Origin of the sequence: Citrobacter sp. U14242, assembly GCF_046555775.1 — a bacterium.
In the GTDB taxonomy this organism is placed as follows: domain Bacteria; phylum Pseudomonadota; class Gammaproteobacteria; order Enterobacterales; family Enterobacteriaceae; genus Citrobacter.
In genome coordinates this window covers 57,408-242,321 of record NZ_JBKGLW010000010.1, presented here as the reverse complement: position 1 = coordinate 242,321, position 184,914 = coordinate 57,408, and the positions used below count along the sequence as shown (strand labels likewise).

General features: G+C 50.7%; 150 protein-coding genes, 3 pseudogenes and 1 other annotated feature (1 of these 154 cut by a window edge). Of the genes and pseudogenes, 104 read left to right on the top strand and 49 right to left on the bottom strand.

Features of this window, described 5'->3' with window-relative positions; genetic code table 11:
* Nucleotides 1–417 precede the first annotated feature (417 nt).
* The 3 genes from ACLJXE_RS18080 to ACLJXE_RS18070 form a co-directional block, all read right to left on the bottom strand.
* Complete coding sequence (locus ACLJXE_RS18080) at nt 418–3,540, bottom strand: efflux RND transporter permease subunit (RefSeq protein ID WP_410751602.1); 3,123 nt, start codon at nt 3,538–3,540, stop codon at nt 418–420.
* A gap of 28 nt (nt 3,541–3,568) precedes the next feature.
* A complete protein-coding gene (locus tag ACLJXE_RS18075; RefSeq protein WP_410751601.1) occupies nt 3,569–4,726 on the bottom strand; it encodes an efflux RND transporter periplasmic adaptor subunit in 1,158 nt (385 codons plus the stop codon).
* Nucleotides 4,727–4,891: 165 nt separating this feature from the next.
* A complete protein-coding gene (locus ACLJXE_RS18070; protein WP_410751600.1) occupies nt 4,892–5,458 on the bottom strand; it encodes a Slp family lipoprotein in 567 nt (188 codons plus the stop codon).
* A gap of 874 nt (nt 5,459–6,332) precedes the next feature.
* Between ACLJXE_RS18070 and tssB the strand changes: the two genes are divergently transcribed.
* From tssB to ACLJXE_RS17965, 21 genes are all read left to right on the top strand, one after another.
* Nucleotides 6,333–6,830: a type VI secretion system contractile sheath small subunit gene (tssB, locus tag ACLJXE_RS18065; protein WP_410751599.1), complete on the top strand. Its 498-nt coding sequence runs from the start codon at nt 6,333–6,335 to the stop codon at nt 6,828–6,830.
* 32 nt (nt 6,831–6,862) lie between these two features.
* On the top strand, nt 6,863–8,410 hold the full coding sequence (gene tssC / locus ACLJXE_RS18060) for a type VI secretion system contractile sheath large subunit (protein ID WP_410751598.1): 1,548 nt from the start codon (nt 6,863–6,865) through the stop codon (nt 8,408–8,410).
* A 17-nt stretch (nt 8,411–8,427) separates the two neighbouring features.
* On the top strand, nt 8,428–9,768 hold the full coding sequence (tssK, locus tag ACLJXE_RS18055) for a type VI secretion system baseplate subunit TssK (protein ID WP_410751597.1): 1,341 nt from the start codon (nt 8,428–8,430) through the stop codon (nt 9,766–9,768).
* On the top strand, nt 9,765–10,454 hold the full coding sequence (tssL, locus tag ACLJXE_RS18050) for a type VI secretion system protein TssL, short form (RefSeq protein WP_410751596.1): 690 nt from the start codon (nt 9,765–9,767) through the stop codon (nt 10,452–10,454). Before tssK ends, tssL begins: the two co-directional genes overlap by 4 nt.
* A complete protein-coding gene (locus ACLJXE_RS18045) occupies nt 10,451–12,154 on the top strand; it encodes an OmpA family protein (protein WP_410751595.1) in 1,704 nt (567 codons plus the stop codon). Before tssL ends, ACLJXE_RS18045 begins: the two co-directional genes overlap by 4 nt.
* A gap of 13 nt (nt 12,155–12,167) precedes the next feature.
* Entirely contained in the window at nt 12,168–12,659 is a 492-nt protein-coding gene (gene hcp, locus ACLJXE_RS18040; protein WP_410751594.1) for a type VI secretion system effector Hcp, read from the top strand.
* Nucleotides 12,660–12,958: 299 nt separating this feature from the next.
* Nucleotides 12,959–15,613: a type VI secretion system ATPase TssH gene (tssH, locus tag ACLJXE_RS18035; RefSeq protein WP_410751593.1), complete on the top strand. Its 2,655-nt coding sequence runs from the start codon at nt 12,959–12,961 to the stop codon at nt 15,611–15,613.
* Nucleotides 15,610–17,982: a type VI secretion system Vgr family protein gene (locus ACLJXE_RS18030; RefSeq protein WP_410751592.1), complete on the top strand. Its 2,373-nt coding sequence runs from the start codon at nt 15,610–15,612 to the stop codon at nt 17,980–17,982. The genes tssH and ACLJXE_RS18030 overlap by 4 nt, the downstream gene beginning before the upstream one ends.
* A gap of 17 nt (nt 17,983–17,999) precedes the next feature.
* On the top strand, nt 18,000–18,266 hold the full coding sequence (locus tag ACLJXE_RS18025; RefSeq protein WP_410751591.1) for a PAAR domain-containing protein: 267 nt from the start codon (nt 18,000–18,002) through the stop codon (nt 18,264–18,266).
* A 46-nt stretch (nt 18,267–18,312) separates the two neighbouring features.
* Complete coding sequence (locus ACLJXE_RS18020) at nt 18,313–21,075, top strand: T6SS effector BTH_I2691 family protein (protein ID WP_410751590.1); 2,763 nt, start codon at nt 18,313–18,315, stop codon at nt 21,073–21,075.
* Nucleotides 21,072–22,031 carry a putative type VI secretion system effector gene (locus ACLJXE_RS18015; RefSeq protein WP_410751589.1) on the top strand — a complete coding sequence of 320 codons (960 nt, stop codon included), beginning with the start codon at nt 21,072–21,074 and terminating at the stop codon, nt 22,029–22,031. The genes ACLJXE_RS18020 and ACLJXE_RS18015 overlap by 4 nt, the downstream gene beginning before the upstream one ends.
* Before the next feature lie 68 nt (nt 22,032–22,099).
* Nucleotides 22,100–23,110 (top strand): putative type VI secretion system effector, encoded by a 1,011-nt coding sequence (locus ACLJXE_RS18010; RefSeq protein WP_410751588.1) that lies wholly within the window; start codon nt 22,100–22,102, stop codon nt 23,108–23,110.
* A 110-nt stretch (nt 23,111–23,220) separates the two neighbouring features.
* Nucleotides 23,221–24,126, top strand: coding sequence for a hypothetical protein (locus ACLJXE_RS18005; RefSeq protein ID WP_410751587.1), 906 nt, complete (start codon nt 23,221–23,223; stop codon nt 24,124–24,126).
* 55 nt (nt 24,127–24,181) lie between these two features.
* The gene (locus ACLJXE_RS18000; RefSeq protein ID WP_410751586.1) at nt 24,182–25,357 is read left to right on the top strand and encodes a hypothetical protein; all 1,176 of its coding nucleotides are present in this window, start codon (nt 24,182–24,184) and stop codon (nt 25,355–25,357) included.
* 148 nt (nt 25,358–25,505) lie between these two features.
* The gene (locus tag ACLJXE_RS17995) at nt 25,506–28,787 is read left to right on the top strand and encodes an ImcF-related family protein (protein WP_410751585.1); all 3,282 of its coding nucleotides are present in this window, start codon (nt 25,506–25,508) and stop codon (nt 28,785–28,787) included.
* Nucleotides 28,787–30,379, top strand: a complete 1,593-nt coding sequence (tssA, locus tag ACLJXE_RS17990) for a type VI secretion system protein TssA (protein WP_410751584.1) — start codon at nt 28,787–28,789, stop codon at nt 30,377–30,379. Before ACLJXE_RS17995 ends, tssA begins: the two co-directional genes overlap by 1 nt.
* Before the next feature lie 26 nt (nt 30,380–30,405).
* Complete coding sequence (gene tssF / locus ACLJXE_RS17985) at nt 30,406–32,160, top strand: type VI secretion system baseplate subunit TssF (RefSeq protein ID WP_410751583.1); 1,755 nt, start codon at nt 30,406–30,408, stop codon at nt 32,158–32,160.
* Nucleotides 32,124–33,209 carry a type VI secretion system baseplate subunit TssG gene (gene tssG, locus ACLJXE_RS17980; protein WP_410751582.1) on the top strand — a complete coding sequence of 362 codons (1,086 nt, stop codon included), beginning with the start codon at nt 32,124–32,126 and terminating at the stop codon, nt 33,207–33,209. The genes tssF and tssG overlap by 37 nt, the downstream gene beginning before the upstream one ends.
* The gene (gene tssJ / locus ACLJXE_RS17975; RefSeq protein ID WP_286628178.1) at nt 33,187–33,732 is read left to right on the top strand and encodes a type VI secretion system lipoprotein TssJ; all 546 of its coding nucleotides are present in this window, start codon (nt 33,187–33,189) and stop codon (nt 33,730–33,732) included. The genes tssG and tssJ overlap by 23 nt, the downstream gene beginning before the upstream one ends.
* Nucleotides 33,732–34,172 (top strand): type VI secretion system baseplate subunit TssE, encoded by a 441-nt coding sequence (gene tssE, locus ACLJXE_RS17970; protein WP_410751581.1) that lies wholly within the window; start codon nt 33,732–33,734, stop codon nt 34,170–34,172. Before tssJ ends, tssE begins: the two co-directional genes overlap by 1 nt.
* 132 nt (nt 34,173–34,304) lie before the next feature.
* Nucleotides 34,305–35,549 carry a VasL domain-containing protein gene (locus ACLJXE_RS17965; RefSeq protein ID WP_410751580.1) on the top strand — a complete coding sequence of 415 codons (1,245 nt, stop codon included), beginning with the start codon at nt 34,305–34,307 and terminating at the stop codon, nt 35,547–35,549.
* A 108-nt stretch (nt 35,550–35,657) separates the two neighbouring features.
* On the opposite strand, the gene cbpM is transcribed toward ACLJXE_RS17965, so the two are convergent.
* Nucleotides 35,658–35,951 carry a chaperone modulator CbpM gene (cbpM, locus tag ACLJXE_RS17960; protein ID WP_410751579.1) on the bottom strand — a complete coding sequence of 98 codons (294 nt, stop codon included), beginning with the start codon at nt 35,949–35,951 and terminating at the stop codon, nt 35,658–35,660.
* Complete coding sequence (cbpA, locus tag ACLJXE_RS17955) at nt 35,951–36,871, bottom strand: curved DNA-binding protein (protein ID WP_410751578.1); 921 nt, start codon at nt 36,869–36,871, stop codon at nt 35,951–35,953. The genes cbpM and cbpA overlap by 1 nt, the downstream gene beginning before the upstream one ends.
* Nucleotides 36,872–37,145: 274 nt before the next feature.
* Between cbpA and ACLJXE_RS17950 the strand changes: the two genes are divergently transcribed.
* Nucleotides 37,146–37,448, top strand: a complete 303-nt coding sequence (locus tag ACLJXE_RS17950) for an antibiotic biosynthesis monooxygenase family protein (RefSeq protein ID WP_286628173.1) — start codon at nt 37,146–37,148, stop codon at nt 37,446–37,448.
* A 112-nt stretch (nt 37,449–37,560) separates the two neighbouring features.
* On the opposite strand, the gene dsbA is transcribed toward ACLJXE_RS17950, so the two are convergent.
* The gene (gene dsbA, locus ACLJXE_RS17945) at nt 37,561–38,184 is read right to left on the bottom strand and encodes a thiol:disulfide interchange protein DsbA (protein ID WP_286628172.1); all 624 of its coding nucleotides are present in this window, start codon (nt 38,182–38,184) and stop codon (nt 37,561–37,563) included.
* A 415-nt stretch (nt 38,185–38,599) separates the two neighbouring features.
* Here dsbA and ACLJXE_RS17940 point away from each other — a divergent pair, with 415 nt between their 5' ends.
* The 16 genes from ACLJXE_RS17940 (at nt 38,600) to agp (ending at nt 54,354) form a co-directional block, all read left to right on the top strand.
* Complete coding sequence (locus tag ACLJXE_RS17940; RefSeq protein ID WP_286628171.1) at nt 38,600–38,962, top strand: copper resistance protein; 363 nt, start codon at nt 38,600–38,602, stop codon at nt 38,960–38,962.
* A 48-nt stretch (nt 38,963–39,010) separates the two neighbouring features.
* Nucleotides 39,011–40,891, top strand: a complete 1,881-nt coding sequence (locus tag ACLJXE_RS17935; RefSeq protein WP_410751577.1) for a protein-disulfide reductase DsbD family protein — start codon at nt 39,011–39,013, stop codon at nt 40,889–40,891.
* A complete protein-coding gene (locus ACLJXE_RS17930; RefSeq protein ID WP_410751576.1) occupies nt 40,888–41,511 on the top strand; it encodes a DsbA family protein in 624 nt (207 codons plus the stop codon). The genes ACLJXE_RS17935 and ACLJXE_RS17930 overlap by 4 nt, the downstream gene beginning before the upstream one ends.
* Nucleotides 41,501–42,007 (top strand): protein disulfide oxidoreductase, encoded by a 507-nt coding sequence (locus tag ACLJXE_RS17925; RefSeq protein WP_410751575.1) that lies wholly within the window; start codon nt 41,501–41,503, stop codon nt 42,005–42,007. The genes ACLJXE_RS17930 and ACLJXE_RS17925 overlap by 11 nt, the downstream gene beginning before the upstream one ends.
* 195 nt (nt 42,008–42,202) lie before the next feature.
* Nucleotides 42,203–42,955 (top strand): NADH:ubiquinone reductase (Na(+)-transporting) subunit C, encoded by a 753-nt coding sequence (gene nqrC, locus ACLJXE_RS17920; protein WP_410751574.1) that lies wholly within the window; start codon nt 42,203–42,205, stop codon nt 42,953–42,955.
* Between the two features lie 272 nt (nt 42,956–43,227).
* Nucleotides 43,228–45,177, top strand: a complete 1,950-nt coding sequence (locus tag ACLJXE_RS17915) for an FTR1 family protein (protein ID WP_410751573.1) — start codon at nt 43,228–43,230, stop codon at nt 45,175–45,177.
* Nucleotides 45,178–45,206: 29 nt separating this feature from the next.
* Nucleotides 45,207–45,734, top strand: coding sequence for an iron transporter (locus ACLJXE_RS17910; RefSeq protein ID WP_045441492.1), 528 nt, complete (start codon nt 45,207–45,209; stop codon nt 45,732–45,734).
* A gap of 201 nt (nt 45,735–45,935) precedes the next feature.
* Entirely contained in the window at nt 45,936–47,315 is a 1,380-nt protein-coding gene (locus tag ACLJXE_RS17905) for a Fe-S-containing protein (protein ID WP_410751572.1), read from the top strand.
* A gap of 2 nt (nt 47,316–47,317) precedes the next feature.
* Nucleotides 47,318–48,601, top strand: coding sequence for an ABC transporter permease (locus ACLJXE_RS17900; protein WP_410751571.1), 1,284 nt, complete (start codon nt 47,318–47,320; stop codon nt 48,599–48,601).
* Nucleotides 48,591–49,721 carry an ABC transporter permease gene (locus ACLJXE_RS17895; RefSeq protein WP_045441495.1) on the top strand — a complete coding sequence of 377 codons (1,131 nt, stop codon included), beginning with the start codon at nt 48,591–48,593 and terminating at the stop codon, nt 49,719–49,721. Before ACLJXE_RS17900 ends, ACLJXE_RS17895 begins: the two co-directional genes overlap by 11 nt.
* Nucleotides 49,722–49,725: 4 nt before the next feature.
* Nucleotides 49,726–50,421 (top strand): ABC transporter ATP-binding protein, encoded by a 696-nt coding sequence (locus ACLJXE_RS17890; protein ID WP_045441496.1) that lies wholly within the window; start codon nt 49,726–49,728, stop codon nt 50,419–50,421.
* A complete protein-coding gene (locus ACLJXE_RS17885; RefSeq protein WP_410751570.1) occupies nt 50,408–50,893 on the top strand; it encodes a TlpA family protein disulfide reductase in 486 nt (161 codons plus the stop codon). Before ACLJXE_RS17890 ends, ACLJXE_RS17885 begins: the two co-directional genes overlap by 14 nt.
* A 57-nt stretch (nt 50,894–50,950) precedes the next feature.
* Nucleotides 50,951–51,406 (top strand): hypothetical protein, encoded by a 456-nt coding sequence (locus ACLJXE_RS17880; protein ID WP_286628164.1) that lies wholly within the window; start codon nt 50,951–50,953, stop codon nt 51,404–51,406.
* Nucleotides 51,407–51,492: 86 nt separating this feature from the next.
* Nucleotides 51,493–52,260: a sulfite exporter TauE/SafE family protein gene (locus ACLJXE_RS17875; RefSeq protein ID WP_410751569.1), complete on the top strand. Its 768-nt coding sequence runs from the start codon at nt 51,493–51,495 to the stop codon at nt 52,258–52,260.
* 56 nt (nt 52,261–52,316) lie between these two features.
* Nucleotides 52,317–53,024 (top strand): ArsR/SmtB family transcription factor, encoded by a 708-nt coding sequence (locus tag ACLJXE_RS17870; RefSeq protein WP_286628162.1) that lies wholly within the window; start codon nt 52,317–52,319, stop codon nt 53,022–53,024.
* A gap of 88 nt (nt 53,025–53,112) precedes the next feature.
* On the top strand, nt 53,113–54,354 hold the full coding sequence (gene agp / locus ACLJXE_RS17865) for a bifunctional glucose-1-phosphatase/inositol phosphatase (protein ID WP_410751568.1): 1,242 nt from the start codon (nt 53,113–53,115) through the stop codon (nt 54,352–54,354).
* Between the two features lie 40 nt (nt 54,355–54,394).
* Here the strand turns inward: agp and ACLJXE_RS17860 are convergent, their stop codons facing one another.
* Both ACLJXE_RS17860 and wrbA read right to left on the bottom strand, forming a co-directional pair.
* Entirely contained in the window at nt 54,395–54,622 is a 228-nt protein-coding gene (locus ACLJXE_RS17860) for a YccJ family protein (protein ID WP_271441331.1), read from the bottom strand.
* A gap of 20 nt (nt 54,623–54,642) precedes the next feature.
* On the bottom strand, nt 54,643–55,239 hold the full coding sequence (gene wrbA / locus ACLJXE_RS17855) for an NAD(P)H:quinone oxidoreductase (RefSeq protein ID WP_003832057.1): 597 nt from the start codon (nt 55,237–55,239) through the stop codon (nt 54,643–54,645).
* A gap of 385 nt (nt 55,240–55,624) precedes the next feature.
* Between wrbA and ACLJXE_RS17850 the strand changes: the two genes are divergently transcribed.
* From ACLJXE_RS17850 to rutR, 3 genes are all read left to right on the top strand, one after another.
* Entirely contained in the window at nt 55,625–55,798 is a 174-nt protein-coding gene (locus ACLJXE_RS17850) for a general stress protein (protein ID WP_003036022.1), read from the top strand.
* Between the two features lie 162 nt (nt 55,799–55,960).
* Nucleotides 55,961–56,875 carry a DMT family transporter gene (locus ACLJXE_RS17845; protein ID WP_410751567.1) on the top strand — a complete coding sequence of 305 codons (915 nt, stop codon included), beginning with the start codon at nt 55,961–55,963 and terminating at the stop codon, nt 56,873–56,875.
* Nucleotides 56,876–56,933: 58 nt separating this feature from the next.
* Complete coding sequence (gene rutR, locus ACLJXE_RS17840; protein ID WP_271455422.1) at nt 56,934–57,572, top strand: HTH-type transcriptional regulator RutR; 639 nt, start codon at nt 56,934–56,936, stop codon at nt 57,570–57,572.
* Here rutR and ACLJXE_RS17835 read toward each other — a convergent pair.
* Together ACLJXE_RS17835 and putA are read right to left on the bottom strand one after the other, a co-directional pair.
* Nucleotides 57,569–57,964 (bottom strand): lysozyme inhibitor LprI family protein, encoded by a 396-nt coding sequence (locus tag ACLJXE_RS17835; RefSeq protein ID WP_286628159.1) that lies wholly within the window; start codon nt 57,962–57,964, stop codon nt 57,569–57,571. The two genes, rutR and ACLJXE_RS17835, sit on opposite strands and share 4 nt — an antisense overlap.
* A 679-nt stretch (nt 57,965–58,643) precedes the next feature.
* Nucleotides 58,644–62,606, bottom strand: a complete 3,963-nt coding sequence (gene putA / locus ACLJXE_RS17830) for a trifunctional transcriptional regulator/proline dehydrogenase/L-glutamate gamma-semialdehyde dehydrogenase (RefSeq protein ID WP_410751566.1) — start codon at nt 62,604–62,606, stop codon at nt 58,644–58,646.
* 422 nt (nt 62,607–63,028) lie between these two features.
* Here putA and putP point away from each other — a divergent pair, with 422 nt between their 5' ends.
* The 5 genes from putP to phoH all read left to right on the top strand — a co-directional run bounded on the left by putP (nt 63,029) and on the right by phoH (nt 69,515).
* Nucleotides 63,029–64,537, top strand: a complete 1,509-nt coding sequence (gene putP / locus ACLJXE_RS17825; RefSeq protein WP_286628157.1) for a sodium/proline symporter PutP — start codon at nt 63,029–63,031, stop codon at nt 64,535–64,537.
* 361 nt (nt 64,538–64,898) lie between these two features.
* Complete coding sequence (gene efeU, locus ACLJXE_RS17820) at nt 64,899–65,732, top strand: iron uptake transporter permease EfeU (protein WP_271441337.1); 834 nt, start codon at nt 64,899–64,901, stop codon at nt 65,730–65,732.
* A 57-nt stretch (nt 65,733–65,789) separates the two neighbouring features.
* On the top strand, nt 65,790–66,917 hold the full coding sequence (gene efeO / locus ACLJXE_RS17815) for an iron uptake system protein EfeO (RefSeq protein ID WP_410751565.1): 1,128 nt from the start codon (nt 65,790–65,792) through the stop codon (nt 66,915–66,917).
* Between the two features lie 5 nt (nt 66,918–66,922).
* On the top strand, nt 66,923–68,206 hold the full coding sequence (gene efeB / locus ACLJXE_RS17810; RefSeq protein WP_410751564.1) for an iron uptake transporter deferrochelatase/peroxidase subunit: 1,284 nt from the start codon (nt 66,923–66,925) through the stop codon (nt 68,204–68,206).
* Between the two features lie 520 nt (nt 68,207–68,726).
* A complete protein-coding gene (gene phoH / locus ACLJXE_RS17805) occupies nt 68,727–69,515 on the top strand; it encodes a phosphate starvation-inducible protein PhoH (protein WP_410751563.1) in 789 nt (262 codons plus the stop codon).
* 177 nt (nt 69,516–69,692) lie between these two features.
* Here the strand turns inward: phoH and artJ are convergent, their stop codons facing one another.
* From artJ to ACLJXE_RS17775, 6 genes are all read right to left on the bottom strand, one after another.
* A complete protein-coding gene (gene artJ, locus ACLJXE_RS17800) occupies nt 69,693–70,424 on the bottom strand; it encodes an arginine ABC transporter substrate-binding protein ArtJ (protein ID WP_271441340.1) in 732 nt (243 codons plus the stop codon).
* Between the two features lie 238 nt (nt 70,425–70,662).
* The gene (gene artM, locus ACLJXE_RS17795; protein ID WP_137382221.1) at nt 70,663–71,331 is read right to left on the bottom strand and encodes an arginine ABC transporter permease ArtM; all 669 of its coding nucleotides are present in this window, start codon (nt 71,329–71,331) and stop codon (nt 70,663–70,665) included.
* Nucleotides 71,331–72,047 (bottom strand): arginine ABC transporter permease ArtQ, encoded by a 717-nt coding sequence (gene artQ / locus ACLJXE_RS17790; RefSeq protein ID WP_040231854.1) that lies wholly within the window; start codon nt 72,045–72,047, stop codon nt 71,331–71,333. The genes artM and artQ overlap by 1 nt, the downstream gene beginning before the upstream one ends.
* Nucleotides 72,048–72,053: 6 nt before the next feature.
* Nucleotides 72,054–72,785, bottom strand: a complete 732-nt coding sequence (gene artI / locus ACLJXE_RS17785; RefSeq protein ID WP_003027298.1) for an arginine ABC transporter substrate-binding protein ArtI — start codon at nt 72,783–72,785, stop codon at nt 72,054–72,056.
* A gap of 16 nt (nt 72,786–72,801) precedes the next feature.
* The gene (artP, locus tag ACLJXE_RS17780; RefSeq protein ID WP_410751562.1) at nt 72,802–73,530 is read right to left on the bottom strand and encodes an arginine ABC transporter ATP-binding protein ArtP; all 729 of its coding nucleotides are present in this window, start codon (nt 73,528–73,530) and stop codon (nt 72,802–72,804) included.
* A 226-nt stretch (nt 73,531–73,756) separates the two neighbouring features.
* On the bottom strand, nt 73,757–74,272 hold the full coding sequence (locus ACLJXE_RS17775) for a lipoprotein (RefSeq protein WP_410751561.1): 516 nt from the start codon (nt 74,270–74,272) through the stop codon (nt 73,757–73,759).
* Between the two features lie 126 nt (nt 74,273–74,398).
* On the opposite strand from ACLJXE_RS17775, the gene ACLJXE_RS17770 reads away from it, so the two are divergent.
* Nucleotides 74,399–74,722, top strand: a complete 324-nt coding sequence (locus ACLJXE_RS17770) for a heavy metal-binding domain-containing protein (protein ID WP_001160726.1) — start codon at nt 74,399–74,401, stop codon at nt 74,720–74,722.
* The gene (locus ACLJXE_RS17765; RefSeq protein WP_286628152.1) at nt 74,719–75,549 is read left to right on the top strand and encodes an N-acetylmuramoyl-L-alanine amidase; all 831 of its coding nucleotides are present in this window, start codon (nt 74,719–74,721) and stop codon (nt 75,547–75,549) included. Before ACLJXE_RS17770 ends, ACLJXE_RS17765 begins: the two co-directional genes overlap by 4 nt.
* 101 nt (nt 75,550–75,650) lie before the next feature.
* On the opposite strand, the gene ACLJXE_RS17760 is transcribed toward ACLJXE_RS17765, so the two are convergent.
* The 4 genes from ACLJXE_RS17760 to poxB all read right to left on the bottom strand — a co-directional run bounded on the left by ACLJXE_RS17760 (nt 75,651) and on the right by poxB (nt 80,959).
* Nucleotides 75,651–76,664: an NAD-dependent epimerase/dehydratase family protein gene (locus ACLJXE_RS17760; protein ID WP_410751560.1), complete on the bottom strand. Its 1,014-nt coding sequence runs from the start codon at nt 76,662–76,664 to the stop codon at nt 75,651–75,653.
* 97 nt (nt 76,665–76,761) lie between these two features.
* A complete protein-coding gene (locus ACLJXE_RS17755; RefSeq protein WP_286628151.1) occupies nt 76,762–78,192 on the bottom strand; it encodes an SDR family oxidoreductase in 1,431 nt (476 codons plus the stop codon).
* Between the two features lie 10 nt (nt 78,193–78,202).
* Nucleotides 78,203–79,204 (bottom strand): low-specificity L-threonine aldolase, encoded by a 1,002-nt coding sequence (ltaE, locus tag ACLJXE_RS17750; RefSeq protein ID WP_410751559.1) that lies wholly within the window; start codon nt 79,202–79,204, stop codon nt 78,203–78,205.
* 36 nt (nt 79,205–79,240) lie between these two features.
* Nucleotides 79,241–80,959 carry a ubiquinone-dependent pyruvate dehydrogenase gene (poxB, locus tag ACLJXE_RS17745; protein WP_410751558.1) on the bottom strand — a complete coding sequence of 573 codons (1,719 nt, stop codon included), beginning with the start codon at nt 80,957–80,959 and terminating at the stop codon, nt 79,241–79,243.
* 153 nt (nt 80,960–81,112) lie between these two features.
* On the opposite strand from poxB, the gene ACLJXE_RS17740 reads away from it, so the two are divergent.
* Nucleotides 81,113–81,547, top strand: coding sequence for a DoxX family protein (locus ACLJXE_RS17740; protein ID WP_410751557.1), 435 nt, complete (start codon nt 81,113–81,115; stop codon nt 81,545–81,547).
* 87 nt (nt 81,548–81,634) lie between these two features.
* Here ACLJXE_RS17740 and hcr read toward each other — a convergent pair whose 3' ends face one another.
* From hcr to aqpZ, 4 genes are all read right to left on the bottom strand, one after another.
* Nucleotides 81,635–82,603 carry an NADH oxidoreductase gene (gene hcr / locus ACLJXE_RS17735; protein WP_286628147.1) on the bottom strand — a complete coding sequence of 323 codons (969 nt, stop codon included), beginning with the start codon at nt 82,601–82,603 and terminating at the stop codon, nt 81,635–81,637.
* A 10-nt stretch (nt 82,604–82,613) separates the two neighbouring features.
* A complete protein-coding gene (hcp, locus tag ACLJXE_RS17730; RefSeq protein WP_286628146.1) occupies nt 82,614–84,266 on the bottom strand; it encodes a hydroxylamine reductase in 1,653 nt (550 codons plus the stop codon).
* A 155-nt stretch (nt 84,267–84,421) separates the two neighbouring features.
* On the bottom strand, nt 84,422–85,321 hold the full coding sequence (locus ACLJXE_RS17725) for a lysine exporter LysO family protein (protein ID WP_410751556.1): 900 nt from the start codon (nt 85,319–85,321) through the stop codon (nt 84,422–84,424).
* Between the two features lie 144 nt (nt 85,322–85,465).
* Nucleotides 85,466–86,161 carry an aquaporin Z gene (gene aqpZ / locus ACLJXE_RS17720; RefSeq protein ID WP_048212061.1) on the bottom strand — a complete coding sequence of 232 codons (696 nt, stop codon included), beginning with the start codon at nt 86,159–86,161 and terminating at the stop codon, nt 85,466–85,468.
* Between the two features lie 363 nt (nt 86,162–86,524).
* On the opposite strand from aqpZ, the gene ACLJXE_RS17715 reads away from it, so the two are divergent.
* On the top strand, nt 86,525–88,183 hold the full coding sequence (locus ACLJXE_RS17715) for an ATP-dependent endonuclease (RefSeq protein WP_410751555.1): 1,659 nt from the start codon (nt 86,525–86,527) through the stop codon (nt 88,181–88,183).
* On the opposite strand, the gene ACLJXE_RS17710 is transcribed toward ACLJXE_RS17715, so the two are convergent.
* Entirely contained in the window at nt 88,180–89,130 is a 951-nt protein-coding gene (locus ACLJXE_RS17710) for a VirK/YbjX family protein (protein WP_286628143.1), read from the bottom strand. The two genes, ACLJXE_RS17715 and ACLJXE_RS17710, sit on opposite strands and share 4 nt — an antisense overlap.
* A gap of 162 nt (nt 89,131–89,292) precedes the next feature.
* Between ACLJXE_RS17710 and macA the strand changes: the two genes are divergently transcribed.
* Together macA and macB are read left to right on the top strand one after the other, a co-directional pair.
* The gene (macA, locus tag ACLJXE_RS17705) at nt 89,293–90,408 is read left to right on the top strand and encodes a macrolide transporter subunit MacA (protein ID WP_410751554.1); all 1,116 of its coding nucleotides are present in this window, start codon (nt 89,293–89,295) and stop codon (nt 90,406–90,408) included.
* Nucleotides 90,405–92,351, top strand: a complete 1,947-nt coding sequence (macB, locus tag ACLJXE_RS17700) for a macrolide ABC transporter ATP-binding protein/permease MacB (RefSeq protein WP_410751553.1) — start codon at nt 90,405–90,407, stop codon at nt 92,349–92,351. Before macA ends, macB begins: the two co-directional genes overlap by 4 nt.
* Nucleotides 92,352–92,435: 84 nt before the next feature.
* Here the strand turns inward: macB and cspD are convergent, their stop codons facing one another.
* On the bottom strand, nt 92,436–92,660 hold the full coding sequence (gene cspD, locus ACLJXE_RS17695; RefSeq protein WP_005128369.1) for a cold shock-like protein CspD: 225 nt from the start codon (nt 92,658–92,660) through the stop codon (nt 92,436–92,438).
* A gap of 322 nt (nt 92,661–92,982) precedes the next feature.
* On the opposite strand from cspD, the gene clpS reads away from it, so the two are divergent.
* Nucleotides 92,983–93,303: an ATP-dependent Clp protease adapter ClpS gene (gene clpS, locus ACLJXE_RS17690; protein ID WP_005128368.1), complete on the top strand. Its 321-nt coding sequence runs from the start codon at nt 92,983–92,985 to the stop codon at nt 93,301–93,303.
* 30 nt (nt 93,304–93,333) lie between these two features.
* Nucleotides 93,334–95,610, top strand: coding sequence for an ATP-dependent Clp protease ATP-binding subunit ClpA (clpA, locus tag ACLJXE_RS17685; protein ID WP_040231864.1), 2,277 nt, complete (start codon nt 93,334–93,336; stop codon nt 95,608–95,610).
* Between the two features lie 248 nt (nt 95,611–95,858).
* On the opposite strand, the gene yegQ is transcribed toward clpA, so the two are convergent.
* From yegQ to ACLJXE_RS17650, 7 genes are all read right to left on the bottom strand, one after another.
* Nucleotides 95,859–97,220 carry a tRNA 5-hydroxyuridine modification protein YegQ gene (yegQ, locus tag ACLJXE_RS17680; protein ID WP_271441353.1) on the bottom strand — a complete coding sequence of 454 codons (1,362 nt, stop codon included), beginning with the start codon at nt 97,218–97,220 and terminating at the stop codon, nt 95,859–95,861.
* A gap of 166 nt (nt 97,221–97,386) precedes the next feature.
* A complete protein-coding gene (baeR, locus tag ACLJXE_RS17675) occupies nt 97,387–98,109 on the bottom strand; it encodes a two-component system response regulator BaeR (protein ID WP_137382236.1) in 723 nt (240 codons plus the stop codon).
* Nucleotides 98,106–99,509: a two-component system sensor histidine kinase BaeS gene (gene baeS, locus ACLJXE_RS17670; RefSeq protein ID WP_410751552.1), complete on the bottom strand. Its 1,404-nt coding sequence runs from the start codon at nt 99,507–99,509 to the stop codon at nt 98,106–98,108. The genes baeR and baeS overlap by 4 nt, the downstream gene beginning before the upstream one ends.
* Nucleotides 99,506–100,921 (bottom strand): MFS transporter, encoded by a 1,416-nt coding sequence (locus ACLJXE_RS17665; RefSeq protein ID WP_410751551.1) that lies wholly within the window; start codon nt 100,919–100,921, stop codon nt 99,506–99,508. The genes baeS and ACLJXE_RS17665 overlap by 4 nt, the downstream gene beginning before the upstream one ends.
* On the bottom strand, nt 100,918–103,998 hold the full coding sequence (mdtC, locus tag ACLJXE_RS17660; protein WP_410751550.1) for a multidrug efflux RND transporter permease subunit MdtC: 3,081 nt from the start codon (nt 103,996–103,998) through the stop codon (nt 100,918–100,920). Before mdtC ends, ACLJXE_RS17665 begins: the two co-directional genes overlap by 4 nt.
* Entirely contained in the window at nt 103,999–107,121 is a 3,123-nt protein-coding gene (locus ACLJXE_RS17655) for an MdtB/MuxB family multidrug efflux RND transporter permease subunit (RefSeq protein WP_410751549.1), read from the bottom strand.
* Nucleotides 107,121–108,368: an MdtA/MuxA family multidrug efflux RND transporter periplasmic adaptor subunit gene (locus ACLJXE_RS17650; protein ID WP_410751548.1), complete on the bottom strand. Its 1,248-nt coding sequence runs from the start codon at nt 108,366–108,368 to the stop codon at nt 107,121–107,123. The genes ACLJXE_RS17655 and ACLJXE_RS17650 overlap by 1 nt, the downstream gene beginning before the upstream one ends.
* A 279-nt stretch (nt 108,369–108,647) precedes the next feature.
* Between ACLJXE_RS17650 and ACLJXE_RS17645 the strand changes: the two genes are divergently transcribed.
* Nucleotides 108,648–108,707 carry a type I toxin-antitoxin system Ibs family toxin gene (locus ACLJXE_RS17645; RefSeq protein WP_136345439.1) on the top strand — a complete coding sequence of 20 codons (60 nt, stop codon included), beginning with the start codon at nt 108,648–108,650 and terminating at the stop codon, nt 108,705–108,707.
* Between the two features lie 99 nt (nt 108,708–108,806).
* Here the strand turns inward: ACLJXE_RS17645 and yegD are convergent, their stop codons facing one another.
* Nucleotides 108,807–110,159: a molecular chaperone gene (gene yegD / locus ACLJXE_RS17640; protein ID WP_410751547.1), complete on the bottom strand. Its 1,353-nt coding sequence runs from the start codon at nt 110,157–110,159 to the stop codon at nt 108,807–108,809.
* 136 nt (nt 110,160–110,295) lie between these two features.
* Here yegD and alkA point away from each other — a divergent pair, with 136 nt between their 5' ends.
* Nucleotides 110,296–111,165 carry a DNA-3-methyladenine glycosylase 2 gene (gene alkA / locus ACLJXE_RS17635; RefSeq protein WP_410751546.1) on the top strand — a complete coding sequence of 290 codons (870 nt, stop codon included), beginning with the start codon at nt 110,296–110,298 and terminating at the stop codon, nt 111,163–111,165.
* On the opposite strand, the gene ACLJXE_RS17630 is transcribed toward alkA, so the two are convergent.
* On the bottom strand, nt 111,133–114,462 hold the full coding sequence (locus ACLJXE_RS17630) for a diguanylate cyclase (protein WP_410751606.1): 3,330 nt from the start codon (nt 114,460–114,462) through the stop codon (nt 111,133–111,135). The genes alkA and ACLJXE_RS17630 overlap by 33 nt on opposite strands.
* A gap of 314 nt (nt 114,463–114,776) precedes the next feature.
* Between ACLJXE_RS17630 and udk the strand changes: the two genes are divergently transcribed.
* The 3 genes from udk (at nt 114,777) to asmA (ending at nt 117,977) form a co-directional block, all read left to right on the top strand.
* On the top strand, nt 114,777–115,418 hold the full coding sequence (gene udk, locus ACLJXE_RS17625; protein WP_005128328.1) for a uridine kinase: 642 nt from the start codon (nt 114,777–114,779) through the stop codon (nt 115,416–115,418).
* A gap of 91 nt (nt 115,419–115,509) precedes the next feature.
* The gene (gene dcd / locus ACLJXE_RS17620; RefSeq protein ID WP_003036774.1) at nt 115,510–116,091 is read left to right on the top strand and encodes a dCTP deaminase; all 582 of its coding nucleotides are present in this window, start codon (nt 115,510–115,512) and stop codon (nt 116,089–116,091) included.
* 26 nt (nt 116,092–116,117) lie between these two features.
* Nucleotides 116,118–117,977 carry an outer membrane assembly protein AsmA gene (gene asmA, locus ACLJXE_RS17615; protein ID WP_410751545.1) on the top strand — a complete coding sequence of 620 codons (1,860 nt, stop codon included), beginning with the start codon at nt 116,118–116,120 and terminating at the stop codon, nt 117,975–117,977.
* Between the two features lie 43 nt (nt 117,978–118,020).
* Here asmA and ACLJXE_RS17610 read toward each other — a convergent pair whose 3' ends face one another.
* A complete protein-coding gene (locus ACLJXE_RS17610) occupies nt 118,021–119,604 on the bottom strand; it encodes a TerC family protein (protein WP_410751544.1) in 1,584 nt (527 codons plus the stop codon).
* 654 nt (nt 119,605–120,258) lie between these two features.
* Between ACLJXE_RS17610 and ACLJXE_RS17605 the strand changes: the two genes are divergently transcribed.
* The 32 genes and pseudogenes from ACLJXE_RS17605 to ugd all read left to right on the top strand — a co-directional run bounded on the left by ACLJXE_RS17605 (nt 120,259) and on the right by ugd (nt 160,846).
* On the top strand, nt 120,259–121,398 hold the full coding sequence (locus tag ACLJXE_RS17605) for a polysaccharide export protein (protein ID WP_410751543.1): 1,140 nt from the start codon (nt 120,259–120,261) through the stop codon (nt 121,396–121,398).
* Nucleotides 121,399–121,403: 5 nt separating this feature from the next.
* Nucleotides 121,404–121,853 carry a low molecular weight protein-tyrosine-phosphatase Wzb gene (gene wzb / locus ACLJXE_RS17600; protein WP_410751605.1) on the top strand — a complete coding sequence of 150 codons (450 nt, stop codon included), beginning with the start codon at nt 121,404–121,406 and terminating at the stop codon, nt 121,851–121,853.
* A complete protein-coding gene (wzc, locus tag ACLJXE_RS17595) occupies nt 121,850–124,012 on the top strand; it encodes a tyrosine-protein kinase Wzc (RefSeq protein ID WP_410751542.1) in 2,163 nt (720 codons plus the stop codon). Before wzb ends, wzc begins: the two co-directional genes overlap by 4 nt.
* Nucleotides 124,013–124,131: 119 nt before the next feature.
* On the top strand, nt 124,132–124,974 hold the full coding sequence (gene wcaA, locus ACLJXE_RS17590) for a colanic acid biosynthesis glycosyltransferase WcaA (protein WP_286628130.1): 843 nt from the start codon (nt 124,132–124,134) through the stop codon (nt 124,972–124,974).
* 37 nt (nt 124,975–125,011) lie between these two features.
* Nucleotides 125,012–126,229, top strand: coding sequence for a colanic acid biosynthesis glycosyltransferase WcaC (gene wcaC, locus ACLJXE_RS17585; protein WP_410751541.1), 1,218 nt, complete (start codon nt 125,012–125,014; stop codon nt 126,227–126,229).
* The gene (gene wcaD / locus ACLJXE_RS17580) at nt 126,204–127,421 is read left to right on the top strand and encodes a colanic acid polymerase WcaD (RefSeq protein WP_410751540.1); all 1,218 of its coding nucleotides are present in this window, start codon (nt 126,204–126,206) and stop codon (nt 127,419–127,421) included. Before wcaC ends, wcaD begins: the two co-directional genes overlap by 26 nt.
* A 5-nt stretch (nt 127,422–127,426) precedes the next feature.
* Nucleotides 127,427–128,173, top strand: coding sequence for a colanic acid biosynthesis glycosyltransferase WcaE (gene wcaE / locus ACLJXE_RS17575; RefSeq protein WP_410751539.1), 747 nt, complete (start codon nt 127,427–127,429; stop codon nt 128,171–128,173).
* A 9-nt stretch (nt 128,174–128,182) separates the two neighbouring features.
* The gene (gene wcaF, locus ACLJXE_RS17570; protein WP_286628126.1) at nt 128,183–128,737 is read left to right on the top strand and encodes a colanic acid biosynthesis acetyltransferase WcaF; all 555 of its coding nucleotides are present in this window, start codon (nt 128,183–128,185) and stop codon (nt 128,735–128,737) included.
* 24 nt (nt 128,738–128,761) lie between these two features.
* Nucleotides 128,762–129,883 (top strand): GDP-mannose 4,6-dehydratase, encoded by a 1,122-nt coding sequence (gmd, locus tag ACLJXE_RS17565; RefSeq protein ID WP_410751538.1) that lies wholly within the window; start codon nt 128,762–128,764, stop codon nt 129,881–129,883.
* Nucleotides 129,884–129,885: 2 nt separating this feature from the next.
* Nucleotides 129,886–130,854, top strand: a complete 969-nt coding sequence (locus tag ACLJXE_RS17560) for a GDP-L-fucose synthase family protein (RefSeq protein WP_286628679.1) — start codon at nt 129,886–129,888, stop codon at nt 130,852–130,854.
* Nucleotides 130,854–131,333, top strand: coding sequence for a GDP-mannose mannosyl hydrolase (locus tag ACLJXE_RS17555; protein WP_410751537.1), 480 nt, complete (start codon nt 130,854–130,856; stop codon nt 131,331–131,333). Before ACLJXE_RS17560 ends, ACLJXE_RS17555 begins: the two co-directional genes overlap by 1 nt.
* Nucleotides 131,330–132,553 carry a WcaI family glycosyltransferase gene (locus tag ACLJXE_RS17550; RefSeq protein ID WP_410751536.1) on the top strand — a complete coding sequence of 408 codons (1,224 nt, stop codon included), beginning with the start codon at nt 131,330–131,332 and terminating at the stop codon, nt 132,551–132,553. The genes ACLJXE_RS17555 and ACLJXE_RS17550 overlap by 4 nt, the downstream gene beginning before the upstream one ends.
* Nucleotides 132,554–132,556: 3 nt before the next feature.
* On the top strand, nt 132,557–133,999 hold the full coding sequence (gene cpsB / locus ACLJXE_RS17545) for a mannose-1-phosphate guanyltransferase (protein WP_410751535.1): 1,443 nt from the start codon (nt 132,557–132,559) through the stop codon (nt 133,997–133,999).
* A 291-nt stretch (nt 134,000–134,290) separates the two neighbouring features.
* Complete coding sequence (wcaJ, locus tag ACLJXE_RS17540; protein WP_410751534.1) at nt 134,291–135,685, top strand: undecaprenyl-phosphate glucose phosphotransferase; 1,395 nt, start codon at nt 134,291–134,293, stop codon at nt 135,683–135,685.
* A 1-nt stretch (nt 135,686) separates the two neighbouring features.
* Nucleotides 135,687–137,165, top strand: a complete 1,479-nt coding sequence (wzxC, locus tag ACLJXE_RS17535; RefSeq protein ID WP_410751533.1) for a colanic acid undecaprenyl disphosphate flippase WzxC — start codon at nt 135,687–135,689, stop codon at nt 137,163–137,165.
* Between the two features lie 63 nt (nt 137,166–137,228).
* Complete coding sequence (gene wcaK / locus ACLJXE_RS17530) at nt 137,229–138,509, top strand: colanic acid biosynthesis pyruvyl transferase WcaK (protein WP_410751604.1); 1,281 nt, start codon at nt 137,229–137,231, stop codon at nt 138,507–138,509.
* Nucleotides 138,506–139,726, top strand: a complete 1,221-nt coding sequence (wcaL, locus tag ACLJXE_RS17525) for a colanic acid biosynthesis glycosyltransferase WcaL (protein WP_410751532.1) — start codon at nt 138,506–138,508, stop codon at nt 139,724–139,726. Before wcaK ends, wcaL begins: the two co-directional genes overlap by 4 nt.
* Nucleotides 139,727–139,737: 11 nt before the next feature.
* Complete coding sequence (wcaM, locus tag ACLJXE_RS17520) at nt 139,738–141,126, top strand: colanic acid biosynthesis protein WcaM (protein WP_410751531.1); 1,389 nt, start codon at nt 139,738–139,740, stop codon at nt 141,124–141,126.
* A 165-nt stretch (nt 141,127–141,291) separates the two neighbouring features.
* Nucleotides 141,292–142,182, top strand: coding sequence for a GalU regulator GalF (gene galF / locus ACLJXE_RS17515; RefSeq protein WP_410751530.1), 891 nt, complete (start codon nt 141,292–141,294; stop codon nt 142,180–142,182).
* A 382-nt stretch (nt 142,183–142,564) separates the two neighbouring features.
* A pseudogene (locus ACLJXE_RS17510) lies at nt 142,565–143,980 on the top strand (mannose-1-phosphate guanylyltransferase/mannose-6-phosphate isomerase).
* A 20-nt stretch (nt 143,981–144,000) separates the two neighbouring features.
* Nucleotides 144,001–145,371 (top strand): phosphomannomutase CpsG, encoded by a 1,371-nt coding sequence (gene cpsG, locus ACLJXE_RS17505; protein WP_410751529.1) that lies wholly within the window; start codon nt 144,001–144,003, stop codon nt 145,369–145,371.
* Nucleotides 145,372–145,381: 10 nt separating this feature from the next.
* Nucleotides 145,382–146,173 (top strand): ABC transporter permease, encoded by a 792-nt coding sequence (locus ACLJXE_RS17500; protein ID WP_410751528.1) that lies wholly within the window; start codon nt 145,382–145,384, stop codon nt 146,171–146,173.
* Nucleotides 146,173–147,465, top strand: a complete 1,293-nt coding sequence (locus tag ACLJXE_RS17495; protein ID WP_410751527.1) for an ABC transporter ATP-binding protein — start codon at nt 146,173–146,175, stop codon at nt 147,463–147,465. Before ACLJXE_RS17500 ends, ACLJXE_RS17495 begins: the two co-directional genes overlap by 1 nt.
* The gene (locus tag ACLJXE_RS17490) at nt 147,465–149,159 is read left to right on the top strand and encodes a methyltransferase domain-containing protein (protein WP_410751526.1); all 1,695 of its coding nucleotides are present in this window, start codon (nt 147,465–147,467) and stop codon (nt 149,157–149,159) included. Before ACLJXE_RS17495 ends, ACLJXE_RS17490 begins: the two co-directional genes overlap by 1 nt.
* A 15-nt stretch (nt 149,160–149,174) precedes the next feature.
* Nucleotides 149,175–149,468, top strand: coding sequence for a hypothetical protein (locus tag ACLJXE_RS17485; protein WP_410751525.1), 294 nt, complete (start codon nt 149,175–149,177; stop codon nt 149,466–149,468).
* Between the two features lie 18 nt (nt 149,469–149,486).
* On the top strand, nt 149,487–153,500 hold the full coding sequence (locus ACLJXE_RS17480; RefSeq protein ID WP_410751524.1) for a glycosyltransferase: 4,014 nt from the start codon (nt 149,487–149,489) through the stop codon (nt 153,498–153,500).
* 59 nt (nt 153,501–153,559) lie between these two features.
* Nucleotides 153,560–154,594: a GDP-mannose 4,6-dehydratase gene (gmd, locus tag ACLJXE_RS17475; RefSeq protein ID WP_286628111.1), complete on the top strand. Its 1,035-nt coding sequence runs from the start codon at nt 153,560–153,562 to the stop codon at nt 154,592–154,594.
* Nucleotides 154,594–155,490 (top strand): GDP-mannose 4,6-dehydratase, encoded by an 897-nt coding sequence (locus tag ACLJXE_RS17470; RefSeq protein WP_410751523.1) that lies wholly within the window; start codon nt 154,594–154,596, stop codon nt 155,488–155,490. Before gmd (ACLJXE_RS17475) ends, ACLJXE_RS17470 begins: the two co-directional genes overlap by 1 nt.
* Complete coding sequence (locus ACLJXE_RS17465; RefSeq protein WP_410751522.1) at nt 155,490–156,626, top strand: glycosyltransferase family 4 protein; 1,137 nt, start codon at nt 155,490–155,492, stop codon at nt 156,624–156,626. The genes ACLJXE_RS17470 and ACLJXE_RS17465 overlap by 1 nt, the downstream gene beginning before the upstream one ends.
* A 5-nt stretch (nt 156,627–156,631) precedes the next feature.
* Entirely contained in the window at nt 156,632–157,750 is a 1,119-nt protein-coding gene (locus ACLJXE_RS17460) for a glycosyltransferase family 4 protein (RefSeq protein ID WP_410751521.1), read from the top strand.
* Nucleotides 157,751–158,037: 287 nt separating this feature from the next.
* Nucleotides 158,038–159,444: an NADP-dependent phosphogluconate dehydrogenase gene (gene gndA / locus ACLJXE_RS17455; RefSeq protein ID WP_040231903.1), complete on the top strand. Its 1,407-nt coding sequence runs from the start codon at nt 158,038–158,040 to the stop codon at nt 159,442–159,444.
* 235 nt (nt 159,445–159,679) lie between these two features.
* Nucleotides 159,680–160,846 carry a UDP-glucose 6-dehydrogenase gene (gene ugd, locus ACLJXE_RS17450; RefSeq protein WP_410751520.1) on the top strand — a complete coding sequence of 389 codons (1,167 nt, stop codon included), beginning with the start codon at nt 159,680–159,682 and terminating at the stop codon, nt 160,844–160,846.
* 46 nt (nt 160,847–160,892) lie between these two features.
* Here the strand turns inward: ugd and hisIE are convergent, their stop codons facing one another.
* The 9 genes from hisIE to hisL all read right to left on the bottom strand — a co-directional run bounded on the left by hisIE (nt 160,893) and on the right by hisL (nt 168,217).
* Nucleotides 160,893–161,504 (bottom strand): bifunctional phosphoribosyl-AMP cyclohydrolase/phosphoribosyl-ATP diphosphatase HisIE, encoded by a 612-nt coding sequence (gene hisIE, locus ACLJXE_RS17445; protein ID WP_048212023.1) that lies wholly within the window; start codon nt 161,502–161,504, stop codon nt 160,893–160,895.
* Nucleotides 161,498–162,274, bottom strand: coding sequence for an imidazole glycerol phosphate synthase subunit HisF (gene hisF, locus ACLJXE_RS17440; RefSeq protein ID WP_410751519.1), 777 nt, complete (start codon nt 162,272–162,274; stop codon nt 161,498–161,500). Before hisF ends, hisIE begins: the two co-directional genes overlap by 7 nt.
* Entirely contained in the window at nt 162,256–162,993 is a 738-nt protein-coding gene (gene hisA / locus ACLJXE_RS17435; protein WP_410751518.1) for a 1-(5-phosphoribosyl)-5-[(5-phosphoribosylamino)methylideneamino]imidazole-4-carboxamide isomerase, read from the bottom strand. Before hisA ends, hisF begins: the two co-directional genes overlap by 19 nt.
* Nucleotides 162,993–163,583 (bottom strand): imidazole glycerol phosphate synthase subunit HisH, encoded by a 591-nt coding sequence (gene hisH, locus ACLJXE_RS17430; protein ID WP_005128083.1) that lies wholly within the window; start codon nt 163,581–163,583, stop codon nt 162,993–162,995. Before hisH ends, hisA begins: the two co-directional genes overlap by 1 nt.
* Nucleotides 163,583–164,650 carry a bifunctional histidinol-phosphatase/imidazoleglycerol-phosphate dehydratase HisB gene (gene hisB / locus ACLJXE_RS17425; protein ID WP_286628103.1) on the bottom strand — a complete coding sequence of 356 codons (1,068 nt, stop codon included), beginning with the start codon at nt 164,648–164,650 and terminating at the stop codon, nt 163,583–163,585. The genes hisH and hisB overlap by 1 nt, the downstream gene beginning before the upstream one ends.
* On the bottom strand, nt 164,647–165,726 hold the full coding sequence (gene hisC, locus ACLJXE_RS17420; RefSeq protein ID WP_286628102.1) for a histidinol-phosphate transaminase: 1,080 nt from the start codon (nt 165,724–165,726) through the stop codon (nt 164,647–164,649). Before hisC ends, hisB begins: the two co-directional genes overlap by 4 nt.
* On the bottom strand, nt 165,723–167,027 hold the full coding sequence (gene hisD, locus ACLJXE_RS17415; protein WP_286628101.1) for a histidinol dehydrogenase: 1,305 nt from the start codon (nt 167,025–167,027) through the stop codon (nt 165,723–165,725). The genes hisC and hisD overlap by 4 nt, the downstream gene beginning before the upstream one ends.
* 98 nt (nt 167,028–167,125) lie before the next feature.
* Nucleotides 167,126–168,025, bottom strand: coding sequence for an ATP phosphoribosyltransferase (gene hisG, locus ACLJXE_RS17410; RefSeq protein ID WP_286628100.1), 900 nt, complete (start codon nt 168,023–168,025; stop codon nt 167,126–167,128).
* A gap of 46 nt (nt 168,026–168,071) precedes the next feature.
* Nucleotides 168,072–168,194, bottom strand: a sequence feature (His leader region).
* Complete coding sequence (gene hisL, locus ACLJXE_RS17405) at nt 168,170–168,217, bottom strand: his operon leader peptide (RefSeq protein WP_100250077.1); 48 nt, start codon at nt 168,215–168,217, stop codon at nt 168,170–168,172. (Overlaps the previous feature by 25 nt.)
* A 174-nt stretch (nt 168,218–168,391) precedes the next feature.
* On the opposite strand from hisL, the gene ACLJXE_RS17400 reads away from it, so the two are divergent.
* The 6 genes and pseudogenes from ACLJXE_RS17400 (at nt 168,392) to tsuB (ending at nt 173,298) form a co-directional block, all read left to right on the top strand.
* Complete coding sequence (locus tag ACLJXE_RS17400; protein WP_040231914.1) at nt 168,392–169,216, top strand: SDR family oxidoreductase; 825 nt, start codon at nt 168,392–168,394, stop codon at nt 169,214–169,216.
* 41 nt (nt 169,217–169,257) lie between these two features.
* Nucleotides 169,258–170,242, top strand: a pseudogene (locus tag ACLJXE_RS17395) (LysR substrate-binding domain-containing protein).
* Nucleotides 170,243–170,404: 162 nt separating this feature from the next.
* Nucleotides 170,405–170,467 carry a membrane protein YoeI gene (gene yoeI, locus ACLJXE_RS17390; protein ID WP_101741514.1) on the top strand — a complete coding sequence of 21 codons (63 nt, stop codon included), beginning with the start codon at nt 170,405–170,407 and terminating at the stop codon, nt 170,465–170,467.
* On the top strand, nt 170,457–171,818 hold the full coding sequence (gene plaP, locus ACLJXE_RS17385; RefSeq protein ID WP_410751517.1) for a putrescine/proton symporter PlaP: 1,362 nt from the start codon (nt 170,457–170,459) through the stop codon (nt 171,816–171,818). Before yoeI ends, plaP begins: the two co-directional genes overlap by 11 nt.
* A gap of 177 nt (nt 171,819–171,995) precedes the next feature.
* Nucleotides 171,996–173,054: a thiosulfate utilization transporter TsuA/YeeE gene (gene tsuA, locus ACLJXE_RS17380; protein ID WP_286628098.1), complete on the top strand. Its 1,059-nt coding sequence runs from the start codon at nt 171,996–171,998 to the stop codon at nt 173,052–173,054.
* Nucleotides 173,055–173,070: 16 nt separating this feature from the next.
* A complete protein-coding gene (gene tsuB / locus ACLJXE_RS17375; protein ID WP_200005963.1) occupies nt 173,071–173,298 on the top strand; it encodes a thiosulfate utilization sulfurtransferase TsuB/YeeD in 228 nt (75 codons plus the stop codon).
* A 39-nt stretch (nt 173,299–173,337) separates the two neighbouring features.
* Here the strand turns inward: tsuB and sbcB are convergent, their stop codons facing one another.
* Complete coding sequence (gene sbcB / locus ACLJXE_RS17370; protein WP_410751516.1) at nt 173,338–174,762, bottom strand: exodeoxyribonuclease I; 1,425 nt, start codon at nt 174,760–174,762, stop codon at nt 173,338–173,340.
* 397 nt (nt 174,763–175,159) lie between these two features.
* Here sbcB and phsA point away from each other — a divergent pair, with 397 nt between their 5' ends.
* The 7 genes from phsA to ACLJXE_RS17335 all read left to right on the top strand — a co-directional run bounded on the left by phsA (nt 175,160) and on the right by ACLJXE_RS17335 (nt 182,445).
* Nucleotides 175,160–177,433: a thiosulfate reductase PhsA gene (phsA, locus tag ACLJXE_RS17365; protein WP_410751515.1), complete on the top strand. Its 2,274-nt coding sequence runs from the start codon at nt 175,160–175,162 to the stop codon at nt 177,431–177,433.
* Between the two features lie 14 nt (nt 177,434–177,447).
* The gene (phsB, locus tag ACLJXE_RS17360; RefSeq protein ID WP_410751514.1) at nt 177,448–178,026 is read left to right on the top strand and encodes a thiosulfate reductase electron transport protein PhsB; all 579 of its coding nucleotides are present in this window, start codon (nt 177,448–177,450) and stop codon (nt 178,024–178,026) included.
* Nucleotides 178,023–178,790, top strand: coding sequence for a thiosulfate reductase cytochrome B subunit (phsC, locus tag ACLJXE_RS17355; RefSeq protein WP_410751513.1), 768 nt, complete (start codon nt 178,023–178,025; stop codon nt 178,788–178,790). The genes phsB and phsC overlap by 4 nt, the downstream gene beginning before the upstream one ends.
* Before the next feature lie 151 nt (nt 178,791–178,941).
* The gene (gene dacD, locus ACLJXE_RS17350) at nt 178,942–180,114 is read left to right on the top strand and encodes a serine-type D-Ala-D-Ala carboxypeptidase DacD (protein ID WP_286628093.1); all 1,173 of its coding nucleotides are present in this window, start codon (nt 178,942–178,944) and stop codon (nt 180,112–180,114) included.
* Nucleotides 180,115–180,237: 123 nt separating this feature from the next.
* Nucleotides 180,238–180,705: a DNA gyrase inhibitor SbmC gene (sbmC, locus tag ACLJXE_RS17345; protein ID WP_286628092.1), complete on the top strand. Its 468-nt coding sequence runs from the start codon at nt 180,238–180,240 to the stop codon at nt 180,703–180,705.
* A gap of 107 nt (nt 180,706–180,812) precedes the next feature.
* The gene (locus ACLJXE_RS17340; protein WP_410751512.1) at nt 180,813–181,871 is read left to right on the top strand and encodes an FUSC family protein; all 1,059 of its coding nucleotides are present in this window, start codon (nt 180,813–180,815) and stop codon (nt 181,869–181,871) included.
* Nucleotides 181,872–182,109: 238 nt separating this feature from the next.
* Nucleotides 182,110–182,445 carry a DUF496 family protein gene (locus ACLJXE_RS17335; RefSeq protein ID WP_003834176.1) on the top strand — a complete coding sequence of 112 codons (336 nt, stop codon included), beginning with the start codon at nt 182,110–182,112 and terminating at the stop codon, nt 182,443–182,445.
* Nucleotides 182,446–182,484: 39 nt separating this feature from the next.
* Here the strand turns inward: ACLJXE_RS17335 and ACLJXE_RS17330 are convergent, their stop codons facing one another.
* From ACLJXE_RS17330 to pduV, 3 genes and pseudogenes are all read right to left on the bottom strand, one after another.
* Nucleotides 182,485–183,351 carry an L-threonine kinase gene (locus ACLJXE_RS17330; RefSeq protein ID WP_410751511.1) on the bottom strand — a complete coding sequence of 289 codons (867 nt, stop codon included), beginning with the start codon at nt 183,349–183,351 and terminating at the stop codon, nt 182,485–182,487.
* 92 nt (nt 183,352–183,443) lie between these two features.
* Nucleotides 183,444–184,658: an acetate/propionate family kinase gene (locus ACLJXE_RS17325; protein ID WP_410751510.1), complete on the bottom strand. Its 1,215-nt coding sequence runs from the start codon at nt 184,656–184,658 to the stop codon at nt 183,444–183,446.
* Nucleotides 184,643–184,914, bottom strand: a pseudogene (pduV, locus tag ACLJXE_RS17320) (propanediol utilization protein PduV) (it continues 180 nt past the right edge of the window). The gene ACLJXE_RS17325 and the pseudogene pduV overlap by 16 nt, the downstream one beginning before the upstream one ends.

Here is a 184,914-nt window from a genome sequence, read left to right as displayed (position 1 = left end):
TAAATGACATGACTCCGGCTGAATTCATCCGAAGTCTCCGGAAAGGCGAAGATCTCTGATTTAGCACTGCACTGATTTTGGGCCAGGGTCACTCTGTTTCGAAGATACAGGCCGTCAACGCCACCGACGGCAAAAGAGCCTTCATTTTTTTACTTAGCAACTGTGGCCGGTAAACGGGGCAGCATTGGTTCGGTTGGTCGTGGATTCATCCGCCTGAACCGGGGATGTCCACGCGTACACCTCGAAAAAGCGCTGGAGGGAATGAAACGTATTGCGTTTACACCTGCAAATAACGTTCATCCCATCAGCGAGTTTAAATAAAAGCGTTATTACTCTGCATGAGGCTTTGTCGGTCTACTTAAAAAGTCGGCTGTCATTATATGAAAACGCATCAGGTGGGATGCGTTTTCGCAGGCATTAACCGCGCGGTGTTTTAAATCGGGCTAACGTGCTTTCGACAAGGACAAAGAAGACCGGGACAAAATAAATCGCCAGCACGGTCGCGGCCAGCATCCCCCCGATTACGCCAGTCCCTACCGCATTTTGCGCGCCTGAACCTGCACCGTGGCTTATTGCCAGGGGAATAACCCCCAAAATGAAGGCCAGCGACGTCATCAGAATAGGGCGTAAGCGCATTTTCGCTGCTTCCACTGCGGCTTCAAGCGGTGTTTTTCCTTCTTTTTGCATAATTTCGACGGCAAACTCAACGATCAGAATGGCGTTTTTAGCCGACAGACCCATCGTGGTGAGCAGGCCAACCTGGAAATAAACATCATTACTTAAACCGCGCAGGTCGGTAGCCAGCAACGCACCGACGATGCCAATTGGCACCACGAGCATCACTGAAAAAGGAATGGACCAGCTTTCATACAGGGCTGCCAGTGCAAGAAATACCACAACAAGCGAAATGGCATACAGCATGGGCGCCTGGTTTGTGGATAACGCCTCCTGATAAGACAGACCCGTCCAGGCGTAACCGACGCCGGCAGGCAATTGATTAATCAGGGATGCCATAAAGTTCATCGCATCACCACTGCTTTTCCCGACAGCCGGCTGTCCCAGAATTTCCATTGAAGGTTGCCCGTTGTAGCGTTCAAGACGGGGGGAGCCATAGGTCCATTCGGTGGTTGAGTAGGCAGAAAGCGGGGTCATGGAACCGGAGGCGTTACGCACGTACCAATGGTTTATATTGCCGGGCAACATGCGGAACGGTGTATCGGCCTGGACGTACACTTTTTTAACGCGTCCCTGGTTAAGGAAATCATTGACATAACGACTACCGAACGCCGTGGAGAGGGTCTGATTAATGTCCGAGAGTGAAACACCCATGGCTGCGGCCTTTTTGGCGTCGACATTAACATGGAACATCGGCGTGTCTTCCAGCCCGTTAGGACGCACCCCGGCGACCTCTCCGGATGACTGATTAGCCAGCGCCAGGAGTTGGTTGCGAGCCTGCATCATCTTTGTGTGCCCAAGATTGCCGTTATCCAGCAGCTCCATATCAAACCCTGAAGCGGTTCCCAGTTCTGCCACGGCAGGTAAATTGAATGGATAAATCACGGCATTATTGATGGCACTTAAGGCGACCATTGCCCGTTGAATAATGGCGGTAACCGCGTTTTCTTCCCCAACACGCTCAGACCATGGCTTCAGGCTGATAAATGCCAGTCCATTGTTTTGCCCCTGACCGCTGAAGCCAAATCCGCCAACGGTAAAAACAGACGCGACATTTTTCTGTTCTTTCGTCAGATAGTAATCGGTGATTTCGCCCAGAACCTTGCTGGTATTCACCATCGTTGAACCCGAAGGTAATTGCGCAGTAGTCATGAATACCCCCTGATCTTCTTCCGGTAAAAAGGAGGTTGGGGTGCGTAAAAACAGGACAAGCATGCCTGCCCCGATAACCAAATAGATGACCATGTAACGGCCTGTGCAACGTAAGAGTTTACGCGTGCTGTCCGTGTAGTGTTGGGTGCACTTCTCCATGAAATGATTGAAACGGGTGAACAGGAAATGTGTTTTTGCGTTATTCCCCTCAGGCGCTGCTTTTAATAGCGTTGCGCACAGTGCGGGCGTCAGGCTCATCGCCACGAATACCGACAGCGTCATAGCGGATATCAAGGTGATGGAAAACTGACGGAAGATTTCACCTGTTGCGCCGCTCATAAAAGCCATTGGCATAAATACGGCGGATAACACCACGGCAATACCGACCAGCGCTCTTTGCAACTGGCCCATCGCCTTATGCGCCGCCGCTTTTGGTGACAATTTTTCCTCGCAAATAATACGCTCAACGTTCTCGACCACTACGATGGCATCATCGACTAAAAGTCCTATTGCCAGCACCATGCCAAACATCGTCAGGGTATTAATCGTAAAACCTGCAACAGACAGGATTGAAAATGTGCCGAGGATAACAACGGGAACCGCGATAGTCGGGATAAGCGTCGCGCGGAAATTTTGCAGAAAAAGGTACATGACGAGGAAGACCAGGATGATGGCCTCGATCAATGTCTGAAAAACACCCTGAATTGAAATCTCGATAAACGGGGTGGTGTCATAGGGATAAACGGTCTTCATGCTGGCAGGGAACCAGGCCGATAATCTGTCCAGCTCTTTTTTGACTGCCCGGGATGTTTCCAGCGCATTCGCGCCAGCGGCAAGCTTAATCGCAATCCCGGCGGCGGGTTTGCCGTTATACCGTGCGACCGTAGAATAGTTTTCTGCCCCCAGCTCAATTCGCGCGACGTCCCGCAGCAGAACCTGAGAACCATCTTGCTGGACTTTCAGGAAGATCTTGCCAAACTCATCGGTACTTTGCAGACGAGTCTGAACAACGATTGACGCATTCAACTGCTGATCTGCCGACTGGGGCATACCGCCCAGTTGCCCTCCCGATATCTGATTATTTTGTATCTTGATTTGCGAAATAACATCCTGCGGCGTGAGACTATATTTGTTGAGTTTTTGCGGATCCAGCCAGATACGCATGGCGTATTGCGAACCGAATAATTGCACACTCCCTACCCCGGCGGTACGACTGAGAGGATCTTTAATATTCGAAGCAACATAGTCGGCAATATCATATTGGCTCAGGCTGTTATTATCCGAGATAAAGCCAGCAACCATTAAGATATTACTACTGGATTTATCAACGCTGACCCCTTGTTGCTGAACCTCCTGCGGCAAGGAAGGCATCGCCAACTGCAGTTTATTCTGCACCTGAACCTGGGCGATATCGGGTGATGTGCCGCTCTTAAAGGTCAGGATAATGGCTGCATTACCTGCTGCATCGCTGGTGGATGACATGTACATCAGGCCATCAAGGCCATTCATATTTTGTTCAATCACCTGAGTGACGGAATCTTCAACGGTCTTTGCGTCTGCGCCTGGATAGGCGGCGTTAATAGTAATCGTCGGGGGCGCTATTTGCGGATATTGGGCGATCGGCAGATTCATGATCGCGATCCCCCCGGTAAACATCAGAATAATCGCGAGCACCCATGCGAAAACCGGGCGCTCAATAAAAAAATTGGCCATGAAGAAAGAGTCCTTAATGCCTGGAATATTACTGTTTGGTTACGGTGTCGGAGCTATTCGGGTGTGAAGAGAGAACCCTGGCTTTGATTCCCGGACGGATTCTTTGTAATCCGGAAACAATAACCCGGTCGCCGGGACGTAATCCCCCGGTCACTAGCCATTGGTTACCTACGGCCTGTACAGCGTTTATGTCGCGCAGTTGCACCACGTTTTCCTGATCAAGGATCAGCGCGGTGGCCTTTCCCTGCTCGTTATGAGTCACTCCTTGTTGAGGGACCATTAAAACGTCCTGCTGGCGACCTTCATCCAACAGAGCCGTAACATACATGCCGGGTAAAATTTCACCGTCAGGATTAGGGAAAATGGCGCGCAGAGTCACGGAGCCGGTGGCTTCATCGACGGCAGGATCGGAAAACTGAAGCGTACCGGTATAGCGGTAGGGTTTGCCATTTTCCAGCATCAGCTCAACCGGAATCTGGCCTTTTTGTTGGGCAATTTTTCCGCTGGATTTCTCTTCTTTCAGGCGTAAGAAGTCCTGCACTGACTGTGTTAAATCAATATAAATGGGGTCCAGTTTCTGAACGGTGACCAACGCGTTTTCCTGATTCGCAGTGACCAGCGCGCCAACAGTAACGGAGGATGTGCCGCTGATGCCATCAACAGGCGAGGTGACATTGGCATAATGAAGGTTAATCGTGGCCTGCTCGACATTCGCTCTGGCGACAGCGACGTTAGCGTCAGCCTCGTTAAGTTGAGAACGCGTGGTGTCATAATCCTGGCGGCTGACATAATTGGATTTTAATAAGGCAGACTGACGCTGTAATGTTAAGCGCACATTATTGGCGGTGGCCAGCGCTTTTGCCAGAGAGCCTTTAGCTGCATCGAGTTTTGCTTGCAGAGGGGCAGGATCAATTTGGTAAAGAGATTCTCCTTTACTGACTTTATCTCCCTCAATAAAGTTTCGCTTAATAATTATACCACTGACCTGAGGTCTTATTTCAGCGATTTCGAACGAAACGGCTCTGCCCGGAAGTTCGCTTTTAATATTAACGGAAGAAGGGGTTAAAGTAATAACGCCGACCTCGGGTTCCGTGATGGTCGTATTTTTTGAGGGTTTATTATCACACGCAGTGATGATTGCAGCACTAAAGAGTAATGGTATCAACAGTAAGTGATTTCTGTTCATAGTAATCCCTGGCGAATTTGTATGTGCACATTTTTTGGTATTTCATGCAGGGGAGGGATGTCATCGATAAATAATATGATGAGGTCAGGCATGAGAATGGCAAAGCCCATTTATTTGGCTAAAGATTGAGATGGCGTAATATAATTGCGCCATCGTGCAACTGAATTATTTCACTAACTCTGGTGTGACCTGAGTAACGGTGTTTGCGTAGTATGGCGCACCCCACATGGGGTCTGGCCAGAAGGCGCCATAGCCGTAATCCCACATGCCATAGGTTGTGTTGACCGACTCTGTCAGATGCCAAATTTGAATGCCTTGTAAGTCAACTTTAACAAAGTCGTACGGGATTTTATTGATGAACCCTGGTTCATCTCCCTGGATCGTCCCTAAAATAGTGACGTAGTGATTCCTGTAGTTAACCGGATCCAGAAAACCTTTTTGGCTGGCGAGAATACGCCCCTGATAGTTTGCGTCTATTTTTGGTTTGGCATAGCTGTTAAGGGTGAGAACCGCGATTTCAAGTAAAGAGTCATTCTTTGTGTTGATCACATTGATGACTTTACCACCAAAACGCGCCTGCTGACCTTTATATAAGCTGGGTTGGTTATGGACGGATATAAAGTCTTTTTGGATGTCTGGTTGATTATTACCCTTTATATTCTCAGGAATTGAAGCACACGCCGACAGGACGAATGCAAGGGCAATAATCATTACGCCTTTGGTCTTGTTCATTTTATTTTCCTGCTAAAAAAACAAGTCTATAGTAAACCTTTGATCATTATTGTCATCAGGTGCGCTGCTGATTATCTAAAAGTAATATAATTGTAGCTCATGGTTATAGATGGATTCTGGTATTCAATATTAACCACTGAGTGATGCTCCAGGTCCGGTTGCCAAAAATACGTCAAGTTGCCAGTACGTTGGTGACGTTTGCTTGATCATACCCACGAAAAGTAGACACGCGACTCAGTGAGTAAACTCTCTACCAGAGGTGACGGACATGACTAAAACCATTGCTGCGCAGACTGCGCTGCCAGGGAGTGATGCATGGCAAATGGTGTTCTGGCGGTGTAAACATCCGGATAATGTCGTTTATGCATTTCTCATATACATTTCTCAATGTGCCATCTGATGTTTTATTGCTTTTTAACTCCGAATGGCCATAACCAGTTTTAATCATTAGCGAACAAATTATATATTGCTTGTATGTTCTGAATTCTCACCACTTCTTTTATTAATGCTTTATTTTATTCACTGGCAGGGTGCTATTACGCCTTCTTCGAATTTAATTGAAAGTCTTATTCGTAAAAAACACTCTGATTTAATTTTCATTGATTTTTATCACTTTTAAATCTCTTTGGCGTAAAAATTCCATTATTTTTTGTGCATTCGAGATATGTCGCCACCGTTGGAGCGGTTAACAGTCAGAACATCCTGTTTTGCAGGATGATTTCCTATTAACAAATAGTGGAAAATTCTTATTTTTTCCTAGTACACAGATCTTAGATCTGTAAATTTGATCAAAGATCATATTTTACGCTATTATTGGTGCGAAAATGACTTGTATGACAAATATCACACAGCAATATATAAGAGGGATGAACTTATGGCTGACAGCTTCCAGAGTGAGGTGCCGAAGGCACGTATCAATTTAAAACTTGATCTGCATACCGGTGGGGCGAGCAAGAAAACTGAGTTGCCACTGAAATTACTGGTTACGGGTGATTTCAGTAATGGCCAGGAGTCTGCGCCGTTATCCGAGCGCGAAAAAGTGAATGTTACTAAAAATAATTTCGACGCTATTCTTTCCGAATATTCCCCAAAAGTGAATCTTACCGTTAAAAATACGCTTGCTGATGACGGTAGTGAGGACAATATCAAACTGACGTTCCAGAGTATGAAAGATTTCACCCCGGAACAGGTTGCCAGACAAATTCCACAGCTGAAGGCAATGCTTTCTATGCGTAATTTGCTTCGTGATTTAAAAGCCAATTTGCTCGATAACCAGACCTTCCGAAAGGAGCTGGAAAAAGTTCTGCTGGATCCCGCGTTAAGCGCAGAACTCAGAGCCGAACTTTCATCCCTGGCACCAAAACAGTCGTAACCCTCATAAAGAAATAACGGATTAACCAAGGAATGCTCATGTCTGTACAAAATGAAAAGACTGCTGGTGGCGAAAGCGTTGTACTGGAACGCCCTTTAGCCGGTGGGGTTTACGCGTCTCTGTTTGAAAAAATAAATCTGAATCCGGTCTCTGAACTGAGCGCATTGGATATCTGGCAAGATTCCCAGGCGATGTCGGATGCCACTGCTGATGAACGTCTGACTGCCGGGATGCAGGTATTTCTGGAGTGTCTGACAAAATCAGGTTCAAAAGTCGAGAAATTAGACAAGAATCTGATCGACCACCACATCGCAGAACTGGATCACCAGATTAGCCGCCAGCTGGATGCGGTGATGCACCATGAAGAGTTTCAGCGAACAGAAAGTACCTGGCGGGGATTAAAGTCGCTGGTGGATAAAACGGATTTTCGCAGGAACGTGAAAATTGAGTTGCTGGACATGTCCAAAGAGGATCTGCGACAGGACTTTGAAGACAGCCCGGAAATCATTCAGAGTGGACTGTATAAACATACCTATATTGATGAGTATGACACTCCCGGCGGAGAACCGATTGCAGCGCTGATTTCTGCCTATGAGTTTGATGCATCCGCTCAGGACATCGCTTTACTGCGTAATATTTCAAAAGTGTCCGCTGCTGCGCATATGCCATTTATCGGCTCCGCTGGCCCGAAATTCTTCCTTAAAGACTCGATGGAAGACGTCGCGGCGATTAAAGATATCGGTAACTACTTTGACCGTGCTGAGTACATCAAATGGAAATCCTTCCGCGATACTGATGACGCACGTTACATCGGACTGGTGATGCCGCGCGTACTGGGGCGTCTGCCCTATGGCCCGGATACTGTTCCGGTACGTAGCTTTAACTACGTGGAAGAAGTCAAAGGTCCGGATCACAACAAATACCTGTGGACCAACGCCTCCTTTGCTTTTGCCGCCAACATGGTGCGCAGTTTCATCGACAACGGATGGTGCGTGCAGATCCGTGGCCCGCAGGCCGGCGGTGCGGTTCAGGACCTGCCAATCCATCTGTACGATCTCGGTACCGGGAATCAGGTGAAAATCCCGAGTGAGGTGATGATTCCGGAAACCCGTGAATTTGAATTCGCTAACCTGGGATTCATCCCACTCAGCTACTACAAGAACCGCGATTATGCGTGTTTCTTTAGCGCAAACTCGACCCAGAAACCGGCGCTGTACGATACCGCAGATGCGACGGCAAACAGCCGCATCAATGCGCGCCTGCCCTATATCTTCCTGTTGTCGCGTATTGCCCACTACCTGAAGCTTATCCAGCGAGAAAATATCGGTACGACCAAGGACCGTCGTCTGCTGGAACTGGAACTCAATACCTGGGTACGTAGCCTGGTCACTGAAATGACCGATCCGGGTGACGAACTGCAGGCCTCACATCCACTGCGTGATGCCAAAGTTGTGGTTGAGGATATCGAAGATAACCCGGGCTTCTTCCGCGTGAAGCTGTACGCCATCCCACACTTCCAGGTGGAAGGCATGGACGTCAACCTGTCACTGGTTTCCCAGATGCCGAAGGCGAAATCATAACCTAAGGCAGGAAGCCGATGAAAACGGAACAACCGTTATGGGGCAGGGGCCAGATGGTCTCTCCCCAGCACTTCCAGCAACAGGCCGCGTATGCGGCCTGGTCAGTGGAATGTATCGCCCGCCTGGGCCTGGCTCATCCCTGGGGAATGATTAATGCCTCTTTCGAACCGGATGCGCTGAAGCTGGGCCGCCTGCAGGCACGTCATCTGCACATCCGTTTCACAGACGGAACGCTGATTGATACAGACAATGCTGATGCTCTGCCTCCGACACTGTCGCTTGAGAGCGAATCGCATAACGTAGTGGTGGTGTTGGCACTCCCGCTGCTGCGGGCGAACGGCGGCAATTGCCTGAAACCCGATGAAGTGGCTGAACGCCCGGTACGTTTTCGCCAACGCTGGCGGGATATCCGCAACACTTTCGGGGACGACACACGGCAGATCGCTGTTATGCAACCGGAACTGACGCTGAGGTTTGCTCACCAGAACAACAGCGATTATCTGACCTGTCCGGTCGTCCGTTTGCAGCAGGACTCACAGGGGACCTGGGAAATTGATGAGTCGTTTCTTCCTCCGCTGCTGACCATTCAGGGTAGCCGCTGGCTGGTGACGCAACTGGAACAACTGCTGATGCAACTGCGTGCTCGTCTGAGCCGCCTGATGGCCATGCGTCGTGAAAGTAACGAGCGGATGGCTGATTTTGCGGTGGCCGACGTGTCCCTGTTCTGGCTGCTCAATGCCCTGAATAGTGCAGAGCCCGTGCTGGGACAGTTTCAGCGCAACCTGCAAAGCCCGCCTGAACGTCTGTATCCGGAACTGACTCGTCTGGCGGGTAGCCTGCTGACGTTCTCGCTGGAACATCAGGTGAGCGCCATTCCGGTCTGGCAGCATGAGCAACTGAATACCGTTTTCCCGCCGCTGTTTGACTTACTGGGCGATCTGCTTGAGGCCAGTCTGCCGTCGCGGGTGGTTTCGCTTGAGCTTGACTATGACGCACGTCTCCACTTCTGGCAGGCCCGTCTGCATGACCCACGTCTGCGCGAAGGGGCTGATTACTACCTCTCCGTGCGCTCACCGATGCCGGTGGCGCAATTGCAGGAGCAGTTCCCACGCCAGTGCAAAGTGGGTAGCCCGGATCATGTCCGCAGCATTGTTAACTCGTCCCGGGTAGGTGTTCCACTAATGCCGTTGCGCCATGTCCCGGCTGCCATTCCGCTGCGCCTGGAAAACCAGTATTTCAGCCTTGATGTTTCTCATCCTCTGGCTACGGAAATGCTCCAGAGCGGCACCTGTATGTTTTACGTTCCGGGGATGCTCGGCGAGCCTGAACTTGAACTCTTTGCGGTACTGAGAACATGAGTGAGCCTAAACGCGGCACCGCCGCGTCCATTGATATTGATGCCCTGTTACAGGACACCTGGCTGCAGGTGATCAGCCTGCGCCACGGCCCAAAATTCCAGGACGGGGAAGGGCGTAAGCTGTGGGAGCGCTGTATCGCTGATGTTGAGCGTGTGCAGCGTGAGCTGAAAGCGATCGAGCTTGATGAAGCCAGTTGCCAGCATATTCTTACCGCGCAGTGTGCGCTGCTTGATGAAGTCGTCAAAGGTCGTGGTGTAGACGACGACGCCAGTGTGCAGTGGTATGACATTCCCCTGCAGGGATATTTTTTGGGCACGATGGATGCCGGTGACACGTTGTGTGATCGGATGCGCGATGTGCTGCGTGAACCGGCTCCGGACAATGCCGTGCTGACCTGCTTCCAGCGAATAATGATGCTGGGATTCCTCGGCAGTTTCCGCTCTCTGAATGACCCGGAGCGTCAGAAACTCGTCGGCGCACTCAATGAGCATGTCAGGCCCTTCAGCTATCCACAAAACCATCCTGTTCTGGCGGAAAGTCGTTCCGGCTCAGTGACAGGCGACTGGCTGTCGTCGTGGCCCGTGCGTATTGGCCTGAGTGTGATTGTGGTTGCGGCCTTGTGGTGGGGGCTGGATCACTGGCTCGATCAGATGCTTCAGACGCTGTTGCCGGGAGTCGTGAAATGAGTCCTGCACAACAGCGTGGACTTGCGTTGTGGGCCGCACTGCTGAGTACGGTGGTCTGCCTGAGCTTTTTGCCCGTTTCCCGGCTGGTTTCCGTACTCATTTTACTGGCTGTTCTGGGGCTTATTGTCGTGCTCTGGACTATCGCGAGTCGTCGTGCTGAACACGACGTTACGCTGCGCCTGGAAGACCTCCCGGACGCCACATACCACCAGCCTGTAGTACTGGTTTGTGGCGATCTGCCGCTGGCATGTATGCAGCAGTCACAGGTGCTGACTGTCACGCAGGGCTGCTGGATCCGTGTAGAGGATTTTCAGGATCTGGAGCAGGTGGCCCGCCAGGTGCTTTGGCTGCGACCGGACTGGGGACGACAGCTGTCGGTGATGGTCAGTGTCTGTCCGCAGAAACACGCTGACAGCGAAGCGTTGACCAGTCGCCTGCTGAGCCTGCGTTGGCAAATAAGCCAGTTGCGTAAGGAGACCGGGCATTCTGTGCCACTGGTTCTGAATGGTCAGGTCGGCAGTGCGATGACGAATGACATGCTCTGGCAGGCGGCGATCCCGGGCGAAGGCGTGAGGGTCTGGCGTGAGTCTACCGCGCCCTGCTCGATTTCCGCCTGGGTCACCACTGGCGGAGTACCTGCGATGCAACAGCAAGTGCTGATGAACAGCCTGATGAGCTGGTTTCACCAGCATGTCAAAGCCGTTTTTATGGATGAGAATCCTGATGTTCCGGTCATTGTGCCCACGGCAGTGCTGTGGGGGATGGGACCTATTCTTGCCGGTAGCCTGGCGTCTTCGGCCTGGACCGCGTGGTTGTCCCGTCATACCGCGATGCAGCACGTGGCGGGCTGGCAACCGGTAGGAACGGACAGTACGGTGATAGCGCCGTTTCCGGATTTCGTTCTGCCTTTATTGCCGGAAGGGCGAGGCCTGACGCCGCGTGGGCGAGCCTTCCGTTGTGCGCTCGGGCTCTTCACCCTGGCCGCCATTACAGCGTTGCTCAGCAGCGGCTGGAACAACCGTCAATTGCTGCAGCGCGTGAGCTTCGATATTGCTCGTTATTACCGCATCCCGATGAATGATTACGGCCAGAAAGCGGACGCCGTTGCAGTTCTGCGTGAGGATGCCGCACAACTGGATAACTGGACACGCAATGGTGTACCGGTCCGGATGGGGCTGGGGTTATATCAGGGCGAACGCCTGCACCTTACGGTGCTGGATGCTATCCGCTCGTACGTTCCGCCACCGCCGCCGCTCAAACCTCAGCCGAAGCCAAAACCTGCACCGAAAATTGTGCGCCTCGACAGTATGTCGTTGTTCGACTCCGGCAAGTCTGTACTGAAGGCGGGCTCCACCAAAATGCTGATTAACTCCCTGGTGGGCATCAAAGCCAAACCGGGCTGGTTGATCGTCGTCGCTGGTCACACGGATAACACCGGCAACCCGCAACTGAACCAGACGCTTTCACAGAAACGTGCTGAAGCGGTACGCGACTGGATGCGTGACACCGGTGACGTACCGGAAAGCTGTTTTGCGGTCCAGGGTTATGGCGCGAGCCGTCCTGTCGCAACGAATGACACGCCGGAAGGCCGCGCGCTTAACCGTCGTGTCGAAATCAGTCTGGTACCGCAGGCGAATGCCTGCCGGATACCCGGCCACACCCAGGCGTCATCGCAGGATGATGACGTTTCTCAACATTAATGGAGTAAATCCGATGGCAATTCCAGTTTATCTTTGGCTGAAGGACGACGGCGGCGCAGACATCAAAGGGTCTGTGGACGTTCAGGAGCGTGAAGGCAGCATCGAAGTGGTGGCGCAGGAGCATAACCTGTACATCCCAACCGATAACAATACGGGCAAGCTGACCGGCACCCGTATCCACACGCCGTTCCTGTTCACCAAGGAAATCGACTCCTCCAGCCCGTACCTGTACAAGGCGGTGACCACTGGCCAGACCCTGAAATCTGCGGAATTCAAATGGTACAAGATCAACGACGCGGGCCAGGAAGTAGAGTACTTCAACACCAGACTTGAAAACGTGAAAGTGGTGAAAGTGAACCCGGTGATGCACGACATCAAGGATCCTTCTTACGAGAAGCACAACCACCTCGAAGCGATTGAGCTGCGTTACGAGAAAATCACCTGGACCTACAAAGACGGCAACATCATTCATTCTGACTCATGGAATGAGCGCGCCACCGCGTAAGTTACTCGTCATATTTCGCGCTGTAGCGGCGTTGGCTGCGCTTATGCACCCCAGTCACATCGTTATCTATGCTCCCGGGGCTGCACGCGCTTGCCGCCTTGCTACGGCACGAACTATTTAGAGTAACAACCTGACGGGCAGCCCATTCTGCCCGCTTTTTCTTTGCTGAACGTCTGCCCGCGCGGGCGTTGAGTAAAGAAACCCACAATATGCCTGCCTGACCGTATGCGCTTTGGTCCCCTTTTCGGGAAACAGCGAGGGGCGGTAGCGTGTCCAGGAACCGACAAAGAGAGAGAGTCATGGAAAATCCAGCCATCCTGCTGCGACGTCTTAACCCTTACTGTGCCCGTGCGATGGAAGGGGCGGCTTCGCTCTGCCAGACCCGCGCCCATGCGGAAATTTTGCCGGAGCACTGGCTGCTGAAGCTGCTGGAGCAGGGCGAAGGCGACCTCACCGTGCTGGCGCGCCGTTACGAATGGGATATGGATGCGCTATGGCAGGACTTGCTCGGCTGGCTGGAGAAACAGCCCCGTTCGGTACGCAGCCGCCCGCAACTTTCTGAAAGTATCCAGACGCTGCTGCAGGAAGCCTGGCTGCTGGCGTCACTGGCCGGGGAAGAACACATCCGCAGCATCCATTTGCTGATGGCGCTGGTTGATAAACCCAAACTGGTTCGCTGTGATGGCCTGTGGCCGCTGCTGACGCTGGGGCAAAGCCAGATGGAACGTCTGCGTCCGCTGCTGGATGCACAATCAGACGAACGTCCGGACGTGCAGCTCGAAGCCGAACTGGCGCAGAGCCACAGCGGCGAGGTGGAATTTGTCGGTCGCCCGGTTGGGGCAGAGCTGAAAGAAGGCGAACTCAATCCGGCCCTGCAGAACGCGCTGGACAAATTCACCCTCGATGTCACCGCTAAAGCGAAAGAAGGCAACATCGATCCGGTGTTTGGCCGTGATACGGAAATTCGCCAGATGGTGGATATTCTCTCGCGTCGTCGTAAAAACAACCCGATCCTGGTCGGTGAGCCGGGCGTGGGTAAAACCGCACTGGTGGAAGGCCTGGCGCTGCGCATTGCCGAAGGGAATGTGCCGACATCGCTCCAACCGGTTATTCTGCGGACCCTCGACCTTGGTCTGTTGCAGGCAGGGGCGGGCGTGAAGGGTGAATTTGAACAGCGTCTTAAAAACGTCATCGATGCCGTACAGCAGTCACCGGTGCCCATTCTGCTGTTTATTGACGAAGCGCACACCATTATCGGGGCCGGTAATCAGGCCGGTGGCGCAGATGCCGCCAACCTGCTGAAACCCGCCCTCGCGCGTGGCGAGCTGCGCACCATTGCCGCCACCACCTGGAGCGAATACAAGCAGTACTTTGAGCGCGATGCGGCGCTGGAACGTCGCTTCCAGATGGTGAAAGTCGACGAGCCGGACGACGACACCGCGTGCCTGATGCTGCGCGGTCTGAAATCTCGCTACGCCGAACACCATAACGTGCACATTACCGACGACGCGGTCCGCGCTGCCGTCACGCTGTCGCGCCGCTACCTGACAGGTCGTCAGCTGCCGGACAAAGCGGTTGACCTGCTGGACACGGCAGCCGCTCGCGTGCGCATGAGTCTTGATACTGTCCCTGAAGCCATTGTGCGACTGAAAGCACAGCTGACCGCACTGGAATTTGAAGAACAGGCGCTGCTGGAGGATATTGCAGCCGGTTGTAACCGGCATGGCGATCGTCTGAGTGTCATAGAGCAGCAGCGTACTGATCTGGAAAACCGAATTCAGGAGCAGGAAGGCCGTTTCAACAACGAAAAGGCGCTGGCACAGCAGCTGATGGCCAGCCGCCAGGATATCAGCAAGCAGGCTGAAATTTCCGACCTGCAACAGCAACTGGCGCAGGCGCAGCAGGGTGACGTGCTGGTTCAGGTGGATGTCGACACCCGCACGGTCGCCAACGTGATTGCGGACTGGACGGGCGTGCCATTGTCTTCCCTGATGAAAGACGAGCAGACTGAACTGCTGACCCTGGAAAATGAAATCGGTCGCCGTGTTGTCGGTCAGGATGTTTCCCTCACGGCCATCGCTCAGCGTCTGCGTGCGGCCAAAACCGGCCTGACGTCAGAGAACGGCCCGCAGGGCGTATTCCTGCTGGTCGGCCCGAGCGGCGTCGGCAAAACCGAGACTGCGCTGGCGCTCGCAGATGTGCTGTACGGCGGCGAAAAGTCTCTTATTACCCTCAACCTGTCGGAATACCAGGAGCCGCATACCGTTTCCCAGTTGAAGGGTTCGCCTCCGGGGTACGTCGGCTACGGGCAGGGCGGCATTCTGACCGAAGCGGTGCGTAAGCGTCCTTACAGCGTGGTGTTGCTCGATGAAGTGGAAAAAGCGCACCGTGATGTGATGAACCTGTTCTATCAGGTTTTCGACCGCGGTTTTATGCGCGACGGCGAAGGGCGTGAAATCGACTTCCGCAACACGGTCATTCTGATGACGTCGAACCTTGGCAGTGACCCTCTGATGCAGTTGCTGGATGAACAACCGGGGGCGACTGAAAGCGATGTACAGGAACTGCTGCGTCCGATCCTGCGCGACCACTTCCAGCCTGCCTTGCTGGCCCGTTTCCAGACAGTGATTTACCGACCGCTGAGTGAGAGTGCGATGCGCACCATTGTCGGGATGAAACTCAGCCAGGTCAGTCAGCGTCTGAAGCGCCACTATGGCCTGATCACGCATATCGACGAGAGCCTGTACGATGCGTTGACCGCCGCCTGCCTGTTGCCGGATACTGGGGCACGTAATGTCGACAGCCTGCTTAACCAGCAAATTTTACCAGTGCTGAGCCAGCAGTTGCTGACCCACATGGCCGCAAAACAAAAACCGCAGTCATTACGCCTTACCTGGAGTGAAGAAGAGGGGATTGGGCTGGAGTTTGACCGCACACAAGGAGTGAGCGCATGAGCACCGGTCTCCCGATAAGATTCAGCCATAACCATCACAGGCTTTCGGTGAAAGGCTGTCAGTCAGAACCCGATGTGCTGGCCTTCGAGGGCGATGAAGCCCTGAGCACACCGTTCCGCTACCGTATTGAATTCACCAGTGCAGACCATGCCATCAGCAAAGAGACAATGCTGATGAAGGCCGGCTCGCTGACGCTGCAGGCCCCGGTTGACCAGGGCTACGGCATTAAAATACAGCAGCCGGTGCGGGTGATTCAGGGCGTGGTCACGGGTTTTGAACGTCTCAGTACCTCAAAGGATGAAACCCATTACGCGCTGACGCTCCAGCCGCGCCTGGCACTGCTCGACCGTTCACACCAGAACGCCATTTACCAGGATATGTCGGTCCCGCAAATCGTGGAAAAAATCCTGCGCGAACGCCACACCCTGCGCGGCCAGGATTTCCTGTTCACACTGACCAGAGAGTACCCGCGCCGCGAGCAGGTGATGCAGTACGGTGAGGACGACCTGCACTTTATCACCCGCCTGCTGGGTGAAGTCGGCATCTGGTTTCGTTTTACCACCGACACGCGCCTGAACATCGACGTGGTGGAGTTTTACGACAGCCAGCAGGGTTACGAGAAGGGCCTGACGCTGCCCTCGGTTCCGCCGTCAGGCCAGCATTCAGAAGGTGTGGACTCGGTGTGGGGGATGGAGAGCCATCACCACGTGGTGCAAAAGCAGGTCAGTACCCGCGACTACAACTACCGCCAGGCCACAGAAGACATGAACACGCAGGTCGATGCGACCCGCGGGGACACCACCACTTATGGTGATGCGTATCACTATGCTGACAACTACCTGACGCCGGGCAGCACATACGACCGCAATCCGGCCCCGGAGACCGGGGCGTTTTACGCCCGCATCCGGCATGAGCGCTACCTGAATGGCCAGACGCAGACCCGGGCTGTCACCAGTTGTCCGACGCTTTCCCCGGGACAGGTACTGAAAGTCACCGGCGGGTATGAAGTGGCAGAGGTGTTCAGTCAGGGTGTGGTGGTGACGGCGATGCACAGCCATGCGCGACGTGACGAGGACTTCGGCGTCAGCTTCGGTGGTGTCCCGGACAGCACTGATTTTGGCTTCCGTCCTGAACCTGGCACACGCCCGGTGATGGCCGGGACATTACCGGCCCGCGTCACCAGTACCACCGAAAATGACACCTACGGGCATATCGACAAAGACGGTCGCTATCGCGTCAACATGCTGTTTGACCGCGACAACTGGGAGACCGGGTTCGAGAGCCTGTGGGTGCGTCAGTCCCGCCCGTATGCCGGGGACACCTACGGTCTGCACCTGCCGCTGCTGGCGGGCACTGAAGTGGCGATTGGCTTTGAGGACGGTAACCCGGACAGGCCGTACATTTCAGGCGTGCTGCACGACTCGGCGCACGGCGACCACGTCACCATCCGCAACTACAAACGTAACGTCCTGCGGACGCCTGCGAACAACAAAATCCGCCTCGATGATGAGCGTGGCAAAGAGCATATCAAAGTCTCGACTGAGTACGGCGGCAAGAGCCAGTTGAACCTCGGTCATCTCGTTGACAGCGAAAAGCAGCAGCGCGGGGAGGGCTTTGAGCTCAGAACCGACAGCTGGGGAGCGATACGGGCGCAGAAAGGGATATTTATCAGCGCCGACGGGCAGGCGAAGGCCCAGGGTCTGCAACGCGAAATGCAATCGGCGCTCAAAGAGCTTGACGCCGCCAGAGAGGTTACCTCCGGGCTGCGGCATGCCGCCCAGGCTGCGCAGGCCGAACTAGCCGACCTTGAGAAACAAACAGCACTAATGAACCAAACGCTCAATGATCTCAAACAACAGGCATTGCTTCTTTCAGCCCCTTCGGGAATAGCACAGGTTACTCCAGCAAGTGTGCAATTGTCTGCAGGTGAAAACATGATAGTCACCGCAGGTCAGAATGCAGATTTTAGCGTTGCCAAAAAATTCACTCTGGCAGTGGGGGACATTCTGAGCTTTTTTGCCCATAAACTGGGGATAAAAATGTATGCCTCGGAGGGTAAAATAGATATTCAGGCTCAGTCAGATGAGCTGAATTTATTTGCTAAACAACGGCTTTCCGTCGCTAGTGCAGATAATAGCGTCGTTATATCGGCGAAAAAAGAAATCCTTCTGACTTGTGGTGGATCTTTTATCCGATTAAGTGATGCGGGAGCAGAGGTAGGAACAGGTAAAAATATCACGCTGAAATGTATCGCCGTTCAACAGCAGCCTGCTGCCACGTTGAATTCAACACTCAAGCTTCCCTCTGGCTGTAAACCTGGCGTTATTGCTGCAGCCCAGCAACAAGGGGCTGTGGTCGCTCTTAGCTGATATTCGAGGAGTAAATTATGACCAAAAAATTAGCTTTACTGGGTGACAGAACCAGCAATGGGAAAATTGTGTCTGCTACTGCCAATTTTTTCAGTCATGGTAAGCAGGTAGCGCAAAATAATGACAAAGCTACATGTTCGGTCTGCAAAGGAACATTCCCTATTCAGGCCACTGCCGTGGGCATCCTCAGTAATGGCGTGCTTCTGGTGCAGGATCAGGATCGTGTGCTTTGCCGATGTTCTGGACACAAGGTGATCGCGGGTTCAAATTTTTTCACTGGTTAAGTAAGAAACGCGTTATTTACAGGCTTAATTAAAAAAGGACGTGAATATGGCATGCCAGGGGTTATGCGCAACGAAGGGCTTAACGATATTGCCAGTGCGGTATGCCGTTGTGCCAGAAAATGTTACTGCCAATTTACCGGGATGGGCGAATGATCCGTGCATCACTGGGGTAAAACTTGCTAATAATGAAAAGTACACTCTCCGTGCTCTTCGTCAGGGTTACCTTTACGTCTTCTATGAAAAAGGGAAACAAGGTACTAATTACTGGCAGTGTTACAGCGTTGCTCCTGACGGTTCGTTGTGGCTACAGCAGGTTGCCTCTAATCCGGCATCGGTAGATGAACCCCTTTGTACGACGGGGGAACACATCGCGCAAAACGTTGAATTTATGAGCATTGAGTCACCGGATAAATGTGGCAATGTGTGGTTTGCATTTAGCCAGTATCCGTGGGAGCAGGAAACGCTTGATCGGTATCGCTCAACGCCCAAAGATCGCGGTGAGAGAATGCAGAAAGTTATGCCTTCTGTGTCTGGGGCTCTGCGTACTAAAACAGGGGCCGATGTCACGGAGTCAAACCTGAATCAGGTTCTGGACTATCAGATTCCTTTTGTTTTTGGTCTGTTGCCAGGGCCGGATGATGTAAAGGTTGCGAATGTCAGCCGGGCATCGTCACTCTGGGACCCGACGGTGGATGATCCCTGGAGGGTCAATGATGACGTGGTGAAATTGCAATCTAGCCTGTATCCATGGGCGCGAAACCGCAGTGGCATGGCAACCGCTACGGTCACGGCTATGCAAAACCGAAGTGAAGGGATGACGCCATTACTGCTTCCTCTTTGGGACCCGGTGGGGATAGTTCATGAACTTAATGGCTGGAGCCAGGATGTACTGGGACGTCAGGCGCAATTTTTACAGGAACGGGAGCTGGAACTGTCGACCAAAACCAACCTTGATGCGTTAAAAACAATACTGAGTGAGAAAGCGCAGTTAAAGGGGGAGACTATACTGGAGCGATTTGCTCAACCTGAAAATACGATGCTGTCGGAAAAATATCTTGATGCTCGTCTGAATACTCTGGAACAACGTTATCAGAATAAGCCCGATGTGCTGGCGCAAATCAGGGCTGATGACAAGCTGGTCAGAGCATGGCATGCACAGAATGTAGCTGCAACGTATTCCGAAAGTGTATTGATGAGTTCGCCAGAACCTCTAGCCCTCCACCAGAAACGGGTTGCTGCGATAAAGGCTCAGGTTGATAAAGAATTAGCTGAACGCCCCCAGAATTTCAGTGATGTGCGTGCCAGAAGCTGGGAACCTTATCAGGCAAAGCTGACCGCTAACCGGCAGGCAAATTTTGACACCTGTTATAAAAGCTTGGGCGACAAAGTGAACGAACTCTTTCAGAAGCGGATAGTCAGCGTGGTGAACTGGCTTAGCGCACCACTGCTGGTGACTATCCTGGATGATTTTCATTGCACGGCAGACAGAGCCGGAATGTTTTATCAGTCATCCGTGGGCATGGCGATGAACGGCATCAACAGCTGTCCGGTAGGAGCCAAAAAGCTTGACGGGTGGTGGGGGGAATACAGCACAGGTAACCGTACCAATCTGCTGTGGCGGCATGTGACGGCAAACAATCCGGACCTGATGGCGGAGCTGGAGCCGTTTCTGGCGACGGTGAAAGGCCGGAAGGATGAAGAGGTGACGCCGCTGACGGCCACTGTCGTGACGTCGAGCTTGTTTCAGCAGGCCGGAAGCCTGAAAAAGCTGGAAGGGTATTATCAGAAATCTCTGGCTAACGTCGTGAAAGGGTTACAGGAAAATGCCAGTAAATTAGAGACCGAAATCTTCAAAACAGACGCGTTTATCGTGACAGTGGGAGACCGGGTAAGCCGGGTTCTGCTGGTTGATAAGATGGGAGAGAAGCTTTCGACCACCGCGTTCCGCCTGGTGTTTATGGTAAGGGCAGGTATCCCGTCAGAAAAAGTCCAGACCATGGTTAATGAATATCTTCATGATGCCCCGGCTCTGCGCAGTACGGTGCTGGCAGGCATTCGCAGCAGTAAACGCTTTATGGCAAGCCAGAGCGAAGTGACGACCATAAAACAGACGCTGAGCAGCAAGCTGGAAGAGCACTTTGCGACAGAGAAAGGCCAGGGTGAGTACCGTCTGGTGAAGATAAACAGCCTGCTGCTGGTGCTGAATGCGGTGGATTTTATCTACCTGTGCGGCCAGGTAAGTGATGACAAGAAACCAATGGCAAGTCTGATGGCGAGCGGGCTGGCGATGGTGAGCCAGGGTACTTCGGTGTTTTTACCGGCAATAGAGAAGGGGCTGGAAGCCCGGCCACTGACAGTGGCATGGATTAAAGGGGCCGGTGCGGCTGCGGGTGGGGCGGCTTCGCTGTTTTCGGTTTATGCGGATGGAGCCAGTGCTTATGGTGAGCTGAAAAACAATCGTTTTTCACTTTCAGTTGTGCTTATTATTAAAACTGCGGTTGATGGATTAGCAGTCACAAAATCCATCGGCCTGCTGTTGGAGCTTATCGATAAGCCACTTGCGCAAAGGGCTGCGGGAAAAATCACTGGTTTTCTGGCCGCAGAGTTTTTAGGTATCCGGGTACTTGCGGTGCTGATGACCTGGGAAGCAATGGTGGCGATAACGCTACTTCAGGTGATCGCGACTTGGATATCGGATGATGAACTTCAGTTGTGGTGTAAAAAATCAGTATTTGGTACAACTCCGTTAAACCGTACTATGGTGGAGCAGGATAAAGCCCTGGAAGCGGCAATAAAGGATATTTCATGAGTCCAGTTGAACAGAAGCAGGCATGTTCTCGGTTTATCAAGCCTGAAAAATTAGCCGATTTACGGACTAAGCAAGAAATAGAGGTGATGAATGGCAGACCGTGGACACGGGCACTACCGCCACCGCCGGTATTACCGCCATATGGTCCCCTGGAAAAAATTAGTGGCCGCCTGGAGTTCTTCAGTAGCGAATGTTTTCGGGAATATTTTGACGTCAAGGCGTACCGGACCAGCAGTCTGCCGGATACATCCGATGGTCAGCGTGGTGCAGCCGCAGCAATTGCTATTGCAGCAGGGAGTCCTGGCGTTGGGGCGGTAATTATGGCCGAGAGCGAATCATCAAATGACACGGCTGAATATGTTCAAGGCACAATTAACGGCAAACCCTTTCGGGGCTGGGTGGGAACAACCCGTCTTAAGGCTGGAGACAATGTGGACATGATTGCAGAGTGGCAGTATGACCATTATGAAGTATATGCCATTGCCCTTCCTGAAGAGCGAATAGTTTCAATTTGCCCGAAATGCGATATGGGGCATATTGCACATATGCAGTGGCGAATTAAGAATATGTTTGTTTTAATTGTGATTCTGATGCTTATGTTTGTAAGTGTATGCATATATATATGTTTTACTGAAGAGAATTATGAAGGTGAGTCATTTATTCAACGTTTTTCTGTTTTTCTTTTAATAGCATTATGTGTATCTACGGCAATATCAGCAGTGATTGCTGTTTTGGCATATAAAGCTTGTGCATCAACGCGCTGTAAATTAGCGGAGGGGATATTTAATCTGCTGGGTATAAAAAATTCCGCAACAGTTAATCTCAATAAAATAACAAAAGAACGAGAGCAGCAGTTGAAAGATAAAGGTAAGTGGCATGACCCTGGTGATAAGAATAGGCCTGCATGCCCGAGTGGAACGGTTCTTTATTCAGCAGAATATTGGTTCTATTACTAAACATCACTTTTAAACCGTTCTCTGGCTGACCAGAATAAAAATCCGGAAGTGGCAATAAAGGATATTTCATGAGTCCAGTTGAACAGAAGCAGGTATGTTCTCGGTTTATCAAGCCTGAAAAATTAGCCGATTTACGGACTAAGCAAGAAATCGAACTGATGAACGGCAGACCGTGGACACGGGCACTACCGCCACCGCCGGTATTACCGCCATATGGTCCCCTGGAAAAGATTAGTGGCCGCCTGGAGTCCTTCAGTAGCGAATGTTTTCAGGAATATTTTGACGTCAAGGCGTACCGGACCAGCAGTCTGCCGGATACATCCGATGGTCAGCGTGGTGTAGCCGCAGCAATTGCTATTGCAGCAGGGAGTCCTGGCGTTGGGGCGGTAATTATGGCCGAGAGCGAATCATCAAATGACACGGCTGAATATGTTCAAGGCACAATTAACGGCAAACCCTTTCGGGGCTGGGTGGGAACAACCCGTCTTAAGGCTGGAGACAATGTGGACATGATTGCAGAGTGGCAGCATGACCATTATGAAGTATATGCCATTGCCCTTCCTGAAGAGCGAATAGTTTCAATTTGCCCGAAATGCGATATGGGACATATTGCACATATGCTGTGGCGAATAAAAAATATGTTTATTCTTACGGCGATATTATTGTTTATGTTTATGTTTATGTTTATGTTTATGTTTATGTTTATGTTTATGTTTATGTTTATGTTTATGTTTATGCTCGTTTTACAAGTTTATTTTAATGACGGTGAGATATCTGCTTATTGGTCGGAATATCATGGGCCAATATACATGATGCTAGCCATGTCATTGTGTATATCAGCGTTAATCGCCTTTTTTGCCTATAAAGCTTGTGCGCCCACCCGATGCAAACTGACAGAGGAAATATTCCATCGGCTGGGAATGAAAAATTTCGCGACAGTTAATCTCAATAAAATAACAAAAGAGCGAGAGAATCAATTGATAAAAAAAGGTAAGTGGTATGATCCTGTCGATAAGAATAAACCAGCCTGCCCCAGTGGGAAGTTTATTTATTCAGGGGAGAATTGGTTTTACTACTGATGGCATTTTATATGCCTGAAAAACATAAATGAAGTAATATTTTCTTTCTGAGTTATAGGTGTCGATAAACCATAGTAGGTATTTATAAGATATATCTTGTGGGGGTAATTATGGATAGTAAGCACTTTTGCGATATAAAAGAAATAATCACCAATGCTGCTTTTGGAAAAAACAGACGATGCTTTCTCTTGATAGATGCTTCTTTAGAGCAGTATCAGTCAGATGCTTTTTTGCACGATATCATTAAAGACTATAAATCTTATCCTGTTATATTCCATCAGAGAGAGCTTCAGGGGGCTTTACCAATCTTCCTATTTCCTCTAAATTCGATGAGTGAAAGAGACAGTGAATTATTTAATAGTAGTATTTGTCATTCGCTAAATGAGCTGAAAAGCGAGAAGCTTGATTCAGGAGAAGGACGTAGCGTCTGTGCGTGGATCTCGTCGGAATTAACAGGGGAGCAGCTTGCTGAACAGATCGCTTTGTCCGCCGTACAGTCGATTCGAACAGTTGGTGATATATTACTTCGCTATTTCGATCCTTCAGTATTTGGTCCATTGATGCCACTATTGGATAGCTGGCAAAAGCAACAGCTGTTAAGCAATATTAATGTATGGTCCTATATTGATGGGGATGGTAATGCTCAGGTAGTGAATGGCGATGGAGAATGTAAAAAAAAATTAAACTACTCACTCGGATTAACAGAGTTAAACGTATCAGAAATGAGTCGGGTGCTGGTTGTTAATAAAATTTTGCGCGTATATCGAAAAATGAACGTTGTTGATAAACTCAGTGAGTGCGAGGTGGTGAAATTATTGCACCCTGCACTGAACTATTTTTATTCCTCTTTCTCTCCATCCGATAATGATGTTATTGAGTTTGGACTTGATGTGCTGAGCGCGCAACGACTATTTTATCAGGATGGTGTGTTTGATAAGTACATATTTCCCCATCACAATAAAACCCTTCAATCATACTCGGAAATTAAATCCGGAATTGACAGTCAGACATGTTAAGGGGTTGATTTCTTGGTTTGAAGAAAATATGCCATAAACAATGATGGAGAACTATATGAGTTGGCCGGTGCAAATAATTCCTCCAGATGATAAGGTCCCTGAAATAAAATGGAGGAAGTGGTTTTTTTCTTTCTTATGCATTTTGTTGTTTATTGTGGTGAGTTGGGGCGTGGCTAAAGTTATTGCTCCTACTGAAGAGAGTAAATTTTTAAGATTATTTACTTTGTTGTTTTTTTTATGGCTGTTTGCTTATTCTATTATTCTTTCCGTTAGAATCTATTACTATGGTGTGTGTTTGTCGGTATTTGAAGCAAGGGAGCTCGAAGTAGCGTCAGTCAGAAAAGACTGGACGGCATGGGCTAGCCAAAAATTTCATGTGTCCACTTATAATTTGTTTCTCCCTGATCTAATATCAAAAACAGATATAGCATCGTCTAATTTTGTTGAAATATATAAAGAGCAGCAATTAAAACTACGTGGCCATAATGGAGAGGCGTATACTGAAGAGCAATTGATTTATGAATTGTTGTCGTCGGTTAGGTCAAAACTAATAATCCTGAAAAAGTCATGTGTGTTCGATGTTATATTCACCTATGGTAGTAGTTATGCTACTTTCTCGACCTTTAAAGAATGTTGGGCTGCAATTGGTTTTGCTGGTGATTGCTTAGGTAATTACTACGATTGGGATGATACATTAGAGCAAAAGTTTGACACGTTATCTAATATTGAATCTAATCGTGTAGCAATAATAATATCTGCAAACATTGAAGGTGTTGAAAAATACTGTTCTGACTCAACTGAGTTCGCTTCAATTCTGTTAGTGACTCATCAAAGTAAACTAACGGAAAACGAAAATAATAGGATGGTTTTGCGAACGATGGCATGCAGCAAAGGTTTAACTAAAAAAGAATTTATACATATGATGAATTACCAGCCAAATGTGCTCGGTTCGTCAATAGTACTTTTTAGTAATATGAGTGCAGATGATGCTTTAGATGTTTCAAATGTATTAAAAACCTCATCTTTATCTATGAATATTGAATGGGAATATGAGGCGCAACATTTAAATTTAATGCTGGGTAACTTAGGAGACCCTCATTTTTGGTTAGTGCTTGCGCTAGCCCTTTTCATATCTGAAAAAAACAATGAGTCGGTTTTGATGGTCGCCAGTGTTGGCGAAGATTATGTTTTTAATGTCATTAACACGTCTGATGATAGAGGAGAACATTAAATTGAGCACCTCAGCAAAATGGCGCGTTATTGGCCTTATCTCCTGTCTCGTTATCTTTGGTGTGCTGACTTTTATAGGATGCTACTATTATGGGGATATTTTGGGTTGGGCATCGCCTAAAGAAAAAGTGAGCCTTTGGTTCTTAGGCATGTTTTTATTCTCCGCGTTCCTTCTGTTGATGAATTTCGGTGTGTGGTTCTATCGAAGAGAGCCACGCTTTCACTTTCATACTGGTAGATGGGAAGAGTCCAGCGCAGCTAATTCTAGCAGTAAATATAAAAAGTCCAGCAAAAAGAATCCAGTAACAGCTCACCTCCGCCGCCGCTACGGCCTTTTCTGGCGCCGCAAAGTTCGCCTCCTCTTAATCACTGGCGACGAAACCGCTATCGATCAACTGCTCCCCGGCCTGCAAAGCCAGCAGTGGCTTGAAGGCAACCGTACCGTTCTGTTTTACGGCGGCAGCCTGACTGCTGAGCCCGATAAGGAAAAATACGCCGCGCTGCGTAAACTGCGCCGTGGTCGCCCACTGGACGGGATTGTCCGGGTCATTGCTGAAGGGCAAACGCTCACGCCGCAAATCAGCGACAGCGACCTGCGCGGGCTGGAGAAAATCAGTGAACTGCTGCGCTATTCCGCCCCGGTCTGGCTGTGGAAACTGTGCGACAGCGACTGGTCGCAGACGAAGTGCCCTGAGCAGGCTGTCGGGGCAGGCTTCCCGCTGCGTGCCAGAGAAGAGGATATTACCCGTCAGCTTGAGCTGATGCTGCCGGAATTGCGGGCGCAGGGTGTCAGTCAGGTCATGGAGAATAACCGTCACGACTTTCTGTTACGCCTGGGTCAGCACCTGAAAGAGGGCGGTATCAGCCGCTGGGTTCAGCAGTTGACGCCATGGTTGTCAGCCTCCCGGCAACGTATTCCGCTGCGTGGCCTGATGTTCAGCCTGACGGGAAGTCAGTCGCCTGAAAACGCCGTTGCTTACGCGGATGCTGAGAATAATATCCCAGATTCGCGGCGTCATGCCCTGACCCTGCCGGTGACCTGGGATGGCGTCGTTGACGACTGTACCCGCGTGCGTGGCCGCCGTGTCGGGCTGCCCCGGGAGCAGACGCTCGCCTGGACGCTGATGACCATTATCGGTGTCTGGATGGCGGGGCTGATACTCTCTTTTGCCATGAACTATGGGCAGATTTCATCTGTAGCGGGAAAAGCCCGCAACCTGGTGGAACATCCGTCCGTTTCTGATACTCAGCTGACGGCATTGCATGAACTGCGTAACGACGCGGGTCGGCTGCAACACCACATCCGGAATGGCACGCCCTGGTATCAGCGCTTTGGTCTTGATCATAATCAGCTACTACTTAGCGCCATGCTCCCGTGGTATGGCGTCGCGAACAATCGCCTGATTCGCGACCCGGCAAATGATGCGCTCACGCAGAAACTTAGCGTACTGGCAAATTCCGTCCCCAACAGCGACCAGCGTGCGCAGCTGGCGAAACCGGGCTATGACCAGCTTAAAGCCTGGCTGATGATGACCCGTCCTGATAAAGCCGACGGCGAGTTTTACGCGCAGACTATGAAAACCGTGCAGCCGACGCACAGGGGCATTTCAACGGGCCTGTGGCAGAGCCTGTCGCCAGACCTGTGGGCGTTCTACATCTCCGAACTGCCCAATCAGCCACAGTGGAAAATCACGCCGGATGCCTCTCTGGTCAGCCAGAGCCGTCAGGTACTGTTGCAGCAGATTGGCCGACGTAATGCGGAAGGGACGCTGTATGAAAATATGCTCAAATCGGTACGGCGTAACTTTGCGGATGTCTCTCTGGAAGACATGACCAGTGGTACTGATGCCCGACGTCTGTTTACCACCGATGAGGTGGTCCCGGGGATGTTCACCCGTCAGGCCTGGGAAGGCGGTATTGAGCAGGCCATTGAGAAAGCGGCCAACACTCGCCGGGATGAAATAGACTGGGTGCTGAGTGACAACCACAAGGCCGTGTCTGCGGATCTGTCACCGGACGCGCTGAAAGCGCGTCTGACCCGGCGCTACTTCATTGATTTTGCCGGCAGCTGGCTTAACTTCCTCAACAGCCTGCGACTTAACCCGGCGCACAACATCGCCGATGTGACCGACCAGCTGACGCTGATGAGCGATGTGCGTCAGTCGCCGCTGATTGCCCTGATGAACACCATTGCCTGGCAGGGGCAGGCCGGGCAACAGACGGAAGGCCTTTCTGACTCCATCATTAAGTCGGCTAAAGATCTGGTAGGCGGGAAAGACAAACCTGCTATTGACCAGTCGGCCACAGGCCCGCAGGGACCGCTGGATGACACCTTCGGACCTTTACTGACACTGGTGGGAAAAAATAACGCCAGCAATGTGATGTCTGCTGACAACACGCTGAGCCTGCAGACGTACCTCACCCGTATCACCCGCGTGCGTCTGCGTCTGCAGCAGGTAGCGAGTGCCTCCGACCCGCAGGAGATGATGCAGACGCTGGCGCAGACGGTTTTCCAGGGCAAAAGCGTGGATCTGACCGACACGCAACAGTACGGCAGCCTGGTGGCGGCAAGCCTCGGGGAAGAGTGGAGTGGTTTCGGCAACACGATGTTTGTACAGCCGCTGACTCAGGCCTGGGAGACGGTGTTGCAACCGTCAGCCGCCAGTCTGAATGACCGCTGGAGCCGCTCGGTGGTGGCAAACTGGCACACGGCCTTTGAGGGGCGCTTCCCGTTTGCGGCGAGCAGGAGTGACGCCTCCCTGCCGATGCTGGCCGAGTTTATCCGTAAAGACAGCGGTCGCATCGACCGGTTCCTCGCCACCGAGCTTAATGGCGTCCTGCACAAAGAGGGGAGTCAGTGGGTGCCGGACAAGGCACACAGTCAGGGGCTGATATTTAACCCGGCGTTCCTGCGGGCGGTAAACCAGCTGAGTCAGCTGTCGGACATTCTGTTTACTGACGGCAGCCAGGGGATAAGTTTTGAGCTACAGGCCCGCCCGGCACCGCAGGTGGTGGAAACCCAGTTAACGATTGACGGGCAGAAGCTGCATTACTTTAACCAGATGGCCGACTGGCAGTCGTTCCGCTGGCCGGGCGAAACCTGGAAACCGGGAACGATGCTGACCTGGACGTCGTCCAGCGCGGGTGCGCGGCTGTTCGGGGATTACAGCGGCACCTGGGGTTTCATTCGCTGGCTGGAGCAGGGTAAGCGTGCGCAGCTTGATCGCAGCCAGTGGATGCTGAGCTTTACTGCGCCGGACGGAAAAACGCTGCAGTGGGTGCTGCGCTCACAACTCGGGAAAGGTCCGCTGGCGCTGCTGAATTTGCGTGGTTTCACGCTGCCGGAGCAGATATTCAGTGTCGACAGCGCGGCCACCGCTCAGGCGCTGATGACCAACACCGGAAACAGTGACATGGATGGAATGGAATAATGGCGACATTACAAAGCGTACTTCACGCCTGCGGCGCTGATGAGAAGACTTTGCTGACAAGTGCGCGGTCACACAGCGCTCAGTGGGCACGCTGGCTGGAGCCGATTAGCGACAATGAGCCAACCGGCGAAGATCCGGGCTATGACGACGATTTTCAGCGCATTCGCGAAGAGGTCAACAAACTTTCCGGTATTGATACCGGACTGATTTGCGAGCTGACGGAAAAGTTGCTGACCGGCACCTGCAAAGATCTGCGCGTTATCACCTTCTATGTCTGGGCGCGCCTGCATCAGGACGGTGAATCCGGTTTTGCACAGGGGATTGAACTTCTGGCGGCAATGCTTGAGCGGTTCGGTTCCCGGCTGCATCCGCGTCGTGAAAGGAGCCGTAAAACGGCCCTGGAGTGGCTTGGCAGCAGTCGCGTGACTGACAGCCTGTCTTTGTACCCGGAAGTGGATATGTCTGTTATGCAGCGCATTACAGGCGGGCTGCTTCTGGCAGAGCAGTCTTTTCAACAGTTTGATGATGATGCCCGCCCGGAGCTAGGGGGGTTGTACCAGGCTCTGGATAATCGCCTGGTACAGAACGGCGGTGCCAACAGTCTGGTGCCACAGACCAGCCGGGAAGAGGGCGCAATAACGGTGTCAGACTCTTCAGCGCCAGTGATGAGTGCTGTCACGTCAGGACGTGATTTACTCGATCAGGCTAAGGTGCTGGCGAAATACCTGCGCTCCCTGCCGGGAGGCTGGCTGGCCGGACATCATCTGCTGAAAAGCGTTCGCTGGGATACGCTAACGGAACTTCCGCCGCTGGATGCCTCCGGGCGTACTCGTCTGGTCCCGCCTAAACCCGATAACAAGGCGCACCTCAAACGCCTCTATCTGCAGAAAAGCTGGTCTGAATTGCTGGAACATACGGACACGTTGCTGGCTCAGGGCGTCAATCATCTGTGGCTGGATGTGCAGTGGTATGCCTGGCAGGCGCTGGTGAAACTGGATAATGACAGCGTGCGTGCCGATATTCTCTGCCGTGACCTTCAAGGTTTGCTGGCGCGTCTGCCGGGTCTGGAAGCGCTCGCTTTCAGTGACGGCACACCTTTCGCTGATGAAGTCACCATGAACTGGATAAACGAAAGCGTGCTTGATGACATGTCAGGATGGAAAGATAAGCCGGTATCAGCCGTACCTGCTGGCAGTGATGATGTACTGACGCTGGAGTCTGAAGTGCTGGCGAAAGCGGACGGCGAAGGCATTGAAGCTGCGCTTAACTGGCTTTATGTCCAGCCGGGATACACCTCTCCCCGGGATCGGTGGCTGATGCGTCTGCTGATGGCTCGGGTAAGCGAACAGTACGGTAAAAACGAAATGGCGCTGCATTTGCTGCGCGAACTTGATAGCGATGCCAAACAACTGACCCTCGAACAGTGGACGCCGGAACTGATGTTTGAAGTCAAAGCCCGCAGACTCAAGCTGCTGCGCGCTAAAGCCGGTCGCAGTGACGTAGATAAAACGCGCCTGCAGGTCGAAATGGAGTCGCTGCTTTCCGGACTGGTTGCTTTAGATCCCGCCCGTGCAGTCGTTCTCTGCGCCTGATGATTCAATAAAAGATTATACAAACTATGGAAGATTTAACCCTGCGTTATTACGACGCTGAAATGCGCTACCTGCTGGAAGCCGGCGAAGAATTTGCCCGTGCACATCCTGATCAGGCGGCAATGCTCAATCTTGATAAAGCGGGTGCGCGTGACCCGTACGTGGAACGCCTGTTTGAAGGCTTTGCCTTCCTGATGGGGCGGCTGCGAGAGAAGCTTGATGACGACCTGCCTGAACTGACTGAAGGGCTGGTCAGCCTGCTGTGGCCGCACTACCTGCGCACCATTCCGTCGATGTCCGTGGTGGAGTTCAGCCCCGACTGGCGTGAAATGAAAGAGCAGATGCGTATCGTCAAAGGATTCGAAGTCCTCTCCCGGCCAATTGGGGAAAAAGGCACACGTTGCCGGTATACCACCACCAAAGAGATCAACCTTCAGCCGCTGTCGCTGGAACATGCCCGTCTGTCGACCGATCCTGATGGTCGTTCTGTTGTCACTTTGCGCTTTAACTGCAGCGAACTCGCGGACTGGAGCCGTGTCGATCTCAGCCATATTCCTTTCTATCTCAATGCCGATGCGCCACTGGCCTGCGCCATGCACGAAGCGTTCACCATGAATGTGGCCCGGATATGGCTACGCATGCCTGGCGATGTGGACAGAAGGCCGCTGGCCGGGCATTTCACCGCACTCGGGTTTGGTGATGACGATACCCTCTGGCCAAAGGGCTGCAGCAGTTTCAGCGGCTATCAGTTGCTGCTGGAGTATTTTACCTTCCGCGAGAAATTCATGTTCACCGGCCTGCGTGGGCTGGAGACCGTGGCCTTTCCGACTGAGATCCCATGGTTTGAAATCGACGTGGTACTGGCGCAGCGCTGGGAGCATGACTTCAGCTTTAGCGAAAAGCATCTGCGTCTGAACTGTGTGCCGGTAATTAATCTGTTCCCGCTGGAATCCGACCCGCTGACGCTCAATTCACTGCAGACAGAGTACATGCTGCGCCCGATGCGTGTGCAGGATGGCCATACCGAGATTTACGCCGTGGATTCGGTGATGTCATCAAGCCAGCATACTTACGTGCCGTTCTCGAGCTTTCGCCACAAAGGCGGAATGATGCGCCATGAAGCCCCGGAATATTACTACCACACCCGCGTACGCCGTGGTCCGTCCGGGCTGCATAACACCTGGCTTATCCTCGGCGGTGAAGCGTTTGATAATCACACCGTCCCGGAAGATGAAAGCCTGTCGCTGACGCTCACCGGGACCAACGGCCAGCTACCACGGCGTGCACTGCAGAGCACCGTGCTCGACACCGTGATGAAAACCACCTCGGCCAGTATTGCGGTACGCAATCTTTGCGCGCCAACGCTGCCCTGTTATCCACCCGCGCAGGACCGTTTTCACTGGCGCGTATTGAGCCACCTCGGCAGCGGATTCCTGTCGATGATGGATAACGCCGATGTGCTGCGCGGTACGCTGGCGCTGTATGAGTGGACCGATAGTGAGATGAACCGCCGCCGTCTGGAAGCCATTATCGACGTGAAGCACAGCGAAACCGAGCGCTTTGAGCAGGGCTACCTGGTACGCGGCGTGCAGATTGAGGTGACGCTGGACAGTCATGGTTTTGCCGGACGCGGCGATATCTGTCTGTTCGGCGAGATGCTGAGCCGCTTCTTTGCGCTCTACACCGACATCTACCTGTTTAACCGCCTGATTATCATTCTGCAACCGACCGGAGAGCGCCTGGAATGGGAAGAGAAACACAACCGCCGCATTCCCGGCTGACCCCGCGGCTGGAGGCTGACCTTCACCGCATTAACTTTTACCGCTTGTGTCAGTTGCTGGAAAAACTGAATCCCGACAGGCCATTGATGGGTTCAACCAGCCATCCTGGTGACGACCCGGTGCGCTTTGCGCCGCATCCGGGTATGGGCTTTCCGGTCAGTGAGCTGAAGGCGGTTGAGTACGATGAAGACGATGACAACAAACCGCCGGTTATTCGTACCACGTTTATGGGGATGTATGGTGTTGATTCCCCGTTGCCGACGGCCTATCTCGATGACATCACCCAGCGCCGGGAAGGGCATGAGGCGCTGCAGGGTTTCCTGGATATCTTCAGCCACCGCATCCTGACCCAGTTTTACCGCATCTGGCGAAAATACTCCTATCCGGCAGCCTTCGAACCCGGTGGTTCCGACAGTATTTCACAATCGCTGCTGGGTCTGGTGGGGCTGGGTATTCCCGGTACGGCAAACCAGATTGCCACTCCGGTGTCGCGCTTTCTGGCATTACTCGGCGTGCTGCGTCAGCCGGGTAAAACCCAGGAGGGGATTCAGTCGCTGATTAGCCTGCTGGCACCGGATACCACTGTGCAGGTCAGCCCCTACTGCCTTCGGCCAGTGGAAGTGAATCAGCCGCTGGGATTTTACGGTAATGATGATTTTCTGCTGGACGGCAATACGCCACTGGGTGACGAAGCAATGGATGCCAACAGCCAGTTGCTGATTGCCCTGTCCACGGATAATGAGCAGGAAGCGCTGGGCTGGAAGCCGGATGGCCTGCTGTATCAGGATTTTCTGGTCATGCTGCGGGTGTATCTGGGCTGGCGATTCAAAGCAAAAATCACACTAACAACGCAGACCCGCTTGTTGGCCGTGCCACCACTTGGTGACGGTCCTTTTTGGCTGGGCATGAATGGTGTATTGGGTGTGGGCGACGATGAATTTCTGGACGATATCCCGCAAACCTTTACGACGGAACTGGGTTATTACACCGGGCTGGAGCCTGCGAAACCACAACAAGGAAACCGATGTGTTACGTACAAATTTAACTAAGACCACGTGCTGGCTACTGCCGCTGCTGGCATTCAGTCTGGCAGGCTGTGGAGTGACGCAGAGCGTCACTGATGGCACTAAATCGGCCTTCAACGCCGTTTTTTACAAGAAGATTAAGGTACTACACCTGGATTTCACCGCTCGTGAAGCCCTGAACACCGATGCACGTGAGAGCAACTCGCTCTCGGAGTCGGTTGTGGTGCGAATTTATCAGCTCAAAGATAATAAAACCTTCGACAAGAGCGTGTACCAGCAACTACTGAAAGACAGTGAAACGGCTCTCGGGGCCGATCTTTTGGCCACCCGCGATGTGGTGGTTAAACCGGGCGCAGATGTGCTGCTTGATATGCCGATGGAAGAGGGGGCGAAATACGTTGCCGTGGTGGGATTGTTCCGCCATCCCGATGTGGTGAAAAACACATGGAAGCTGATCATAGACCGTGAAGAACTCGATCCGGACAAGGCCCGGGTGATTGAGGCCGGGAATAACCATCTGACGCTGTTACCGATAAAGGATAAATAATGCCTCAGACCCACAACTCCCCCTCGCTGTATGAGATGCTCGCGGGTAATTTCTCCGGTGGCCTCGACCTTCACCAGGTCAGTGAAGAAAATCAGGTCATCCTGTCCGTACTGGACAACATGCAGCGCGTTCTTAACTGCCGCGCAGGAACGCTGGCGCATCTGCCAGACTACGGCCTTCCGGATATGACCAAAATCCTGCAAGGGATGCCCGGTACGGCGCATGAGCTGATGGGGACTCTGTCGGCAGTATTACTCAAATATGAACCACGCCTGAAAACAATAGCGGTTGTGCTGCTGGAACAGGACATCCCTGGTGAACTGCGTTATGCCATTGACGTTGAACTCAAAGGTATTGGCCTGGTACGCTATGGCACGGAGTTTAAACCCGAAGGGCGGGTACTGTTGAGACACCTCAAACAACAGCAGTATGTGGAGTAAACGTTGCTTTAACATCGTTTCCCGGGTTCTCCCCCCTCAACAGTTAATAACAGCAAAACGGCATGCCGGGCTGTTTCCCGTAAGCAAAATAACGCGATTTATTGTGTTGTCCTGTCAAATGGATATCTGGTCATGAATGACATTCACTCTCGTAAAATTAAAACCGGCGGCGATCCGCGTATGCTGGCGGATTATGCGGCTCTGCGTGATGAGCTTGCTAAACTCTCACACCCGGCGCGGCCAGATGTTGACTGGGGTCGCGTTGAGCAACTGAGCCTGGCATTGTTTCGTCAGAACGGCGTTGAACTGCAAACGGTGTGCTGGTACACGCTGGCGCGCACACGAATCAGCGGGCTGGTGGGGCTTAACGATGGACTCGCTATTCTGGAGGCGTTATTAACGCATCAATGGAGCGTACTCTGGCCACAACCGGTTCACGCCAGAATGGAGATCCTCGCCGGATTCAGCCAGCGCCTGCAATCCGTATTGCGGACCCTGAGCCTGAATTATATTGACCTGCAACAGATTTATAAGGCGGAACAGCATCTGAACGCTGTGCGTGAGCTTTTGCAGCGCCTGGAGTTGAAAAACGCCAGCCAGATAGGGGAACTGTGCTCATTTATGCACAATGCGATACTACGTCTCGAAAACGTGGAGCCGGGAAATAGCGTGCCAGTCGCCGTGACTTTATCCACTTCCGCCGTTGACGCATCCGGCCTGGTCTCTGCTGTTCGGTCTGAACCCTTGATTTACATTGTCCGGGAAGAACCCGACGCGCCCCGCGTGATTGCGGAATCCCCTGAATCAGGGCGCTGTCGACCATGGAAGCCTTTTGCCGGAGGGATGCTGACCATGCTGGTTCTGGGCGCCTTAGGCGTAGGGAGCTGGCTGTGGCTGTCTCCGCCAACAATCAATTCACTCCCGGCTGTCGCTGACGAAACGTCCCTGAAGGCGCTGACGCAACTCTCTCCTCTGTGGCTGCAAAATTACGGTTTTGCGCTTGCGGCAACGGCTCAGCCTGCTGACGCTGAAAAACTGCAAGCACAGTGGCAGCGCTATATCGACGGTAATGCCTTACCCGTATCATCACTTTCAGGCTGGCATGAGGGCATGGATGGACTTCAGGCATTAACTCAGCGTCTGAACGCACTGGACGAGCGGAAGGGGAAATACCTGACCGGCTCTGAACTGAAGTCGATGGTCTTTGCCATCACGCAGAATTTTGGTCGTTCGATCCCTGTTGAAGAGCAACTGAACCAGTTAAATCAGATGCATCCCGGGGCACCATTGTCAGCTGCATTGATACAACAAACCGATATGCATCTGCATCAGCTAATGAATCGCTATATGCTGATAAAACAACATGCTCAATTTTAATTCGATCACGCTGAGCAAAATCAGCCAGTCTGAAAACTCACCAACATGATGAATAAAAGCGCCCGCAAGGGCGCTTCCTTTATTCGAAGGATTAAACGTATAACTGCGTTACGGATGAGTGACAAAGCGAGACAGGCGCTGTCGCAGCAGGCGATTTTCCTGACGCAGCTGTGCATTCTCTTCTAACAACGTCAACGCAACGGCTATCCCCGGCCAGTCAAGTTCCAGCTCCTGACGCAGGCGCAACGCGCGTTGCACGACGGTCAGCGCATGATCATCAAAGGTTTTATCCTCACGGGGTTCGACAACCCCCAGCCCGACAATCTCAGTTAGCTCCTCGGCAGAAACGCCGGTATGCAGGCAAAACTCGGTAATGGTAAAGGTGACGGTAACGTTAGCCATTATGCTTTCCCCCACTCTTTGCGCGGATCAAAGGATTTCTGTGCGTCCGCCAGCTGTTGCCACAAGGCGGCGCTGTTGTCGTCAGGCTTGGGCGGCATCACAATTTTGATCACCGCGTACAGGTCGCCGGTCTGTTTTTTACTCACCAGTCCTTTGCCCTTGATGCGTAATCGTTGCCCGGCCTGACTACCCGGTGGGATCGTCAGCAGGATGCTCTCTTTGAGTGTGGGTACAGTCACTTTCGCACCCAATGCGGCTTCCCATGGGGCAAGCGGAACGACAACTTCCAGATCCTGATTAACAATGTCAAACAGCGGATGCGGCGCGATATGAATCACCAGCCACAAATCGCCGTTCGGGCCGCCGTTCTCACCGGGCGTGCCCTGGCCTTTCAGGCGAATGCGCTGCCCATTGCCGACACCGGCCGGGATCTTAACGTTGAGGGTTTTGGGGATTTCCCGCTCGATCATGCCAAACGCATTGTATACCGGCAGGTTGTAACTGATGGTGCGGCTATGCTCAGCCAGCGTTTCTTCGAGGAACACGGCCACTTCGATTTCGATATCGTGACCCCGACTGGCACGACGTTGCCGTGACTGATGTGCATGCTGGCCAAAAATTGAAGAGAAGATATCGTCGAAATCTTCAGCGCTGTAGCTTTGACCTTCTCCTTGCTGGAACTGACGATTAAACTGCGGATCGTTGCGATGCTGCCACAGCTGGTCGTATTCGGCGCGTCGCTGTTCATCGCTCAGCACTTCCCAGGCTTCGGCAACTTCTTTAAAACGGGCTTCAGCGTCGGGTTCTTTGCTGACATCGGGATGGTATTTTCGCGCGAGACGACGGTAGGCGGTCTTGATTGTCTTGAGATCGTCTGTCGGCTTCACGCCCATAATGGCGTAATAATCCTTTAATTCCATAGCGTTCTCTCGTGTAAATCAACACATGAAGAAGGCAATCCCTCTCAAAAGGTATCACCGTTAAGTTTAGGGTAATCCTGATAGGCACGAATGCCAACCATGAAAAAGAGGGGCGCTGGTCATAAAAGGTTCACTGGCTAATGCGGTGAGCCTGCTTGTTTATTTACCTATCACACTCACCTTTTCCAGTTTCACCAGACTTTTCGTTGTTGAGCGAAGCATCTCATTTTATCTGGCAATAGAGTGGCTGAAATTAACAAGGGAGAGATACTGAATGATCGCCGTTATTTTTGAAGCAGATGTGCATCCTCAGGCTGGAGAGCGATATCTTCAGCTGGCCTCAGAGCTGAAGCCATTGTTGGCCGAGATCCCCGGGTTTATTGCTATCGAACGATTTCAGAGCATTAATACGCCCGGGAAAATGCTGTCACTTTCATGGTGGGAGGATGAAGATGCCGTGCTCAGGTGGAAATGCAACGTCAGGCATCAGGCCGCACAACAGGAGGGTAAGCAGTTGATTTTTTCATACTACAGAATACGTGTTGCCACTGTTTTGAAGGATTACGCCTCTGAATAAGGTTCTGTCAGTGTGTATGACAGTTAACCGTCAATAATGTCCGCCTGTAGAAACAGGAGCCAGAACAGGCTCTGGCTCCTGCTGATGGCGCGTCAGGAATATTAACGGCTTATCACGGTTTGGAAAAAAGAAAACGAACGGTGTCAACGTAGTTCTGGACAAAAGCATTAACGTTATCTGATTTTAATCCTTTCGGGTTAACCATATATTTACCCTTGATAAAGATAGCCGGTACACCTTTCAGGTCCATCGCTTTAGCCAACTCCTGTTGCTTTGCCGTTAATGATTTTACGGCAAAGCTGTTCCACGCAGCATCATAGTCGCTTGCACTGACGCCCGCGCGGATAAATACATTGCGAATATCATCTGCTGTTTTAACCGTTTGTTTTTTCTGCACGGCATCAAACAGTAAAGGTTTTACTTTATTTTCCACGTTTAACAGCATAGCGACAGACCAGGCGTGCGTCATCTCCGGCCCCAACGGACCTAAGAAATCGACGTGATATTCAGTGAGGTTGACATCATTTGGTAATACTTTTTTCACATTATCAGTGACTTCCAGAACTTCATCGTATTGGTAGCATGAAGGGCAATAAAATGAAAAAAACTTAAGCGCAGCGGGCGCTGACGCAACTGGTTTTTCAAGTGAAATATATTCCTTGCCATCGGTAAATGTTGCTGCCTGAACGCTCACAGTAAAAAATAAGCCAAGAAGAGGGAGTAAGATTTTTTTCATTTCCATATACTCTAAATAACATTTAACAAACAACTTTCTTTGATGATGAACATAACGTTCATTGCGGTAAGTTATAATACAATATTCATCCGAAAATGTGCTGACTCTTACTTTCATTTACGTAGGAATATCCACTGACGGACGTCTCATTCATTTTTATCGTCAGTGGTTAAATATCTGTTGGGACGTTTTTGGAATGGCAGATAGTAAACCAGGTGATATTTCCAGCTTTGTTTTATTAGCGCTATTATTTTGTAATGGTGAAATTGATTAACAATATTAATCATCATTTCTGGGCAGAGTGCTGTGGGAGGAATAAGATTTGACCGACCTCTGCCGACATAACTTTACAGGGCAAAGGTTGCCAAAACCTCGCCAGTGACTAAGATAACTCGCGTCAATCAGTGAGGGTATAATGGCAAAACGTCAACGGATGGGATGGTGGTTCCTCTGCCTGGCATGTGTTGTGGTGATGGTATGCACCGCGCAGCGCATGGCGGGTCTGCACGCGTTGCAGATGAGCACCGCGACCACTGCTGTTGTCGTGAGCGCCCAGGTCGATACCGATGAAGCTTCGCCCGTTACCCCTTGTGAACTGAGCGCGAAGTCATTGCTGGCTTCGCCGCCGGTGCTGTTTGAAGGTGCCATTCTGGTGCTCTGCCTGCTCTTGTCGCTACTGGCGCCGGTGCGGGCTTTTCGTCTGCCGTTTTTCCCACCGCGAGCTATCTCGCCACCCACACTCAGGGTTCATCTCCGATTTTGTGTCTTCCGTGAATGACAGAGCAGCCGTTGCTGACTGTTAGATAATTATTCACGGAGAAAAAATATGAAGACTGTTTCCAGGCAGGCGCTGCTCTGCCTGTTATTGCTATGGCTGCCCGTATCCTGGGCGGCTGATATCGGCTGGCTGCGTTCACCCGATAACGACCACGCCAGCGTGCGGTTACGTGCCGATACAACTGCAGACGGTGAAACCCGACTGCTGCTGGATGTCAAACTGGAGGATGGCTGGAAAACCTACTGGCGATCGCCGGGTGAGGGCGGTGTAGCACCGTCCATTGTCTGGAAAGATAAAATGCCTGCTGTTGATTGGTACTGGCCGACACCCGCGCGTTTTGAGGTCGCCAGTATCACCACCCAGGGATATCACGATAATGTCACCTTCCCGATGGTAGTGCGCGGGACGCCACCGGCTACGCTGAGCGGCGTATTGACGCTTTCGACGTGTAGTAACGTCTGCCTGTTAACGGATTTTCCCTTTTCCGTGACCCCATCCGCCCAGGACCCGTCTTTTGCTCATGACTATGCGCAAGCGATGGGGCAGATACCGCTGGCCAGCGGCCTGACCGATTCGCTGAGTGCCGGGGCGCGAGCCGGAGAGCTGGTGGTTAAGGCGAGTCGGACGGGGGGCTGGTCTGAGCCAGGCCTGTACCTGGACACCGTTGATGATGCGGATTTTGGTATGCCGAAAATCCGCGTAGAGGGCGAAACGCTATGGGCAACGGTTCCGGTTCATGACAGCTGGGGGGAAGGGGCGCCGAATCTTCGTGGTAAGCAACTTACACTGGTTCTGGCTGATAACGGTGTTGCACAGGAAAGTCGTCTTGCCATTGGCGATGCTCCAGTGGTGCAGAATGCAGAGATCCCGCTGTGGCAGGTGGTGCTGATGGCGTTGTCAGGCGGGTTGATCCTTAACTTAATGCCCTGCGTGCTTCCGGTGCTGGGCATGAAGCTGGGCTCGATTTTGCTGGTTGAGGAGAAAAGCCGTCTTCAGGTTCGCCGCCAATTTCTGGCATCGGTGGCTGGCATCCTGGTTTCTTTTATGGCCCTCGCGCTGTTGATGACGGTGCTGCGCCTGACCAATCAGGCGCTTGGTTGGGGGATCCAGTTCCAGAGTCCGTGGTTTATCGGCGTAATGGTGCTGGTGATGCTGGTCTTCAGCGCCAGCCTGTTTGGGCTGTTTGAATTCCGTTTGCCTTCAACGATGACCACCACATTGGCGACCCACGGTGGCAATGGCCTGGCCGGGCATTTCTGGCAAGGCGCGTTTGCGACGTTGCTTGCCACACCGTGCAGTGCGCCGTTCCTGGGGACGGCAGTGGCGGTGGCGTTGACCGCCTCGTTGCCGACGCTATGGGGGCTGTTTCTGGCGCTTGGGCTGGGGATGAGTTTGCCATGGTTGCTGGTGGCACTGCGTCCGGGTCTGGCGCTGTGTCTGCCGCGTCCGGGGCGTTGGATGAATATCTTGCGGCGTCTTCTCGGCGTGATGATGCTTGGCTCGGCTATCTGGCTGGCAACATTGCTGCTCCCGCATCTGGGGGTCACAAGCCAAAGTACAGCCAAAGAGAGTGTGAACTGGCAACCGCTTAGCGAGCAGGCCATCGAAGATGCACTGGCACAGCATAAGCGCGTATTTGTAGATGTAACGGCTGATTGGTGTATTACCTGTAAAGTTAATAAATACAATGTCCTACAAAAAGAAGATGTCCAGGCGGCACTGCAGCAACCCGATGTGGTGGCCCTGCGGGGGGACTGGACACTGCCCTCTGAAGCGATCGCCGAATTCCTGAAAAAACGCGGCCAGGTTGCTGTGCCGTTTAACCAAATTTATGGCCCCGGTCTGCCGGAAGGTCAGGCGTTGCAGACGCTGTTAACCCGTGATGTGGTGTTAAACACGCTGGTAGATGCCAAAGGAGTCACGCCATGAAAATGATGATTGTTCTGCTGTTATCCCTGTTTTCTGCCGTCAGCGTGGCGCAAGAACCTGCGCCATTTACACCGGAGCAGGAAAAGCAAATTGAAGCGTTAATTCAGGAAGCCTTGTTTAACGATCCTGACAGCCCACGCATTGGGGCGAAGCAGGCAAAACTGACGCTGATTAATTTTACCGATTACAACTGCCCGTACTGCAAGCAACTGGATCCGATGCTGGAAAAAATTGTGCAGAAATATCCGGATGTGGCGGTGGTGATTAAGCCGCTGCCGTTTAAAGGCGAAAGCTCGGTGCTGTCGGCGCGAACTGCGCTGACGACCTGGCGTGAACACCCGCAGCAGTTCCAGGCGCTGCATGAGAAACTGATGCAGAAAAGAGGCTACCATACTGCCGCCAGCATCAAACAGGCGCAGGAAAAATCGGCGGCGACCCCGGTCACGCTGGATGATAAAAGTATGGAAACGCTGAGCACTAACCTGCAACTGGCGCGGCTGGTGGGGGTGCGGGGTACGCCTGCCACGATCATCGGCGATGAACTTATTCCCGGCGCCGTACCGTGGGAAACGCTGGACGCGGTCGTCAAAGAAAAACTGGCGGCCGCAAATGGTCAGTAAACTGCGGCGCTGGATGCGCGAAGGACTCATCTTGCTGGCGCTGCTTGTGGGCGGCATGCTGCTGATGGACGCATGGCGAGCGCCCCAGTTCCCCGCATCTTTTGACAGTACGCCTTTGCAGACGCTGGATGGCGAAACCGTCACCCTGGCGTCGCTGAGTCAAAACAAGCCCGTATTGCTCTATTTCTGGGCCAGTTGGTGCGGTGTTTGTCGCTTCACGACGCCGGAAGTCGCCAGATTACAGCGGGAAGGGGAAAACGTGATGACCATTGCGCTGCGCTCCGGTGATGAGGCGGAGGTGGCGCGCTGGCTGGCGCGTAAAGGCGTAGACTTTCCTGTCATCAACGATGCCCGCGGGGCCATCTCCCGCAGTTGGGACATTAGCGTCACGCCGACGCTAGTGGTGATGTCGCAAGGTCGTGTGGTATCGACAACCAGCGGCTGGACCAGTTACTGGGGAATGAAGCTACGCCTCTGGTGGGCAAAAACTGTCTGATTCTGATGCCGGGGAAACCCGGCATTTTTTATACGATAAAATGGCAATCAAAACATGTTGTTCTGATATTTAATCCCAAAGCTATATCGTAATGACTATATAGTTTTTATCGCTTCTGTAGTTGCAAATCTACAAAGGTAATGGCATACCTGAAGGCGTTTTAAATATCTTATTTCTTACAAGGATTATAGAGGAATGCACAAGGGTAAAGTTATTGTTGCATCAATGATGGTGTTTTGTGTCCTTATTTTTATTGCCGCTATTGCCTGGTTTATGGTTTTCCAGGGGGAAGTCACCGAACCGACCAGTGAAGAGAAAAATGCCGCCATTCTGCATGCCGCGGGCTTGCTAAAATCAGATGCACAGGATGAAAAAACCATAAATAATTTATTTCAACGTTATATTTTAGCGCGAAAGGTCAATCTGGATTCCGGAGAGTGGGTAGCTGATGATGCCATGACGCAAGGATGTAAGAAGCTCGCTCCGGAGCATGATCCCGCCAGGATCCACCAGCGCTGCATAATTGCAGATGTCTATCTGGTGAAAAATAAAAACAATAAAATTCAACAAATTATAATTCCTGTTTTCGGTAAGGGGGCGAAGTCTATGATGCACGCCTTTCTTGCTCTTGACCTTGACGGGCGTACAGTTAAAAACCTGTATTACTACCAGCAGCGGGAAACTCCTTTTTTGGGAGCTAGAGTGGAAGATGAGAACTGGCGTAAACAATGGCCGGGTAAAAAAGTGGTTGATAATAACGGGAAGCCGGCACTGAAAATAATTCAGGAAAAACCAGAGCATATCGATGAATATACTGTAGATGGTATTTCTGGTGCGACTCTGACATCGACGGGTGTAGAGAAAAGTATTAACTACTGGACAGGCGAACAGGGTTATGGTCGTTTTCTACAGCGTATTACTCGTGATCCTGATATAATGATGCCCTGACATTTTTGGTTTTAAATAACGTTTTCCCTCATGCCCGCTGTCGGCTTCATTTGTGTCAGCGAGTATGGGGGAACGCTATTCTGCACGGTGTATAAATACTCCTGAATTAACGGCTTCATTAATAAATCCTGCCAGCCTCAACTTCGTATCCATCACATTTTCATGAAATAAATTTACATAACTTGTCACCCGTTGACATTTTTATGATCCAGGTCATGTACAACGCAGTCAAAAATAGATAATGATAATAATTATCATTTGTATTTTACGGGATGCGTACCGTGCGTAAGTTCTGCTCTTTCCTGCTGTTCACTTTGTGTGGCTTGCTTGTAAGCCTTCACGTATGGGCTGCAACAAACTATGCCCCGTTTATTGAGGATATTGAGCAACGTCTTGATAAAACGGCAGAACTTTACTCTCAACAGCAAGCTGATGAAGCGCGTCGCACGGTGCAAATGGCCTACTTTGAGGTATTCGAAAACCTTGAAGGCCCGATTCGTATCAACATTTCCGCCAGCAAGAGTTATGAGATGGAAAGCGCTTTCGGTGAGATCCGTCGCATGATTGGCGAAAAAAAATCTCTCTCTGACGTGCAGGCTAAAATCGACAGGCTGAAGGCATCGCTGCGTGAAGTTGAACCTGTGCTGGATGGCGGGCATCGCCTGGTTGCCGAAGAGCAGCACAATGCGTTTTCCAGAACCGATATCGCCGTACACTGGCAAGAGAGTTTCCGCACTATCGACGATTTGCTGGCCCAGGCAGTAAATAACTATCAGACCGGGAATCTCAGCGTTGCCAGCCAGCACGTTCAACAGGCGCACTATCAGGGTTTTAAAAACTCAGAGATGGAAATGTCGATCAGACAGAATCGATCGGCAAAAGACGCAGCAGCGATTAATCAGCAATTTTCTGCGCTGATTGCGCTTACCGCGCAGCCGGATCACCTCAATGATGTTTCTTATCAGGTCACAACGTTGTTACAGGATATTGAGGATCTTCTGCCCGGTCTGCCCACTACCCGTGACGAACAACAGGTTGCAGCGTCGCAAAATACGGGTAACGCTCCTGCGGCAGAGGATGACAACGCACGCGCAGACTGGACTGCGGTGTCGATGGGGATCAATCAAAGTATTCAGGAAGCGATTGCCCGCTATCAAGGGGGCGATGCGAAGAATGCCATTCTGGATGTGCAGGACAGTTACTTTGACCGCTTTGAAGCCAGCGGTATGGAAAACAAAATTGGCTCCCGTGACTCAGCGTTTAAAACCACGCTGGAGGCTTACTTTACGCGTCTGGTTAGCCTGATGAAAGCGGGTCAGCCAGTGGAAAGGCTCAACGCAGAAGCCAGCGCACTGGAGCAGGATCTACAAAAAGCGGTGGCGATGTTGGGAGAAGGCGAAGAGACCCAGTGGAGCCTGCTGCTCTATAGCCTGATGATCATTGTTCGCGAAGGGCTGGAAGCACTGCTTATTGTGGCGGCTATCGTGGCCTATATGGTGAAAAACAATCACCAGGATAAGTTACCGCTTATTCGTCAGTCGGTGATTGTCGCGCTGATCGCCAGCGTCATTACCGCGGTGATATTCCAGCTTCTGTTCACTAATTCTGGCGCCAGTCGTGAATTGCTCGAAGGCATAACGATGCTGATTGCCGTCGTCATGCTGTTCTTCATGAGCTACTGGTTACTGTCTAAGGTCGAAGCACGCCACTGGAAAGCCTGGCTGGAAGGAAAGCTGTCCCACTCACTTTCCCGTGGTTCACTGGTTGGACTGTGGCTGACCAGCTTCCTGGCTGTTTATCGCGAAGGGGCGGAAACCGTGCTGTTTTACTACGCCCTGGTCGGGGATGCGAATGATGTTTCCGGCCATATGGCGATTGCAGCAGGTTTTGTTATCGGCTGTGTTGTTCTGCTGGCCGCCTGGCTGCTCATGCGCTACTCGGTAGTACGCCTGCCGTTGAAGCCGTTCTTTATGTTTACCGGCAGTTTTATGTACCTGATGGCCTTTGTGTTTGCGGGCAAAGGGGTTCTGGAACTGGTGGAAGGCAAACTGTTCCAGCCGACGTTGATTAACGGCTTCCCTGAAATCAGCTGGTTGGGAATTTATCCCTACATGGAAACGTTATTACCGCAGGCCGTATTGCTGCTTGCAGCGCTGGTGGCGCTGTGGGTGATGCGGCGGAAAAGCACAGTCCCTGGGGAAACGATAAAAAATAATCTATAGCTGTTATTTAAGACGAGAGGATATGTCTGATGACCATGAAGAAAACCCTGATTGCCAGTGCAGTGATGGCCAGTATTTTCACTGCTCCGGCTGCGTTTGCCTTTAAGGAGTATCCGGCAGGCGAGCCTGTCACCATGAATGAAATGGAACTGGCTGCTGTCTATCTGCAGCCGATCGATATGGAGCCGCGCGGCATGGGGTTACCGGCAGCAAAAGCCGATATTCACCTTGAGGCGGATATTCACGCAGTGGAAGGCAGTAAAAATGGTTTTGGCGCAGGCGAATGGATCCCTTATCTGACCATCAGTTACACCTTAATTAACAGTGATACAGGTGAAAAACAAGAAGGTACCTTCATGCCGATGGTCGCCAGCGATGGTCCTCACTACGGCGCGAACATCAAAATGATGGGTGTGGGTAACTACAAAGTGACCTATCACATCGAACCACCGTCAAAAGCAGGTATGCACCGTCACACAGACAGTGATACGGGCGTTGGTCGCTGGTGGAAGCCATTTGATGTGAGCTATGAATTTAAATACGTTGGCCTGAACTAAGCGCTTTTCCCATCAGGCTGCTTTATTTGCCATTTTGGACCGGGCAGTGCTCACATCCCTAAGTACGACATGTACCCACGGTTTGTTCTGCGCTGCTCATCTCCCAACTGACCGCAAGCCTGAACGTTTGATGGGCAGGCTCTACATTATCGATGTACCTGGATAGTTACATCATTCAATCCGCCGTACAGAGTCGATGTTATGAGTTATTTTTTTGTCACGACGCTACAGGTTTTTTTCTGCATTGCGCTGCTCTCCGGGGTTCTGTGGAGTCGCAGCGATCCTCCTTCTTTACGCCCACTCGTCTGGACCTTATTCACAGGCTTGATCGTTGGCGTGCTGGTGGGACTCACACTCCGTGGCACGCAGCCGGTGCAATTGCTGCTGGTCGGCACCGAAGTGATGATCACGCTGTTGTTTGTGTTGAGCTTCTGGTGGGTATCAAACCGCATTCGCTACCTGTGGCAGGGTATCCTGGTGTTTGGCGCGGCTCGACACTGGGCGCTGGATCCTAACCTTGGCGGATTAACCAGTACCCATGTGCTAAATACCGACCTGCTGCTGAATCTGACGGCAGTGCTATTGGCTTTTGCGATCCTCTGCCTGGTGGGAGTGCTTTGCGCCATGCTGTTACGGCGTATTCGCGGGCTCTACTGGCCGTTAACACTGATCCTGATGGTCATGATTTGGCTGCCATTAAGCGGCAATCTGCTGCTGTTGTTAATGAAGCTGCAGGTGCTACCGCTGGCAAAATCGCTATTGAGCTTCGTGGCCAAAGTGACAAACAACGCGGCGTTATATAACTGGTTGGGAGCTGCTCTATTGCTTGTTCTGGCGCTGTGCTGGGTACCGGCGCTGCTGCGTGCTATCCGCCTGACGCGTGAAACCGATGAGCCGATTGCTCATCGACTGGCACTGGCGCATCGTCGAAATGCGTTCCGTCTCTGGCTGGTGACGCTGGGATGTGCGGTGGTTGTGATCGCCGGACAACTGTGGTGGGAAAAAGTCGCATCTCAGCCGCCGCAGTTATCAGAAGCCGTTCCGGTACAACTTGCCAGCGATGGCATGGTACATCTGCCGATAGAACAACTCCGTGATGGCAAGTTGCACCGCTTTGTCTGGGTGGCAGACGACGGTAAAGCTGTACGTTTTTTCGTGATTAACCGCTATCCCGACAAATTGCGTTTGGGCGTGGTTTTTGACGCCTGTCTGCTTTGTGGCGATCAGGGCTACGTGATGGAAGGGAATCAGGTTATCTGCGTGGCCTGCGGGGTACACATTTTCATTCCTTCGATTGGTAAACCTGGCGGTTGTAACCCGGTGCCGATTGAAAACTGGCGTAATGATGAGAAAGAGCTGGTGATCCCGGGTAAAGAGCTGGCAGCGGGCGTGAATTACTTCTCGACGGTCATGACCATTAATGTGACCGATCCGGTTGATGGTTCCCGGTTGACGAATACCTCGGCTGACTACAAATACAGCTATGGTGGCAAAACCTGGTTCTTCTCGTCTGAAGCAAACTATGACCGCTTTCGTAACACTCCGGAACAGTACGTACCTGCCGAACTGAGGGAGGAGTAACAATGCTGTGGCGAATGTTACGACAATCCTGGGGGCGCAATCTCCGGCGCAAGGGACTGGCTATTGTGACGGTATTTCTCGCATCCAGCCTGATCTCTGCACTGCTGGCGGTGTCGATTGATATTGGCGATAAAATGTCCAGAGAGCTGAAGTCTTACGGTGCCAATATTTTGATTGAACCTGCCGGGCAGGCGGCGTTGCCTGCGCTTTTCAGTGAAAACAGTAACCCACTATCGGGGCAGGATTTCCTTGATGAAGCGGAACTGCCAAACATTAAGGATATCTTCTGGCGTAACAACATTGTCGGCTTTGCCCCTATGCTCGGTGGTGAAGTCGACGTTGATGGCAAAGAGGTACGTATTCTTGGCACCTTCTTCAGCCAGCCGGTGGATATTCCAGATGAAGAAGGGTTTGAGACGGGGCAGAAAACAGTGAGCCCGTTCTGGCAGGTTACTGGCGACTGGCCGCAGGAGCCCGCAGGCGATGCCCCTCAAACTCTGGTGGGACATGCCCTGGCACGACAAACGGGCTGGAAGCCGGGCGATCAACTGGTAATACGTAACGGTAAAACAACATTGACCGTGACAGTCAGCGGAATCCTCTCCAGCGGTGGGGATGAAGATAACCAACTGGTTATGCCGTTGAGCACGGTGCAAACGCTTCTCGGTTTACCAGGCAAAGTGCAGGCCATTCGCGTCTCGGCGTTGACGGTGCCGGAAAACGAGCTTTCGCGCCGGGCGCGTGAAAATCTCGACGCATTGAATGCTGAAGAGTACGACCTTTGGTACTGCACGGCCTATGTCTCGTCTATTGCGCATCAACTGGAGGAGGCTATTTCCGGGGCAGAAGTCCGTCCTGTGTGGCAGGTTGCCGCATCTGAAGGTGTCGTTATCGATAAAATTCAGTTGCTGATGGGGGTTGTAACCGTCGCAGCACTGGCAGCTTCGGCAATGGGGATTGCGTCACTGATGACCAGCACCATTATGGAACGCGCTAAAGAGATCGGCCTGATGAAGGCGCTTGGAGCACATCAGTGGCAAATCATGCTGTTGTTCTATCTTGAAGCGGCTTCCAGTGGACTGGCCGGAGGGGCGTTGGGATGCGTAGCCGGATGGGGAATGGCGAAAGCGATTGGCGTGATGCTATTTGATGCGCCATTGAATTTTGCCTGGATTGTCGTGCCCTGTGTATTGGTGATTGCGGTACTTATTGCCCTGATTGGCACCTGGTTCCCGGCTCGGCGCATTGCTCGTCTGTATCCTGTGGAGGTGCTGTATGGCCGCTAAACGCACAATGCTCTGGCTATTAGTATGGCGGGCGCTGCGTCTGCGCTTTCAGCGGGTTAGCGTGGTATTTGCCGCATTGATGGTGGGGGCGACCATCGTGACCGCGCTATCTGCTGTGTGGTTCGACATCAATACCAAAATGAGTGAAGAATTGCGTACCTTTGGCGCGAATTTCTACATCGGGCCAGGCCACGGCTCCAGCATGACACAGCAAGAGTTGCAGACCATTCTGGATCAGGCACCACAAGGTCTGGTTCACGGAGCCAGCCCATGGCTATACGGTATGGCGCGCACTGAACTGGAGAAGGTGGTCATTGTCGGCGTGTGGTTTGAATCCTTGCAAAGGCTGGTGCCGTACTGGCAGGTACAGGGGAGTTGGATTGGTGTCAGCTTTGACGATCGCAATGCGATGATTGGCGTCAAACTGGCGGAACGGCTTAGTGTCCAGCCGGGCGATAGCATCACCCTGGTGGATCACAATCAACGTAAAAACCTACAGATTAAAGGCATTGTTGAAGCTGGTGATGCGACGGATAACATGCTGATTGTGAGTCTTGACGTGGCGCAGGCGTGGCTGCATCAGCCCGGTAAAATTAGCCATGGGCTGATGAGTGTCAGCAACGATGTCGGTCAGGTGGAAAACTATGCTAACCGCTTGCAGGCTCAATACCCGGATCTGGAGATCCGTCCAATACGGAAAGTCTCTGCTTCAGAAGGACAGGTACTGGATAAGATAAAAGGGTTAATGGGGCTGGTATCGGTGGTGATCCTTGCATTGTCCTCTTTGTGTGTGAACACCACGCTGATGGCCATTGTTGGTGAACGCGCCCGTGAGTTTGCTCTGCAAAAAGCGTTGGGTGCCAGCAACGGTGATATTGTCCGGCAAATTCTCCTGGAAACCTGCATTATCGCGCTGGCTGCGGTGGTTTGCGGGTGGATCTTAGGGTATCTGTTGGCCCAATTGCTGGGGCTGACCGTATTCAATGCTGCAATTTCGCTACGCTGGCCAGTGCTGCCTGTCACCCTGACGTTATCTTTACTGGTCGCCATTCTGGCGGCGATTGTTCCGGTCCGGCGCGCGGTCAGTGTCGAACCCGCAAAAGTGTTGAAAGGAGAGTAACGCCATGTCCGTTATGCAGACCCCACCAATGGCGATTGAAACCCGCCATTTATATAAACGGTTCGGCGATGTTACCGCCTTAGATGACATCAACCTGCAAATCGTGCAGGGCGAATTTGTCGCTATTATGGGCGCGTCTGGTTCAGGTAAAACGACATTGATGAATATTCTTACCTGCCTGGACACCGCGACAGAAGGTCAGGTGTTTTTAGATGGGATTGATGCCGCAGCACTGGATGAAGAGGGGCGGCGCCGTTTTCGCGCTGAAAAAATAGGGCTGGTGTTCCAGCAGTTTCATCTGATCCCGTTTTTAACCGCGCTGGAGAATATCATGCTGGCACAGCACTACCACAGCGTGGTCGATGAAGCGGCGGCCAGAAAGGTTTTGGAACAGGTGGGGCTTGGGCATCGTGTGACGCACTTGCCGAGTCAGCTTTCCGGAGGGGAGCAGCAACGGGTGTGCATTGCCCGGGCGCTGGTCAATGAGCCGCCGGTGATTTTTGCCGATGAGCCCACGGGTAACCTCGATGAGGAGAATGAACAGCGGGTACTGGATCTGCTCACCGACCTGCATCGCCAGGGGCGCACGATTGTGATGGTGACACATAATCCGGCGCTTGGGTTGTTTGCCGATCGTATTATCCGTCTGCAACATGGCAAATATCAGGGCGAGGAGGCTAATCAACATGCGCTGGACTAACGTATTAATTCTCGCCGTTTTGGTTCTGATGAGCGGATGTAAAGAAGAGAAACTGGCGGTTGGGCAGCGAGCCCCGGCGCTGGCAACGTTCGACATGCAGGGAAGAGAATCCGGGCTTGAACACTGGCGTGGGAAGGCCGTGTATCTTAACTTTTGGTCGGCGGGGTGCGGCGGCTGTCTTGCCGAAATGGACGCGCTGGAAGCGCTGAGTAAAAAGTGGGGCGATAAGGTGGTGGTCGTGGCGGTGAATACCGATCCGGCGACGGTGATGATTGATGGCTTACTGGCGAAACATCAGGTTTCTTATCCGGTACTTCGCGATCAGCTTAAGATTTCCCAGGAGCGTTATCAGGTCATCGGTACGCCAACCTCTGTGTTGATTGATCGGGAAGGTCGCGTGCTGGAATTACACCAGGGGATGCGGAAACCGCCTGAGTTAGAGGCTACGTTTGCGCGTCTGGCAGCCCTATAAACGCGATACAGGGAGACGCGCTAAATGGCATTTAGGTGGAATGAAGAGAGTCTGACCGTGCTGCGTGAAAACGCAGGAGTTCTCACAACGGAGCAAATTGCGCAGATGCTTTGCACCAATATTACGGTTGTGCGTAATATGGCGTATCGACTGAAAATCGGTCTGCGGGTGTCGGCTTACAATCAAAAACGCATTGAACAGGTACAAGCTCTTTATGCGTCTTCTGAACCATTAAATCTGAAAGAGATTGCTGCAAAAACCGGGCTGACGTTCAGTACTGTGCAATATATTGTGTATGTGAAATTAAAAAGTAAACCGTATACCACACGGGAATATGTCTCCTTTGAAACCGAGGACGCAGTTCATTACCGGATACAAAAAGAGTTCATTGATACTGAGCGTTCCCTTTTACACAACATTCCAGATAACACGTGCTTGCATCAATTGTACCTTACCGACGGGACCTTATATTGTGTGCGTAATATCCGTCGCGAAGTGATTATTTCCGAATAACCGGATGGCATATTTCGTCGCCCGACGAAGCAAGCATGACTATTAGCGTACAAACTGGCTTATCTTCTATTGCGGGAAAGTGAAGAATGGCCAATGTATATGCGTATGATTTCTCCCTGGTGATAATGATTGCCGCAACCTTTGTGTTGGCGGGGATGGTGAAAGGCGTAACGGGCATGGGTTTGCCCACGGTGGCGATGGGGATACTCGGATCGCTGATTTCTCCGGTCGCGGCGGCGGCGATGCTGCTGTTACCCTCTCTGATTAGCAATCTGTTCCAGTTTGGCGGCGGTGGTAATACCGGCCGATTGCTGCAACGATTGTGGCCTATGCTGCTGGCGGTGGTGATTGCCACTTTGCTTGCCAGTGTCTGGATCTCCGGGGGCGACACAACCCGGACCCAGTTTGCGCTAGGCATAGCTCTGGTTGCCTATGCTATCTGGACGCTGATGGGAAAAAAAATTACCGTGGACCCGCAGCGTGAAAAAACCTTTTCCCTTGTCGTTGGATTTGTGACCGGTTTATTGACGGGGGGAACGGGGGTATTTGTCATGCCCGCCGTGCCATGGATCCAGTCTTTGGGCTTTGAAAAGGATGAATTGGTGCAGGCGCTTGGCATTTCGTTTACGTTTTCGACGCTGGCGTTAGCACTTGGCTTGTGGTGGCACAATGCGTTACCTGTTCAATCCCTGAGTTTATCGGCTTTTGCCATTCTTCCTGCGCTACTGGGACAGTGGATAGGGACGCGTGTGCGGCGAGTGATTTCTCCTGTGGTGTTTAAACGCTGTTTTCTGTTCTGCCTGGTGGGGCTGGGAGTGGAGATGATGCTGCGCGCCGCGTCAGTCTCGCTGTGACTTTACGCCAGTTTCATGCCATCGTAATTCAGAGGGTTAACGCCAAAGGAGGTGCTATGGCATCGGTGATACTGCACGAAGAAGAGGGTGAACTGGAGTCGCAAATGGCGCTCACTGCGGCAGTGATGGCGGATAAATCGCGTTCGCGTATGCTGTGCGCCCTGATGGATGGCCGAGCATGGACCGCAACCGAACTTAGCGCGGTGGCGGACGTGTCAGCCTCGACGGCCAGTGCGCATCTGGCGCGTCTGTGCGAACAACGATTTGTTGTGGCGTTAGCCCAGGGGCGGCATCGTTATTTTCGCCTCGCAGGAACGGAGATCGCCGAACTGCTGGAACGTTTGATGGGGGTGGCATGGGCAACATCAACGCCACGAAAAATTACCACGCCGATAAACCTGCGGCATGCGCGAACCTGCTATGACCACCTTGCGGGCGAAGTGGCAGTGAGGCTTTTTGATACCCTGGTTGCCCGGCAGTGGTTAACACCGGATGGCGAAACGCTAACCGATCTGGGGCAGGAAAAACTGGCAGAAATGGGGATTGTCCTTTGTGCTGGTGTGACCCGACGAAAGATAAGCTGCGGCTGTCTGGACTGGAGTGAGCGACGTTATCATCCTGGCGGCGTGCTCGGTGCCACGTTGCTGAGCTGGTTTAGCGAACAGAAGTGGATTAAAACGCAGACAGGTAGCCGGCATGTCACCTTTACCCCACTTGGCGTGCGCAAACTTCAGACGGAGTTTGGCATTCAAACGACTCGGTAGATCCCCCATTTTTGCGAAAGCGTTCCCGGAAAAATGTCATATATCTGTCACACTCTGTAGTGATTGATAACAACAAGAGGTCGTAGGGATGAAAAAATCGTTAATCGCCACCGCCGTGGCGGGGGCTGTATTGCTGTCAACGGCTGCACAGGCGCAGACGGCACCGGAAGGTTATCAGCTTCAGCAAGTATTGATGATGAGCCGACATAACTTACGTGCACCTTTAGCCAATAATGGCAGCGTTCTCGAGCAGTCCACCCCCAAACCGTGGCCGGAGTGGGATGTCCCTGGCGGACAACTCACCACTAAGGGCGGCGTGCTGGAAATTTATATGGGCCATTACATGCGTGAATGGCTGGCAGAACAGGGCATGGTGAAATCCGGTGAATGTCCGGCACCGGGCACGGTTTACACCTATGCTAACAGCCTGCAGCGGACAGTAGCGACGGCGCAGTTTTTTGTCACGGGGGCTTTCCCGGGGTGTGACGTTCCGGTCCATCATCAGGAAAAAATGGGGACCATGGACCCCACTTTTAACCCGGTGATCACCGATGATTCTGCGACATTCAGTCAGCAGGCTGTTCAGGCGATGGAGAAAGAGCGCAGCCAGATGCAGCTCGGCGAGAGTTACCAACTGCTTGAGCAAATGACAAACTACAAAGACTCGCCGTCCTGCAAAGAAAAACAGCAGTGTTCTCTGACTGATGCGAAAGACACATTCAGTGCGAAGTATCAGCAGGAGCCAGGTGTCTCCGGGCCACTGAAGGTGGGGAATTCGCTGGTTGATGCTTTCACTTTGCAATATTACGAGGGCTTCCCGATGGATCAGGTCGCCTGGGGGGAGATCACATCCGATCAACAGTGGAAGGTGCTGTCGAAGCTGAAAAATGGTTATCAGGACAGCCTGTTCACCTCTGCGGAAGTGGCGAAAAATGTCGCCAAACCGTTGGTCAAATATATCGATAATGCGTTGGTGACTGAACGGGCGAAAGCGCCGAAAATTACGGTGCTGGTGGGGCATGACTCGAACATTGCTTCATTGCTCACGGCACTGGATTTTAAACCGTATCAGCTCCATGACCAGAACGAACGCACGCCTATTGGCGGCAAAATCGTCTTCCAGCGCTGGCATGACAGCAACACAAATCGCGATCTGATGAAGATTGAGTATGTGTATCAGAGTGCGCAGCAACTGAGAAATGCGGAGGTTCTGACGCTCAAATCACCGGCCCAACGTGTGACGTTGGAACTGAAAGGTTGTCCGATTGATGCTAATGGCTTTTGCCCAGTTGATAAATTCGATAGCGTACTGAATGAGGCTGCTCAGTAAGCACAGAATACTCCCCCGTGCAAACGGGGGAGTCAGAATGCTAAACGTTTTTGCGTTCGATAGTCTGTTCACCCCAAAAGAGTGAATCTTTGTCAGTTTTCTCAAAGGCTTTGATCAGTACCTCATCGCTACCTTCTTCCCAAATCTTTTCCGCCATCTTTTCGTCATAGTGGGCGACTTCAAAAATGGCTTCGGCTATTTCTGGCGATGTGTTACGCAGACTTGCCCATTCGCCAACGCGATGGGCTTTCGCTTCTTGAGTTGGCATTCGAATCCTCCTGTTGAAGATTAGCCGTTGAGTTTTACTGCCAGACCTGCGACATATTCACCCTGATAGCGGGCGATAGATAACTCTTCCTGACTTGGCTGTCGGGAGCCGTCACCCCCGGCAATGGTGGTTGCGCCGTACGGCGTACCGCCACGAACTTGTGAGACATCAAACAGTTCTTGCGCCGCATAACCAATGGGAACAATCACCATCCCGTGGTGGGCAAGCGTTGTCCAGGTTGATGTAATGGTTTGTTCCTGGCCGCCGCCAGTTCCTGTTGAGCTGAATACGCTGGCGAGTTTGCCGTAAAGGCCGCCAGATGCCCACAGTCCGCCGGTCTGATCCAGGAAGGTACGCATCTGACCTGACATGTTGCCAAAGCGCGTGGGAGTACCAAAAATAATGGCGTCGTAATCAGCCAGTTCCTGCGGGGTTGCGACTGGTGCGTTTTGTGTTTTACCGCCTGCTTTCAGGAAGATTTCAGGCTGCATTGTCTCTGGCACACGCTTAATAATGACTTCCGCGCCATCTACCTTATTTGCGCCTTCTGCGACTGCATGGGCCATGGTTTCAATGTGTCCGTACATGGAATAATAAAGCACCAGAACTTTTGCCATTTTACACTACTCCTCGAGTTAACCGTGTCCGTAGCGATTCGCTACCTCCCTTTAAAGATATGACGTACGGCCAGGAGTGCAAATTTCACAATCACTTCTTTGATTTATAACAATTTTTATAACAACTGTTTTTGTTGCAAAATGATACATTTTTAACCTGGCGGAATTTGCTAACCATAAGAAAGAGTTATTGATTTCATGCCGCGATTATTAACCTCTTGCGACCATTCCTGTTGCAGGATATTACAGTTCGCCGGTTATCCGGTTACTCTTCACTATGCTTAATCCCACGCAGTAAAAATCAGGGCACGGCCCATGCGCTGCGTGAGGTATCACTCCTCAGTACCTATGCAATATGATGGCTAATCAATGACGGAGGTCAGTAATGGCAAACCATCGGGGCGGTTCCGGCAACTTTGCGGAAGACCGTGAAAGAGCATCAGAAGCAGGTCGAAAAGGTGGCCAGCACAGCGGGGGCAACTTCAAGAATGACCCGCAACGCGCTTCAGAAGCAGGCAAAAAAGGGGGCAAGAATAGCCACGGCAATAACAAATCGTAATTGTTGGGCTGTCTGTTAGATATATCGTGACGGCTGAGTGTTCAGAGACAGACGTTACGTCGCCACCGCCGCCGGGTCGTTCCGGCGGTTTTTTTTGTCTGCAAGGTTGAACTGTAACAAAACGCAACGCAGACTAATGACATTCAGCTAATCGGGTGTCTCATGTCATTACTTTCTCGTTATTCCTTTTCTGTTAAACCCCAGGAGGCGATCCTCATTGTGATCACCATGTTCTGGGGCGGAACGTTTTTGGCTGTGCAATATGCTGTCACGCTGAGCGGTCCCTTTTTCTTTGTCGGCGTGCGCTTTGCTACAGCGGCACTGGCTGTGGCGTTGCTGTCAGTGCATACCTTGCGTGGGCTGACATGGCTGGAAGTCAAAGCCGGGGTGGCGATTGGCGTAGCGATTGCGCTGGGTTATAGCCTGCAAACCTGGGGACTACAGTCTATTCCCAGCAGTAAGTCGGCATTCATTACTGCGATGTATGTACCACTGGTACCGCTGTTGCAATGGTTGTGTTTGGGACGCGTGCCTGGGTTGATGCCGTGCGTCGGTATTGTATTGGCCTTTATCGGATTGATGTTTCTTGCCGGGCCGGATGGCAATGTATTTGCGCTCGGTGAAGGGGAGTGGATCACACTTGTGGGCGCGGTGGCAATCGCGGCAGAAATTATCCTGATCAGCGCATGGGCTGGAAAAGTGGATGTACGTCGGGTCACGGTGGTGCAACTGGCAACCGCTTCTGTGGTGGCGTTTATTGCGATGGGGCCGGCAGGTGAGTCTGTACCTCCCATGTCGACGGGGTTGCTGGTCGTGGCATTAGGATTGGGCATTTTTAGCGCGATTATCCAGGTTACCATGAACTGGGCGCAGCGCAGCGTTTCGCCGACACGCGCAACGGTAATCTATACCGGTGAGCCTGTATGGGCGGGAATTTTTGGTCGACTCGCAGGAGAACGCCTGCCGCTGCTTGCTCTGTTGGGGGCGGCATTCATTATCATTGGCGTACTGGTCAGCGAACTGAAGTTCAAAAAGAAGAAAGCCGTCCAGCAGGAGGCTCCACCCGAGTCGCTTTAATTTAACTTTTCAGTGTGCGATTTGTTATGCTGGCGCCCTCAGAACAAGGAGAGGGCGCATGGCTCAAGGCGCAGAGAAAAAAACAGGTAAACGCTCGCAGGCCGTGAGCGCGAAACGCCAGGCTATCTTAACCGCGGCATTAAATATCTTTTCCCAGTATGGAATTCATGGCACGCGTCTGGAGCAGGTTGCGGAACTGGCGGGGGTGTCTAAAACGAATCTGCTTTATTACTACCCTTCTAAAGAGGTGCTCTATATTGCCGTATTGCGCCAGATCCTTGATATCTGGCTGGCACCGCTGAAGGCCTTTCGCGAGGACTTTGCACCGCTGGTGGCGATTAAAGAGTACATCCGACTCAAACTGGAAGTGTCCCGCGATTATCCTCAGGCATCGAGACTGTTTTGTATGGAAATGCTGGCGGGAGCCCCTCTGTTGATGACGGAGTTAACGGGCGATCTCAAAACGTTGATTGACGAGAAATCCGCATTGATTGCCGGATGGGTTCGCAGTGGAAAACTGGCACCGGTTGACCCGCACCATCTGATTTTTATGATTTGGGCTTCAACGCAACATTACGCTGACTTTGCCCCACAGGTAGAGGCAGTGACGGGCGCAACGCTGCGTGATGAAGCCTTTTTTAATCAAACGGTGGAGAGCGTACAGCGAATGATTATTGAAGGGATCCGCGTGCGTTAGTTGGCGGGTGGTAACGGGCAACTTAAATCGCCCTCTTCACATTGTAAGAGGGAGGCGAGAAATGCTTCTCGCTCGTTGGTTTTGTCCGTTAAACACTGGCTGGTGATCATCGACTGTATACTGCCGCCCTCCGTGCCTGAACTGATCAATGCGCAGTCTGCATCTCGCAGGGTAATCCATGCGACCTGTGCTTTTTTCAATAAATCACGTTGGGTGGGGGCGGCGCGCTTCAGTGCATTCTGATAAGTATCATTGAGCTTTGTGTCGGCCGTCTTATACTGCTCAGCGGCGCAGGTATTCATTTCAATCTGGTTGTTTGCGTTTGCGCAGTCATCCGCCAGCGCGTGACTGCTTAGCAGCAGTGCTGCACATGTCAGTACAATTCGTTTCATGCTTCCCTCTGGCTTTATAAAAAAGGCCCCGTCACCGGAGTAATGTCGTCCAGTTAACGAAGACGAATGGCCATAACGATAACTGTAAGTAGAATATCCGCAGGTAATGAATCTGTTGCCTCCGTATATTGCTACGTTCACCCTATGTTTGTCACTTCTCTGAAACGATATTACCTGTGAACGTGTTAAGGGTACTATCTGTACTGAACCCCAGATCCTGGACACGTATTTTATTGCTGCATTTCCATTTGAGCCCGGTAACATACCGGGCTCAGACCACCTGTATTTTTATTTGAATATGTTTGAACAGCAAAACAGATTTAACTGAAAGTCAGAAAATTGAAGCGATGCTTCCGGTCCGGCTGAAAATCGATGAGGCGTTGACGGCTGACCGGGTCTGCCCACAGGGATGTGGGCAGAGGGGACGGCCTGCAGGGATGCAGGCTCGGCCCCGACCCGACAGGCAGACGGAATAAGGCGAATATCTCGCGCAGCGACGATTTTCCCGCCGGGAGCCTGGGTTGCAAGGGAGGCGGCGGTGAGCCTCCCTTGCACGTTCACGGGTATCTGCGCTTCAGAGAAATGATACCGCTGAGGTGAACGGAACCCTGAGCCGGAATCACATGTTCTCTATAATGCTAAACTGACAAGCATTACCCGTTACCAGAGCCTGACACCCTTAGCCGATTGTCATCAGGCTGGCATTCCCACCTGCCGCGGCGGTATTCACGCTCAGCGAACGCTCAATATACAGCCTCTCCAGCAGGATATTGCTCTCGCCGCGGGCAAATCCTTGTACCGAAACAATCGCACCTTCCCGTGCCGCTACCGATTCGCACAGTGCGCGTAGCTGGTCAGAATCGCCGTGGAAGATAACGGCATCGAACGGCTGCGCGGTGAGGGTGTCTGCTTTGGCAAACTGGATGCGCCCGGAAACAGCAGCAGGCAGGCGTTTTGCCAGTTCGTGGTGGAAAGCATCATCCTGCCACAGGATTGAGCTACCCACAGAGGCCACGGCGGCGATCTGCACCAGCGCGTCCTGCTCATTATCGGCCATACACAGCACACGTTCCCGCGGCAACAGCGTCCAGGTGTTACGTTCTCCGGTTGGTCCTGGCAGCAAACGCTGGGTTCCGGCCTGTGCCAGTTCAGCAAACTGTTGGCACTGCGCATGCAATGTCGGGCGATCGGCTGCCCATTCAGTGAGTGCTTCCAGCGGTTGAGTCAGCGCTGATTTAAGCTGTGCATCGACAGGGTAGTCTGCATCCTGGCGAGCCAGGGTGATGCCCAGCGCATTTTCCGGACGATTAGCCAGCAAACGGTACAGATACAGCGGGCCACCGGCTTTCGGACCGGTTCCTGACAAACCTTCGCCACCAAATGGCTGCACGCCGACCACTGCGCCAACCATATTACGGTTGACGTACAGGTTACCCACGTGCGCCGAGCCGGTGACCTGAGCGATGGTTTCATCAATACGGGTGTGTACACCCAGCGTCAGGCCGTAACCGGAGGCATTGATCTGCTCAATCAGATTACCAAGGTTATTACGGGTGTAACGCACCACGTGCAGTACCGGGCCGAACACCTCTTTTTGTAGCTCATCAAAGCTTTCCAGCTCAATCAGCGTCGGCGCAATAAAGGTCCCGGTTTGCCATTCACGCGCATCGTCGCTGTTCTCACGTATGGCCTGGAATACCGGACGTCCTTTGGCACGCATGGCCTGAATATGACGTTCAATATTGGTTTTAGCTTCTTTATCAATAACCGGCCCAATATCGGTTGTCAGACGGCCTGGGTTACCCATCCGACATTCTGCCATCGCGCCACGCAGCATTTTCAGCGTGTGATCGGCGATGTCGTCCTGCAGACACAGGACGCGCAGTGCCGAGCAGCGCTGTCCGGCGCTGTCAAAGGCAGAGGCCAGCACATCCACCACAACCTGTTCCGTCAACGCTGAGGAGTCGACGATCATGGCGTTCATCCCGCCTGTTTCAGCGATGAGCGGAATTGGACGACCCTGAGCATCCAGACGGGTAGCAATATTTCGCTGCAACAGCGTGGCGACTTCCGTTGAACCGGTGAACATCACGCCGCGCACGCGCTCATCGGAGGTGAGCTGCGCCCCGACGGTTTCGCCCTGGCCTGGCAACAGTTGCACCACGCCCGGTGGTACACCGGCTTCCAGTAAAATAGCGATGCCTTGTGCGGCAATCAGCGGGGTTTGTTCTGCCGGTTTTGCCAGTACGCTGTTGCCTGCGGCCAGCGCGGCAGCAATCTGCCCGCTGAAAATGGCCAGCGGGAAGTTCCACGGGCTGATGCAGACCACCGGGCCGAGCGGACGATGCGTTTCGTTATCAAAATCATCGCGGACTTGTCCGGCGTAATAATGCAGGAAATCGACCGCTTCGCGTACTTCCGCAATGGCGTTGCTGAAGGTTTTACCCGCTTCACGCACCAGAATGCCAATAAGTTGCTGCATCTGGCCTTCCATCAGGATGGCGGCGCGATGCAGAATGGCGGCACGTTCTTGTGGCGGTGTCGCAAACCAGATAGGGGCACTATTGACGGCGCTCTGTAGCGCCTGCTCCACTTCAGCGTGAGTCGCTTCCCGCACGTAGCCCACAATGTCTTTCGGCTCAGCCGGGTTAACCACGGGCATCATTTCGCCATCGGCCACCGGATGCTCCAGAATCGGTTTCGTGTGCCATTTTTGCAGCGCGCTATTGAGCAGGGCAGAGGACAGCGAGGCCAGACGATGTTCGTTCGCCAGATCCAGCCCTGCGGAGTTTTCGCGCCCCTTGCCGTACAGGTCGCGCGGCAGTGCAATCTTCGGATGCGGCAAGCCAGCCTGACCTTCCTGCTGCGCCATTTTTTCCACGGCTTCGACCGGGTCGGCAACCAGTTCATCCAGCGGCAGAGTGGTGTCGGCAATACGGTTAACGAATGAAGTGTTGGCACCGTTTTCCAGCAGACGGCGCACCAGGTACGCCAGCAACGTTTCATGGGTGCCTACCGGGGCGTAAATACGGCATGGGCGATTCAGTTTGCCGTCAGCCACTTTACCGGTGACCTGCTCGTACAGCGGTTCACCCATGCCGTGCAGGCACTGGAACTCGTACTGTCCGGGATAATAGTTCTGACCCGCTAACTGATAAATTGCCGCCAGCGTATGTGCGTTATGGGTGGCAAACTGCGGGTAAATCAGGTTTGGTACGGCGAGCAATTTTTTCGCGCAAGCCAGATAGGAAACGTCGGTGTACACCTTACGGGTATAGACCGGATAGCCTTCCAGACCGTCCATCTGTGCACGTTTGATTTCACTATCCCAGTACGCACCTTTAACCAGGCGGATCATCAGGCGACGGCGGCTACGGGTTGCCAGGTCGACCAGGTAGTCGATGACGTACGGGCAGCGCTTCTGGTAGGCCTGAATAACAAAACCGATCCCGTTCCAGCCGGCCAGTTCGGGCTCAAAACACAGTTTTTCCAGCAGATCGAGGGAGATCTCCAGTCGGTCGGCTTCTTCGGCGTCAATATTAATGCCGATGTCATACTGACGTGCCAGTAGGGTCAGTGACTTCAGGCGCGGATAAAGCTCATCCATCACGCGGTCATACTGCGCACGGCTGTAGCGCGGGTGCAGCGCCGACAGCTTGATCGAAATTCCCGGTCCTTCATAAATGCCGCGTCCGTTCGACGCTTTACCTATGGCGTGGATCGCCTGCTGGTAGGAGACCATATAGGCCTGGGCATCGGCGGCGGTCAGCGCAGCCTCACCCAGCATGTCATAGGAGTAGCGGAAGCCTTTCTCTTCCAGTTTACGAGCGTTAGCCAGCGCTTCTGCAATGGTTTCTCCGGTGACGAATTGCTCACCCATCAAGCGCATCGCCATATCGACACCTTTACGCACCAGCGGTTCGCCACTCTTACCGATGATGCGGTTCAGCGAGCGTGAGAGGTTGGCTTCGTTATGGGTCGAGACGAGTTTACCGGTAAACAACAGTCCCCAGGTTGCCGCATTGACGAATAACGACGGGCTGCGACCAATGTGCGACTGCCAGTTGCCGTTGCTGATTTTGTCGCGGATTAGCGCATCGCGGGTGGCTTTGTCGGGAATACGCAGCAGCGCTTCAGCCAGACACATCAGCGCGACGCCTTCCTGTGAGGAAAGGGAGAATTCCTGCAACAGTCCCTGGACCATGCCGGCACGTCCGCTGGCCGTCTTTTGGTTGCGCAGTTTATCTGCCAACTGATAGGCCAGTTTATGGGCCTGCTCTGCGACAGGTTGCGGGAGACGCGCCTGCTCCATCAACATTGGCACCGCATCGGTTTCAGCACGGCGATATGCAGCGGTAATGGCCGCACGGGAAACAGACTGCGGCAGGATCTGCTCTGCAAATTCAAGGAAAGGCTGGTGCGCTTCATTTTGTTGCGCAGTGGATTCCTCGCTCTCATTTGCTGCACCCGCCAGCAGGGCAGGCAGCTCCGGAAGGGCATCGTCATTTTCCAGTCTTTCGAGATAATTAAAGATGGCCTGCTTGATAAGCCAGTGCGGCGTGCGATCGATTCGTGATGCGGCTGTTTTAATCCGCTCGCGCGTGGCGTCGTCCAGTTTAACCCCCATCGTGGTGGTTCCCATGCCATTTACTCCTGTTGTACTAAAATACGGGGCTGATAGTTACCGAGAAATATCTACTATGTTGCAACTTTGTGCAACCGTGTTAAATGTGACTTGGTTTGCAAGCTTGAAAATGAATGAAATGTTAATAAAGATGATGTTTATAACGAGGGCTGTAAAAAACGCAGAATCTTTTTCTCTGCGGCAGTTAACACTTTTTAAAGGTGCAACCAGAAAAAATGTGAGAGAGTGCAACCTACAGAAAAATGCTATCTACTCGAGATCAAAATTGATGTAAATGGTGTGTTAAATCGATTGTGAATGACCATCGCTTCCGGCAGGATACGGTCGCCCTGGTCAATATAGATATCTTTGCCACGTTCCGGCAGGGTAATAAAACGGCAAGCCACGGCATTGCCGATACATAATTTTGGAGAGTTTTGATGGCTATTAGCACACCGATGTTAGTCACATTCTGTGTCTATATTTTTGGCATGATATTGATAGGGTTTATTGCATGGCGTTCGACCAAAAACTTTGATGATTATATTCTGGGTGGACGCAGTCTGGGGCCGTTCGTAACGGCGTTATCCGCTGGGGCATCCGACATGAGTGGCTGGCTGCTGATGGGGCTACCAGGTGCGATTTTCCTGTCGGGGATTTCAGAAAGCTGGATCGCTATCGGCCTGATATTAGGGGCCTGGATCAACTGGAAACTGGTGGCCGGGCGTTTACGTGTACACACCGAATACAATAACAACGCGCTGACGTTGCCGGATTACTTTACCGGCCGTTTTGAAGATAAAAGTCGTATCCTGCGAATTATCTCTGCACTGGTTATTCTGCTGTTTTTCACCATCTATTGCGCTTCCGGTATTGTCGCAGGGGCACGTCTGTTCGAAAGCACCTTTGGCATGAGCTATGAAACGGCGCTATGGGCGGGGGCGGCAGCCACGATCATTTACACCTTTATTGGTGGCTTCCTTGCGGTGAGCTGGACCGATACCGTACAGGCCAGCCTGATGATCTTCGCCCTGATCCTGACGCCGGTGATGGTCATTATTGGTGTCGGTGGATTTGAAGATTCGCTGGAAGTGATTAAGCAAAAGAGCATTGAGAATGTGGACATGTTCAAAGGGCTGAACTTTGTCGCCATCATCTCACTGATGGGCTGGGGATTGGGTTATTTCGGTCAGCCGCATATCCTGGCGCGCTTTATGGCTGCCGATTCCCACCATAGCATTGTTCACGCACGTCGCATCAGTATGACCTGGATGATCCTGTGCCTGGCGGGGGCGGTTGCCGTTGGTTTCTTCGGTATTGCTTACTTCAATAACAACCCGTCGCTGGCTGGTGCGGTTAACCAGAACGCCGAGCGCGTGTTTATTGAACTGGCGCAGATCCTGTTCAACCCGTGGATTGCCGGTATTCTGTTATCTGCGATCCTCGCAGCGGTGATGTCGACGCTGAGTTGCCAGTTGCTGGTGTGCTCCAGTGCCATCACTGAAGATTTGTACAAAGCGTTTCTGCGTAAAAATGCCAGCCAGAAAGAGCTGGTATGGATTGGGCGAATCATGGTGCTGGTCGTGGCGCTGGTGTCCATCGCGCTGGCGGCAAACCCAGAGAACCGTGTGCTCGGTCTGGTGAGTTACGCCTGGGCGGGCTTCGGTGCGGCGTTTGGCCCGGTTGTACTGTTCTCCGTCATGTGGTCGCGTATGACCCGTAACGGTGCGCTGGCAGGGATGGTCATTGGCGCAGTGACGGTTATCGTCTGGAAGCAGTTTGCCTGGCTGGGTCTGTATGAAATCATCCCAGGCTTCGTGTTTGGTAGCATCGGGATTGTGGTCTTCAGTCTGTGGGGTAAAGCGCCATCAGCAGCAATGCAGAAACGTTTTGCCGAGGCTGATGCTCATTACCATTCAGCACCGCCGTCGCGTTTGCAGGAAGAATAATCGCTGTATTGCTTTCAAAGCCCGCCGCGAGGGCAACCCAGTTCAGCATAATGACACCGATAAATTCACCATTATGCTGATAAGGGAATCACGTTGTAGGCCGGATAAGCGAAGCGCCATCCGGCCTACCGCTCGCCAAAACCCTGGAATGACCAGCATTAACCACCGAGCTGGCTTTGTGATGTCTTCCATCCCTTCAATCCGATGTGCAATAACTGTTACTTAGCTAACTGTTTACATTAAGTCATCATTCTCAAAACATTCTGCTTGAGTTTTTCCTTGCTGTAATGATAATCACTATCAGTGTAATTTACTTTTCTTTGCACCAATTGACTGAGAATAACGTTAAAGGGTACTTCGCATGTTTGTTCCATTTTTAATTATGTTGCGCGAAGGGTTAGAGGCCGCGCTGATTGTCAGCCTGATTGCCAGCTACCTGAAACGGACTCAGCGTGGTCGCTGGATTGGCGTGATGTGGATTGGTGTGTTGCTGGCGGCGGCGCTGTGCCTCTCGCTGGGAATTTTCATCAATGAAACCACGGGCGAATTCCCGCAAAAAGAGCAGGAGCTATTTGAAGGTATCGTGGCACTTATTGCCGTGGTGATCCTGACCTGGATGGTCTTCTGGATGCGTAAAGTATCGCGCAACGTCAAAGTTCAACTGGAACAGGCTGTCGATAACGCGCTACAGAAAGGCAATCATCATGGCTGGGCGCTGGTGATGATGGTCTTTTTTGCCGTCGCCCGTGAAGGGCTGGAGTCTGTCTTCTTTCTGCTGGCGGCATTTCAGCAGGATGTGGGTATTTGGCCGCCGCTAGGAGCGATGCTGGGTCTGGCAACCGCCGTTGTACTGGGCTACCTGATTTATCTTGGCGGGATCCGCCTCAATCTCGGGGCTTTCTTTAAGTGGACCAGTCTGTTCATTTTGTTGGTTGCCGCAGGTCTTGCTGCGGGGGCCATTCGTGCATTCCACGAAGCTGGGTTATGGAATCATTTCCAGGACGTGGCGTTTGATATGAGCAGCGTTCTGTCAACGCATTCGCTGTTTGGCACATTGATGGAAGGGATCTTCGGCTATCAGGAAGCGCCAAGTGTTAGTGAAGTTGCTGTCTGGTTTATCTATCTGATTCCGGCATTGATTATGTTTGCTCTGCCACCTCGTTCAGGCACTACGGCATCACGGACCGCACCCTGATAAAACGTGATGCAAGAATATCATTTAGTTACAACATACTTTTTATAGGGATGGGTCATGACGATTAATTTCCGCCGTAGTGCGCTGCAGCTGGGTATTGCCGCGCTGTTTACTTCTGCTTTTACCGCTCACGCAGCTGATATCCCGCAGGTAAAAGTCACGGTAAATGACAAGCAGTGTGAACCGATGACAATCACGGTGAATGCCGGGAAGACTCAGTTCATCATTCAGAACCACAGTCAAAAAGCGCTGGAGTGGGAGATCCTCAAAGGCGTGATGGTGGTCGAAGAGCGGGAAAACATTGCGCCCGGTTTTAGCCAGAAAATGACGGCTAACTTGCAGCCGGGTGAATATGATATGACCTGCGGTCTGCTGACCAACCCGAAAGGCAAGCTGATCGTGAAGGGGACTGCAACGGCAGATGCCGCGCACAGCGATGCGCTGCTGAGCCTGAGTGGTGCAATTACTGAATACAAAGCTTATGTAACGGCAGAAACCGCGCAACTGGTGACTGGCACGAAAGCCTTTACGGATGCCATTAAAGCGGGCGATCTGGAGAAAGCCAAATCCCTGTATGCGCCAACGCGTCAGCATTATGAACGCATTGAGCCGATTGCCGAATTGTTCTCCGACCTCGATGGTAGCATTGATGCACGTGAAGATGATTATGAGCAAAAAGCTGCCGATCCGAAATTCACTGGCTTCCACCGTTTGGAAAAAGCGCTGTTTGGCGATAACTCCACCAAAGGCATGGAAAAGTATGCTGAGCAGCTGAATACTGACGTTATCGATCTGCAAACGCGTATTAGCGAACTGGCTTTTCCACCGTCTAAAGTGGTTGGCGGGGCGGCAGGGCTGATTGAAGAAGTGGCTGCCAGCAAAATTAGTGGAGAAGAAGATCGTTACAGCCACACCGATTTGTGGGACTTCCAGGCTAACGTTGATGGCGCGCAGAAAATCGTCGATCTCCTGCGCCCTCAGTTGCAAAAATCCAATGCCGGGCTGTTGGCAAAAGTGGATGCGAACTTCAAAAAAGTTGATAGCATCCTGGCTAAATATCGCACCAAAGACGGCTTTGAAACCTACGACAAACTGACCGATGCCGACCGTAACGCGCTGAAAGGGCCGATCACGACGCTGGCAGAAGACTTGTCGCAATTACGCGGCGTACTGGGTCTGGATTAAGCATCATGCAGCAAGATAATGAAAACGGCGTGAGTGAACCGTCACGCCGACGTCTACTGAAAGGGATGGGGGCGCTGGGGGGGGCACTGGCGCTGGCGGGCGGATGCCCGGTCGCTCACGCGCAAAAACCGCAAAGTGCGCCGGGAACGCTGTCACCTGATGCACGCAGTGAGAGACAACCGTTTTATGGCCAGCACCAGGCTGGGATCCTGACGCCGCAGCAAGCCTCAATGATGCTGGTGGCGTTTGATGTGCTCGCCAGCGATAAAGCTGACCTTGAACGCCTGTTTCGTTTACTGACCCGTCGCTTTGCGTTCCTGACCACCGGCGGCCCGGCGCCAGAAACGCCGAATCCGCGTTTACCGCCAATGGACTCCGGTATTCTGGGGGCTTACATTGCACCGGATAACCTGACGATGACGCTGTCGGTCGGATCTTCGCTGTTCGATGAGCGTTATGGCCTGAAAACGCAAATGCCGAAAACGCTGCAAAAAATGACGCGTTTTCCGAATGATTCGCTAGATGCCGCGCTGTGTCACGGGGATTTGCTGTTGCAGATTTGCGCCAACACGCAGGACACCGTTATTCATGCATTGCGTGACATTATTAAGCATACGCCGGACCTGCTCAGTGTTCGCTGGAAACGCGAAGGATTCATCTCCGATCATGCTGCACGCAGTAAAGGCAAAGAAACTCCGGTCAATTTGCTCGGTTTTAAAGACGGGACGGCTAACCCGGATGGTACCGATGAAAAACTGATGCAAAATGTCGTGTGGGTCACGGCCGATCAGGGCGAGCCTGCGTGGGCGGTAGGGGGGAGTTATCAGGCGGTGAGGCTTATTCAGTTTCGCGTTGAGTTCTGGGACCGCACGCCGCTTAAAGAACAGCAAACCATTTTCGGGCGCGATAAACAAACCGGCGCGCCGCTGGGAATGCAGCACGAGCATGATGTGCCGGATTATGCCAACGATCCCGAAGGCGAGGTGATTGCACTCGACAGCCATATTCGTCTGGCGAACCCGCGCACGAAAGAAACAGAGACCAGCCTGATGATGCGTCGTGGGTACAGCTATTCGCTTGGCGTGACCAATTCCGGGCAATTGGATATGGGATTGTTGTTCGTTTGCTATCAGCACGACCTGGATAAAGGGTTTCTGACGGTTCAGAAACGCCTGAACGGTGAAGCGCTTGAGGAGTATATCAAACCTATTGGTGGGGGCTACTTCTTTGCTTTACCTGGTGTCAAAACCGCTGACCACTATCTGGGACAAGCCCTGCTCGAAGCATGATGATTGTGCCCCGCAGCGCTGCGGGGCATTTCCTGACACTCTGATGAATGAAAAAATTATTTTTCATGATCGGCGGCGACTGAAATAATTCTGTCATCTCTCTGCAAGAGACTGTTGCTGGCGATAAGATGAAATTAAGTTAACAACAAGTAAAAATATTGTTGCATTAACGAAAGGTTATGATGTAATTATAAGTAATAGCGGTAGTTCCCGGCGGTGATAGTCATTCACTATGGAGATCGCGAATGGAAAAGTCCTGTACTGGACACGTCTCTCAAAGTTATTGCAGTCCCTTACGCGGACGTTTCTCTTCCGGTAGCCATCTCGTCACCGTTAAATCTCTCTCCCTTTCACTTCTTATCCTTGTAACTGACACCCTGTACGGTGCGCGTAGCCGTGTATGGCGTCTTATCCGAAGGCAGGCAATGGCTTACAAGGAAGCCAACCCTCAGATGTTCGTGCGCATAATCGTGCCGAAGGCGGCGCGTGTGATGTATACCTACAACTCAAGGTGCTATCCATGGGAAGACAAAAAGCAGTGATCAAAGCTCGTCGCGAAGCAAAACGTGTGCTGAGGCGGGATTCGCGTAGCTATAAACAGCGCGAAGATGAATCGGTCACCTCGCTTGTGCAGATGGGCGGCGTAGAAGCGATTGGTATGGCGCGTGATAGCCGCGACGCCACACCGATCATGGCGCGAAATGAAGCTCAGGCGCACTACCTGAATGCTATCGAGAGTAAGCAGCTGATATTCGCCACGGGCGAAGCCGGGTGTGGTAAAACCTGGATCAGCGCGGCGAAAGCAGCAGAAGCCCTGATCCACAAAGATGTGGACAGGATCATTGTAACCCGTCCAGTTCTGCAAGCTGATGAAGACCTCGGCTTCTTACCTGGGGATGTTTCCGAGAAGTTCGCTCCCTATTTTCGTCCGGTTTATGACGTGCTGGTAAAACGTCTGGGAGCTTCTTTTATGCAATATTGCCTGCGACCTGAGATTGGTAAGGTAGAAATCGCGCCGTTCGCGTATATGCGGGGACGTACATTTGAAAATGCCGTTGTTATTCTGGATGAGGCACAGAATGTGACTGCTGCGCAAATGAAGATGTTTTTGACTCGCCTCGGAGAGAATGTGACGGTAATTGTGAATGGGGACATTACCCAGTGCGATCTCCCCGCTCATGTTCGTTCAGGGCTAAGCGATGCGCTGGCCCGTTTCGAAGAAGATGACATGGTTGGGATCGTTCGATTCAACAAAGATGATTGCGTTCGCTCGGCACTGTGTCAGCGGACGCTCAATGCTTACAACTGATCTGCTCTGCGTCTTCAAGGCCCGGGCAACCGGGCTTTGTTTTTTGTACCACTATGAGCACAACTGACTGATGGCGTGGCTGACATTGTGGGTGAGGTCAGGTGTTCGCGTTGTATCCCGCATGGGGACATAGCAATAAAAAAGCCGCTGGTCGCGGCTTTTTAAACAAGACAGAGATTACTGTGGGAACCACTGGTCACTGATTTTCTGGTACGTGCCGTCAGCTTTGATCGCGGCCAGCGCATTGTTCAGTTTTTCCAGCAGTGCTTTATTATCCGGGCGAACAGCAATACCAAGACCCGTACCAAAGTACTGCGGATCGGTGACTTTTGCCGTTGCTGTACCTAACTGTGGATTGGTTTTCAGCCACTCATTGACGACGGCAGTGTCGCCAAATACGCCATCAATACGGCCGTTTTTCAGGTCGATGATGGCATTCTGATAGCTGTCGTAGGCCACGGTTTTTACTTCAGGATGTTTGTCCTGCAGGTATTTTTGGTGCGTGGTACCGTTCTCCATCCCAATACGTTTACCTTTCAAGTCATCAAAGCTTTTATAGGTGTCTTTCTTCGCAATTACCAGCGCTGAGTTGGCATAGTACGGCTGGGTGAAGGAAACCTGCTTGCTACGTTCAGGCGTGATGTCCATACCGGAAATCACCGCATCATATTTTTTGAATTTCAGCGCGGGGATCAGGCTGTCGAAAGCATGATTAGTAAAAGTACATTCAGCCTGCATTTGTTTGCACAATGCTGTTGCCAGATCGATATCAAAACCGACAATTTTATTGCTGGCGTCCAGTGATTCGAATGGTGGGTAGGTTGCTGATACACCGAAACTAATCTTATCAGCAGCTGCGGCGCCAGCGGCGAAAGTAGCAAGTAATGCGGCCAGTACTAACTTTTTCATGGTGGAACTCCCGTCTGTCAATCTTATGATTATTTACCGTGTCTGCGGCGTGGATTCACAATGCCATTTAATGAATTTGTATGCAATAAAAATGATTAAATATTTTTCCATGCGTAAAAAAAGACGGACAATTTAGAATGTTGTCCGTCTTTATATTTTTGCTTTATGCACATTTGCCGGATGACGGTGCTAGCACCTTACCCGCCAACATTGGCGCATAAACCGTAGCGCCATCGACTTAATTCCGGTGTTCAAACGCCAGGGCTTTACGTTCGATTAAGCGCATCATCAACGTCAGCAAGCCATTGACGATCAGGTAAATCACGCCAGCGGCACCAAAGACCATGACGTCATAGGTACGGCCGTACAGCAGTTGGCTGTAGCCCATGACTTCCATCAGTGTGATGGTGTACGCCAGTGAGGTACTTTTAAAGACCAGTACCACTTCGTTGGAATACGAGGAGAGGGCGCGTTTAAAGGCATACGGCAGCAGAATGGCCAGCGTATCCTTTTTGCTCATTCCCAGCGCACCACAGGACTGCCACTGGCCTTCCGGGATTGCTCGAATCGCACCGTAAAACAGTTGCGTGGTATAGGCCGCACTGTTTAAGGACAGTGCGATTAACGCGCACAGCCATGGTTCGGACAGCAAATGCCAGAGCACTGGATATTCCTGCAGCGCAGGGAACTGCCCTGGTCCGTAGTAAATCAGGAATATTTGCACCAGCAGCGGTGTACCGGTAAACAACGTGATATAGGCACGAACCAGCCATACCAGTACCGGCGTTTTCAGTGTCAGGATAACAGTGAAAACCAACGCCAGAACCAGAGCCACCACAATCGAGGCGACCGTCAGCGTCAGGCTGGTGTGCAGCCCTTTCAGTAGTTCAGGTAAATACTCAAGCATTAGCCTGGTCTCCGCTCAAAACGTGTCGCGCGCAGGTCAATGCGTTTGAGAATGTACTGACTCACCAGCGTAATCACCAGGTAAATAGCCGCCGCGACGATGTACCAGGTAAAGGGTTCCTGAGTACGGGTCGCAATGCTCTTCGTTTGTAGCATCAGATCGTTCACGCTGATGAGGCTAACCAGCGCGGTATCTTTCAGCAACACCAGCCACTGGTTACCCAGACCCGGCAGGGCATGGCGCCACATTTGCGGCATCACCAGGCGAAAGAAAATCGCGGTTTTAGATAAACCCAGCGCCTGGCCTGATTCCCATTGTCCAAGCGGAACCGCTTTCAACGCACCGCGCAGCGTTTGTGAGGCATAGGCTGCGTAAAGCAATGACAGCGCAATCACACCGCACAGGAAGGGGCTGACGTCGAAGTTTTCAATCTGCATCTGAACGGGGATTTGTACGAACCCAAGGTTGATCGTAAAGCCATCGGCCAGCGTAAGCAGCAGTTGAGAGGAACCGAAATAGATAAACAGAACGACCAGAATTTCTGGTAACCCGCGCAGGATAGTGACCAGCGCTGAACCTGCCCATGCCACCGGACGCCATTTTACAGACTCCCAGACGGCAAAGAACATGGCGAGCGCAAGGCCAATAATCAGCGCACAAACGGCAAGGCCGACGGTCATCCCGGCGGCGCTTGCTAAAGGAAAAAATTCATTCATCAAATATTACTTCTGGAACCATTTGTTATAGATGGTTTCGTAAGTCCCATCTTTCTTCACTTTTTCCAGCGCAGCGTTAAATTTCTGCTGCAGCTCGGTATTACCCTGGCGCACAGCAATGCCCAGACCGGTACCGAAGTAATCTTTATCCGTCACTTTATCGCCAACGGCAGCCAGTTTCGGGTTGTCTTTCAGCCATTCCGTTACCACTGCGGTATCACCAAAGACGCCATCAATACGACCGTTTTGCAGATCCAGTTTGGCATTCTGATAGCTGTCATATGGCACGGTAGTCACTTCCGGATGTTTATCCATGATGAATTTTTGGTGCGTGGTACCGTTCTGTACGCCGACTTTTTTGCCTTTCAGCTGGTCGATGCTGGTGTATTTACCCTGCTGGCCGACAAACAGCGCAGAGTTGTCGTAGTAAGGTGTCGTGAACAGTACCTGCTTTTCACGCTCTGGTGTGATGTCCATACCGGCCATTACCGCGTCAAAACGGCGGAACTTCAGGCTGGGGATCAGGCTGTCGAAGGCCTGATTGGTGAATGTACATGTGGCGTCAATCTCTTTACACAGCGCATTCGCCAAATCAACGTCAAAGCCCACGATCTTGTTATTAGCATCGATGGATTCAAACGGAGGATAGGACGCTTCGGTAGCGAAACGAATGGTTTGGGCTGCGGTAGCGGAAAGACTAAAACCTGCGATTAGCGCGGCAATCAGAACTTTTTTCATTGTATTGTCCCGAATCTTAGTGAGAAAGATAGTTTTTAAACGCTTCGGTTTGCGGGTTGGCAAAGCAGCTCGCATCCCCAAACTCGACGATATGACCGTTTTCCATATACACCACACGACTGGCTGTTTTACGTGCAACTTCCACTTCGTGGGTGACGATCACCTGAGTAATGTTGGTTTCCGCCAGCTCACGAATGATGCTGACGATTTGGGCCGTGATTTCCGGGTCAAGCGCTGCGGTAGGTTCGTCAAACAGCAGCACCTGTGGTTCCATCATCAACGCACGGGCAATCGCCACACGCTGCTGCTGACCGCCGGACAGGTGCAGCGGGTAGCGATCGCTGTAAGGCTTCAGGCGCAGACGCTCAAGCAGTTTTTCAGCACGCGCCAGCGCTTGTTCTTTCGTCAGACCAAGTACGCGGCAGGGCGCTTCAATGAGGTTTTGCTGTACCGTCAGGTGCGGCCATAGATTGTATTGCTGAAAGACCATGCCTACGTTTTGACGCAGCTCACGAATGGCTTTATCTGATGGGGTTTTCGTGAAGTCGAAGCGGTTACTCGCAATAGAGAGCGTGCCCGAGCGCGGCATCTCAAGCAGATTGAGTACACGCAGTAGCGAGCTTTTCCCGGCTCCACTTGGGCCAAGTAACACCAGTGTTTCACCCTGAGGGCAATCCAGCGTGATATCGAACAGCGCCTGATGTGCGCCGTAGAAGCAGTTAATGCCGTTTAATTGAATACTCATTGACACTCGTATACTGGCAGTCTGATAGCTATTGAAGCCGCAGATACTACCTTTGACAGAATAGTTATGCAATATTTATGCGTTAAAAGTTAAATGCGAACCGCATTCTTATCTAAACATAGCACAAAATAGCGGGGTCACCAGTGGGCAAGAATAATTGTCGGCATTCTATGCAGAATGCCAGACAATTTATGGGTGTTATGATTTGATGAGCTGAATGGGGAGATTAGCGGTTTTCGACGGACTGGCGCAGTGTCCCGGCTGGCGCGTGCACGCTACCGCCCAGATAGCGGACATCGTCAACGACCCAGCACTGGCCTTCGCGGATCATCAACACTTCATCACGCCAGCTTTGGTCGCCCTGTTTAAGCTCTACGCGCAGCGGAATATTGCGTGCATCACTATTCGGAATAGTCGATGCGCTGGCGACGCTGGCGCTGTCCGGTAACGTGGCGCGACTGGAGAACGGATCGCTGTTAAACAGTTCGCGATGCGCGTTATCACGGCTGGCATCGTTCAGCAGTTTAGCCAGGTTGTCGCTGAGGTACGGGCGAAGGGCGGTAATGTCATTGTTTCGATGCTGAATACGGTAATCATAGAATTGTTGAGCCACGCTGTCTGGCCCGCCTTCTACGCATGAACCGCTACGCGTGTCGTTATCTTTATAGACCGGCGTCACGGTAGTACAGGCGCTGAGAAGAAGTGCACAGGGAACCAGCAGAGAGAGTTTCGAGTAGCGCATAATGATTTCCTTATTAGCTTTCTACGATTAGTGTTCTACGTTGATAGAATATATCCTTTCAATGATAGTGGATCGGTTTGATAATGCTTTTGAGATCGTGCTCTTAGCACTATAAGGAGATTAACCATGCAGTTTTCGACCACCCCTACACTTGAAGGGCAGAGCATCGTGGAATACTGCGGTGTGGTAACCGGTGAAGCTATTCTGGGTGCAAATATCTTCCGCGATTTCTTTGCGGGTATCCGTGATATCGTCGGCGGGCGCTCCGGCGCATATGAAAAAGAACTACGTAAAGCGCGTGAAATTGCCTTCCAGGAACTCGGTGAACAAGCCAAAGCATTGGGCGCTGATGCGGTTGTCGGTATCGATATTGATTACGAGACGGTCGGGAAAGATAGCAGTATGCTGATGGTAAGCGTCAGCGGTACCGCGGTAAAAACTCGCCGATGAACCGTCTGCTGTGGTTGCTGGCGTTCACGCTGCTGTTGACCGGGTGTGCCGGCGAGAAAGGGGTTATCGATAAAGACGGGTATCAGTTAGATACCCGCCGTCAGGCTCAGGCGGCCTATCCACGCATTAAGGTGTTGGTTATTCATTACACCGCAGATGATTTTGATTCATCGCTGGCTACGCTGACGGATAAAAACGTCAGTTCACATTATTTGATCCCGGCAGTGCCGCCGTTGTATCACGGCAAGCCGCGTATCTGGCAACTGGTCCCGGAAAAAGATTTGGCCTGGCATGCGGGGATTAGCTTCTGGCGTGGCGCCACGCGCATCAACGACACATCGATTGGTATTGAGCTGGAAAACCGCGGCTGGCAAAAGTCGGCGGGAACGAAATATTTCACCCCGTTTGAAGCAACACAAATCCAGGCGCTGATCCCGCTGGCAAAGGATATTATTGCCCGTTATGACATCAAGCCACAAAACGTCGTGGCTCATGCGGATATTGCGCCACAGCGTAAAGATGATCCCGGTCCCCTGTTTCCGTGGCGTGAGCTGGCAGCGCAAGGTATTGGCGCGTGGCCGGATGCGCAGCGCGTCACGTTTTATCTCGCCGGACGTGCGCCTCATACGCCGGTAGATATCGCCCCGTTGCTTGATGTGTTGTCGCGCTATGGCTACGACGTTAAACCTGAAATGACGCCACGTGAACAACAACGGGTGATTATGGCGTTCCAGATGCACTTCCGTCCGGCGTTGTGGAACGGCGTGGCGGATGCTGAAACCCAGGCGATTGCCGAGGCGTTACTGGAGAAATACGGGCAGGGTTAACGCAGATCACCGATGCCTGATGGATCTAGCCAACGGTTAGTTCGGGCAGGTATGTAAGCCGGATAAGGCGCTTGCGCCGCCATCCGGCAATGGCAACCCGCTTAACGTGGTAACTTGCCGTGGTCGCGCAACCAGGCCGCGGTACGTTCAATCCCTTCGTCCAGCGTGACTACGGGCTGATAGCCTAACTCCTCCTGAGCGCGCGTTGTATCCAGCGTAAAATCAAAATTAAGCTTCGACACACCGTAATGCGTGAGTTTGGGTTCTTTAGCCGATTTATTACCAAGACGCTCCATGCTGCGGGCGATCATGTCCAGCATCGGATAAGGAACCGAACGAATACGGCAATCAATATTCAGCTCATCAATGAGCTTCTGCACGATGCTGCGCAGGGTGCGATGCTCGCCGTTGGTAATGTTATAGGCACGACCTGACGGCAGTTTATCGCAGGTTGTCTGACTTGCCAGCCACATCGCATGCACCGCGTTCTCGTAGTAGGTCATATCTACCAGCGCACTTCCGCCGTGCGGCAACAGAATGCTGCCGTAGTGATGCATCATATGCGCCAGACGCGGGATAAACACTTTATCATGAGGGCCGAACAGACTTTGCGGACGCAAGACCGTAAAACGGGTCTGCGGGTTGGCCTGCGCTAACAGCGCAATAACCTCTTCACCAGCGGCTTTGCTGCGGGCGAATTCGTTGGCGAAGCGATGTGGGCGGAAGTCCTCTTTGATATCACGATGGTGGTGATAGTCAAAATACAGTGATGGAGAGGAGATATGAATAAAGTTACGCACACCCCAGGCAACGGCCCACTCGCCCAGACGACGGGTAGCACGGACGTTGGCCAGATCGAAGGCTTCCTGCGTGCCCCACGGTGAGGTGAAACTGGAGCAGTGCCATAGTGTGTCGATACCTGCGAGCATCACTTTTGCCTGCGAAGAGACCAGCTCGGTCAGATCCGCATGGACAAATTCTGCTCCCATTTTTTCCAGCAGCTTACCCATCGCTTCGTTGCGACCGGTGGCTCTGACGCTGATGCCTTTTCCGCACAAAAACTCAACCGCGTTTCGGCCCAAGCCGCTGGTGGCTCCGGTAACCAGTACCTTCATATCAATCCACTGTGTTTAAAAAACGTCGTGCGCATTCTTCCGTGAAATACGCTCGTATGCAATGGGAAACATGAAAGAATACAGTCTCTTTTTATCATTAGTCTGTGATTTGTTCTGCAAGTTTGGCAATACGCTTCGCCATCCCTCTGAAAATGAACAAGTGCGCCGGGATCATCAATAGCCAATAGAAGAGACCGGGCATCCCGTGCGGGTGCCACCATGCCCGGACATCAATGCGTCGGTGATCGTCTTTTTCTTCCAGCGTAAAGCTCAGGCGACCGAGGCCAGGGGCCTTCATGCCAAACAGCAGAGTAAGCTGCTTTTCCGGTTCAACGATGATGACTTTCCAGCTATCAACGGTATCACCAACCTGCAAAAATGGGTGTTGGGGCCGACCTTTCGCCAGCTTGTGACCTACTAACAGGTCTAACGCCGCACGTGTCTTCCACAAAATGTTGCCAAAGAAATAACCTTCTTTACCACCGAGCCGGTTCACGACCTGCCACAACGCTTTCCGGCTGGCGGAGGTCTCCACGCTAAAACCGGCTTGTTTGGCAAAATACCCATATTCAGGACGCCAGCGTGCAAACGCCTGAGCGTCGTAACCCCAGTCGCTGGAGTTGACCAGCTTCTCTTCTTCTTTGAGTGTGCTGCGTACCGCATCGTCAAAGGCGATAAGCTTTTGGGGTATCAATGTCCTCAGTTCAGTGTCATCGGCCAGCAGATCGTGTTTCAGACCCTGTATCAGCGCTTTTGCGGTGGTGGGGGGAACCGAAGTGATGACATTTAAAAACCAGACGGAGATCCAGCGGGTCGGAAAGGGGATAGGGACCAACAGCCGATGCTTACCGCTGACGGCCATAAAGTGCTCAAACTGCTCCTGGTAGCTTAATACCTGCGGGCCTGCGGCTTCGAGTACGCGGTGTTTGCTTGCCGGATGGTCCAACAACGCCACCAGGTAATACATCAGGTTTTCCAGCGCGATAGGCGTGGTGCGAGAGCGTACCCAGCGTGGCGGGGTTAACACAGGTAGGTTATAGACCATGTCGCGCATGACTTCAAACGCAGCGGAACCCGCGCCAACGATAATGCCTGCTCGTAGCTCAGTCACCGGTACACCGGATTCGCGCAGCGTATCTGCGGTAATCTGGCGCGCACGCAGGTGATCGGACTGCTCATGTCTGGGAGCCTGCAATGAGCTCAGGAAGATCAGTTGTTTGACCGGGGTGGTACGCAGCGCATCGCGCACGTTTTCTGCGACCAGGCGCTCATGGGCAATAAAGTCGCCCCCTTCGCCCATGCCATGAACCAGATAGTAAACGGTATCAATACCCGCCAGCAGCGGTGGCAAAGTATCCGGTACATTTAAATCGATCTTATGACAGTTAACGTTGGTCAGTTGCTGCTTTTCCAGCCGCTCAATGCGGCGTGCCGCAGCCAGCACCTGATGCCCTTGCTGGCCGAGCGCCTGAACCAGATGCTGACCAATGTAGCCACTGGCACCAAGAACTAAAATCCGTTGCGGCACACCTGACTCCTTAGCGGGTTAAAAAAGCGCGCCAGTGGGCGACGACTTCAGCAAGCTGTGCACGTGACACGTCCAGATGCATCACCAGACGCACAATCGGGGAGGCGTTAATCAGCACGCCATGTGCCTTCATATACTCGCCCAGTGCTGTGGCATGTTCTTCGCCAACACGGATAAACAGCATGTTGGTGTCGTGACGCATGACATCCGCTCCCGCTTCACGCAACTGCTCTGCCATCCAGGCCGCGTTGTCGTGGTCGTCTTGTAAGCGCGCGACGTTATTTTTCAGTGCATACAGTCCGGCAGCCGCCAGAATCCCGGCCTGACGCATTCCGCCGCCGGTCATTTTGCGCCAGCGAATCGCGCGTTTGATGTAGTCATGACTGCCGACCAGCAGTGAACCCACTGGCGTTCCCAGACCTTTGGAAAGGCAAATTGTGAACGAGTCGCAGTATTGAGTAACGTCTTTTAACTCACAGCCATAGGCGACGATGGCGTTAAAAATTCGTGCACCATCAACGTGCAGGGCAAGGTTTCGCTCACGGGTAAATTCCCAGGCATCCTTCAGGTACTCACGTGGCAACACTTTACCGTTGTGGGTGTTTTCCAGGCTGAGCAGGCGGGTACGGGCAAAATGAATATCGTCGGCTTTGATTTTTGCGGCTACTTTGTCCAGTGGCAGAGAACCGTCTGGGGCAGCATCAATAGGCTGGGGTTGGATACTTCCGAGCACTGCGGCGCCGCCCGCTTCATATAAGTAGTTATGAGCACCCTGACCGGCGATATATTCCTCGCCGCGCTGGCAATGGCTGAGTAACGCAACCAGATTAGCCTGGGTGCCGGTAGGCAGGAAAATAGCAGCTTCTTTGCCAGAAAGTTCAGCGGCGTAGTGCTGAAGGGCGTTAACGGTAGGGTCATCTCCGTAAACATCGTCCCCGACCGGGGCTGCCATCATCTCTTCCAGCATGGCGCGACTCGGGCGGGTGACGGTATCACTGCGTAAATCAATCACGGGCATTCCTTTTTAAGTGAGGTAATGCCCTCTGTTTTACCTGAGCCAGTTAGTTTTCGCCAGTTCGATCACTTCATCACCGCGTCCACTGATGATCGCGCGCAGCATATACAGGCTAAATCCCTTCGCTTGTTCGAGTTTTATTTGTGGTGGAATGGCGAGCTCTTCTTTCGCCACAACGACATCGACCAGCACGGGACCATCGATTGACATGGCGCGTTGCAGGGCTTCATCGACCTCAGAGGATTTCTCAACGCGGATGCCGGTAATACCACAGGCTTCGGCAATCCGTGCGAAGTTGGTGTCGTGTAGTTCTGTTCCGTCGGTCAGATAACCACCCGCCTTCATCTCCATTGCCACAAAACCCAGTACGCTGTTGTTGAAGACGATTATCTTCACCGGGAGTTTCATTTGTACAACCGAGAGAAAATCGCCCATTAACATGCTGAAGCCACCATCGCCGCACATCGCGACGACCTGACGACCTGGTTCAGTCGCCTGCGCACCCAGCGCTTGTGGCATGGCGTTTGCCATTGAACCGTGGTTAAACGATCCTAGCAGGCGGCGTTTACCGTTCATTTTCAGATAGCGTGCGGCCCACACTGTCGGTGTGCCTACATCACAGGTAAAGATTGCGTCGTCCGCGGCAAAATGGCTGATTTGTTGTGCCAGATATTGTGGATGAATGGCTTTATCGCTGGGTTTGGCTAAATCATCCAGCCCTTTGCGTGCATCGCGATAGTGCTCCAGCGCTTTGTCCAAAAATTGCCGATCGGTTTTTTCTTCTACCTGTGAAAGCAGGGCGCGAAGCGTGGATTTAATATCGCCCACCAGCGCCATATCCACTTTACTGTGTGCGCCAATGCTCGCCGGGTTGATATCAATCTGGATAATTTTGGCATCGGTAGGGTAGAACGGACGATAAGGGAACTGAGTGCCGAGTAAGATCAGCGTGTCGGCATTCATCATGGTATGGAACCCGGAAGAAAAGCCGATTAATCCGGTCATACCGACGTCGTAAGGGTTGTCGTATTCAACGTGCTCTTTACCACGCAGAGCGTGAACAATCGGGGCTTTGATTTTAGCGGCAAATTCGACCAGCTCTTTATGTGCCCCGGCACAACCGCTGCCGCACATCAGGGCAATGTTGCGGGAATAACGCAGCAGTTGCGCCAGCTTTTTAATTTCTTCTTCTGCTGGCGTAACCACCGGCAGCGGTGCGTGATACCAGTGCGTACTGGCGCTTTCCGGCGCGGGTTTCAGCGCGACGTCGCCAGGTAAGACAACTACCGAGACACCGCGGTTTAATACGGCTTTTCGCATCGCAATCGCCAGTACCTGGGGGATCTGCTCAGGACTGGAAACCAGCTCGCAATAATGGCTACATTCGCGGAACAACTCCTGCGGGTGGGTCTCCTGAAAATAACCACTGCCTATCTCACTGGAAGGAATATGTGCCGCAATTGCCAGCACCGGGACATGGTTTCGGTGGCAATCAAACAGGCCGTTAATCAGGTGCAGGTTTCCCGGTCCGCATGAACCGGCACAAACGGCCAGTTCACCGGTCAGTTGGGCTTCTGCCCCTGCGGCAAAAGCGGCAACCTCTTCATGGCGGGTTGGCATCCAGTCAATCGTTCCCATACGATTCAGACTATCGCTGAGGCCATTCAGTGAGTCGCCCGTCACACCCCAAATACGTTTAACGCCAGCTTGTTCAAGGGTTTTAGCAATAAAAGCAGCAACCGTTTGTTTCATGGTTTTCCATCTCCTTTAATGTGATACCGGTTACAAGTTTAGATGAAGATAATAGTTATGCTTCTCATTACCCCCTTATTTTCGGCAGCTTACATTTCACGAAAATAAAGCGTAGTTTGGCATAAGACATGGTAAAACAAGGAATGAATTCAAATGGTTACAAACCTATTAAATGCAGTTAACCGGATGCTGACGCACGAGGATTTTGGCAAGTTTTTGTTACGCCTTGCTGTTGGCGGGCTGATGCTGTTCCATGGACTGCATAAACTGTTCGCGGGTATTGATGGCATCAGTGGCATGCTGATAGCGAAAGGATTCCCCGGCTTTATTGCTTACGGTGTCTTGCTGGGGGAGGTTGTTGCGCCTTGCCTGATTATTCTTGGGATCCTGACACGCCCGGCGGCATTAGGGCTGGCGTTTACAATGATTGTGGCGTGGCTGATGGTCGGGATGGGAGAAACCTGGTCTCTGGACAAAACTGGTGCCTGGGCGATTGAGAGTCTGGTGTACTTTTTTATTGGCGCGATGGCGGTGGCGTTTCTGGGCGCAGGAAAATATGCCCTGGGCGGCAATTCAGCCTGGCGGTGATAAATGGCCGGATGACGGTATTAATACTTCATCCGGCCTACAACGGTTCTTGTAGACCGGATAAGTATGCCATCCGGCAATGACTATTTACGCAAGTACCAGATCGCCCTGCGGATGACAGGAACAAGCCAGAACGTAGCCTTCCGCAATTTCTGCATCGGTCAGCGTCATGGTGCTGCTGACCGTGTAGTTACCATCAACCACTTTGGTTTTGCAGCAACCGCACACGCCTGCGCGACAGGCGGCAACGACCGGAACCTTATTGCTTTCCAGTGCTTCCAGTAGCGTCGTGCCAACCGGCGCATAGAACTCTTGTGCGGGTTGCAGCTTGGTGAACTTCAGGCCGCTGGTTGCCGCTTCGGCCACCGGAGTGAAGAACTGCTCTTTAAAGAAGCGTGTTACGCCAAGCGCTTTCACTTCTTTTTCGACCAGATCCATATACGGGGCCGGGCCACAGGTCATCACGGTACGTGAGGTCAGATCCGGGACGTTCTTCAGCAGTTCGGTGGTTAGTCGACCGGAAACAAAACCCTGAGTGGCATTGTTTTCAGCGACTAATGTTACCGGATACTCACGCCATTCATCGGCAAAGATGACATCTTCTGGCGAGCGAACGTTGAAAATCACCTGCACGTCGGCTTGTGGACGGTACTTCGCCAACCAGCGACGCATCGACATGATTGGCGTTACGCCACAGCCGGCAGCCAGCATCAGGAACTTGTCTTCGGCTTTATCTTCACAGGTAAATTCACCCATGGCATCGGACAGCCAGATGTAGTCGCCGCGCTTCACGTCGCGGGTTAACCACTGAGAACCTGCACCGTCGTCAATGCGGCGGATGGTCAGCGTGATGTACTCGCTTACGCCCGGCGTTGAAGAGATAGTGTAAGCACGCAGCGTATCCGCTGAGTTACGTACGCTGACCAGTGCATACTGCCCGGCACGATAGGGATAATAGTCGTGGCAGAGCAACGAAATTGTCCACACATCCGGCGTTTCCTGATGGATGTGATGAACCTGCATCCGCCACGGGCACTGATGGGTTGGCATTGTCATTCTTTACTCCTTACGCGCTCAGCAACTGCTTCATGTCTTCTTCAACGGTGGTCACGGAACGCAGACCAAATTTCTCGTTGAGTACAGCCAGCAGATCGGGTGTGAAGAAGCCAGGTGCCGTTGGGCCAGTCACGATGTTTTTCACACCCAGAGACAGCAGGGTCAGCAGAATAACAATCGCTTTCTGTTCGAACCAGGAGAGCACCAGTGACAACGGCAGGTCGTTCACGCCACAGCCCAGTTTCTCAGCCAGAGTGACGGCCAGGATAATGGCAGAGTAGGCATCGTTACACTGACCGGCATCGACCAGACGCGGCAGACCTTCGATATCGCCGAATTCCAGTTTGTTGAAACGGTATTTACCACAGGCCAGCGTCAGGATCAGGCAGTCGTCCGGTACGCTGGTGGCGAAGTCGGTAAAGTAGTTACGTTCGCCGCGTGCACCGTCGCAGCCGCCAACCAGGAAGATGTGACGCAGTTTTTCGCGGCTCACCAGGTCGATCAGCGTATCAGCGGCACCCAGCAGCGTCTGACGACCGAAACCGACGGTGATCAGATGAGGAATTTCGCTGTACGGGAAGCCAGCCATCTGCTGCGCCTGAGCAATAACCGGACCGAAATCATCACCTTCGAGGTGGCTCACACCCGGCCAACCGACGATGCTACGGGTCCAGATGCGGTCATCATATGCGCCAACGGTTGGATCGATGATGCAGTTAGAGGTCATGACGATTGGGCCAGGGAAACGAGCAAATTCAACCTGCTGGTTCTGCCAGCCGCTGCCGTAGTTACCGATCAGGTGCTTGAATTTACGCAGTTCCGGATAGCCGTGCGCCGGCAGCATTTCACCGTGGGTATAGACGTTAACGCCGGTACCTTCGGTCTGCTCCAGCAGGTTGTACAGATCTTTCAGGTCGTGACCAGAGATCAGGATGCATTTGCCTTCGGTCGCTTTCACGTTGACCTGGGTTGGCGTTGGGTGACCGTATTTGGTGGTTTCACCGGCATCCAGAATGCTCATTACTTTGAAGTTCATCTGGCCGATTTCCATTGAGCACTCCAGCAGAGCGTTCATATCGGAAGGCCAGGTACCCAGCCATGCCATGATTTTGTGGTACTGCGCGTAGATATCGTTGTCGTACTGACCGAGAACGTGTGCGTGCTCCATGTAAGCTGCCGCACCTTTCAGGCCGTACAGGCACAGCAGACGCAGGCCGAGAATGTTCTCGCCGATGGTCGCTTTGTCTTTATTCGGGGTAAACTCAGCGGCCTGACGTTGCAGGTCGCCCAGATCGTCGCTGACCAGTTGCAGGTCGGCCATCGGGTTTTCAACCGTTGCGTTAGCATCAATGTTCAGGCATTGCGCTTTCAGTGCATCGCGCATGGCGATAGCTTCACGAGCATAGCCAACAATACGCGGGGAATCGAAGTTAACGTTGGTCAGCGTAGAGAAGAATGCACGCGGCGCGAAGTTATCAACGTCATGGTCGATGATGCCGTATTCACGTGCTTTAACAGCCCATGCAGACAGACCTTGTAGGGAAGCAATCAGCAGATCCTGCAGATCGGAGGTTTCAGCAGTTTTACCGCACATACCCTGCGCGTAAGAGCAGCCGTTTCCTGCCGGAGTACGGATGGTTTGTTCACATTGCACACAAAACATGGTCACACCTTTTAAAGTTATATTTGATATACATGTTTAAGGTTATGCCTGCGCGCGAAGGGATTAAAGGGATTTCTGATACAACTTGCAGGGAGATTGATTTAGCGCAATTTTGGCGGTAGCTGACTACCGCCAGAGAGGTATTTGTCTGTGTATCAGGCGGAGAAAAAGGCCATTAACAGAGGTACTAACAGGCTAAGAATAAAGCCGTGCACAATGGCTGCGGGAACCATCTCCAGACCACCACTGCGTTGCAAGACGGGCAGCGTGAAATCCATTGATGTCGCCCCGCAAAGACCCAATGCGGTTGAACGACTGCGGACCACCAGTCCAGGAATCAGCATAATGGCAATCAACTCACGCGCCAGGTCGTTAAAAAAGGCGGCGCTGCCAATTACTGGACCGAATGATTCGGTCAACAAAATGCCTGACAGGGAATACCAGCCAAAACCCGAGGCCATCGCCAGGGCGGTTTTCAGCGGCAGACCGAGGAGCAGCGCATTAATGACGCCGCCCAGCAGAGAGCTGGCTACTACGACGACGGCAACAATCATGCCCCGACGGTTCAGTACGATCTGCTTTAATGTCATACCACTGTTTCGCAGTTGGATCCCAACCAGGAATAATAAAAAGATCAGCGTATATTCGCTGGCTTCGGTCGCGTGCTGCAGCATCGACAATCCGGTAAGACCCAACAGAAAACCCAGCACCACGACACCGCAAAGCTGTAGCGACTCAAGCGCCATCGCGATTCGGGAGGGGAGCTTCTCTTGTTGGTGGCTGTGTCGCCAGGGGAGTGAGCGCTCCAGCCACAGCAGCGCTGCGATATTACACAGCAGAATGACCGTCACACTGACGGCAGAATAATAAAAAATGGATAACAGATTACTGGCGAGATTATCCAGAAACGCCAGACTGATCCCCATAAAAAAGAGAATAAGGTAGACGATCCAACTTAACAGCCGGTTGATGAGTTTTAATGCGGCTCTGTGTCGAAGCGGAATGAGGTAACCCACAATAAGGGGGACCAGAATGATTAACAGTCCTGAAAACATGAAAACCAGATCCTTGCTGAGAAGTAAGACGAAATGCGCCTGCACACACTACTGAAAGCAAAGAGGGGAGTAAAGTTGCAAATTAAAGGAAATATAGCGAGGGGAAAAAAGGCCTGACAGTTCATCAGGCCTTGTTGTTAGCGATTAATCACGTTTTTCCAGCAGGGTGCGGTAAATAAGGCCGCCGACGATCCCGCCGATAATCGGCATAACCCAGAATAACCAAAGCTGTTGTAATGCCCAGCCGCCCTGGAAGATAGCAACCGCGGTGCTACGTGCCGGGTTTACGGAGGTATTGGTGACCGGGATACTGATCAGGTGAATCAACGTTAAGGCAAGACCGATTGCAATTGGCGCAAAACCTGCCGGAGCATGTTTATCGGTCGCACCATGGATCACTAATAAGAAACCTGCGGTCAGGACGATTTCAATTACGATGGCAGAAAGCATGGAATATCCGCCAGGCGAATGCTCTCCGTAACCGTTTGAGGCGAAACCACTGGCTGCTGCATCAAAACCGGCTTTGCCGCTGGCAATGAGATAAAGTACCGCTGCTGCTACAATGCCGCCCACAACCTGAGCAATAACATAACCAATAACGTCTTTCGCCGGGAAGCGACCACCAGCCCATAAGCCGAATGTCACTGCCGGGTTAAAATGGCCACCTGAAATATGACCCACAGCGAATGCCATGGTTAATACTGTCAGACCAAACGCCAGGGCGACACCGGCAAACCCAATACCTAACTCCGGGAAAGCCGCGGCCAGAACGGCACTACCACACCCACCAAAAACAAGCCAAAACGTGCCGAAGAACTCGGCTGCTAATTTCCTGAACATAACCACCTCAATTAAAAGTTCCGGGTTAGTTTTTCTATCCCGGTATTTCATCGCTAAAAGGGACGATGATTAAAGAGCGCTTATTCTAGAAAAAAATCTCATCCCTTCGCCACTTAAATTAATAAAAAAATTTGATTTAAGGCAATGTGATGCGAATCCTTTTTGGATTTCAGGTGAATAAAGCATAGTTCAGTTATCAGAAATCGGATTATTGACGTCTGAAATTATATTCAAAAGTAATTTTTAAAGAGAATATTCTTAACTCTTCTATTTATCTGCGGATGATATCGGGTGTTCTGAGCACCCGCTTACCGTTATACTCCTGATAACTTGAAGGAAAAAGTGAGCATTTCCGGAGGCTATATGATTCTCGAACGCGTTGAGATTGTTGGGTTTCGTGGTATTAATCGGCTGTCGTTGATGCTGGAGCAGAACAACGTGCTGATTGGGGAGAACGCGTGGGGTAAGTCCAGCCTGCTGGATGCGTTAACCCTGTTGTTGTCGCCAGAGTCGGATTTGTACCATTTTAACCGCGAAGATTTCTGGTTCCCGCCGGGTGACATCCAGGGCCGGGAACATCATCTGCATATTGTCCTGACGTTTCGTGAATCTCAACCGGGTCGCCATCGTGTGCGCCGATATCGCCCGTTAGAAGCGTGCTGGTCGATGTGCTCCGATAACTATCACCGTATTTTCTATCGACTGGAAGGTGAGTGCGCTGATGACGGCAGCGTCCTGACATTACGCAGTTTCCTTGATGGCGAAGGCCACCCGTTACCCCTCGACAATATTAACGATCAGGCGCGTCATCTGGTGCGTTTGATGCCAGTATTACGTTTACGTGATGCGCGTTTTATGCGGCGGATCCGTAATGGCACGGTGCCGGATTCAGCGGATGTTGAAGTGACTGCGCGTCAACTGGATTTTATGGCGCGTGAGTTGGCCACCCGACCGCAGAATCTGACGGATGGGCAGATTCGCCAGGGGCTGTCAGCGATGGTTCAACTGCTGGAGCACTACTTTTCGGAACAAGGTTCTGGCCAGTCCCGCTATCGTCTGATGCGCCGACGCTCCAACAACGAGCAACGCAGCTGGCGTTATCTGGATATTATCAACCGTATGATTGATAAACCTGGAGGGCGCACGCACCGTGTGATTCTGCTGGGGCTGTTTTCCACGCTATTACAGGCTAAAGGGTCGCTAAGGCTGGATAAAGACGCTCGTCCGTTGCTACTGGTAGAAGATCCTGAAACGCGGTTACACCCCATTATGTTGTCTGTTGCCTGGCAACTGTTGAACCTGCTTCCCCTGCAGCGAGTGACGACGACCAACTCTGGTGAATTGTTGTCACTCACGCCCGTGGAACATGTTGTCCGACTGGTACGAGAATCTTCCCGTGTTGCCGCCTGGCGACTGGGACCGGGAGGACTCAATGCGGAAGATGGGCGGCGCATTGCCTTCCATATCCGTTTTAATCGGGCGTCTTCACTGTTTGCCCGTTGCTGGCTGTTGGTGGAGGGCGAAACAGAAACATGGGTCATCAACGAGCTGGCTCGTCAGTGCGGGCATCACTTTGATGCTGAAGGGATTAAAGTCATTGAATTTGCCCAGTCTGGGCTTAAACCACTGGTGAAGTTTGCTCGCCGGATGGGAATTGAATGGCATGTGCTGGTTGATGGCGATGAGGCGGGGAAAAAGTATGCGGCCACGGTACGCAGCCTGTTGAACGATGACAAAGAGGAAGAGCGTGAGCATTTGACCATGTTACCCGCGCTGGACATGGAACACTTTATGTACCGCCAGGGGTTCTCGGATGTTTTTCATCGGGTGGCGCAAATACCGGAAAATGTGCCGATGAATATGCGCAAAATTATAGCGAAGGCGATCCATCGCTCGTCAAAACCGGATCTGGCGATTGAAGTGGCAATGGAAGCGGGGCGACGCGGTGTTGAAGCGGTGCCAACGTTGCTGCGGAAAATGTTTTCCCGCGTGCTGTGGTTAGCACGCGGGCGAGCGGATTAGCGGCGGAACATGACTGATAACTGCGAGTGGATACTGTCGAGTAACTGATAGCGGCGGCGATATTCCGCGCGCTTCTTACTGGCAATATCGGCTTCGCTTTTACGCGCCAGCGTACGCGGAATATGATAGTAACCATTGCTGTCACATTCGCCGCCAACTGACTCCCAAAATGAATTGTAGTCAGAATGAATAACCTTGTTTTTATCATGGTAACGCTGGCTGCGAAAAATATGCTGGTCACTACTGACTGCCAGTACCTGTTCAATATTCAATTGTTCTGCAAAACGACAAATAGCTTCCATTACAATGCGTTTAGGAAACAAACCATGGCATGATTTCGTCGCTTTTTGAATTTCTTCGTGCGGCATTAATCGGTTACCCCCCTGCAAGCCACCAATAAAAAGCGCGCTGCGTCCTTCATAGTTGCACAGGGTGAAGGTCATTTCTGCTAATGTCTCGCCCTCACTATTACGGACAAGAATGGTGCTTTCACCTTCTTTATCGAGGGCAATAAATGAGGACATTATAATGGTGTATATTGCGCTATCTTTGCCTTCAATTTGTGCCAGTTGTAACCCATCTGCACTTAAATAATCATTAAACTCTTTCGATGAAAAAGCGTTGCGAAAAACATTGTAATGAAAACGCACGGCATCGAGTTTTGCTTTACGGTCAAGGTTGACTGCGAGATACGCGCGATGCAGACGAACCGGTATACGGGGTTGTATCGCGAGAATTTCTTCAAGATCCGGCCATTGCGCCAGCTCAGCCATCCACTCACGTGTCAATCGTGGCATCAGCAATGAGCGCCATACAAACTTACGGCGAAAGCTTCGTTGATGCCAAAATTTACCTGGCCGCCATTGTCCGGTTGTCAGACGACAAAAAAGACTAAAACTTGTGGCGGGTCTGGAAGAATGAAAAGTGCTTTCTGTTAGCTGACTCATAATAACAATCCAATAGATACTCTGATACTAATTTCAGCACAGCGGACCTTAACGGTTCATCAATAACTCTGTTATTCTTTGCACTTTTCAACGCCTGTTAATTTATCGTTGATGTTTATCACTCCACTCTGGTGGGCGTATTGGGGGACACTGGGACATTTTATGAAGCTCAAGGGAAAAATTAAAAAACGATATTTTCTCCTCGCCATCATCATTATTGTGGCGATGATTTCACTTTGGCGAACGCTTAATGCGCCACTGCCTCAGTATCAAACGTTAATTGTACGTCCAGGCGATCTCCAGCAAAGTGTGCTGGCCACCGGGAAACTGGATGCGTTACGCAAAGTTGATGTTGGTGCACAGGTGAGTGGGCAGTTAAAAACGCTGTCAGTAGCTATTGGCGATAAGGTTAAAAAAGATCAGTTGCTCGGCGTTATCGATCCTGAGCAGGCACAAAACCAAATCAAAGAAGTTGAAGCGACGCTCATGGAGCTGCGGGCTCAGCGTTTGCAGGCTGAAGCTGAGTGGAAACTGGCACGCGTAACGCTTTCTCGTCAGCAACAACTGGCGAAAACGCAGGCGGTTTCGCAGCAGGATCTCGACACGGCAGCGACCGAGATGGCGGTCAAACAGGCACAGATTGGCACTATTGATGCACAAATTAAGCGTAATCAGGCTTCCCTTGATACGGCAAAAACGAACCTCGATTACACGCGGATCGTCGCGCCAATGGCGGGTGAAGTGACACAAATCACCACCCTCCAGGGGCAAACCGTCATTGCCGCCCAGCAGGCGCCCAACATTTTGACGTTGGCAGATATGAGCACCATGCTGGTAAAAGCGCAGGTCTCCGAGGCAGATGTTATTCACCTGCAGCCGGGCCAAAAAGCCTGGTTTACTGTGTTGGGCGATCCGCAGACACGGTATGAAGGCGTGCTTAAAGATGTACTTCCGACGCCTGAGAAGGTGAATGACGCCATTTTCTACTATGCGCGCTTCGAAGTGCCTAACCCGAAGGGGATCCTGCGCCTTGATATGACCGCACAGGTGCACATCCAGCTCACAGACGTTAAAAATGTACTGACGATCCCGCTGTCGGCGTTGGGCGATCCTATTGGCAACAACCGCTATAACGTCCGGCTGCTGCGCAATGGTGAAACTCGCGAGCGCGAAGTGGTCATCGGCGCCCGCAATGATACCGACGTCGAAATTGTGAAAGGGTTGGAAGAGGGGGATGAAGTTATCACCGGTGAGGGTAAAGTGGGAGTAGCACAATGACGGCATTGCTTGAGTTGAGCAATATCCGCCGCAGTTACCCGTCAGGCGAGGGACAGGTCGAGGTATTAAAGGACGTCTCCTTGCGCATTCAGGCCGGGGAAATGGTGGCGATCGTCGGGGCATCAGGCTCGGGTAAATCGACGCTGATGAACATCCTGGGATGTCTGGACAAGCCTACCAGTGGAACCTATCGGGTTGCGGGGCGGGATGTTTCTACACTGGATAGCGATGCGTTAGCGCAACTGCGGCGTGAGCATTTCGGCTTTATCTTCCAGCGTTATCATTTGCTTTCACATTTAACGGCGGCACAAAATGTTGAAGTTCCGGCGGTGTATGCCGGGACTGAACGTAAGCAGCGTCTGGCTCGTGCTCAGGAATTACTTCAGCGCCTGGGGTTGGGGGACCGAGTTGATTATCAGCCTTCCCAGCTTTCTGGTGGTCAGCAGCAACGTGTCAGTATTGCGCGTGCGTTGATGAACGGGGGTCAGGTCATTCTGGCTGATGAACCCACTGGCGCGTTGGACAGCCACTCCGGCGAAGAGGTGATGGCTATTCTGCATCAGCTACGCGATCGCGGGCATACGGTAATCATCGTCACGCATGACAGCCAGGTTGCCGCCCAGGCAGAACGCGTAATTGAAATTCGTGATGGCGAGATTGTGCGTAATCCGCCACCACAAAAGCCCGCTAGCGGACGTGATATTGCTGAACCCACGGTGACGACGGCTTCTGGCTGGCGTCAGTTTGCCAGCGGCTTTCGTGAAGCATTGACCATGGCCTGGCTGGCCATGGCCGCCAACAAAATGCGTACACTGCTCACAATGCTGGGCATCATCATCGGTATCGCTTCGGTGGTATCGATTGTGGTGGTGGGTGATGCGGCAAAACAACTGGTGCTGGCAGACATCCGAGCGATTGGTACGAATACTATCGATATCTATCCGGGCAAAGATTTCGGTGATGACGATCCACAATATCAGCAGGCGCTGAAGTATGACGATTTAGTTGCGATTCAGAAGCAACCCTGGGTCAGTTCTGTTACGCCTGCGGTATCAAAGAACCTACGCCTGCGCTATGGCAATATTGATGTCGCCGCCAGTGCAAACGGTGTTAGCGGTGATTACTTCAATGTCTATGGCATGACGTTCAGTGAAGGCGCGACCTTTAATGCAGAGCAACTGGCGGGGCGGGCACAAGTGGTGGTGCTCGACAGCAATACCCGACGCCAGTTGTTCCCCAGCAAAGCAAAAGTGGTGGGTGAAGTTATTCTGGTGGGAAATATGCCAGCCACCGTCATTGGCGTTGCGGAAGAAAAACAATCGATGTTTGGCAGCAGTAAGATCCTGCGCGTCTGGCTACCATACAGCACCATGTCAGGACGGATCATGGGGCAATCGTGGTTAAACTCTATTACCGTGCGGGTAAAAGAGGGTTTTGATAGCGCCCAGGCCGAGCAGCAACTCACCCGTCTGTTATCGCTGCGTCATGGCAAAAAAGATTTCTTCACCTGGAACATGGATGGCATCTTGAAAACCGCCGAAAAAACCACACGTACATTACAGCTCTTTCTGACGCTGGTAGCGGTGATTTCGCTGGTGGTGGGTGGGATCGGCGTGATGAACATTATGCTGGTATCGGTGACAGAGCGTACGCGTGAAATCGGTATTCGGATGGCCGTGGGGGCGCGGGCCAGCGATGTGCTACAGCAGTTCTTAATTGAGGCCGTGCTGGTGTGCCTGGTGGGAGGCGCGCTCGGTATCAGTTTGTCGATGTTAATTGCCTTTACGCTACAACTGTTCCTGCCTGGGTGGGAAATTGGTTTCTCTCCTGTCGCGCTGTTAACGGCTTTCTTGTGTTCAACCGCCACCGGAATTTTGTTTGGCTGGCTTCCGGCCCGTAATGCCGCGCGTCTGGATCCCGTGGATGCTTTGGCGCGAGAATAACCTGTTGTATTGCATAATAAATAAAAATGCCAGCCTCAGGGGCTGGCATTTTGTCTGCGGGATGTACACAATGAGACAGAAGAGCTATGCGACAGCTTCTGCTTCAATGACGGGCACGATAAGACTGGCATGATTGCCTTTTGGCCCCTGGTGGACATCAAACTGGACAGACTGTCCGGCTTTTAGCGTTCTGTAACCATCCATCTGAATGGTGGAGTAATGGGCGAAGATATCTTCACCGCCGCCTTCGGGGCAGATGAAACCAAACCCTTTGGCATTATTGAACCACTTAACAGTACCCGTTTCCATACTTCGACATCCTTCGTAAATCTTATATAAGTAAGATGGAATGAACCGGTGGCGGAGTGGGGGCTGTTCAAAACCTCGCCAACTCTCGAAACTACAATTTAGAGAAATCAGGCGGGGCGTCAAGCGCCAGGCAGGTGGAATCGGGTAAAAATGCATCAAAATTTGAAGCAGTTAACGCTATTGTCGGATATGTGACAGATGTCGCGGATGACACTGATAGATGATAGTTATCTAATAATTGAGGTAGATTGATTATGCGCATAGGCTCTAGTCAGCGGCAAGTTATTCTGCCGGTAACCGTAACTGAAGATGACGACTGACAATGGGTAAGACGAACGACTGGCTGGATTTCGAACAGCTGGCGGAAGACAAATTGCGCGACGCGCTAAAACCGCCATCTATGTATAAAGTGATATTAGTCAATGATGATTACACTCCGATGGAGTTTGTTATTGACGTGTTACAAAAATTCTTTTCTTATGATGTAGAACGTGCAACGCAACTGATGCTTGCCGTTCACTATCAAGGTAAAGCCATCTGCGGCGTATTCACCGCCGAGGTTGCTGAAACCAAAGTGGCGATGGTGAACAAATATGCGAGGGAAAACGAGCATCCGTTGCTGTGTACGCTGGAAAAAGCCTGAATGCAGGCATAAATATTGGGGGAGGTGCCTATGCTCAATCAAGAACTGGAACTCAGTTTAAACATGGCTTTCGCCAGAGCGCGCGAGCACCGACATGAGTTTATGACCGTCGAGCACTTGTTACTGGCGTTGCTCAGTAACCCATCGGCCCGCGAAGCGCTGGAAGCGTGTTCTGTGGATCTGGTGGCGCTCCGTCAGGAACTCGAAGCCTTCATTGAACAAACCACACCCGTATTGCCTGCCAGCGAAGAAGAGCGCGATACTCAGCCGACGTTGAGCTTTCAGCGTGTTTTGCAACGAGCTGTCTTTCATGTTCAGTCTTCCGGGCGCAATGAAGTGACTGGCGCTAATGTGCTGGTTGCTATCTTCAGCGAGCAGGAATCACAGGCGGCCTATCTGCTGCGTAAGCATGAAGTCAGTCGCCTGGACGTGGTGAATTTCATTTCTCATGGCACGCGTAAAGACGAACCGAGTCAGTCTTCTGACTCCGGTAATCAGCCAAATAACGAAGAGCAAGCTGGCGGGGAGGACCGTATGGAGAACTTCACGACTAACCTTAACCAGCTGGCTCGCGTAGGCGGGATTGATCCGCTTATTGGCCGGGAAAAAGAGCTGGAGCGCGCCATTCAGGTACTGTGTCGTCGTCGTAAAAATAACCCACTGCTGGTGGGGGAATCCGGTGTGGGGAAAACGGCGATTGCCGAAGGTCTCGCCTGGCGTATTGTCCAGGGTGATGTGCCGGAAGTGATGGCTGATTGTACGCTGTATTCTCTGGATATCGGTTCATTGCTGGCGGGTACCAAATACCGCGGTGATTTTGAAAAACGCTTTAAGGCGTTGCTGAAGCAGCTGGAGCAGGACACTAACAGCATTCTGTTTATCGATGAGATCCACACTATTATCGGTGCGGGGGCGGCATCGGGCGGTCAGGTGGATGCAGCTAACCTGATCAAGCCGCTGCTCTCCAGCGGGAAAATTCGTGTGATAGGTTCAACCACCTATCAGGAGTTCAGCAATATCTTTGAGAAAGACCGTGCGTTAGCGCGTCGCTTCCAGAAGATCGATATCACTGAGCCGTCAGTGGAAGAGACCGTGCAGATTATCAACGGTCTGAAACCGAAGTACGAAGCGCACCATGACGTTCGCTACACTGCCAAAGCGGTACGTGCAGCGGTCGAACTGGCGGTGAAATACATTAACGATCGCCACCTGCCTGATAAAGCGATTGATGTGATTGATGAAGCAGGCGCACGTGCCCGTCTGATGCCGGTCAGCAAGCGCAAGAAAACCGTCAACGTGGCAGATATCGAGTCCGTCGTAGCCCGTATTGCGCGGATCCCGGAGAAGAGCGTCTCGCAGAGCGATCGTGATACGCTGAAAAATCTGGGCAATCGTCTGAAAATGCTGGTATTCGGGCAGGATAAAGCCATTGAAGCACTGACCGAAGCGATCAAAATGAGCCGTGCTGGTCTGGGTCATGAGCATAAGCCTGTCGGTTCGTTCCTGTTCGCCGGACCGACTGGCGTCGGTAAGACCGAAGTCACGGTGCAGTTGTCTAAAGCGCTGGGCATCGAACTGCTGCGTTTTGATATGTCCGAATATATGGAACGTCATACTGTCAGCCGCTTGATTGGCGCGCCTCCAGGGTATGTCGGCTTTGACCAGGGCGGCTTGTTGACCGATGCGGTGATTAAACATCCGCATGCTGTACTGCTGCTGGATGAAATTGAAAAAGCGCACCCGGATGTCTTTAACCTGCTGCTGCAGGTCATGGATAACGGTACGCTGACTGACAATAACGGGCGTAAAGCGGATTTCCGCAACGTGGTGCTGGTGATGACGACCAACGCCGGGGTACGTGAAACTGAGCGTAAATCAATTGGGCTTATCCATCAGGACAACAGTACTGATGCGATGGGTGAGATCAAGAAAGTGTTTACGCCGGAATTCCGTAACCGCCTCGACAATATTATCTGGTTCGATCATCTCTCTACTGAAGTGATTCATCAGGTGGTGGATAAATTTATTGTTGAGCTGCAGGTTCAGCTGGATCAGAAAGGTGTCTCTCTGGAAGTGAGTCAGGAAGCACGTAACTGGCTGGCGGAAAAAGGCTACGACCGCGCAATGGGCGCACGTCCGATGACGCGAGTGGTTCAGGACAACCTGAAAAAACCATTGGCTAACGAATTGTTGTTTGGTTCGCTGGTGGATGGCGGTCAGGTTACCGTCGCGCTGGATAAAGAAAAAAATGAGCTGACCTATGGTTTCCAGAGTGCGCAAAAGCACAAGCCAGAAGCTGCACATTAATTTCTAATCGCATGATACACCGGGCGTAATGCCCGGTTTTTTTTCGCCTGATGTCAGACAACAGATGAATGACAGGCAAAAAATAAGCCTGCGTAAGGGAGATTACGCAGGCTAAGGAGGTGGTTCCTGGTACAGCTAGCATTTATGGGTTATGTTTTTCAGCGGATGGGATAATACCCTTAATGAACGAAACGGTATGTGATCGATTTCTAAGAATCTTCCGAACGCTGAAAAATAACCGTAATTAACTACTTAGCATGTGGATTGCGCGTGGACTCACCGGCAAAATTACGCATCAGTAATGCATAATTCAGATCGATATCCTGTGGTACGGGCATCCATACGGTATAACCATCACCAGGCGCAACTGGCATAGCTTCGCCTTTGGCGTTTTCCATCTGCTCAAGGGTGAAATTGACGTTACCCTGCGGCGTCATCAGCTCCAGACTGTCACCGACGGTGAATTTGTTTTTCACCAGCACTGCAGCCAGATCGCCTTTGCGTTCGCCGGTGAATTCACCGACAAACTGCTGACGTTCGGAAACAGAAAAACCGTATTCGTAGTTCTGATAGTCGTCATGAGTATGGCGGCGCAGGAACCCTTCGGTATAACCACGGTGCGCCAGACCTTCCAGTGTTTCCAGCAGTTGCGGATCGAACGGTTTACCGGCCGCAGCATCGTCAATGGCTTTACGATAGACCTGTGCGGTACGGGCGCAGTAATAGTAAGACTTGGTGCGACCTTCGATTTTCAGGGAATGCACGCCCATCTGAGTCAGGCGCTCAACGTGGGCAATTGCGCGTAAATCTTTTGAGTTCATGATGTAAGTGCCGTGTTCGTCTTCGAACGCGGTCATGTATTCACCCGGACGCTGGGCTTCTTCAATCATAAACACTTTGTCCGTAGGTGCGCCGATCCCAAGTGTCGGTTCCACGTTTTGTACCGGGATGGGTTCGTATTTGTGCACGATATTACCCACCACATCTTCTTTACCTTCCTGTACGTTGTATTCCCAGCGGCAGGCGTTGGTACAGGTCCCCTGGTTAGGGTCGCGCTTGTTGATGTAGCCGGAGAGCAGGCAGCGGCCGGAGTAGGCCATGCACAGCGCACCGTGAACGAAGATTTCAATCTCCATATCCGGAACCTGAGTGCGGATCTCTTCAATTTCTTCCAGCGACAGTTCGCGGGAAAGGATCACGCGGGTCAAGCCCATTTGTTTCCAGAACTTCACCGTTGCCCAGTTGACCGCGTTAGCCTGTACTGACAGATGAATATCCATATCAGGGAAGTGTTCACGGACCAGCATGATCAGCCCCGGATCGGACATGATCAGTGCATCCGGCCCCATTTCCACAACGGGTTTCAGGTCACGAATGAAGGTTTTCAGCTTGGCGTTATGCGGGGCAATATTAACCACCACATAGAATTTTTTACCCAGTTCATGGGCCTCATTAATGCCGAGTTGCAAGTTTTCGTGATTGAATTCGTTGTTGCGCACACGCAGAGAGTAACGCGGTTGGCCCGCGTACACCGCATCTGCGCCATAGGCGAAAGCGTAACGCATATTTTTCAGCGTTCCCGCCGGGGAAAGGAGTTCCGGTTTAAACATAATGTTCTCGTTCTGATGACAGGTCAGACTCGCTTCACTGCATGAAGCGGTTGGGGGAGTGCCCCCATATTAAGGGCGGGCATTGTATCGCTGCGTGGCGGGCAGGTAAAGTTATTGTGCCGGGTGGGCATTTTGCCTTACCCGGCCTTGATTGGCTTCTGGCTGATTAAGCTATCCGACAGGCATCGGCTTCCCAGCGATATCCTACGCCATAGACCGCGCGGATAAACGACTGCTCTGCATCCAGCGATTCCAGTTTACGGCGCAGATTCTTGATATGGCTGTCGATGGTGCGGTCGGTAACGACGCGGTAATCATCGTAGAGATGGTTGAGCAATTGCTCGCGGGAGAACACTTTTCCCGGTTCATGCGACAGTGTTTTGAGTAAGCGAAATTCAGCAGGTGTCAGGTCGAGCATTTTTCCACGCCACGATGCCTGAAAACGGCCTTCATCAACGATCAGTGGACTTTCTGCATCCATCTGTTGCAACTCGCGCTGTGGTTTACAACGGCGCAGGATCGTTTTCACTCGTGCGACGACTTCCCGCGGGCTGTACGGTTTACAAATGTAGTCATCTGCACCGATCTCCAGCCCCAGCAGGCGGTCAATCTCTTCGATTTTGGCGGTCACCATCATAATCGGGACGTCAGAGAAACGACGAATTTCCCGACACAGAGTCAGACCGTCGGTACCTGGCAACATCAGATCTAACAAGATCAGATCGGGCGGCGTCTGGCGTACATAAGGCAACACCTGATCGCCGTGATTGATGAGCGTAGGGGCATAGCTTGCCGCACGCAGGTAGTCGATGAGCAGTTGCCCCAGCTTGGGCTCGTCTTCCACGATCAGAATACGCGGCGTGTTTTCATCAATGGGTAACTCAGTCATACATCTCTCTGTAAGTCGCGTTCCAGCGGTAACTCTACTGTAATGCTAACCCCGCCAAAAGGCGAATGGGCGGCGCGGATCAGACCATTATGCGCCTGGACAATGTTGACGCAAATCGCCAGCCCCAGCCCGGACCCACCGCTGGCCCGGTTGCGGGACCCTTCGGTGCGATAAAAACGTTCGAACAGTTTCTGTAGCTGTTCGTCGCTAACGCCGGGGGTGGAATCGGCGAAGGTTAATAACACCATCCGCTCCCGCTGTTCGGCACTGATATGCAGACCGCCACCGCTGTCGGTGTAGCGTAGGCTGTTTTCCAGTAGGTTGTTAAACAGTTGCATCAGGCGATCCCTGTCGCCAAAGACCGTCATGCTGTCCGGGAGTGAAAGCTGGATCGTCAGCCCTCGACTGGCGAAGCGCTCACGAAACGCGCCGCTCGCCACTTCCAGCAGAGGGATCAGGTCCAGCGAGGTTTTCTGATAGGCCAGCGCACCTTCATCAGACATAGAAAGCTGGTGGAGATCGTCTACCAGTTTGGTGAGCGTACCCACTTCGGCCTGCAATGAGGCTACCGAATCCGGGGTGAACTGACGTACACCATCCTGAATAGCTTCGAGTTCGCCGCGTAAAACTGCCAGCGGTGTGCGCAGCTCGTGAGAAATATCAGCCATAAAGTCCCGGCGCATCTGCTGGTTTTTTTCCAGCGTACTGGCAAGCTGGTTGAAATCCTGCGCCAGTTTGCCCAGTTCATCGGTACTGGTGGGAACCACGCGGGTGGTAAAATCGCCGGCCGCCAGTTTGTGTGTGCCGTCGACCAGTCGTTTGACGGGGGCGAGCAGGCTCCGTGCCAGCGTAAATGTTGCCAGTGCTGCCAGTATGGTGGAGAGCGCGACGATCAGCCAACTGGTGCGCCGCTGTTGTTTATCGAAGTTAATATCCGTATTGCGCGTCAGCCGTTCAACGGGTGAGGCGATGACGGCGCCAACTTCCAGACCGTTGACGCGGATGGGATGGCGCATACCGTCGCGGGGGACCGGAGCACGCGGGCCGACCAGTACGCGGGCGTTTTGATCAATAACCCAAAACTGGGTGCGCCAACCGTGCGGCGGCATTCCGGGGCCAGGCTTGTCATCGTCGTTGTCATGTTCAAAAGAGCGCAGGATCTGAAAAACAAAGCGATCGTTGTTGCGTAAGAATCGCCAGTTACCGTGTTGCTCATACTGCTCGCTCAACGCGTCGCTGAGCATTTGCAGCCGCTGTTCGTTACCGTGTTTGATATAGTCAATAAAACCGCGTTCGAAGCTAATGCGGACGGCCCAGTGCATACTGATCAGCAACACAATGCAGGTGGCGAAAATTGCCAGAAAGAGTTTGCCGGTGATACCGGGCCGCCAGAACGTCATCGGGTGCTCCTTTTGCGCCGTGAAATCACCGCGTTGGTCTGCGTGTCGTTCGGCACGCGGGCAAAAATGATGGCAGGCAGTGCGATAATGAGCGCAATGCACAGCCAGGTATACATAAAGACGGTATGCGTAGACGCGCTGTCGATGGCGATATGCTGCTGCCCGAACATGCCTAACAACAGACCGGCGATGGTTACTCCGATACTCATCGACAGTTGCATGATCATCGACAGCAGACTGTTGCCGCTGCTCGCGAGGTCATCCGGCAGGTCTTTGAGCGTCAGTGTGTTCATTGATGAGAAGCGGGTAGAATTGACCATTCCCTGTAAGAACAGTATGAACGGCAGGGCGTAATACCAACCGAGTAACGCGGTGCTCATCAGCAACAGGCTGACCATCGACAGGGCAAGCGTGGTGGTGACCAGTACGCGACGGTAGCCAAACCGGTTGACGACCTGGACCACGATGCGTTTCATTCCCATACTGCCCAGCACCATCGGGATCATCATCAATCCGGCATGAAATGGTGAAAACCCCAGCCCAATCTGCAAAAACACCGGTGTCATAAACGGCAGCATACCGCTACCGATGCGTCCGGCAAAACTGCCGAACAGGCCTAAAGAGAAGGTGTGTGTACGAAACAGATGCAGGCTAAACAGTGCACGAGGGTTGTTGTAGGCATGTTTCAGATACAGCAGGATCGCCAGTACGCCACAGATAACCAACGCTGCCAGCGTGATATGGGAAATGCCGGTTCCCTTACTACCATCGAGCGCTAACGTGAGTACCGCCATGCCGACAGCCAGCATCATGAATCCAGAAAGATCGAAACGGCGAGTTTGCATGGTGTAGTTGGGCATCAGCATTAACGTCGCTATTGCCCCGACAATGCCAACCGGAATGTTAATCAGAAATATCCAGTGCCAGGAGGCATATTCCACCAGGATCCCCCCTAATGCCGGACCCAGAAGAGGACCAATCTGACCGGGCAAGGTGACGAATGTCATTGCCGCCATGTATTGCTCGCGTGGGACGATTTTCATCACCGTTAACCTGCCGACGGGTACCATCATTGCGCCGCCTACCCCCTGTAACACACGCGCCATCACCAGTTCATTCAGCGTTCCGGACCCGGCGCAAAACAGCGATCCCAGCGTAAACAGAATGATTGCGGTAAAGAATATATTGCGTACACCGATTTTATCGGCCAGCCAACCGCTGGCGGGCAGCATCACCGCTACGGTTAATACATATGACACAATGACCATATGCATATGCAACGGGCTTTCCCCGAGGCTTTTGGCCATCGAGGGAAGCGCGGTGTTGACGATGGTGGTATCCAGCGACTGCATAAAAAAGCCAAATGCCACAATCCAAAGTTGCCAGCGGGTGCTGTCGGGAAGTTCTGTCATAACTCTGCTACCGGTTTGCTGTTTTTACGCGAAAAACGCAGACGCAGACGATCGAAAAAGAGATAGACCACCGGAGTGGTGTACAGCGTCAGTAGCTGACTAACAACCAGTCCGCCAACAATGGTTATCCCCAATGGCTGGCGCAATTCAGAGCCGTCACCTGCGGATAATACCAGCGGCAGCGCACCAAACAGTGCCGCCAGCGTGGTCATCATGATTGGGCGAAAACGCAGCAGGCAGGCCTGGAAAATCGCCTCTTCCGGCTGCAACTTGCCATTTCTCTGCGCTTCCAGCGCAAAATCGACCATCATGATGGCGTTTTTCTTCACAATGCCAATTAATAGCATGATCCCTATCAGGGCGATTAGGCTGAACGGGGCATTGAACAGCTCCAGCGCCAGTAAGGCCCCAACGCCGGCAGAAGGCAGCGTGGAGAGAATAGTCAGCGGGTGAACATAGCTTTCATACAGCATACCCAGCACGATATAGACTGTGGCGATGGCGGCGATAATCAGGATCACCTGTGAATTCATGGTGTCCTGAAATACCTGCGCGGTACCGGCAAAGCTACCGCGCACCGTCGACGGTACCCCAAGCTGGGTCATGGTTCTGTTGATGGCCTCCGTCGCTTCAGAAAGTGAAGAACCCGTCGGCAGGTTAAACGATACAGTTGAGGCGGCAGACAACCCCTGGTGATTCACCGATAGCGGTGCGTTTGCCGGTTGCCATTTGGCAAAGTACGACAACGGTATCGCTTTACCATCGCTGTTGATGACGAACATTTTGTCCAGGGCGCTGATATCCTGGGTGTAGCGTGGGTCGACTTCCATCACCACTTTGTACTGGTTCATTGGCTGATAGATGGTTGAAATTTGCCGCTGACCAAAGGCGTTATTCAGCAGGCTGTTGGCTGCTTCGACGTCGATTCCCAGACGTGACATGGTGTCACGATCGTAGGTCAGATTCATCTCTGCGCCGTTGTCCTGCTGATCGGAGTTGACGTCAGCCAGTTGGGGCAGGGCGGCTAACGCTTTACGGATTTTGGGTTCCCATTCCCGCAGTGCGGCAAGATCATCCGACAGCAGCGTGTACTGGTAGCTGGCGTTGGCCTGGCGCCCGCCGACGCGAATATCCTGCACCGCCATCAGAAACAGGTTTGCGCCGGGTTCTTTGGCAAGCGCGACACGCAGGCGGTCAATCACCTGTTGCGCCGTTTCGTGGCGTTCTCCACGTGGCTTCAGGGTGATAAACATCATCCCGCTGTTGACGCGTGAGCCGCCGGTAAATCCGGTGACATTATTCACCGCAGGATCGTCGCGGATGATCTTCATAAAGTCCTGCAGTTTGCCTCGCATCGCCTGAAACGAAATGCTCTGATCGGCCTGGATCCCGCCCATGAGTACGCCGGTATCCTGCTCCGGGAAGAAGGTTTTGGGGATGGAAATATAGAGCCAGACGTTCAGGGCAATGGTTGCGAGTAGCACCACTCCCACCATGCGCGTGTGGCGTAGCACCCACTTCAGCGAGGTGGCGTAGCTTTGTTGTAATGCCACCAGTACACGGCCAAATCCTCGCTTACGCGATTGTTCGCGTGGCGTGCTGGATTTGAGCATCCAGCCGCACATCATCGGCGTCAACGTCAGCGATACCAGCAGTGAAATACCGATAGCCACCGACAGGGTGACGGCAAACTCGCGTAACAGACGACCTGGCAACCCGCCCATTAACAGCAGTGGCAGAAACACCGCCACCAGCGACAGGCTCATGGAGAGAACGGTGAAACCCACCTCGCGCGTGCCCTGTAGTGCCGCCTGTAACGGTTTCATTCCTGCTTCGAGATGGCGTGCAATGTTCTCCAGTACCACAATGGCATCATCGACGACAAACCCCGTCGCGATGGTCAGCGCCATCAGCGACAGATTGTTGAGGCTAAATCCACACAGATACATCGCGGCAAACGTACCAATCAGCGAGACCGGAACCGCAACGGCGGGGATCAGGGTGGCACGTCCGGAGCGCAGGAAGACAAACACCACCAGGATAACCAACGCCACGGAGATAATCAGCGTCTGTTCGACTTCCTCCAGTGAGGCGCGAATAGTCGGCGAACGGTCCTGGGCGATTTGCAGATCGATAGCGGCAGGAACCAGGGTTTGTAACTCTGGTAGTTTGGCTCGAATGCTGTCGACCGTCTGAATAATATTGGCTTCCGGCAGTTTGCGGATCATCAACAGAATGGCTGGTTTGGCATTGGTCATCCCCGCATTGCGTACGTCCTGCACTGAATCACTGACAGATGCAACATCCCCCAGCCGCACAGCTGCGCCATTGTTATAGTGGATGATAACGGGCTTATATTCCGCCGCAGTTTTGAGTTCATCGTTGGTTTGTACCTGCCAGCGATGGGTTTCATTTTCGATAGCACCCTGTGGTTTACGCACGTTGGCGTTATCGATAGCGCTACGCACCGCGTCCAGTGATACGCCCTGGTTAAACAGCGCCTGCGGATTAAGCCCCACGCGCACGGCGGGAAGAGAGCTTCCTCCGACATCCACATCACCGACGCCGTTGATTTGCGCGATAGTTTGCGCCAGTTGCGTGGATGCGAAATCGTACAATTCACCTTGCGAGTACGTGTCCGATGTCAGCGTCAGGATCATGATCGGCGCATCAGAAGGGTTGGCCTTCCGATACGTCGGACGGCTGGGCATCCCGCTGGGCAGCAGGCTTTGCGCCGCGTTAATGGCGGCCTGTACGTCCCGTGCTGCGCCGTTGATGTCGCGGTCAAATTTAAATTCGAGAATAATGCGCGTACTGCCAAGCGAACTGCTTGATGTCATCTCATTTACGCCCGCAATGCGCCCAAGCGAACGTTCCAGTGGGGTTGCTACGGATGACGCCATTGTTTCTGGTGATGCTCCCGGTAGCGATGCACTGACCATGATTACCGGGAAATCAACCTGCGGCAGTGGGGCCACTGGTAACAGACGAAAGCCAAGAATCCCGCACAGAGTAATCGCCACCGAAATGAGAATGGTCGCGACCGGGCGATGGATGAAAAGCGCAAAAAATTTCATTTACGCTTCCTCTTCCTGGCGTGGGAAGCGGTTTTTCACGTACAGCGACAGCCGGTCAAACAGCAGGTAAATTACCGGTGTGGTAAACAGGGTTAAGACCTGACTGACCAGCAGGCCGCCGACCATGCCAATCCCTAATGGACGGCGTAACTCCGCGCCTACGCCGGTACTTAACATCAGCGGCAACGCCCCCAGTAGTGCTGCCAGCGTGGTCATCAGGATCGGGCGAAAACGCAGCAGACAGGCCTGAAAAATGGCATCGCGCGGTGACATTCCCTGCTCACGTTCTGCGGCAAGGGCAAAGTCGATCATCATGATGGCGTTTTTCTTGACGATCCCGATCAGTAAAATAATGCCGATGATCGCGATCACGTCCAGCTCACTGCCGGCAATCATCAATGCCAGCAACGCCCCGACACCTGCAGTGGGAAGCGTAGAGAGAATCGTAATCGGGTGAATAAAGCTTTCGTACAATACGCCGAGCACGATATACATCGCGACCACTGCCGCCACAATCAGCCAGATGGTATTGCCCAGGGCTGCCTGGAATGCCAGCGTACTGCCCTGGAACTGAGTGGTGATATTTGCAGGCAGGTTCAGTGTTTTTTCGGCATCCTGAATCGCCTGGACCGCATCGCCCAACGACTGGTTATCTGGCACATTGAACGAGATAGTCGTCACCGGGAATTGATCGAGATGGTTAATCGATAGCGGGGCAAAACGCTGCTCAATGCTGGCGATAGCGCTGAGCGGTACGATTCCGCCATCGCTACTGGTCAGACGAATGGTATCCAGCGCGGCAAGTCCAGGTGTGCTGTCAGTGTTATGCTCTAACACCACGCGATACTGGTTTGCCTGTGTATAGATAGTCGAAATCAAACGCTGTCCGAAGGCGTTGTACAGGGCGTTATCGACATCTGCCATGCTGATCCCTAAACGACTGGCGCTGTCGCGATTAACATTCACATAGGCCACCAGTCCCTGATCCTGCCAGTCGCTGCTGACATCAGACAGCTGAGGCAACTGTTGCAGTTTTTCCAACAGTTGCGGCACCCAGGTACTGAGGGCGTCCAGAGAGGTGGCCTGCAGCGTAAACTGGTACTGTGTCCGGCTCACCTGAGTATCAATCGTCAAGTCTTGGGTCGGCTGGAGATAGAGATCGACGCCGGGAACCTTATCCACCGCATCCTGCAGACGCTCAATTACTTTTTGTACGCGGTCATCGCGTTCATCCAGCGGCTTGAGGTTAATTTGCAGGCGAGCACTGTTCAGCGCGGGGTTCGTGCCATCAACACCCACGAAGGCCGTCAGGCTTTCTACCGCGGGATCGCTGAGGAGCACATCGGAAACCTGGCGTTGACGCTGGGCCATGCTGGCAAATGAACTGGATTGTGGAGCCTGCAACGTGCCCTGAATAATGCCGTTATCCTGAATTGGGAAGAAGCCTTTTGGGATAAAAACCCACAGCATGACGCTGAGCAGCAGCGTGCCGAGCGCGACGCCAAGCGTCAACCACGGGTGGTTAAGTACTTTTGCCAGCCAGTGCCCGTATCCGGCGATCACACGATCGAACATTTTTTCTGAGGCGCGGGAGAAGCGGTTTTGCTTACGCAATGACGCCTGACTGAGCATGCGCGCGCACATCATCGGTGTCAGGGTTAGCGATACGACGGCGGAAATCAGAATCGCGACCGCCAGCGTGACGGCGAACTCACGGAACAAGCGCCCGACGATATCGCCCATAAATAGCAGCGGGATCAACACCGCGATCAGCGAAAGTGTCAGAGAGATGATGGTAAAACCAATTTCGCCCGCACCTTTCAGGGCAGCGGTCAGCGGCTTTTCCCCTTTTTCGATATAGCGCGAAATATTCTCGATAACCACAATAGCATCGTCCACCACAAAACCCGTGGCGATGGTCAGCGCCATCAATGTCAGGTTGTTGATGGAGAAATCAAGAAAGACCATTACCGCGAAAGTACCGATCAGCGATAGCGGCACGGCAACCGCAGGAATGATGGTGGCAGGAATATTGCGCAGAAACAGGTAAATAATCATGACGACCAACGCAATTGCCAGCATCAGTTCGAACTGAGTGTCTGCAACGGAAGCGCGAATATTGGTCGTACGATCCGAAAGTACAGTGACTTTCACCGATTTCGGCAGGCTGTCCATCAGTTGTGGCAGCATTTGCCGAATACTGTCCGCCGTGGCGATAATATTTGCGCCAGGCTGACGCTGTACGTTCATCACGATGGCTTGTTGTTTGTTGGCCCATGCCCCAAGCCAGCTGTTTTCTGCCCCTTGTTCGACGGTGGCAACATCGCCAAGGCGCACCGGCGCACCGTTTTTATAGGCAACAATTAACTGGCGATACTCATCGGCAGACTGCATCTGGTCGTTAGCGGAAAGCGTAACGGCACGCGTTGGCCCATCAAGACTCCCTTTGGCGGAATTGACGTTGGCACCGGTAATCGCCGTACGGATGGTTTCGCTGGTCAGGCCGAGTGCTGCAATCGCCTGTGCATTGAGCTTCACGCGGACCGCAGGACGCTGGCCGCCAGAAAGTGTCACCAGGCCGACACCAGAAACCTGGGAGATTTTCTGTGCGACGCGGGTTTCCACCATATCTTCCACCTGTGTCATCGGCATGGCGGTCGAGGTGACGGCCAGCGTCATGATCGGCGGATCCGCTGGATTAACTTTGCTGTACACCGGTGGGTTAGGCAGGTCACCTGGCAATAAATTGGTGGCTGCATTGATGGCGGCCTGAACTTCCTGCTCGGCAACATCCAGTGGCAGGGTCAGTTGAAACTGCAACGTGACGACCGATGCACCACCGGAACTTTGGGAAGACATTTGTTTCAGACCGGACATCTGCCCGAACTGGCGTTCAAGCGGAGCGGTAACTGCAGACGTCATGACATCCGGGCTGGCTCCGGGGTAGAGCGTTATGACCTGAATGGTGGGGTAATCCACTTCTGGTAATGCAGCAATGGGCAGGAAACGATAGCCGATAATACCGGCAAGCAAAATCGCGACCATCAGCAACGTGGTGGCGACAGGGCGCAGAATAAACAGGCGGGACGGGCCGCCTGTATTGCCGGGAGGTAACACCTGCATCAGGAGCTCGCTCCTTTTTTGCCATAGCCGCGCGGTGCGGCTTTATCGTCGCTAGCGGTGGCGGCGTGAGCCTCCACGACCTCGACTTTAGCCCCTTCCGTCAGACGATCAATACCGTCGGTGACGACGCGATCGCCCGCGGACAGCCCGGCGGAGATAACGACGTTCTGACTGTCCTGAATACCTGGTTTAACCAGATGTTTGCTGACGTTGTTGTCGTTGTTCAGCACCCAGACAAAGTGGCCTTCATTGCCCATTTGTAATGCGGCAGCCGGGATCACGATGGCATTTTGTTCGGTGTCGACCAGCATCCGGGCGTTAACAAACTGATTCGGGAACAGCGTGTCGTCCTGATTATTAAAACGGGCTTTCGCTTTGATGGTGCCGGTGGTGGCGTCAATCTGGTTGTCGAGGCTCAGCAGTACGCCTTCGCTCAGTTTTTGCGAGTTGGTACGGTCCCAGGCCTCAACTTTCAGTGGCGTCCCCGATTTCTGTGCCTGTACTACGGTCGCGATATCGTTCTCTGGCAAAGTGAAAACCAGATCAATAGGATGGGTTTGTGTAATGACGACAATCCCGGTGGTATCGCTGCTGGATATCTGGTTACCCACATCCACAAGCTTCAGGCCTACCCGACCATCAACAGGAGCCGTTACCCGGCTCCAGTCGAGTTGCAATTGTGCGCTGGCGACGCTGGCTTCATCGGCCTTTATCGTCCCTTGTGTTTCGTTGACCAGCGCCTGCTGCGCATCCAGTTCCTGGCGAGAGACCAGGTTGGTTTTAACCAGTTGCTGATAGCGGGCGAGATCGCGACGAGCATTTGCCAGTGTGGCTTTATCTTTCGCTAACTGCCCCTGCGCCTGAGCCAGAGCGACTTTGAACTGGCTGGGGTCTATTTCTGCCAGCAGATCGCCGGCTTTCACCTGCTGTCCTTCCTGAAAGTGTAACGCGATGAGTTGACCATCGACCCGACTACGTACCGTTGCGGTGTTAGCCGCAGTCACGGTACCCAGCCCGGTCAGATAGCGTGGAACGGCTTGTTCGACTGCCGTGGCCGCCTGAACCGGAGCCAACGGACCTGAACGCATTCCTCGCCGTCCCGTTGCCGGAGCGGGTTGCATCTGACGGGTTGCGCCGGGGGCTGTTCCCTGGGGTTCGCTGCGACTCTGCCAGAACCAAAATGCGACGATGGCGGCCACGACGATCACGATTGCTATCACCCAGCGGGATTTGTTACTGCCTTTCATTGTTGTAAGTTTCTCATCCTGAAACGTTTCGCGGAATGATACTAGTTTAGCCAGTGAACACGGGAGAAAAATGGAGGAATTATGAAACACTGTCGGGATTCGTCTGAATGCTGACGCGGCTTTGCGAGGCATTACGCAACAATCAGCGCTGAAAATAGCGAATGCGGAAGAGTGCGATAGAGTGCAGGCACGGCAAAAAGGAGGTAAGCCAGAGATTTCAGCCGGATGCTGAAACGGCAAAACCCCTCCCGAGGAAGGGGCCAAAATAAGGAAAGGGTTATGATGAAGCACGTCATCATACTGGTGATACTCTTAGTGATTAGCTTACCGGCTTACTAAGATACCAGAGGGAGGGGAAACCCTCCCTGACCCTCACACCTGACCTTAAGCCACAGTAACGATGATGTCAATACGCGCACTTTTCAGCCTGCGAGCCACTTAGCGGAAAACCACTTCCGCCCAGCGTGCCAGACCTGCGGTAACCGAGCCGAAGTCATCGCCCCCGGCGATAGGGATCCCCGGAAGCTGTTCGGCAAGCGCTTTTTTGATAATCGGTGAGCGCGCGCTGCCGCCGGTCAAATAAATGACATCCGGTTTTTCCTGGGCATTATCCAGGGCCAGTTGCACCTGCTCCAGAATACGTGCCAGTGGTTGATTGAGTGCAGTTTCCAGCCCCTGTTGGCTGATTACGGCAGCCAGTTCATCACTGATAAACGGCAGTGCCGCCGTGACGTTTGCCTGAGCGGAAAGCGCAATTTTGCTTTCTTCTGCGCTACGTACCAGGCGGTAGCTCAGACGCTCGCGCCAGACTTTGAGTAACAGCGCGACTTTGTCTGCTTCACGAGCATCACGGATAAGATCGTTCAACAATCGACCGTTGGCGGTACTGTAAAAATCACTTTGCGCGGGGACATCGTTAATCGCGACGGCGTTCCACCACGGCAGAATAGGTAATGCGATACCTTTTTCGGTTTCGCCTCCCATGCCGAGTAACGGCATCAGGTGTTTAAAGGCCAGCGCGATATCCAGATCGTTACCGCCTACGCGACATCCACTGTGACCTAACAGGCTGGTTTCGCGATCGGCGCGTTGATGCCACTGCGGCCCCATCAGCAGCAATGAGCAGTCGGTGGTACCGCCGCCAATGTCCACCACCAGTACGCGTTTTTCTTCTTGCAGCGTGGCTTCGTAATCCAGTCCTGCCGCGACAGGCTCGTACTGAAACACCACATCCTGAAACCCCGCGCGTTTTGCCGCGCGTTCAAGAATACCCTGCGCCTGGGCGTTGGCGTCGTCGCCGCCTAACCCCTGGAAGTTTATCGGGCGACCGATGACGGCCTGGGTAATGGCTTCGGGGAGCTGATTCTGTGTCTGGTTGCGGATGTGCAGCATCATCGCGCAGACCAAATCCTCAAACAGCGCAACCTGCTGTGGCTTCAGGCCGCTGGCACCCAGGAATGATTTTGGCGATTTAACAAAGTAAACCTCTTCCGGGTCGTCAATATATTGACCCAGAGATGCCAGACCAAACTGTACGCTATTGGCGTTAACATCGATGTCTTCTTCGCGGTTAAAGCGCACCGCACGACGCAGCAATGCCTGCGTTTCGTCATCCGTTGCCGGGACATCATGATGGCGATACAGCCATTCGCTGACCGCTTCACGCGTAGGGGCACAAAGCATAGAAGGCAGCAGCGTGCTGTCATTTTCCATTTTGAGCAATTGAGGCTGCCCATCACGCATGACGGCTACTGAACAGTTTGCCGTACCGTAGTCAAAACCAATAAACACCGTAAAAATCCCCATGCCAGTGAAGAAGGGGCGTGACTTTAGCGAAATGTTGACGCCCCGACAACTGGAATATGAAAGCAAGGCGTATCGTCGGGATAACGTTTATGCTGTAGGCTGGCAAAAAAAGGAAGCGTACATGTTTACTCTGAGCTGGCAACCGCCTTACGACTGGCCCTGGATGCTGGGGTTTCTTGCCGCCCGTGCCGTTGGGGGTGTAGAGACCGTAGGCACATTGCATTATGCAAGAAGTCTGGCGATTGGCGAGCATCGCGGGGTGGTGAGCGTCGCTCCGGATCTGGAAACCAACGTGCTGCAGGTGACGTTAAGTCCTGGACTGCAGCCCGTAGCTCACGAGTGCCTGGCAAAAATAGAGCGGTTGTTCGATCTGAACTGCTGTCCGCAACACATCGTCCGCGCGTTGGGGAGTCTGGGAGCGGCGCGTCCTGGACTGCGGCTACCGGGCTCGGTTGATGCGTTTGAACAAGGTGTGCGCGCGATTTTGGGGCAGTTGGTCAGCGTGGCGATGGCAGCGAAACTGACGGCGAAAGTGGCACATCTCTATGGTGATACGCTTGCCGATGCGCCAGAGTATGTCTGCTTTCCCACCCCTGAGGCGCTGGCCGTTGCACAACCGCTGGACCTGAAAGCGTTAGGCATGCCGCTCAAACGCGCTGAAGCGCTGATTCATCTGGCTCGGGCGACGCTGGATGGCACACTTCTGCCCGTTGATCCACCTGATATCGAGCAGGGGGTGAAGCATCTACAAACGTTTCCGGGAATTGGGCGCTGGACCGCCAATTATTTCGCGCTACGCGGTTGGCAGGCGAAAGATGTTTTTCTTCCTGACGATTATTTGATCAAACAACGCTTTCCGGGCATGACACCCGCCCAGATCCGGCGCTATGCCGAGCGCTGGAAACCGTGGCGCTCCTATGCGTTATTGCATATCTGGTATACGGAAGGATGGCAGCCGTCAGTTGATAGCGAAGTGACTGGTATTGAGTAGCAGATCCAACGGCTGAGCATCAGCAATGATGTCGCCGTAGATCATATCAATGCCGATACCAGAAAGTGCGTCCATGATCAGTGGCATTTGCACGGGGCCTGCGATCGTTTTGATATCCAGGCGCTGAGCATGGCCCTGGATAATAGAAACCCACATTTCATCCATCAGGTTGCCGTGAACACTGGCGCTAATCTCACTGTCCAGTAACAGGTAATCGACAGCGTGAAACTTCAGGTTTTCAACGATCTCTAAGTCGCGCCCAACCTGGCTTAAAATAATCCGACAACCCGCGTGACGAAGTCGCTGAATGGCCGATATGCTCTGAGCTGGATGCGATTTCATCACTCCGGCTGGTATGGTCAGGTGTAATAAACGTGGCGGTAGCGGGCTATGTTGCAACTGTTCTAACAGTCCATCCACAAGTTCGGTACTCAACAGTCCGGCGGCAGAAAGGGGAAGGGCAATACTGAGTCCCTTACTGGCAATTGCCGTCGCAGCATGCTGGAAAAATTCGTTAAAAACCCGGCGGTCAAGCGCATGATTAAGCGCAGGGTCAACGAGTCCGGTACGGAAGATATGCTCTTCGATAACATCACCGTCCTCTGTTCCCAGACGCAGTGAGAGTAGCCAGAAGCTGAATGTCTCAGGAATGCGTGGAGAGGCCACACCCCGGGCGATCATGAGCATCGGGTTGTGCGCAATAATGTGCTTCTGTTCATCAAACGACAGCAGCTCCCGTGAGGTGTGCGTCTGACTTTGCTGAGGCTCATACACGCAGACCCGCCCACGTCCGCTGTTTTTGGCGGCATAGCAGGCGATATCCGCCTGGGACATGACCTCCGTCGCGACATGATTTTTCTCATCGATCAGCGTAATACCCGCACTGGCGCCTATGCGGTGCAGACGGCCCTCCCACATGAACTGATGTTCGTTGATGGCGCGGATAATACGGCCAGAGATAAAGCGTGCGCTTTCGATGTTGCAATCTGGCAGCAACAGGCCGAATTCATCGCCACCGAGACGCGCCAGTACATCGCTGCTACGCAGCATGCTGAGCATCAGAGACGCCAGTTCGCGCAGCAGGGCATCGCCAGCTGCATGGCCCGCGCTATCGTTCACGGCTTTAAACCGATCCAGATCGATAAAGACCAGAACATGGCATTGATGCGTATCGTGTACGGCTTGCAGCAATTGTTTCAGATGGTTCTCGAAGCTGACCCGGTTAGCAAGATGGGTGAGGTCATCGTGCGACGCGCTGTAGCTCAGCTGGCGTAACATCTTACGTGACTCGGTGACATCCTGAATGACCAGTACGGAGCCAATGCTGCCGCCGTCAAGTGTACTGAGTGGCGTAATGCTGTACTGAATGTCGTAACTGCTGCCGTTACGGCAATGCAGAACCACCTCCTGCTCTATGGCTGTGCGCGACATATCGGCACTGTAGATGTTTTCCATCAATGGGCCGTTATCGCCAAAGGTGATACGCAGCACTGTCAGTAACGGAATACCTATCGCGTCGTCCTGCTGCCAGCCGCTCATCTTCTCGGCAACCGGGTTCATAAAAGTCACGTTCATGTCGACATCAATACAAATCACCGCTTCGCCGATTGAGTCCAGCGTGATGTGCAGGCGTTCTTTTTCCTGGTACAACGCTTCATTGAGCTGCTTCACTTCGGTCATATCCAAATTAATGCCGAGTAAGCGTTCAACTTCTCCGTCTTTATTCAGTACCCGGTTAGCCAACGAGCGGATGTGTCGCACGCCGTCACGCACTGCAATACGAAATTCGAGTTTAAAGGGAATTCGTGCGGCCAGAGAGTCGCGAATCACATTTTCAGCATGCTCGCGATCTTCCGGTACGACGCATTCGTACCAGACTTGCCAACTGGGTTTGATATGCGGCGGGACTTCATAGAGATCGAACATGCGCTTATCCCAACTGATCACGTCGGGTTGGAGTTCCCACTCCCAGATGCCGATACCGCCTGCTTCGTTGGCGAGGGTGATGCGTTCCATCAGCCGCTTATTCATCCACTCGGTGTGCTTCAGGTCGTTTATGTCTTCGACCTGTGCAATAAAGTAGAGCGGGGTGTTGTCGCTGTGGCGTACCAGCGAAACGGCCAGCAATGCCCAGACGACTTCGCCCGCGCGCGTGTAGTAGCGCTTTTCCATGGAGTAGCTATTGATTTCACCACGGGTCAACATGCCGAGTTGTTCGAGGTCGTTATTCAGATCTTCTGGCCAGGTGAGCTGCTGGAAGGTCAGCGCTCTCAGTTCTTCCTGACTGTAGCCAAGAAACTGACACAACGCCTTGTTTGCCTGTAACCACTGCCCTTCGGTACCGACGAGTGCCATGCCAATCGCGGAATATTCCATTGCATTACGAAAACGCGATTCGCTTTCAGAGATGTGTTTTCGCTCGGCCCGAAATGCATACATCACCATAGTCATCATGTTGGCTGGCAACAGAATCATCAAAAACGGCAGCCACGGAATACTTGTCATCACATGCGCTTTTGGGGTGTAGAGCAGCGATGGGTTGGCAGCCAGCATCAGAGAAACCATCATGACGGTGCTGAGGAAAATTAAAAATGCTTCCATACGCGGCAAGCGGACGGCGCTCCACATCAGCAACACAATGACGCAGGTAAACGGCCACGGCACGTACATCATGGAGAGCCAGCTGAACGTTAAAGTGATGAGCAGCGTGATGAGGGTCTCAAGCAGTAAACGGGGATCGCGGTGGCGCAGCAGATAATGAGGCTTGAATAACAGACCCAATGGCACCAGGGCCAGCGCGCCGATGGATTCGGAAAGCACCCAAATGAGAAACGTATTTAACGAGGTTCCCTCCGGGAGCAGTAGCCACATCAGCACACCACCTAACAGCGGTGGAATGACGGCGCTACCCAACGCCAATCGCACCCAGTCATTCAGATTCTGTAAGGGATTGTACCAGGGTAGCAGTTTGCGCAATAACATCGCACCGGCGACCGCTTCAATAATATTGATGGTCGTATAAGTGTAGTTAAGCGAGCCTCCAGGAAAGAACAGCAAAGACGCGCCGATGCTACCGAATGAGCAAGCCAGCGCTATCCCGGGCCACATTTTTCCTGCATGGCGGTAAAACGCCACCATCATGATTGAGGTTGGAAACCAAAGCGGTGCCAGTTGGGTACCGAAACGCGACAGTTCCAGCGAGAATAGCGTAAAGATAAATGCTACCAGACCTAAACTGGCCAGGCGCAGCAGAGGATGGGGTAGGGTAACTAAAACATGTTGGAATTGTTTACTCATTACCACTTTACCCAAATAGCCGATGTCGGCCAGCAGAGTTACCGGCCGCATCACGTTTAATCTTCGTTTATGCTAGTACAAATAATTTACAATTTATACGCCAGTTGCTCATAAATTAACACGCTCAAGCCATTAATTCCTAAGGCGGGTGAATAAAACTTGAGCCTGCTTTAAAATTAACCGTTTTAATTTGCGACAGGGACGCATTGGTGCAGCCTGGGCTGGCATCGCGCTGCTGAAATCCCTATAATTGCCGCGTTTGGCGTTTCGACGCCGCCCTTCCTTACATCCAGGTTAATCAGGTCGCTAAATTTATGACTGATCAGTCCCATCAGTGCGTCATTATCGGCATTGCCGGCGCATCGGCTTCCGGCAAGAGTCTTATTGCCAGTACTCTTTATCGCGAATTGCGCGAACAAGTAGGTGACGAACATATTGGCGTTATTCCCGAAGACAGCTATTACAAAGATCAAAGCCATCTGTCGATGGAAGAACGCGTAAAAACGAACTACGACCATCCGAACGCGATGGATCACAGTTTGCTGTTTCAGCATCTGCAAACACTTAAACGTGGCTCTGCCATTGAATTGCCCGTTTATAGCTATGTTGAACACACGCGCACACAAGAAACTATTCATATTGAACCTAAGAAAGTCATTATTCTGGAAGGCATTTTGTTGCTGACGGATGCGCGTTTGCGTGATGAAATGAACTTCTCTATTTTTGTTGATACGCCGTTGGATATTTGCCTGATGCGCCGTATCAAGCGGGATGTGAATGAACGTGGTCGTTCAATGGATTCGGTGATGGCGCAATACCAAAAAACCGTACGTCCGATGTTCCTGCAATTTATTGAGCCTTCAAAACAATACGCCGATATCATCGTGCCTCGCGGGGGTAAAAACCGCATCGCTATCGATATTCTGAAGGCGAAAATCAGTCAGTTCTTTGAATAAGTTCAGCGAATTGTGTACCGTTCAGTGATAACCTGGTTCACCCTTAACGCGCCTGGCATTAAGGGGTTGAAGCACGAAAGGAGAAAGTGCCATGCGTTTATGTGACCGAGATATTGAAGCCTGGTTGGATGAAGGTCGTCTGTCGATCAATCCACGTCCTCCTGTCGAGCGTATCAACGGCGCAACGGTAGATGTGCGTCTTGGAAACAAATTTCGTACGTTCCGCGGTCATACGGCGGCGTATATCGATTTGAGCGGACCGAAGGATGAGGTCAGCGCTGCGCTTGACCGCGTAATGAGTGATGAAATTGTCCTCAAAGATGGTGAAGCGTTTTTCCTGCATCCAGGTGAATTAGCGCTGGCGGTCACTTTCGAATCCGTAACGCTGCCTTCCGACCTTGTTGGCTGGTTAGACGGCCGTTCTTCGCTGGCACGTCTGGGACTGATGGTACACGTTACTGCACACCGTATTGATCCGGGTTGGTCGGGGTGCATCGTCCTGGAATTTTACAACTCAGGAAAATTACCGTTGGCGCTGCGCCCCGGTATGCCGATTGGTGCACTGAGCTTCGAACCGCTTTCCGGCCCGGCAGCGCGACCTTACAACCGCCGTCAGGATGCGAAGTATCGCGATCAGCAGGGCGCGGTAGCCAGCCGGATCGATAAAGACTGAGTGTTTTTCAGTCCATTGGGGATAGCATGAGACGATTTCTGACGACGTTGATGATTCTTCTGGTCGTGCTGGTGGCCGGTTTCTCTGCGTTAGTATTGTTGGTGAATCCGAACGATTTCCGCGCATACATGGTGAAGCAAGTTGCTGCGCGTAGCGGATATCAACTGCAGTTGGATGGTCCTCTGCGCTGGCACGTGTGGCCCCAGTTGAGCATTCTCTCCGGGCGCATGGTGCTAACGGCCGACGGTGCCAGAGAACCTCTGGTTCGTGCCGACAATATGCGTCTGGACGTCGCCTTGTTGCCGTTGTTGAGTCATCAACTCAGCGTAAAGCAAGTCATGCTCAAAGGCGCGGTGATTCAACTCACACCTGAAACCGAGGCTGTGCGTGGAGTCGATGCCCCTGTTGCGCCAAAAGATAATACACTGCCGGATCTGGCAGAAGATCGTGGATGGTCGTTTGATATCGCTCGCCTGCGCGTGGCTGACAGCGTTCTGGTATTCCAGCATGAAGACGATGAACAGATAACGGTTCGTGATATTCACCTGAATATGGAACAGGATGTCCAACATCGCGGAACGTTCGATATCACCGGCCGCGTTAACCGCGACCAGCGCGACCTGACGTTGTCCATCAGCGGCGCTGTCGATGCGTCTGACTATCCGCATGATTTAGTCGCTAACATTGAGCAGCTAAGCTGGCAGTTACAGGGCGCTGACTTGCCGCCGCAGGGGATCCGCGGCCAGGGTCAGCTTCAGGCGCGGTGGCAGGAAGAGAAAAAACAGCTCGCTTTTACTCAAATTAACTTAACTGCGAATGACAGTTCACTCGCCGGGCAAGCTCTGGTAACGCTGGCGGAGAAACCCGCATGGGATGTCGATCTGAAATTCGGCCAGCTCAATCTGGATAACCTGCTCGTACAGCATGACGCTCTGACGGCGACAGATACCGGGGCACAGCAGAGTCAGAGTCAGAGCCAGTCGACTCTGGCGCGACCGGTCATTGCCTCGCAGGTTGATGCCGTCTCTTACCAGGGGCTGAAAGGATTTTCCGCCAATATAGCACTTCAGGCGGATAAAGTTCTCTGGCGGAAAATGGCCTTTGATAATGTTTCTGCAAAAATTGTCAATCAGGCTGGCTTGCTGAATATCAATGAGTTACAGGGAAAAAGTGACGGTGGGTTGATCTCGCTTCCTGGCGCGCTGGATGCCAGAAAAGGCTCACCACGGGCCGTCTTTCATCCACGACTGGAAGGCGTAGAAATCGGCACTATCCTGAAAGCCTTTGACTACCCGATAGCCCTTACTGGCAAGCTGTCACTGGCTGGCGATTTTTCGGGCTCTGACATTGATGCGCAGGCATTTCGTCACAGCTGGCAAGGACAGGCCAATGTTGAGATGAGTGGCACGCGTATGGAAGGCATGAACTTCCAGCAACTGGTGCAACAGGCGGTTGAGCGTAGCGGCGGCAATGCAAGCTCACAACAGGATTTGGATAATGCGACGCGGCTGGATCGCTTTGTGACCGATCTGACGCTGGATAACGGCAAGGTTACGCTGGATAACATGGAAGGGCAGTCCGCCATGCTGGCGCTTTCGGGTAAGGGCACGTTAGATCTGGTTGAGCAAAATTGTGATACTCAGTTTAACGTACGCGTGCTGGGCGGATGGAATGGGGAAAGCAAATTGATCGATTTCCTCAAAGCGACTCCGGTTCCGCTCAGGGTCTATGGCAAATGGCAGTCGCTGAACTATAACCTGCAGGTTGACCAACTCTTGCGTAAGTATATGCAGGATGAAGCGAAACGCCGATTGAACGACTGGGCCGATCGCAACCAGGACTCCCGCAACGGCAAAGACGTTAAAAAGCTGCTGGATAAACTTTGAACCCTTGAGCCGGATGGCGCTTTAGCGCCATCCGGCATATCGCTTATACCTCGTAATCCATCTCTTCTTCACTGCGCAGTGGTATCAACTGGACTTTCTGCACCCGATGGTTTTCTACTTGCAAGGTTTTCAGCAAATAGTCACCCACTTGTACTTCCTCTCCGGTTTTCGGGATACGCTGCAGATACTCCATTAACAGCCCGGCAATGGTGTGGTACTCACGTTTATCATCTAATGGGAGCGGGACATACTGTACCAGGTCTTCCAGCGGCATATGGCCGTTTGCCGTCCACGACCCATCGGCATTTTTCTGAATATCATGACGCGCGTCGATCTCTTCGACTTCATTTGGCAAGTTACCCGCGATGGTTTCCATCACGTCGCTCAGCGTCACGATTCCTTCCACCGAACCAAATTCATCGGCCACAAAAGCGAAGTGCGTACGGGCATTACGGAACTGCTCCAGCGCCGGAAGGAGCGGCAGGGTTTCCGGGAATACCAACGGCTGGCGAAGTAAGACGCGCAAATCGAGTGGTTCGCCACGCAGCGACTGTTGCAGAAGGTCAATCACATGCACCACACCGAGCAGTTCTTCCTGTTCATCTTCTCCGGTTACGACCAGACGCGTATGCTGGTTTTTCTCCAGGAGTGTGCGAATTTCAGCTTCCGGGGCATTGAGATCAATGTGCTCGATATCATGGCGTGACGTCATGATGCTGCTGACGGTTCGCTGATTAAGGTTCAGTACGCGTTCAATCATCCGCCGTTCTTGTGGTGCAAAAATCTGGCCTTCATGATGATCCGCCAACATGGCGGCAGTTTCGGCATCCAGCTCGGCATCTTCTTTTTGACCGCTTATCAGACGCATCACCGCCTCGGCGGTACGCTGGCGTAACGTGTGGTTAGCCGACAGGAAACGACGACGGTTAAAAATAGCCAGCTGGTTCAGGGCTTCTATCATGACCGAGAAGCCGATAGCCGCGTACAGATAGCCTTTCGGTATGCGAAAACCAAAGCCTTCCGCGACCAGGCTGAAACCAATCATCAGCAGGAAGCTCAGGCACAGGATAACGATAGTTGGGTGGCTGTTAACAAAGCGGGTCAACGATTTACTGGCCAGCATCATCAGGCTGATGGCAATAATCACCGCCGCCATCATGACCGCCAGATGATCAACCATGCCAACAGCGGTGATCACAGAGTCCAGTGAGAAAATGGCGTCCAGTACCACAATTTGCGCGACCACGCCCCAAAATTTCGCACCCCGACGCTGAGTGGGATTGTCGCTGTCTTTCCCTTCCAGCCTTTCGTTAAGCTCCATCGTCGCTTTGAACAGCAGGAAGAAGCCGCCAAATAGCATGATCAGGTCACGGGCGCTGAAGCTGAAGCCCCGAATGCTGAACAGAGGTGTGGTCAGCGTCACCAGCCATGATATTGACGCCAACAGCAGCAGGCGCATGACCATCGCCAGTAGTAGCCCGGTAATACGCGCCTTATCCCGCTGGGCTGGAGGGAGTTTCTCCGCGAGGATGGCAATAAAAACAAGATTATCAATGCCAAGAACGAGTTCTATCACGATTAACGTGACGAGTCCGGCCCAGATTGACGGATCGGCAATCCATTCCATAGTAAATGCTATACCCATAGTTATATGACAATTGTCACAATTCGATCATGGGTAAAACCGGCGAAAAATGCAATGGCGAGAAGGGATTTCTCTGCCGTTTATATCAGGACAGGGGCGAGAGAATAGCCTGAAGGTAACTGCAAGAAATGGTTTTATTTATCCACTTATATTTAGGAAATATCGCAGGTTGGATATTTATATATTAGCATTGTCAACATCAATAAAATCTTAAAAATATACATGCCCCGCACTTAATATTAATCTTAAAAGGCTACGTTTCAGACTTGTTATCTTGCCTGCTATTCGGTTAGCTGCAACAATTCTTCCCGTAATAATCAAAAGATAAATATTCTGTCAGTATCGCATCATGCTATTTCTGGTGGGCTGGTGCTATGACAATGATGAACATTGCGAGGATGGTAAAAATATAAATTAATCAGTGCATTGGTAGCTAATGAAGCCAGGGGCGGTAGCGTGTCTGGTCGCCTGATGATAAACCTAAATTATTCTGTCAAGAGACAGCGGATGAATCTATTTTTTTTGGACTGATGCCAGTTAAATTTCTATTCAATTAACGGCAAGGTAAATGCAAACAGGTGTAATCGCTATTTAAAATGCACGTGATAATGACTCTGCCAAAGTGATAAATAATCAATGATGAAATCCAAACTTAAATTGATACCAGTATTGGTGTCGGTAATATTGATCAACGGTTGTACCGTGCTTCCGGGCAGCAATATGTCTACCATGGGCAAAGATGTGATTAAGCAACAGGATGCCGATTTTGATATCAACCGGATGGTGAATGTTTATCCACTGACCCCTCGACTGGTTGAACAATTGCGTCCGCGACCGAATGTTGCTCAACCTAACATGTCGCTGGATCAGGAGATCTCCGGGTATCAGTACCGGATTGGCCCCGGCGATGTCCTGAATGTCACCGTCTGGGATCACCCCGAACTCACCACGCCTGCGGGACAGTATCGTAGCTCAAGCGATACGGGAAACTGGGTGCAACCTGATGGCACCATGTTTTATCCCTACATTGGCAAAGTGAGCGTGGTGGGAAAAACGTTGGCAGAAATTCGTAGTGATATTACCGGGCGCTTAGCGAAGTACATCGCGGACCCGCAGGTGGACGTTAATATCGCCGCATTCCGCTCGCAAAAGGCATATGTCTCCGGGCAGGTGAATAAATCCGGTCAACAGGCCATCACCAACGTACCTCTTACCATCCTTGATGCTATTAATGCCGCAGGCGGCCTCACTGAAGAGGCTGACTGGCGCAACGTTGTGCTGACCCACAAAGGGCAGGAGCAACGAATTTCGCTGCAAGCGCTAATGCAAAATGGCGATCTAAGCCAGAACCGTCTGCTCTATCCTGGCGATATTCTGTTTGTCCCGCGAAATGACGACCTGAAAGTGTTCGTGATGGGCGAAGTGAAAAAACAGAGCACCCTCAAGATGGACTTCAGCGGTATGACGCTCACCGAAGCGCTGGGCAATGCGGAGGGCATCGACCTGACCACCTCCAATGCCAGCGGCATCTTCGTGATTCGTCCATTAAAAGGCGAGGGCGGGCATAACGGCAAGATCGCCAATATCTACCAGCTTGATATGTCCGACGCGACATCGTTGGTGATGGCGACCTCTTTCCGACTTCAGCCTTACGATGTGGTGTATGTCACGACCGCGCCGGTTGCTCGCTGGAACCGTTTGATCAATCAGTTGCTGCCGACCATTAGCGGTGTTCGTTATATGACGGATACGGCCAGCGACCTCCACAACTGGTAATCATGATGTTTAACAAAATATTAGTTGTCTGCGTGGGGAACATTTGCCGCTCTCCGACGGCAGAGCGCTTGTTAAGGCAATTCCATCCGGCGTTGACGGTTTCTTCCGCTGGCCTCGGCGCGCTGGTAGGCAGGGGCGCAGATCCGCGCGCCATGAGTGTGGCTCAGGCACATAACTTGTCGCTGGAAAATCATTGTGCGCGGCAGATCTCGGGACGGATGTGCCGGGAGTATGACCTGATCCTGACCATGGAAAAACGCCATATTACGGCGTTGTGTGAAATGGTGCCGGAGATGCGTGGCAAAGTGATGCTGTTCGGCCATTGGGACAGCGAACGCGAAATACCCGACCCGTATCGCAAAAGCCGTGATGCATTTGATGCGGTGTATGCACTACTTGAGCGGTCTGCCCACCAATGGGCTCAGGCACTGAATGCGGAGCAGGGAAAACAATGACAGAGAAAGAAAAACCGTCTGCAACGTCGGTAACTGGCAACGATGAAATCGATATCGGACGTCTGGTTGGGACAGTCGTCGAAGCACGCTGGTGGGTTCTGGGCATAACCGCCGCATTTGCGCTGTGTGCGGCAGTCTATACCCTGTTTGCCACGCCGATCTACAGTGCCGATGCGCTGGTGCAAATTGAACAAAATACCGGAAACTCGTTAGTCCAGGATATTGGCTCGGCGTTATCCAACAAGCCACCGGCCTCTGAAGCGGAAATTCAACTTATACAGTCGCGACGGGTATTGGGCAAAACGGTAGACGATCTCAATCTGGATATTTCCGTTACTAAAGATACATTTCCTCTTTTTGGTGCCGGTTGGGACCGACTGATGGGCCGCCAGAATGAAACGGTCAATGTGACGACCTTCACCTTGCCAACGTCAATGAATGAACAGACTTTCACGTTGAGTGTACTGAACGATAAAAGTTATCAACTGGTGAGTGACGGTGGCTTTAGTGCGCGTGGTCAGGTTGGGCAGTTACTGAACCATGACGGTGTATCGATGCTGGTTGAGGCGATTCATGCCAGTCCGGGTAGCGAATTTACCGTCAGTAAGTTCTCCACGCTTGGCACAATCAACAATCTGCAAAATAACCTGATGGTGACGGAAACAGGTAAAGATACCGGGGTTTTGAGCCTGATCTTTACGGGGGAAGATCGTGAACAAATCCGCCAGATCCTCGACAGTATTACCCGCAACTATCTGCAACAAAACGTGGAGCGTAAATCTGAAGAGGCCGCCAAAAGCCTGGCATTTCTGGCAAAACAATTGCCAGAGGTGCGCAACCGTCTGGACGTTGCCGAAAACAAGCTGAATGCATTTCGTCAGGATAAAGACTCCGTCGATTTGCCGCTGGAGGCCAAAGCGGTACTGGATTCGATGGTCAACATTGATGCTCAATTAAATGAACTGACCTTCAAAGAAGCTGAGATTTCCAAACTGTTCACCAAAGCGCATCCCGCGTACCGCACGTTGCTGGAAAAACGCCAGGCACTGGAGGATGAAAAAAACAAGCTGAACGGGCGCGTAACAGCAATGCCGAAAACGCAGCAGGAAATTGTCCGCCTGACGCGTGACGTGGAGTCTGGCCAGCAGGTCTATATGCAACTGCTGAATAAACAGCAGGAGCTGAAGATCACGGAAGCCAGTACGGTTGGCGATGTGCGCATTGTCGACCCCGCTATTGCTCAGCCCGGTGTCCTGAAACCGAAAACGGCGCTGATTATTCTCGGGAGTCTCCTTCTCGGTTTAATGCTTTCAGTGGTTGGCGTGCTGCTACGGTCGCTGTTCAATCGCGGTATTGAAAGCCCACAGGTGCTTGAAGAGCACGGCATCAGCGTGTATGCCAGCATTCCCTTGTCAGAATGGCAAAAAGCCCGTGATAACGTGCAGACCATTAAAGGCGTTAAGCGCTATAAGCAGAGCCAGTTGCTGGCGGTGGGTAATCCGACTGACCTGGCAATAGAAGCGGTGCGCAGTCTGCGTACCAGCCTGCACTTCGCCATGATGCAATCACGTAATAATGTGCTGATGCTTACCGGGGTCAGCCCGTCGATCGGCAAAACGTTTGTCTGTGCCAACCTGGCTGCGGTTATCAGTCAGACCAACAAGCGCGTGCTGCTGATCGACTGTGATATGCGTAAAGGTTATACCCATGAGCTGCTCGGGACCAATAACGTCAACGGTCTGTCTGAGATCCTCAGCGGCAAGGGTGACATTCCCTCCTGTGCCAAACCGACTTCAATTGCACATTTTGACCTGGTCCCTCGTGGGCAGGTTCCCCCTAATCCTTCAGAACTGCTGATGAGCGAACGCTTTGGCGAGCTGATGACCTGGGCTAGCGCAAACTATGACCTGGTGCTGATTGATACGCCGCCAATACTGGCCGTGACCGATGCGGCTATCGTTGGCCGTCACGTCGGAACCACGCTGATGGTGGCGCGTTACGCGGTCAACACGCTGAAAGAGGTGGAAACCAGTCTGAGTCGCTTCGGGCAAAACGGTATTCAGGTGAAAGGGGTGATCCTCAACTCCATCTTCCGGCGCGCCAGCGGGTATCAGGATTACGGCTACTACGAATATGAGTACACCTCGGATTCGAAATAAAGAACGAACATTGCCGGATGGCGGCTTCCAAAAACATATTTATACCCTGAATAACTCGAGTTGCAGGAAGTCAACGCACATGCAACCTGAAGTATGACAGGGATATCTGGGACAAAAAAATGACGACAGACAATCCGCTAATTTCTATTTATATGCCCACCTGGAACCGCCAGCAGTTGGCTATCCGGGCGATTAAATCGGTGCTGCGCCAGGACTATAGCCACTGGGAAATGATCATTGTTGATGATTGCTCTTCCGGGTATGAGCAACTGCAACAATTTGTTGAGGCGTTAAACGATCCACGCGTGAGCTATACGCATAACGATATAAACTCCGGCGCGTGCGCAGTACGCAATCAGGCCATCATGCAGGCCAGTGGGCAGTACATGACGGGGATTGATGATGACGATGAGTGGACGCCGAATCGCCTGAGCACATTCCTTCAGTCTCGTCATCAACTGGTGACACACGCTTTTTTATACGCTGATGATTATGTCTGTGACGGTGAGGTTTATTCACAGCCAGCCAGTCTGCCGCTGTATCCAAAGTCGATGTACACACGACGCCGATTCTATAAACGCAATATCATTGGCAATCAGGTCTTTAGCTGGGCGTGGCGTTTCAAAGCATGCCTGTTTGATACGACGTTAAAAGCCGCGCAGGATTACGACATTTTTCTGCGCATGGTAGTGGCCTACGGTAAGCCCTGGAAGGTAAAAGAGGCGACGCAGATCCTGCATGTGAATCACGGCGAGATGCGCATTACTTCCTCTCCACATAAGTTCTCCGGTTATTTCCAGTTCTATCGCAAGCACAAAGGTAAATTTGACCGGGCGAGTAAAAAATATCAGCTGTTTACCCTTTATCAGATTCGTAACAAGCGGATGAACTGGCGCACATTGCTGACGTTGCTTTCCATCCGCAACGGTAAGCGCCTGGCTGACGGTCTGCGAGGACGTTAAGTATGCGAAGTCAATATGTGCGAGCAAAGGTAATGTAATGAATATTTTGCAATTTAATGTTCGGCTTGCCGAAGGCGGGGCGGCAGGGGTCGCGCTGGATTTACACCTGCGTGCGCTGGAAAAGGGGTGGTCGTCGCGGTTTGTATACGGCTATGGCAAAAGCGGCAAGAAAAGCGCCAGTCACGGGAATTATTCGCACGTGATCCAACATACACCGCGTTTGACGTCGGCGGTGAATATTGCGCTGTTTCGCCTCGCAAACCGCGATCTGTTTGGCAACCTCAACAGTCTGTACCGCACAATTACCCGCACCGTGGGCCCGTTGGTTCTGCATTTCCATGTGTTGCACAGTTACTGGCTGAACCTCGAAGAGGTGGTGGCGTTTTGTCAAAAGGTGAAGGCACATAAGCCCGATATCACCGTTGTCTGGACGCTGCACGATCACTGGAGTGTTACCGGACGCTGCGCTTTTACCGATGGCTGCGAAGGCTGGAAAACAGGCTGCCAGAAATGCCCAACGTTAAGCAACTATCCCCCGGTTAACGTTGATAAAGCACATCAGCAACTGCCCGGTAAACGTCAAATGTTTCGTACGATGCTGGCGCTTGGCTGCCAGTTTATCTCGCCCAGTCAACATGTAGCGGAAGCATTTAACAGCCTGTACGGTGCCGGGCGTTGTCACATCATCAATAACGGTATCGATGTGGCGACAGAAGCGATTCTTGCTGACTTGCCGGTTCAATATGAGCCGCTGGGCAAACCGAAGATTGCCGTGGTGGCCCACGATTTGCGCTATGACGGCAAAACCCGCCAGCAACTGGTCCAGGCGCTTATCGCGCTCGGTGACAAAATAGAGCTGCATACCTTCGGTAAGTTTTCCCCGTTTGCCGGAGCAAACGTCATCAACCATGGGTTTGAAAGTGACAAACGAACCTTGATGGGGGCGCTAAATCAGATGGATGGGCTGGTGTTCAGTTCACAGGTTGATAACTACCCGCTAATCTTGTGCGAAGCGCTTTCTATCGGTGTACCGGTTATCGCCACGCACAGCGAGGCGGCACAGGAAGTGCTGGCAAAATCAGGCGGTAAAACGTTCAGTGAAGCGGATGTTCTGCGTCTGGTACAACTGAAAAAATCAGAAATTGCACAGGCGGTATTTGACACCACGCTGGCTACCTTTAGCCAGCAGAGCCGGACAGCATACAGTGGGCAACAGATGCTGGAGGAATATGTCTCGTACTATCAGGGTCTGTAGCTATCTGGTGTTACCGCTGCTTTATCTGCTGGTTAACGTCAAACTTGCGCAACTGGGTGAAAGTTTCCCTGTCACCGTTGTCACTTTTTTACCGCTGTTGTTACTGCTGTTTGTCGACCGTATCAATATTAAAAAGCTGTTGATTGCGTTGGGCGTGGGTGGGGGCCTGACGGTGTTTAACTACCTGTTTGGCCAATCGCTGGATGCCAGCAAATATGTAACATCTGCCATGTTGTTTATCTATACCGTGATCATTATTGGCATGGTGTGGAGCATCCGCTTCAACATCATTTCACCGCATAACTATCCTAAAATTTTACGTTTATTCTGGCTGGTGGTGGGGTTAGTGGTCGGTCTGGCTGCCGTTGAAATGGTACAGATCATTCTCAGTGGTGGCAGCAGTATAATGGAAGCTATTTCGAAATATCTTATTTACAGCAATAGCTATGTTCTGAACTTTATTAAGTTTGGTGGAAAACGTACCACTGCACTCTATTTTGAGCCTGCATTTTTCGCTCTGGCGTTAATCTCAATTTGGCTCAGCATCAAACAGTTTGGTATCAAAACGCCCAGGACCGATGCTATGATTCTGACAGGGGTGATATTGTCAGGATCGTTTTCGGGAGTAATGACATTTATTTTGTTTTATCTACTGGAGTGGGCGTTTCAGTATCTGAATAAGGATGCGATAAAAAAGAAGTTACCCTTGGCGATTATCTCACTGAGTGTGTTTATGGTGGGCATGATATTTGCCTTCCCCTACATCACGACGCGTCTTGGTGATTTAGGTACAGAAGGCTCTTCATCTTATTATCGCATAGTAGGACCGTTGGTCATGGTTGGATATTCATTACTGAATGTCGACGGTGTGGTGAGATTTGGCTCACTTTATGAATATGTTGCATCATTCGGAATCTTTAACGGTGCAGATGTAGGTAAAACGATAGACAATGGTTTGTATCTGTTAATTATCTATTTTTCGTGGTTCGCCGTAATATTATCCCTGTGGTACATGGGGAAAATAGCGAAAATGATGATGAATGCGTTTGGTGATAATCAGAATTATCGGGTGCAACTTTATCTTTTTACACCGTTGTCGTTGTTTTTCACCGGTTCAGTATTTAGTCCGGAATACGCATTTTTAATCGTATGTCCGTTTATTTTGCGCAAGGCGCTGAATATCGCGAGGTAATTGACATGCTGCTGAGTATTATCACCGTCGCTTTCCGCAATCTGGACGGGATCGTCAAAACCCATGCGTCACTGGCGCATCTTGCGCAGGCGAACGATATCAGCTTTGAGTGGATTGTTATCGATGGGGGGTCTGCAGATGGTACGCCGGCGTTCCTGGAGAATCTCAATGGAGAGCACCAGTTACGTTTTGTCAGCGAGCCTGATAACGGTCTCTACGATGCAATGAACAAAGGTATCGCTATGGCGCGCGGGCGTTTTGCACTATTTCTCAACTCTGGAGATATTCTGCATGCCGATTCTGCACATTTTATCCGCCAGTTAAAAACGCAGAGTGATAAAACGATGGTGATTGGCGATGCATTGCTGGATTTTGGTAATGGTAAAAAAATGACGCGCCGGGCTAAACCAGGTTGGTATATTTACCACAGTTTGCCAGCCAGCCATCAGGCAATATTTTTCCCGCTGACGGGCCTGCAAACCTGGCATTATGATTTGCAATATAAAATATCATCGGATTATGCGCTGGCAGCAAAATTATACAAGTCCGGGTTCGCTTTTAAAAAACTGACTGGTTTAGTCTCGGAGTTTTCCATGGGTGGTGTATCGACTACGAATAATCTTGAATTGTGTCGGGATGCCAAAAGAGTTCAACGTCAAATATTGCGCATGCCCGGTTTTTGGGCTGGGTTTTCTGAATACATACGTCTGCGTACAACCGGTAAGACAAAACACTTATATGGTAAAACGTAAGGTCACACTATGCAGAATTTAAACGGCTTCGCGGTGCCGAAAGGTTTTCGCGGCGGCGGTGTCATTAAAGTGCAATTATGGTGGGCGGTACAAGCAACATTATTTCACTGGTCACCACAGGTTATGTATCGCTGGCGTGCATTTTTATTAAGAATATTTGGCGCGAAAATAGGAAAAAACGTAGTTATTCGCCCTTCAGTTAAAATTACTTATCCGTGGAAATTGACACTGGGTGATTACGCCTGGGTGGGTGATGACGCGGTTTTATATACGCTGGGTAATATTACGATTGGGGCTCATGCGGTTATTTCGCAGAGAAGCTATTTATGCACCGGGAGTCATGATTATGCCAGCCAACACTTTGATATTAGCGCCACGCCAATTGTAATTGGCGAGAAATGCTGGCTGGCGACAGATGTTTTTGTCGCACCTGGCGTGACGATTGGTGACGGCACCGTCGTGGGTGCACGCAGCAGCGTTTTTAAATCGTTGCCGGCCAATGCCATATGTCGGGGTAACCCCGCAGTAGTTACGCGTAAACGCGTCGAGAACGTTACTCCCTGAAGGGAAATTTTAAGAGGTAATAACATGTCAAAAGTCGCTCTCATCACTGGCGTAACCGGGCAGGATGGTTCTTACCTGACAGAGTTTCTGCTGGAAAAAGGTTATGAAGTTCATGGTATTAAGCGCCGGGCCTCGTCATTTAATACCGAACGTGTAGACCATATTTACCAGGACCCGCATGCGGGTAATCCCAAGTTCCATCTGCATTATGGCGATTTGACGGACTCTTCTAATCTGACCCGCATTTTGCAAGAGGTTCAGCCGGATGAAGTCTATAACCTGGGCGCAATGAGCCACGTGGCAGTGTCGTTTGATTCGCCAGAATATACTGCTGATGTTGATGGGATCGGCACGCTGCGTTTGCTGGAAGCGATTCGCTTCCTGGGGCTGGAAAAGAAAACCCGTTTCTATCAGGCTTCCACCTCTGAACTATACGGTCTGGTTCAGGAGATCCCACAAAAAGAAACGACACCGTTCTATCCGCGATCGCCTTATGCCGTCGCCAAACTGTATGCCTACTGGATCACCGTCAATTACCGTGAGTCTTATGGCATATATGCCTGTAACGGCATTCTGTTTAACCATGAATCTCCGCGTCGTGGCGAAACCTTCGTCACACGCAAAATTACCCGTGCAATTGCCAACATCGCCCAGGGGCTGGAGTCCTGTCTGTACCTCGGCAACATGGATTCGCTGCGTGACTGGGGACATGCCAAAGACTACGTCAGGATGCAGTGGATGATGCTGCAGCAGGAACAGCCGGAAGATTTCGTGATCGCCACTGGCGTGCAGTATTCCGTCCGTCAATTTGTGGAAATGGCCGCAGCCCAACTCGGTATTAAGCTGCGCTTTGAAGGAGAGGGCGTGAATGAAAAAGGCATTGTGGTTTCGGTGACTGGGCATGATGCACCAGGGGTGAAACCGGGGGATGTGATGATCGCCGTCGACCCGCGCTATTTCCGTCCTGCGGAGGTGGAAACGCTGTTAGGCGATCCGACAAGGGCACACGAAAAACTGGGCTGGAAGCCGGAAATCACGCTGCGCCAGATGGTTTCTGAAATGGTTGCTCACGATCTGGAAGCAGCGAAGAAACATTCACTGCTGAAGTCCCATGGTTACGATGTTGTTATTGCACTGGAGAGCTAATGATGAAGAAGAAACGTGTTTATATTGCGGGACATCGGGGCATGGTGGGCTCTGCTATTTACCGACAACTCGCACAACGTGAAGATGTAGAGTTAATCATCCGTAACCGTGAGCAGCTCAATTTATTAGACACAACGGCGGTTAATGATTTCTTTACCCGTGAACATATTGACCAGGTTTATCTTGCCGCGGCAAAAGTGGGCGGGATTATGGCTAATAGTAATTATCCATCTGATTTCATTTATGAAAACATGATGATGGAAAGTAATATCCTTCATGCGGCCCATAATTCAAATGTCGGGAAGTTATTATTTTTAGGCTCATCATGTATTTATCCTAAGTTTGCGCAGCAACCCATCAAAGAGAGCGAGCTGTTGCAGGGATCGCTGGAGCCGACAAATGAGCCCTATGCCATCGCTAAAATTGCAGGGATAAAACTGTGTGAGTCCTATAACCGGCAGCATCGCCGGGATTACCGTTCAGTGATGCCGACGAACCTGTATGGACCTAACGACAATTTCCATAAAGATAATTCCCATGTGATTCCTGCGCTATTGCGTCGTTTTCATGAAGCCACCCAACGGGATGATAAGTATGTTGAAGTTTGGGGCAGTGGAAAACCCATGCGTGAATTTTTGCATGTCGATGATATGGCGGCAGCAAGCATCCATGTTATGGAGTTAGACAATGAGGTTTGGCAGGAAAATACAGAGCCAATGCTTTCTCATGTCAATGTAGGTACGGGGGAAGATTGCACGATTCGTGAGCTTTCCGACGCCATTGCAAAAGTTGTTGGTTTTCGCGGTGAAATTATTTTTGATGCTTCTAAACCTGATGGGACACCACGAAAACTGCTTGATGTCAGTCGCCTGAGAAGACTCGGGTGGCATCATGAAATCGGACTTGAACAGGGGTTGGTTAATACTTATCGCTGGTTCCTTGATAATCAGCAGCGGTATCGGGGTGAGTAATGTTTCTCAATAATGAAGACTTCGCTAATGCGGTGCGCACGACGCCGCTGATCTCTCTGGATTTTATCATTGAGAATGAGTTTGGGGAGTTTTTAGTTGGGAAAAGAACTAACAGGCCTGCTCAAGGATATTGGTTTGTGCCCGGCGGCAGGGTATTAAAAGATGAAACGCTGGAACAAGCATTTATGCGTTTGACGGCAGAAGAATTAGGTCAGCAGTTTCCCATAACACACGGTCAGTTTTTTGGTGTCTGGCAGCACTTTTATGAGGATAATTTTTCTGGTTCTTCATTTACAACGCATTATGTGGTGTTGGGTTTTCGACTGAAGATTAATACCAGTACCTCAATGTTGCCGTCAAAACAGCATGATACCTGGCGTTGGGCTAAAACGGATGAACTGATTGCCGATGGGAATGTGCATAAGAATACGCAGGCATATTTCAACCCAGCGACGAAAGATCGGGTGACCGGGATATGAGAATTCTGGTTTATGGTATCAATTACTCGCCCGAATTGACCGGAATTGGCAAATACACGGGAGAGATGGTGGAGTGGATGGTGAGCCGGGGGCATGAGGTTCGGGTAGTTACGGCACCTCCTTATTATCCGCAGTGGCAAGTAGGCGAACCTTATTCATCCTGGCGCTATCGTCGGGAAGTTGGTGTCACCACTGTCTGGCGCTGCCCATTGTATGTACCAACTCAACCTTCAACGCTAAAGCGGTTGCTACATTTGGGCAGTTTTGCCCTGAGCAGTCTTTTTCCCCTGTTGGCTCAGTATCGGTGGAAGCCTGACTACATTATCGGCGTGGTACCCACGCTGTTCTGTACACCAGGGATGCGTTTGCTGGCAAAACTGTCTGGCTCTCGCACCGTGCTGCATATTCAGGATTATGAAGTTGATGCGATGTTGGGGCTGGGATTGGCGGCAACCGGAAATTCCACCATGATTGCGCGAATAGCCAAAGCATTTGAGCGTAGCAGTTTGTTGAATGTGGATAATGTTTCCACGATCTCCCGCTCTATGATGCAAAAAGCGCAGGAGAAAGGCGTTGCTGCAGAAAAACTTATCTTTTTCCCGAACTGGTCCGAAGTGGAAAGATTCAGCAAGGTGGATAGTGCTGATATAGAGCAAATTCGTCAGCAGTTTGATTTGCCAACGGATAAAAAAATTATTCTGTATTCCGGCAATATTGGTGAGAAACAAGGCGTTGAAAATATCGTTGAGGCTGCAAGCCAGACTCAGGATAAACCATGGATATACGTTATTGTGGGTCAGGGAGGAGGGAAATCCAGGATGGAACAAATGGTCAAGGAACGAGCCCTAACGAATGTTAAGTTCTACCCACTCCAACCATACGAAATGTTGCCTGCGTTATTAAGGCTGGCAGATTGCCATTTAGTCATCCAAAGACGTGGCGCTGCAGATGCGGTCCTTCCTTCGAAGTTAACGAACATATTGGCGGTCGGGGGAAATGCCGTGATTACAGCAGAGATCCATACCGAACTGGGGCAGCTTTGTCAGAAACATCCCGGTATTGCGATCTGTATTGAACCAGAATCCGTTGAGATGCTTGTGGCCGGTATTACTGATGCAATCACTATGCCTGAATACAATATGATTGCACGTTCATATGCAGAGTCTGCACTTGAAAAAGATAATGTCTTAAATCAATTTATTAATCATTTGAAGGGTTGACTTATGAGTCAGAGTAACATTCATCCAGTAATTATTGCAGGTGGGTCCGGTAGCCGTTTGTGGCCATTATCCAGAACATTATATCCAAAGCAATTCTTGTGTCTGGATGGACAAAATACAATGTTGCAATCGACTATTTGTCGCCTTGATGGACTGGATTGTTCACCACCGCTGGTAATATGTAATGAAAAGCATCGATTTATTGTTGCTGAACAATTACAAGAAATCGATAAGCTAACGGGTAATATTATTCTTGAGCCACAAGCCCGGAATACCGCACCCGCAATCGCGCTGGCAGCAATTTCAGTATGTAACAATAATTCCGATCATAACCCGTTGTTGCTGGTCCTGGCGGCTGATCATATTATTGAAGAAAATCAATTCTTCCACGATGCAGTTACCTCAGCCATTCCGTTAGCCGAAGATGGCAAGCTGGTAACATTTGGTATTGTCCCGGATGCACCGGAAACAGGGTACGGTTATATTCGACGCGGTGAAGTCAGTAGTACCCAGATTAAAGTTGATTCTGTTGCTTTCAATGTTGATGCTTTTGTGGAAAAACCTGACCTTGAAACAGCCGAAAAATATATCTCTGCGGGTGAATATTACTGGAATAGCGGTATGTTTTTATTCCAGGCCCGACGCTATCTTGAAGAGCTTGAAAAATATCGCCCGGATATTCTACAGGCCTGCTTGTTGGCGATGGATAACGCTGAACTGGACAATGATTTTATCCGTGTCAGTCGGGACGATTTCCAGGCTTGCCCAGAGGAATCGATCGACTATGCCGTGATGGAGAACACCACGGATGCTGTAGTCCTGCCGATGAACGTTGGCTGGAGCGATGTGGGTTCATGGTCATCACTTTGGGAAATCAGCGATCGTAACGATGAGGGTAATGTTTATCATGGCGATGTCATCTCTCATAATACAGAGAACAGTTATGTCTACGCCGAGTCGGGATTGGTAGCAACCGTCGGCGTAAAAGATCTGATCGTCGTCCAAACTAAAGATGCAGTATTAATCTCAAATAAAACGGATGTACAAGATGTAAAAAAAATCGTTGCACAAATTCAGGCGGATGGTCGCCCGGAACAACATATTCATCGTGAGGTTTTTAGACCCTGGGGAAAATATGATTCTATTGATGAAGGTGATCGTTATCAGGTTAAAAGGATAACCGTGAAACCCGGTCAGGGCTTTGCATTGCGCATGCACCATCATCGTGCTGAACACTGGATTATTGTTGCGGGAACGGCAAAGATTACGATCTGTGATGAGGTCCAGTTATTAAGTGAAAATCAATCAGTGTATATTCCTCAGGGCACTATTCATTGTCTTGAAAACCCAGGGAAGGTTCCGCTGGAGATGATTGAAGTTCGCTCTGGAGTCTACCTTGAAGAAGATGATATTGTAAGATTTGGCACACATCATGAGCATATATAGAAATCTATTATTCATTTCTGTTCACTGACTCTCTGCGAACTTTTATGAAATAAAAATAACAGAGGCTGGCCTTTGTTACTTATTTAGGCAATCAGGCCCGGGCTAACTGTTGCCTGAAGAAGGAGATAACATGAGCCAGATAATCCGCGTTACCACTTGTGATATTTGTTACGGGTCAGTTGGTGATGTATGTCTGAACGTGCGAACGCGCACTCTCCTGGTATTACTAAATCAGTAATGCTGGTATTTCCCTTGCCCGATAAGGGCAAGTGGCGACTAACAGGAACCACGATGACACATCTAAAAAAGCGCGAACGAGCCAAAACCAATGCGTCGTTAATATCGATGGTGCAACGCTTTTCAGATATCACCATCATGTTTGGTGGATTATGGATAGTCTGCGAACTGAGCGGTTTGCCTTTCCTGTATATGCACCTGCTGGTGGCGTTAATCACGCTGGTCGTTTTTCAGATGCTGGGCGGGATAACGGATTTTTACCGCTCCTGGCGCGGGGTAAAAATTTCAACTGAGTTGGTGCTGCTACTGCAAAACTGGACGCTGAGTCTGATTTTTTGCGCAGGTCTGATTGCCTTTAATAACGATTTTGACAACCGGTTTGCTCTTTGGCTGGCATGGTATCTGCTGTCAAGTATTGGTCTGGTGCTGTGCCGTGCGTTTATTCGCTACGGGGCGGGATGGTTGCGTAATCGTGGTTATAACACGCGTCGGGTAGCGGTAGCAGGGGACCTTCCCGCCGGGCAGGTGCTGCTGGAAAGTTTTCGCCATGAGCCATGGTTGGGATTTGAGGTCGCGGGTGTTTATCACGACCCCATACCGGGGAAAAACGCCCAGGACTGGGCGGGAAATCTGCAGCAACTGGTGGATGATGCCAAAGCTTCACGCATTCATAACGTCTATATCGCTATGTCGATGAGCGATGGGGCGCGCGTAAAAAAACTGGTACGTGAACTGGCTGATACCACCTGTTCAGTGCTCCTGATTCCTGATGTCTTTACCTTCAATATTCTGCACTCGCGGATTGAAGAGATGAACGGTGTTCCTGTGGTACCGCTGTATGACACACCGCTTTCTGGCATTAACCGTCTGCTGAAGCGAGCGGAGGATATCGTCCTGTCATCGTTAATCCTGTTGCTAATTTCTCCTGTGCTATGCGCCATTGCGCTGATGGTGAAGCTGACCTCAAAGGGGCCGGTAATCTTTCGTCAGACCCGCTATGGGATGGACGGGAAGCCGATCAAAGTCTGGAAGTTTCGTTCCATGAAGGTAATGGAAAACGATGCAGTAGTTACCCAGGCCACACAAAACGATCCGCGAGTGACCCGCGTGGGTAACTTCCTGCGGCGGACGTCACTGGATGAATTACCACAGTTTATAAATGTGCTGACAGGCGGGATGTCTATTGTCGGGCCGCGTCCACATGCGGTGGCGCATAACGAACAGTATCGTCAGCTGATAGAAGGGTACATGTTGCGCCATAAGGTGAAGCCAGGCATTACCGGTTGGGCGCAAATCAACGGCTGGCGTGGTGAAACCGATACGCTGGAAAAAATGGAAAAACGCGTAGAGTTTGACCTCGAATACATTCGCGAATGGAGCGTGTGGTTCGATATCAAAATCGTTTTTCTGACGGTGTTTAAAGGCTTCGTCAATAAAGCGGCATATTAATATGAGCTTACGAGAAAAAACCCTCAACGGTGCCAAGTGGTCAGCCATTGCTACGATAATTATCATTGGCCTGGGGCTCATCCAGATGACGGTTCTGGCGCGGATTATTGATAATCATCAGTTCGGGTTATTAACCGTGTCGCTGGTGGTTATCGCGCTGGCCGACACGCTGTCTGATTTTGGGATCGCCAACTCGATTATTCAGCGTAAAGAGATAGGTTATCTTGAACTAACCACCTTGTACTGGTTAAACGTTGGGCTGGGGATAGCCGTTTGTATTGCTGTGTTTTCGCTCAGCGAGACTATAGCCGATGTGCTTAATAACCCTGAGCTGGTGCCACTGATTAAAACCTTAGCGCTGGCGTTTGTGGTGATCCCGCATGGGCAGCAGTTTCGTGCGCTGATGCAAAAAGAACTGGCCTTCAACAAAATTGGCATGATTGAAACCAGTTCAGTACTGGCCGGTTTTACTTTTACCGTGGTTAGCGCGCATTTTTGGCCGCTCGCCATGACGGCCATTGCTGGGTATCTGGTAAACAGTACGCTACGTACGCTGCTGTTTGGCTATTTTGGCCGCAAAATTTATCGACCAGGGCTGTGTTTTTCGCTTTCGTCCGTGTCGTCAAATCTGCGCTTTGGGGCGTGGCTGACGGCAGACAGCATCATCAATTACGTGAACACCAACCTTTCAACACTGGTGCTGGCCAGAACCCTGGGCGCTGGCGTGGCGGGAGGCTTCAATCTTGCCTGGAATGTGGCAGTTGTACCGCCAATCAAACTGAATCCGATAATTACCCGGGTGCTGTTCCCTGCGTTTGCCAAAATTCAGGACGATAGCGAAAAACTACGGGTCAATTTTTACAAGTTGCTATCCGTTGTCGGTATTATCAATTTCCCGGCCCTGCTGGGATTAATGGTGGTATCGAATAACGTCGTACCGCTGGTGTTTGGTGAAAAGTGGAACAGTATTGTTCCGGTGCTGCAACTGCTGTGCATTGTGGGTCTGCTGCGCTCAGTCGGTAATCCAATAGGCTCTTTGCTGATGGCCAAAGCACGGGTCGATATCAGCTTCAAATTCAATATCTTCAAAACCTTTTTGTTTATCCCCGCCATCCTGGTTGGCGGAAATATGGCGGGTGTGATTGGCGTCACGCTGGGTTTTTTACTGGTACAGGTTATAAACACCATCCTGAGCTATTTCGTGATGATCAAACCGGTACTGGGACCGAGCTATCGGCAGTACATGCTCAGCCTGTGGCTACCGTTCTATCTCTCCTTACCCACGCTGGTGGTGAGCTACGCGCTGGGAATGACATTGCAAAATAAATTGCCGTTAAGTGTGTTGTTAAGCCTTCAGATAGCCGCTGGCGCCCTGGCGTTTGTCGTGATGATTGTGCTGTCGCGTGATCCGCTGGTGGTGGAAATAAAACGCCAGTTCTGCCGAGGTGAAAAAATGAAAGCCTTGCTCCGCGCAGGATGAATTGCGTTTGTTGTCGTCCGGGGACGGGAAAACCGTCATCCGCACTGATTTTAAGAGGTCATGATGAAATTACTGATTCTGGGCAACCACACCTGCGGGAATCGCGGGGACAGCGCCATTTTGCGCGGTTTGCTGGATGCCATTCATACGCTCCAGCCTGAGACGGAAGTGGATGTGATGAGCCGCTATCCGGTGAGTTCCTCCTGGTTACTAAACCGACCGGTGATGGGCGATCCACTGTATTCACAGATGAAGCAGCATAACAATGCTGCAGGCGTCATGGGCCGCGTAAAGAAAGTGCTGCGTCGCCGCTATCAGCATCAGGTGCTGCTCTCACGCGTGACGGACTCAGGCAATCTGCGCAACATCGCTATTGCTCAGGGGTTTACTGACTTTGTCCGCGTGTTGTCGCGTTATGACGCCATTATCCAGGTCGGTGGATCGTTTTTTGTCGATCTTTATGGTGTGCCGCAGTTTGAGCATGCACTGTGTTCATTTATGGCCAGAAAACCACTGTACATGATTGGTCACAGCGTAGGGCCATTCCAGGACGAACAGTTCAATCAGCTGGCGAATTACGTTTTTGGGCACTGCAATGCGCTAATTTTACGAGAGTCGGTCAGTCTGGAACTGATGAAACGCAGTGAAATAACGACAGAGAAAGTTGAGTCAGGTGTGGATACCGCCTGGCTGGTAGACAACCATCACGATGACTTTGAACCGGGTTATGCCGTACAGCACTGGCTACAAACGGCAGCAAAGCAGAAGACAGTCGCCATTACGCTACGTGAACTGGCGCCGTTTGATAAGCGTCTTGGGACCACACAACAGGCCTATGAGCAAGCCTTTGCCGGGGTGGTTAATCGGATCCTTGATGAAGGTTACCAGGTGATGGCGCTCTCAACCTGTACCGGTATTGATAGTTACAACAAAGATGATCGCATGGTTGCACTGAACCTGCGTCAGTACGTTAACGATCCGGCCCGTTATCACGTGGTCATGGATGAACTAAACGATCTCGAAATGGGGAAAATATTGGGCGCATGTGACCTGACGGTGGGCACACGCCTGCACTCTGCCATCATCTCGATGAACTTTATGACGCCGGCGATAGCCATTAATTATGAGCACAAATCGGCGGGAATTATGCAGCAACTGGGGTTAGCGGAAATGGCGGTTGATATCTGCCATCTGTTGGATGGCAGCCTTGAAGGCAGGGTTGCCGATACCCTGGGACGGTTGGCTGAACTTAACATCAGGGTGGAGGAGGCTGTTAAGCGTGAACGTGAACACGGTATGCATATGGTGCAATCGGTATTAACGCGTATTGAGGAGGGGAAATGAAAGTCAGCTTTTTCCTGCTTAAATTTCCGCTGTCCTCTGAAACCTTTGTGCTGAATCAGATCACCGCGTTTATCGATATGGGGCACGATGTTGAAATTATCGCGTTATATCAGGGCGATCTTGATAATACCCATGCTTCCTATGTGGACTACCGTCTGGGCGAAAAAACACGATGGTTATTGAAAGAACCGGCTGGCAGGTTGGCGAAGCTGAAATACCGCACCACGACAATTTTACAGGGCATTACCCGGACAGCGACCTGGAAAGCACTCAATGTTTCACGCTATGGCGATGAGGCACGTAATCTGATTTTAGCGTCCATCTGTGCGCTAACCCCGCGAGCACTCCAGGCCGATGTCTTTATTGCGCACTTTGGACCCGCAGGCGTAACGGCGGCCAAACTACGTGAACTCGGCGTGCTTCGCGGCAAAATAGCCACTGTCTTCCATGGTATTGATGTTTCACATCGGGACATCCTTGTCCGCTATACCCCCGAATATCAGAAGCTGTTTCAGCGCGGTGATTTGATGTTGCCTATCAGCAATCTCTGGGCCGGACGTTTGCGGAATATGGGATGCCCACCGCATAAAATAGCGGTATCGCGTATGGGGATTGATATGACACGTTTTACACCTCGCGAAGTGAAAGCGCCTGGCACGCCGCTAGAAATTCTCTCCGTTGCACGGTTAACCGAGAAAAAAGGGCTGCATGTCGCTATCGAAGCGTGCCGCCAGCTGAAGGCGCGGGGTATCTCATTTCGTTATCGCATTCTGGGAATTGGCCCCTGGGAGCGTCGGTTACGTACGCTTATCGAGCAATTTCAACTGGATGATGTGATTGAAATGTCGGGATTTAAACCCAGCCATCAGGTTAAAGAGATGCTTGAGCAGGCGGATGTTTTCCTGTTGCCCTCCGTCACGGGAATTGATGGTGACATGGAGGGGATCCCGGTGGCGTTGATGGAGGCCATGGCCGTAGGGATACCGGTCGTCTCTACCGTGCACAGTGGGATCCCTGAGCTGGTGGAATCTGGAAAATCCGGCTGGTTGGCACCAGAGAATGATGCTCAGGCCCTGGCGGAGCGATTAGCGACGGTCAGTGTGCTCAACACTGAGCAAGTGAGGCCGGTAGTGGAGTGCGCCCGCGAAAAAATAGCCGCTGATTTTAACCAGCTCGCGATCAACAAACAGCTAGCCAGTCTGCTGCAAACGATGTAAATCGAGGTTGTATGCCAGAGAAAAAACTCTCCCGACGTACTTTTCTTACCGCAGGTTCTGCGCTTGTCGTTCTCCATTCTCCCGTCGCCAGAGCGTTTGAAGCTAGGCGCAGCGTCAACATCGAGGATTACAATCCCCAGGATTGGGTTGCTTCCTTCCGGCAGGCGTTTTCAGAGGCGCAAACCGTTATTGTGCCTGCTGGTCTGGAGTGCAGGAATATCAATACCGCAATCGAGATCCCGCCAGGTAAAATGTTGCATCTGCAAGGCGGGGTCAGTAGCAGCAGTCGTGGGCGATTTATTCTGCAGGATGGCTGCCGCGTGACAGGGGGGCAGGGGGGGCGCTTGCGAAATATTACCCTTGATGTTCGAGGCTCCGACTGCGTGATAAAAGGCATAGCCATGAGCGGTTTCGCCCCCGTGGCGCAAATTTATATCGGGGGGAAAACACCGCGAGCGATGCGTAACCTCACCATTGATGACATGACTATCACTCATGCGAATTACGGGATCCTGCGACAGGGGTTTCATAACCAGATGGATGGCGTACGGATAACAAACAGCCGTTTTAGTGACTTACAGGGGGACGCCATCGAGTGGAATGTCGCGATAAACGACAGTGACATCGTGATTTCAGACCATGTTATAGAACGCATTAATTGTACGAACGGAAATGTTAACTGGGGTATCGGTATCGGGCTGGCGGGCAGTACGTACGACAACACCTACCCCGACGAACTGGCGGTGAAAAGATTTGTGGTAGCCAATATAACGGGCTCGGATTGTCGACAGTTAGTCCATGTGGAGAACGGCAAGCATTTTATCATTCGTAATATTACCGCGCGAAATATCACCCCGGATTTCAGTAAGAAAGCGGGCATCGATAATGCTGCAGTCGCTATTTATGGATGTGATAATTTCGTTATCGATAATATCAATATGAAAAATAGCGCAGGGATGCTGATTGGTTATGGTGTGATCAAAGGACGGTATTTGTCCATCCCACAAAACTTTAAGTTAAATAATATTCAACTGGATAACACACACCTCGATTATAAATTACGTGGCATTCAGATTTCCTCAGGTAATGCAACTTCATTTGTGGCCATTACCAACGTGGAGATGAAGCGCGCGACGCTGGAGCTGCACAACAAACCTCAGCATCTTTTCTTGCGAAATATCAATGTGATGCAGCAATCCACCACTGGGCCGGCGCTAAAAATGCACTTTGATCTGCGCAAAGATGTCCGCGGTAAGTTTATGGCCAAACAGGGCACCTTGCTCTCGCTGGCCAACATTCATGCAGTTAATGAAGCAGGACAAAGCTCAGTTGATATTGACAGCGTAAACCACCAGGTTGTGAATGTCGCGGCAGTGAATTTTCGACTACCGGGCCGGTAATTTTACGACCATTCCTGGCTAAAAACCTACCCGGCTAAGATTATGATTACTGCATTCTGCTGATAAGCGGCGTAACATGCGTCTTAACTGAGCAATGTAATTCATACTGGCTAAAACAAGCTAAAAAGCTATAATTCAGCAACTATTGAATAGGTGAATGACTTAATGATTAATTTGAAAGCAGTTATTCCGGTAGCGGGCCTCGGGATGCACATGTTGCCTGCCACAAAGGCCATCCCAAAAGAGATGCTACCGATCGTTGATAAGCCGATGATTCAATACATTGTCGACGAGATTGTAGCTGCAGGTATCAAAGAAATCGTTCTGGTAACGCATGCGTCTAAGAACGCGGTTGAGAACCACTTCGACACTTCTTATGAACTTGAATCGCTGCTTGAACAGCGTGTTAAGCGCCAGTTACTGGCCGAAGTGCAGTCCATCTGCCCTCCAGGCGTGACTATCATGAACGTTCGTCAGGCACAATTGCTTGGTCTGGGTCACTCTATTCTTTGTGCCCGCCCAATTATCGGCGACAACCCTTTTGTGGTGGTGTTACCTGACGTCGTTCTGGATACGGCGAGTGCGGATCCACTGCGCTACAACCTGGCCGCAATGGTGGCCCGCTTTAATGAGACCGGGCGTAGTCAGGTGCTGGCAAAACGTATGTCTGGCGATCTTTCCGAGTATTCCGTTATTCAGACCAAAGAGCCTTTAGACAACGAAGGTAAGGTCAGTCGCATCGTTGAATTCATTGAAAAACCCGACCAGCCGCAAACCCTTGATTCGGACCTGATGGCCGTAGGGCGCTATGTGCTTTCTGCTGATATTTGGGCGGAAATTGAGCGTACGCAGCCTGGTGCGTGGGGGCGTATTCAGCTTACGGATGCTATTGCTGAGCTGGCGAAAAAACAGTCTGTTGATGCCATGTTGATGACAGGCGACAGTTACGACTGTGGTAAAAAAATGGGCTATATGCAGGCATTTGTGAAGTACGGACTGCGCAACCTGAAAGAGGGGCCGAAGTTCAGGGATCAAATTTTAAAACTGCTGAGCTAGTGCCACTGCTACCCTCATTGCCTACGATTTGAACCGGGTATCGCAGCAGTATATGTAAAGAGTAATGATTTGTCTGATACCCGCAGCATGCTGCTATAAATGTTTTTTTATAAATTTCAAATACTAAAAAAGGTAGATCGGTAAGAAATTACCGGTCCGCCGTAGGACATTTTTCTTGTCTACACAGTGAATAAATAAGAGAATATTCGTTTGAGATATTCCTTAATCCGTTGAGGGTTATCTGCAATTTGTTTGCCCAACATAAAATGAGCAGTGTCCTGGTAGCTGTAGAGCCAGTGCGGTAGCGTGCCCATTTCTCATTGAGCGACGATGAAACTCTTCCGTTGGTTTAGTATAAAACATTGATATTTAAGGATTTAAGATGTTACTTCCTGTGATAATGGCTGGTGGTACCGGTAGTCGTTTATGGCCGATGTCGCGCGAGCTCTACCCAAAACAGTTTCTTCGTTTGTATGGACAGCGTTCAATGCTGCAAGAAACAGTGCTTCGCCTGGATGATGTCGATGCACGGGAACCGGTAGTCATTTGCAATCAGGAACACAGATTTCTTGTTGCGGAGCAACTAAGACAAATTAATAAGCTCTCGCATAATATCATTCTTGAGCCCGTTGGCCGCAATACTGCGCCAGCAATAGCACTGGCAGCATTAAGTGCAATAGAGAATGGTGATGACCCAATTCTTCTGGTATTAGCCGCAGATCACATTATTAACAACAAACCGGCATTTCACCAGGCGGTAAAGTCAGCATTTAAATTTGCCATGCAGGGGCGCCTTGTCACATTTGGGATTGTACCAACCGGTGCAGAAACAGGTTATGGCTATATTCACCGTGGTAAGGAAGAAGTCCTTGGTGAGAATATCGCTTATCAGGTTAGCCGTTTCGTGTAAAAACCGAACAAAGAAACCGCGGAAAGTTATTTAGCGTCTGGCGAATATTACTGGAACAGCGGAATGTTCATGTTCCGGGCCAAGAAATATCTTGAAGAACTGGAAAAATTCAGACCCGATATTCTTGAATCCTGCAAGGCGGCAATCCGCGGTTGCAAAGATAGCGATGAATTTATCAAGATCGATCGCGATCTGTTTATCGCATGTCCGGATGAATCCGTTGACTACGCGGTCATGGAGAAAACGACAGATGCTGTCGTCGTTGGGCTTGATGCAGACTGGAGTGACGTGGGTTCCTGGTCGGCACTATGGGAAGTGAGCCCTAAAGATAAAAAAGGTAATGTCCTGACGGGCGATACCTTCATGCACAACGCAAATAACTGCTATATCAACACTGATGAAAAATTGGTCGCAGCTATCGGTGTCGATAATCTGGTGATCATTAATACAAAAGATGCTGTACTGGTCGTTGATAAAGATCAGGTGCAGGATGTTAAGAAAGTTGTTGAGTATCTTAAAGCTAATCATCGCAGTGAATATAAGCGTCACCGGGAAATATACCGTCCGTGGGGGCGATGCGATGTGGTGGTACAGACTGAGCGTTTTAATGTAAATCGAATCACCGTTAAACCGGGTGCAGCGTTTTCGATGCAGATGCATCATCACCGGACCGAACACTGGGTTGTGCTTTCTGGCACAGGTGAAGTGACGATTAAAGATCAAAAATTCCTGCTGACTGAAAACCAATCAACCTTTATTCCCATCGGAGCACAACATCGACTGGAAAACCCAGGCAAGATTCCATTGGAACTGCTTGAGATCCAATCCGGCTCCTATTTAGGGGATGATGACATTATTCGTATTAAAGACCAATATGGTCGTTGCTAATTTTGAAGGTATAAAGATCTATGTCTAAGCTGACTTGTTTTAAAGCCTATGATATTCGTGGAAAATTAGGCGAAGAATTAAATGAAGATATTGCGTATCGCATTGGTCGCGCATACGGTGAATTCCTCAAGCCTAAAACAATCGTGGTGGGCGGTGACGTTCGCTTAACCAGCGAGAGCCTGAAACTGGCATTAGCGAATGGCCTAATGGATGCGGGTACTGATATCCTCGATATTGGGTTAAGCGGGACAGAAGAGATCTATTTTGCAACCTTCCATCTTGGCGTTGATGGCGGTATCGAAGTTACCGCCAGCCATAATCCGATGGATTATAACGGGATGAAACTGGTTCGCGAAAATGCGAAACCTATCAGTGGTGACACAGGATTACGCGATGTTCAGCGTTTAGCCGAAGAAAATAATTTCGCGCCTGTTGATGCCCAACTGCGCGGAAGCTACAAGAAGATTTCTATCCTGGACGCTTATGTCGATCACTTAATGGGCTACATTGATTTCGCGAACTTCACTCGTCCAATGAAGCTTGTGGTTAACTCTGGCAATGGTGCTGCAGGCCATGTCATTGACGCAATTGAAAAACGTTTCGTTGCTGCTAATGTTCCCGTTACATTTATTAAAGTCCATCATCAACCGGATGGCACTTTCCCTAACGGGATCCCTAATCCTCTGTTACCAGAATGCCGCAAAGACACTGCCGATGCTGTTAAAGAACATGGCGCCGATTTAGGGATCGCATTTGACGGCGATTTTGACCGTTGCTTCCTGTTTGATGAAGAAGGGCAATTTATCGAAGGCTATTACATTGTCGGTCTGTTAGCCGAAGCATTCTTACAAAAAGAACCAGGTGCGAAGATCATCCATGACCCGAGACTGACCTGGAATACTATCGATATCGTGACTAAAGCTGGCGGCATTCCTGTGATGTCTAAAACGGGCCACGCCTTCATCAAAGAGCGTATGCGTAAGGAAGATGCGATCTACGGTGGCGAGATGAGTGCACATCACTACTTCCGCGATTTTGCATATTGCGATAGTGGAATGATTCCGTGGCTTCTGGTGGCAGAGTTGATTGCTAAAAGCAACTTATCGCTTGAGACGCTAGTGAGCGAGCGTATGAATGCATATCCTTGTAGTGGTGAAATTAACTATAAGGTCAACAATGCAAGTGTAATGATTGAGGCAATAGAGCAGCAATACGCGCTGATGGCGGAGCAAATCGATAAGGTCGATGGGTTGAGTATGGAGTTTTCTGACTGGCGGTTTAATATCCGTACATCAAATACTGAACCCTTATTGCGCTTGAATGTTGAAACAAAATCTAATACTGAAAAAGTTAAACTAAAAGTTTCTGATTTAGAAGTCTTCATCAAGTAAAGGTGAAACAGTGAAGGTTATAGAATTAATATGGGAGTATCGGGGTTTTATTCTCGGTAACATTAAAAGAGAATTCCAGTCAAAGTACCGAAACTCCTTGCTTGGGGTAACCTGGAGTGTATTAAATCCACTATCAATGATAGTGGTGTATACAGTTATATTTTCTCAAGTCATGCGGGCAAAATTACCAGGTGTTGATTCACAATATGCTTATAGTATCTATATATGTGCAGGTATTTTGACATGGGGATTGTTCTCAGATCTTGTACTTAGATCTCAAAATATGTTTTTGGATAACGCCAATCTTATAAAGAAAATCAATTTCCCCAAATTATGTTTACCTGTTACTGTAGTTGGTAGTGCATTAGTCAATTTCTTTATCATATTTTCTTTATTTACGATATTTTTAATTGTAACTAATGACTTTCCCGGTCTTGCCTATTTCGCTCTTATTCCAGTGCTCATTGTTATGATAATACTTGCTATGGGAATAGGTATTATTACTGGTGTCTTAAATGTATTTTTTCGCGATGTTGGGCAGTTTTTTGGTATTGTTTTGCAATTCTGGTTTTGGCTGACGCCGATTATATATCCAGCAACAATTTTGCCTGCAAGTATTCATCCCCTAATGAAAATAAATCCTATGGCTAGCGTGATTGAGGCATGTCAAAAGATTTTAGTGAGTGGAGTTTTCCCAAATTGGCTTGGATTAATCTACCCGCTTAGTCTTGGTATCGTACTTTGTTTCATCGGTTTGCATTTGTTTAGAAAACATATTGGTGAAATGGTGGATGAATTATAATGGGTAGCATTACTGTTAAACAATTATATAAAGAATACAAAAGTTACCCAAATAAATGGGGGCGATTAATTGAGTGGTGTGGGGTTACCAATAAAAAGAGGCACAAAACCAAGTCTGTCCTTAATGATATTAACTTTACAATCGAAGCCGGCGAGTCAGTAGGAATCATTGGCGTAAATGGTGCAGGTAAAAGTACCTTACTAAAGTTAATCACTGGCACTACACAACCTAGCCGTGGTGAAATAAAAGTAAATGGACGCATAGCAGCACTACTAGAGCTAGGTATTGGGTTCCACCCGGATTTTTCAGGTCGCCAGAATGTGTATATGGCTGGTCAACTGTTGGGCTATTCCACTGAAGAAATTGATAGTTTATTCCCTGAAATTGAAGCATTTGCTGAAATTGGAGAATATATTGATCAACCTCTAAGAATGTATTCTTCTGGGATGCAGGCCCGCCTTGCATTCTCGGTAGCCACGGCGACAAAACCGGATATACTTATTGTCGATGAAGCGCTATCCGTGGGCGATGTGTATTTTCAGGCAAAATGTTATTCAAGAATTGCGGAGTACAAAAAACAGGGGATGACTCTGTTACTTGTTTCCCATGCTGTGATGGACATCTCCAAGCAATGTGACAGAGCTATCTTTTTAAAGGCAGGCAAAGTTTATGCTGATGGTCCTTCCAGAGAAGTCGTTAATCTATATATGGATGACTTGTTTGGTAAAAAGAAAGAGAATATTGCCAATAATCAAGATAATGAAAGCTCTGTAATTAAAATTAATCAAGATTCAGAAGATCTCTATCATACACGCCCTGGATATCTGAAAGAGGAGCATCGCTGGGGACAAGGTGGTGCAAAAATTATCGATTACCTGACGGTAAGCGGTGGTGTAGAATATCCAACTGTAATCAATACTAATGATAAATTAGATGTTTATGTGAAAGTACTTTTTGAAGACGATTTTGAGCATGTTACTCCGGGGATTTTGCTCAAAAGTCTTGAAGGTGTATTTATCTATGGAAGTAATTCATACCTTTCCACAAAAGGGAAAATATTACCCACTGGGAAGTCTGGTCATATTGTAGTTTATAAATTCAGTATGAACTTATGTTTAAATGAAGGGGCCTACCTACTCTCGCTTGGGCTTTCGTCTGGAGATCCGACAAAAACAACGGATCCTATCGATAGAAGGTACGATTCTATATTATTAAAAGTTACAAACCGTGTCCATATGTGGGGATTGGTTGATATGCAGGCTGATTTTGAACAGATCGAGGAATTTATTTAATGACATATAAAGAACAATCAATTTCAGAACTGGTAGAGCAATTACCAGAGGTTTATCAGCCAATTTTTAAGCATCCTGAATTTAATGCGCAAGCATCTCGAACTCGTGCCTGCTTTGATAGATTAGAAACTATAACATCGATTTATGACTATATTTCCAAGGATAAAGGACGTCCTTTAAAAGTGCTCGATTTAGGCTGTGCACAAGGATTCTTTAGTCTGAACTTAGCTGCACGAGGCGCTAGTGTTACAGCTGTAGATTACAGCCAGCCAAATATTAATGTCTGCAATAAATTAGCAGATGAAAACGTTGGCCTCAATATCGAATTCTTGCTAGGTAGCATCGAAACAATTGTTCGGGAAAGAGTTAAAGAGCAAGAGTACGATCTTGTTCTTGGGTTAAGTGTATTCCACCATTTAGTCTATGAGCATGGGGCTGATTATGTTTTCGGACTTTTTGAAGAGTTGTCCAGTAAGGTTGAAACTGGCATTTTCGAGTTTGCGTTAAATTCAGAACCATTGTATTGGGCTGATGCTCAACCAGAAGAACCTCGTCAACTGATTGAGAGTTACACCTTTAACCATAATTTATCGATGCATGGTACACATTTATCGGTAGTAGAGCGTCCTTTATATTTCGCCAGTAATAAATACTGGAGCGTTGGTGGAAACTACGGTGTTATTGAGCACGCAATGCGTAGATCACACCAGTTGGATAATTATTATCACGGGGATAAGCGGCGTTACTATTTCTCAGATAATAAAATTATCAAAATTTTCTTAAAAGACGCTACCAATTGTAATTTTAATGAGCTAAAGAATGAATCAGTTTTCCTGGAAAGAAAAATTGAAGGGTTTCGTTCTTCAGATTTGCTCTGCTATGGTAGCAATGAAAGTGAGTCATGGTTAGTTAGAACTTTAACACCAGGTCGTTTGTTATTAGATATCATTCTGGCAAGTGATAAGTACGATGATGAGAAGATTGTCGCCGATATTCTTGAACAGATAACTCTTCTTGAAGAAAATGGTTTATATCATAACGATCTTCGTCTCTGGAATATTTTATTGGGAGATGATGGGAAGGTTCATGTAATCGATTATGGTTCTATCTCTAATCGCATTTCTGATGGCGATGATCTCTATGGACAAATACTGTCATTCTTTGCTCTCATTAAAGAAATAGCACATCATAAAATTCGGGAACAAGAGAGCCAGCGGCCACAGTTTATATCTCCTCATGATTTCCCAGAAAAATACAAAAAATGGCTCGCAAAGGTATGGCTTCTGCCGGGTCATCAATGGAATTTTAAGAATATATATGCAGCCTTCCTTGATCAGAATGAGGTCAATGACGATATCCCTGTATCAGCCATTCTGGAAAGCTATCTGTCATCAACAATAAACCATATGAATTGGCAAATTAAGCTTATCCAGAATAAAATTGCCACTTGCGACAGTAACGCATCTATTCATAATCATGAACTGGATGTGAAACTTTCGGCTAAAATCGATAATCTTAGTGAGAAAATTGATGATACTAACAATCGTATCACAGGAATAATAGATGGGAATAACATTGAAAACCAATTACGGAACGAGCTTAATTTAGTCTATGCAAGTACTTCCTGGAAAATAACTTATCCTCTGAGGTTGATATCTAAGTTAGTAAGAAAAGTGTTATGGTTCCGTGGGTGATTTCAGGAGAAAATCATGTTGCAAAAGATAAGTAAAGACATCATTTCTGCTGCGAGAATCTTTTTCGAAAATCGTCCACTGCTGAAGCAGCGTGTTGTGCTTTTTTTGAATCGCTATCCTAAATTAAAAAGTAGAATAAAGAGGAGAGTACAAGGGAACTATGATTATACTCCCCCTTTAACATTTTTTTTAAATGAGACTTCACCTAAAGAACACGATAAAGTAGTAGAGCAAGAAGTCTCTTTTGTTCTTAAAAAGAATGGTATCCATGAGAATAAAAAATCAGTACTTGAATCATGGTTCTATTAATTGATGGTTGTATAGACAATGAAAAAAATACTTGCTCTTAATTTTTATCCGGCATTTGTACCGATCTCTAATGGTGGTGAGTCTAAACTTTATAATTTTTATAAAACACTAAGTAATTATCATCATATAACCTTACTTACTTCAACTCATCCTGGCGGAAGTGTCGAAATAATCTCTCATACAGCGACATTTGTTGAGAAAAGAATTCCAAAAGATAATTATTTTGATCAATGCTGGAGTGAGCTTCAGAATTATGTTTCTGAAGGGCAAGGGGATCTTTCAGCTCCTGCTTTAGCTGCTAGTGCAAAATATCCTACGACGTTTCTGGCTGCGTACCTTAATGAATATGATTCAGCAGACATCATTATTCATGACTGCCCATTTACTATTGATTACGATATTTTTATAGGCATTGATAATAAGCCGAGGATCTATAATTCTCAGAATTGTGAAACGGATCTTTACCATACGCTTCATCAATCTGAAAAATCACAGCCTATAGTTGAACTTGTCGCTAAAGCAGAAAAAAGACTTTTAAGTAATGCCGATTTGATAATGTACTGCGGTGAAAGTGATTATGAATCATTTAAGAAAATCGCGCCACATAAAGAATCTGTAATGTTTTATTCACCTAATGGCATGGTAGACCATCATCGAACGATACCCCGTCGAATAAAAAGAAGTAAACATTCAGCTGTATTTGTTGGCAGCGCACATTTACCAAACGTAAGAGCAGCAACTTACATTGCAAAAGAAATCGCACCTAAATGTCCTAATATTATATTTGATATTATCGGCAACTGTTTACCAGCGGGTGATTACGTTCCAAATGTTATTAGACATGGTCGTGTTTCTGACGCTGAAAAAAATAGGATATTTGAAGATGCAAGTATTGCATTGAACCCTATGGAGTCTGGTAGTGGTTCTAATATCAAAGCATTAGACTACTTTTCTTATGCACTTCCGATCTTATCGACTCCTTTTGGTATGCGAGGGTTTAATACTGAGCCAGGCAAAAATGTCATTGAAGGCTCACTGAATGATTTTCCGGCGTTATTGAATAAGTATCTCGCTGATGAAAATTTTGAGAATACCGTTGAGATCGGTCTTGCAGGAAAGTCACTTGCTAGTGAAAAATATACGTGGGATGCGATTGTTACTAACTTCCTTCCTGAACTCGATAGGTTAATATCGCAGCCAGGCAGTTACACCTTAGTCCTTAATGATTATAACTCGTTTGCGACTGTTGGTGGTGGAGGAACTCGTACACGGGGACTCTATCAAGCTGTTAATAGTATTTCTCCAGTCGTTTTTCTTTGTTTCTCAGACGATAATAGGTTGTCTGTAAGTGAATACAACGAATATACTCATGTAATAGCTGTTCCTAAATCGCCAGATCATCGTAGAGAGGTTGATGATCTAAATGCACAATTTCACATTGCTTGTGATGATATTATTGCAAGTGTGCATTGTGCTCAAAATAACCTATTAGTTGCTATCTATAATATTCTTAAAAAATCGGCTCGGTTCATTATTGTCGAACATCCATATATGGCACCGTTACCCATTTTTTATCATGACAGATTTATTCATTCCTCACAGAATGATGAAAGAAATCTAAAGACCTCTCTATTAGAATGGCATCCTAAGAAAGACTATTTGATTGATATCGTTACGTCTGTTGAAAAGAAAGCAGTTGAGTATTCTGCTGCAACGATCGCCGTTTCTGATGATGATGCATATAGTCTTTTAGTTGGTAAAAAAACAGCAGGGCCAATGATTGTTGTTCGCAATGGCTCTCAACTGCCGGTAGATATCACTGGTAGTGTCTATAAACATGTAACGTCTAAAATTTCGAAAAAATCAGCAGTGTTCCTTGGCTCAGCACATATGCCTAATGTGGATGCAGTCAACTTTTTATTAAAAGAAGTGGCACCTAAGTGTCCTGATGTTCAATTTAATATTGTTGGTTCAGTTTGTAATTCAATCAGTGTTGTGCCGGGTAAGAATGTAGTTATGTGGGGCATCGTTGATGAAGAAACGAAATGCGCTATCCTTCAAAATTGTCTATTTGCGGTAAACCCTGTTATTTCTGGAAGCGGTTCTAATATCAAACTGGCAGATTTCTTTGCTAATGGATTGTTTGTTGTTAGCTCAAAATTCGGTTTGCGAGGTTACCCTGACAGTATTCAAAAACATATCGCTCTTGCAGAGCCTGAAGGTTTTCCGGATGTGATAAATACTTTATCTATTTCAGATGGAGTTTTCACTGACGAGATGAAAGATGAGCGCAAAGCCATTTTCCTTGACGAACTCTCAATGGTAGGTATTGCCAAAAAATTTGTTGATTTGCTCGTGAATCTGGAGAAGCCAAAGCGTAGAGTACTTTTTGTCACTTATCGCTATACTTATCCTGAACTGGGCGGTGCAGAGGCTCATTTAAAACGCTTTCTGAAGGCGCTTGGTGATACACAAGAATTCGAAATTGATGTCGTCACCACCGAGGTTAGCAAAACAAATAACCATGCACGTTTCGCGGAGCAATATGAGTTTGATGCTGGGGTTGGCGCACCAATTGAAATGCCTAACCTTCGGTTTGCTAGATTCCCTGTAGATAATGCTCCTGCCTCAGACTTAAGTGAAGCATTGAATTTGGCGTGGCGTGTTCAGCCTGTATTTGAGAAGGCTATTGTTCAGCATACCAATAAATTGTTGTTGGATGGACTTGCATGGGGATGGGCAGATCTGGAAGGGGAGGTTCCAAACCATTATCGCTGGAGCTACTCTTCCTGTGCAATCAATGTTGTAAAAACGAGTAAGGTAAAATTGACCGGCTATTCTCCGGAAAAGTCATTAGTTACTTTACAGTCTCCAAATGGATGCATTTATCTTACTCAGGAAATAGAGCATAGCTTTATACTTGAACTTGAAGCTGACGCAGGTCTATTGGAAATTGTCACATCCAGCAGATTTATTGGGGGGCAGGACCCTCGACCGTTAGGTTTTATTCTGAATGGATTGACAATCGATAACGTTTCTATCGATCTCGCCCAGCCAACGCTTGCCGACGCTAAGTCGATACCACCAGAGACTGTTTTTGATGTACTGTCTACGGCTGCAGAGCAAACACGTTTTCCATTAGGTGTCAACCTAACAGATATAAGAGGTCCGCACTCTTCGTCGATGGAACATTATATTGCTACTAACATTGGTAAGTACGATTTGGTAGTAACGCACAACATTGTTTTCAAACCAGCGGTATTTGCTCTTGACTTGGCGAAACAGCATAATGTGCCTTCATTATTGATACCGCACGCGCATCTGGATGATGACTATTACCATTTCCCAGATTTAATTAATGCTGCGCGAAAAGCAACAAAAGTCCTCGCTGTACCTAAAGCTGCGAATGCTTTCTATGTTGAAAAAGGGTGCTGCTCTGAATATCTTCCGGCCGGTGCCGATACTGATGAAGAGTTCCTTGAGAGCGATCGCCATGAGTTTGAAAGCGTGTATGGCAGTGATGATGAATTCGTTCTGGTCCTGGGGCGTAAATCCGGAGCTAAGGGTTATCGTTCAGTAATCCAGGCTGTTGAATCTATTAACCAGTCTGGTAAAAAACTTCGATTAGTAATGATTGGTCCGGATGATGACGGTTTAATGATCACGTCCCCATACGTCTCTTATTTGGGGAGGCAGCCGCGCTCAGTGGTGCGTGGTGCATTGATGTCTTGCCTGGCTCTGGTAAATATGAGTTCAAGCGAAAGCTTTGGTATAGTATTACTCGAAGCCTGGTTGGCCAGAAAGCCGGTGATCGCCAATAAATCTTGTGTGGCATTTCATGATATGGCTGTTGATCAAGAAAATGCCCTGATGGTGAGTCACGAAGAGCTACAGGATGCTTTGGTGCGCTTAAGAAACGAGCCGGCTCTGTGCGAGCGCCTGGGGAGTAATGGTTTTGAAACAGCTCAAAAATTTAGCTGGAAAGTGGTTGAAAACGACTTTGTAAATATTTGTCGTAAAGTAGCTCGATAAGACTTCTCTTCACATTGTTACATTGTCACTAATTATTAATAAGAGATTGATAGATTATTATGAATATAGCGATTGTTACTGGTATTACGGGTCAAGATGGTGCTTATCTGGCAGAACTGCTGCTTGGTAAAGGGTATAAAGTATACGGAACATACCGACGTACCAGCTCTGTCAATTTCTGGCGTATTGAAGAGTTGGGCATTGCACAGCACCCGAACTTGACTTTGGTTGAATACGATCTGACTGACCTGTCTGCTAGTATCCGCTTGCTGCAGCAAACTGAAGCTACTGAGATTTATAACTTAGCTGCGCAGAGCTTCGTCGGTGTATCTTTCGAACAACCGATTACTACAGCAGAGATTACGGGTCTTGGTCCAGTAAATCTTCTGGAAGCTATTCGTATCGTTAATCCTAAAATTCGCTTTTACCAGGCATCAACGTCAGAAATGTTTGGTCTGGTTCAGGCTGTTCCGCAGAAAGAAGATACTCCGTTCTATCCGCGCAGCCCATATGGCGTAGCGAAACTGTATGCTCACTGGATGACCGTGAACTACCGTGAGAGCTATAATATTTTTGCATCAAGCGGAATCCTGTTTAACCACGAATCACCATTACGTGGTCAGGAGTTTGTAACGCGTAAAATCACTGATTCTGTTGCAAAAATTAAGCTGGGAAAACTTGACGTTCTTGAACTCGGTAATATGGACGCTAAGCGTGACTGGGGTTATGCCAAAGAGTATGTAGAAGGAATGTGGCGTATTCTGCAGGCAGAAAAACCAGATACCTTCGTACTGGCAACTAACCGTACTGAGACTGTGCGCGACTTTGTCAGCATGGCTTTCAAAGCTGCTGGATTTACACTGCGTTTTGAAGGTAAGGATGAGGAAGAAGTGGGTATTGACACCGCAACTGGAAAAACGTTGGTTCGTGTAAATCCAAAATTCTTCCGTCCTGCTGAAGTCGATCTACTAATTGGTAATCCAGCTCGTGCAAAAGAAATTCTGGGGTGGGAGCCAAAAACTTCGCTGGAGCAGTTGTGCCAGTTGATGGTTGAGGCAGATTTGCGTCGTAACCAGCAAGGGTTTTCATTCTGATGTTCGGCGCCGGCAAACATGCTCTGGTGACAGGGATTAATGGTTTTACCGGCCGCTATGTGGCAGCGGAATTATCCGCTGCCGGATATCGGGTATTTGGTATTGGCGCAATGCCTTTTGATCAACCAGATTATTACCAGGTTGATCTAATGGATACTGCGAAATTGCAGGAGGTTATTCAGCTCATACAACCAAACGTTGTTATACATTTGGCCGCTATCGCTTATGTTGGGCATGGTGATGCAGATGCTTTCTACAACGTCAATTTACTTGGAACGCGCAATTTATTGCAGGCTTTGAGTACCTGCAGCACCATCCTGGATGGTGTGCTTCTCGCCAGTAGTGCTAACATTTATGGAAATGGTACAGCAGGGCAGCTGAATGAATCTGCGGCAGCAAATCCAGCGAACGATTATGCCGTCAGCAAGTTGGCCATGGAGTATATGTCTCGATTGTGGATGGATAAACTACCAGTATTCATAACGAGGCCATTTAACTATACCGGTGTTGGTCAGGCGGAAAACTTTCTTCTGCCAAAGATAGTTAAACACTTTAAATCAAAATCACCGACGATCGAGTTAGGTAACATTGATGTTTGGCGCGATTTTACGGATGTTCGTGCACTAAGCCATGCTTATGTCAAATTATTACAGGCGAAACCAGTTGGCGAAGTTATTAACATCTGCTCTGGCCGTACATATTCACTGAGAAAAGTTATTGAACTTTGTGAAAAAATAACCGGACACCATCTGACCATCCAAATTAATCAAGAATTTGTCCGGGCAAATGAAGTTAAGACACTTAGTGGGGATCCATCTAAACTACAATCATTTATTCCAGATTGGAATGTCCCACCACTCGAAGATACCCTGCGCTGGATGTTGGAAAACGAGTAATGAAAGTCATATTTGGAACTGATGCAATAAAATACCCATTAACAGGTATCGGTCGCTATGCATTTGAGTTGGCTAAATGTTTATCTGATGCTCCAGAAATATCTGAATTACTTTTTTTAAATGGGCATCGACTTACTCAGCAAATGCCCGTGGCTAAAGAAAATAGCTCTTCAACAGAAGGGCTTAAAAGTTTAATAAAAAAGAGTCGACTGGCTTCGGAAGTATATAGGCTCACAGCACCATGGTTGAAGACAAATGTCTTGAGAAATCATAAGGATGCGATTTATCATGGGCCGAACTTTTATCTGCCACCGAAGGTAGAGCGCTGTGTTGTCACGTTTCATGATCTTTCTGTTTTTACTTTACCGCAATGCCATCCTCCTGAAAGAGTTAGGTATATGCGTAAAGAGCTTTTACAAACGGTAAAGCGAGCATCAGTATTTATTACAGACTCTGATTTTACCAGATTGGAACTGATTAATTATTTCAATATTTCTGAAGGTAGGGTATTTACTGCAAAATTAGCATGCAGTGATGAATTTAGGCCTCGCCATGAAGAAGATATAACTTCTGTTCTCGGAAAATACGAGCTTACCTTTAAAAAATACACCCTGTTTACTGGCTCGATTGAGCCGAGAAAGAATATTACGACATTGCTTGATGCCTACGAACGTCTGCCACTGTCACTGAGAAAGCAGACTCCTCTCGTTATTAGCGGCTTCAAAGGGTGGAACAGTGATACTCTACATCGTCGATTTGAACAAGGTAAACGAGAAGGGTGGCTGCGCTACCTGGGATTTACGCCGTCAAGCGATTTACCTGCACTCTATGCCGGTGCTGTTAGTTTTTTATTTCCATCCCTCTATGAGGGATTTGGGCTACCAGTATTGGAGGCAATGGCATCTGGGACTCCGGTTGTTTGTTCAAACAGCTCTTCACTTCCTGAGGTTGCAGGTAGCAGCGCTTTAATGTGTGATGCTATGGATGTTGAGACACTTACGTCTTTAATTATGAAGAGTCTTACTGATACGGAATGGCAGGATAATGCCACTAAAAGTGGATTATCCCATGTTAACCAATTTTCATGGAAACGATGTGCAACTGAAACGGTTGCTGCATATAAACAGGTGAAGTAAGATTAATGTTGAAAGTACTGCATTTTTATAAGACATACTATCCAGATACTTTTGGTGGCATCGAGCAGGTTATCTACCAGCTAAGTGAGTCTGGGGCTGAATATGATGTTGAATCAACCGTACTTTCTCTAAGTAAACGCGGGGATATTGATAATCAAAAAATTGGTAAGCAGCGTGTCTTCTATGCAAAAACTAATTTTGAAATAGCCTCAACACCATTCTCTCTATCTTGCATTAAAAAATTTAAAGAACTAGCAAAGCAGGCAGATATTATTCATTACCATTATCCATTCCCCTTTATGGATATGCTGCATTTTTTATGCCGAATCAATAAACCAACAATTGTTAGTTATCATTCTGATATTGTTAAGCAGAAGTTTTTTTCTCGGTTATATTCGCCTCTAATGAATCAGTTTCTCAAATCAGTTGATTGTATTGTTGCTGCTTCTCCAAACTATGTAAAAACCAGTATTGTATTACAAAAGTTTGAATCCAAGGTAAAAGTTATACCTTATGGTTTAAATGAGAAATCTTATCCAGGTATCAGTAACGAAAAACTCAAATTTTGGCGAGACAGGTTTGACGGAGGTTTTTTCCTGTTCATTGGTGCATTTCGCTATTATAAAGGGTTACACACTCTTCTGGAAGCGGCACACACTACTTCGTTACCCATAGTTATTGTTGGTGGTGGAGGGATCGAAAGTGATATAAAGGCGAAAGCAGAAGAGCTTAATCTTACTAATGTGCATTTTGTTGGCTCATTACCCGATGAAGACAAGGCTGCATTACTAAAACTATGCACCGCTATTGTTTTTCCTTCACATCTTAGATCGGAAGCCTTTGGTATTACTTTACTCGAAGGTGCAATGTATGGAAAGCCGCTAATCTCATGTGAAATAGGTACAGGTACAAGTTTTATTAACCTTGATGGCTACACTGGCTTTGTTATTCCACCTAACGACCCCGTGAGATTAAGGCAGGTAATGCAAGAACTATACTCGAATCCTGAATTGGTTGAACGATATGGTTCAAATGCATATGCCAGATTTAAAAGTTTATTTACATCGAAGAAAATGTTATCTGATTATAATGATATATATCAAAGCATTGTTTCAAAGAAATAGTTATCTATAGCATATTCCTGGTGCGCATTGTTAATTTTTATATTCTGGATTGATTTTTTGTGTTCCCCAGTGGTCTTCAGAAAAATAACCTGAATTTGTGAGTGTTACTCAATACGTTTCTGAACCATCTCATTTTCTTTAATGAAAGACATATCCTACACGTTAATGTTTAACCAACAGTGCTTGTTGAGATCCGGTTATGGCTTCGATGCAGGGTTTTGCGATAGTATGTTAGAAATTATGCGAGTAACGCATCTGCTCGTTAGATCACCTGACAGGAGTACATAATGTCTAAGCAACAAATCGGCGTCGTTGGTATGGCTGTGATGGGGCGCAACCTGGCGCTCAACATCGAAAGTCGTGGTTATACCGTGTCCGTTTTCAACCGCTCACGTGAAAAAACGGAAGAGGTTATCGCCGAGAACCCGGGGAAAAAACTGGTTCCTTACTATACGGTAAAAGAGTTTGTTGAATCCCTTGAAACACCTCGTCGTATCCTGTTAATGGTGAAAGCGGGGGCTGGCACTGATGCTGCTATCGACTCCCTGAAACCTTATCTGGATAAAGGTGACATCATCATTGATGGCGGTAATACGTTCTTCCAGGACACTATCCGTCGTAACCGTGAGCTCTCCGCTGAAGGTTTTAACTTCATCGGAACCGGCGTCTCTGGTGGTGAAGAAGGTGCGCTGAAAGGTCCATCCATCATGCCGGGTGGCCAGAAAGAAGCTTATGAACTGGTAGCGCCAATCCTGACCAAAATCGCAGCGGTTGCTGAAGATGGTGAGCCGTGTGTGACGTATATTGGTGCCGACGGTGCTGGTCACTACGTGAAGATGGTGCACAACGGCATTGAATACGGTGACATGCAACTGATTGCCGAAGCCTATTCATTGTTGAAAGGTGGTCTGAACCTGAGCAACGAAGAACTGGCCAGCACCTTTACCGAGTGGAATAACGGTGAGCTGAGTAGCTATCTGATCGACATCACTAAAGATATCTTCACCAAAAAAGATGAAGATGGTAAATATTTGGTGGATTTCATTCTGGATGAAGCGGCGAACAAAGGTACCGGTAAGTGGACCAGCCAAAGCTCTCTGGATCTCGGTGAGCCGCTGTCTCTGATCACTGAATCTGTGTTTGCACGTTACATCTCTTCGCTGAAAGATCAGCGTGTTGCTGCCTCTAAAGTCCTGTCTGGACCTAAAGCTCAGCTTGCGGGTGATAAGGCAGAATTTATTGAGAAAGTACGTCGTGCACTGTACCTCGGTAAGATCGTTTCTTATGCTCAGGGCTTCTCACAGCTGCGTGCCGCATCCGACGAGCATAACTGGGATCTTAATTACGGCGAGATTGCAAAAATCTTCCGTGCGGGTTGTATTATTCGCGCGCAGTTCCTGCAGAAAATCACTGATGCCTACGCTAAAAATCCTGGTATCGCGAACCTGCTGCTCGACCCGTACTTCAAGAACATTGCCGATGAATACCAACAGGCACTGCGTGATGTCGTAGCCTATGCCGTGCAGAATGGTATCCCGGTACCGACATTCTCTGCTGCTGTCGCTTATTACGACAGTTATCGTGCAGAAGTATTGCCCGCAAACCTGATTCAGGCCCAGCGTGATTACTTCGGTGCGCATACCTACAAACGTACTGATAAAGAAGGTGTTTTCCATACCGAATGGATGGAATAAGTCTTCTGATAGTCACTGGCCCGGTTCTCTAACCGGGCTTTTTTTTATCTTAAATCTGATTGATTTGCGTTGATTGCTTAATCTTTACTTAATATTTCTGGCGTACTCTGATAAAGAAAATCTGAATTGTTTTAACCTTCGTTGACACAATATTCAACAAAACGTTAAAACATTATTCTCTTATCAGGATGTACAACATCATGATTAAATATTAAGTTAATACTGAGAGCATGAAATGAAAATTACCATTTCTGGTACCGGATATGTTGGCCTGTCAAATGGTCTTCTTATCGCCCAACATCATCAGGTCATTGCTCTGGACATTGTCCCTTCACGTGTCGAGATGCTAAATAATCGGATATCTCCGATAGTCGATAAAGAAATTGAACAGTATCTACAATCAAACGATATAAATTTCAAAGCCACGCTGGACAAGTACGACGCCTACCAGAATACAGATTTTGTTATTATTGCAACGCCTACAGATTACGACCCGAAAACAAACTATTTTGATACCTCCAGCGTTGAATCAGTTATCAGAGATGTGATTGCAATAAATCCTGATGCGCTCATGGTGATTAAATCAACAGTGCCCGTTGGTTTTACGCAGACTATGCGCCAGAAGTTTAACTCGGATAATATTATCTTTTCTCCTGAGTTCCTGCGTGAAGGAAAGGCACTGTATGATAACTTATACCCATCACGAATTGTTGTCGGTGAACGGTCTGCCCGTGCTGAGCGTTTTGCTGCCTTGTTACAGGAAGGGGCAATAAAGCAGGATATCCCAGTGCTGTTCACTGATTCTACTGAAGCTGAAGCCATTAAGCTTTTTGCAAATACTTATCTGGCAATGCGTGTTGCCTATTTTAACGAACTTGATAGCTATGCAGAAAGTCTGGGGCTTAATGCACGACAGATCATTGAAGGGGTTTGTCTGGACCCACGTATTGGTAACCATTACAACAACCCTTCATTCGGTTATGGTGGATACTGTCTGCCAAAAGACACGAAGCAATTACTCGCCAACTATCAATCTGTACCTAATAATATTATTTCAGCCATCGTTGATGCTAACCGTACACGAAAAGATTTTATTGCTGATGCTATTCTTTCGCGTAAACCCAAAGTTGTCGGTATCTATCGCCTGATTATGAAAAGTGGTTCGGATAATTTCAGGGCATCGTCTATTCAGGGCATCATGAAACGTATTAAAGCGAAAGGTATCCCGGTCATCATTTATGAACCGGTAATAGCAGAAGAGAGCTTTTTCCATTCACGGGTTGAACGTGATTTGGCTAAATTTAAAAGTGAGGCCGATGTGATTATCTCAAATCGGATGGCTGAAGAATTGCTGGATGTCGCGGATAAAGTGTATACCCGCGATTTATTCGGTAACGATTAAAGGTACTGCAGAATAAAGATACCGGCATGATGCCGGTATCAGTCTATTACTGATGACGTTTACGTAAATTCTCAATCACCGTCGTTAGATCAAGATCCTGGTCCTGCAGCAGAACCAGCAGGTGATACATCAGATCCGATGCCTCATTGGTCAACTCGAAACGATCATGCACGGTTGCGGCCAGTGCTGTCTCAACACCTTCTTCTCCAACTTTCTGGGCAATTCGCTTCGTACCGCTGGCGTATAATTTTGCGGTATAGGAGCTGGCGGGATCTGCCGTTTTGCGCTCAGCCAGGAGTTGTTCCAGTTGATACAGGAACAACCATTGGTGGCTGGACTCACCAAAACAGCTGCTGGTTCCTTTGTGACAGGTTGGCCCAATCGGGTTAACCAGCGCCAGCAGGGTGTCGTTGTCGCAATCAGCGGAAATGCTGACGACATTAAGAAAATTGCCAGAGGTTTCACCTTTGGTCCACAGGCGCTGTTTAGTACGCGAGAAAAAGGTAACTTTCCCGCTTTCGATCGTTTTATCCAGCGCTTCCGGGTTCATATACCCGAGCATCAACACTTCACCGGAAACCGCATGCTGTACGACGACCGGCATCATTCCATCGGTTTTTTCCCAGTCCAGCTCGCGGCATTGTTGCTTGGTTAACATATCCTGATCTCCACGCCCTGTGTTGCCAGGTACGCTTTTAATTCGCCAATATTGATAATTTGCTTGTGGAAGACAGAGGCGGCAAGCGCGCCATCGACATCTGCATCCCTGAAGGCTTCGAGAAAGTGCTCCATCGTTCCGGCACCGCCTGAGGCGATCAGCGGAACGTGGCAAACTTCGCGCACTTTTTTCAATTGCTCAAGATCGTAGCCGTTACGCACGCCGTCCTGGTTCATCATATTAAGAACGATTTCACCGGCGCCCAGTTTTTGCACCTCTGTTACCCAGTCGATCGTTTCCCACTGTGTAACGCGCGTACGGTTTTCATCTCCGGTGTATTGATTGACGTGATACCTCCCGGTTTGTGCATCATGCCAGGTGTCGATACCCACCACGATGCACTGCACGCCAAAGCGATCCGCCAGGCGGGTAATCAACGTTGGGTCAGCCAGAGCAGGGGAGTTGATAGAAATTTTATCTGCGCCGAAAGACAGTATCTTTGCGGCATCCTCTGGTGATTTAATCCCACCGGCGACGCAGAACGGAATGTCGATTACTTCTGCCACGCGTGATACCCAGCTTTTGTCCACCACGCGACCATCGCTCGATGCGGTGATATCGTAAAAAACCAGCTCATCTGCGCCTTCATCGGCATAGCGTTTTGCCAATGGAACGATATCGCCAATAATCTCGTGATTGCGGAACTGAACACCTTTGACAACCTGCCCGTCACGAACATCAAGGCAAGGGATTATGCGTTTTGCCAGCATTGGATGGCCTCCTCAACGGTGAATTTACCTTCCAGCAAAGCACGACCCACAATGACGCCGCCAACACCGCTTCCGCGCAGGGCGGCGACATCGTCAATCCCACCAATCCCGCCGGATGACTGAAATGCCACCTGGGGGTATTTCGCACACACTTCTTCGTACAGTGCAACGTTTGAGCCAGCCAACGTGCCGTCGCGGGAGATATCGGTGCACAGCACATGCTTCAGTCCAACGGGTAAATAGGTTTCAACCAGTTCTTCCAGAGAAACGCCGGAGTCTTCCTGCCAGCCGCTGACCGCAACCTGTTTTTTCCCGTGCTCGTCAATCCGCACATCCAGCGCCAGAACCAGCGCGTCAGCGCCAAAACGCGTGAACCAGGTTTTAACACGTTCGGGCGATTTTACCGCCGTCGAGCCGACAACCACACGTGCAACGCCCGCATCCAGCAGCGCGGCGACGTCTTCTTCAGTACGTACGCCACCCCCTACCTGCATTGGTACGTTTACGCCAGCCACCAGTGCTTTAATCAGCGGTATTTGCCGTTTCTGCGGATCTTTTGCACCGGTCAGATCCACCAGGTGCAGCACCTTTGCGCCTTGTGCGGCATAGCTTTGTAAACGGGGCAGGGGATCGTTACCGTAATCACGCTGCGTTGCGTAATCGCCCTGATGAAGACGCACAACCGTGCCGTCGATTAAATCTAATGCCGGAATAATCATTACATCTCCAGAAAGTTTTTCAGCAACTTCGCGCCAGCGGCACCTGAACGTTCCGGGTGGAACTGCACACCAAAGAAATTATCCTTTTGTACCGCTGCGGTGAAGGGCTCACCGTAGTTGCATTGCGCAATAGTCCATGGGTTCACTGGCATGGCGTAGCTGTGTACAAAATAGAAATAGGCCCCATCCTCAATGCCCTGGAAGAGGCGGTTTCCGGCCTGTGGATAGACACGGTTCCAGCCCATATGCGGCAACGGCAGACCAAAATCGGTCATTTTGGGTACGTCTTGATCAATAATCCCCAGCAGGGAGACACCGTTACTTTCCTCACTGCGCCGGCCAAGCAGTTGCATACCTAAACAAATCCCCAGTACAGGTTGTGTGCAGGCTTTAATCAGTTCAATCAGCTCACGCTCGTGTAGCTGATCCATTGCCGCCTGTGCGGTACCCACACCAGGCAGAAACAGTTTATCGGCGCGCAGCACAACATCCGCATCGCGGCTAACTACCGGATCATAGCCGTGGCGTGCGACGGCGGATTTCACCGAGTTCAGGTTGGCACAGCCGGTGTCGAGGATCACCACGTTCATCACAGCACCCCTTTTGAAGAAGGAAGCGTGTCGCCTTCTACGCGAATAGCCTGGCGCAGCGTGCGGCCAAAGGCTTTGAACAGACTTTCCACGCGGTGGTGGTCATTTTTACCTTTGGTTTTAAGGTGTAACGTGACACCCATGGTGTAAGAGAGCGAACGGAAGAAGTGTTCGATCATCTCCGTACTCAGATCGCCGACGCGCTGGTAGGTAAACTCAGCCCGGTACTCCAGGTGTGGACGCCCGGAGATATCCAGGGCGCAGCGTGCCAGGCACTCGTCCATCGGCAGCACAAAACCAAAACGGTTGATGCCTCGTTTATCGCCCAATGCCAGTTTTAAGGCTTCGCCCAGAGCCAGCCCGGTATCCTCAACGGTGTGGTGATCGTCAATATACAGATCGCCTTTGACGGCTATCTCCATGCGAAAACCACCGTGGGTCGAGATTTGATCCAGCATGTGGTCAAAGAAGCCGACGCCGGTATTAATTTTGCTGCGGCCTTCGCGGTCCAGCCAGACTTTAACGTCAATCTGCGTTTCTTTTGTATTACGTTCAACGTGGGCGTAACGATCCCGTTTGGTTAGCTGCTCACCGATCATTGCCCAGTTCAGCGTGTCGCGGTGATAGCGTAACCCGGTGATGCCCATATTTTCCGCCAGTTGAATGTCGGTTGCGCGATCGCCGATCACGTAGCTGTTCCCGGTATCCAGCGCCTGTTCAATCAGATATTGCTCGACCAGCTTCACTTTGGGTTTACGACAATCACACGCGTCTGCCGGCAGGTGCGGACAGATCAGTACTTCATCGAATATGACACCCTGCGAGGTGAAAATTTGCATCATCAGGTTGTGCGGACCGTCAAAATCCGCCTGTGGGAAGCTCTGTGTTCCCAGTCCATCCTGGTTGGTGATCATCACCAGCTTAAAACCTGCTTTTTGTAGTTTTAGCAGGACCGGGACCACCTCCGGCTCAAAGGCAAGCTTGTCGAAGCGATCAACCTGAAAGTCACTGGGCGGTTCGGAAATCAGGGTTCCGTCACGGTCAATAAAAAGATACTTCTGGCTCATACTTGCTCCGCACGTAAGGCGTCAATGACGCGCTGGCTCTCTTCACGGGTTCCGACAGTAATACGCAGGCAGCCGCTCAATGAAGGTTGTTTGTTCTGGTCTCTTAAGATAATGCCCTGATCCCACAAAGATTTAAATACGCTGCTTGATGCTGTGAAGCGCGCCAGAACATAGTTGGTTTCAGAGTCGAAAACCTGTTCTACACAGCGGATGGTTTTCAGGCTATCAACCAGGTACTGACGCTCTTGCAGAATCTGTGCCACGCGCTCGCGCATGGCGGAAATGCCTTGCGGTGTTAGTGCCTGAGCGGCGATATCTGCCACCGGTGTAGAGAGCGGGTAAGGGGCAATCACTTTCAACAACAGGTTGATAACGTCTTCATTAGCTAGCGTAAATCCGCAGCGCAAACCGGCAAGGGCAAACGCTTTAGACAGGGTGCGCAATACCACCAGGTTTGGGTATTCCGATAGCCAGCCCGCCAGTGTAGCCTGCGGGCAAAACTCGATATACGCTTCATCGGCGACCACGATGGCTTTACCCTGCGTCATTTCAAGCAGTGAACGCAGATCCTGCGGGTTAATCAACTGGCCTGTCGGGTTATTGGGACTGCAAACGTAAACCACTTTCACGCCATCAAGCTTGTCAGCGATGCCTTGTAAATCCAGTTGCCAGTCGGCAAGTGTCGGTACGGTGCGACATTCAACGCCAATGGTTTCTGCACTGACGCTATACATGCCATAGGTCGGCGGGCAGTAGAGAATCGCATCTTTACCCGGCTCGCAAAAAGCACGTACCAGCAATTCGATACCTTCATCAGCACCGCGGCTGACCAGTACCTGCTCTGGCTTAACGCCGGCATACTGCGCATAGTTCTCGATTACTGCCTTCGGCTGACACTCCGGATAACGGTTCAGTGTTTGCTGAGTCAGCAGGAATTCAACGGCAGTGGGGAACTCATTGGCATTGAGCCAGACGTCGCCATTTCCACCCAGACGGCGGGCAGATTGATACGGTGTTAGCTCCCGGACATTTTTACGGGCTAAATCAGTAACGCTGAGAATGTTGTCAGTGCTCATGCTTGCTCCTTCAGGGCGTTAACGCGCAGGGTAACGGCATTTTTGTGGGCTGTCAGTCGTTCAGCGGCGGCCAGCGTTTCGATGGTTGCGGCCAGGGCAGAGAAACCTTGCGGCGATAATTCCTGTACGGTCATCCGCTTCTGGAAATCGGCCAGTCCAAGACTTGAGCAGGTTGCGGTATAGCCGTAGGTAGGCAGCACGTGGTTAGTCCCGGAGGCATAGTCACCGGCAGATTCCGGTGACCAGTCACCGAGAAAGACAGAGCCCGCACTGGTGATGTCATCGACAAGTTCGCGAGCATTGCGGGTCTGAATGATCAGGTGCTCCGGACCGTACGCATTAGAAATCGCTACGCATTGCGCGAGAGAGCGGGTGACAATCAGACGACTGGCGCTTAACGCCTGCCGCGCGGTTTCAGCGCGTGGCAGCGCTGCAAGCTGGCGTTCTACTGCTTCAGCGACCTGGCTGGCCATACCGGCATCTGGCGTCAGCAGGATCACTTGAGAGTCGGGGCCGTGTTCGGCCTGCGAGAGTAAATCAGAGGCAACGAAATCCGGCGTGGCACCGCTGTCGGCAATCACCAGCACTTCAGACGGGCCTGCTGGCATATCGATGGCGGCACCGTCCAGACGCTGACTAACCTGACGCTTGGCTTCGGTCACAAAGGCATTACCGGGGCCGAAAATTTTGTCCACTTTCGGTACGGATTCGCTGCCAAATGCCAGCGCGGCAATAGCTTGCGCACCCCCGACGTTAAACACGTCCTGTACGCCGCAGAGCTGTGCGGCATACAGAATTTCATCGGCGATAGGTGGGGGAGAGCACAACACCACTTTTTTACAGCCAGCAATGCGGGCCGGGGTGGCGAGCATTAACACGGTTGAGAAGAGTGGTGCGGAGCCCCCGGGAATATACAGTCCAACAGAATTTACCGGGCGGGTAACCTGCTGGCAGCGTACACCGGGCTGCGTTTCAATATCGACTACCGGCAGTTGTTGGGCGTTATGAAACGTTTCGATGTTTTTCACGGCGACTGCCATGGCCTGTTTAAGGTCATTGCCAAGACGTGCGCCGGCGGCGGCGATCTCTTCAGCACTGACTTTCAGCGCACTCACGTTAGTTTTATCAAACTTTGCGCTGTATTCACGTAGCGCTGTGTCACCGCGCGACTTTACGTTATGCAGAATTTCGCTTACGGTACGGGTGATGCTATCTGAAGCCGAGATTGCCGGGCGCATCAGTAATTCACTTTGCTGCTCTTCAGTACAGCTATTCCAGTCGATGATGGTATTAAAGCTCATAATCGTCTTCCTTTTTTTACCGGATGGCTCGTTGTTTATCCGGCCTACGGGTCTTGTAGGCCCGGCAAGCGAAACGTCACCGGGCAGCATAAGTAGAATTACTCCATCATCTTCTCAATAGGCAGCACCAGGATGGAGCTGGCACCAAGCGCTTTCAGTTTTTCCATCGTTTCCCAGAACAGGGTTTCGCTGCTAACCATATGCATTGCCACGCGCTGCTGATCGCCGGCCAGTGGCAAAATCGTTGGGCGTTCAGCGCCTGGCAGCAAGGCGATAACGTCGTCCAGACGTTCACTTGGCGCGTGCATCATGATGTATTTAGATTCGCGAGCCTGAATAACCCCCTGAATTCGGGTCAGCAGCTTATCAATCAGTTGTTGCTTCGCTGACGCCATTTCTCCGTCACGCTGAATCAGGCAGGCTTTGGAGCGGTAAATGACTTCCACTTCACGCAGGCCGTTGGCTTCAAGCGTTGCACCAGTGGAGACCAGATCGCAGATTGCATCTGCAAGTCCCGCACGGGGAGCAACTTCGACAGACCCGTTTAACAAACAGGATTTGAACGAAACCCCTTTCTGGTCGAGATAGCGTTTGAGCAGGTGCGGATAAGAGGTGGCGATACGTTTGCCGTTCAGTGCAGATGGACCGTCCCAGGCTTCGTCAACCGGAGTCGCCAGCGAAAGACGACAGCCGCCAAAGTCCAGACGACGTAACGTAAAGTAACGAGGATCTTCACCCTGCGCCCGGCGGTTAAGCAGTTCTTCTTCCAGCACGTTTTCACCGATGATGCCGAGATCAACGACGCCATCCATGACCAGACCCGGAATATCGTCATCGCGTACGCGGAGAATATCGATAGGCATATTCTCTGCCATCGCAATCAGGCGCTGGGTGTGAAGATTAATTTTAATGCCACAGCGGGCCAGCAATTCGCGTGAGTCATCGCTTAAACGGCCTGATTTCTGCATAGCTATGCGTAAGCGGGTGTTGTCTAACATTCTTTATTCCTCGTTATCCTGTCTGAATCGGTTTGGGTCACGCACAAAAAAAAAGCCCCCGGAAGAAATCTTCCGGGGGCTTTCTCATACGCTCATGCACCGCTGGAAGATTTAAATGTCTCCCAGCACACATCGCCTGAAAGACTAGTCAGGATGATGGTGATGATGGTGTTTAAATTGAGCGCGTGTCATAAATTTTCTCGATGAATGTTTATTCATGTGATGTCTTTTAACCTAAACCACTTTAGCCACGGAAAGCAAGGGCTTTTTTTGATCATTAATTCATTTCATATTGATACTATAAATTGTCAGCCACCGTGGGCTGGCGTAGCCTTGGGTTATAGGCCAAAAGTCAGGAGAAAAGGCATGAAAAAGGTCGCAATTGTCGGATTAGGTTGGTTAGGCATGCCGTTAGCCATGTCTCTGGCGGCCAGGGGCTGGCAGGTTACCGGCAGCAAAACCACATTGGATGGGGTGGAAGCGGCCCGAATGAGCGGTATTGAAAGCTACTCGCTGCGTCTGGAGCCTGAACTGGTCTGTGAACCTGACGATCTCGATGCGCTAATGGATGCGGATGCGCTGGTCATCACCCTGCCTGCACGCCGCAGTGGCCCTGGCGAGACGTTTTATTTGCAGGCAATGCAGGAACTGGTCGACAGTGCGCTGGCATATCGCATTCCACGGATTATTTTTACCAGCTCCACCTCGGTTTATGGTGATGTGCAGGGGACGGTGAAAGAGGGCACACCACGCAATCCGGTCACGGCAAGTGGCCGTGTCCTGAAAGAACTTGAAGACTGGCTGCACAATCTGCCGGGAACGTCAGTGGATATTCTGCGCCTGGCAGGTCTGGTGGGACCGGGCAGACATCCAGGTCGCTTCTTTGCGGGTAAAACAGCACCTGATGGACAGCATGGCGTCAATCTGGTGCATCTGGATGATGTGGTTTCTGCTATCACGTTGCTACTACAAGCGCCTAAAGGGGGACACATCTATAATATATGTGCGCCTATGCACCCGGCGCGCAATGTGTTCTACCCGCAGATGGCTCGTCTGTTGGGCATGGAACCACCGGATTTCCGGGACGGAGTGGATAACGGTAAAGGTAAAGTCATTGATGGCAACCGAATTTGTAATGAGCTTGGGTTTGAGTACCAGTATCCCGATCCGCTGGTGATGCCGATGGAGTGACAGATCAGCAGAGTGTCGCTGTATACCGCCAGGGGGCGAGTATGAAACCACTGCTGGATGTTCTGATCATTCTTGATGCGTTAGAAAAAGAGGGGAGTTTCGCGGCGGCGTCAGCAAAATTGTTTAAGACGCCGTCAGCGCTGAGTTATACCGTCCACAAACTGGAAAGCGATCTTAATATTCAGTTGTTGGATCGCAGTGGGCACCGGGCCAAATTTACCCGTACCGGGCAAATGCTACTGGAAAAGGGACGCGAGGTATTACATACCGTGCGCGAACTTGAAAAGCAGGCCATCAAACTGCATGAAGGCTGGGAGAATGAACTGGTTATCGGCGTAGACGATACCTTTCCCTTTTCTCTTCTTGCCCCGCTCATCGAATCTTTCTATCAACACCACAGCGTAACGCGTCTTAAATTTATCAATGGCGTACTGGGCGGTTCCTGGGATGCCCTGATTCAGGGCCGGGCCGATATCATTGTGGGTGCCATGCGTGATCCACCAACAGCGAGTGACTTTGGTTTTGCGCGCCTGGGCGTGCTTGAACAGGCTTTTGTTGTTGCCCCCCATCATCCATTGGCGCAGGAGCCGGAACCGCTGAGTCGTAGAACGATCAAACGTTTTCGCGCCATTGTGGTCGGCGATAATGCCCATCCCGCGAACGTATCGGCTTCTCAGCTTCTTGACGATCAGGAAGCCATCACCGTTTTTGACTTCAAAACCAAGCTGGAACTGCAGATAAGTGGCCTGGGATGTGGTTATATTCCGCGCTATCTGGCACAACGATTTCTGGACAGCGGGGCACTGATTGAGAAGAAAGTTGTCGCGCAAATTCTGTTTGAACCCGTGTGGATTGGCTGGAACGAGCAGACTGCGGGATTAGCCAGTGCATGGTGGCGGGATGAAATTTTAGCAAATAGTGCTATCGCGGGTGTCTATGTAAAAACGGTTGTCGATAAATCAATCGGTTAGGGAAAAATATTTTTTGACAAGGCTCTCATTCTCTTGTCATTTCGCCCTAATTTAGTGCACAATGCGCCGCTTGCAAAAAATGAGATTAACCGACGTTTTAATACGCGTCGGTTATTTTTTTGCATCAAACCAATCATTCATAAAAGAGGCCGGGCTTCGTACCGGATAGATACTTACTTAAAAATCGACAGTTGTTGTCGCTGAGGATTAACAAAAAATGGGGCAATTTTTTGCTTACGCGACGGTTTCCGCCGTAATGGAGGATAACCATGTCGCATAACGCTACTCCAAACACCTCTCGCGTGGAATTACGTAAAACGCTTACGCTGGTTCCGGTTGTCATGATGGGCCTTGCCTATATGCAGCCGATGACGCTGTTCGATACATTCGGTATCGTATCAGGAATGACCGATGGTCACGTCCCGACAGCTTACGCCTTTGCACTGATCGCCATCCTTTTTACCGCACTGAGCTACGGTAAACTGGTGCGTCGCTATCCGTCTGCAGGCTCTGCCTACACTTACGCCCAGAAATCCATTAGCCCGACCGTTGGCTTTATGGTGGGTTGGTCATCACTGCTGGACTACCTGTTCGCACCGATGATCAACATTCTGTTGGCGAAAATCTATTTTGAAGCCCTGGTGCCGTCGATACCGTCATGGATGTTCGTGGTAGCACTGGTGGCCTTTATGACTGCTTTTAACCTGCGCAGCCTCAAATCTGTCGCGAACTTCAACACCGTGATCGTGCTGTTGCAGGTCGTGTTGATTGCGGTGATCCTCGGCATGGTTATTTATGGCGTCTTCGAAGGGGAAGGTGCGGGTACGCTGGTGAGCAGCCGTCCGTTCTGGTCAGGTGATGCACACGTGATTCCAATGATCACTGGTGCTACTATTTTGTGCTTCTCGTTCACCGGTTTCGACGGTATCAGCAACCTCTCTGAAGAGACCAAGGATGCTGAGCGTGTGATCCCGCGTGCAATTTTCCTGACCGCACTGATCGGTGGCCTGATCTTTATTGTCTCTACCTATCTGTTGCAACTGTACTTCCCGGATATCTCTCGCTTCAAGGACCCGGATGCTTCGCAGCCTGAAATCATGCTGTACGTTGCCGGTAAGTTCTTCCAGGTCGGTGCGCTGATTTTCTCCACCATTACCGTACTGGCATCCGGTATGGCAGCACATGCAGGCGTAGCGCGTCTGATGTACGTGATGGGGCGTGACGGTGTATTCCCGAAAAGTTTCTTCGGTTATGTACACCCGAAATGGCGTACTCCGTCCATGAACATCATCCTGGTTGGTGCGATTGCCCTGCTGGCAATTAACTTCGACCTGGTGATGGCGACGGCGCTGATTAACTTTGGTGCACTGGTGGCGTTTACCTTCGTTAACCTGTCGGTAATCTCCCAGTTCTGGATCCGTGAGAAGCGTAACAAGACGCTGAAAGACCACTTCCAGTATCTGTTCCTGCCGATGTGCGGTGCGCTGACCGTGGGTGCGCTGTGGGTGAACCTGGAAGAGAGCTCTATGGTTCTGGGGCTGATCTGGGCCGGTATTGGTCTGATCTACCTGGCTTGTGTGACCAAGAGTTTCCGCAACCCGGTACCGCAGTACGATGAAGATATCGCGTAATCACCTCATCTGATATCGAAAAAACCGGAGACATGCTCTCCGGTTTTTTTATTCCTTTGCTTTATTTCCAGCCAGTATTAATAACTGTTAGTTCTAAATTAGAGAATTTGGTTATTGGTTCTGAACCAGCTAGTCATGAATAATTTCCTGACTAATATACTTCTGGCTAATTAATTTATGTTTTCAATGATGTTAAGCGGGCTCATCTGTGGCGCGCTGCTTGGCTTTGTCATGCAACGTGGGCGATTCTGTCTGACGGGCGGTTTTCGCGATATGTACATTGCGAAAAACAATCGTATGTTTTACGCACTACTGATAGCCATCTCTGTGCAAAGCGTGGGTGTCTTTGCGCTGATCCAGACGGGGGCGCTCACCTATGACGCCGGCACTTTCCCATGGCTGGGAACCGTTGTTGGGGGTTATGTTTTTGGTATTGGAATTGTTTATGCGGGCGGGTGTGCTACCGGAACCTGGTATCGTGCAGGAGAAGGGCTTATTGGCAGTTGGATTGCGTTGTTTACCTACATGGTGATGAGTGCGGTGATGCGCTCTACGCATGCTAGTGGGCTGAATCAGGCGCTTAAAACCTACAGTACTGAGCATAATTCCATTGCAGACACGTTGAACCTGTCCGTGTGGCCACTGATCGCTATTCTGCTGGCGGTTACATTGTGGGTGGTGGCGAAAGAGCTGAGAAAACCAAAATTGAAAGTCGCTACGCTACCGCCTCGCCGTACCGGCCTTGCGCATATTTTGTTTGAGAAGCGCTGGCACCCATTTGTTACTGCGGTTCTGATTGGGCTGATTGCGCTGTTGGCATGGCCGCTGAGCGAAGCAACCGGACGAATGTTTGGCCTGGGTATCACGTCACCAACCGCCAATATTTTGCAATTCCTTGTCGCAGGCGACAGTAAGTTTATTAACTGGGGAGTGTTCCTGGTGCTGGGCATTTTTCTCGGCTCTTTTATTGCTGCGAAAGCCAGTCGCGAATTTCGCGTTCGTGCAGCCGACGCCTCCACCACGCTGCGTAGCGGCTTTGGCGGTCTGTTAATGGGCTTTGGTGCCAGCATTGCGGGTGGCTGTTCGATTGGCAACGGTCTGGTTATGACGGCGATGATGACCTGGCAGGGATGGGTTGGCCTGGTCTTTATGATTCTCGGCGTCTGGACCGCGTCATGGATTGTGTATATCAGACCGCAGCGTAAGGCAAAACTAACCGCTGCTGCGGCAAATTAAGCGTAAGGATTTGATGATGGCAATTAAAAAACTGGATGTGGTCACACAGGTTTGTCCGTTTCCACTGATTGAAGCAAAAGCGGCACTGGCAGAAATGGCAAGTGGTGACGAACTGGTGATCGCGTTTGACTGTACTCAGGCAACCGAAGCTATCCCGCAATGGGCCGCAGAAGAAGGGCATGTGATTACTGATTATCAACAGGTGGGGGACGCCGCCTGGAGCATTACGGTGCAGAAAGCGTAAACACGATCCCTCCGCCGTCTGGCGGAGGGTATTTTATCTTCAGACTATCTCTTGCGCATACTGCCAGAGTGATTTCAGTAGCATCAGCTTCTCTTTGTTGTCAGCGTATTGCTGACTCAACATCTGCAATTCATTAGCGTAGTTTTGCAAAAACGCCGGTGAGAATACCTGACGACGATGATCCAGCCAGCGTTGCTGCTCCCCTTCATCCAGTGTCCCGGGGAAATTGCGCGCGCGATAATTAAACAGCAGTTTTTCAATGCGCTTGTCGACAAAAGTGATGTCCAGTGCGGGTAAATTTCGAGGTTCGGTTTCCAGAACGATCTTCATTGCGGCGCGGTCGGCATCGCTGAAAAAACCGTTGTATAACTGCGCATCTACGTTATCCGATGGCGTAAAGGGTTCTGCGTCGGCAAAAATAGCCACCACTTTATCGCGCACCTGCGGGTTTTCACGCAGGACTTTAAGATTATCCAGGCAATGCTGGCGGTTAATTCCGAGGCGATCGGCATCTTCCGGACGTAACGTATTCGCCTGTGCCAGAACCGGGCATTTGTTGATATGCACCAGTTTAACCGGCACCGCTGCGTTATCGCCCAGATCGGCTTTGGCGGTGTAAAGACGTTCGCGCAGGGTGTCGCTATCCAGTTCCAGCAAGGGAGAAATATCACCGGCTAAGTCGACCATAATAACCGCATTACGATTGTCCGGATGCCAGGCGAGCGGGGCAACCCAACTGGTGTTACCTCGCCATGCACCGAACATCCCAGATACATGCACTAAGGGCTTCATTTGCGGGACATCAATCAACGCAGCCAGCTTGTGTTTATTACGGTGGCTGTAGAGATAGTCAAACAGACGCGGCTGACGTGATTTTACGAGTTGTGCCATCGCAATGGTGGCATACACGTCTGCCATCGCATCGTGGGCATTAGCATGCTCAATGCCGTTGGCGCGGGTCAGATGCTCAAGGCGGAAACTGGGGAGACCGTCGTCGTTTTCTGGCCAGTTGATCCCTTCCGGTCGTAGCGCATAGCAGGCGCGCATCACATCCAGCAAATCCCAGCGAGAATTGTCGTTCTGCCAGCTCCAGGCGTAGGGATCATAAAAATTGCGATACAGGATATTACGTGTCACTTCATCATCGAAGCGCACATTGTTATAGCCGAGGATACACGTTTTCGGCACGGTAAACAGCGCATGGATGCGGGCAGCAAAAGCGGCTTCATTCTCACCCTTATCACGTGCTTCTTGCGGCGTAATACCGGTTATCAGCACCGCTTCTGGTTGTGGCAGATAGTCGTCGGCGGGCTTGCAGTAAAAAACTTCGGGATCGCCAATGATATTGAAATCGTTATCTGTGCGGATGGCCGCAAACTGCGCGGGTCTGTCCAGTGCCGGATGGGTACCAAAGGTCTCGTAATCGTGGAAGAGAAAACCAGGTTGCTGCTTGCCGTCATTCATTGTTCAGTTATGTCCGGGATCAATTTAGCGCTTATCTAAGAATACCAAAAAATAGCGCGGTAATCAGCAACGGGATTATCAATGCTCGGCGGTGGCCGCAATAAAATTGAGATAAGCGTGATTAAACGAAAACGAATTAATAGGCTTGAGGTTTTAAGGGTATTTCATGAAATAAGATCACGTTATCTCGTGAGTTTATAAATAATCTAATTAAGAACTATTATTGTTATTTTTACGTTTGGTGGTGTGTTCTGGAAACTTTAAAACTCTTTTATAAACAATGGGTTTCATTCTTGCTGGTTAACGAAACTTCATTGTAATGAAATGTGAGTGAGGTTAAAAATTAATAATTCAAAGGCCATATAATCATTGGATATATCTAATAACAGGAGGTTATATGAGCATTAGTCGGCGTAATTTTTTGCGAGGCGTGGGTATTGGCTGCTCGGCCTGTGCAATAGGAAGTTTCCCACCTGGCGCACTGGCGCGAAATTCGCCAGAGAGTATTAAAGGGAAAACATCCCTGACGCCAAGCCTGTGCGAAATGTGTTCCTTTCGCTGTCCAATTCAGGCTCAGGTGATTAATAATAAAACAGTTTTTATCCAGGGAAACCCTAATGCCCCTCAGCAAGGCACGCGCGTTTGTGCTCGTGGGGGCAGCGGTGTTAGCCTGGTAAACGACCCGCACCGGATTGTTAAACCAATGAAACGCACCGGGCCGCGTGGCAGTGGCGAATGGCAGGTCATTAGCTGGCAACAGGCATATAAAGAAATTGCCGAAAAGATGACAGCAATAAAAAAACAATACGGGCCGCAGGGCGTTGTATTCTCCTCTAAATCCGGTTCGCTTTCCGGCCATTTATTTCATTTGGCGACGGCTTTTGGCTCACCAAATACCTTTACGCACGCTTCAACTTGTCCAGCAGGTAAAGCCATTGCCGCCAAAGTGATGATGGGTGGGGATTTAGCAATGGATATCGCCAATACCCGCTATATGGTCTCTTTTGGACATAACCTCTATGAAGGGATTGAGGTTGCCGATACTCATGAACTGATGACCGCACAAGAGAAGGGCGCGAAGATGGTCAGCTTCGACCCCCGGCTGTCGGTATTTTCCAGTAAGGCGGATGAATGGCATGCGATTAAACCGGGGGGAGACTTACCGGTGCTGATGGCAATGTGTCACGTCATGGTTACTGAAAAATTGTATGACGCGGAATTCGTTGAACGCTATACAACAGGTTTTGACCAACTGGCCGAGGCGGTACAAGAGGCTACGCCGGAATGGGCACAAAAGTTGGCCGACGTGCCTGCGGATGCCATTACCCGGGTGACTCGAGAAATGGCGGCCTGCGCCCCCCATGCTATTGTCAGTCCAGGTCACCGTGCGACTTTTTCGCAGGAAGAGATCGACATGCGGCGCATGATTTTCACCCTCAACGTGCTGCTGGGAAATATTGAGCGCGAAGGCGGCATGTACCAGAAAAAAGCCGCTGCAACCTACAATAAGCTGGCGGGAGAGAAGGTGGCTCCGGTGCTGGCGAAACCGGATGCCAAACTTCCTAAGCCAACGGCACAGCGTATTGACCTGGTCGCGCCGCAATTCAAATACATCGCTGCGGGTGGTGGGGTGGTGCAGAGCATTATCGATGCTGTGTTAAACCAGACGCCTTATCCGGTGAAAGGATGGATTATGTCCCGGCATAACCCTTTTCAAACGGTGACCTGTCGACCGGATCTGGTCAAAACCGTTGAGCAGTTGGATCTGGTGGTGAGCTGCGATGTCTATTTAAGCGAAAGCGCGGCCTATGCCGATTACCTGTTACCTGAATGCACCTACCTTGAACGCGATGAAGAAATCTCTGATATGTCGGGGCTGAATCCGGCTTATGCGCTGCGCCAGCAGGTCGTTGAGCCTATTGGTGATGCGCGCCCAAGCTGGCAAATCTGGAAAGAGCTGGGTGAGCAACTGGGCCTTGGGCAGTACTATCCGTGGCAAGATATGCAAGTACGCCAGCTGTATCAGCTCAATGGTGATCATGCGTTATCTGCTGAACTGCGCCAGAAAGGGTATCGGGAGTGGGGCGTACCGCTGTTACTACGCGAACCTGAATCGGTACGCCAGTTTACTGCGCACTATCCGGGCGCCGTGGCCGTTGACAATGACGGTACGTATGGCGAACAACTGCGCTTCAAATCCCCATCCGGGAAGATCGAACTTTATTCCGGAGAACTGGAGACCCTCCTGCCGGGCTATGGTATTCCGCGTGCACGCAATTTTGCGCTCAAGGCCGACAATGAACTCTATTTCATTCAAGGCAAAGTCGCGGTTCACACCAATGGCGCGACGCAATATGTCCCATTACTCAGCGAGCTTATGTGGGATAACGCGGTGTGGATCCACCCGAAAACGGCTGGAGAAAAAGGGATTAAAAGCGGCGATGACATCTGGCTTGAAAATGCGACAGGTAAGGAGAAAGGCAAAGCGCTGGTCACTGCCGGTATTCGACCCGATACGCTGTTTGTCTATATGGGATTCGGCGCCAAGGCCGGCGCGAAAACCGCGGCGACAACGCATGGTATCCACTGTGGCAACTTGCTTCCGCATGTGACCAGTCCGGTTTCCGGCACGGTGGTTCACACCTCTGGCGTTACGCTTCGTCGGGCATGAGAAAGGAAAACATCATGAATCAGTCAACAAATCCGTATGTCATGCTGCATGACGAGAAACGCTGTATTGGTTGTCAGGCGTGCACAGTTGCCTGCAAAGTCCTGAATGACGTGCCAGAAGGTTTTAGTCGGCTACAGGTACAGATCCGCTCACCGGAAAATGAACCTGAGGTGCTGTCTCACTTTCAGTTTGTCCGCGTCTCCTGCCAGCACTGCGAAGATGCGCCTTGTGTCAGCGTCTGCCCGACTGGCGCTTCGTTTCGGGATGAAAACGGCATTGTGCAGGTGGACAAATCCCGCTGTATTGGCTGTGATTATTGCGTTGCCGCCTGTCCGTTCCATGTACGTTATCTGAACCCACAAACAGGAATTGCAGATAAATGTAACTTTTGCGCGGACACCCGTCTGGACGCAGGACAATCGCCAGCCTGTGTTTCCGTATGCCCTACGGATGCGCTGAAGTTTGGTCGCCGTGATGACCCTGAAATTCAACACTGGATTCACCAAAAAGAGGTTTACCGTCAGCAGAATACGCGTAGCGGTGCAGTGAGTATTTTCCGGCGTAAAGAGATTCATCAGGAGGGAAAAGTATGAATGCTATCTGGGGAGCAGAGCTTAACTATGCGCCAGACTACTGGCCGCTGTGGCTCATTTATGCAGGCGTAGTCATTCTGTTGATGATTGCCGGTCTGGTGGTTCATGCGCTGCTGCGTCGAATGCTGGCACCCAAAACGGCAGCCGGAGAAGAGCACCGTGACTATCTCTACTCATTGGCTGTCCGCCGTTGGCACTGGGGAAATGCGCTGCTTTTTATCCTGCTTCTGCTCAGCGGTTTGTTCGGCCATTTTTCTATCGGACCGGTAGCTCTGATGGTGCAGGTGCACACCTGGTGTGGATTCGCATTACTGGCTTTCTGGCTTGGCTTTGTCATGATCAATGCCACCAGCGGCAACGGTTGTCACTATCGTGTGCAATTCAGCGGGTTGATAACGCGCTGCCTGCTGCAAACACGTTTTTATCTGTATGGGATAATGAAAGGTGAGGCACATCCGTTTGCGGCAACAGCGGAGAATAAATTTAACCCCCTGCAACAGTTAGCCTATCTGGCCATCATGTATGCGTTGGTTCCGCTGTTAATCATTACCGGGTTGCTCTGTCTTTACCCGCAGATTATAGGGGCCGGGCCGGTGGTACTGGTGCTGCATATGGTGTTGGCGATTGTTGGCATTTTGTTCATTTGTGCACATATTTACCTGTGCACATTGGGTGACACGCCGGGGCAAATCTTTCGCAGCATGATTGACGGCTATCACCGTCATCGCAGCCATCATGCAGAAACAGCATCACATAAAGGCTAATCCTGCGGGTATTTTGCAGGGGAAGCCCGTCTGACATTCTTTCTTTATCAGCAAGAAAATGTGCCTTATGTCACATTTTCTTGCAATTTATCCATGTTTGTTCGACAGAACTTCCGTAAAAAGAACGGCTATTTCTTCTGGTTATGAGGACATGCTGTTGAAACGCCGTTTGTTTATTGCCGCTTCGCTATTCGCGATAAGTTTTTCGTCCGCTTATGCGACTGATGTCGCCAGTTTTGCCCCCCGGCCTCCCGCCATCAATGCTGGCGCGTGGGTGCTTATGGATTACACCACGGGCCAAATCCTGACTGCCGGTAATGAACACCAGCAACGCAACCCCGCCAGCCTGACCAAGTTAATGACCGGCTATGTTGTCGATCGTGCGATTGATAGCCATCGCATTAGCCCAACGGATATCGTTACTGTCGGACGTGACGCATGGGCGAAAGATAATCCGGTGTTTGTAGGCTCATCATTAATGTTCCTGAAAGAAGGCGATCGCGTTTCAGTACGCGATTTAAGCCGCGGCTTAATTGTTGATTCCGGCAATGACGCATGCGTGGCGCTGGCTGATTACATCGCGGGTGGACAGCCACAGTTTGTCGCAATGATGAACAGTTACGTTGAGAAGCTGAAGCTTAAAGATACACATTTCGAAACGGTGCATGGGCTGGACGCGCCAGGCCAGCATAGCTCGGCCTACGATCTGGCTGTGTTGTCCCGGGCGATTATTCACGGGGAACCGGAGTTCTACCACATGTACAGTGAGAAGAGTCTTACCTGGAACGGTATCACGCAGCAAAACCGTAACGGACTGCTGTGGGATAAAACGATGAACATCGATGGCCTGAAGACCGGGCACACATCCGGGGCAGGATTCAACCTGATCGCCTCCGCAGTTGATGGACAGCGTCGCCTGATTGCTGTGGTCATGGGCGCCGACAGCGCGAAAGGGCGCGAGGATCAGGCACGCAAACTGCTGCAGTGGGGGCAACAAAATTTTGATACGGTGCAGGTTTTGCGTAGCGGTAAACAAGTCGGCGTCGAACGAATCTGGTATGGCGATAAAGAAAAAATTAGCCTCGGTACCGAGCAGGATTTCTGGATGGCACTGCCTAAGGCTGAAGTCCAGAATATCAAAGCAAAATATGTTCTTGATAAGAAAGAACTGGTAGCACCTATTGCCGCGCATCAACGCGTGGGGGAAATTGAACTCTATGACAGAGATAAACTGGTGGCTCATTGGCCTCTGGTCACCCTGGAATCGGTCAGTAAAGGCGGCGTATTTTCGCGTCTGAGCGATTACTTCCACCATAAGGTGTAATTTTCACCCATGCTACTGACTGGCAAGAGTGCGAAACTGCTCACATAATAATCACTATTTCCTTGTGGCCGCAATACGCAAAAATTACACTGTATATAAATACAGTGTAGTGAAGGAGGTTATATGGAGTACGAGATAAAGCAGGTCGATAAACGCAGGATTGCCGGTTTTCATATGGTTGGACCGTGGGAGCAAACGGTAAAGCAGGGGTTTGAGCAGTTAGTCATGTGGGTGGATGACAAGCAGATAGTGCCGCTGGAGTGGATCGCCGTTTATTACGATAACCCCGATGTTGTGCCTGCTGAAAAACTGCGCTGCGATACTGTGGTTTCCGTCGCAGAGCATTTTGAGATCCCAGAGAACAGCGAAGGTGTGATACTGACTGAACTGGCAGGTGGTGAGTATGCTATTGCTGTTGCACGTGTTGAAAATCATGACTTTGCGACGCCATGGTATCAATTTTTTAATCTTCTGCTGCAGGACGCAACATACCAGATAGCAGCCAAACCCTGTTTTGAGATTTATATGAATAATGGAATGGAAGACGGTTACTGGGACATCGAAATGTATGTGCCAGTACAGTCGAAGTAGCTGTTTTTTGTGTAAATTGGGATGAAAGTCCTGGTGATAACGATGATGTTTTCACTAAAAAAGCAGGTACAATTCTGTTCTTTGCTATTCCCTGACGGAGTGGATGAGTGCGTGCCGATAAGTCGCTGAGTCCTTTTGAAATTCGTTTGTATCGTCATTATCGCGTAGTGCACGGTATTCGCATTGCGCTGGCGTTTCTTCTTACTTTTCTGTTGGTTCGCCTGCTGGATATTCCTGAAGGTACGTGGCCTCTGATCACGCTGGTTGTGATTATGGGGCCCATTTCATTCTGGGGTAATGTCGTCCCAAGAGCGCTTGAACGCATTGGCGGGACGATTCTGGGCTCAGTCCTTGGGCTGGTTGCTCTGCGTCTCGAACTCCTGTCACTTCCGCTTATGCTGATATGGTGCGCAGCAGCGATGTTTCTCTGCGGCTGGCTGGCATTAGGTAAAAAACCCTATCAGGCGTTGCTGATTGGCATAACGCTTGCCGTCGTTGTCGGGGCTCCCGCGGGTGACATGAATACAGCGTTGTGGCGCGGTGGCGACGTCATTTTGGGATCGCTACTGGCGATGCTGTTTACCGGCATCTGGCCGCAGCGAGCATTTATTCACTGGCGTATTCAACTGGCACATTGTGTCGCGGGTTATAACCGGGTGTATCAGGCTGCATTGTCACCTAACTTGCTCGAACAGCCCCGACTGGAGAAGCATTTACAGCAACTACTGAGTGACGTTGTCAAAATGCGTGGACTCATTGTTCCCGCCAGTAAAGAGACCCACATCCAAAAATCAATCTTTGAAGCTATTCAGACGGTCAATCGCAACCTGGTGTGCATGCTTGAGCTGCAAATCAACGCGCTGTGGGCAACACGTACCAGTCACTTTGTGATGCTGAACGCGCATACCTTGCGTGAGACTCATCTCAGAACGCAACAGGCGCTACTGACGATCACTCATGCACTCTATGAAGGTAATCCACAGCCGATACTTGCCAATACGGAAAAACTCAACGACACCGTGGAGGAGTTGCGCCAACTCATTGCTGAGCATAAAGGCGATAATGTTGCTGAAACACCTATTCACGGCTATGTCTGGTTGAATATGGAGATGGCGCGACAACTGGAATTGCTCTCACATTTAATTTGTCGTGCGCTGCGCAAATAAAGAGCAGATCAGGGGATTGGCTCTACTGCTGCTTCGATTCAGCAAAGATTAAGGGTATGATATTGAAAAAGGCTAAAACCATTGGTAACTACAATGGCTTTACCCTCGATAATTCAGGTTTCAGCCATGCATTATCAATGCAGATGCAACTTGAAGTATGGCGGGCATGAAAGTAATGTTGACCCACTTTAGCCGTTGTTTTAACGAATCCGAATCTCACATTATCAGGGGTGTAAAAATGGAAACTACCAAGCCTTCTTTCCAGGACGTGCTGGAATTTGTTCGTCTGTTCCGTCGTAAAAACAAACTGCAACGTGAAATCCAGGACGTTGAGAAAAAGATCCGTGACAACCAGAAACGCGTCCTGCTGCTGGACAACCTGAGTGACTACATCAAGCCCGGCATGAGCGTTGAAGCGATCCAGGGTATCATCGCCAGCATGAAAAGTGACTATGAAGATCGTGTAGATGATTACATCATCAAGAATGCAGAGATCTCTAAAGAACGCCGTGATATCTCTAAAAAGCTGAAAGCCATGGGTGAAGTGAAAAACGGCGAAGCGAAAGCAGAGTAACGTTTTATGACAGTAGGGGGCGCGGCTAAGCGGCGACCCCTACTGTAGTTTTACCCCGCCTGTTACCATCCGCAGTAAATGCTGCTCAGGCCAGTGAGTTGTCAGTTTTTTCTGTGCCAACATCCATTTGATGTAATCAACATCATGACGTTTTCTGTCCAGCATCAGACCTACCACGCTGCCGCTGTGCGCAACGTTCACCCCGTATAAATCACATTCTTCTACCAGCGCCAATAGCGAATCGAAATCTGGTTTTGGCAACAGCATTTGGCTGGCGATTGCGCTAAGCGTGGCAGCCTCTCCCATTCGATAGGGATTTTGACTAATACAGGCTTCCTGTACTTTTTCCCATGCGCGTTTAAGCGCGGGAGCACCTGCCTGTAGCCCGGGCTGACGGGGAATGCGGTGATAATCCGCGGTACGTAATGTTTCCGGGCTTTCCAGAACCAACAGGTCAAGCTGGGGCTGCGCTTCACAGGAAATTTGCGTAGAGGCGTCGTTATGATCGAAAAGGGTTAACTGACGGAAAACGGTGCTGTCGGTAGGTTCAAGAGAAACGCAAAGCTGCGCCAGTGTAGGTTCATCTAACTGATGACCCAGAAAATGAGCGGTGGCAAGCGCGGTGGCGGCAATATCCGCGGTGCTACTGGCCATTCCTTTCGCAATGGGAATCGTTGACTGGATATCGATTCGAATATCCTGACTGATATGCGCCGGGTAGCGCCAGTGCTGCAATAACCGGTCAACCATCGCTCGCGAAAGTGGGCGTTCATCCACTTGTGGTGAACCTGAACTGACCTCGACGGTGCTATACCATTCAACCGGGCAGGAGACCAGCTTCTCACTGCCCAGAATCCAGCCCTGGATAAGTTCTCCGCACGATGCGGGACATTGCGCAACAGCCACGTCTTCACCTTTGTGATCAGCAATCCTCGGCGCATAGTGTCATGGCGATCGCGCTATTACCATGATTTGCCGCAATTTGCGGTGCTGCAGGCTTAAGCAGGAACGCCCAATGTCACAGTTTCTGATATCGCTATACGCATAACATCCTGCGCGATCATCAACTCTTCATTGGTATTTATAACGGCCACTTTGACCAGCGCAGTTTCAGTTTGAATGAAGGTTGCGTTGCGCTGATTTTTTTCATCATCAACGGCCAGACCTAAGAAATTCAGATTGTGGCAAATCGCAGCGCGTGCTCGGGCTGAGTTTTCACCAATCCCACCCGTAAATACCAAAGCATCCAGACCGCCCATCTGCATAATATAACTGCCTATAGTGGCACGAATTCGCTCTGCAAACAGTGTAAGTGCGAGTGCAGCCTGTGCGTTGCCTTCGTCTGCGGCGCGTTCAACGTCACGATAGTCTGATGAGATACCGGAAACTCCAAGTAATCCCGATTCATTGTTGAGGAGTTGGTTAAGTTGCTGCGGTGTTTTGCCTTCGCGCAGGGCAATCCATGGCAAAATAGACGGGTCAATATCTCCGCTGCGCGTACCCATCATCACGCCTGACTGTGGTGTAAAGCCCATCGAGGTATTCACCGATTTTCCGCCCTTGATGGCACAGATGCTGCTGCCATTACCAAGATGACAACATACGACACGCAGTGCGCTGAGCGGAACGCCCAGCTTTTCGGCCAACGCGGTACTGACGTATTTGTGGCTGGTACCATGAAAACCGTAACGCCGAATTCCCAGCTCTGAGTAATAGCGCCAGGGCAGAGGATAAATAAAAGCAGGCTCAGTCAGCGTCTGATGAAAAGCAGTGTCAAAAACTGCGACGGCAGGTGCTTCGGGTAATAATTGACGAAAAACAGCGATCCCCAGCGCATTAACCGGGTTATGCAGCAGTGCCAGTTCTGCAAGACGCTCAATTTCAGCCAATGTTTCATCGTTGACGAGGGCCGAGTCTTTAAAGGACTCACCACCATGTGCGACGCGATGACCGACGCCATCGATCTCTTCCAGACTCTTGATGATGTTCAGGTCAAGCAGTTTTTCCAGTAACAGAGTTACTGCTTCACGGTGATCGGCAACGGGTAACGTCTCCTGCCATTTCTGCGCGGGTGTTTTAAGCGTAACCTGCGCGTCAGACATTCCAATACGTTCAATCAGCCCCTGGCAGATCATTTCACCCTGCGGCATCGCCAGTAACTGAAACTTAAGTGAAGAGCTACCCGCGTTTATGGCCATTATTTTGTGAGACATGACGGTTCCTTTGCATTCAGAAAAATGAACATCTCATCGACCCCGCTATTCTCCAGCGCGCTGGTGATAAACACGTTCTGCGCTCCTGCCGTACCAACCAGCTTTCTACGAGTGAAATTCTCTGGGGGTCAGCTAAATCGGCCTTGGTGACGAGGCCGATAACAGGTCTGTTCATTGGGCCAGTAAAACCGGGAGAAAAAGGTGACCATAGGGCGTCGGCATTCAGTACCAGAGCAATAATGTCGGCTTCGCAGGC

Coding starts and splice junctions, on each gene's coding strand:
- ACLJXE_RS18015 (WP_410751589.1), top strand. CDS start 21,072: ATGAGTCCAGTTGAACAGAAGCAGGCATGTTCTCGGTTTATCAAGCCT.
- ACLJXE_RS17860 (WP_271441331.1), bottom strand. CDS start 54,622: ATGCCAACTCAAGAAGCGAAAGCCCATCGCGTTGGCGAATGGGCAAGT.
- artJ (WP_271441340.1), bottom strand. CDS start 70,424: ATGAAAAAGTTAGTACTGGCCGCATTACTTGCTACTTTCGCCGCTGGC.
- wcaE (WP_410751539.1), top strand. CDS start 127,427: ATGCTGCTGAGTATTATCACCGTCGCTTTCCGCAATCTGGACGGGATC.
- hisF (WP_410751519.1), bottom strand. CDS start 162,274: ATGCTGGCAAAACGCATAATCCCTTGCCTTGATGTTCGTGACGGGCAG.
- wcaJ (WP_410751534.1), top strand. CDS start 134,291: ATGACACATCTAAAAAAGCGCGAACGAGCCAAAACCAATGCGTCGTTA.
- cspD (WP_005128369.1), bottom strand. CDS start 92,660: ATGGAAACGGGTACTGTTAAGTGGTTCAATAATGCCAAAGGGTTTGGT.
- ACLJXE_RS17775 (WP_410751561.1), bottom strand. CDS start 74,272: ATGCGCTACTCGAAACTCTCTCTGCTGGTTCCCTGTGCACTTCTTCTC.
- ACLJXE_RS17770 (WP_001160726.1), top strand. CDS start 74,399: ATGCAGTTTTCGACCACCCCTACACTTGAAGGGCAGAGCATCGTGGAA.
- baeR (WP_137382236.1), bottom strand. CDS start 98,109: ATGACTGAGTTACCCATTGATGAAAACACGCCGCGTATTCTGATCGTG.
- ACLJXE_RS17925 (WP_410751575.1), top strand. CDS start 41,501: ATGGTCAGTAAACTGCGGCGCTGGATGCGCGAAGGACTCATCTTGCTG.
- artP (WP_410751562.1), bottom strand. CDS start 73,530: ATGAGTATTCAATTAAACGGCATTAACTGCTTCTACGGCGCACATCAG.
- tssA (WP_410751584.1), top strand. CDS start 28,787: ATGGCGACATTACAAAGCGTACTTCACGCCTGCGGCGCTGATGAGAAG.
- efeU (WP_271441337.1), top strand. CDS start 64,899: ATGTTTGTTCCATTTTTAATTATGTTGCGCGAAGGGTTAGAGGCCGCG.
- hisH (WP_005128083.1), bottom strand. CDS start 163,583: ATGAACGTGGTGATCCTCGACACCGGCTGTGCCAACCTGAACTCGGTG.
- ACLJXE_RS17460 (WP_410751521.1), top strand. CDS start 156,632: ATGTTGAAAGTACTGCATTTTTATAAGACATACTATCCAGATACTTTT.
- ACLJXE_RS17935 (WP_410751577.1), top strand. CDS start 39,011: ATGAAGACTGTTTCCAGGCAGGCGCTGCTCTGCCTGTTATTGCTATGG.
- tsuA (WP_286628098.1), top strand. CDS start 171,996: ATGTTTTCAATGATGTTAAGCGGGCTCATCTGTGGCGCGCTGCTTGGC.
- wcaC (WP_410751541.1), top strand. CDS start 125,012: ATGAATATTTTGCAATTTAATGTTCGGCTTGCCGAAGGCGGGGCGGCA.
- gndA (WP_040231903.1), top strand. CDS start 158,038: ATGTCTAAGCAACAAATCGGCGTCGTTGGTATGGCTGTGATGGGGCGC.
- ACLJXE_RS17890 (WP_045441496.1), top strand. CDS start 49,726: ATGTCCGTTATGCAGACCCCACCAATGGCGATTGAAACCCGCCATTTA.
- poxB (WP_410751558.1), bottom strand. CDS start 80,959: ATGAAACAAACGGTTGCTGCTTTTATTGCTAAAACCCTTGAACAAGCT.
- tssE (WP_410751581.1), top strand. CDS start 33,732: ATGCCTCAGACCCACAACTCCCCCTCGCTGTATGAGATGCTCGCGGGT.
- dsbA (WP_286628172.1), bottom strand. CDS start 38,184: ATGAAAAAAATCTTACTCCCTCTTCTTGGCTTATTTTTTACTGTGAGC.
- wcaL (WP_410751532.1), top strand. CDS start 138,506: ATGAAAGTCAGCTTTTTCCTGCTTAAATTTCCGCTGTCCTCTGAAACC.
- efeO (WP_410751565.1), top strand. CDS start 65,790: ATGACGATTAATTTCCGCCGTAGTGCGCTGCAGCTGGGTATTGCCGCG.
- ACLJXE_RS18075 (WP_410751601.1), bottom strand. CDS start 4,726: ATGAACAGAAATCACTTACTGTTGATACCATTACTCTTTAGTGCTGCA.
- ACLJXE_RS17480 (WP_410751524.1), top strand. CDS start 149,487: ATGAAAAAAATACTTGCTCTTAATTTTTATCCGGCATTTGTACCGATC.
- wcaD (WP_410751540.1), top strand. CDS start 126,204: ATGTCTCGTACTATCAGGGTCTGTAGCTATCTGGTGTTACCGCTGCTT.
- wcaA (WP_286628130.1), top strand. CDS start 124,132: ATGACGACAGACAATCCGCTAATTTCTATTTATATGCCCACCTGGAAC.
- phoH (WP_410751563.1), top strand. CDS start 68,727: ATGGGAAGACAAAAAGCAGTGATCAAAGCTCGTCGCGAAGCAAAACGT.
- ACLJXE_RS17465 (WP_410751522.1), top strand. CDS start 155,490: ATGAAAGTCATATTTGGAACTGATGCAATAAAATACCCATTAACAGGT.
- plaP (WP_410751517.1), top strand. CDS start 170,457: ATGTCGCATAACGCTACTCCAAACACCTCTCGCGTGGAATTACGTAAA.
- ACLJXE_RS17665 (WP_410751551.1), bottom strand. CDS start 100,921: ATGACAGAACTTCCCGACAGCACCCGCTGGCAACTTTGGATTGTGGCA.
- hisIE (WP_048212023.1), bottom strand. CDS start 161,504: ATGTTAACCAAGCAACAATGCCGCGAGCTGGACTGGGAAAAAACCGAT.
- artM (WP_137382221.1), bottom strand. CDS start 71,331: ATGCTTGAGTATTTACCTGAACTACTGAAAGGGCTGCACACCAGCCTG.
- hisB (WP_286628103.1), bottom strand. CDS start 164,650: ATGAGCCAGAAGTATCTTTTTATTGACCGTGACGGAACCCTGATTTCC.
- ACLJXE_RS17760 (WP_410751560.1), bottom strand. CDS start 76,664: ATGAAGGTACTGGTTACCGGAGCCACCAGCGGCTTGGGCCGAAACGCG.
- ACLJXE_RS17905 (WP_410751572.1), top strand. CDS start 45,936: ATGAGTTATTTTTTTGTCACGACGCTACAGGTTTTTTTCTGCATTGCG.
- ACLJXE_RS18070 (WP_410751600.1), bottom strand. CDS start 5,458: ATGAACAAGACCAAAGGCGTAATGATTATTGCCCTTGCATTCGTCCTG.
- alkA (WP_410751546.1), top strand. CDS start 110,296: ATGTTTACTCTGAGCTGGCAACCGCCTTACGACTGGCCCTGGATGCTG.
- ACLJXE_RS17995 (WP_410751585.1), top strand. CDS start 25,506: ATGTTTTTATTCTCCGCGTTCCTTCTGTTGATGAATTTCGGTGTGTGG.
- clpS (WP_005128368.1), top strand. CDS start 92,983: ATGGGTAAGACGAACGACTGGCTGGATTTCGAACAGCTGGCGGAAGAC.
- agp (WP_410751568.1), top strand. CDS start 53,113: ATGAAAAAATCGTTAATCGCCACCGCCGTGGCGGGGGCTGTATTGCTG.
- ACLJXE_RS18045 (WP_410751595.1), top strand. CDS start 10,451: ATGAGTCCTGCACAACAGCGTGGACTTGCGTTGTGGGCCGCACTGCTG.
- ACLJXE_RS18000 (WP_410751586.1), top strand. CDS start 24,182: ATGAGTTGGCCGGTGCAAATAATTCCTCCAGATGATAAGGTCCCTGAA.
- hisG (WP_286628100.1), bottom strand. CDS start 168,025: ATGTTAGACAACACCCGCTTACGCATAGCTATGCAGAAATCAGGCCGT.
- ACLJXE_RS17325 (WP_410751510.1), bottom strand. CDS start 184,658: ATGTCTCACAAAATAATGGCCATAAACGCGGGTAGCTCTTCACTTAAG.
- artQ (WP_040231854.1), bottom strand. CDS start 72,047: ATGAATGAATTTTTTCCTTTAGCAAGCGCCGCCGGGATGACCGTCGGC.
- ACLJXE_RS17715 (WP_410751555.1), top strand. CDS start 86,525: ATGATTCTCGAACGCGTTGAGATTGTTGGGTTTCGTGGTATTAATCGG.
- ACLJXE_RS17900 (WP_410751571.1), top strand. CDS start 47,318: ATGCTGTGGCGAATGTTACGACAATCCTGGGGGCGCAATCTCCGGCGC.
- ACLJXE_RS17655 (WP_410751549.1), bottom strand. CDS start 107,121: ATGCAGGTGTTACCTCCCGGCAATACAGGCGGCCCGTCCCGCCTGTTT.
- cbpM (WP_410751579.1), bottom strand. CDS start 35,951: ATGGCTAACGTTACCGTCACCTTTACCATTACCGAGTTTTGCCTGCAT.
- ACLJXE_RS17725 (WP_410751556.1), bottom strand. CDS start 85,321: ATGTTTTCAGGACTGTTAATCATTCTGGTCCCCCTTATTGTGGGTTAC.
- yegQ (WP_271441353.1), bottom strand. CDS start 97,220: ATGTTTAAACCGGAACTCCTTTCCCCGGCGGGAACGCTGAAAAATATG.
- wcaK (WP_410751604.1), top strand. CDS start 137,229: ATGAAATTACTGATTCTGGGCAACCACACCTGCGGGAATCGCGGGGAC.
- ACLJXE_RS17850 (WP_003036022.1), top strand. CDS start 55,625: ATGGCAAACCATCGGGGCGGTTCCGGCAACTTTGCGGAAGACCGTGAA.
- hisD (WP_286628101.1), bottom strand. CDS start 167,027: ATGAGCTTTAATACCATCATCGACTGGAATAGCTGTACTGAAGAGCAG.
- tssG (WP_410751582.1), top strand. CDS start 32,124: ATGGGAAGAGAAACACAACCGCCGCATTCCCGGCTGACCCCGCGGCTG.
- tssK (WP_410751597.1), top strand. CDS start 8,428: ATGAAAACGGAACAACCGTTATGGGGCAGGGGCCAGATGGTCTCTCCC.
- cpsG (WP_410751529.1), top strand. CDS start 144,001: ATGTCTAAGCTGACTTGTTTTAAAGCCTATGATATTCGTGGAAAATTA.
- ACLJXE_RS17610 (WP_410751544.1), bottom strand. CDS start 119,604: ATGGAATGGATTGCCGATCCGTCAATCTGGGCCGGACTCGTCACGTTA.
- ACLJXE_RS17485 (WP_410751525.1), top strand. CDS start 149,175: ATGTTGCAAAAGATAAGTAAAGACATCATTTCTGCTGCGAGAATCTTT.
- ACLJXE_RS17470 (WP_410751523.1), top strand. CDS start 154,594: ATGTTCGGCGCCGGCAAACATGCTCTGGTGACAGGGATTAATGGTTTT.
- asmA (WP_410751545.1), top strand. CDS start 116,118: ATGAGACGATTTCTGACGACGTTGATGATTCTTCTGGTCGTGCTGGTG.
- ACLJXE_RS17650 (WP_410751548.1), bottom strand. CDS start 108,368: ATGAAAGGCAGTAACAAATCCCGCTGGGTGATAGCAATCGTGATCGTC.
- ugd (WP_410751520.1), top strand. CDS start 159,680: ATGAAAATTACCATTTCTGGTACCGGATATGTTGGCCTGTCAAATGGT.
- ACLJXE_RS17710 (WP_286628143.1), bottom strand. CDS start 89,130: ATGAGTCAGCTAACAGAAAGCACTTTTCATTCTTCCAGACCCGCCACA.
- phsC (WP_410751513.1), top strand. CDS start 178,023: ATGAATGCTATCTGGGGAGCAGAGCTTAACTATGCGCCAGACTACTGG.
- hcp (WP_410751594.1), top strand. CDS start 12,168: ATGGCAATTCCAGTTTATCTTTGGCTGAAGGACGACGGCGGCGCAGAC.
- ACLJXE_RS17560 (WP_286628679.1), top strand. CDS start 129,886: ATGAAGAAGAAACGTGTTTATATTGCGGGACATCGGGGCATGGTGGGC.
- galF (WP_410751530.1), top strand. CDS start 141,292: ATGATTAATTTGAAAGCAGTTATTCCGGTAGCGGGCCTCGGGATGCAC.
- baeS (WP_410751552.1), bottom strand. CDS start 99,509: ATGACGTTCTGGCGGCCCGGTATCACCGGCAAACTCTTTCTGGCAATT.
- ACLJXE_RS18005 (WP_410751587.1), top strand. CDS start 23,221: ATGGATAGTAAGCACTTTTGCGATATAAAAGAAATAATCACCAATGCT.
- ACLJXE_RS17875 (WP_410751569.1), top strand. CDS start 51,493: ATGGCCAATGTATATGCGTATGATTTCTCCCTGGTGATAATGATTGCC.
- ACLJXE_RS17335 (WP_003834176.1), top strand. CDS start 182,110: ATGGAAACTACCAAGCCTTCTTTCCAGGACGTGCTGGAATTTGTTCGT.
- ACLJXE_RS17930 (WP_410751576.1), top strand. CDS start 40,888: ATGAAAATGATGATTGTTCTGCTGTTATCCCTGTTTTCTGCCGTCAGC.
- gmd (WP_410751538.1), top strand. CDS start 128,762: ATGTCAAAAGTCGCTCTCATCACTGGCGTAACCGGGCAGGATGGTTCT.
- ACLJXE_RS17400 (WP_040231914.1), top strand. CDS start 168,392: ATGAAAAAGGTCGCAATTGTCGGATTAGGTTGGTTAGGCATGCCGTTA.
- cpsB (WP_410751535.1), top strand. CDS start 132,557: ATGAGTCAGAGTAACATTCATCCAGTAATTATTGCAGGTGGGTCCGGT.
- ACLJXE_RS17910 (WP_045441492.1), top strand. CDS start 45,207: ATGACCATGAAGAAAACCCTGATTGCCAGTGCAGTGATGGCCAGTATT.
- ACLJXE_RS17870 (WP_286628162.1), top strand. CDS start 52,317: ATGGCATCGGTGATACTGCACGAAGAAGAGGGTGAACTGGAGTCGCAA.
- artI (WP_003027298.1), bottom strand. CDS start 72,785: ATGAAAAAAGTTCTGATTGCCGCGCTAATCGCAGGTTTTAGTCTTTCC.
- ACLJXE_RS18030 (WP_410751592.1), top strand. CDS start 15,610: ATGAGCACCGGTCTCCCGATAAGATTCAGCCATAACCATCACAGGCTT.
- cbpA (WP_410751578.1), bottom strand. CDS start 36,871: ATGGAATTAAAGGATTATTACGCCATTATGGGCGTGAAGCCGACAGAC.
- putP (WP_286628157.1), top strand. CDS start 63,029: ATGGCTATTAGCACACCGATGTTAGTCACATTCTGTGTCTATATTTTT.
- mdtC (WP_410751550.1), bottom strand. CDS start 103,998: ATGAAATTTTTTGCGCTTTTCATCCATCGCCCGGTCGCGACCATTCTC.
- ACLJXE_RS18080 (WP_410751602.1), bottom strand. CDS start 3,540: ATGGCCAATTTTTTTATTGAGCGCCCGGTTTTCGCATGGGTGCTCGCG.
- tssC (WP_410751598.1), top strand. CDS start 6,863: ATGCTCATGTCTGTACAAAATGAAAAGACTGCTGGTGGCGAAAGCGTT.
- ACLJXE_RS17495 (WP_410751527.1), top strand. CDS start 146,173: ATGGGTAGCATTACTGTTAAACAATTATATAAAGAATACAAAAGTTAC.
- nqrC (WP_410751574.1), top strand. CDS start 42,203: ATGCACAAGGGTAAAGTTATTGTTGCATCAATGATGGTGTTTTGTGTC.
- ACLJXE_RS17490 (WP_410751526.1), top strand. CDS start 147,465: ATGACATATAAAGAACAATCAATTTCAGAACTGGTAGAGCAATTACCA.
- ACLJXE_RS18025 (WP_410751591.1), top strand. CDS start 18,000: ATGACCAAAAAATTAGCTTTACTGGGTGACAGAACCAGCAATGGGAAA.
- macB (WP_410751553.1), top strand. CDS start 90,405: ATGACGGCATTGCTTGAGTTGAGCAATATCCGCCGCAGTTACCCGTCA.
- efeB (WP_410751564.1), top strand. CDS start 66,923: ATGCAGCAAGATAATGAAAACGGCGTGAGTGAACCGTCACGCCGACGT.
- tssH (WP_410751593.1), top strand. CDS start 12,959: ATGGAAAATCCAGCCATCCTGCTGCGACGTCTTAACCCTTACTGTGCC.
- clpA (WP_040231864.1), top strand. CDS start 93,334: ATGCTCAATCAAGAACTGGAACTCAGTTTAAACATGGCTTTCGCCAGA.
- udk (WP_005128328.1), top strand. CDS start 114,777: ATGACTGATCAGTCCCATCAGTGCGTCATTATCGGCATTGCCGGCGCA.
- tsuB (WP_200005963.1), top strand. CDS start 173,071: ATGGCAATTAAAAAACTGGATGTGGTCACACAGGTTTGTCCGTTTCCA.
- ACLJXE_RS17845 (WP_410751567.1), top strand. CDS start 55,961: ATGTCATTACTTTCTCGTTATTCCTTTTCTGTTAAACCCCAGGAGGCG.
- ACLJXE_RS18020 (WP_410751590.1), top strand. CDS start 18,313: ATGGCATGCCAGGGGTTATGCGCAACGAAGGGCTTAACGATATTGCCA.
- ACLJXE_RS18010 (WP_410751588.1), top strand. CDS start 22,100: ATGAGTCCAGTTGAACAGAAGCAGGTATGTTCTCGGTTTATCAAGCCT.
- rutR (WP_271455422.1), top strand. CDS start 56,934: ATGGCTCAAGGCGCAGAGAAAAAAACAGGTAAACGCTCGCAGGCCGTG.
- wzxC (WP_410751533.1), top strand. CDS start 135,687: ATGAGCTTACGAGAAAAAACCCTCAACGGTGCCAAGTGGTCAGCCATT.
- ACLJXE_RS17835 (WP_286628159.1), bottom strand. CDS start 57,964: ATGAAACGAATTGTACTGACATGTGCAGCACTGCTGCTAAGCAGTCAC.
- ACLJXE_RS17740 (WP_410751557.1), top strand. CDS start 81,113: ATGGTTACAAACCTATTAAATGCAGTTAACCGGATGCTGACGCACGAG.
- dcd (WP_003036774.1), top strand. CDS start 115,510: ATGCGTTTATGTGACCGAGATATTGAAGCCTGGTTGGATGAAGGTCGT.
- ACLJXE_RS17605 (WP_410751543.1), top strand. CDS start 120,259: ATGATGAAATCCAAACTTAAATTGATACCAGTATTGGTGTCGGTAATA.
- wcaF (WP_286628126.1), top strand. CDS start 128,183: ATGCAGAATTTAAACGGCTTCGCGGTGCCGAAAGGTTTTCGCGGCGGC.
- tssB (WP_410751599.1), top strand. CDS start 6,333: ATGGCTGACAGCTTCCAGAGTGAGGTGCCGAAGGCACGTATCAATTTA.
- tssF (WP_410751583.1), top strand. CDS start 30,406: ATGGAAGATTTAACCCTGCGTTATTACGACGCTGAAATGCGCTACCTG.
- ACLJXE_RS17915 (WP_410751573.1), top strand. CDS start 43,228: ATGCGTACCGTGCGTAAGTTCTGCTCTTTCCTGCTGTTCACTTTGTGT.
- ACLJXE_RS17885 (WP_410751570.1), top strand. CDS start 50,408: ATGCGCTGGACTAACGTATTAATTCTCGCCGTTTTGGTTCTGATGAGC.
- hisA (WP_410751518.1), bottom strand. CDS start 162,993: ATGATTATTCCGGCATTAGATTTAATCGACGGCACGGTTGTGCGTCTT.
- wzc (WP_410751542.1), top strand. CDS start 121,850: ATGACAGAGAAAGAAAAACCGTCTGCAACGTCGGTAACTGGCAACGAT.
- sbcB (WP_410751516.1), bottom strand. CDS start 174,762: ATGAATGACGGCAAGCAGCAACCTGGTTTTCTCTTCCACGATTACGAG.
- ACLJXE_RS17965 (WP_410751580.1), top strand. CDS start 34,305: ATGAATGACATTCACTCTCGTAAAATTAAAACCGGCGGCGATCCGCGT.
- hisC (WP_286628102.1), bottom strand. CDS start 165,726: ATGAGCACTGACAACATTCTCAGCGTTACTGATTTAGCCCGTAAAAAT.
- ACLJXE_RS17950 (WP_286628173.1), top strand. CDS start 37,146: ATGATCGCCGTTATTTTTGAAGCAGATGTGCATCCTCAGGCTGGAGAG.
- gmd (WP_286628111.1), top strand. CDS start 153,560: ATGAATATAGCGATTGTTACTGGTATTACGGGTCAAGATGGTGCTTAT.
- tssL (WP_410751596.1), top strand. CDS start 9,765: ATGAGTGAGCCTAAACGCGGCACCGCCGCGTCCATTGATATTGATGCC.
- ACLJXE_RS17765 (WP_286628152.1), top strand. CDS start 74,719: ATGAACCGTCTGCTGTGGTTGCTGGCGTTCACGCTGCTGTTGACCGGG.
- dacD (WP_286628093.1), top strand. CDS start 178,942: ATGCTGTTGAAACGCCGTTTGTTTATTGCCGCTTCGCTATTCGCGATA.
- wrbA (WP_003832057.1), bottom strand. CDS start 55,239: ATGGCAAAAGTTCTGGTGCTTTATTATTCCATGTACGGACACATTGAA.
- hcp (WP_286628146.1), bottom strand. CDS start 84,266: ATGTTTTGTGTGCAATGTGAACAAACCATCCGTACTCCGGCAGGAAAC.
- ACLJXE_RS17895 (WP_045441495.1), top strand. CDS start 48,591: ATGGCCGCTAAACGCACAATGCTCTGGCTATTAGTATGGCGGGCGCTG.
- hcr (WP_286628147.1), bottom strand. CDS start 82,603: ATGACAATGCCAACCCATCAGTGCCCGTGGCGGATGCAGGTTCATCAC.
- aqpZ (WP_048212061.1), bottom strand. CDS start 86,161: ATGTTCAGGAAATTAGCAGCCGAGTTCTTCGGCACGTTTTGGCTTGTT.
- wzb (WP_410751605.1), top strand. CDS start 121,404: ATGTTTAACAAAATATTAGTTGTCTGCGTGGGGAACATTTGCCGCTCT.
- phsB (WP_410751514.1), top strand. CDS start 177,448: ATGAATCAGTCAACAAATCCGTATGTCATGCTGCATGACGAGAAACGC.
- macA (WP_410751554.1), top strand. CDS start 89,293: ATGAAGCTCAAGGGAAAAATTAAAAAACGATATTTTCTCCTCGCCATC.
- wcaM (WP_410751531.1), top strand. CDS start 139,738: ATGCCAGAGAAAAAACTCTCCCGACGTACTTTTCTTACCGCAGGTTCT.
- ACLJXE_RS17550 (WP_410751536.1), top strand. CDS start 131,330: ATGAGAATTCTGGTTTATGGTATCAATTACTCGCCCGAATTGACCGGA.
- sbmC (WP_286628092.1), top strand. CDS start 180,238: ATGGAGTACGAGATAAAGCAGGTCGATAAACGCAGGATTGCCGGTTTT.
- phsA (WP_410751515.1), top strand. CDS start 175,160: ATGAGCATTAGTCGGCGTAATTTTTTGCGAGGCGTGGGTATTGGCTGC.
- ACLJXE_RS17630 (WP_410751606.1), bottom strand. CDS start 114,462: ATGAGTAAACAATTCCAACATGTTTTAGTTACCCTACCCCATCCTCTG.
- ACLJXE_RS17555 (WP_410751537.1), top strand. CDS start 130,854: ATGTTTCTCAATAATGAAGACTTCGCTAATGCGGTGCGCACGACGCCG.
- ACLJXE_RS17940 (WP_286628171.1), top strand. CDS start 38,600: ATGGCAAAACGTCAACGGATGGGATGGTGGTTCCTCTGCCTGGCATGT.
- putA (WP_410751566.1), bottom strand. CDS start 62,606: ATGGGAACCACCACGATGGGGGTTAAACTGGACGACGCCACGCGCGAG.